This window comes from Providencia sp. PROV076 (assembly GCF_028483405.1).
In the GTDB taxonomy this organism is placed as follows: Bacteria; Pseudomonadota; Gammaproteobacteria; order Enterobacterales; family Enterobacteriaceae; genus Providencia; species Providencia huaxiensis.
On record NZ_JAMPRR010000003.1, the window covers coordinates 57672 to 288357 of the forward strand.

Genomic DNA, 230686 nt, shown 5'->3' on the forward strand with positions numbered 1-230686 from the left:
TCATGGCGTTCAGCTAAAACATTGGGGCTATTTATATTAGTAACGCCTTTATCGACAATTTTAGGTAGTCCATTATCAGGTTTTATTTTAAAGATGTTTGATGGTGTTGGGCCCTGGTATAACTGGCAATGGCTTTTCTTAGTTGAAGCAATACCTTCATTTTTATTGGCATTTGTTGTTTTAAAATATTTAGATAACGATGTTAAGTCAGCAAAATGGCTAACAGATGAAGAGAAATTGGTCATACAAGATGATCTAAAAAAAGATGGAGAACAAAAGAAAAAAAACAGTGATGGAAAAGTCGCTGCTAGTCTGAAAGATTTGTTAAAAAACAAGTATGTTTGGCTATTATCACTAATTTTCTTTAGTTTTAACATTGGTTATTATGGAATTAATTTTTGGTTGCCATCCATAATTAAATCGTCTGGGATAACTGATGACTTATCAATTGGTTTTATAGCGGCATTACCTTATTTGTTTGGTTCTATATTTATGTTGTGGAACAGCTATCACTCAGATCTTAAAAAAGAGAGACGTTGGCATATTGCTATTCCAGCGATATTAGGTTCTATAGGGTTAGTCTTTAGTTCTTTAAATGAAGGTTCGACAATAGCAATGATGTTTTGGATCTGTGTTGCTATCTCAGGAACTTTAGCTCTAATTCCTACTTATATTAGTTTACCGGGTGCAATTTTCTCAGGAACTGCTGCAGCTGCTGGTATAGCGTTAGTTAATTCGGTTGGAAATCTGGCAGGTTTTTTTGGGCCGACGGTTTTAGGATGGTTAAATGATTTAACAGGTAGTTCTGGTATCGGGTTACTTATATTAGCCGGTTTTTTAGCTTTATGTGCACCGTTGATATTTCTCATTCCAGCTAAATTAGTTAATCCTGAAATAAAAAATAATTAATAAACATAGCAAAAGATAGAACAGGTATCTTAATATGAATAATAATTCTAGAGTTGTTGTTGTTACTGGCGTCAGTCAAGGTATTGGCTATAGTATTTGTGAGACGTATTTGAAGAATGGAGATATTGTCATTGGATGCGCTTGTGAACCCAAAAATAAAAATATTTCTCTCTTAACAGAAAAGTACACTGATAGTTTTTTTTATTATGAAGTTGATGTTTCTAAAAAAAATGAAATTACAAACTTTTCAAAAATGGTAAGTGAAAAATTTGGAACAATTAACGTTTTAGTTTCAAATGCAGGAAAAAATATATTCAAAGGTATTGATTGTGAGGAAGAAGATTGGGATCACAATTTTGACTTGAATTTAAAATCACATTGGAGAATGGCTAAAGCATTCAAGCCGTCATTAGAAAAAAGTAATGGTGTAATTATTATTATTACATCTAATCACGCGTATCACACATTACCAGAATGTGCACCCTACAATATAAGCAAAGGGGCTCTTCTATCTCTCGTTCAAAGCTTAATGTTAAATTGGGGACCCACAATAAGAACGGTCGGTATTGCACCGGGTTTTATTGATACAGAAGGTAATCAAACCTATTTTGATTCTTTTGCAGATTCACGTAAAGCACGCCAAGAAATTGAAAATAAACACTGTGTTAAGCGAATCGGTAAGCCGGAAGAAGTGGGCAAGCTTTGTTTATTTTTATCGAGTAGTGATGCTGGTTTTATTGCAGGGACAACTATTTTAATTGATGGCGGTCGTAGTGCCGTTATGCAAGATTAGTGTGGAGAATACACTATGAACACAGAAATAATTGGTTTAAGTACATTAGATTATGTGATTTTTATTACTTATGCGATTGTTATTATTGGAATTGGTTTATGGGTCTCCAGAACTAAAAATGGTCAAACAAAAACGACTGAAGATTATTTCCTTGCAAGTAAAAGTCTACCTTGGTGGGCTATTGGTGCCTCAATAATTGCAGCGAATATATCTGCAGAGCAATTTATCGGTATGTCCGGTTCTGGTTTTTCAATTGGATTAGCGATTTCAGCATATGAATGGATTGCTGCGATAGGGTTAGTGGTTGTTGCTAAATTTATATTACCAATTTTTTTAAAAGAAGGAATTTATACAATACCGGAGTTTGTTGAGAAACGTTACAATAAATCGTTAAAAACAATTCTAGCTATTTTCTGGATAGGGTTATTTGTTTTTGTGAATTTAACCTCAGTATTATACTTAGGTGCATTAGCATTAGAAACTATTCTAAATGTTCCAATGATGTATGCGATTGCAGGATTATCAATATTTGCTGTCGTCTATTCAGTTTATGGTGGGTTATCTGCTGTAGCATGGACTGACGTCGTTCAAGTTTTTGTTCTTATCCTTGGCGGTTTTTTAACTGCATTTTTAGCGATAGACTATATTGGTGGAGAACAAGGCTTTTTCTCAGGATTAGGTCAATTAACGCAAGCGGCACCAGAGCATTTTGAAATGATCCTTAGTAAAGACCACCCGCAATTTGAAAATTTACCAGGTATCGCTGTTTTACTTGGGGGATTATGGGTCGCTAACTTGTACTATTTTGGATTTAATCAATATATTATTCAAAGAGCATTAGCTGCTAAATCCACAAATGAAGCGCAAAAAGGATTAGTTTTTGCCGCATTTATTAAATTCTTATTGCCTATCATTGTGGTTATACCGGGAATTGCGGCTTATGTTATTGTAAATGACCCTGCTTTATTGGCAGGATTAGGAGAGTATGCGACATTTAATTTACCAAGTTTTGAACAAGCGGATAAAGCTTACCCATGGTTAGCTCAATTTTTACCCGCAGGTGTTAAAGGACTTGTATTTGCAGCTTTAACTGCAGCAATTGTCTCTTCATTAGCTTCAATGCTTAACTCTATCGCGACAATATTTACGATGGATATCTATAAAGAGTACATTGCGCCTAAAGCTAGCCAAAAAGTTTTAGTTAATGTCGGTCGTTTCTCTGCAATTATTTCATTAATTATTGCGAGCTTTATTGCACCATTACTGAAAAATCTAGGGCAAGCATTTCAGTATATCCAAGAATATACAGGTTTAGTCAGTCCTGGTATTTTAGCGGTCTTTTTATTAGGGATATACTGGAAGAAAGCAACATCTAAAGGCGCTATTTGGGGAGTCGTTCTATCAATTCCATTCGCTTTATTCCTGAAGCTGATGCCATTCGGTATGCCATTCTTAGATCAAATGCTATATACATTTCTGTTTACTATTGTTTGTATTTTCGTAGTGAGTTTAACAAATAATACAGGCGATGATGATCCGAAAGCGATTATATTGACCGCGAAAGAATTTAAAACGAGTGCAACATTTAATATCTCGTCATATGCCATCTTTATTATCTTCGCTATGCTATATGCAGTTTTTTGGTAATTTCCGTAGTATTAGATACTCTTAATATAAAGGGCCTCAGCAATTTGAGGCCCTTTTATATGCTATTTATTAGCATTGGCAACGAAATATAAATAAGTTAGCCATTATTTCTCAGGTTTAAAGCGTAATAAGCGGTTGGCGTTACTGACCACGGTAATGGATGATAAGGCCATTGCTGCACCTGCAACAACAGGGTTAAGTAAAGTCCCCGTAATTGGGTATAAAATACCCGCCGCGATTGGAATGCCTAATGTGTTATAAACAAAGGCACCAAATAGGTTTTGCTTCATGTTACGCAGTGTTCCTTTTGAAATAGACACTGCATCGGCAACGCCATGTAAGCTTTGGCGCATTAAGGTAATGGATGCGGTCTCAATCGCGATATCACTACCGCCACCCATCGCAATACCAACGTCAGCTCGGGCTAGAGCAGGGGCATCATTGATACCATCACCGACCATCGCCACTTTGTGGCCTTTGGCTTGTAAGGCTTCAATTGCAGCGGATTTTCCGTCTGGCATGACGCCTGCAATCACTTCATCAATACCCGCTTCTTTGGCTATCGCATTGGCGGTTACTGGGTTGTCTCCGGTTAACATGACTAAACGGAAACCTTGTTTATGTAAACGCGCCAGCGCACTTATGCTGTCTTCACGTAATGGGTCACGGATAGATAATAGCGCAGCAACTTTTCCATCAATAGCTAGCAATACAGGGGTTACGCCTTGAGTCGCTTGTTGGTGTAGCGTTTCTTCCACGTCACGGGTTTCAACATTATTTTGCGCTAACAGTTTTTGGTTACCTAACAGAATAGTTTGGCCGTTAATTATTGCACTAATACCTAACCCAGCTAAGGTTCTAAACTGTTCATTAGCCGGTAGCGTTAAACCTTTTGCGCGATTTAAAACAGCGCGAGCTAGTGGGTGATTAGAGCCATTTTCTAATGAAGCGGCATACTGTAAGGCGGTGTCTTGTTCGAACCCATTAAACACATGGATATCTGTAACTTGAGGCATTCCTTCAGTCAATGTACCTGTTTTATCAAACACAATAGTATCTAATTCACTGGCTTGCTGTAATGCATCCGCATCGCGTACTAACACGCCAAACTCAGCTGCTCGGCCCACGCCAGAAATAATCGACATTGGTGTTGCAAGGCCTAGCGCGCAAGGACACGCAATAATTAATACGGTTGTTGTGATAACGAGTGCGTAAGTAATTTGTGGTGCAGGCCCAACAAAGTACCAAATAGCACCTGAAATTAAGGCAATACCCACAACAATGGGGACAAACACGGCTGAAATTCGGTCAGCAAGTTGGCCAATTTGTGGTTTACTACTTTGTGCTTGGCGAACAAGGTGGATAATTCGTGCTAAAGTCGTTTGGCTACCGACAGCAGCGGCACGAAATAGTACGGTACCATCTTGTACCACGGTTCCGGCATGGACTTGATCCCCTTTACTCTTTTGCTGTGGGATCGGCTCACCGGTTAGCATGGCTTCGTCTAGCCAGACCTCGCCTTCGATAATTTCACCATCAACAGGCACACGGTCACCGGTTGCTAAGCGTAAAACCATCCCTTTTTTGACTTGCTCCAGTGGCATATCCACTTCGCCTTGCTCTGTGACAACACGTGCTGTTGGCGGCGTCAAATCTAGCAAACGTTCAAGAGCTTTTGATGAGCGCTGGCGAGCGCGTTGCTCTAAGGCGTGACCTAGGTTGATAAGACCGATGATCATGGCACTGGCTTCATAATAAAGGTGTCTGGCTTGATCAGGGAACCATTCAGGCCAAATATTCACCACAATAGAATAGAGCCAAGCTGCTCCTGTTCCTAACGCAACTAAGGTATCCATGGTGGCACTGCCATTTTTCAGGCTTTGCCATGCATTGCGATAAAAGTGCCCACCTGCAAATACCATGACTGCAAGGGTTAATACACCAATGGTGAGCCAAATGGTATGGTTTTGCTCAGTCAGCACCATGTTATCGCCCATCATCCCCCACACCATCACAGGGATACCAAGGGCAAGTGCTAATGCTGATTGCCAACGGAAGCGATGCATATTAGCTTGAGCAACTTCTTGTTGGCGCTCACGACGCTTGGCTTCATCTTGAATGATCTCTGCGCCATAACCTGCTTTGACAACAGCATCGATTAAATCATTAGGTTCAGCGGTTCCGGTGACTAAAGCGCTACGCTCAGCTAAGTTGACTCGTGCATTTTCAACACCCGGTACGCTATTTAAGGCTTTTTGAACTTTATTGACACAACTGGCACAGGTCATGCCATCAAGCAGTAACTGTACACTGTCATCCATTGGGCTAATTTCAGGTTGTTCACCTAAATCAGACTCTTGTGCCGGGATCTCACAGATTGCCGCTGAATCAGCTTCCGGCTGTTCAGTTGTGGTACTCAGCGGCTCAGTTTTTGGGTGAGATCCCTCCTCTGTAGCTTGGTAGCCAGCGGCTTGAACTGCCGCAATTAAGGCTTCTGCGGATGCGGTACCATGGACAACAGCGGTTTGGGTATCGACAGTTGCGCTATCAACGCCGTCAACGGCTTCTAGCGCTTGCTGCGTTTTAGCGGCACATTTCATGCAACTTAGACCCGAAAGGGCTAAAGTGATCGCCTTAGTTTGGGCAGTTTCTGCGTTATAGCCCGCTTGTTGAACGGCAGCGATTAACGTTTGCGCATCAGCAGTGCCATATACCTTGGCGCTGGTGGTATCGACAACAGCGGCAGCGACACCGTCAACCTCTTCGAGAGCTTTTTGTGTTTTACCTGCACATTTCATACAATTGAGGCCGGAGAGCTGTAACTCGGTATCTGGAGTGTTAGCCACTTCAGCTTCATAACCTGCATCAACGATGGTTTTAATTAAGTCAGCGACATTGGCATCACTTTCCATCACGGCATAATCGATAGTGACTTTTAAGTTAGCGACATCGCCACGCCCTTCGAGCGCTTTAGTGACTGAACCGACACAATGCATGCAGCTTAGTCCCTGTAATTTTAAAATAATCATGTTACTCATTTTGCAGCCTCCAAAACCCGTTTGATGTATTGGGTCTATAACTTTATCTACAATTAGGTCTATAATTCGACAATGAACAAAGGTTACACCTTCCAGCAAGGTTAAGGTCAAGAGGAATTATGAATATTAGTGAAATTGCCAAAAAAACTGGCCTAACTGCAAAAGCTATTCGTTTTTATGAAGACAAAGGGCTAATTACCCCCCCTGAAAGAGGGGAAAATAGCTACCGTTATTATCAAGAACGTCATTTAAACGAACTTGTATTGCTCAAACAGGCAAAAGATGTGGGTTTTACCTTGGATGAATGTGGCGAACTATTAGGTTTGTTTCGTAATCCAACTAGACATAGCGCAGATGTAAAAACGACAACGATAGCCAAGATAAATGAAATAGAGCAGACAATCGTTAAATTGTCTGCCATTCGAGATACATTACAAGAGCTTGTGGACGTGTGCCCTGGGGATGATGGTGCAGATTGTCCGATTATTGACCACTTGGCGCGTGGGTGTTGTCACCATGCGAAGGCTTAACCTGCAAGGTGATGCCGTCTACTGCGATGACGACGACTTCGGTGTTGGCACTTAATGGCGTGTCGCTATAGACACGCCAACTGCCATCAGCAAGGCGTACACGGCTAAAACCTTCTTCAGTATCTGACAACAAACGGCCTTTAACACCGATGAGTTGATGGCTAATTTGGTTGACGTTATCAGCCTTGTTTTTTTGCCTATTACTCAACCATTTTCGCCATAAAACAGCGGAGACCACGGTAAAAATAGCAAACAAGACCCCTTGCCACTCCCAACCGATGAATGGTAGAGCCCAAACGATAACCCCAACAAGTACCGCCGCAATACCCGACCATAAAAGGTAGCCTGCGGTTCCAAGAAGTTCACCAATCAGTAATAGCCCACCAAGACACAGCCAAAACCATGCGGGTTGAGCACTGATAAGCTCTATCATTCTTTTACCTGCTTTTTCATGGCACTGGTTTTCTTGCTTTCGCCGATTAGCTCAGTGATCCCACCAATTGCGCCCATTAAATTACTGGCTTCTAATGGCATCATGATGACTTTGCTGTTTTCGGCAGAACCAATACTGGTCAGTGCATCGGTGTATTTTTGCGCCACAAAGTAGTTAATTGCTTGCATATCCCCAGCGGCGATCGCTTCAGATACCATTTGTGTCGCTTTTGCTTCCGCTTCCGCGGCTCTTTCACGCGCTTCGGCTTGTAAAAATGCCGACTGACGTTCCCCTTCGGCTTTGAGAATTTGTGACTGTTTTTCACCTTCAGCTTTCAAAATTGCCGCTTGGCGGATCCCTTCGGCTTCAAGAATATCGGCACGTTTAGTACGTTCAGCCTTCATCTGAGCATTCATCGCACTAATCAATTCTTTTGGTGGTTTCACGTCACGAATTTCGATACGGGTAATTTTGACACCCCAAGGGTTGGTTGCTTCATCCACCACGTGCAACAAACGGCTATTAATTGAATCACGTTGTGACAACATTTCGTCCAGTTCCATGGAGCCTAATACGGTACGAATATTGGTCATCGTCAAATTCAGGACTGAAAGCTCAAGGTTACTGACCTCATAGGCAGCACGTACTGGGTCAACGACTTGGATAAAGCAGACGGCATCAATCGTGACGTTGGCATTATCACGAGAAATAACTTCTTGAGATGGGATATCAAGGACTTGTTCCATCATATTGATACGACGGCCAATTTTGTCCATAAATGGCACAATAATATGCAAGCCCGGTTGTAGCGTACGGGTATAGCGGCCGAAGCGCTCAACCGTCCATTGGAAGCCTTGAGGTACTGTTTTAACACAGGTAAAAACAATAACGACAGCGACAAAAATGATAATCGGTATTGCACCAAAGGCGAACAAGTCCATATTTAACCCTTAATTAGTAAAGTAATGAATATACTTGGCGACGGTATTTACTGGCAATGGCGTCACCAGTACCCATTGCAGACATAATATCCATCATGGTTTTTCTTACTGCGCCGTCACCTGCACCCAAGTCGGTACGTAAAAAACCGAATAACATTTCCAGCGCTTCTTCGTTACGGTTTACTTCATGCAGTTTTAGGGCTAATTGAACCGCTAACGTTGTATTTTGCGGATTTTGATTGAATTCATCTTGCAATTGTTGAATTTCAGGGGTGTCCGCAGCTTGCTTTAATAATTCAATTTGTGCGATTAAACCTTGGTAGCGACTGTCTTTATCCTGTAATGGGACAGCTTCTAAAGTAGCTTGTGCGTCATCAACGAGATTTAAACCAATTTGGGTTTCTGCCAATAATAATGTGATATCGCTATTTTTGGGGTTCAGCTGATGCGCTTCTTTTAACAATGGCAGCGCTTCTTGTGTTTTACCTTCTGCAATTAATTCAGCGGCTTGTGCTGCTTTCATTTCTTCTGGGCTTGGCAGCACGCGAGCTAAAATTTCTAACACTACTTCTTCTGGTTGTGGCCCTTCAAAGCCATCAACAGGGCGACCATTTTGCAACACATACACAGTAGGGATCGCTTTTAAGCCAAACTGGCTTGCGATCATTTGTTCTTCATCACAATTAACTTTAGCTAAAATAAATGACCCTGCGTAGTCGTTGGCAATTTTTTCCAACATAGTACCGAAATCTTGGCAATGAGGGCTACGCGGTGACCAAAAGTAAAATATGACGGGTAAGTTCATTGATTGTTCAATGACTTGGTGTAGGTTCGTTTCGTTAATATCAATTATCTGAGCGTTAGCAAACATAAGAAGTCTCTTTTGAATTTGTTATCAATAGAATTTGTGAGCAATAGTAATTAAGTGGGGCTGATTTTGCTTTTTTCAAGCTTTTTTCCCCTGATTTGCCAGTATTTTATCCATTATTTTGTCAGGTAGAATACGTTTTAAGATACGCACAGCGACGGTTAATAACGTGACAGAATAGCGTACTTTTGGGCGGGGGCTTTCTAACGCATGGATCAGTTTTTCTACCACATGTTCTGGTGTTAAGGTGAAACGTGAAGCAATACCTGGGTTTTTAACGGGTTTATCTTTTTGTGTTTGTTCAACATTTTGAGTAAAAGCCGTATGGATCGGACCCGGTTCAATCAAACTCACTTTCACCCCGGTTCCTACCAATTCTAAGCGTAGCGCATCAGACCATGCTTCCAGCGCGTATTTGCTGGCAGCATAAGCGCCACGACCGGGGGTTGAAATTACCCCCATCACTGAACTAGTTTGGATAATTCGCCCTTCATGGTGCGCTAGCATTGCAGGTAATAGCAAAAAGGTTAACTGGTGAACACCAAAAAAGTTAGTGGAAAATTGTGCTTCAAGTTGTTCACGGCTGACGCTATTTAACGGGCCATACACCCCAAAACCGGCGTTATTGAATAAACCGAAAAGGCGATGATTACAGAGTGTTAGCACCGTTTGAGCCGCGGTTTCTATGCTATTCTTATCATCGAGGTCAAGGGATACCGTGTCATAACCTAGCTCTTTTAGGCGCAAAATATCGCTTTCTTTACGGCAAGCAACAATCACATGGTAGCCACGCTGCCGAAGTGTCTGTGCAGCACAAAAGCCAATACCGCTTGATGCACCTGTGACTAGGACTGATTTTTTGTTTCGTGCCGATGTTTGCATAACTTTACCTTGGTTTCATGCAGCTGAATCTATTTCGGGTATAAAAGAGCGTTTTAATACCCTTGTTTAACGTCTGTTTTATTTACTAGACGGTAAAATGTGTTCGAAAAGCTGTTTTTCCATAAAATCAGCAATGGATGGCTGGGCTTCAACGGTAGGGTGAATACCATCTTGTTGTATCCATTCAGGCTTAGTTATCACGGTTTCCATATAAAACGGGAGTAATGGAATTTGATTACTTTGCGCCAATTTCGGATAGACTTTTTCGAAACTTGTCGTATAACGTTTGCCATAGTTAGGTGGAATGCGAATTTGCATTAAGAGCGGTTTCGCACCCGATTGCACGATTTGATCGATAATTTGCTGTAAATTATCTTCGAGTTGCTCTACAGGGAGACCTTGTAAGCCATCATTTGCACCTAATTCGATCAATACCCAGTTAGGTTTGTTTTGTTCGAGTAAAACGGAAAGGCGTTCTAACCCCTGTGCAGAGGTATTTCCACTAATACTACCGTTAACAATAGCAACGGGTGGGGAAAGTTTCTGCCAACGTTCGGCAAGCAAGGAGGCCCAAGCCTGCTCAGCCGGTAAACGGTAGCCTGCACTTAGGCTATCACCTAAGATTAATAGCTTAGTTGACGCAAGTGCGTGTCCACTTGCAGTCAGTAACAGGAGAAATACCAATATATGTCGGCGAATAATATTCTTGAAGTTCATCATCTCATTAAACGTGTTGGTCAAGGTGAACATGAACTGACTATATTGCAAGGTGTTGAGCTAATTGTCGAGTCCGGGCAAACAATTGCTTTAATTGGGGAGTCAGGTTCGGGGAAATCAACCTTGTTAGGGATTATTGCGGGGTTGGATGACGGCTCGAGTGGAACGGTTAATTTATTAGGCCAAGACCTCACTAGAATGGACGAAGAACAACGGGCACGCTTACGGGCACAAAGTGTCGGTTTTGTGTTCCAATCTTTTATGTTGATCCCAACCTTAAATGCCATTGAAAATGTGCAACTTCCTTCTTTGTTACGAGGTGAATCTGAGTCTGAAAGCTACCAACACGCGGCAAGTTTATTGACGGATTTAGGCTTAAAAGATCGCCTAAAACATATGCCACCACAGTTGTCAGGGGGTGAGCAGCAGCGTGTTGCACTTGCTCGTGCCTTTAATGGCCGCCCACAGATTTTATTTGCCGATGAACCAACGGGAAATCTCGATCGCCACACAGGGGATAAAATTGCAGATTTACTGTTTGATATGAACAAAGAGCATGGAACAACCTTGATTTTAGTTACCCACGATAACGAGCTGGCTGCGCGCTGCCAACGCCGTTTGCGCTTGGTCGATGGGCAGTTGAGGGAAGAAGTATGATTTGGCGTTGGTTTTGGCGTGAATGGAAAACACCCTCGTTATTGATTGTTTGGCTTGCGCTTACCCTTGCGGTTGCTTGTGTACTGGCTTTAGGGCGAATTAGCGATCGCATTGAAAATAGCATGAGCTACCAAAGCCGTGAGCTATTAGCGGGTGACTTAGTTTTACGATCTTCTCACCCAAGCGACCCTGCATGGTTACAAGAGGCCCAAAAAGAGGGGTTAACGCTAAGCCAGCAAATATCATTTTCTACCATGGCTTATGCGACGGAAAATGAAGACGCTCGGCCACAACTGGTGTTAGTGAAAGCAGCGGATAAGGCATATCCATTATATGGCGAGCTCATCACAGAACCAGCTGGGGTAACCCCGACAAAAGGGGAGATATTAGTCGCACCACGGTTATTAGAATTATTGAACCTCAATGTAGGGGATAACATTGATATCGGAGATGCGACGCTAAAAGTTTCGGGTAAACTAATTCAAGAGCCTGACAGCGGTTTTAACCCATTCCAGATTGCGCCAAGAGTATTGATAGCAATTGAAGATGCACCATTAACGGGAGCAATTCAATTAGGCAGCCGGTTAACTTATCGCGACATGTTTGCCGGCGATAGCCAGCTTATTGATGCATTTCAACAAAAATATGACCAAGACCTACGAAATGATCAGCGTTGGTTTACGTTAAGCGAAAATAACGGTGCAGTGGGGAAAACCTTCCAACGTGCCCAACAGTTTTTATTGTTGTCAGTTTTATTAACCCTGCTACTAGCCATTGCTGCGGTTGTAGTTTCAATGACGCATTACTGCCGTAGCCGCCATCAATTAATTGCAGTATTAAAAACCTTAGGGGCAGGGCGTAGCGCATTACGTCAATGGATTATTGGGCAGTGGTTAGTGATTTTAATTGCTGCTGCTTTACTCGGCTCATTATTAGGTTTGGCTTTTGAAGGCATTTTAATGCAAATCTTAGGGGCTATGTTGCCGAAGGAGTTGCCGCCTGCAAGTTTAATGCCTTGGGTTTGGGCGATCGGTACATTATTTATTATTGCGATAATTGTTGGCAGCCGCCCCTATTACCAACTGATGGCAACCCAGCCTTCAAGGGTATTACGTGAAGATGCCAAATCACCCGTTTGGCCGCTATATTATTATCTGCCAATTGTTATTTTAATTGTGGTTGGCGGCTTATTTGTGTTTGCTGGCGTTAACCCTCTGTTGTGGTCAATTTTGGCCGGTATTGTCGTGGTTGCCATTCTACTTGCGCTGATTGGTTGGGTTGGCTTATGGGGGCTGCGTCATATTAAGTTTCGCCAATTAAGTTTGCGTTTATCCGTTAGTCGCCTATTGCGCCAGCCGTTACAAACCATCACACAAATGAGTGCATTTTCGCTGTCATTTATGTTGTTGGCGCTGCTAATTTTAGTGCGTGGTGATTTGCTTGACCGTTGGCAGCAACAGTTACCCGCAGATAGCCCGAACTATTTTTTGATCAATATGAACCAGTCACAGCTTGAGCCTGTCACCAAGCTATTGGCTGAGTTTGACGTGAAACCCACCGAGTTCAACCCTGTGGTGTTAGCGCGCTTAACCGATATTAATGACCAGTCAGCAATTGAATGGGCCGATCAACGTGATCCAAATAATAATACGGTGCGACGTGAATTGAGCCTAACTTGGCAATCTGATTTAGCGCCAGCTAATGTGGTTGATAAAGGAACTTGGCCACCAAAAGCAGGTGAAGTCTCGATTGAACAAACGGTCGTTAAAGAGCTTGGGTTGAAATTAGGTGATAAACTCACATTTAACGCAGGGGCCCAGGTCTTTAGTGCAACAGTTAGTAGTATTCGTACGGTTGATTGGGAAAGCCTACGACCAAACTTCTATTTTATTTTCTCTGAAGAAAGCCTTTCTCAGATGCCGGCCACTTGGCTGAGCAGCTTCCACTATGAAGGCGATGGGCAGCTATTAACGCAACTTAGCCGCCATTACCCAACCATTAATGTGCTCGACACCGGTGCAATTATCACCCAAATCCAGCAAATTCTTCAGCAAGTGAGCCAAGCCCTTGAGGTGATGGTAGTGCTGGTTATTTTTTGTGGGCTGTTGCTATTATTGGCTCAAATTCAAGTCGGTATGAGCCAACGGGAACGTGAATTAGTGGTGTACCGAACTCTGGGAGCCAGTAAAAAATTGATGCGTCGAACCCTGTGGAGCGAATTTGCATTACTTGGCTTAATGGCAGGGCTTGCCGCGGCATTTGGGGCAGAAATTGCTTTATGGTTGTTGCAAAGTAAAGTGTTTGATTTCCCTTGGCAACCTGAGTGGCGTATGTGGGTGCTATTACCCTTAAGCGCGGCTTTCTTACTGTCCATTTGTGGTGGTTGGTTGGGGTTACGTTTATTAGGGACGGGGAGTCAGCACCGTCGTTTGAATGGTTAAATACTCGTCATACTTCAAGTTGCAGCGTTGTTGATTACGTTCAGCTAGCTGCAACTCGAATTATTTAGAATATAGTGGTGTTAGGGAAATATTTTAATGCCACTATTTATTGAACATTATAAAAACAACCTGTTTTTCAGTAAAATAACTGTCTCTAATCCTTCATAAAAGCTTCATTCATCGACGTTATGATTCCGCCATCAATTATTGATAGCCTTATAATGGAAACATAACAATGCAGAATAACCATTCGATTAAACGTAAGCTGGGCTCGTTATCTTTATTGGCTGGTTTAATTTCATTTAGCATCACAGGGTTTGCACAACAAGAAGTGACCGCAACGTTAGCGGGGCACTCCATTCTTCCAGTTAATTCAACGGTTTCTTCCCCCGAAAATGCACCTTCAGACATGCAAGTGAGTGGTAAATTTACCACTGGCGCTCGTGTTGATAGTTTAGGGAAAGTGGAAGGTAAATCTGCAGATCGCCCAACAGGAATGCATATTCCAATTAAAGGCCAGCCACGGCAAGGGCACTCGGGTATCAAACGCATGGTGGATGGCACTTACTGGGTTTTAACCGACAATGGATTCGGCAATAAAGTAAATTCCCCTGATTCTATGTTGTATGTCACTCAATATGATATTGATTTTCAATCAGGTAATACAACACCATTAAAAACGGTTTTCTTCCATGACCCTGATAAAATTATTCCTTTTCATATTACGAATGAGAGTACAAAAGAACGCTATTTAACAGGAAGTGATTTTGACCCTGAAAGCTTTCAATTTGCAGGTGGTGCTCTATGGGTTGGCGATGAGTTTGGCCCTTATCTAATCAAAATGGATTTGGATGGCAAGGTATTAGCCTTGTTTGAAACACAAGTAGATGGAAAGAAAGTTGTTTCTCCTGATCACTACCAAATCACAACACCGGGTAAACCTGCTGATAAAGTGAATTTCCAAGTCAACCGTTCGAAAGGTTTTGAAGGTATGGCGTCATCACCAGACGGTTCTAAGCTCTATCCAATGCTAGAAGGTGCGATTTGGCTTGATGACAAGCAAGATTATGAAAATGTTGATGGTAAACGCGCAGCACGTATTCTTGAGTTTGATGTGAAAAAGCAAGATTGGACGGGTAGAAGCTGGTTGTATGTCTTTGAAGACAATCAAAATGCCATTGGTGATTTCAATCTTATTGATGATACCCACGGCCTAATCATTGAGCGTGATAATGGTGAAGGTACAGCAGATAAAGCCTGCACGGCGGGAAACAGTAATACTGAAAATTGCTTTAGTCATTTAGCTAAATTCAAGCGTGTATATCGTATTGAATTTTCAGCTAGCAACGTAGGGAAAGCCGTAGATAAGCAAGCTTATATTGATTTAATGAATATCAAAGACCCAAGTAATATGGCAAGAAAACCATTAAATGATGGCGTGTTTACCTTCCCATTCTTCACCATTGAAAACGTTGATGTGGTTGATAGCGAACACATTATTGTTGGTAATGACAATAATTTTCCGTTTTCATCTAGCCGTGAACCAAATAAAGCGGATGATAATGAATTTATCTTATTAAAAGTCCCCGAGCTGTTAAAACCCTAATTAATTTTACGCCTCTCTTTGATTTTTCGGAGGCGCAAATAAACGCTATGTTTTGATCCAATATCTGGTCTTAAGCTTATTTTCCCTTTGGTTTCAATTTTTCCCGAGCTAATCACTCGGGATTTTTTATTTGTGATTGAGGGCAGGGGGCTTCATCATCAAAGTAAGCAATAAAATGACGATAACAGGCGCGGCAATAACCAAAAATGCAGGGGTGAAACTGCCTGTTAAGTCTTTGATACCACCGGCAATGAAAGGCGCTAAACAGGCAACGGTTGAGATTAAATTTACCACAGAGAATAGCTCTAGGTATGGGCCTCGACCAAAATAATTTGACAGTAAAACACTGGATGCCAAAAAGGTCATGCCATAACCAATACCAACGCATAACACAAACAAAATTAACCATAGCCATGACGTGGCAATACTGAGGAAAATAACACCTAACACCATGATAATTAGGCTACCGATTAATAGTTTCTTCGGTTCTAACCATTCACCAGCGGCTCCACCAATAAATCTTGAGAATGCATTCACAAATGCCATTGTGCTTAATAATGAAACCGCCACGGTCATGCCAAATCCACGCTCTTCAATATGGGCAACAGCAAAACTGTTAACGGTAATGCCACACCATAAAAACGAGGTATAAGTCGCAGCAATCAAGTAGAACTGCCATGTACGTAGCGCTCTGCCGACTGTCCATACTTCAGCAGTGCGATAAATAGGCTTGCTTGCGTCACTAACTTGTTTCTGCATCACCTTTTTTGCGTGCTCTTGCTCTTTTTTACCTTCACGTAGCATGAAAATCGTGATTAACGTGACGATGCTAAGATAAACAGCACATAGAACCCAATGCATGCGCCATGAGCCTAATTGGTTTGATGCGTAAAAGTAAATCCAAGGGCCTGCAACACCCCCCAAGCCCCCGATGGTGAAATATAACCCAAAGGCAAGGGATTGTTTTTCAAATAGCCGCGAAAGTACGTAAGTCCCCGGGACGGTGGCGAGTAAGGTGAAACCAACACCAATTAATGCGGTACCTAAAAAATAGGTGCTAATGGCTTGGGTGGAATAAAGACTATAAAAGCCCGCAACAAAGACACTGGTACCTAGCAATAAAGTAGCCCGTACACCGACTTTACGGATCAACAAAGAAGGGAGGAAACTCGCAAGTCCACAAGTTAAGCCCAGTAGCGTAAAGCCAAACCCAGCTTCGCTCCAGCTCCATTTGAGCTCACTTATCATTTCAGGCAAGACCACGCCAAGAGAGGTAAAGGTTGTCGCGGTGGCTAAAAAATAAACAAGTCCTAACAGAACAAGAATGCACCACTGATAAAACGGACTAAAAGTCTGCGAGGACATATTGACTCCAGTAATGCCGCACACCTTAAATCAGGATATTTGTTTTCTGGATGACGGCGAAAATAGCATAATGCCCGAAAATAGTTTCGGGCATCGAATAGGGCTATTTTCCCTATTTATTGATGAGAGTACCAGTCTAATTTTGCATTTGCCCACTCAATGCCACTTTTGTACTCATTTGGCAAAAGTGAAGCCAATGCGTTAAGTGTTGCAGATAACTGGTTGTGGTCACTATGAGAAAGGTTTAAATGGCCAACTTTACGAGCAGGGCGTACCTCTTTCTCATACCAGTGAAGGTGAACGAGGGGTAAGCTCAGCCAGTCTATATTTACATCAGTACCGATTAAATTGACCATAACAGCAGGGCTATACACTTCAGGTGACGGCATCGGTAGGTCTAATATGGCACGTAAATGCAGCTCAAATTGGCTAATGGATGCGCCATTTTGTGTCCAGTGGCCGCTATTGTGTACTCGAGGCGCAATCTCGTTAATCAGTAGGTTATCACCCACGACAAAACATTCCATTGCCATTACACCGATATAGCCTAACTCATCCATGACAGCGCTAAGCATGGCTTGAGCTTGTTCCTGCTGCGGGTTAGTCGACTTAGGGAAAGCTACGCTTGTACGTAAAATGCCTTCTTGGTGCAAATTATGGGTTATCGGGTAAAAAACGGATTTTCCCGCTGCGTTTCGGGCACCAATGACAGAGACTTCGGCGTCAAAGGGAATACCTTGCTCAACGATACATTCACCGTAAATATCTGCTGGAAGATTAATTTCATCGCCAGGGCGAACACGCCATTGGCCTCGCCCGTCATAGCCACCAGTTCTGCGTTTTACAATGAGGAAATTACCGAGTTTGGCAAATAATTCAGGCCATTGTTCGGGGGTTTCTAATAGAGCCCAAGGTGCAGTGGAAAGTTGCAAACTATCAAATAAGCTTTTTTGTGGAAACCTATCCGCTAAATGTGGAAAAATATCACGGTTAATAAAGGCATTATGGCGAGCTAATTCTTTGGTTAGCGGGGTTTCCGGCCAGCGTTCAATTTCCGCGGTGATGACGCTTTGTTGATAAGGAACCGCTTCGGGCTCTGCATCAAGACCAACAGGAAAAACGGCAATGCCTAATGGCTCGCCAGCTTGGCGTAGCATACGGCCTAATTGGCCATTACCAAGCACGCAAACGGGTTTCATTAGGCGTTCCTCGGGTCTGGGTTGTTTAACACATCATTGGTTTGCGCTTCTCGCCATGCGGTGAGGCGATTGAAAATAGCAATATCACTTATCGCTAATACTTGCGCGGCTAACAGCGCTGCGTTTGCTGAGCCTGCTTTACCGATGGCTAGCGTACCAACAGGAATGCCTTTAGGCATTTGCACGATAGAATATAAGCTATCAACACCACTCAATGCAGCGCTTTGTACCGGAACACCAAAAACAGGGACTAATGTTTTAGCGGCAATCATTCCTGGTAGATGTGCGGCACCACCCGCGCCCGCGATAATCACATCAAAGCCGTTCTCTTTGGCGGTTTCAGCAAAAGAAAATAGTTTATCTGGTGTTCGGTGCGCAGAGACGATTTCGACATGAAAAGGGATTTGGAGTTCTGTTAATACATCAGCTGCGTGCTGCATGGTCGTCCAATCACTTTTCGAACCCATAACAATGGCGATTTTTGCCGCAGATTGAGCAGGAACTTGGGCAGTCATTTGGTGCTTTCCTGTATTGAAAAAAAAACATCACCCTGAGGTGGGAAATTGAATTGTCTTGATCATATCATGGTAAAGCAGCAAGGAAAACGTTTGCGTGATTAATAAATAAGCAAACAGTTGTGGGAGATATTGAAAATGGTTAGTCAGGCAAAATTACTCAAAGGGAAAGAAAGTTAGTTCAATGCCTTGCTTGTTAATCACAAAGGCTGAACCTTCGTGGTGCCACGCACCTAATACACCTCGATAATGCAATTTACCACCAATATTTATCTCATGAATGGCAGGCCGGTGAGTATGACCATGGATCATCCATTGCGCTTGGTGCCTTTGTAATGCATCAATAACGGCTTGTGAATTGACGTCCATAATCGACTCGGCTTTCATGCTGCTTGCATATTGGCTATTTTGCCGCATTTTTTGTGCGATACGGCGACGTACGAAGAGCGGGAGTAGTAAAAATACTCGTTGGATCCAAGGCGTGTGAACTTTTTTACGGTAATTTTGATAGGCGGCATCATCTGTGCATAAAGTATCACCATGCAGAATTAAAATGCGCTTACCATAAAGTTCGAGCAATGTTTCTTGTGGGAGTATGGTCATGCCACACTGTTTCGCATAGCGTTTACCAATTAAAAAATCTCGATTTCCATGAATGAAATAGCAGGGAATGCCGCGTTCTGTGAGCTGTTTCAATTCATTGGCAACTAGCTGATGCAGCGGATTGGCATCATCATCGCCCACCCAATAATTAAAAAAATCACCGAGAATATATAGGCTTTCGGCATGGATGGCTTGCTGTTGAATAAAATTAATAAAACCGGCGGTGATCGCCGGTTCATCTTCACTCAAATGCAAATCTGCAATGATGTAAGTGGACATGCGTTCAGGTTTACTCGCTGACCGTCACTTTTTCAATGATGACGTCTTCGCGTGGAACGTCTTGGTGGAAGCCGCTACGACCTGTTGAGACACCTTTGATTTTGTCAACAACGTCCATACCTTCAACCACTTCAGCAAACACGCAGTAACCCCAGCCATCAGGGCGTTCTGAACGGAAGTTTAAGAAGTCGTTGTCAGCAACGTTGATGAAAAATTGTGCTGTTGCAGAATGCGGGTCGTTAGTACGAGCCATCGCTAAAGTACCACGGGTATTTTTTAGACCGTTGTTAGCTTCATTTTTGATAGGTGCTTTAGTGTTTTTTTGTTCCATGCCTGGCTCAAAACCACCGCCTTGGATCATGAAGCCATTAATAACACGATGGAAAATGGTATTATTGTAAAAACCTTCACGGCAGTAAGTTAAAAAGTTTTCGACAGTAACGGGGGCTTTATCGTCAAACGTTTTGATAACAATGTCACCGTGATTGGTATGAAATGTAACCATAATAGCTATCCTGAATAATTGTTTTTTGTGCGCTAACTTGCGAAAGCGTTGAGATCAGCACGTTTATATCACAGATAAAACCTGACTTGAAGCGGAAGGAAGCTTAGTCGGCCGTTTATAGCATAATAGATGTGTATTAAACCTAATCAATAAACTGAAAAGGAAGCGGGGTAAACCCTTGCATTCTTAAGGTGATCGGGGTTCAATAACATGATATTTTATCGGTAGAAATCGATAATCATTTTTCAAATAAATGGAAAAGTTCAGATGCTACAAATTTTTAATACACTAAGTCGTCAAAAAGAAGAGTTTAAGCCCATCCAAGCAGGGAAGATTGGGATGTATGTGTGTGGCATCACTATCTACGACTTGTGTCATATCGGCCATGGCCGTACATTTGTGGCGTTTGATGCAATTAGCCGCTATTTACGTTATTTGGGTTATGACTTAAATTATGTACGCAACGTCACCGATATTGACGATAAAATCATTAAACGTGCGGCAGAAAATAATGAAAGTGTCGAAGAGCTAACAACGCGTATGTTGGCTGAAATGCATAAAGATTTCGATGCGTTAAATATTTTACGTCCTGATAGCGAACCACGCGCAACACGTCATATTGGTGAAATTATTGAATTAACCCAAAGCTTGATAGAGCGTGGTCATGCCTATGTTGCTGCGAATGGCGATGTGATGTTTGAAGTCAAAACCGATCCAAATTATGGACTGTTATCGCGTCAAGATTTAGAACAGCTGCAAGCAGGTGCTCGCGTCGAAGTTGCTGATGTAAAACGTAATCCAATGGACTTCGTCTTGTGGAAAATGTCTAAAGAAGGCGAACCAAGCTGGAGATCCCCATGGGGCTTAGGCCGTCCAGGTTGGCACATTGAATGTTCGGCCATGAACAGCAAAACGTTAGGCAACCATTTTGATATTCACGGTGGCGGCTCTGATTTAATGTTTCCTCACCATGAAAATGAAATTGCGCAATCTACCTGTGCCCATGATGGCCCTTACGTGAATTATTGGATGCATTCAGGAATGGTGATGGTAGACAGAGAGAAAATGTCTAAATCTCTCAATAACTTCTTTACTATCCGTGATGTGCTTGAGTATTACGATGCAGAAACGGTGCGTTATTTTCTGTTATCAGGCCATTACCGTAGCCAACTGAATTACACAGAAGAGAACTTGAAACAGGCACGTACTGCGCTTGAGCGCATGTACACTGCGTTGCGTGGTACGGATAAGTCAGCTGTGCCTGCAGGTGGTGACGAGTTTAAAGCACGTTTCATTGAAGCGATGAATGATGACTTTAATACACCTGAAGCTTATTCGGTATTATTTGACATGGTTCGTGAAGTTAACCGCCTGAAATCTGAAGATATGTCAGCAGCAAATGGTATGGCTGCACAATTGCGTGAGTTAGCAAGCGTGCTGGGTTTATTAGAACAAGACCCTGAAGTCTTTTTAAAAGGCGGTGCACAAACTGAAGATGATGCGGAAGTGGCAAAAATTGAGGCATTAATTCAACAACGCCTAGATGCACGTAAGAATAAAGATTGGGCACAAGCGGATGCGGCTCGTGATGAACTTACTGCCATGGGGATTGTGCTTGAGGATGGGGCACAGGGGACCACTTGGCGTCGCAAATAATACGCGTCATATTTTGCGCTGTGGCGGTGTTGCCATCACTTGGCTACTTGGGTCACATATTTTTGTATGCTCCCCAAGTTATCCGCGTTCGGCGCCTAGCCACAACACGAACTATTTAGCGTATTAATAAGAGTCATATTCGCGCTGTGGTGGTGTTGTCATCACTTGGCTACTTGGGTCACATACTTTTGTATGCTCCCCAAGTTATCATTTTAAGTACTGATTGATTTAAAAATAAATTTTCATATATTCAAACGGTTAGGTATTGGTATCTAACCGTTTTTATTTTGTTAGCTAAAATTGAAAGAAATAATTATTTATTTACTAAAAAATTGATGTAAATAGAATATATTTTCATCAATTAAAGTTTGAGTAAGGGTAATTATGGTAATTAAGACGATTCAAAGTTCTGTAAAATCAGGTGGGTGTACTGATGAGAATTTAATCAATAACTATATGAAAGATCATAAAGTTCCAAGTAATGCATCCAAAAATATCGCTAGATGCATAAAAGGAATAAAAAATAAAATTAGTCAGCCGATTACGAGGTTTACTCAAAAACTCCGAAACTTTTTCAAACCTTCTCAAAGGGTTGTACCACTAGAACGAACTTTTATTAGTTATATTGGCAAAGTCGATAACTCCGCCCCCAAAGTTACTCCGAATATAGACAAAAAACAATTAAAAATATAAAGATAGAAGATGCTTCATTGTCTCTTAATGCTCCTAACAGGCCTCCACTCATAAAATGTCTAACAGTAATCAGAGACCGAGAAAATTTAAGTTTAGATTCATATCAGCATAGTTATATTGAACCAATAGAAAGGCCTTCGAGTAATAATATTATCTTTTTCTCATTGGATAAAAAGCCCCCCAATTAAGGGGGGGAATAAGACTACCAACAGGGACTAGGAATGGAACTTAAAGTTGTGTGATTAAGCGATACTCGCCATTTCTTGTTGGGCTTCTTTAGGTGTCGCTTTTTTGACAATGGCATAAAGCACACCTGAAACCACCGTACCAGCCACTATCGCGAATAAATACATCAATACATGATTAATAGCTCCGGGTATTAACAGCACAAATAAACCACCGTGAGGTGCCATTAGCTGAATACCAAAATACATGGATAGCGCCCCTGTTATTGCGCCACCAATAATGCAAGTAGGAAGAACCCGAATCGGGTCTTTGGCTGCAAATGGGATTGCACCTTCTGAAATAAAACATAAACCGAGAACAAAAGAGGCTTTACCCGCTTCGCGTTCAGCAGGTACAAACTTATGTCGTGCTAATAGTGTTGCAACGCCCATTGCCAGAGGTGGCACCATTCCTGCCGCCATAATTGCTGCCATTGGCGCATAGGTTTGTGAACTTAATAGACCGACACCAAAGGCATATGCCGCTTTATTGACTGGGCCTCCCATATCTGTACACATCATCGCCCCTAAAATTGCACCTAAGATCACCGCATTGGTGGTTCCCATGGTATTTAACCAGTTAGTTAGCCAATCCATTAACCACGCTACAGGGTGGCCAATGACATAGATCATCGCTAAACCCGTGAATAAAGTGGAAATGAGTGGTACGATTAGAATTGGCTTTAACGCTTCCATAGTTTGCGGCAATTTTAATCGTGTACTAATAAAGTGAGCACTATAACCGGCAAGGAAACCGGAAATGATCCCACCTAAGAACCCTGCACCTAAAGTGGTTGCAAGTACCCCACCGACCAAACCTGGGGTTAACCCCGTTCTGTCAGCAATGGAATAGGCGATATAACCCGATAGTACAGGCACCATTAATGCAAGGGCTGTTTGTCCGCCAATTAGGCTAAGTGCCCAAGCCAGAGAGCCTTCGACATTGGATGCGTCTAAACCAAAAGCAAATGAAAGCGCAGTACATAATCCCCCAGCGACAACCATAGGGAGCATGTATGATACCCCGGTAAGTAAGTGCTTATACACTCCGCGTTTTTCTGTCGATCTACTCGTTTGGGCTGATGTTTTTCCGCTTTGTGGTGTGAATATATTTGCTTCTTCTACTGCTCTATCCATTTCTTGTGCTGTTTTCTTCAATGCGGCACTGGTGGAGGTGCGGTACATTGGCTTCCCCGAAAACTTATCCACATTGACTTCGATATCGGCAGCGACAATGACTAAATCAGCTTGTGCTATCTCTTCTGGCGTAATTTCATTTCCAACCCCGACAGAGCCCCGGGTTTCGACTTTGATATTCCAGCCTCGTTTTTTTGCTTCAGCCTCAAGTGCTTCCGCGGACATATAAGTGTGCGCAACCCCTGTTGGGCAAGCGGTAACGGCTAATACAGAGTAAGTTTTCGCATGCTGCGGCTCGGTAATTTTTTGCTCACACAATGTCGCTTCGTTAATTGCAGATGACAGAAATTCAGCAGGTTGCCTAACAGCGACATCGGGGTGACCGAAATAGACTTTTTTATCTGAGCAATTAAAATTTTCCGGCAACTGAGTATCGAAACAAATCACAATATCTGCATCAGTAAGTTGTTCTGTGAAGGTGATATTTTGTAAGGCAGATACATTTTTTAAGGCATTGATGGCTAGCCAGCAAATAGCAGGGCCTTGCTGGTGGCTTGGAGCGATTAATATTTTCATGTTTTTCATCCTCATTGAGCCGTAAACGGTTGTAAATCAACCTTCGTCATCATATGTGCAAGTTGCGCTCGGTCTGTGATACCGACATTGGGTTGAGAGACAGCAAGTGCAGAAACCGCGGTAGCTAAGCGAAGTGTGTGCTCACTTGTTTGCCTCATCATTAGCCCGTAAATTAATCCACCTACCATTGAATCCCCTGCGCCAACGGTGCTGATAACCTCACATTCAGGTGGTTTAGCAAACCAAGCGCCCGATGAATTGACCCACATAGCGCCTTTTTCGCCTAAAGAAACCACCACATGGGCAATACCTTGTTGTCGAAGTTGATTTGCGGCATTTACGATATCTTGCTGGGTAGGGAGCGGTTTTCCGGCCCAAATTTCAAGTTCACGGTGATTAGGTTTTACTAACCAAGGAGAAGCTTTGAGCCCAGCGACAAAGGCCTCGCGGCTGCTATCAAAAATGACACACATACATTGTTCTCTAAGGCGTAACATCCATTGAGTAAAATCATTTAAATCAATGCCCTGAGGTAAACTGCCACTGACGCAAATCATATCGAACTGACCCGCCCAGCTTAATGAGTCGGTGACGAAACGCTGCCAATCCGCTTTAGTAATACTGAATCCTGAAAAGTTAAAATCGGTAACTTCACCAGTTTGCTCTGTTAGTTTGACATTGATGCGGGTGCGGCCTTCAACAACTTGAAAGCGGTTAGCAATTCCTGTTTCGCTGAAGGCTTTTTGGAAGCCATCTTGATTCTCTTTACCCAAGAAACCACCAACAGTGACATCAATCCCTAAATTTTTAAGTACTTTAGCCACATTTATGCCTTTTCCAGCGGCATGAAGGCCTGCTGTTTTGACTAAGTTCACATCCCCGCGATGAATATCAGGTAATAGCCCAACCAAATCGTAGGCAGGGTTTAACGTGATCGTTGCGACTCTTCTGCTCATGCGACTTTTTCTCCAAGTCCTGAATTGATTGCCTCACCAATGGTATTGATGGCTTCTTGTGCATCTACACCTTCTGCGTGAATGCGTAAACGATGCCCACATTTAGCCCCTAAGCTGACAATTTTCATTAAGCTTCGACCATTTACGGGAGTCGAAGTACCATCAAGATTACTGACTGTAATCGTGCTTTCGAATTGCTTAATAGCAGTGACTAACTGAGTGCTAGGCCGCGTATGTAACCCATGTGGGTTAAGAATGGTGAAGTCCTGAGTTATTCCAGATATGTTTGTATTCAATGAATCACTTTCTGTGTATGAGTCATCAGGACGCAATAAATCAATTAGTTTGTTAACGTTATCATTTTCGAGAATGAGATTTGCTTCTTTATTTTTCAATAAATTGTTTATTTTTAGTAACAAAGTCTCTATTTGATAATTAGCGTAAGAGAGGGTAATTAGAATGCTGACGGGGTTACCTTGAAAGCTAAATGGTTTTTTTACCGTCGATATCGCAATCGCATTCTCAATGTTTCCGATTGGACTATCACTTAACCAAATACCTTGACCTAAATATGACGGGGTTTGAGTGAGAACTCGAGAAATAAAGTCGGTGCTGATAGCTTCAGCGTTTTGTAGGTTAATAATATTCTGTATTTTCAATGTATTTATATTATCAACTTGAGCACTAACCGTGACCATTGATTCATCAAGTTTCACCGGTTGAGTTTGGCGCTCACCCATTAGAAGTTGCTTTAAGGTTTCGGCGGTGTCAGCTTTGGCTATAGCATCAGCGGTGTGTTCATCACTGATTATGTGGGTTAATTGGCGTAGCAATTCGAGATGCTCATTTGATTGAGCGGCAATGCCAATAACAATATAAGCAGTTTGGTTATCACCCCAATCAATACCATCAGGGAATTGAAAGACAGCAAAACCCGTTTTTAATACCTGATCTCGCGTCTCTACTGTCCCGTGTGGGATAGCGATACCATTCCCTAAAAAGGTAGGCGCTTGGGTTTCCCGGTTAAGCATTCCTTGCGCATAACCGCTTTTTGCATAGCCTGCATTTTCTAATGCTTTGGCAACTTGTTCTATTGCATTTTTTTTATCAGATGCAGCAGCTGCAAGGTGGATATCGCTTATTGGTAAGTTAAACATAATTTCTCCTGATTATTATTCGTAGCCGGATCAGCCAGAAGACTTGCAAGCGGATCTGATTATTTGTTAATCATGTTATCGTTAACAAGGTTAGCTGAATCGTTTAATCTTGTCTATGCGATTAACATGTGAAATACAAAAAATGAGATCTAAGTTAAATTTTATAAGGGTGTGATTTGTGTGTTTAATGACAAAGCTGAAGTGGTTGCTGAAATTATTTGTTTATATAAAACAATGAATTAAATTTTCAATATGCGTAATTGTTTAGATGCTTATTACAGAAAAAGTGATCACAGAAAAAATTTGTCTAAAACCTAAAAAAGCATTTTATCGTTCTTACAATAAATATTGTTACTTTGAAGAAAAGGGGGAGGGAGGGCACTATTGGTTTTAGAAAGGAAATAGGCTGAAATATTTCAGCCTATCTAACGGTATTATTCTACAACTCTAATTTTTTCGCTGCCCATTGAAACGATTTTACCCGCGACAATTTTACAGCGTTTACGTGTTTCGACCACGCCATCAACTTCAACTAAGCCATCTGCAATCATGGCTTTTGCCATTGCACCGCTTTCCGCCCAGCCTTCAATTTTCAGCAAATCACACAATTCAACGTGTGGGTGGCCATTTAAATTGAATATATCCATGATAACTCCAAAATTACATTAAATATCGTGGTACTCTTCACATGCCTGAAGGGTGTTTTGAATTAAAGTCGCAACGGTCATTGGGCCAACACCACCAGGAACGGGGGTTATCCAAGCTGCGTTTTTCGCGGCTTCGTCAAAATCGACATCTCCGGTGACTTTTCCGCTCTCTAAACGGTTGATACCGACATCGACCACAATTGCACCTGGCTTAATCCATTCTCCAGGAATAAAATTAGGTTTCCCCACAGCGACGACCACTAAATCAGCATGGCGAACGTGGTGCTCTAAATCTTTAGTAAAGCGGTGGGTTACTGTTGTGGTGCAGCCTGCTAGCAGAAGCTCTAGGCTCATTGGACGACCAACAATGTTCGATGCACCAATAATTACAGCATTTAAACCATAGGTGTTGATACCACAACGTTCAAGCAGAGTAACAATTCCTTTTGGGGTGCATGGGCGAAGGCGTGGTGCACGTTGGCATAGTCGGCCGACATTGTATGGATGAAACCCATCCACGTCTTTGTCTGGGTGAATACGCTCAATGACTTTGACGTTATCAATACCCGCAGGTAATGGAAGTTGAACTAAAATTCCATCAATTTCAGGGTCTTGGTTTAAATCATCAATGAGCTTGAGTAATTCAGCTTCTGTCGTTGTGTCCGGTAAATCATAAGAACGCGAAATAAAACCGACTTCTTCACAAGCACGGCGTTTACTGCCGACATAGATTTGTGAAGCAGGGTTAGCACCGACTAAAATCACGGCAAGGCCGGGAGCACGTTTTCCTTGTTCTAAACGTAATTGTACTTTTTGGGCAACTTCTTGCCGAATTGTCTGCGCAATCGTTTTCCCATCAATAATTTTTGCTAACATCTGTAACTTAATCCATATATGAGACACGGTAATGACTCTATTTTGTCAGAAGTTAACGCCATTGTCAGTTCAAACTATTACATAAAATGAGCATATAGTTATTTTAGTAGCGAAAAGCCATTGACTCAGCGCTCAGCAACCGTATAATTCAACGCCATCAGCCAGATAGGCTGCCTGCATTATCAATGCGCCCTTAGCTCAGTTGGATAGAGCAACGGCCTTCTAAGCCGTAGGTCACAGGTTCGAATCCTGTAGGGCGTACCATTAATTTTCAATCACTTACCATCATTTAAAATTCTCCACTTTTCCTAACTGGGACGTATTTGGGACGCAAGTATCGAAAATATTGTCTATTTGCTTCGCATGTTCAGTTAAATGATTAGGTGCTAAGTGGGCATATCTTCTCACCATATCCATATCAACCGATTTCCAGCCGCCCATCTTTTGTAGAACTGAAAGCGGGACGCCAGACTGAATCAACCAATTCGCCCATGTATACCGCAGATCATGAAAGCGGAAGTTTTCTATTCCTGCTCTTTTTAATCCTGCATACCAAGCGTTATTATCATCAACACTTATTTTCCATACTGTTGGGGGTATTGCTGGTTATTGCCTGAAATCTGCATCTATCCTAGTATTTGTTTTCTATACAACTGGAGGGGGTGATATGCGTAATTGGCTTGGGTACTTAATATATTTCTCTATTATATTCGCTATAGCAAAATGCACTATGACTATAGCGCCAAATGCCAACATTCCAGGATAATGTTTTATCAATGAAAAATGGAGATTTTCAATGAAACCATGGGATCCTTGGGTTGGGATGACGGTGTTAGTCGTAATTATATTTCTAATAATGTATTGCACTTTGATTATGTTTCCAGGCTATGTGCCACCAGCTAATTAACTTCAATTTGCACTCCCGCTAAGCTAACATGACTGAAACTAATTGATGGAGTGGTGAGATGAAAGGATACATAGTTGCTAGCTTGCTAATGATTGCTTGCTCTGGTTTTTATGCACATTCTAGTAATGGTATTGACCCATTAGTAGCAGATGGAAAAAGGTCTAATTATGGTGATTGGGATTTTCTTTATGCTGAAAAAATGAACTATGATTTATGTAAGCTATCAGTAGAGGCTATTTATACATCTGGCGCAATCGATCATAAATTGACATCAATAACTCATTTCGAAAACGCGCACACATTAATAACACAGAGACCAAAAAATGTAGTTAGGATTGATTGCAACGGACATGGTGGAAATATAATGATATTGACCGCTGATTATATTGTTCAATAGTTAATCTAGCCCGTCCTTTGGCTGGGTGGTTAGGCTAATAGTTTAGCTTCTGGCTCTCCTTTAAGGCTTAATAGGTTGCAATAAATAACTTCATTGAGTTCAGATAACTGCTTGGATACTTCAGATTCCAAGTTAGGATTTAACTTTTTAATTGCTGGTGCTAGCCGCTTATTTGATGGGAACATCTAATCGGAAATTACCAAATGTCCCTGAAGTAGTCTTGAAATATTCAATTCCTGAACGTATTGATGATTAGTAAACGATTCCATTGGTCACTGAAACGATGACCAATGAGCGTTAATCTGGTTTTGTGATGGAATCAAGTATAATCAACAGGTTATAGCTACATACGGGATAATCCAGCATGGTGTCTACTGCAAATTATCTTATTGGTGTTTTATCTATTTCATTGATTTTCTTTAAAACACGAGTGATTACGTTATTGGCATATTCCATTGAGCTAAGGTAGATAATATTATTTTTATCAAATCCTGTTCTGTTAAATTGAAACCTTAGACCAGGAGTGCAAATGAGCAGTTTTGCATTTTGAGAAATCAATTTCTCTATGTTTGATTCTGTATTATCAGGGTAAACTTCCCAGTCTAAGTTAATTTTGTTTATCTTATTTTGTAGGGCTGAAACATAGTTATCAACTGTATTTCCATCGAGAAAGCGAGTAATAAAGCTAGAGCCACTAACCCATGGGAACGCTGTTCTTCCAAGTGTAGGGCTTCGGCTATAAATTAAATAAATTTTATTCTTTTCCATTTCGCTCCCTAAGATAAATTCATGTATGCAAATGATTATCATACTCATTAGTGTGGGTGTCAATTTTATTGTTACCGTCACTTGTTTAGTTTTAGTTACTTAGATATAGCTACGAGCTTATGACCTGCCAGAAAGAAAACAATATAATCGCTACAGGTACTATGGATGGTTTAATGGTTATCACTTAACAGGAGTGCGGATAGTTACCTACTTTTAACTGACTCTCTTTAAGATGATCAGTTTAATTACTTCGAAATTACCGAGGCAATCTCAAATCTACCTATAAAATCATAGTTACTTGTACACTCAATTAAAGGGAAGTGGGCAGTGGCTTAACACCCAATGAATCAGAACGATTATATTGGGAAAACTCTAAAACGGTGACCAATTTTTGTTGATCACTACAGTATAAGTTGTGTGATTTGATTTGAATAGACCAATAATTGCCTACCCACATTATTGGCGATTAAGCACTTTCTCTGTCGCTAAAACAAAGGAATACCAAGAGACTCTTTTAGCTGTCTGACGCGAACTGTAATATTCGATTGAGCACACTCTATAATTTTAGTTACTCAAAGTGCGCTACCTTTACTAATAACCAGTTCAAATGTTTTAAGTAAAATAGAATTCATTAATATCAATACGCTTCATCAATATATTTGTTATGGATTTTGTATTCAATCAAATGATTATGTGTTAAAACACTTCATATCATAATAACGCTTTATTAAAGCAAATAACCCAACGCATTAAATGGTTAAATTACAATTAACTAGAAATTTAACTCCACTTACAATAACAAAATATAATAAAATATAACAAAATAAATTAATTATAAATAAAATAATATTTGTTTATTCATATTTTTTTAAATAATGTAAATAGCAGTAAGATAACAAACTAAAAAATTTAAAAAACAACAAATCAAAAAATCATTTAATACCTATGAGCGAGAACACTATCATGACTATGAAGCAGCTTATTGTAATAGGTGCAAGAGATACAGGAACAAGCCTTACCTTAGTTAACCAAGCATTAAGAAACCAATATTCAGTCGTAATTATTATCTCTGATAAAGAACTATTAAAAAATGTCTTTTCTCCGGAAGTAACCGTTGTATATTTAGAGAAAATACAAAAGACGTTTCTTAATTGGATAAACTCACACTGTGACTTAAGTAGCATCATGGTGACATGTGCCCACGAAAATTATGCGGTCATAGCAGCAAATATTTGTGCAGAACTTAACTTAAATGGTCCTAGTCCTGAAAAGATAAAATTAGCAACTTCTAAAGTTTTTCAGAAAAAAATATTTAATCAACAACATAATAATGGGTTTACTGTTTCTATTGAAGAACCCGTTAATGAAGTGAAACTTTCAGGAAGTCTCAATACACTAAACTATCCATTGGTTATTAAGCCTTGTAAGGGATCTGCAAGTTTAGGGGTGAAAAAATGCCATAGTAAATATGATGCCATTAAACATTTAAATGATTTATATGAAGATTATCATCAAGACCAAAAGATGATATTAACTCACGAAGTTATTATTGAACCTTATGTACAAGGTAGAGAATATTGTATTGAGTTTTTTGACGGTATTTGTGTTGGTGTTCTACAAAAACTCAAGCAAGATGGAGACGAATTTTTTGAGCGTGGTTATACATCAGAACTCAATCTAGAGCCTATCTATATCAAACCAGCCATTCAAAAGGTATCGGATATCATTAATAGATTAGGCCTTGATTGGGGGCCCGTGCATGTGGACAGTATCATTAATGAGCATGGTTATCATATTATAGAGATTAACCCTCGTATTGCAGGAAGTTTTATTTGCCAACTAGTTCATGATGCTTATCAATTCGATATTGTCACTGCATTACTGAATAAATTAAGTGATAAACCTTACTGCATCCCTGCAAAAATGCAGTTAAGTGCACTAGCTTATGTCAATTTTATCCTATTGTCTGATCCTATCACTTGGGAAATTACTGAGACAAGCCTATTAGAGAATGAACAAATCAACGTGATATGTGGTCAGCAATATTCACAAGAAAGAAATAGACGAGCATTTATTTATACCCTTTTAAAACATGATGGTAGAGCAAAGGATTTAACGTAAAACGAAGGGGCAATAAAAATGATTAAAAACGCTTTATATAATCCGAGTAGCATTGCAAAAACGTGTTTAACGACGAGTTTTGGATATGTCGTAGTACAGCTAGATATAACGATTGTCAATGTTGCTATGCCTAGTATTGGACAGACATACTCAGCTAACCTACATAGCTTACAATGGATCGCTGATGCTTATGTAGTAGTTTTTGCCGCTTTGCTTATCAGTGCTGGTGTGCTATGTGATAAATATGGTAGTCGAAAAATCTACTTTATTGGTCTTTTGTTATTCTTAATTTCCTCATTAGTTTGCGCATTCTCACCAACTATTCGGACACTTATTATCGCTCGTATTATACAAGGGGTAGCGGCAGCTTTGATTTTACCTGCTTCACTTTCACTTTTAGCATTATCAACACCTGAGAGCGATCACGCCAGAATAAAAGCTATCGGTTGGTGGAGTGCTATTGGCGGCTTTGTAAGTGCCACTGGTCCTTTTATTGGGGGTGTATTAATAGACCTGATTCATTGGCGAGCAATTTTCTTAATTAACATACCCATCTGTTTAGTTGGTTTATTACTAACACCTTATTTATTAGAAGAAAGTCCTCTACAAAAAAATAAAAGCCTCGATGTCAAAGGCCAGTTATATGCAATTGTTAGCGTTTTAAGCATCATTTGGGCAATGATTGAAGCAGGCAAAAGTCAGTGGAGCAATCCTCTTATTTATGTAAGCCTGTTAATTTCTATTTTTACCCTAATGTTGTTTATTCGGCAAGAAAAAAGAGTATCAAACCCTATGTTTCCTCTTGAGCTATTCAAAATTAGTAGGTTATTTCCTGCTTTACTTGTCGGATTAGTCATTAATTTTGCTTTTTATGGTGTTATTTTTATTCTCAGCATCTATATGCAATATGTCAGGAAGTACTCTCCGACATTAACGGGACTTGCGTTAATGACCTTTGTGGTGATCATGTTTGCTAATTTGTTTAGTGCTTATTTATCTAAAAAATTTGGTGAAAAAAATACAGTCATTCTAGGTTTAATAATTACCAGTCTTGCTTATCTATTAATTACATTGGTGATGGTATATGAAGGTTCATATCTTTTATTGGTATTGTCATTAATTTTAATGCCTATTGGTACAGGTATAGCATTACCAACATTATTTGTTCTGTTTATCTCATCAGTAAGTAAACAGATGGTTGGTACGGCTTCAGCCATTATTAATTCATTCAGACAACTTGGTAGTGCCTTGGGGGTCGCAATCCTTGGCATGTTTATTGTGGGAGATACATCTACTATTAATCATGGAGCAATCACTGCTTTAGTGATCTCTGCTATTTTGATGTTAATGGTGGGGGTGTTTTTTTATTTTTTCGTCAAACAAAGGTACAGGTAGCATAATGAATAACTCGATTATAATTATTATTGATGGGATATCAACTGCCGTAGGATATGCTCCCTCATTTAAATCTTACGGAATTGATTGCATTCATATTTACAGCTCAAAGATATTCAAAGATAAATTTAGTCATTTAATCAAAACTGAAGACTATACTGCTGTTTTTGAATATGAAAATGATTTGTCTTTTTTACTAACACAATTGAAACAATTTCATATTTTAGCAGTATTATCTGGTGTTGAGTCAGGCTCTGAACTTAAAGATAAGTTAAATGAAAGATTGGGACTACAATATCGTAACGACGCTAGCACAAGCGAAGCTAGATATCATAAATACATCATGACACAAACAGTCAATGAGCATGAATTGTTAGCACCAGAACAGTTTACCAGTACTAATAAAGATGAATTGTTGCACTGGATTAAAAATAGGAATGTATTTCCTATTATTTTAAAACCAACCAATAGTGCTGGTGTTACAGGTGTTTTTAGATGTAATTCATTGAAAGAAGCTGAACACTATATTGATACTATTAAAGACATGAAATCGTATTTTGGTGTTAGCAATAATATGATTGTTGCGCAGGAATGTTTGCAAGGGCAAGAGTACATTGTCGATGCTGTATCTTTGGATGGTATGCATAGAATTATCAATATTTGGGAAGTTTATAGGGAGGAAGGTTCCTCTCCTCTATTAGATGGCATGATTATTGTTGATCACTCTCAAGATAAATTCCAACCGATTATTAACTATGCAAAACAGGTTTTCGATGCGCTTGGTGTACGTAATGGCCCCAGCCATCTTGAAATCATGCAAACAGCAAAAGGGCCCTGCATCGTGGAACTTAATGCAAGGTTACATGGGAGTTTAGATTTAAAATTGTCTACGTTGGTGAATGGGTATGATCAGCTTCACTGCGTTGTTGAATCTATATTATGCCCCTATCATTTCAAGCATAATATCAACCAGCCACCTATTTTCCACGGTTTTAGCGTACATCTATTAATAAGATCGGCAAAGCAGGAATGTTTAACTTCATTAGATATTTGGGAACAATTCGCAAAGTTTAAGACTTATGTGGGCTGCAAAGTTAATTATCAAATTGGACAGCAGGTAAAAGTCACTCGCGATTTAAGTACAGCGCTAGGGTCAGTGGCTCTTTATAGTGAAAGTTATGATGATTTGTTGACTGATTGGAAAAGGATCAGAGTCTTAGAACATTTTACTGTTGAACATAGATCAAATTGGCAACACTCAAATATTTCTATTTAATCATATAGAAGGGAGATAAATATTAAAACACAAAATACGGTCAGAATTTTCATTTAACATTTACACAATTATTTTCAATAAAGAGATATAACTCTATTGACATATAAAATGCATTATTTATAAAAAATAATGTTTACTAATTATATATTAAAATAATATTTGTTATTGCGTTGTGTTTTTTGCTGTTTTATATCGCAAAGAATATAAAGTAAAGCATCGATAAAATTAATAAAGCAACAAAAGAGGTAATTATGTATCAACAAAATGAAAAAATTATTCTATCTAGTCAAGAATCGGAAATAATCCGTAATACGTTAAATGAGATTGAATATGACCCAAAAGGAGGCATGGACTATTTAAATAAATTAAAGCAAACTGCTTATAACATATTTCCTGAACGTGTTATTGTTGGTATTGAAAAAATGAAGCTTCTGACTGAAGAGGCTTATGGTTGTATTTCAATTGAAAATTTACCAATCGATAATGAAGTCACAGGAAGCCCTCTCTTCAAAGAAACAGGTAGTAGTTTTAAAGGAGGGACAATAAGTGAAAATGTATTGATTGCATTAAGTCTTATCGCTGGAGAACCTTATTCAATTTCTCATGAAGGTTTAGAGCTAGTCAATAATTTAACACCTCATCCAGATGCAACGAAAGAATATACTGGCTTAGGCTCAGAAGTAGAGCTTGATTTTCATATTGAAAATGCAGCACAAGCACACATGCCAGAGGGAGATACTTCCCCATTATTCTTAATGCTACTGGGTATTAGAACGGATATTGATAATGGCCCTTTCACGCGTATAGCGGATATGCGTAATGCATTGAAATTAATGTCAAAAGAAGATATTAAAGAACTCTATCAAAGCAACTATATCATTAAAGTACCGTATCGTTGGAGAGATGCAACAATTACCCCGAGGAGTAATACGGGATTAGTCCCCGTACTCTCAGGCCCTATCACTTGCCCACAAATAACAGCTGCTTTTTATCCAGATATGATGGTGACAGCGAATATCGCAGCAAAACAGGCCTTAGATAATCTTTATGAAGCTCTAAAAAAAGTATCATTTGGAGTTCAAATTACCCCTGGCCGATTGATTATTTTAAATAACCATTTTGTTTTACATTCAAGAGATCAATTTGAAGCCAAGTATGATAAGAATGGTCGAGCATACAGATGGGTACAGCGAGTTTTTGTAGCTCCAACACTCTGGAACTATAGGAATTATCAGCGTCTCCATGAGCGAGTATTCAATGCTAAAAATTTAATAAACAATGACTCTGCAGCATAAGTATAAGTTATTAATTTAAGCTACCCCTACTGGGGGTAGCTATAAAAAAATAGGCCGAGTACTCCATAAAGACCTCTTAAATTATTTTGGCAAAATATGATTAATGTTTCCAGTTTAAATTCAGATCCACTCACAGGGCATTGAATTCATAGTAAACCTCAATACCTCACTCTGTAGTCATTAGCGACTGTGCCACACTATTTAGCCATTAACTTCATCGACATAGATAGAAGAATCAAATAGTTATATTTGGGACGAGCTTCAAGCCAACTCCACCAAATTATAGGAAGAGCATCATAAACCCGTATTTTAATTGCCTAGCCCTAACAATAAGATCAACTCTCAACCTAAATTTTAGTGATCAACTAAAACGTGCAACAGAGGAAGCAGAAAGGGCAGAGCAGATAGATGAAAAATAATTATTAAAAAATATCCCCCTTAACTAAACACCAAGGGGGGTATTTAAAATTGTTTTTAGCACTCAGCTATATTTATTTGTTTATTTTAATAAACTTAAAAATGGGTTACATCTATTACGACAGCGACATTATAACTAAATGAACCAGTCTTCATTTCTTCATTGCCAGTTTTCATTAGTCCTGCTTTGAGTGCAAAAGTCATTGATCCCGGTTGAGGGAGTGCCGTTGCTCTTGGTTTAGTTATTCCGTTTAATTTCTCGCCCAGAGCATCTTCAATAAATACACCAATACTTGGATGAGTCGTCTTAAAGATATTATCAACTCCAGACACATTTTTCCCAGTAGCATAGACGCTCATTTTTGCTGGCGTATGACATATTTAAGACAATATTCAGTGGTTTTTTTTGAGATGTGTATTGAGTTTGTAGCAAACTGTTGTAATCAAGCTCTCCGAAATGGATGCTTTCGGTGTTATTACTTTCTAATGAGCAGGGGGGAGTATCTATATTAAAGGTTCCATTAACATCGACCTGTAATTGTGTTGGTTTTGCGATTAAGTTACTTGCAAAAAATGCCGTTAGCAAAATAGATAGCTTCATTATGTGTTTCAAAGTGTTACCTCCAGTGTAATTGATAAATCCTAAGTTTAACTCTTGCTAACTGTACAGGGATGTATATGACTCGCATATTGACGGATGTACGTAATTATGAAGTTCTGTGATCTTCAATCTCAAAAGCTAATTTTAAAAAACAGGTTGAAAAGAAATCTGTATGGGAAACCGCAGTATAGACAGATAGAGCAACAATAAAAACTAATGCGCCAGCTCAAGTAGTTGGCGCACTTTAAGCGTTAGTTAAACAGCTAGGATAGTTTTTTGTACCAAGAATCTAGAATTTCGCGTTTTTTTCTTAAGTAATCATATCTATCATAGTATTTTTTAGACACTCCTGGCCTTTTATGGTTTTGTACCATATCCCTTATTTCTGAGCTTATCCCCATTTCCCTGCCAATGTTTTAAATGTCCGTTTTATATCCATTGGTATAAATTTTTTAAACGCATTACGCTTGCAAAACTTATTTAATTGTTTTACGTATTCTGATGTTAATGAATGGCTTTCTTGAGTGTCAGAAGGGAATAGAAAACTGGATGTCGGGTATAACAATTCCTGAATATTTAAAATATCGATATCAGGTTTGGTTAATGGTATTACATAATAGTCCTCTGTTTTTTAAATATGCGGAGGTACAGTCAATGTGTTATTTTTTATCACAATTATCACAATTATCACAATTATCACAATTATCACAATTATCACAATTATCACAATTATCACAATTATCACAATTATTAGCTACTATTTCCAATGGCCTCTTTGTCCAGCAGCGTAAATACAGAATAAAAATAGTCTGGCATAGTCGGGATTAATAGAATATTAATTGCTCGGTTTATTAAATAGTTATGAAAACATGAGTAGGATTATTTCTGGTCAGTCTTTCATTATCTGCAATAAAGTTATCAACTGATGATATTTTTGCAATGCTGGAGGCTTTGGGAAAACTGATGCCTAAACCTCTTAATTTTTGAGTCACAAAATAAAAAGGGGCATGGTACGAAATTGAATAAATTCAAGCTGTTTATAATCAATGTTATATGGATTTATATTGAATCCTGTAGGGGCTCAGCTAGAATACCTAGGTCAAATAACGAATCTAATTAGTGATAGAGATCCTTCTCTCTTAAAACAAGCAAATATCGATAAATTAATTACCTTACTAAGGCAATTAATACATATTACATCATAGATTTAAATGATAAATATGCTCTCCGTCAATAATATTACCTGTAAATTCAAAGCCAAATGACTGATACAGGTTTTTCGCTACCGTGTTTTTTTCATTAATCCCTAATGTAATAAACTGGATAGCTTCCGCAGAGAAAAAATCGAGGATTGCTTTGAATGACTTTCGACCTAATCCTTTACCAATAAATTTATAATCAAGCATATATCTACAAAGCATAACTTTTTTTAGATTAGAGCTCGTTGTCTTATACATAAAAAAGCCGATTAAATTATTTTGGAAATATAAGGCTTTTGGGTAAAAATTTGGGAAGTAACTTGCTTCTGCAATTGATGTCGCATTACAGCAGATATAGTCTTCTAATACTGTGGCGATCCCATCTGAATTAGAGGTCAATTCACATACATCAAATAAGTTGTCCTGATCAATATTACTTATAATAATCATAAAGTTATTTTCTCTACTATTGATTCTATATTTCAGCATTAGGGTGAACGATGACATCCCATTTAATATATGGAATTAACCCCAGCGAGTTTGCTAGTGCTAGGGACGCAGTATTGTCTAGCTGGCATCGATATTGTGGTTGATACCCTTTTTCTAAGGCGACTTTACAAATGGCAGAGGCAAGTTCGCGTGCATGGCCTTTACCACGATGCTCAGATAAGGTTAAGACCCCTAAATCAGCGATAGCCAACTTTTCACCATCCCAAGGATACATACTAGCAACGGCAATTAATTGGTCATTGGAAAACAATCCGTACACCAGCCAGTGATCAAGTTCTACGGATGCTCCCTCTAAATCATCTTCACTAGATGCTTCACAGAAAGATTGAAATACGGCGGCATCTATATTTGTTAATACGCGAATATCACTCAGTATTTGTTGTTGCTGTAGTTTTGATAACGCTTCTTGGCTGAAATAAAAAAATTGGTCTGCTCCATGCCATTGTTCCGCGAGGGTATCACGCAATGTTTCTGCAACTTCTCTAGTCAAATCGGGAGTGATAGATAATTTAGCACAGAGCTGTGGATGTAATGAAAGCCAATATTTATTTTGTTCTTGAATAGCGACCGCTAAATAGTCTTCATCAATATGAGCGTTTACATACACGGCTAAATCACTTTGATTTAAATAACATTCGCCTGAAGTTTTTTCTTTCAGCCAATATGCGGCAATATCATTATTTATCAGGGGCATCATGGAATTCCTTATATTGGGTCAAAATGATATCGGTGATCTCATAAGCAATTTTTTGCGTATCTAAATCTTCAATATTTCCTAATACTGCAACGGTTAAGCCTAAATCAGGTATACGTAGAAAATAGGTGGCATAACCAGCCCATCCCCCAGAATGTTCGAAATGCATTAAGCCAAAGTGTTGTGAAATAATAACGCCATAGGCATATTGCTGGTGATGTTCAATGACTTCACCTGTTCTATTATGGGAAGGTAATGCTTGAAGCATTTTCTCGACTAGTTTTTTACCACCGACTTTCCCACTCGTATAGTTCTCACCCCATTTCATTAAGTCCAAGACATTGGAATGAACAGCGCCATCACCTGTTTGAGTCCATAGACTTTCGCTTAATTGATAGCCAGATTCAGTATTTTCACGATAACCTCGAGCAATCGCTGTGTGAACAGGATACGATTCAACAATAAAAGTATTACTCATCTGTAATGGTTTAAAAATATATTGTTGGGCGAACTCGTTATAACTTTGGCCACTAACGCGCTCAATGATCATGGATAATAAAAAATAGCCCGTATTACAATAATCAAATTGTGTTCCGACAGGGGTAAGTGGGTGAGGGAAGGCAATTAAATCTGCCAAACTTTCTTCTGGTCCTAAGGCGTCAGAATAATCAATCCCCTTATTCAAGGCCAATTCAATGTAATCAACCATGCCACTAATATGATAAATCAAGTCTTGAATCGTAATCTCATTAGCGTATTTAGGTAATTCAGGAATATATTTAGTAATAGGGTCGTGCAAAGCAAGCTTGTTGTTTTGTTCTAATAGCAAGATAGCAAAGGCCGTGAATTGTTTTGATACTGAGGCTAAATTAAAAATAGTTTGGGGTGTTAATGCTTCTTTTTGTTCCAGCTCAGCAAACCCAAGGTTACCTGAATAGGATACGCCATGGTCAAATTTGGCCATATATGTAAAACCAGGGCCATCAGCTTTAAATTGCTGTTCCCATACTAAAAGGTTTTGTGACGTGTTATTAAATATTGCACTTCTGTTATCTGTGAAAGTACTCACTTTATTCTGCCTTAGAATTTATTTACTAACAATTTGTATTCAATTTATAAAATAGATAATGGTTATGCCGTAGTTGTACTACGATTCATTTTTTTTCGAAAAGCTATTTATGCTATTGGATAAATCAAAGCATGAATGTTACATCTTCAAGTGGACTTTAAGTCAACCTCTATTTCGGTTTTTATTCCATGGGGAGGTGAAAGCATTATTTTACCTTCGTTGTATTCAGCTTTAGCTAATATTACAGACTTATTCGATGGTAAGTAGTGGGTAGTTTTCATAGAACAGGAAATTAATAATGACTTTCTCAATAGTAATTTTAGTGGTTTTTCTTGGGGTGGGAGCAACCATCGTGATGGATTTATGGGCGCTTATCCTTAAACTGTGTGGCCAATCGACGTTAAATTTTTCACTGGTAGGACGTTGGGTAGGATATATGATAAATGGGCAGTTTATACACCGCCCATCAATCGGCCAAAAGGCAATAATTCCTGCGGAGAATGCATTAGGTTGGGGTGTTCACTATGTAACGGGCATTATTTTTGCCTTTATATTTATATTATTGGTAGGCGAAATTTGGTTTACATCTCCTGTATTATGGCCTGCGCTACTTTTTGGAATAATTACAGTTGCTGCCCCTTATTTTATTATGCAACCAGCGATGGGAGCAGGTATTGCAGCCAGTAAGATGCCAAATCCTAATAAAGCTCGGTTAATGAGTTTATTATCTCATAGTGTATTTGGTTTAGGTCTTTACCTGACAGGATTAGTTTTACAGCCTTTGTTGACTTATTTTTTGTGATTATCATGAGTTAAGCATTTCATTATTCAATCGGAAAAATAATAACTTATTGTCGCTGAGCTTGGTTGGCGACAAAGTTCATTATGTAGAGTGTGACATCCTCGCAGTTCGATAAAATTTAAAGTATCGTGTCTTATGAAGACACGACGATAGAACAAAACTTGTGTATGGAAAACAATTCACCCAGATCCGCTATAAATTACCTCAAGTGATAGAGTGTTTTAATACACTCTAACCCCATACTTCTTTGCATTACCACCAAGGCGCACCCGTTTTCTATTTGTCTGCTAATTATCTCATGAAAATCTAGCACTTAAGTGGCATAGAAAGATATGTTTCAATAGCTTGATTTAAGATTTTAATTGTTCGCATTGTTTGGTTAAATTTTAATATTGCTTCATCAGATATATTACCAGTAAGGAAATACTCTTCTAGTAATTTACATTCTAATGCGATTTTTTTAGCACCAATAATTTGGCTAGAACCTTCTAAACGATGGCAATAATGCGCTAAATTAAGCCAGTCTTGTTTTTCGAATAAACGTTCTGCTTGTTGTATATCTTCTATATTTTCTTGAAGACTTGTTTGAAGTAATTTATTTAATAGCTGTTGGTCATCTTGAGTCAACTGCATTAATGCATCTAAATTGATTAAACTATTTAACATTGGAGGAATGGGCTCTTCTGTATCTTCTTCTATTTGTTGAAGGGTACAGCGTAATAGCAGAGCTTCAATCTGAGATAGACGTAAAGGTTTAAATAGGCAGTCATCCATACCAGCCTCTATACAGCGTTGGCGTTCTTCTTGCCTTGCATCTGCGGTTAACCCAATAATAATTAGAGTTTGGGAAGATATTTCTCGTAGTTGCCGAGTCAATTCTAACCCATCAATGTCAGGCATATTGCAATCGGTAATTACTATGTCGATTGCATTTTTTTTCCATAATTCTAGGGCTTGTTTCCCGCTCTTTGCTTCAATGACATGATGACCAAATCTTGTTAATTGGCGTACTAATAGCAGGCGATTTGCAGGGTGGTCATCAACGGCAAGTATTCGTAAGCGTTTATTATTTTTTGTGGCCTTATAAAGTGTCGGAAGTGAAACTCTAGTATTTTTCCGATGCTTAACGGGGATATCGATTAAAAATTGAGTACCATGCCCTAATTGGCTGTATAAGGTAATAGTCCCATTCATCATGGATATAAGTTGTTTACAAATAGCTAAGCCAAGGCCTGTTCCTTTATGTTTACTGCTTGATTCAGCTTGGGTATAGGGGGAAAAAATCAATTCTTGTCGGTTCTCTTCAATCCCCATTCCGGTATCAGAAATAATGATCCTTAAAATATTTTGGTCATGGTTTTTGGGGAGATAATTAATGATAACCTCAATCGTTCCTTCGGTAGTAAACTTAATTGCGTTATTAAGTAGATTGGAAATAACCTGACGTAGTCGAAAAACGTCGATATATATTTCATCAGGATGGATAGCATTAAGATGATAATGTAGAGAAATACCTTTCTGTTTAGCTAGTCCTTCAAACAAACGGACAACGGGCGTTGCTAATTCATTACTTTTTACCCACTCAGGAACGAGTTCCAGTTTGCCTGACTCAATTTTTGCCATATCTAAAATATCGCCTATAAGCCCCATCAATGATAATGCGGACTCATACGGTATTTGAATTGATTCCGTAATATCATCTTGTTGATTTTTATTCGTGGCGGCTAATTCTAATAACCCAATAATTGCGCTGATATGGGTACGAATTTCATGGCTCATGATAGCAAGGAAATTGCTTTTTGTTTGGCTTGCATGCTCTGCGCGTTGGCGAGCACTAGAGAGCTTGGTAAGGAGTTGTTCATGTTCAGTTATATCTTGCCAACTACAAATAAGACCAGAAATATTACCTTGGTTGTCTCTATATGCGACGGCTTGATGCACTATCACCCTTTCACCCATTCTGTTTTTTATTTGATAACGTTTAGGTGGAGAAACTAGACTCTTAGGATCATCAAAAAGAGAATATAATTTTTGGTAAATTGCCGATAGCGGGTGTTGTTGTGATGTTAATGAAAGTTGTTTTATGTTTTCATTATCAGGACTGAAAAAACTCTCCCATGCTGAATTGCTATTTATTATCGTTCCGTTTTTATCAATGACATAAATAGGAACAGGAGTACCATTATAAAGAGTTTCTAAGAATATAGCCTGTTCCTGTAAGCGTTTTTGTGTATATTTTCTTAATCGAATTTCACGATGTAAATAATAATTCCATATTAAAGATGTAATAATAAGAATAGCGGCAATGCAAGCTAATGTGTAGAACTCGGCACGGTATACTGTCCATGTATCCATTTCAACATCTGGTGAGCCTAGCCATTTATTAGTTAATACTGATATATCTCTCGGCGGAATAGAGGCAATTGTTTTATCTAATATACTATATAACTCAGGTTGGTCACGTCCTACGGCAAACGATATATAAGCTGTGTCTTCGCTTAATTGCTCGCTGATTTTTAATCGATTACGAAAATATCGGTCAATCATATAGTGAGCGCTGATAAGATTCTCGATGGTACCATCCACTTTTCCTTCATTGACCATTTGCAAAGCAGAATAGGTATCTTTAGTTTCAATTAATTCCACTTGAGGGTAGTTCTTTGTTAACCAGTCGTGAATTGCATTATCTGGGGTGATCGCAAGTTTTGCTGCCTGAGCAATTTTTTTATGGGCTAATGGTGTGTCCCTAACAATTAAAACAAATGGGGGGAGAACATAAGGACGAGTAAATAATAATTCTTTATCATTTTTTGAGTTTTTTGTAATTGAAGCAATGAAATCCCCTTTATTTTGTTTTAATAAAGTAATCTCATCTTTTTCAGAGCTTGCTTCAATGACTTTAAAATTAATATTTGTTTTGAAATGGATCAGATTAAGTATATCCGCAGAAAGGCCATGAAATTGTTTTTGTGAGTCAAAAAATGTGAAGGGGGCATTTAGTGAATTAATGACGACTTTTAACTCATTGTGTTGTTCTAACCAATCTATTTCCTTTTGTGTGAATACAACAGATTGTTTTAGTGCCCATAAATCAGGTTTTGAACTCCAATGATGGAAAATAATATCATGCTGAGCTAATGATATTGAGCTTAAAATGATATCCACAGTACGCTTTAATTGCGCATTTTTAGGGTGAAAGAGAAAGACTGGGCCAATATTTTCATTAGAGAAAATCTCAGCAGTGGATAATGTTGTTGCATAGTGGCGTTCAAGTAAAAAATTAGCCACGATCATTCTGCCTAGGAAATAATCATTTTCACCAAATGCGACGGAAGATAACGCATTTTGTGGTAAAGGAAAACGTTCAATCTTTGCGTCGGGAAAATATTTTTTGATCCATTCATTGCTTGGGTAGCCTTGAACTGTAGCAATACGAGCACCGTGAGGTATTGGGTGCTTATTGGACATTGCCGCTTTTCGTGAAATAAGTACGGGATAATCAGGAATATATGGAGCGCTTTTGAGAAAACCATAGCTTTCGTTTCTTTGTCTTTTGCCATCATCAGCTAACATATCTATCTCACCATTGAGTAGGCCCTGTAATGCCATATCTCTATCTGGGTAGTAGATGATTTTGAAGCGTAAACCTAAGTTACGCATGATGGTCATAATGCTATCTGCAGAAATTCCTTTATAAATTCCTGATTCTAATACTAAATCAAAAGGGGGATTATTAGGAGCGTAGACACCAATAGCTAATTCTTGTTTTTCTCCTAGCCATCTCCAATCACGATCACTCAATTCAAATTTTGATGGAAGAATTTCAATTTGGCTATAAAGTCTGACTTCATAAGGTTGGAATGCAGAAAATGAGCAAGGAAATAGACCAATAAGCAAGCAAACTATTAGGATTAGGTTACGCATCGATATATTAATCCAAATTATTGCGTTGAATAAAGTCGTATAGCTCTGCAATATTGTGAAGATCTAATTTAAGCATTAGTCGTCTTTTATAAGTGCTAACAGTTTTATCGCTGATACGCATTTGTTGTGCAATGTTAATGCTTTTCATCCCTTTAGCTAATAAATGTAAGACTTGTAATTCTTTTGTAGAGAGCTCGGCGATTTTTTGTTTGTCATTAAGATGATTATTCGGGGAGGTATCCATTTTATTGAGATTAAGTGGAAAGTAGCCATATCCATTTCTAATCGCATGAATGGCGACATGTAATTCCGTTAAGTTATTGCGTTTACTAATGAAACCACTAGCACCGACACTTGCACAGCGGCGGATGTAATGGTCATCATCTTTTGCAGATAGCACAAGAAGCCCTCCAGAATAGTTATTCTTACGCAATCGTTGCATGACATCAATCCCATTAAGTGATGGGATATCTATATCTATCATGATCAAGTCGGGAGAGAGTGTTTTGGCTAGTTGGATAGCTTCATGGCCATCAGCGGTTTCCCCTACAATGGTCATGTCATCTTTTTCTAATAGTATTCTTACAGCAAGCCGTGCTACTGGATGGTCATCGACTATCAGTACTGTTTTCATGTTTTTCCCTTTCTGGCTAGTAAATTAAAGCGCGATGAACTTAGGTGCAGGTGCCAAATGAAAAATTAATTGTTTTTTTTATTAGTTTAATGAGCGTTTTAATTTGCTGCAATGTATATTTTTGTAATATTTATCTGTCATAAATTTAATAATTAACTTACATAAATTGCTTTTTTGTCTTATTACATTTTATGGCTATTCCTCTCAAAATACACCTATGCACTGTGGCTGTGTTCAGATGTCTCTACTGTTTTACGGAAAATACAATAGAGCCTTCGATTCTTAATAATTAGCTTAAACCAAACCTAGGAGGTGAGTGATATTATTTTAATAGATAATGACAATCATGGAAACTAACTTTACGAAACTATGTTTTTCTCTATTTCACTACATGGAGTGTGTCTGGCTATTTCTATTTAACAGATTAATAGCATAAGGATTAATAAGTTAATGGATTAAACAGGTGCCACAAACATTAATGGGAATTAATGTGGTAGTGATAACCATAATATATTAATAAATTAAATATTTTAACACTGGGTTATATATTGATTCAGTAAAAAGGAATTAGAAATGAAAAAGATTATTGCTACTGCTATTTTTGCTGCACTTTGTGTTGGTCAAGTTGCGAATGCTAAAGATGGTACGGTTAAATTCGTTGGTGATATTGTAACTGCACCTTGTGAAGTGGCACAAAATTCTTGGGATCAAACTGTTCAAATGTCTCAAGTTAAAACAGCTACATTTGCAGATGCAGGGGCTAAATCAGCGGATAAAAAATTCCAAATTAGCCTACTAAATTGTGATGTAGCTCAGTTCAAAAATGTCGCAGTTTCATTTGCCGGTCAGTCTAACGGTGATGATGCAACCCTTTTAGCACTTGATGGTGGCCAAGGTTCAGCAGAAAACGTAGGTGTTGCTATCTATGACGGTAAAGGTAAGAAACTGGCTTTAGGTACAGCAACAGCTGATACTGCATTACAAGTTGGTTCAAATACCCTTTATTTCTCAGTAGCTTATGTTTCTACTAAGAAAGATGTGAAAGCGGGTTCTGCTAATGCAACAGCAGATTTCAACCTGACATATAAATAATATTGATTTCCTTCAGGCCACTATGTTGGTGGCCTGCTTTTTTGTTCGAAGGGGATGTAATGATTCTTAATAGCCTTTTTATTAATAAGTTAATACTTATTTTTTTACTCATGTGTTTTAGTTTCTCTATTTATGCTGCGGGTGGTGTTGTTGTTGGTTCCACCCGTGTTGTATTTGATGGCTCAAAGAAAGAAGCTAATCTTAGTTTAAAAAATAATAATGATAAGAGTACTTATTTAATTCAATCTTGGGTTGAGGATGCTTCAGGGAATAATAAAACTCCATTCATTATAACACCGCCACTTTTTAAACTAGAGCCTGTTAAAGAAAATATGCTTCGCATTATTCGTGCAGGTGGGGATTTACCTGAAGATCGTGAGTCGGTTTATTATGTCAATGTAAAAGCTATTCCACCCGCTCCAGCTGAAGAAAGTGCTAATACTTTACAACTAGCAATTAAAACTAGAATGAAATTATTCTATAGACCTGCTGGCTTGAAAGGTAACCCAATGGATTCCTATAAGGCTCTAGTATGGAAAAAAGAGGGTGATAAATTGCGTATAGTTAATAACACTCCTTTTTCTGTCACATTAAGTGAAGTGAAAGTTAATGGCAGTGAAATAGATAAAGTTGACCTTGTCCTACCGATGAGCAGTACAGTTTATAAGTTACCTTCAACAGCAAATATGGGTGCTCAGATAATATTTACAACTATCAATGATTATGGCGGCACTTCTGAATTGCAAAAAGCGACACTTCAATAAATAAGGCGTTAATTTTAATAGAACGATAAGTCGTGTGATACCTTTTATTATTTTTTTATAAGAAAGTTTTGCGCAATATATTAGAGGGAACGAGGGAATGAACAAAATACGATATAGAAAGAAGCTTTTGGCTTTCTCTTGCATTACATTGGGAATATTTAGCGCTTATCCTGTTTTAGCGAAAGAATTGTTTAACTCTCAATTTTTAGAAAATATTAGTAGTAATAGCGTTGCCGATTTTTCTTTATTGTCAAAAGGCAATGTGGATCAATTACCCGGAGAGTATTTGGTCGATATATATGTTAATGAACAAGCAGTGGCAAAGCAGAATGTAAATTTTAGTACTAGGGAATATAAAGCTAATCATTCATCTGATGGCGTATCATTAGAACCTTGTATTTCGTATGAGCAATTACAAGCTTATGGTGTCCGTGTTGAGGCTTTTCCTAAATTAGCTCAATATGCGCAAGACCCTGTTCAGTGTAAGCCATTTTCAGCTTTTGAAGAAATTATTCCTTATGCATCATCCCATTTTGATTTTAATCAGCAGAGATTGTATTTGAGTTTTCCTCAAGCATCTTTGACCAATTTAGCAAAGGGAACGATTGACCCATCAATGTGGGATGAAGGGATCCCCGCATTGCTAACAAACTATAGCTTTACAGGGAGTAATTCGACGAATACAGGCAGTCATATTAGTGATAAGTCGAGTGATAGCTATTTTTTGAGTTTACGTTCTGGGGTTAACGTGGGGGCATGGCGCTTACGTAATTATTCAACGTGGAACAGCAGTAATGGTAATAATAGCTGGAGAAATATTAATACCTATCTCCAGCGGTATATTGTGCAGTTGAAGTCGCAAATAATTATGGGTGATACCTATACTCCGGGCGATATTTTTGACAGTGTGCAAATTCGTGGTGCACAAATTGGTACTGATGATGACATGCTAGCGGATAGCCTGAAAGGTTATGCCCCCGTGGTACGTGGGATTGCACGTACTAATGCGACGGTGACGATTAAGCAAAATGGATATACCGTTTACCAGAGTTATGTGGCTCCTGGTCCATTTGCTATCACGGATTTGTACCCAACCGCTGCGAGTGGTGACCTTGAGGTAGAAATAAAAGAGTCGGATGGAACAATCCAGAGCTTTATTCAACCATTTGCGAGTGTGCCTGTTTTGCGCCGCCAAGGGCAAATTAAGTATGCATTTTCAGCGGGGCAATATCGAAATGGTCACAGTAGCCAGCGGCCATTTATCACACAAGGCTCTCTGGTTTGGGGGATCCTAAATAGCTTGACCGCTTATAGTGGTGTGCAAGTAGCAGAACGTTACCGTTCTCTGGTGCTAGGGGTTGGTCAGAATATCGGCGATTTTGGTGCATATTCTTTTGATATTACAACAGCTCATAGCGAAGATGTAACACGATATGGTAATGGCGCTACAGGCCAATCTTATCGCTTATTGTACTCTAAATCTTTTGCTAATACGGGCACGGACTTTCGTTTATTAGGTTACCGTTATTCAACGGAAGGGTTTTATACCTTCCAAGAAGCCGTTGAGCGTAGATATCAAGATTGGGATTTTGCAGATGATAGTCGCTATTCTAACCACCGACGCTATCGCCTTGAAGGAACATTAACGCAGCAACTAGGTAAAGACTTAGGGTCTATCTATTTTTCTGCTAACCGACAAGACTTCTGGAAAGGGCAAGGCAAGCAAACTCGATTACAAGTAGGTTATAACAATAACTGGGGCCCTTTAAATTACGGTGTTTCTTATAGTCGAGCAACCTATCCAAACCAAAGAGAAACAGACCAAATTTTCAGTTTTAATGGTTCATTTCCACTCTCTGCATTATTACCTAACACATGGGCGACTTACAACATGGTTAGCCAGCGCCATGGGCCAATAACTCATCAAGCGGGAATTTCAGGCACATTATTAGATGATAATAATCTCAGTTATAGCGTTCAGGAGAGCTATGGTTCGAAAGGACAGGGTAATGGTGGTGGAGCTAGTCTCAGTTACCGAGGTGGTTACGGCAATATGAACTTTGGTTATAACTATAGCAAAGATTCTAGGCAGTTAAACTACGGTGTCGAGGGTGGTGTTTTAGTTCATGAGGATGGGGTAACGCTTTCTCAACCAATTAATGAAACCTCTATTCTAGTTAAAGCTATTGGTGCCAAAGATACCAATATTACAAGTTATACCGGTGTTAAGACAGACTGGCGGGGCTATGCCGTATTACCTTTTGCTCAAGCCTATCGATTTAACCATGTTGAGCTAGATACACAAACATTGGGTGACAACGTGGAGTTGCAAGAAAGTGCTAAGAGTGTTGTGCCAAGCAAAGGGGCGATTTCTAGAGTTGAATTTATTACTCAGATAGGGTACCGAGCCTTGATCACACTAAAACATAAAAATGGCACGGTGATCCCTTTTGGCGCATCCGCACAGCTAGTTCAAAATGATGGGAAAGCGGTTAATAGTTCGATAGTTGGGGAAGGTGGTCAGTTATTTATCAGTGGGTTACCGGAAAGCGGTAAGCTGGAAATTAAATGGGGACGTCAAGCAGCACAAAGTTGCTTCGTTAATTATCAATTACCTGTGAAACCAGCGAGTAAAGATGCCATTGGTATTATTCAGACTCAAGCGGTATGCCAATAATTGGGAGATTACAATGAGAAAATTATTCAGTATTCATATATCAACACTATTATTTGCCCCCAGTTTATTGATTGCTCCATTTCTAATGGTCCCTAATACTCATGCAAGTGGGATAGATACTGCGTGGTATAACATTTGTTTTCCTGATGGGGCAGTAACGAGGTATACACTTAATCTTACCGGTGATATTGGTTCATCATTTAACAAGTCTGGCGTTGAACTTCCATCGAAATTTAGTTGGAATGATGGGAAAACATACAAGATAGTTTGTGCATGCATACCTGGTCAATCATGGGATCAGACTTATTACTCAACGTTTTATAAGGGGAATAATGGGCCGACTACTGGCCATGCGCCGGGCTGGGAAAAAGCTAATGAGTATATAGATGTCAGAACTTTTGTTGCAATTTGGAACCAAAATACGGGTGTTACCTCCATGCATGAAGTTCCATTCAGAAATGTTTCTAATTATACCTCTGAAGGGGTATGCCCAAATACGGAGCTTAATCAATTTGGTAGAAGTCGAATAAGGCAGACTATAACTAGTGGTGGTACCGGAAGAATGGATCTTTATATAAGGAAACCATTTGTTGGTCGTACGACTTTTAGTATTCCAGATTTTTATACTATGTTTGCTAATAATGAGCCTCATCAGAATGGGCCTGCTATTGCTACTATAGGTATTAGTGTTGATATAACAGCCCCACAGTCCTGTGAAATTAATGCAGGTCAGAGTATATCGATTCCATTTAATGATATTCCTCAGCGAAATTTCGTCGCAGCAGGTAAAGGAGTAATGCCCGCTGGTGTGGTACCGCAATCTAAAACATTGAGTTTGAAATGCTCAAATATGGACGCTTATGCAAATTTAGATATGCGCTTTATTGGTACTGCTGACCCAAATAGCACTACTGATGGCTTTAGTACGGATAATAAAGATATTGCTATTGCAATAGAAGGACCTAATGGCCGCTTAACACCGACTACAGGGAAACTTCCTTTGCAATTAGATGCTAATCAAAATGGTTCGGTAACAATCAAAACCTACCCTTTCAGTAGTACTGGTCTAGCCCCTACGGTTGGTAAGTATTCATCAATTGTAACTGTGCGTTTAGACTTTAGATAATATAAATTAATGGAGATAACTACCATGAGTAAGGCAATGGAGCGTAGTCGTAATTTCCCGTGGTCAACAATGAAAAAAGTGGGTGCTTTATCATTATTGATTGCAGTCAGTGGTGCAGCACAAGCAGCAGATATTACGTTGAATTTTAGTGGAAATGTTGTTGTAACAGGATGCGATATTTCAGCGAGTAGTAAAACAAAAGCGATCGCTTTTGGTACTGTGGATTTAGCTAAAGCCACAGCTGGGGGAACAGGGAGTTCAGCCTTAAAAGATGTGGATTTTTCTTTAGATTTCACTAGTTGTGCGAACCTCAAAAATATTAGTTTAGTCATGGATACAACCAAAGCTGTGACGGGCTTTGCTGATTACTATTCTATTGATGAGGGGGCTGGTAAAGCTGGTGGTTTAGCTGTTGGTATTAAAGGAACAGATACGGCAAAAACGGTCCAGTCACCAGGGAAAGAGGTTTTATGGGCAAGAACAGCAACAGCGAATAATATTCCTTTTAAAGCGACATTATATAAAACAGGTGTAGTAACTGCGGGGGCAATTACTGGGCTTGTGAATGTCACTGTAAAATATAATTAATAGAGTATCCATATTAAAAATATTATTACTAATAATATTGAATTAAGGGCTATATAAATGAAGAAAAATTTTCTATTAGCGCTAATGGGCGTTATGACGGGTATTGCTTTAACTTCAGGTGCACAAGCGGCTGATGCAACATTAACATTGAAAGCAATAATAAAGTTGGCGGGGTGTGATATTTCAACAGGCACAGGTAAAGACCAATTAGTTGATTTTTCGGATGTTACTGTAGTTAAAAATGCGGTTAAAGGAAGCTCAATAGCTAAAAAGGATTTTAATCTGCAATTTCAAAATTGTGCAGATTTAAAAGGTATTGATGTTTCAATGAAAGGTACTGCTGATACTGATATGGCTGGTGGAGAGCTGTTTGCGATTGATAAAGGTGCAAACATGTCTAAAGGCGTAGGCGTTAAAATTATTGCAAAGACAACCGGTGGAGAAAAAGTCCAGAAGCCAGTCGGTGACACGGTTGTTTGGGGAAGCCTTTCAGGGGCTAGCGTGACTTTACCTTATCGTGCTGAATTAGTTAAAACGTTAGATGCGATAACCGGGGGAGATGTTCGTTCAGTTGCCGAAGTTAGCGTAGCATATAAATAAAATACTAATATATTGAATGGTTTTATAGATATTTAAAATAACTGATAACATTGTCGTTTTATTTTCTTAAAACGACAAAGAAAGTTTAGTTTATCTATTTTTGTTGTAGAAGTGATTCAATAATTTATATGCATGTTATAAGGCAATGATTAATTCAAGAACTAGCATCATTATTCGTTTGTTTTGATCTGCGATTATTATTTGGACTGATTATGAAATTATATTCGTACAGGTATTGCTATATTTTTGGCATGGTTTTTTCGCTATGCCCTCTATTTTCATCGGCTAGTGATTTATCGTTAAATTTTACTGGAAATGCAATCGTTACGGGATGTGATGTTGAATTTGGAAATAGTGGTAAGAATCAAGAAATCGATTTTAAAACAGTAACAACGACAAAAAGTGGAACAGGTCTTTCTGGCTTGGTCACTCAACCATTTTCATTAAAACTATCTAATTGTGCGGGAACAATTAATAAAGTTTCCGTGAGTATGTCTGGTAAGGCTGATACCGGCTTTCCTGAATACTTTGCAATTAATAGTGGCACCGGCAGTGCGCAAGGGTTGGTTTATGGTGTGAACGTAAAAGGGGATAAAAATAAAAAGCAAAAACCCGATGGCACAGTTGTTGAGTGGTCATCGACGGCACAGCCATTAGATTATGAAGCCACTTTGTATAAAACAGGGAATGTTGACGGTGGTCTCGCACAAGCGAGTATTGATATCAGTATTGGGTATCAATAAATAATAGTTATTTAATATGGGAGAGAGAGGATGAACATAAGCCGTTTATTTAGGAGAACTGTTTTAGTCGCAGGTATAAGCTTCGTTTCATCAGGAGCACTGGCTTTGGATGCTTCTGTTCAGATTAAAGGCAAAATAAAATTAATGGGATGCGAGGTTGATACCGGATCAAAAGATCAGACTGTTGATTTTAAAAAGGTCAATGTGCCGGTGAGTTATCCTTCTGGAAGTGTTGTAGCTGAGAAACCATTTACGATTAAACTACAAAATTGTGAGTCAGCCGCCGTTGCTGATGTTTCGATGAGTGGTACTCCAGATAGTTTTAATGCGGATTATTTTGCATTAGATTCCACGAGCCAAGATTCAGCGAAAGGAATAGCACTGCGTATTAAGTCCACAAATGGTGAAATTCAGAACCCTTCAGGCAAAGTGGTGACATGGCGTTTCAATTCATCAAGTAGTGAACAATTATTAACTTATAATGGTGCATTAATTAAGACGAGTGATATCACTAACGGTAAAGTGAATGTAAATGCAGAGTTTAGTGTTAATTATCGTTAATTTTAATATAAAACATAATAGTTTATTAATTAAATTGATAGTAATGGTTTAATAACTTTTATTATATGAGTTTATGATTTGTTTTTATTTGAGAAATATAAGTTTATTTGAGGTTGTAAATCTCGAATACGCTTTTTTATAGCATGTCAGGGCGTTAAATTTTAAGGCTACAACACTAAAAATAATAGTGTCATTATAATTAGGACAGTACGTATGAACGTATATAACACTGAAATTTCTAATAGTTTTATTGGGCAGCAGGTTCGTAAACGCCGTCTTCTTTTCGGTTGGTCTGCGAGTACACTAGGGAAAAAATCAGGCTTGAGCCAACAACAAATTTCACGCTATGAAAGAGGAACACAGAATTTCACTATTTATCGTTTATGTATATTTGCAAATATACTGGAGTGTGATTTAAATTACTTTTTGGGGCGTGAGGCTGATATGAGCTACCCATTATAAGCAGAATATTAAAATTAATAGCTTCTTAAAAGAGAAGCTATTAAAAATAATTATATGTAGACATAATCATTTTTATATTTGATGAAGGCATCAAAGATGATGGCTATACCAATGACTAATTTTCTCTATACTTATTTTTAATATCTGTCTGTTTTATAAAAAGTATGTTCAGTTTACATATACTGCTATGGTGATAGCGGTATTCTGTTTTTATGGGGAAAATAAAAACGGTATTATTTGGGGATCTTGTGAAAAATGTAAATGCGAGCTCAGCAATGCTAAAAGGATGCTTCTAGCTGGCCGGTTGCTTATGGTATAATAAGCGCACAATACAGCTATATTTTTTAAATCTTATTTTTAGTCCATTTTACATTGGATACCCCAGCAATGAACATTAGTCAGCTTAAAAGCTTTGTTGAAGTGGTCAAAAGTGATTTCAATATCACTAATGCGGCTGAAAAACTGTATACCTCTCAGCCAACGGTGAGTAAGCAACTTAAAATATTGGAAGATGAGCTGAACGTTTCATTATTCAATCGGAAAAATAATAACTTATTGTCTCTGAGCCCGATTGGCGAAAAAGTTCATCATGTCGCGTGTGATATTCTTGCACAGTTCGATAAAATAAAAAGTATTGTTTCTCATGAAGATACGACGATAAAACAGAACTTGCATATTGCAACAACCCATACCCAGATCCGTTATAAATTACCGCAAGTGATTGAGCGTTTTAACGCACGTTACCCTAATATCTCTTTGCATTTTCACCAAGGTGCGCCAGCTCAAATTGCAGAGATGGTGAATAATGGCGATGTGGACTTTGCCATTGCGACCGAGTCGATGCATCTTTATGATGATTTATTGGTAATGCCTTGTTATCAATGGTCTCGCAGTATTATTGTTCCACATGACCACCCATTGGCTCAATGTGAACAGCTTAGAATTGAAGACCTTGCAGGCTACCCGCTAATTACCTATGTATTTGGTTTTACAGGGCATTCGAAGCTCGACCAAGTCTTTTATCAACATAAATTAACGCCAAATGTTGTTTTAACTGCCGTAGATACTGAAATTATTAAATACTATGTAAAACGCGGTGCTGGGGTCGGTATTATTTCAACCGTAGCTTTTGACCCAGAGGAAGATAGTGAGGCATTACGCTGTATTGATATTAGCCACTTAGTCAAGCCAAGTTATACACACGTTTGCATTAATCGGCACATGCACCTAAAAGATTATATGTATGATTTTATCTCTCATTACGCACCTCACCTTGACTTGAATTATATTCATCAACCGAACCAATGGGTACCTACAGAACAAAGTGAGAAAGATAGGTTATATAGAGAATTGCCTGAGCTATGACTTATCTGCGGATGATTAAGAAAAAAGCCGAGTAATAGGAGATTTACTCGGCTTTAGTATTACTGTGTGTATTATATTTATTCTAACGAGTGGCAATATTAATAAAAATTTGAGCGCCAATCAGCAAACAGTCGTCATCAACAAAATAAGGGTTTGCATGTAAGTAATTATTAATCCCTTTTGCTTGATTACCACTTCCTAAAAAGTACATGGCACCGAGTTTACCTTTAGTGGCATTGATCATATAACTGAAATCTTCACTTCCAGTCATTGGCTTACCATTTGAATCAATATTCTCAATTGGTAAAAAGGCGGCTGCGGCATCATAAATGACTTTGGCTGCTTGTGGGTGGTTGACAACAGCAGGATACCCGCTGGCTTCCAGTGTTGTTTTAAACCCGCCGGCTTCACTACGAGCCACAATTTCATTGAAGCTGGCTTTTAATATTTTGTCCGTTTCTTCATCCATTGAACGGATGGTTCCGCGTGCCTGAACATGATCCGCCAGCGCATTTGGGATGGTTCCCCCGTTAATCATGCCACAACCAAATACGGCAGGGCTGAAAGGATCGGTTTTTTTGGCAACAATGTAGTCCATATAATCGATGATACGCGTTGCTTCGCGGATAGCATCTAACCCTTTATGAGGGGTTGAGCCGTGAGCAGAAACACCGTGGACATCTAGTGTCCACGCTGAGCCATAAGAGGACATAACCCCTGAATTGAATTTAATATAACCCGTTTCAAAGGCCGCATCATTGTGTAGACCGTAAACCTCGTCAACACCTTCCATACAGCCCATTTCGACCATTTTGTTAGCACCTGGTACGCGCATATCTTCTTCAGCCATCTGGAAGATAAAACGGACGTTATGGGTGAGTTCAGAACGGTTCTCACTGAGGTATTTAGCTGCTGTTAAGGCGATGGTCATGTGGGTATCATGGCCACAGTTATGAGCGCAACCCTCATGGACAGAACTGTGTTCATTGCACGTTAAATCAGGCATTTCAAGGCCATCGATGTCGGTACGATAGGCAATTAAGCGCTTGGTTGGGTCGACAATCAAATCAGCGGTAAAGCCTGTGTAGCCTTCAAATAAACGAATGTTATAGCCAAAGCTTTCCATCAATTCACGGCAATATTGTGAGGTTTTGAATTCTTGCCCAGACAATTCAGGGATTTTATGTAAATCCTGACGTGTTTTTTTGCTAAACGTTTCTAAAGCAAAGAGCTTTTCACTGATATTGTATTTGTTGGTCATTACGTTTTATCCCGTATATAGAAAGCATTTTTAATGCTGTTAAAGGGCCCCTGGTGTGAGCATGGAATAATGAACAGCGCGCTCATTTAATTTATGTGTATTTTAAAAATTAGATTCAGAAATAGGATGATTTCTACTTCTACTCGTTATTCTTTATCTATCAATTTATAGAGTGAATTTTAACGTGGATATTAAAAAAGTGAGCGTGACGGAGATCGTATTTATATCATATCAGTATTGCATGGCTCATGAATAATAAGGATGGTAATTTATTAAAACAATAATATAAAGAGTGCTTAGCTTATTAAGTCTATTTATATCAATAGGTTATGGCTATGTTTTTAATGTTGGGAATATTTGCATTTTAAAGTGAGCATGAGTAGGGTTTAAGTTAAATTTTTTATTTAAAGTAGGGGGGAGAGGCATGATTTTAGGAATTGTTTTAAATGAAATGGCGAATGTAAAAAGAAATTAAATTAATGCGAAGAAAAAATTTTAAAAGTGGGATAAAAGCTAAAAATCATATTCCCCTTATTATAATGAACATAGCAATAAGGGGAATGTTTTAATAATTAGTTCTTAAAAGAGCCAATAAATGAGAGGTATTCCTCTTTGCTCATTAATGGGGTGTAATCAGCTAACATCTCATTAGCTTGAGACGCATCATCAAATAACAGGTCAATAATTGCCATTGCCATCATTTGAGCAGGGCGGATATAGGCCATATCATCATCAAAAACAACGTAATCTTTACCATGCAACCCACCACGAATTGCACCAATCCATGGGTGACTCACTGGCATAATATGTGATAAGTCCCCTGTATCCGTGCTTCCAGTCATGTGCCCAGCAATCCAAACATTTTCTTCGCCAATCAAGCTGTGGGCATTTTGTTGCAATAAACTGTTCAATGTATCGTTGTTATATAATGGAAGGTAACCCGGTAAATCTTTAACTTCTACCTCTGCACCAACAGACATTGCGCCAGCAACAAGTGCGCGAGTAATACGTTCATTCGCATCAATCATTGCTGGGACATTTGACGCTCGAACATAACTTTCCATACGGACATCACTTGGGGTGACATTGACCAAATCACCGCCTTGCGTGATGATCGGATGGAAACGAATGTAATCTTTTTCTTGGAAAGTTTCGCGAATAGCATTTACTCCCATGATCCCCATCATTGCGGCATTGAGGGCATTGACACCCAAGTGAGGTGCTGCCGCTGCATGGGATGCAGTCCCTTTGTAATTAATCAACTTGCCAATAAACCCATTGGTGGTGGTCGACATTTCAATAAAACCAGTATCACGCTCAGGTTTGACGCTGGTTAAATGAATTTGCATTGCCATATCGACATCATCAAATTCGCCAAGGGATATCAGCTCTGGCTTACCGCCGATATAACTAATTTTTCCTTGTTCAATCAGTTTATTACGATAAGCCAGTTCAACATATTCCTCAGCGGGAACGGCGAAAGGAACGACGTCTCCCGCGAGGTATTGCATAGCACCTGACTTAACCAGACCAATAGTCACAGCCATCATATTGGCTATTTGCGCATTGTGCCCACAGCAATGGGCTGCACCCGTTAAATCATCGGCCTCTGGGTGTTCAGCACAAATAATCGCGTCGAGCTCACCAATCACAGCAATGCTATATTTGCTACCTTTTCCACCTTTTAGACGTGCCTTAACCCCTGTTAATGCGAGTTGGTTTCGGTAATTAACGCCTAATGCAGAAAATGCGGCTTCCACTTTTTTTGCTGTTTTCGTTTCTTTGTAGCCTAGCTCTGGCTCTGCCCAAATATCTTCTGCTAATTTTTTGATATCCCCTTTATGGGATGCAATTGTTTCGCAGACGATGGCTTTCAATTGGTCTTTGGTCATTGTCATGGTAAATATTTCCTCTGGTTAGATAACGCCGCTCCATGAAAGTGTCACTTGACCAATAAGTGCAGCGAATAAGAAAGTTCCCGTAAAGACCGCCAGTGAAACTGGGATGATCCGCCATGAAATGGCTTTAAATTTATCAATATCTTTACCGAGTGAAAGACCGGCAAATGCCAGAACTGTCGTACTGATGACAGCGAGTGAAATTTTACCTGTCATTGCGATCATTTCTTTATCGTAAGGGAATAATGGTGAACACAGACCTGCAGCAATTAAAGATACCCAGAAAATCACAGGTAACTTACCTAATGGTGGGATCTGTGCAATTAAGTATGCCACAAATGACATACCCCCTAATAATGCCATGGCGATAAGTGAGTCGCTAAAGACTGCGCTAAAGCTGCCGCGGCCATAAATTGAGCCTCCGAGAGCATCACCCAGTGAAGTGAAGATGATGACTAACACGATGATTATTGCAATTTCTGCCATCTTTTTCATGATCTTATATCCTTATTCTGTATCTGCTGATGCTGTTGCACGTTTTCTTTTGAGTTTGTTGTATAAGAAAGAGGCAAACGGTAAGGAGAAGAAAATATAGATGTACAGACCTAATACTGAAGACATCAAGTTTGCGGAGGATGAGAATGCTTGAATATCCGCAGCATGTTCAGGATAAAGCTCCAATAATGGTGCGACTGACGCAGCTAGCATCGAACCACTTCCGACCCCGGCTCCCATTGCTAAAGCGAGAGGGCTCATAATATCGAGTCCTGCGATAACACTGGCGATGATGCCCATCCAAACGGCTCCGTATAGTGTTCCGCAAATATACATTGCCATAACGCCACGGCCTTCTGGTGAACTTAAACCATATTTGGCTTCGATAATGGCGATATTGGGTTCACGACCAATAGAGTAAGTTGCACCAACGGCTTCACGGCCCATACCTAACATAATGGCAAGGGGTAAACCGAGTAAAATGGTACCGATAAAGTGACCGATTTCTTGCAGGATTAATGCACCACCGGCTTGAATAATTTTTTCCCAAGATGCACCAACGGAGGTGCTTAATTTTGCAATTAAGATAACTAACGCGACACTCATTATAGAGCTTGCGTGTGCCATGTTTTTTTCGCTGAGGATTTTGAATTTTGGAAAACTGATAATACCACCCATCAACATGGAATAAAGCATTGGAAAAACCATAACTAAACTGATTTTAATTTGCCCTATAGCTTCCGAAAGAAGAATGATAAGTAAGCTAACCAAAAGCAACTTACTATCTTTTAATATACCCATAGTGTTACCTTTCATTGGAAATGTTTTTAAGAGTTATTCGTATATATTTATAATAAAAATGCATCATTTTCGTATTCATACTATCCATGAAACTATTTTCTTGACAATATTCCGAAAGTCTCTTAGCCATGCCTAAAAGGCATGGTTAAAATCAATTAATTAAAATTAATTAATAAAAATGTGCTTATTGAATTTTTTTTTGCATTCTAATCTTAGAAATATTTTTATTTTTCAGCCTGATACAATATTTTATTAAGTTTTTAACATGTTATTTCATAAGTGATTTTGATTTTTAGATGCATTAATGCGAAGAGTTATCAAATACCTAATAAATGTGAGGTTGTTCAGGTTTTATGTATTTTTATATGAAAAGGTTTTATTTTTATTGAGTTTGTATAATGATGAAAATTTAGATTTTATTGGAGTTTATTATTGTGATTCTATCCTTGGGTTTTACTTTTACCTGATTTGATTTTGATTATTAGTTTAATAAACCAATTTGTTTTTTTAAGGTTTCTTCAAAAAAATTTGATAAATTACAATAATATTGTATTTGGCTGTGATATTTGACTTGGATCCCAATTTTGAATATTCATTAATTAGAAAGCAATAAATGAGTCGAAATTTTATTTTAGTCTAAATGCTGATATTAATGTTATCCGTAACATATCGACTGCTATTTGTTTATTGCGTCTTGAAAAATACAAAGGCACGAATGGCGCGAACAAAAAAGTATTTATTGCTAAATTTATGTTTAGCCATCTTTTTATCACAACGGTATTGTAATTGGTAAATTCTAAAGCAAGGTGTTTATGATTATTACCCTAAAAGATATCACCAAAGACAATTGGGTGGATATCATCTGCCTCGAGATAACCAAAGAGCAGGAAGACTTTGTTGCTCTTAACTCAGAGTCAATCGCAGCCTCAAAATTTTTTGATCATTATATTAATCGAGGGATTTATGTTGATGATGAGCCTGTTGGCTTTGTTCAATATTATTCAAACCATGAAAATGGTTGGCCAGAAGAAGTGTTTATTGACCAATTGATGATTGATATAAAGCATCAACGAAAAGGCTTTGGTTCTCAGGCTATTCCGCTAGTTCTGGAAGAAATTAAAAATTTGGGCAAATATAAGTCCGTATCAATTTGTTATGTTGAAGGCAATGACATGATGAAACCATTCTTTGAGCAGTTTGGTTTTGCAGTTGTAGACCAAGATGAATTCGACGAAACCATTATGCGGTTATTTTTCTGATACTGAAGTGATGAATATCCGCTCCTACTTAAGGTTAGCAGCGGATATTTATAGTGGGTAAATCAACAGCATTTATCTAAAATTGTGCATTTAATCCTAAGCGTAGTGTGCGGCCTGGAGCTGGCATCATACTGCGTGTTAGTGGGTCGATATAATAACGATCAGTTAAGTTGGTTACTAAGAATTCGACATTGATATTTTTATCAATTTGGTAACTGGCATAGGCATCTGCTGTAAAGGTCGGGGTCCAGTGCATTGGGCTATTATTCGCCATTGAATAACTCCCTGGGAATTGCTGCATTAATTTCCGTTCATCTTTATTTTGCACGCTGCTGGTATAACGTAAGCGTGTTCCCACCTCGAGAGTTTCATCCATAAAACGCATGCCGAGGTTAGAGTTAATCGCATATTTAGGCTGTAATTGTGTGCGTAAAAAGCCACCGGGGAAACCTGCGGTGGTGCATTGAGAGATATTATAGCGGTTAGTTGGATCCAAATTAGCGGGTGCGGAGTCATCACAAACTTCATTTTTGAGGCGGTAATCAACACCAATATCCATAAATACCCCACCATTATCGTAGCGGGCCAAAGCTTCAATCCCCGCGGTTTTATGCTCTTTTACTTGAACAAAATTAAGACGCCCATCACGGTCAAATGCATTTTCGATGACAGTATGGTAATAGCCTATTTTCACATCAGCGTGACGTTCAGCACCGAGTAACCCTTGTAAATTACGGGAATAGCCAAATTCTATGGTTTTCGCACGTTCGGGTTTGAATAACATTTTCTCTTTGCGAGCTTCACTTTCCCCAGCAAACCCAATGCTATTTTCGAAAATACTTGGCAAGCGTACTGTTTCGATGTAGCGCGCATAAACGCGGTCGTTATCAGACAACCAAATATTGGCACCAAAAGCAGGCGCCCAGCCATGGCTTTTTTGTTTGCCTGAGAATTTCCATTTTTCTTCTTCAGTGAGCTTTCGCTCGATATCATCTGAAGGATGCGAATAACTTGCCCCATAGACGTAAACTTCTTTACCCGTTACTGGGTCGACAGCGCGTGCTTGAGAGTCAAAAGTTCCGTTATGGAAAGGGTTCGTTTTTGTCGTATAGCGCCCGTCTTTATCTGATTTCCATTCCGTGCGGAAATTGACATCTAAAACGCCATTTTCTTCTGGATGTTGAGAGCTATTTCTCTTGGTGATGAAAACAGTATAATTCGTGTCATCAAGCCCTATCGTTTTGAGTAAGATTTGTTTGTTCCTATAGCCACCATTGAAGGGTTGGTAGCCATTTTCAATAGCCTTATTATATTCATCTTGGGTTAAAATTCGGTTGTAATTGATCTGTTTAGCAAGTCGTTCATCAGGGTTTTGAAAACCTTTGGTTCGATTGCGCATTTGCTCTTTTAAGTAATCATCTTCTGTCCAGCCATCAATATATTTTGCTCCCGCATCCAACTCCAACCAACTCGTTGGGCGATAGTTAAAGTTAAAGGCAATACTGGTTTCTTGCCGATGGCCTTTACGTGGAAGGGCAATAAACGGGCTAGCAGTTTGCAATGGTGGAACGTCATTTGAGTCTAATTTTTCTTTGAGCATTGAACCGCGAATGGTTAAATCAAGATCGGGGGTGAGCGCCATGGTATTGCGTAAATTAAATCCAATGCGATCATTTTCAGAATTAGTTGCTGCGGTATTAATTAACGTGCCATCAATGTTAGGATCTTTGCCATCGCCATAGCCATACTCAAAGGCCCAGTCACGCTCTTTGGGCTCTCGAGGGTAGCCGCCAGAGGTATTGGTATCTCCTACGGAATGCGTCATCCAGATATTCGCATTTAGGTCAATCCATTGGTTATCTTCGGGTTTCCATTTGTATTCGGCATTATAGGCATTGACTGTAAAGTGAGCCAACGGCCATTGTGGTAGCACTTGTTTACCTTCAAGCTCAGCAAATCCTAAACGTGAGGGCATAATTTCACCATAGGTACTTTCACTCCGGCGAAAGCCAAGGTGTAGTGTTTGGTTTTCAGTGAGATATAAATTGGTTTTAACTAAATAAGATTCCAGCTCATTAGAGGTATTAGTCACTTCTTTTCCGGGGAGAAATACATTCGCGGCAAAAGGTAAGTAAGGATCTGGGCCAAGTTGTTGCTGTACTGTTTGTTGTTCATTTAGTTGAACGGATTCTTTATAACGGTGAGCGCCATTTTTCCCTGCAAAATAGTTGCCTTGGCGGCGATAGGCATAGGCAGCCATTAAATCGAATTTTTCTTGTCGAGTCCCAACCGCTATTCTTCCGCCATTATCTTTAAAATTGAAAAATTGTGCATTTCCTCGGGATTTCGGTGTGATGTGGACGACAGGATCGGAGAATACAGAGTTATTATCTTTATAAATCTCTGGGTGATCTCGGTAATCTTCGCCATAACCATAGTGAGGAATACGTTCACGAGTTGAATTACTGCTGGTTTCTAATTTTAAGCTGACACCAAACTTTTCATCTGGAGCGACAACGTCATCTATTCCTAGGGTTCTGATGGCTATCCCACCACCAACAGAGGTTTTTATATCACCAGCAAGAGAACCACTTTTTTCAATCTCAATACTACTAATGAGGTTTGGGTCCACATAATTACGGTTATTTGCCCCATTGTAACCCCGGTAAACTGTTAGTGATTGCTCTGTGCCGTCAACCGTAACAGGAACACGCTCTTGTCCTTGGATCCCTCGAATATTTGGGTCTAACGCACCACTGTTTCTTGCGTCACCGCTATAGACGCCAACTGCGCTATTGAGCACATCCGCGGTACTGGTACCTTTATAACGCTCAACAAGGTCTTTTCCTAAATAAATTTTAGAGCCTTTTGCATCATATTGGTCATCGTAGCCTTGTTGATCACGCTCTTTGATAGTTTTTGCGGAATCTTGGACAGTAATGGTACCGATGTGTTCTTCTTTTTCCCCTAAAGCAATCGATGGAATAAAAAGGGCAGTAATAATTGCAGTAGTAATAGGTGTTAATTTGTATTTATACATAGTGTTTTTCTCTGTGCCATAACGCTTAAAAACGGGTTTCTAACCCAATAGAAATTTCGTGCTGGTGATAGGAGTAAATTCCATCTGCGGAACTGCGATTGTCACGAAAGCGATAACTGGTATAAGGCGTAAATGTGAAAAATGAATAATTTGGAAAATTGAGCCGCGCAAAGTACATCGCTTCACGATCATGGCGTTTCACATTCAGGAGGTAATTGAAGGCTTGAAATTGGCTTTCTCGATAGGTGGCTAGTGCTAATAAATGCACATCAGGTGTAATCACGGTATAGAAGCCGCCTCGGACACCCAACTGGTCATAATCATCACTACGAACTTCTGTGGTGAGACGCGTCGCGTCAGCTCCCAAAAATAGGGAGGTATCTGGGGTGATTCCATAGACACCTGTTAGGTGTAGGCTACTTCGATTACCATCGGCACTGTCATACGGTTTTTGGTAATGAAGCTGTTGGTGATCCGCGGACATACTGAGGATCATGTTTGGGCTGAATTGATAATCAGCTTCAATTTTGCCACCTATCCCTAAATAACGACGCTTTTCATTGACTATTTTTAATTCAACTAATGGGCCAACGGCGACAGTGGTATTCGCATCATTAAAACGGTATAAAGCAGCTAAAGAGGTGGTATTCTCACTAAATTCAGCATAGTGAGGATAGCGGTCGCCATATGATGTCCCCTTGATTTGCAGCGAATGATGGCCAGAGATAGGAATTATTTTACTCAGGCTCGCGTCATAGGTGAGCCCTGACGACGCGATGGGGTTGTCCATTTTTAATGTGCCACCTGGTACTTCCCAAATTTTATTTTTATCAGGGACTTGGTTAATATTACTGTTACTTTTATATCCGAAAGAGAGACTCCCGCTCCAAGCTGTGCGGTTTTCGATAGCGCTAATAAATTGTTGGATGGTCTGCTTTACACTGGCAGGTAATGCAAGTGTTTCATCGTTGATTAAGTTTTGGAATAAAGCCAAAGACTCCTTATTTTGATTATCGTCAAAATAAGCTCGGGCAAGTTCCAACTTAATGCGAAGAAACTTTGGTGACAGTGCCAGTATTTGTTGGTAGTGGGCAATTGCTTCAGGGTAATGGTTTTGCGTTTTAGCGATTTCTGCTTTTGCAAATAAAATAAGTAATGGGTCCGCATCAGTTAGCTGCTGGTAGCGAGGCAATAAGCGTTGTACGTCTTGAAATTGCCGATGATTGATTGCCAAATAAATCGCCTGGCCTAAATCTTGAGCGTTATTTTTTAGGGTATAGTTTTCCCCATTTAGTTTGATTGATAGGTCATCTGGGAGTAGCAATTGGTCTTTATGGGGGACAACTGCACTTTTATCACGATAATTTTGTTTATCTTTTTGCCATAACAACTGTTCACGGTCTGTATCCAGACTGGTTGAAAATGCAGAGGGCGCGACCATTGTAACCATGATGGCAAGGGTTAATAAAAGATATTGCATAGGGTTAGCTTCGGTAATAAAGGGCGGTGACCAGCAATGTGTGATGCTTTGTTGTGGTCACCGAGATTGATTTATGGATTACTGGGAAATATTCCCACGGCTTCCCCCAAAGGCCATATCTTTACTGTGGTCGCTGAATTCAGTTACCCCAGCAATATGTTTAGCTTGGTCGCCAAAAAAGTGCCCGCGGGTTTCACCTAATGCGCCATTAAGTGTCGCATCTCCTGCGAAGGTAGCATTATTTTTAATGGTGGCATCAATGTTCGTCGCACCAATATTCCCTGCTAAAGATTTAGTACCAAAGTTAGCTGTCAGGGTACCTGCGGCCATTGCACCTCCGTTATACTGGCTTATTCCTTTAACAGAGTATTCCGCAGTGCCCGCTGTTGGCATATTGGTGGTGATGTCTTTACCTGAGTAGTAAGCCGTGTGTGTGGCGTCATTAACTTGCCCTGTCGATGACCATTCACCGAAATACACTTCAGCATCCGCGACTTTGGCAAAGTTAAATACGCCCATTTTGTCATGTGAACCAGGGCCATTAGGCATGGAAATCACATGCGCTTCATTTCCCTGTTTTTTTGGCGCCATTTTTGTTAGGCCTGAGAATGAAATTATTTTTCCACCATATACAGTTTGCACACCAATACCGGGATCTCCGATAGCGCCACCATGGCCACCATTTGTCCCTTCTGTTTTACCAACGCGCACGGAAGGTTCATTTGGGTTGAAAGGCTGGCTTTGGTCAAAGCCGATCTCAGCAGAAGCGGCAAAAGTGACCCCACTCGTGGCGAATGCTAGGGCGATAATAGTTAACTTTTTCATCGAAATACTCCATTTTTATTAAAGATATTAACGATACTATTGATTAAGAAATTATTATTTCGCATATATATGACGGTAGCTATTAAATCAAATAATAATATAAATGCAAATGATAATTCTTCGCATTAACATTAAAATAATTATGGGTATCAATGGGATACTGGTATTTTGTTTGTTGTTAGTTGTTGATATTACGATTTATTTTTGTAATTAATTTGTTGGTTTATCATTTTTTATGATAAGTGTTTTTTTACGAAAAAGTTAAACTAGTCACATTTTAATGAGTTTGATTAAATGAATTACATAAAAAACATTAAAGTTAGTGTTGTTTACTTTTCCATCGTTGATGATAGCTATTCGCGGCTTAAATAGATTCAAATAATAAATGCAAATAATGCGCATTATCATCTATATTGTGGTAATTTTAGATCTTTAAATCACAAATAGATTGATGTATCACTCAAAACAAAGGGAGAAAAAAATGGCTCCATGGTTAATTTTTGGCGCGGGTGGAAAAGGTGTTGGTCATCAGATTGCTCAGTTGGCAATAGCAGAGAAACGCCCAATCATCGCAGTTGTACGTAATAGGCAATCCGCATCAGGTTTAGAGGCTTTAGGGGTACAAGTGTTAATTGGCGATGCTTGTGATAGTGAGGTGGTTAAGGCAGCTTGTCATTCCGCAGGAACAACTGCTACGGTTATTTCAACCATGGGAGGCACGCAAGATTACTTAGCTCACCGCACGGTGATTGATTGTGCCGAGCAAGCAGGTATATCTCGTATGGTGCTAGTCACGTCACTAGGTTGTGGAGACTCATGGCCTTATTTGTCTGCTCGGTCACGTGCTGCGTTTGGCCAGGCAGTGAGAGAAAAATCCCTTGCGGAGTCATGGCTACAAACTAGTTCGTTAGATTATGTGATTGTTCGCCCTGGTGGGTTATTACATGGTGAGCCAACGGGAAAAGCAGTTCTTCAACAAGAGGTTGAAGTTCATGGTTTAGTGATGCGCGCAGATGTTGCTTCACAAGTTTACCAATTGGCTAAGCAAGAAGAATTGAAAAAACAAATTTATAGCGTGGTACAACCCGGCCTGACACCCGCTTAATAAAACTAATGTTGTTTTTTAGCCTATCTGGCTTTTATCACATATAGGCTACCATTGGTCTCCACTGCGAAAGTCACAATATAGGGGCTGTGAAAAATCAATTAAATTGTTTTTTGACCACCCCATAACACCACCTTCTTCATCCACAGAGTGGATATAATGGCCTTGGTTGAGCTCATACAACGGTCCATTCCAAACCTGCCAACCGACAGATTGATATACATGAAAGCCTTCATCTGATGCAGAAAGGAGGCCTAGCTGATAGCAACTGGCAATAATTTGGTTGGTAGCCTGCATGAGTTGTTTACCGATCCCTTGGCGACGGTAGTTTTCTAGTACAGCCATCGCTTCAACATAGCCAACCGTTATTGGCATGTTACCGATTGCCATATGGCGTTGAATAATAGCAACATGACCAACAATCTGTTGATGGTCATAGGCTAAAACATGCATTCCCCCTAAAGCATGTTCGAAATCATCATGGGTAAAATCTTGCTCAAAGCTTTGATATAGCACGGAATACAATGCCTCTCTATTTTCTGTTGAAAGTTGAGACGTGTGTTTGTGTTTATATTCTATTGTCATTTAGCACCGTGGAATAATTGCAAAGAGGAGAAAATGGAAAAATGGTTAAGCTTGTAGAGTAGTATATCGCTGTTCAAAATAGGTTGTGGTGATTTTAATGTGCTAGTGTTAAAAACTATTTTAGTGCTTTTTAATAAAGCCATCGATATACTTTGTGGTATTACTCAAACGTTATTTTTATTAATATAATATTGACATTATAAATATTATTTCACTCCAAAATTTCGAATTTTATCATGTCGTTATACTGAACAGACAATCTAGGTATTTTGCTTTATTGTGTGGTCGTTGCTCTTTTCAATAAGGATTATTGAATGAAGAAAAAAACGACATCAACGATACATGATGCGGCTTTTAAAGGATTTATGGCAAACATTGAAAATGCGCGAGACTTCTTTGAAATTCATTTACCGGAATATATAAAATCATTATGTGATTTCAATACGTTATCGCTGACGAATTCCTCGTTTATTGATAAACAACTTCGCTCGCGGTTATCGGATGTATTGTATTCAGTACAAACCTCTCAAGGGGAAGGGTATATTTATCTTTTAGTTGAACATCAATCAACTCCCGATAAACTCATGGCGTGGCGTTTAATGCATTATGCGTTTTTAGCGATGAATCAGCATATTCAGCAAGGAAAAACAACATTACCCATTGTTGTACCGATATTATTTTACCATGGGGCGCGTTCGCCTTATCCATATACACAACTTTGGACGGATTGTTTTCCATTACCAGGGATTGCACATGAGTTATACACACAACCATTTCCACTCGTAGATATTACCGTTATTGATGATAATGAACTCGTTAATCATCGAAAAATTGCGGTAATGGAATTAGCAATGAAACATAAATATCTTCGGGATGAATTCCAACAGGTACTCCCTCTCTTGGCGAAGGCACTCAATAAACATTATAATAGTGATAATGACATCATAACTATCCTCAATTATCTGTTTATTGCTTTAGACTCGCATAATTTTGAACAAGTTATTCAAGTTTTAGGGGAACAGACAGAAAAGCATAAGGAGACAATCATGAATATTGCGCAACGATTGCAAGATAAAGGACGGCAAGAAGGACTGCAAGAAGGATTTCAAAAAGGCCAAGAAGAGGCAAATATAACAACTGCACGGAATCTTTTGGAGCAAGGAGTTAATATTGAGATAATAATGAAAAGCACTGGGCTGAGCCGTGAAAAACTTATTTCTTTACAGTAACTCAGGTGTTATGACTAAGATTTAAAAGGGATATTATTTATTAATATCCCTTTGTTTTTAATAATAGTTGAATAATATATAAATTATTTAAATGGCATCTATTAGGTTTGCTTATCCCATTGAACTAGCGCTAACAACAGCTGACTCAAAGCAGCATAAAAACCAAATTCATCATATCGTTGGCAATTTTGGCTAAATATCGGTAGCCATTGCAGTAAAAGTGACAACGTTTTTAGGCGTAATTGTTCCACTTTTTCTTGCGCCAAATGGGCTTCATTTAATGAAAAATGTAAGTGGCTTAATAGCTCCAAAAAAATTGAAATATGGTCAGAAGGCTCGTTAAATGCCTTACTGGTTTCCATTCCTGCCTCGGCTAATAGGTACTTAATCTGTTCATTACCATGCTCACTGTTTGGATAAACTGAGGCGTAAGGTAAGGCGGATTGCTTATCTGACATTAAGAATAAACTGCAAAAATCTGCGGCTAATTCGAGCTGAGCATCATTTCGCATCATTAGCGCTTGGATTTTTGTTTTAACCTCTTGAATTGACGAAATTAAAACGGGTTCCTGTTCGATAGTTGTAAACCAATCCATCATTTCGCTAGATTGAAGTTGCGCTATCGTTGCACTATCTAATTCACGTGAGAATAATTGTGCTAACCATGCATAAACACAGGCTATTTGTTCTGACGATAAAGTGATTTTTTTGGTCATCTATTCACCTGTGATGCAGGAACATATTCACATTGAGCCACCATTTCAATTGGCCCATCGAATGCACTGACGTTATCCACTTGCCCTGTGTATTTTTCTATCTCCACGATCGTCGTATGTGCGCTGGTGGCTTGAGCGAGTTGAGAGGTTCCTATATCCAATGTCAATACGTTTGGGTTTCCGTATTTACACAGAGCATTAATTTCTCCACCCTTAGTCGGGTCATACCAAGCTCCTTCATGGATACGAGCAACGCCTTCTGTATATAGGTCCGAAACCACGGCTCCGGCTAACACTTGCCCTCGGTCGTTGAAAACACGAACGATATCACCATTTTGTATACCTCTGGCTTTTGCATCTTTAGGGCTAATAAAGATAGGCTCTTTGCCACTAACGGAATAATATTGGCGTAATACAGGAGATTCGCACAATTGTGAATGTAAGCGAAAATCGGGGTGAGCAGATTGCAAATGTAATGGCCATTTTTTTGAACCAGGGCCACCGTGGGAGCGTTCCGCTTTTTCGAACCACATTGGGTGACCTTGGCAATCATCATATTGCATGTCGGCAATGGTTTTCGAATAAATCTCAATTAAACCACTCGGTGTCCCTAAAGGTTCTAAGTCGGGATCTTCCCTAAACGCTTGATGACGAACAAACATTTGTGGATGTTCAAATTCCACATAGCCTTCTTTTTCCCAGAACGTATCGAAGGATGGTAAATGAATACCACGGCCTTTTCCTTGCTGGCTGCCTTCTTGCCAAATGCGTTTTAGCCAGCCCATTTCGTCTAAACCTTCAGTAAAGGCTTCTTCACGGCCAAAACGACGACATAGATCGCGTAAAATGTCGAAGTCATTACGTGATTCAAACTGCGGTTCAACGAGCTGTTTCATCGCAATAATGCCACGATTTGAGTGGTTACCGTATTGGTCAAGGTCATTACGTTCAAATTGTGTGGTTGCCGGTAATACGATATCGGCAAAGCGACAGGTGGATGTCCATTGATTATCAATAGAAACAACCGTTTCAAGCTTGCGCCAACCTTCAATAATACGGTTAATTTGTTGGTGGCGGTGGAATGGGTTGGTTCCAGCAAATACGCACATTTTTAGTGGTGGCAATTTAACTGCTTTACCGTTCCAATTGATTGTTTTTCCTGGCTCTAAAATCGCATCGATAAAACGAGCAATAGGAATGGTGCTGCTGTAGCCTTTGTAGTCATTGTTATCATGAATGGGTGGCACTTTAGTTGAGCCGGAAAAACCACTTAAAATAATCCCCTGACGGCTTGGTGTTCCCGCGCCATTATAATGCCAGCCGAAGCCAAATCCTCCACCCGGTAAGCCAATTTGACCTAACATCGCAGCTAAAACAACAATCATCCACGACCATTGTTCACCATGTTGCATACGTTGAACGCACCAACCTGCAATGATTTGGGTTCTATCTGCTGCCATTTGGCGAGCTAAAGCTCGGATTGTGTCGGTATCAATACCGCAAATTTCAGCTGCCCATTGTGCATCTTTGGGTTGTCCATCCGTTTTTCCCATTAAGTAGGGAACAAATTGCTCGAAACCGACACAGTATTCTTTTAAGAAGGTTTTATCATGCAAACCTTCACTGTAAAGCGTGTGGGCGATGGCTAATTGCAGTGGTACATCCGCTTGGGGGTTAATAGCGATATGTTGAACATTTGCACGTCCAAGGTAATCATGAGTTGAGGTGATTATAGGGTCAATACTGATGACTTTTATCTCGCCATTAGCCGCTTTCTCTTTGAGTTGTTCATAATATTCATAAACGTCATGATCAGGACACCACCAGTTAGCTTGTTGGTTTTTAATCAGGTCAGAGCCCCATAATACGATGGTTTTACTATTTTTGAGGACTAGCGGCCAAGAGGTTTGTTGTTCATAAACCTCCATCGACCCAACGACTCGAGGTAAAATGACTTGTGCAGCCCCCGTTGAGTAGTCTCCGCCAGTACTAACACTATTGCCATGCAGGGCAATGGCGCGGGCTAACATGCCTGAAGCATTGTGGAGCATCCCGGTTGATTGCCAACCATTTGCCGTGAGCAGCCCACTTGGCCCATAAGTTGTTTGAATACGTTCTAGTTCTTGATAGAACAAATCAAGGGCTTCATCCCAAGAAACACGTACGAAACGGTTATCACCCCGTTGAGAAGTATCACTTAAATGGCGTTTACGTAGCCAATCAACACGAACCATTGGATAACGGATACGAGCGGTGCCATGTACATGGTCAGGCAATCCTGCAATCATTTTTGATGGGAATTTATCGTGTTCAAAAGGTTTTGCTTCGATAAAACGGCCATCAACTACAGTGGCGCGAATTGCACCCCAGTGTGACCCAGTCAGAATGCCTTCTTGAACTACCGCAGCTTGTTCGCCAACTGTAGCAGCGCTAGCCTTACGCGGTGTTAATAGGGAAGGGCCTAACATACCTGCCACAGTGAGCCCGCCAAGCTGGAACAAAAAGCGTCGACGAGAAGCTTGAAAAGTCGGATTATTTTTCATTCTGTACTCCGTTATCACCGTGTGAAGATCCTGCGGTATCAGATGCATTCATTTGTAAGTATTTCAGTAAGGTACGCTCTTCTCGCTTATCTAAACTGGTAAAGCCAATCATACCGTTTAATGTGCCTATCCAACCGTTAGCATCAAAGTGAGCGATATCTGGCGCACCATGGCATTGATTACATGAACCGTTATATAAAGAATCTGCATAAGCCCATATCGGTTTGATATCATTGACCATATCGCCTTGTTGCATCCATGCAGTTGCTTGCAGTTTGCTCCATGACGTATCTGTTGCAGCGACAACGGTGCTTTCTAAATTTTTCACATTTTCTTGAACATCACCGCGTATCGAAGCGACGAAAATTCGCTTACCCGGAAACTCAGATAGAACGCGTTGGCGACCATCGGTTTCTGTCCACCCTGTTATTTCAACTTGTAGCCAATCGCCATCACGTTTTAGAACTTTCACCTCTGAGGCAGGAAGTAACGAGCCTGCGGGGTCTTTATCCCCTTTATTGGCATAAAGAGGTTTAATATCAAGTGAATAAAGAATGTCAGCATCACTGTTTGCTTTCGCTCTTAACTCATCAAATTGTTTACGAAAGCCACTACTCATATCGGGTAGTTGATGGGCAATCCCTTTATGGCAATCAATACAGGATTGATTTTCTTTCGCAGCAATTTGCATTTGGCGAGCCGCTTCTGGGTTTTGTTTTGCGTGATCCATCGAGTCATAATCATGGCAAGAGCGGCAAGTGGCTGAATTATTCTCTTTCATGCGAGCCCACTCGCGTTCCGCAAGTTCGGCACGTTTGGCTTCAAATTTTTCTGGGGTATCTATCGAGTGAGCAATAAATGTTTGATAAATATCATTGCTTGCTTCGAGTTTCCGTTTAATCATGCCTGGAAGGTCGGAGGGAATATGGCAGTCATGGCATTCTGCGCGTACGCCAGATGCATTTTGGAAATGTACAGATTGTTTATATTCTTCGTAAACGGGTTCCATGCTATGGCAACTGACACAAAACTCAGTGGTGCTAGTCACTTTCATCCCAACATGGGGGACAACGATTAACGCAACACCCACTGCAATCCCGACAACGATTAACGTTAGCATTGACCAACGAGCACTTGGTTTTCGCAACGCTCTCCAGAGTTTCCGCATAATAGCCCCTGTAATTATATGGTTTAATACAGGCGATCTTATTGAGTTAATATGAATAGCGGTACTAGCCAGAATGAACAGCTTACGGCAAGATATGAGCAAATATGAACAGATATGAACAGAAGAGAGTGTATCAATGACATCACATCATATTGTGGTTGTTGAAGATGAACCCGTTACTCAGGCTCGCTTACAGGCTTATTTTGAGCAAGAAGGATATCGTGTTTCTGTGACGGGGAATGGTGCGGGTCTACGTGAAATTATGGATCAGCAGGCCGTTGATTTGATTCTGTTAGATATTAATTTACCGGATGAAAACGGGTTAATGTTAACAAGAGCAATACGTGAGCGTTTCACGGTGGGGATTATTTTAGTCACCGGCCGCTGTGACCAAATTGACCGTATTGTGGGGTTAGAAATGGGAGCAGATGATTACGTTACTAAACCTTTGGAATTGAGGGAGTTAGTCGTTCGCGTTAAAAATTTACTTTGGCGCATTGACCTTGCTAAGCCTTCGCAAACCCAAGTTGTTTCTCAAGATAATTGCTATCAGTTTGCGGGCTATTGCCTAAATGTCTCAATGCATACACTCCAATTTGAAAATCAGGTTATCAAACTCACACGGGCAGAATATGAAATACTTGTGGCGTTTGTGACTAACCCGCGGGAGATTTTAACCCGAGAACGTCTGTTACGTATGTTATCTGCCCGACGAGTCGATCACCCTGATTTACGCACCGTGGATGTACTTATTCGTCGTTTACGCCATAAAATCAATGCTGATTTATTAGTAACTCAGCACGGTGAAGGCTATTTTTTAGCTGCCGATGTATATTGATATACGGGCCTAAAGCCTCCAGGGGATAATGAATTGCGTAAGTGTTCACTATCGGCATTTTGTTGAGTAAGCACTAAAATCGGCGGGCTGATATTGTTTGGAACCGGCTGCTCTTGTAGTACTTTGATGGCTTGTTCAATCACTAGCTCACCTTGCCAAACCATCTGGTCGCTGGCGGCCATAATTATTCGGCCTCTTTTTAAGCCTCGGTAGACTTGATGAGACAAGTAAAAAGAAACAATATTAAGTGGTTTCGTTAAGTTACGGCCTTCACCCATTGCGGCCTCAGCGGCAATCGCTGTGCCAACGACAACATTAATATCAGGGTTACGCTCTAACATTTCATGCAACAAATTGCGTTGCACCTCAAGGTCGTTATCCCCTTGTGCGACGTCCACAATTTGTACTTGGCTACCTGCAATAGCTTCTCGGAATCCTTGTTCCATTTCATGGCTGCCACCGGCATTTAATGGCCCTGGCATGAGTAAAACTTTCAATGGCTTGCTTTGGCTCCATTGCACTAAATAGCGCCCCGGCTGATAGCCCATTTGGAACCAAGGTACACCAACACGGGTTTTTATTGTGTTATCGTGGGTGGCATTGATGACTTCTATGACAGGCGTATTTCCCACGAGTTGGCTAAGGTTTGGAAAAGTTGTGGTGCTACTTCCCAGTAAGATAGCATCTGCTCCCCATTGTTGGCATTGCGTGATTTGCTTTTGTTGGGTTGCTAGTTGGTTATATCCACCGGCTTCTAGTACGTTTAAGTCAACGCCATAGTGTTTTGCCGCTTTTTGCATACCATAATTAATTGATAACCAATAAGAATCTTTTAAACTAGGGTAAAGCGCGCACAACTTCCAGGTTTTTGTGGCGGTTACGGGATCATGTGCTTGGTGATTAAAATGTAGGTTATCACGCCACTGAATGAGTGAACTATTCTGTGCCATTGCTAGGCTCAACAACGAGTGAAATATGAACAGGAGTAAAATCAATACACGCATGATAGCCTCACAAACCAGAAACCGTTATCCTAAATGCTTTCTTACTGCTAACTCAATCATTTTAATTTTTAGGCTAACCAAACCGTGAATTTATCACTAACTAGACGATTGTGGATGGGCTTTGCGCTGATGGCCGCATTGACCTTTATCAGCACCCTTGTAGGGTGGTACAACTTACGTTTTGTTAGCCAAGTTGAACAGGCCAATACCGAGGCTCTGATCCCAACCATGAATATGGCAAGGCAACTGAGCGAAGCAAGTGCTTGGGAATTATTTTCTGCACAAAATCTCACAAATGCGGATAGTGAAAGTATTTGGTTAGCACAAGGGCGGATGTTAACAGCACAAAGCCTGAAAATCACGAATATACTGAAAACATTACGAGAACAAGGTTTTAATACACAAGATATTGAACAGCAAGAAAAAGAAATTGCTCAATCATTAAGCCAGCAGGGTGAGTTAGTCGGGCAGCGTTTAAAACTGCGCGCAGAGCAACAACAATTAAGGCAGCATATAATTGCAGCGGCAGGTGATATCGCCCAAATGGCACATGGTCAGGCAAACAATGCTGCCACTTCAGCGGGAGCAACTCAGGTCAGTATTTATGACCTTATCGAAAGGAATCAAGGGGAACAAGCCCAACAAGCCCTTGATCAACTAATTGATATTGACCTTGAATATGCTAGCCAAATGAATGAACTTCGATTAAGCGCGATGCGTGTACAGCAAATGGTACTTAATTTAGGTTCAAACCAGCCCCACCGTAATATGGCTGAATTAGAAAAACAGTTGAATTCTGCAGTTAAAATCTTACAACGTCGGCAAAAATATATTGAAGACCCCGCAGTGCGAGGCCAAGTAGAAAACGCGTTAAATAGCGTGAAGCGCTATACAGAGTTAATTGCGTTGTACCGGCAAGATAACGACATCACAACACGTTTACAGATTTTATCACAAAATAATATTGACCAATTTGCACGTTTTAGTAGTGAAGTAGCGCAATTAGTTAACATCATTGAGCTGCGTAACCAAACCGCATTGGGGCAACTAAAGCAAGCCAGTGAGCGGGGGCAGAATTGGTTGTTAGCATTGAGTATTGTCTCTCTACTCTCATTGGTTTTGATCCTTTGGCGAGTGGTTTATCGCTTAGTGACAAAACCGTTGGCGCAGCAGACTCAAGCACTTCAACGGTTGTTAGAGGGCGATATTGACTCCGCATTTCCTGAAACCGCAGGAGTGAAAGAGCTTGATACTATTGGCCGTTTAATGGATGCATTTCGTGAAAGTGTTCATGCCTTAAATAATCAGCGTGAACAGCTAGCAGATGAAGTCAAAGCGAGGACGGCAGAACTGCGTGTGATGGTCGTTGAGCACCGAAAAGCTCGTTCTGAAGCGGAACAAGCCAATCAGGCGAAATCGGCATTTTTGGCGGCAATGAGCCATGAAATCCGTACTCCTCTTTATGGGATTTTGGGGACAGCGCAACTGTTATTAGAAAATAAAGCACTTAATCAGTATCATGATGATTTATATGCAATTACTGACTCAGGTGAATCTTTATTAGCCATTTTAAATGACATTTTGGACTACTCCGCAATTGAAGCCGGAGGACATAACGTGTCTATCAATGATGAGCCTTTCGAACCCAAGCCGTTATTAGAAAGTACTTTGTATTTAATGAATGCGAGTAATAAAAACCCTGCTATTCAGTTAGTTGCAGATGTTGCGGATGATTTGCCGATTGCTTTACAAGGGGACCCGCTACGGATCCGACAAATTATCACGAATTTACTCAGTAATGCATTGCGCTTTACTCAACAGGGGCAAATTACGTTACGCAGTTGCCGTTATGGCAAATATTGGTTTATTGAAGTGGAAGACACAGGGTGCGGCATTGATAGCTCGCGATTTACGGATATTTTTAAGCCATTTGTGCAAGTAGATAGCCAGCGGGGTGGAACGGGGCTTGGACTGACAATTAGTGCAAGTTTAGCGCAAGCGATGGGCGGTGAATTAACGGTTAGTAGCCAATTAGGGAGCGGGAGCTGTTTTCGTTTAACACTGCCGTTATGTATCGCCTCGCATCCCGTAAGTAAATCGGCTGATCTGCCATTAGACATGTTGGGCGTGCATTTATTACTCATAGAAGACAACCCATTGACTCAGAAAATTAGTGGGGAAATGTTAACCCGCAGCGGGGCACAGGTCACTATTGTTGGGTCTGCAGCTGAGGCGCTAGCAGCCCTACAAACTGGGCAACAATTTACCGCGGCATTGGTGGATTTCGGTTTACCTGATATCGATGGTATCACCTTAGCTAAACAATTAGCGAAAACCTATCCCCAATTGATTTTGATTGGTTTTAGTGCTCATGTGATTGATGAAACTTTACGCCAACGGACCAGCCAAGTTTTTCGTGGAATTATTCAAAAACCGGTACCAAGAGATACGTTAAACAAGTTAATCGTTAAATATATTTCAGGCGGTGAATATACATTGCCTGCTCCTAGTATTCAGGAGAAATTTATAGATTTACAACAGCTTATTAGTGATGCCGAACTAATGGGACTTCCGAAAATTCGCGAATGGGTGAGTATTTTTAAACAGCATTCCTTGCCTTTGATTGACCAAATTGACATTGCGCGAGCAGAAAATAACACAGAACAAGTCAAGCGCCTTGCTCACCAGTTAAAAAGCAGTTGTGCCAGTTTAGGAATGCAAAGTGCAGTAAAAACTTGTGAGTTATTAGAGCAGCAGCCAATGGCGGATACTCAATTGAAAGATAATGTGCAGCAAGGCTTACAGGCTATTGAGCAATGGTTGAATGAAACACATTGATTCTTTAACTAGCCCGTAAGATTAACGAAGGTATATGTTCAAGATAGAAGCTTAGCGAGCAACCCGTAGGCCTCCATTCACACCTTGTGGGCTCCAAAGTATTTGCCATAACTGAATGTCTCGAGCTCTAAATGCACCTGCACAAGCATTTAGATAATAGGAAAACATGCGTTTGAAACGAGGTGTATAATTAAATTCGAGTTCAGGCCAAGCGGCTTGGAAACGGGAGTACCATGCCATGAGTGTATGGTCATAATCAGCACCAAAATTATGCCAATCCTCCATCACTAATTTACCTTCACTGGTTTCACCAATATTTTGCACAGAAGGTAGGCAGCCGTTTGGAAAAATATACTTATTGATCCACGGGTCGACATTCACTTTACTTTGGTTAGAGCCAATGGTGTGAAGTAAAAACAGGCCATGAGTTTTTAAATTGCGCTGAATAACATCAAAGTAAGCCGCATAGTTTTTCGGGCCGACATGCTCAAACATGCCGACAGAGACAATACGGTCAAATTGGTCATTGAGACCTCGATAATCTTCTAATTTAATATTGACATCTAAGCCTGCACAGCGCGCTTGAGCATATTTTTGTTGCTCCGCGGAGATAGTGACACCGGTGACAGAAACGCCAAAGTTTTTTGCCGCATAGGCGGCAAGTCCCCCCCAGCCACAGCCAATATCAAGTAATCGCATCCCCGGTTTTAATTGTAGTTTTTCGCAAATTAAATTTAATTTTTGTTCTTGTGCGAGATGAAGGTTTTCAGGAACCGTTTCTAGGCCTTTCCAGTAGCCACAGGAATATTGCATATAAGGGTCGAGCATCAAGGAAAATAAGTCATTCCCGAGGTCATAATGTTCTTCTCCAACAATACGAGCGCGTTTTAAGGTTTGTAGATTACGAACACGTGCAACAGCAATTTTTAATGTATCACTGAAGTTATGAGGTATTTTTTTATCGAGTCTATGGCGTAATACATATTGGAAAAATATATCTAAGCGCTCGCAATCCCACCAACCATCCATATAGCTTTCACCTAATCCTATTGAACCTTGTTGTAGCACGCGTTTAAAGAATAGGGGGTTGTGAACTTGAATATCAAAAGGGCGGGAACCATTAATTTTAATGTCAGCTTCACTTAATAGCTCGGCAGCAATGCGTTGCCAAGGGTCGATAGTGTTTTTTTGGTTAACGATGTGTTCAGTACTCATCTGATCTCCAATTTTTTTCAAAGTGGGATTCAGAGAACTTTATTTGTGACGTATTCGCGGTACAGCAAAACAGGAATATTGACCACCACTGCATGACAGTCAGTGTATTAGCGTTATTGTTGCTATAAATAAAGCTCAAATCCAGTTTCAGATAACTCTCTAAAAAATATAAAACGTTCACATTGAATTTCAATAGAAATTGCACTTAATACGTAGAAATGGCACTTATAACCAAAAAAGGAGTTCTTATAAGACGTTTATTTGCACTCCAAAGCTTTTTAAGCTCTGCAATAAGTATTGGATCAAGTCTAGTATATAGGAATGACTTTTGTGTGAAAAATACGCTATTAGTTGCTTTTTATCCGATTAAGATTAGTTTTCGGGCTGATCATATTTAAATTTAATGATGAGCTACAAGATACATGGCTCACCGATGATTATAGGGAGCCATTTTGGAATAAAAAATTAATGGTTAGATTTTTGGAGTATATCCATAACGGATTGTTTCCGTTTGTTCTAAATGAATTTGGGTTACCGCAGGTTGGGTATTGGCGATCACCTGGCCATCTCGAATAGAGTAACGCACGGGGACTTGACGGCGCACGGCATCGAAGCCATTTTCTGCTGGTAAAATCAATAAACTAGCGCGTTTTCCTTCACTCACACCATAATCTTGCAAGTTCAACGTACGTGCGCTGTATTCACTGATCAGCTTTAATCCGTCATTGATTTGCTGGTAACCCATTAATTGGCAAACATGTAACCCCATATGCAGGACTTGCAGCATGTTGGCAGTACCTAGTGGGTACCATGGGTCAAATACATCGTCGTGACCGAAACAGACGTTAATCTCCGCGGCTAGCATCTCTTTAACACGGGTGATACCTCGACGTTTAGGGTAAGTATCAAAACGGCCTTGTAAGTGAATGTTCACTAACGGATTAGCCACAAAGTTAATCCCAGACATTTTTAGCAGGCGAAATAAACGAGATGTATAAGCACCATTGTATGAATGCATTGCGGTGGTATGGCTTGCTGTGACGCGAGAGCCCATGCCTTGTGCATGCGCTAAAGCTGCGACCGTTTCAACGAAACGGGATTGCTCATCATCGATTTCATCACAGTGGACATCAATCAAACGGTCATACTTCTGCGCTAAAGCGAATGTTTTATGGAGAGATTCTACACCATACTCACGGGTAAACTCAAAATGTGGAATAGCACCAACGACGTCGGCACCGAGGCGTAATGCTTCTTCTAACAGGGCTTCGCCATTTGGATAAGACAAGATACCTTCTTGAGGGAAAGCAACAATTTGCACATCAACCCAAGGTGCGATTTCTTGTTTTACCTCTAACATCGCTTTCAGTGCAGTTAATGTCGGGTCTGACACATCCACATGGGTGCGAACATGTTGAATACCATTGGCTATTTGCCATTTAAGGGTTTGCCACGCTCGGCTTTTAACGTCATCGTGGGTGAGCATCGCTTTGCGCTCAGCCCAACGTTCGATACCTTCAAAGAGCGTTCCAGACTGGTTCCAATTGGGTTGCCCAGCGGTTTGAGTGGTATCTAAGTGAATATGTGGCTCAACGAAGGGAGCGGTTACTAAACCACCTTCACCGTCTACGCTGTCTGGCAATACTTCGCCTTTAATTTGTGGAAGAATAGCTTGGATTTTCTGATTATCGATATCAATACGCCACAGCCCATCACACTCAGGTAAACGGATATTATGGATATGTTTGATAGTTTGATTAAGCACGGTTATCTCCGAATCAGTAGTATGGCGGCGATTTAAGAATGGGTTGAGGGTAGCGTCACTTTTTTTAGTAATTCAATGCATTCTTGTGCACCACGTTTAAGCACATGCCCTTTCAAACATACTGCATGAATAGGCAACTTAAAGCCATTTGGGGTATTTTTAAACTCAAGGGGTTTTAGTGAGCCATCGTTTAATTTATCTTTAATCAGTGATAAAGGAAAATTTCCCCATCCCATACCATTCTCGACTAAACCGAGAGCCAAAGAGAAACTGTCTGCTTTCCAATAATTACTGGAAACTAGAATGCGGATATCACTCAGTTCACGCTGACGACTCGCAATAATTATTTGCCGACTTTCAACAAGATCTTCGATATAAAGTGAAGTTTTATTTTGTAGAGAGGGATGTTTAGCAGAAATGGTGGCAATAATTGATTCTTCGCCAATGTAATGAAATTGCTCTTGGGAATTAACATTTAAACCGCCAAAGACAATCGCGAGATGAATTTGTTGTTCATGTAGTAACGGTAAAAGATCATCTTGAGGTGCGGTAATCAGCTCAATATGCAGTAAAGGGTAACGCTGGCTTAAAATATGTAGAGCATCAAAGAGTAAATTGGCATTAATACCAGCCGCAATACCAATGGTCAGTGTGCTTTCAACACCTTGAGATAATTCCAGAGAAAAAGTATTGAGTTGAGATAAATTGGCAATAATATGTCGTGCGTAGGGCGCTAATGAAAGCGCTTTTTCTGTGGGTTTAGGTTCCCGCGTATGTCTATCAAATAATTCAAATCCAAGTTCAGCCTCTAGATTCGCTACTGCCATGCTAACCGCTGAAGGTACGCGTTTTAAGGCCCTTGCCGCTGCAGAAAATGAGCCTTTATCTAATACAGTAAGAAAAACTGTTAAGTTATCACTATTAAATGGCATTGTTGACCTTTCAATAAAACTGATAGAAGCTGACTTTTATTATCATTGAATTATATTTATTTTACCACCTTATTGATAATGATATTTTTGGGGGTGGAAAAATGCAGGGGATTAAACGTAAAATTGTTTTTGTAACGGCTTATGAGGTTATTGGTTGGTTAATTTCAGCTTTAGCATTAGCTTTTCTTTCTGGTAATTCTGCGGAAACAACAGGTCCATTAGCTTTAGTCATAACAACGATTGCGGTTAGCTGGAACTTTATTTTTAATACTGCGTTTGAATATTGGGAATCAAAGCAAAAATCACGCATTAGAACTTTTAGGCGCCGGTTTGTACACGCCATATTATTTCAATTAACGTTGGTGGTTTTTTTAATTCCTTTAATTGCATGGTGGTTGTCAATTAGTCTTTTACAAGCATTAATACTTGATTTTGCCCTAATTATTTTTATCCCAATTTATACTTTCTTTTTTAATTGGGCTTTCGACAAAATATTTGGTTTACCGAAATCGGCATTACCGCAAGAAAATAACGTGGCATTATAGAATGACTAATGTGTTTCCTTCCTTTTTATATTGGAAGGAAACACAGAAAATATTGGTTATTTTAGTAGCCTAGCTTTAACGGATTTTCCTTTGATTTTCCCTTGCTGTAAATGTTTCCAAGCTTGTACCGCAACTTCACGTTTGAGTGCGACATAGGCATGGGTAGGGTGGATCACAATCTTGCCAATATCGGCACCATTGAGGCCAACTTCGCCGGTCAAGGCACCGAGAATATCACCGGGGCGTATTTTGGCTTTTTTACCACCATCAAGGCATAAGGTCATCATCGTTGCTTCTAACGGAGCGATACGTATACCTGTAGGCTCGGCTTGCCAATTAAGCTTCATATTTAAAATTTCTTCTAGAGCATTGGCTCGCTGGGCTTCTTCTGGTGCACACAAACTCACCGCTAAACCGCTTTCTCCAGCACGTGCAGTTCGGCCGATGCGATGAACATGCACTTCAGGATCCCATGATAATTCATAGTTAATCACCATTTCGAGGGCTTTAATATCTAACCCTCGGGAGGCAACATCCGTAGCCACTAATACACGGCTACTTCCGTTAGCGAAACGCACAAGAGTTTGGTCGCGTTCACGCTGTTCCATGTCACCATGAAGCACTAAGACACTTTGCTTGCTTGCGGTTAAGGCATCATAAACGGCTTGGCAATCTTTCTTCGTATTACAAAAAACGACACAAGAAGCTGGCTGTTCACGGCTCAAGAGTTTTTGTAATAATTCAATTTTTTCGTGACGAGCGACTTCATAAAATTGTTGTTCAACGGCAGGAAGTTCATCAACACTATTGATTTCAATTGTTTGAGGGTCATTCTGAATTTGCTGACTAATTCGTGCAATTTCATCTGGCCAAGTAGCTGAAAATAATAGTGTTTGTCTATTAATTGGTGCGTAGTCAATGATGGACTCAATATCTGGCATAAAGCCCATATCGAGCATTCTGTCTGCTTCGTCTAAAACTAATGTTTGCAATGCATCAAGTTGTACTGTTTCACGATTTAAATGATCAAGTAAACGTCCCGGGGTGGCAACAATAATATGAGCAGCATGGGCAAGGGAGTCGCGTTGTACACTAAATGGCACACCACCACAGAGCGTTAAAATTTTGATATTAGGGATCGCGCGAGCTAAACGACGTAATTCATTAGCGACTTGGTCTGCCAGTTCGCGAGTTGGACATAAAACTAATGACTGAGTTTTAAATAATTTAGCGTCAATATGTTGTAATAAACCCAGACCAAAAGCAGCCGTTTTGCCGCTGCCAGTTTTAGCTTGTGCTCGAACGTCTTTTCCGGCAAGGATAGGGGGAAGAGCGGCCGCTTGGATCTGCGTCATGTTTAGGTAGCCTAACTCTTGCAAGTTAGCGAGTTGTTCCGCAGAAAGCGCGTTTAGGTCAGCAAATGAAGTCACAATACAATCTCAAATAGAATAAAAGACATAATGGCGCTAATAATACTATTCCTACCTTACTCTGTCTGTTTTTAATTCAAGATTAACGTTAAACCCTACAATCATCGATATGGGTTAAATGTCTGAAATGAGAGGGGGAGAATAAATTTCTCTCATATTCTTCTTTAATAGTATTACTCGATGGAAATTAAGAGTAATTACAGATATTAATGTTAAATCAACTCGGTTTTTGCCACCAATCAATTACATTACGTGATGATACATTTAACCAAAACAAAACATTTATTGTTTTATTTTAATGGGTTATATGATTCTTGCGATATGGTTGATTGTGAAGGATAAACAAAATAATAATATTGTGACGGCTAGCTCATTTGCTGGTAATTAACTAACGTTATGAATTTAAAGAATATTAACATCCAAATAGAAAAGTTTTCTCTTAATTTGGAAAAAGGCATCAGTTTTTAGAAAAAATTTTCTATTTCCCTGTGGCATATTTCTTTTGGCAACAAATATAAAGATATCGTTTTTATTTTACTATATTGGGTTTTAGATTATGACTAAGAATATTGCTACAGTTTTAATTCATGGTGGGAAGCAGCAAGATACTGTTAATCATGCTATTTTTCCTGCTATTACAACGGCCAGTACATTTGTTCAACAAAGTTTAACCGAGCATGGCGAATATTGTTATTCACGTTGCAGCAACCCAACGCGTTATGCATATGAAACCTTATTAGCTGAAATCGAAGGTGGAAGCTATGCAACAGCAACGGCTTCCGGTGTGGCTGCTTCAAGTTTAGTATTAAATTTATTACCAAAAGATTCACATATTATTGCGATGAAAGGTGTTTATGGTGGAACATTTCGGTTATTTGAACGAGTTTCAACCATTAATAGCGGTCACCAAATAGACTATGTTGATTTGAATAATCTTGATGAAGTTAAAACAAAAATAAAAGATAACACACGCTTAATTTGGATTGAAAGCCCAACTAATCCATTATTAGAATTAGTTGATATCAATGTCATTTGTTCACTTGCCAAAGAGCATAATATTTTAACTTGTGTTGATAATACATTTGCAACAGCTTGGAACCAAAAACCATTAGAATTAGGAGCCGATTTAGTGATGTTATCGGCAAGTAAATATATTGGTGGCCATTCCGATTTAATTGGTGGTGCGGTGATCACCCAAAGAGAAGACTTAACCAGCCGCCTCGATTTTCTAAAAACGACCCTTGGAGCAATTGCCTCTCCTTTTGACGCCTACCTTGCTTTACGTGGATTAAAAACATTGGCTTTACGTATGGCGGCACAATGTAGCAATGCAGCACAAGTCGCGAAATATTTATCAACTCACCCGAAGGTGGAGCAGGTTTATTACCCGGGGTTAGCTTCACATCCACAACATGAATTATGCAAAAAACAAATGCGTACAGGTGGAGCGGTTGTGACGATTAATTTGAAAGGGGATATTGAAGACACCAAAATATTTTTATCTAAAGTTAAATATTTTGTTTTAGCGGAATCGCTAGGTGGTGTTGAGAGCATGGTAAACCATTCGGCAACCATGTCACATGGGTCGATGACAAAAGAAGAAAGAGAAAGTATCCATGTCTATGATACTACGTTACGTTTATCTGTAGGCATTGAAGATATCACAGACTTATTAAATGATTTAGAAAACGCATTATCTTAATTTATTAAAATCAAAATAAAATATAATAAGAGAGCATCTAATGAATGATTATGGAATTTGGACCATTGTCACGCCAATGGTGACGATACTTTTAGCCATTTTTACACGACAAGTTATATTGTCATTATTACTGGGGATATTAGTTGGTTTTACCGTTATATATGATCACAATATATTATTGGGTATAAATGGAACGCTCGATGGTATTATCAATACATTTGCATCACCGGGAAATACTAAAACAATTCTATTTATGGTTATGATTGGCGGTATTATGCGGCTAGTCGTTGTTACTGGTGGTGTGCGATCATTAGTTAAATTATTAACGAATAAAACAAAGTTAATTAAAAATAAAAAAGCTGTTCAATTAATGGCGATGATTATTACATCATTAATTTTTATTGAAAGCTCTATTAACCAATTAATTGCTGGAGCATCAACAAAAACATTAGCGAAAAAATACGGTGTTTCGCCAGAAAAAATGTCCTACATTGTGCAGACTTCCTGTGTATCAGTGTGTTCATCAGCCATGATCAATGGTTGGGGAGCGGCAATGATGGGCGTTATTGGCGTACAAATATCTAAAGGCCTTATTACTGGAGAACCTTTTGAAATTTTAGCCGGCTCCATGGTATTTAATATCATGGCGTGGTTTTCTCTCGCTTCAGTGCTATTTTATATTTTCTCCAATGTGTCTTGGGGGCCAATGAAAAAGGCAGATTTACGTGCAGAGCAGCAGGCTTTAACGCTGTTATCCGCGGAAGAAACTGAGCAGGATGATGAAGATATTATTGATCACCCTAATTGTCATACCTCTCTTAACTTCTTTATCCCAATTTTATCAACGGTCTTAATGGTACCTGTTGCGCTTTATATCACAGGTAATGGGGATTTTAGTAAAGGTAGTGGTTCAACATCGGTATATTGGGGAGTCATGTTTGGAACTTTAGTCTCTTTTGTATGGTTCTTAGCGCGTCGAGTACTCAATATTGAGACTTTCTTTAAAGAATTATATATCGGCTATGCCAGCATGGTAAAAATTAGCTCAGTGATGATCCTCGCTTTTTTAATGGGAACCGTTTCTTCCGATTTAAATACCGGTGCTTATATCGCAGAAGTCACCTCGGGTGTTATTTCGCCGGCTTTCTCAATTGGTTTTATCTTTTTAATCAGTGCGGTGATGTCATTAGCAACGGGAACATCGTGGGGAACATTTGCCATTATGATCCCAATCGGTGTGCAGTTAGGGCTTTCAGTTGGAATGCCTGTTGAATATATGATTGGTGCAGCCATTGCAGGTTCAATATACGGAGACATGACATCACCCATTTCCAGTGATGCAATTGTGGCGTCTATGGCAACAGATTGTGACCATATTGAGCACATTCGTACCCAAATGCCTTATGCCACTGTGACAGCTGCATTTGCGCTGATGGTTTACCTCTATTTAGGTTTTACATACTAATAAGGTGAATAATTCAACGAATATTAGACAACGATCAGTCGCCATAAATAAAATAGATTTACTTCAAGGGCTAACACCGTTAGCAAAATTAAATAATCTTTCAGAATACTTAGGTCGTGATATTTATACGAGTGGTGCACTCGCTATTTTTGCTTATTCTGAAATCAATGTAGCAATGATTAAATACACTTTTGATAATGCGATTTATTTATGAAAATTAATACTAAGGTTATTCATGGTTACCCCATGACGGATAAATATACCGGAAGTTCCTCTATCCCGTTATATCAATCATCGACTTTTTCACAAGCCAATATTGAGGAAAGTTACGACCATATTTATTCGCGTTTTTCCAATCCAACGAGAGATGCATTAAGTGAGGCTATTTGCGCAATTGAAAATGCAAAATTTGCTGAGGTTTTTTCTTCAGGAATGGCAGCAATAAGTGCCGTATTGCTTAATTTTAGTCAGGGCGACCATATCGTTGCCTGCAAAAATATTTACGGTGGTTCTTTTCAATTAATGACTGAGTTTCTGCCTCGTTATGGCATTTCAGTGACCTTTGTTGATGCGACCAATCCAATGAATTATCAGCAAGCCATAACGGAAAACACCAAAGCGTTTTATATTGAAACGCCATCTAATCCAACATTACAAGTGACTGACTTAAAAACTGTTATTGGGATAGCGAAACAGCATAATATGATCACCATCTGTGATAATACCTTTATGACGCCATTGTTATCAGATGTTATCTCTCTTGGAATTGATTTTTCTATTAATAGCGCGACTAAATTTATTAATGGCCACAGTGATGTGATCTTGGGGACGGTAGCAACGAATAACGCTGAATACGCTAGGTGGTTACATAAGTCAGCAGTTGCTATTGGTAGTATTGCTGCACCATTTGACAGCTGGCTGACGATGCGTGGTTTAAAATCAATGGCAATGCGAGTTGAGCGAGCCAGTGAAAATGCACAAAAGCTTGCAGAATATCTGAATGAGCACCCAAAAGTACAACACGTTTTTTATCCGGGGTTAGCTTCACACCCAAACCATATGACTCATATGCAGCAGTCTAAAAATGGCGGAATGGTGGTTTCCTTTGATTTAGGGAGTTATGAAAACGTAAAACGATTTTTAGATACGGTTCGTATTCCACTTGTTGCGGTCAGCTTAGGGGGAATTGAGTCAATTATTTCCTACCCCAGAATGATGTCCCATGCTTGTATTCCTGATGAGGAGAGATTATTGCAAGGCGTAACAGATGGGTTATTACGGTTCTCATTGGGCTGTGAAGATATAGATGATTTACTCGCTGATGTCGATTCTGCTTTATCGCAGGTTCAGTAATTAGGCCATTAGTGATGCATTTTACTTCTGAGTGATACCTGCCATACACCTAAAAAACCCCCATAATATTTTAAGCCCTCTAAATAGTCAGATTATTTAGAGGGCGTTATACTTCGCAAAATACTTATTTGAGTAAGGTAAAATTAAAGACAGATTTCTTTATTGACAGGATTTAATTGAACAGCTTGTTGGATATGTTTTAAAGTTTCAGTCGCGAGCAGCGCGCTGGCTACATAAAATGCATTCCCACTTTGCAATTGCATTTTTTCTAAATAGCGATATACCCAAGGTAAAAAATGTATTTCTAGAAATTCACGTAATAATTCTGGTTTATTTTCAATCACCCAAGCGGTGAGAAGAAATAATAGCCCTACATGATCTTCTGGTTCTTTTTGATTTAACTCAATATTAATTTGGTTATTACGAAGCCATGCTCTTAATTCAAGTGTCGAAATACCAAAAATAACATTTTCTTTATCAAGATAAACGGAACCCCAAGGTGGTGCAGGTAATGCATAAGGGCCAATAAATAAGCGCTGGTAGGCTTCTTGTAATGTTTCTGTTTCAGAAATACTATCTTGAAAGAGTTTATCAATAGATTGGCAATCATAATCCTGAGTAAATGGCCACTCAGCTAACCATTCGCTCGTTGTAAATAAATCAATTAACGTATTTACGCGTGCGTCAGAAGGATCATAATAAAATAATGCTCCCAAAGTTTGAGCGCAAAGCGAAAAATCTGCCAATAATTTTTGTTCCATATTTGTCCACTTGCTATGTTGATGATGATGCGTTGATGTGATCGTAGCGAAACATGAGATTGTTGTCGATGATAAGAAGGTAATTGTCCTTCTTATCATCGCAAAAACAATGGATTAGTAATTAGCCTACAACCGCCATACCCACAGTCATATGCAGCCCGTAGAATATGCCTCTACCAATCAATTCACCAAGAATTACTAATAAGACGGCGACTAATAGCCCAATAATTGAAGGGTTCTTCATTTTAACATGCGGGTAAATCCAGAAAGTTAGCCCCAATGTTAAGCAAACAGTACGCCATCCCATTAGCGAGGCATAATCAGGAACAAGCTCTGAGGCTTTTTGTACTGAACTTTGGATAGAGCCTAATTCAAACCCTTGTGCCGTTACCAAAATACTACTCGCAATCACCGCAACAATACTGATTAATGTAAAAAAGCGGACGTTATTGATATCATAGCTTGCTATGCGCAATAAAAATGCAGCAAGTACAGGCCCCGCAATAAAACTGGTTAAGATAAACTGCAAACTACCATAATGATTAAACCAAGTTGGGACGGTATCAATTTGGTATACGCGAGATATGGCATAAATAAATATTGCCGCACAAATAATTGTGACAATTAACCAAATAGTACCAATAGACTTGGGCATCTTCTTCAGTAATGACAGTAACCAATACAGCCCGCCTAAGACAAAGAATATTGAGCCACTGACTATTTCGTTACTGAGCGCTGAATGACCAACACGTATCATTGAATTGAAGGCGCGCATCGGTGACCCCATATGCAACATGGACAGTAAAAAGCCAATTCCCATTAATGCCCATAAACCGAACATGCTCATGACAATTCTATGATGCTGTTCTTTTATGGGTTTCATTAATAATACCAGAGCCATAAGTATAAATGCGCCAGCAACACTTTGACCTATAACGGTGAAGAAGATTAACGGATATTCATGTAAACCTGCGCCCATTTTAAACTTCCTCCGGATTTGCTAAATAACCTGTGGTGTCGCCAACAGGACGGCAATTTGCATTGAGATTTAACACAATATTGGGTTTGGTATAGTGTGCTGCTGGTAGAGGAGCTATCTCATTGATAGTACCGTATTTTGTACGTAATTCTTCAATAGGCCCGAAATCTAATGCACGTAGTGGACAAGACTCAACACAAATGGGTTTTTTACCTTCAGCTACACGTTCATAGCAGCCATCACACTTCGTCATATGCCCTTTAACGGCATCAAACTGAGGTGCACTATAAGGGCATGCCATATGGCAATAACGGCAACCAATACAAACACTTTCATCGACAACGACAAAGCCATCTTCACGTTTATGCATCGCGCCACTTGGGCAAACTTTAACGCAAGCAGGGTCTTCACAATGGTTGCATGAAATGGAAACATAATAAGAAAATACATTTTGATGCCATGCACCATCTTGCTCAGTCCAGTCACCGCCTGCATATTCATAAATACGACGAAAATGAACATCAGAGGATAAGTTTTTAAAATCTTTACAGGCGAGTTCGCACGTTTTGCAGCCCGTGCAACGTTGTGTATCAATATAAAAACCATATTGTTGTGACATACCGGGCTCCTTATAATTTAGCAATTTCAACTAAGTTAGTATGCTGAGGGTTCCCCTTAGCAAGCGGTGAAGGGCGTTGAGTCGTGAGGACATTAATACACCCGCCTTGGTCTACTTTTTTGCCAAACATATCGGCATCTAACCAAGCCCCTTGGCCCATAGCAGTCACGCCTGGCATGATCCTTGGTGTCACTTTTGCTGGAATATGAACTTCACCTCGGTCATTGAAAACTTTGACCATATCACCCTGTTTAATACCACGTGCTTTAGCATCTATTGGGTTAATCCATATTTCTTGGCGACAAGCTTGTTTTAAGATATCAATGTTGCCATAACTGGAGTGCGTTCTGGCTTTATAATGAAAACCTGTCATTTGTAATGGGTATTTTTTATTAAGATTATCGATATGGCTTTCAAAGCCTTCGGTGTAAATTGGTAACGGGTCAATCACATCATCAGGTGCTAATTGCCATGTTTTCGCTATTTCAGCTAGGCTTTCAGAGTAAACTTCTATTTTCCCGGAAGGTGTCTTCAATGGATTGGCTTGAGGATCCTCTCGAAAGGCTTTAAATCCAATGACATGCTCATCTGGGCATTTGTGTTTGAAAATACCCACGGTTTTCATTTCTTCATAAGTTGGCATGTCAGGGAAGCGTTCACGGCTTTTTTCACATAAATATTTAACCCATTCGTGTTGGGTGCGGCCTTCAGTGAATTTTTGTTCGACATCAGGGCCTAAGCGTTTAGCAATTTCAGACAAAATTTCATAGATGGGCTTACGCTCAAATTTAGCGCTAGTGGCTGGTTGGCCTAAGATCATGTATGACATGTTTCCTGCGGACTCACTAGGAATGAGATCTTCTTGTTCGGTAGGCATTAAATCAGGTAGCAAAATATCGCAATATTTTGCAGATGCTGTCATGAAGTGGTCGATACCAACAATCATTTCACATTTGCTGTCATCTTGTAAAATTTCATGAGTGCGAGCGATATCACTGTGTTGATTTATCAATGTGTTACTGGCATAGCACCATAAAAATTTAATGGGAACATCTAATTTATCTTTCCCTTTTATACCATCATGAATAGCAGTCATTTCTGTACCGCGTTCGATAGCATCTGTCCATGTGAAAACAGAAATTTGAGTTTTGACTGGGTTATCGAGCATTGGAAACCATTCAACACCGGAATCATAAGTGTCTTCACGACAGCCTGAATTTCCACCACTGATGCCAACATTCCCCGTAATAATGGCTAACATGGCAATTGCTCGAACGGTTTGCTCACCATTTGAATGACGTTGAGGACCCCAGCCTTGAACAATATAAGCGGGTTTTGCTTGGCCTATTTCACGGGCTAACTTTATGATTTTATCTGCTGGAATACCTGTAATTTTAGCGGCCCACTGTGGTGTTTTAGCCACACCATCAGTACCTTGGCCTAAAATATAGGCTTTATAGTGACCATTTTGAGGAGCAGAAGCCGGTAAGGTTTTTTCGTCATAGCCGATACAGTATTTATCAACAAACTCTTGGTCGACCATATCCTCAGTAATAATCACGTAAGCTAATGCAGCAGCGAGTGCACCATCAGTACCAGGGCGAATAGGTAACCATTCATCTTCTCTACCAGAAGCAGTGTCATTATAACGAGGGTCAATAACTATCATGCGCGCATTGGAACGTTCACGTGCTTGTTCGACATAATAAGTCACACCTCCACCACTCATACGAGTTTCCGCGGGATTATTTCCAAACATCACAACTAATTTTGTATTTGCGATATCATCAGGGCTATTGGCTTCTTGAGAACCATACAGATAATTCATACCCGCACGAATTTGCGCGGTACTATAACTGCCATAGCGGCTCAGGAAACCACCACATGAATTCATTAAGCGGTAGGGAACATTTGAGTTGGTGATATTACCGCCGTCAACACCCGTTCCATACAAAACATGAACGGCTTCATTACCATAATTTTTTAGTGTATCGCGTAAGCTATTGCCGACAGTATCTAGGGCTTCTTCCCATGAAATTCGGACAAATTTGCCTTCTCCACGTTTTCCTACGCGTTTCATTGGGTATTTCAATCTATCCGGGTGGTTCATTCTCCTGCGGATTGAACGACCACGTAGGCAAGCTCTTACTTGATGATTACCATACTCATCTTTCCCAGTGGTATCAGACTCAACCCAATATACCTCATCGTCACGAACATGAAGGCGTAATAGGCAACGGCTACCACAGTTGACGGTACATGAACTCCAAACGGCTTTTTCTTCAGGGGATGTTGAGTTTTGAGTGTTATCGATTGCTTTTGCATTAAAAGGAAGTGATAAACCACCGACTGCAGCAAATAAACCGCTGGCAGTGCCAGATTTCACGACATTGCGCCTTGTGATAGGGCTATTTAATAATTTATTTTTTGTATTCATTGATATTAGCCTTTATGACCATATTAAATATAGTGTTATTCAAGGGCTATGTTACTCTGACATATTTAGTTTTTTTTGCGCCATATCAACGAAGTTATATTTGTAAAACTGGTAACTATTTCATAATAAATAAATATTAATGATAATTGATATCACTCTAACATCATGAATAAAAAGGTTTTCTCTATTTTCTTATTAGAGGTTAAAAATTTGGAAATGTTAATATTGGGTTTAATATAGAAAATATTTCTCTTGGTAAGGCGTTTTCGGGAAATGGGGGAAATATCTTTGGCAGTATTGTCAGAAAATAATAATAAATTTCTCTCGGATCATTTGTTATTCTAAAAAAATAATGAACTTTAATATTATTAAAAGGATTGAAAAGTAAATGCAGAATAATTATCTATAAAATGCTCATCTAATATCCTATTAAGGTGTAACTTTTTAGTGAGAATAGTTTTTATTTTCAAAGGTGGTTAATTAAATTCAATATTGAGTGTTATCGATTGAGCAAAACCTGCTGGTGGTTTACCGACAGAACGACTTTTTTGTACTGCAAGTAAAGCAGCCTGGTCCAATAAATCACTTCCTGAACTACTTGCTAAGCGAATTAAGCTAATTTCTCCGGTTTGGCTTAATTGAAATTGAATTGTTGCGATACCACGGTTTTTCATTTTTTTTGCGCGGCGAGGGTATTGTTTATTTCTCTCAACTTCTTGGCGTAGTTTTTCACGGTAAGCATTAATTAATTGGCTATTAGTATCACTCGTTGCATATTGGTTTTTGGGGCCTTTTATTCCTGCTGATTGAGACGAAACAAGGTCACCTGCTTTTTGTTGTTGTGCGATCGGTAAATCATTTTTAACCTCTGAATCAGCTTGTTTATGAGTATTTTCATTTCTTTTAGTCAGTTCTCTAGGTTTTATAGGCTCTTTTTGCGTTTTTATCACCTTTTTTGGTTTTTTAGGTACAACAATAGCAGCGTGTTCCGCTATTGGGCTGGGATCTATTTTTACCTCACGAAGGGGGTCTGTAGGTTGGGGGATCTCTTCAGGTTCTGCAACGTTGACAGCTTGAGTTAATGCGATCGAGATAATAGGCGCATCCTGTTGTGCTTGGTTTTTTAAGGATAATGATTGAGCCGTAACATAGGTTAAATACCCAATAACAAGAACATGTAATGTTATTGATAGAATAAAAGTCACTAATTTTCGACTCATCATAAAACCTCAATATTTTTTCTCACTGAACCTAAAGAGGGCAAACCATACAGGTATTAAGTAGTTATGTTTGAACTGTAACTCATAAGATAAAATAATGACTCGAATTATATGTTAATAATTATCAATTGCAAATGATAGTTATTATCAACTTTGATGGGCGTATTTCATTACATATTAATCCTTTGATTTTTAAGGAATATTATTTCAAATAAAAAGGCTTGGTGAGTAACCAAGCCTTAATGAGGCTAACTATGTGATAAATCAGCTAAATACTATTCTCTTTTTTACGACTTTGTCTGGCTCCTACTTAAGTGTTGTTGTACTGAGTATTTGATTGAAGGGGATTGGTTGTTTTCGGTAAAACTCAAGGCGACAGCGGCTTTTTCATGGTCATCCATCGCTAAAAAGCTTTTACTGATACCATTAATTTTATTTGTTGATAAATTACCCGCTTTTATATGTGAATTAATCGCTGCTTGATTTGCTGCGGACATACTATTTTCATTGAAACTTAATGCAGTAACTGCTTTTTCATGCAAATTCATTTGTGCAAAAGATTTCGTAACACCTTGAATACCATTAGGAGATAAATTAGCGGCTTTTGCATGGTTAGCAATAGCCGCTTGGTTTGCATAAGCGGTATTATTTTCAATAAAATTGAGAGAAATAATGGCATTTTTATGGGCAGTTACGTCTGCTTGAGCACTTAGACTAAATACCAATAAAAATGCAGAGGAAATAAATAATTTGTTCATCGGAATACCTTTAAATAACATTGCCTATATTTTGGATAAAATAATGGATAACTTTATATAAATAAGTTCTCAAAAATGAAGGCAAAGCATTTTTAACGCCCATTTTCACACTCTATCTTAGGTATGTTATTGAATAGATAAACTATCTAAGCTGTATTTTTATAAAGTTATCGTAGAAATAATCATTGCGATGCCGTAAATATAGGTGATCGTGTTCAATGATAAAATTGATATCTATGCAAATGATGAGTGCATAAAACGCATTCATCATTTTACATTCACAAAAGAAAAGAGAATTATTTTGGCGTCTTTATCGGTGTCTTGAAATACAAATAACGCCGTGTAGATAATAAGCTACACGGCGTTAGAATATTTAATTAATATTTTAAATTAAGAGCGTTTAACCACTGTTTCTGATACGTGTATTGTGTTCTCTTTATTCGCAAACCAACGGTCACGTAAGTTGTCATATCCGAGGTTAAATGCATAGGTATAAAATAAGAAAAAGGCAAAAAAGCCGATTTCAAGTAAGAATGCATCTAAGAATGACATTTTGAGTAAAAACGCCAACATGGGTACACCCATGATAACAAAGCTTAATTCAAAACCAATGGCGTGAAAAACGCGCACTTTGGCTGGGCGAGGCCCCTTAGACAAGGGCCAATAACGGTCAAAGATCATGTTATAAACTACGTTTAATAGCATTGCTAGTGTCGATAAGACAATCGCCACTGTTCCCATTTGGAAAATTGAGCGTCCTAAAAGCCACGCACTGACCGGTGCAGTTATTGCGATAGCAATGACTTCAAATGAAACTGCATGAAAAATTCGTTCAGTTAATGTTTTTGTATGCTTGCTCATAACTACCTCAAAGATATAGAAAATTATTTTTTTGGTAAAAATCGGGTGCAATTATTTGCTATTTTTTATATATATACAAAATGGCAGCCATCGAAAAAAGCGATACCTTATGAATTATTCTATAGAAACGTTGCGTACCTTTGTGGAGGCAGCATCCTTAAAATCATTTTCTGCTGCAGCACGTAAATTGAATAAAAGCCAATCAACCGTCAGCTCAACGATCAGTGGTTTTGAAGATGATTTAGGGTTTGTGCTGTTTAATAGGCAGGGGCGTGAATCAACATTAACTTTTGCGGGTAGAAAAGTTTTGAGTTTAGTTGAGGATATTTTATCGGCAGACGAGCGTCTTCAAGCGCTAAGAGTTGAATTACTGCCAGATATTGAACCTAGACTAAGTTGTGCTTTTTCAGATATTTATCAACCTCCACATGCTGAGCATATTTTAACGACATTAGATAGGCAATTTCCACATCTTGAATTCGAATTTTTAATTGCAGAAAATAATGACGTTATCGAAATGATCCAAAACCAGCAAGCTCATGTTGGAATGATGGAATCCCGAACAGAATATCCTGCGGATATTTCCTTTTCTCGTTTACCTATTCAAGGTGAACTAGGTTTGTATGTATTAAATAGCCATCCATTAGCTAAAGAGAAAAAAATAACTTATCAGCATTTAACAATGACACGCCAACTACGGCTAAGCAGTAGTAGCCAAATGATTATTAATAGTGAAAAGAACTGGCTTGCACCTAATTATTTACTATTATTAGAAATGGCAGAACAAGGGGCTGGGTGGGCTATATTACCGACATGGTTAGTTAAGCAATTTGGCCATAATCGTTTGGTGAGTATTAATTATGATTTATGGCCTCGAAAAATTGATGTGGATTTAGTTTGGTCTAAGAATAATCCACCGGGAAAAGCCGGTTATTGGTTGGTCAATAAGTTGCTTAATAGCCAAGATTAAGATTGTTAATGCTAAAAGTTGTTAATTTTCGATATATTTTATATTGTAAAACAATATATATTAAATGTAATAAGATGTTATCTTGTAAATAAACGTAATATAATTTTAAAAATTGGTTTTATATCGCTAATCTGAACTTAATCAAATTGTTGTTTGAGTTAATTTATTAGAGGATAAAAATGAAAAAATTATTAGTACCTACACTTTTTGCTGTTGTATCTACTATGTCATTTGCTGTTCAGGCAGCGACAACTCCAGCAGCAAGCCAATCGCAGAGTGCGGAACATAAATTAAATGCTTACGAAGAAATTATGGTAGGCAAAGTTTGGACAACGACAGAAGCTTTAGATCAAGATAAAAAAGAAGTTAATGCGGATGATAAACAAGTCGCTAACTTTTTTGGTTTAGCGGAGTATTATCCAGATGGTACATTTAATATGACCACGTTTGATGGAAAGCCTAAAATGAAAGGTGACTGGTCATTTGATGAAAATGGCAAAAGCCGCTCATTAACAGCAAAAGATGGCGATGGTAAAGTCTTATTTACTCGTGTTGTCGAAAATGTCACAGTAACCCCAGAAGAATACACATATCGTATTTATCCAGAGCAAGATAATAAAGATAAGTACTTTGATATTGTTCATAAAGTTAAGAAATAAGATTTGTACCAATAGCGCAGTCTAAATATGAATCTTATTTATTCTGCGCTATTAGTGTTTCTGTTGTTTATTTAAAACACGTTTCAGCCCAGCGTGTTAATCCTGCGGTAACGGAACCAAAGTCGTCCCCACGTACTATCGGAATATTAGGTAATTCTTGGCTAATAGCCTGGTGTAATACTGGTGAGCGAGCACTCCCGCCTGTAATGTAAATGGCATCTGGCTTGACTCCTCCTTGCTTGACTGCTTCTTTAACTAACTCAATCATTTTACTTTTCGGTGATTCAATTGATTCCACCATGTATTCATGTGGAATATCCACCTCTATTTTTTCAGAAGTTAATTTAATTTGAGCTAAATAACTAGGCGTATCCGATAAAGCAATTTTAGCCTCTTCAGCTTTACGTACTAAGCTATAACCTAGTGTTTCATTATAGACTTCTAACAATCGAGCTATTTTTTGAGGCTCTTTTGCATCTTGTTTTAGGCGTGTTAACGCAGTTAAATTTTGTCGTGAATAAAATTCTTTTTGTGCTTCAACATTATTAATGGCAATAGGGTTCCAAAATTGTAGAAATGGCATTTTAATACCTGATAAAGATTGGCTCTCCATCCCAAAAAGCGGCATCAATTGTTTCAATGCAAGGTAAATATCAAGGTCGTTTCCGCCCACTCGTTGCCCACTATGAGCAAGTAAGGATTGTGTTCTGTCCTGTGCATTTCGATAAGTTGGCCCCATTTGGATTAATGAACAATCTGTTGTTCCTCCACCAATATCAACGACTAGGATAATCTGGTCTTTATTCAATGTTGATTCATATTCAAGCCCCGCAGCAACAGGTTCAAATTGAAAAGCAATATGATTAAACCCTGCGCGCTTTGCGGCACGATAGAGTATTGATTCAGCTTGTTGGTTCGAGAGTTCTCCCCCACGGCCATGAAAGTTAATAGGTCGGCCAATGACAGTATCATCAATAATCTGTTGTAACTTTTGTTCTGCAGTGTCTTTTATATTTTTCATCATGGCGCAGACAAGGTCTTCAAAAAAACTAATTTGGGTATCATGTAAGCCAGACGCCCCCAAAAATGATTTCGGAGATTTTACATAATAAACATCTCTAGGGTCGCTTAAATATAAATCTAAAGCGGCTTGTCCAAATACGATGTCTTCAGGCATTAAATCGATCCCTTCATCACGGTTAAACGCGATAGATCTTTTTAAAATTTGCTGCCCGATTTCATTTGAAGGGGATATTTTGCAATGGCGAAATAAATGCTCAGAGACTGATTCTCTTGTTGGCGCGCATAAGGTTGATGGGATATAAACACTATCGCCTTCTAATGGTAATAGTGTGGGTACCCCGTTTTTCATGACCGCGACAGCACAGTTAGATGTACCGTAATCAAAACCAATAAACATTTCGCCTCCAAAATAACGATTTTGAAAAAAGGCTGAGACTTTATATCAAGCAACAATGAATTACTATTAAAAGATGGGTGATGTACGCTAGGTGCGTGACGAGGAAAACAGTATGAATTGGCACTAAATAGGGTATAAGCGCAAAGAAATCTCGATGAATTTAGTATTCAATAGATGCTGCTTTTAGCTACCTGTGTGATAAAAAATTATGGGAAAGTCGATGAGTAAATTTCATATAGAACTGAAATCAGAACTAACATGTCCAGAGTGTCATTTTAAACAAGTCGAGGAAATGTCGACAGACGCTTGCCAATGGTTTTATGAATGTAAGCACTGTGGGGTATTATTAAAGCCATTAAAGGGGGATTGCTGTGTTTTTTGTTCATATGGGTCAGTAAAATGTCCTCCAATACAAGAAGTAATGTTAACTGGAGGACTGGCATGCTGTTGTTCTTCAAAAGATATTTGTTAGTTTATCTTAATATATACAGTGGTGTGAGATAATCTGTAGATAATAATATGGTAAATATTTTTTATAGCTATCTATGTATTAAATATAAGTAATTACTTAATTGGAATTTTCTTAATATATTAATGAAGTATTAAAAGTGACTCTCGGAAATATCTTATTAAAAAACTGGGTCTTATATCTCTTTAATTATTACAATACTTATTCCAAATAACATTAAAATCATTATCAGGAAACTCTTTATCATCTCTATCTATTAATGGAATAGAAACAACATTACGCCCATCATTATGAAGGTAGGTTTTGACCACAAAGCGCTGAAATGAATATGAGTTTTGGCTAGTGAAAATAAGTACCTCACCACATACATAGCCTAGCATACCATGATCTAAGGTTTCTCTTATCTCATGATATTTAACATTTTTATATTCAGCTGTTTTGGGGAATGCTAAAAAATCCTCAACTGCTTTTTGAGATTTTTCTACGATATCTAAATCAGGTGTATAGTTACTTACAACGCCTCCTATAAAGGAAGCGCCCGCAATTAAGCCGACGACTAAAAATGAAAATATTTTATTTTTCATAGTGTTTATTTCTTATGTAATTATTTTTGATATCCCCAAAGAATGCCAAAATATATAAAGGAAATGAAATATTCCGCACTTAAGCTAAATTTGATTGTTAATTTCACTTAGGTGGATATACTTGAATTACATTTGGGGTAATTAACTGGAGCCAATCTAACATAAGATTATTTGAAGTAATATAGAAGGGAAACAATGGTAATCAATAAGAAACGAAAAATTACACATTTAAATAAATAGACATTTCATTAAGGGATATTTAATCACTATTGTGACAATTTATTATGTATTAATCCCTAAAGTAACAAAGTTAATAATAAAAATAAGATTAGCCTTTCTTATTCTTCATTATTTTTGCCATATGAATAGCTTCAATGAGCTGAGAGCGATTAATACGGGAACTATTACTATCTAATAACTTTTGCCAAATATCAATTGCTTGCTCATAATTTGCATTCATAAAGGCATCTGAAGCGACTAGCATCAAAGCAGTAACTTCTTGATTATCAATCTCTAATGCTTTATTGATTACAACTCTAACATCATCTGTTAGGTGTTGGCCTGCTTGATAATATAGTACGGTTGCAATAGCGGAATATATTTGAGCATTTTCCTCTCCATATTTTAGAGCTCTCTGATAAGCAATCAGTGCATTATCATAACTATTTTGATAGAGATAATATTCACCTAGTGTAGCCCAAAGCTCACTGTTTTTAGGTGATTGGCGAATATCATTTTGCAAACGTAATAAATCATTTTGTTCTTGCTGTAATGGTGTGAATGATAGCAAGGGATCGGAAATACGTTGGTATTCCTGATAGGCTAATTCAAATCGAGGTGAGAAAAAGTAACCAACAACGACCGACACAATGAATATGGTAAGTACTTTATTAACATGCTGTAGCCGGACAGCTGATGGTGTTGTTGTATCTGAGGATAATAACTGTTCGGATATCTGTCGATGGCTAAAGTTGTTCTCTATGATCCGTTGTTTATGTGACCGGTTGAATTTGAACGTTAAATAAAAAATTCCAACTAAAGCAATTCCAGGTAAAAACCAAAGCAGGGCAGTTCCAAAAGTCAGCGGTGGATTATACAGTACAAAATCACCATATCGCTCGGTCATATAGTGCATAATTTGTGCTTTATCTTTCCCTTCAGCGACCATTTTGAAGACTTGATGACGCATACTGACAGCTGTCGGGGCATTAGATTCGAGTAAGTTTTGGTTTTGGCACTGAGGGCAACGTAATTGTGAGGCTATCTGCAAAGAATATTCTTGTTCTTCAATGGAATTAAATTGCCACACATCAACAATTTGAGCATTGGATATAAAAGAGCAAAATAGGAAAAAAAGTGCGAATAGAGCTTTAAGCATTTCTTATCCTCCTTTTTATCCAGCTTATTAATAGGCCAAAACACATCACAAATGCACCGCTCCAAATCCATTGAATGCCATCTTGGACGTAAAGACGTATTGCATAACTATTTGTTCCCGTTTTCTCACCTAATACCGCATACCAATTACGTAGCCACCCCCAATATATACCGGGTTCAATCATTAATTGCTGACGAGCGGTATAAAACCGGCGCTCAGTGATTAACTGGTGTAACGGTTGATCCGCTTTGCTAATTTGTATGATGGCTTTTTCGGTTGTGTAGTTAGATTTAGCACCAAGCTGCAGCTCGTTGAATTGAAATTGATAACCTGCGAGAGAAATAGATTGCCCAATAGAAAGACTAACACTGGTTTCGTGGTGGCTACCAACTGACAAGGCAATGCCAGCTGCAAAAATCACAACTCCTGTATGAGCAATAAGGGATGGGAATTGTTGTCGAATAGCATGTATAGGACGTAGCCAAAAGATAAGCAAAATTGCAAATAAAAAGCCGCAAGAAAGGGCGATAATAAGCCCTTTAGGCCAAAGAAAGAAGCTTAATAACATACTGGGAAGTATGATTAAAAGAATACGCCATCGGGGTTTAATGCGAGTTTTGTTCTGCGGGTAAATGGCACTGACCGCCATTATAATTAGCATCAAAATACCAAATGGTAATAATGTTTGATTAAAATAAGGTGCCCCAACCGATATTTTTCCCCAACCAAATAATGTGTAAATCATTGGGTAAAGTGTGCCCGTTAGGACAATAAATAATACAGTTGAAAATAGGATTAACGTGAGTAATAAGTAAAGCTGACGGCGATTAATGTTGGTTGGTGAATCATCAATATTTTTAGCTTTCCAGCCATATATACATAAAGCACCGAAACTCAGAAAACTGAACAATAAAAAGAGGGGAACAGCCCTAACGTTATCCAAAGCAAACGCATGGACAGACATTAAAATACCTGAACGGACAATCAACGTGCCCAATAGAGATAAAATAAACGTGAGGATCGCCAGTAGTATTGACCAATGGCGATAATGACCTGTTTTGTATGTAACGCTGAGGCTGTGGAGTAACGCGGTTGCACTTAACCATGGCAACAGCGACGCATTTTCAACGGGGTCCCAAAACCACCATCCTCCCCAACCAAGTTCGCTGTATGCCCACCATGACCCTAAAGTGATACCCAAAGTGAGTATGCACCAACTAGGAACGACAAAGCGCCAACAAAGTCCTGAAATAGTTTGGTTAAATTGCCCGCACAGCGTGGATGCAAGTGCCAAGGCGGTCACGACCATTAACCCGCTATAGCCTAAATAAAGTAGCGGAGGGTGCAATATTAGCCCCCAATGTTGCAGCATTGGGTTGAGATCTCGTCCTTCTATAGCGGGTGGGAAAATGCGTACAAAAGGGTCGGAATAAAAGACGATAAACAGTAATAATGCTGCACTAATAATGGCAAGTAGGGTTAATGTGAGGGGAAATACAGGGTGAGTTTGCCGACGATAACGCCAAGCAAATAGACAACTCCAAGCTGAAATAAATAGCAACCAAAGAAATATTGACCCTTCATGGCCTCCCCATACTGCCGCAATTTTAATATATAGTGGTGATAACCTGTGACTATGCTGCGCCACATATACGACAGAAAAGTCACTTTGAATAAAACTGATGGTTAAACAAAAATAAGCAACGAGTAAGAAAAGAAATTGTAAGTAGGTCCAAAGGACATTCCGAGGCATTTGCCTCGGAATATGGCGTAAAAAACCAATAACTCCACATGATGCTTGAAAACAGGCAATACAAAGTGCCAATGTTAGGCAGAGAAAGCCAATTTCTGGGAGTATTAGTTCCAATGATTACCCTTATTGTTGAGTGAATTATGCAACGGTCAACTGCCCTGCGTATAACACAAAAAAGCGTAAGCAGAAGACACCCAGTAGGCTTGCACCACTGATAATCAATACTCTTACTGCACCTTGCCCTTTATCCATCCATTTTTTGAATAGAAGAGGAATAATAAAACCAAACCCAACAACGCCAATCCAAAACCACCAAGTCCAGAAACCACCACCTAATGCGGCAATTAATGAGCGAATTTTCCCATCGTCTCCTAATGCTAGCCCGACGAAAAAGGCCGCTAATAGGAATATCTCCAACCAAATCACAAAGCCTTCGATACGATGTAAAAATGCGGTTTCAGTATTATGGATATTTTTACGATAGCGCAATGCAATTGCCATTAACGATACCGCGATACCTGAAGATATTCCTGAAAATAGGAATAAAGCCGGTAATAATGGGTTGTTTAAGAATGGATAAGATTTTAATGCTGAAAGTAAAAAACCAGTATAAGCCCCAAGCAAAACAGCCAATATTAGCATTACAATATCGAGAAAACGCATCGCACGGTTTAGTAGGGTTAATACTCTTGGGATCAGCGTCAATTTTGGCAGCCATTTTTGCTGTAAAACAATGAGCTCTTTTTCATAGATTTTAGCCAGCCAAATAACAAGTACCGCCATATATACTTGGAATAACATCACCCCCATCGACATCACTGAAGTTGGGCTGTAATGAAACATTAATTTCCAAAACGTCCATGGACGCGTTAAATGGAGAATTAAGATCAATAACCCAAAGATGATCGTGGTCGGCGCCAAAATCAGTGTTGTGCGCATGATTGTGCTATCACTGCCAGCCGCAGTGGGATAATACTGGCGCATAAGCACCGCAAGCACCACGAGCCCAGCTGAAATACCAATTAAAAATAAGTAAACCGCAATGGGCCAGTCCCACACTAAGGATTCAAAATGGAAAGCAGAAGCTGTTGTCATTGGCTAACCTCCCCATATTTGAACGGAACTCGATACATTTTGGGGTGAGTACCGAGTGCAATTTTGAATCGATAAGTCGGTTTTTCTTTTAGCATCAACGAAATATCGCTCTTAGGGTCATCTAAATTACCAAAGGTTAATGCTTTGGTCGGGCAAGATTCGACGCAAGCCGGCTGCTTACCCTGTTTTAGATTCGTGTTACGGCAGAAATCGCATTTATCTGCGGTTTTATTGATGGGGTGAATAAACCTGACGCGATAAGGGCAGGCCGCAATACAATATTGGCAGCCGACACATAAGTCGGGGTTGACATCAACAATCCCTGTCGTTTTATCAATAAAAGAGGCACCAGTAGGGCAAACATCGACACAAGGTGCACTTTCACAATGTTGACAGGAGTGGCGAAAAAAACGGTATTTAACATCAGGAAACTGGCCAATAGGCTCACTACGGATGATAGTTAACCGCGAAACACCTTCCGGCACTTGGTTAACCTCTCGGCATGCATCCATACACGCCGTACAGCCGATGCACAGATTTTCATCGTGCACCATGCCGTAGCGAACGCCATCTATTTTCATGGTGTTAGCTAGCGCATGGCTAGCAACTCCTCCTACCGCCGCCAGTGCTCCTGAGTAGATAATGAATTGACGACGAGAACAACTCATGGCTGCTCCTTACGCAATTTCACCGCTGCTGGGTTGAAATCAGGGTTATTGCGTTGGTCTGAGTGACAATCGACGCAGATTTTTACTTTGCCCTTATCAGTCAGTACCTTCATGGTGTCTTGTTTCGGGTGAAGGTCATGGCAACTTGCGCAGGCCACTTTAGTGACGTGGACATCATGAGGCCAGAACGCTTTTTGCAGTTGTTCTGGCAAGTGACATGATAGACAGACACTGTTTTGTTGCTCAACGGTATACATTGGGTTGTTAAAGCGCATGACATCTTTGACGCCTTCACGGTGATCAGGCCCTGGGTTACCGTGGCAATTGGTGCAAGTTACGGGTAAATTATTGTTAGGGTTAATCACTTCTGCGTGGGTACCATGCATGCCTTCTTGGTCAGGCTTATGGCAGTCTAAACAGGCTTTGTCAGCACTGCGTTGCTGCGTAACAACCCAACGGCCTTCTGCATTTTCTTGGGCCATTTGTGGGGTTGTGGATGCGGCTGTTGCCCATAATAAGCCTGTTGCCAGCACCCCAGCAGTTAATAACGAACGTAGTACGCTCATATTCACTCCATTGGTTGTATTGCCCCATTATTTGGGGCAAATCATGGTTATTTGGCTAATAGGTCATTTTTACGAGCTTGTTCATCCCACTGCGGAACCACAGTTTTTAAGAACTCTTGTTTCTCCGCATTGATTTTTTGCATATCTAAACCGATAGCTTGTTGCGCTTTTTCCTTAGTTGAAATATCTGGAATGGCAATTTCATGGGTGATGCCTTTTGAACCTAATAGACGAGCGAGTTTGGTTCGTGCATCTGCGGCTTTATCCATCGAACCACCTAACATGCGCAAGCCTTCATCTGGTGCATGCATATGAATACCGTGGGAAGCGATAGCTAAATCCCAACGCCATTGTGCATGACGAATATCCGTTAAGATTGGTTTCATTTCATCTTCTGTTGCGCCTGCATCCCATGCGGCTTTCGCTTCAAAGTGAGCTCGAACCAATTGGTCTTCCGCTTTGATTTTCATCTCTTGGATAGCGACTTTACGTTCAGCAACGACATCTTGCAGCTGTTGTTTGCTCTGGGTATGGCAAGTGCTACAGGTTTGTTCGAAATTGTCGAATGGGTTACCAATTTTATGGCTGGTATACAGTTCGCCTTTTTCGTTTTGCAGTTTTGGCATATGGCAATCAATACAGGTCACATTATTTTTGCCATGAATACCTGCACTCCAAGTCTCATATTCAGGGTGTTGAGCTTTCAGCATCGGGGCTTTCGACAATGAGTTGGTCCAGTCAGAGAAACCAACATTGTCGTAGTAAACTTCCATCTCTTCGACTTTGGTGCCGTTATCCCATGGAAATTTCACGGCTTTTTTATCGCCAGAGAAATAATATTCCACGTGACATTGGCCACACACCATGGACTGTTGGTCGAATCGGCTGGCTTTATCAAACGGTTTGCCAATCGTTTCCATTGCACGCTCCGCATAAGGGCGAGAAAGCGTTAGCTCTGGTTTGCCTTTTGCAAAATCTGCAGAATCTGTTTTATGGCAATCAGCGCAGCCTAAAACATTAACCACTTCAGGGCCACCTTTTGCCCACTTACCTTCGAAATAGCCATCTTCGCCATGTTCTTGGATTAGCCTCGCCACATCGGGACTTTTACAGCTCCAACATGCCATCGGGAGCGGGCCATCTTGGGCGTCTTTCGGTGCACCGGTTCGTAAGGTTTCACGGACGTCGATAATGGCATAAGCGTGGCCACGTGGTTTGTTGTAGTCGCGTGAGAATGGGTATCCAGCCCACAGTACGACTAAGCGAGGGTCTTCCGCTAATGCATCTTCACGGTTTGATTGCTCGGATGTTGCTCGCCAAGAGTGGTATTGATCAGGGTGAGCAGCTTCGAAAGTTTCATTTCGAGCGTTAATAGTGGATGTACTATCTTTGGTAGGAGTTTGAGCATGAACAGAGGTAAAGAGAAATATTCCTGCAACCAGACTCAATAAGCATAGTGCATTATTTCTTATGTTTGCCATAAAAAGGGCCTCGAGTAATTTTAGCCAGTCATCCCTTCATTTTTCGAGTTGTTTTTGTATTGTGACCTATGACTCGAACTATTTTGGGTATCTTTTTGTTATTTAGGTTTGATAGTAAGCGCACAGATACTATCAAGACATTGCCAATTTATATGTGTAACAAAAAACCACACTAAAAATATTGTTTTTGATCAAGAGTTAATTTGGAATAAGGAAATAGAATGTGAAAAAATAATAAAAAATAGGTATTATTGAAATTGATATAGTTATTTTTTAATAGTTCTAAATTGTTAGTTCCAATAATTAATTAGTAATGATTCTTATTTTGACGCTCTACATTTGCTTGTTGTAATTTATTGATTTTTAATTAAATTTTTATCTTTAATATTTCTGGGTTATTTTTAAAAAAAAGTGACAAACAAAATTTGTTTAATATCAAAAAAAATGCATATATTTTTTTGCTAAATGACATTGCATATACCACTTTAGTGGTAGTTTTTGGTTGATGTTATAATTTAAAAAATTAAAAATTGAGTTTAAATTAATAATCCACATTAAAAAAATGTTAATAAATAATTAAAAACCCCTATTCCTTTATCATTTTAAGGCTGTTTTGAGGTCATGCATAGCAAATAGCGTAAATCTGGTTATTTCTAGTTGTATACGGGGAATTACCTCTTTTACCTACTTGGTAGTATGTATTTTTATAGCTGCTATCGTTAATATTTCTCATAAATACACATATAAAAAATGCGGTTTATCAATACGTTTTAGTTTTTTTGTTGGCAATGTAAAGGAAAAAAACATGGTTGATCTCACCCGTCGGGGAGTATTAACTGGTGCGTGGCGCAGCGCGGCTCCAGTGGTTCGGCCGCCATGGAGTGGTAGTGAAACGCAATTTATTGAATTGTGTACCCGTTGCAATGCCTGTGTTGAGAGTTGCGAAACGGCAATTATCCAACCGGGAGCAGGGGGCTACCCTGTTGTTGATTTTAAGCGTGGTGAATGTACATTTTGCTATGCATGTGCAACAGCATGTCCAGAACCTATTTTCCTTCCAAAACATTCCCAACCTTGGGATATCTCAATTTCGATTGGCCAAAATTGTCTTGCTTATCTTTCGATTGAATGTCGTCGTTGCCAAGACAGTTGTGAGCCTGAAGTCATCTCTTTTCGTCCGTCAATGGCAGGTATATACCAGCCAAAAGTAGAAACACCAGGTTGTACAGGCTGTGGTGCTTGTGTAGCAGGTTGCCCAGTTTCAGCCATTACCGTGGAGCATGAACATGCACAGTAACTATCAAGTGTGCAGTTTAATAGTACAAGTAAAAAGTGAGCGACTGTCTACTGTGGCCGAAGAAATTAATCAATTTTCTAATTGTGAGGTGGCGTTAAGCGCCCCAGAAAACGGAAAACTGATTGTGGTTGTTGAAGGGCAAGGTAGTAGAACGTTGTTAGATACTATTGATTTAGTACGCGATATTGACGGCGTACTAGATGTTTCGCTGGTTTACCACCAGCAGGAAGAGCAAGGTGAGGAAGATTATGAAACTCAGTCGTCGTAGCTTTATGAAAGCCAATGCGATAGCGGCCGCTGCTGCGGCGGCAGGTATTGGCGCACCGAGCATTGCGAAAGCAGTGGTTGGTCAACAAGAAAGTATTAAATGGGACAAAGCCCCTTGCCGTTTTTGTGGGACAGGCTGTGGGGTACTGGTGGGAACTCAAAATGGTCGCATTGTGGCCAGCCAAGGTGACCCAGAAGCGCCAGTAAACCGTGGTTTAAACTGTATCAAAGGGTATTTCTTACCAAAAATCATGTACGGAAAAGACCGTTTAACGCAGCCAATGTTGCGTATGAAAGACGGTGAATATGACAAAAATGGGGAGTTTACACCGATCACGTGGGAACAAGCCTTTGATGTTATGGAAGAAAAAGTCAAAACCACATTAAAAGAAAAAGGCCCAGAAGGGATCGGTATGTTCGGTTCGGGCCAGTGGACAGTTTGGGAAGGCTATGCAGCATCAAAACTGTTCAAAGGTGGGTTCCGTTCTAATAACTTAGACCCTAATGCACGCCACTGTATGGCTTCTGCGGTAGTGGGCTTCATGCGTACTTTCGGTATGGATGAACCAATGGGCTGTTATGATGACATTGAGCATGCTGACGCGTTTGTCCTTTGGGGCTCAAACATGGCAGAAATGCACCCAATCTTGTGGTCTCGTATTACTAACCGCCGTTTGTCTAACCCTGACGTGCGTGTTGCCGTGTTATCGACTTTCAAACACCGTAGCTTTGAATTAGCCGATAACGGCATCGTCTTTACACCACAATCTGACTTAGTGATCCTGAACTATATTGCAAACTATATTATTCAAAACAATGCAGTTAATCAGGAATTCCTCGATAAACACGTGAATTTACGTCGTGGTGCTACAGATATCGGTTATGGATTACGTCCAACTCACCCACTCGAACAAAACGCGAAAAATGCAGGTTCTGACGCATCTGAGCCAATGACGTGGGATGAATATAAAGCCTTTGTTGCGGAATATACTTTAGACAAAACCGCAGAAATGACGGGTGTTCCAAAAGATCAGTTAGAAGAGTTAGCTAAACTTTACGCAGACCCTAAAACTAAAGTGGTTTCTTACTGGACCATGGGCTTTAACCAGCACACTCGTGGTGTTTGGGCAAATAACTTAGCGTATAACCTGCACTTACTGACAGGCAAAATTTCTCAACCGGGTTGTGGGCCATTCTCATTAACAGGCCAGCCATCCGCGTGTGGTACTGCACGTGAAGTGGGTACGTTCTCGCACCGTTTACCTGCTGACATGGTGGTTACCAATGAAAAACACCGTGAGAAAGTCGAAGGTGTGTGGGGACTACCCGCTGGGACTATCCCTGAAAAAGTCGGTTTACACGCCGTTGCCCAAGACCGTGCTTTAAAAGACGGTAAATTGAATTTTTACTGGGTTATGTGTAACAACAACATGCAAGCGGGCCCGAATATCAACCAAGAGCGTATGCCTGGTTGGCGTGACCCACGCAACTTTATCGTGGTTTCTGACCCCTATCCAACGGTCAGTGCGTTAGCCGCTGACTTGATTTTACCGACGGCAATGTGGGTAGAAAAAGAAGGCGCTTACGGTAATGCGGAACGTCGTACTCAATTTTGGCGCCAACAAGTTAAAGCACCAGGCGAAGCGAAATCTGACTTAATGCAGATGGTGTTGTTCTCAAAACGCTTTACAACGGATGAAGTGTGGCCTGAAGAGTTACTCGCGAAAAAACCTGAATTACGCGGTAAAACGTTGTATGACGTGTTATTCGCTAACCAAGCGGTAACGAAGTTCCCTGTGAGCGAGTTAGCAGAAGACCAACTTAACGATGAATCACGTGAATTAGGCTTCTACTTACAAAAAGGGCTATTCGAAGAGTACGCAGGCTTTGGTCGCGGTCATGGTCATGACTTAGCGGATTTTGATGACTATCACAAAGCGCGCGGTATCCGTTGGCCAGTGGTTGATGGCAAAGAAACTCAGTGGCGTTACAGCGAAGGAAATGACCCTTATGTTGAAGCTGGTGCTGGCTATCAATTCTACGGTAAACCCGACGGTAAAGCGGTAATTTTTGCACTGCCATTTGAGCCTGCAGCTGAATCGCCAGATAAAGAATATGACTTATGGTTATCAACAGGTCGTGTTTTAGAACATTGGCACACTGGTAGTATGACTCGTCGTGTTCCTGAACTACACCGTGCTTTCCCTGAATCTCTAGTGTTTATTCATCCAATCGATGCAAAAGAGAGAGGTTTACGCCGTGGTGATAAAGTCAAAGTGGTTTCACGTCGTGGTGATGTGACAACAATTGTTGAAACACGCGGCCGTAACAGACCACCAAAAGGCTTAGTTTACATGGCGTTCTTTGACGCTGCGCAGCTAGTGAATAACTTAACACTGGATGCAACCGATCCGCTTTCAAAAGAAACGGATTACAAAAAATGTGCCGTTAAACTGGAAAAGGTGTAATTGCTCATGCCCCAGAAAGCTAAGTCTCAACAGGCTAAGTCCCAGAACAGCCGTCGTCGCTTTTTACGCGATGTCGCCCGCACTGCGGGCGGGTTGGCGGCTGTTGGTGTGGTGCTGGGGCTTCAGCAACAAACTTCCCGTGCGAGTGGCGTCAAGCTCCGCCCGCCGGGCGCCCTTGATGAAAAAACATTTGCCAGTGCATGTGTCCGTTGTGGGCAATGCGTTCAAGCCTGCCCGTATGACATGTTGAAGTTAGCGACATTGGCATCAGGCTTGGCTTCTGGAACGCCATACTTCATCGCTCGAGAAAACCCGTGTGAAATGTGTGAGGACATTCCTTGCGCTAAGGTTTGCCCAAGTGGCGCATTGGATAAAGACATTGAGTCGATTAACGATGCACGCATGGGGTTAGCCGTTTTACTCGATCAGGAAAACTGCCTGAATTTTCAAGGGCTAAGGTGTGATGTATGCTACCGCGTATGTCCACTGATTGATGAAGCCATCACATTGGAACTGGAACAAAACCACCGAACCGGTAAGCACGCGCGCTTCTTACCCACAGTCAATAGCAACTACTGCACCGGATGCGGTAAATGTGAACAAGCCTGTGTATTGGAAGAGGCAGCTATCAAGGTATTACCAAGGTCGTTGGCAAAAGGTGAGTTAGGGCACCATTACCGCTTTGGTTGGCTGGAGGGTAACAATGGCGAATCGTAAACGTGATGCCGGACGTGAAGCTCAGGCAAAAAAAGGCTGGTGGCAAAGCCACAAATGGTTGGTGTTTAGACGCATAAGCCAATTGCTGGTGTTAGCGATGTTCCTAAGTGGGCCTTGGTTTGGGGTGTGGATTTTACATGGTAACTACAGCAGTAGCTTATTGTTAGACACCGTACCTTTGACTGATCCCTTAATTACGTTAGAGAGCTTAGCAAGTGGTTACTTACCGGGGATCTCCGCGCTAATTGGGGCTGCTATCGTATTTGGGGTTTATGCACTGTTGGGTAAGCGCATTTTCTGTAGTTGGGTCTGCCCTGTAAACCCAGTGACGGATGCCGCAGCGTGGTTAAGACGTAAGTTTGATTTTAACCAGTCTGCAACCATACCCCGCAATATTCGCTATGTATTGCTGGTGGTGATCCTGATCGGCTCTGCGATTACAGGCACCTTACTTTGGGAATGGCTTAATCCCGTTTCATTAATGGGGCGCAGTTTAATTTTTGGTTTTGGCAGCGGTGCATTGGTTTTAGTTGCACTGTTTTTATTCGATTTATTAGTTGTGGAACATGGTTGGTGCGGTCACCTTTGTCCATTAGGTGCGCTATATGGCGTAGCTGGGTGTAAAGGTGCATTGGTTGTTACAGCGGAAAATAAAGAAAACTGTAGCCGTTGTATGGACTGTTTCCACATTTGCCCGGAGCCGCAAGTTCTGCGCGCACCGGTCCTAGATAAACAAGCTCCAGCGCAGATATCAGATAAGGATTGCATCACTTGCGGTCGTTGCATCGATGTTTGTTCTGAGGATGTTTTTAAAATAACACTAAGATGGAGTTCGGGAGCGAAATCATGAAAAATCCTGTCCTGAAAAAGACGATCAGCCGTTGGGTGGCTGGAATGGCCTTTGTTGTAAGCAGTCTTGTTTGGGCTGCTAATGGTGTAGACCTGACCCAATCACCAGAAGTATCCGGTACGTCAGAAGGAAGCATTCATATTCCGAAAGAGCAAGAAAGAATGGCATTAAACTATGTGAATCAACCACCAATGATCCCACATAGTGTTGAAGGTTATCAAATTACCACTAATACTAATCGGTGTTTGCAATGCCATGGCGTGGAAAATTATCGTACCACAGGGGCACCAAGAGTTAGCCCAACGCACTTTATGGATGCAACAGGCAAAGTCCTCGGCGAAGTCGCACCAAACCGTTACTTCTGTCTACAGTGCCACGTGCCGCAATCAGACACAGCACCGATTGTTGATAACACATTTACCCCATCCAAAGGTTTTGGGAAATAAGGGGGAATTATGTCAAATAACAATGATAAGCAAACACATGATGACAAGCCGAAGAAAAAGGGTTTGTTTGGGCTAATCGGCCGAGTATGGCGGTGGTGGCGTAGGCCAAGCCGTTTAGCATTAGGAACCTTATTACTGATTGGTTTCGTGAGTGGTGTTATCTTCTGGGGCGGCTTCAATACGGGTATGGAAATGGCCAATACGGAAGAGTTCTGTATTAGCTGCCATGAAATGCGTGAGAATGTCTATGAAGAATATATGGATACTATTCACTATACTAACCGTAGTGGTGTCCGTGCAACTTGCCCAGATTGTCACGTACCGCATGAGTTCGGCCCCAAAATGGTGCGTAAAATTCAAGCGAGCAAGGAGTTATACGGAAAAATTTTTGGCATCATCGACACGCCTCAAAAATTTGAAGACCATCGGTTAGCGATGGCGCAAAGCGAGTGGCGACGGATGAAAAATAACGACTCACAAGAGTGTCGTAACTGCCACAACTTTGAGTATATGGATTTCACGGCACAAAAAGGGGTTGCAGCTAAAATGCATGACCAAGCCATCACGGATGGCAAAACCTGCATTGATTGCCATAAAGGGATCGCCCATAAGTTGCCGGACATGCGTGAAGTTGAACCTGGCTTTTAATTTAAGGTAATCATTTTATGATGAGTTATACCGATGAATTATAAGTAATGATCAATAAATAGGCTGGTTATGCGTTTGAGTATGATCAGCCTAAGTTATATTTGTGTTAAATCAATATATTTGCTTTTTTAATGTGTATTGTATGATTCTGTCACGCAGCATTTACTAACAATATAATAAATCAGGGTAATTAAACTATGTGGAAAAAGCTTCATCAACTTGCCATCCCAGTTAACCTTTACCGGTTATGTGGGCGTCTAATACCGTGGTTTATCATATTGAGTGTAATTTGTTTAGCAGTGGGATGGATTTGGGGATTTGGCTTTGCGCCAACCGATAAAGTCCAAAGCCAAAGTTATCGTATTATGTATATCCATGTGCCTGCTGCAATGTGGTCAATGGGGATCTATGCCACCATGGCGATCACCGCTTTTGTCGGTCTCGTATGGCAAATGAAAGTCTCTGAATTGGCGATAGCGGCGATGGCACCAATAGGGGCGGTATTTACCTTTATTGCATTAGTTACAGGTGCGACATGGGGTAAACCAATGTGGGGTGCATGGTGGGTATGGGATGCACGTTTAACCTCTGAATTAATTCTATTTTTTCTGTATGTGGGGATTATTGCTTTATGGCATGCGTTTGATGACCGCCGTACAGCAGGAAAGGCCGCTGCAATTTTAGTATTAATTGGTGTGATTAACTTACCTATCATTCATTATTCAGTTGAATGGTGGCAAACCTTGCACCAACCATCTACACGTATGCAAGAAAGCATCGATCCTGTAATGCGTACGCCACTACGTTTAGCTATCCTTGGTTACCTGTTTCTTTTTATCTCATTAACGTTAATCCGTTTACGTAGTCAATTATTGATGTTAGAACGTAACCGTCCATGGGTATTAGATATTGTGAATAAAAAAGGACGTCAATCATGACTAGCGCATTTGCATCTTGGAGTGAGTTTTGGGCGATGGGCGGCTATGGTTTTTATGTATGGCTGGCGGTTGCGCTGACATTAATACCTATTTTGTTACTCTGTTTGCATACATACATACAAAGAAAAATGATAATAAATGCAATTATTCAACAGCAAGCTCGTGAAGTAAGACAAAAAGCAGCAAGAGCGCGTAGGGAGGGAGTGTGAATATTCGTCGTCGTAACCGACTTTGGTTGATCTGTTCCATATTGGTTGGCGTGGGGTTAACCCTCGCATTGATTCTCTACGCATTGCGCTCAAGTATTGACTTGTTTTATACCCCCGGTGAAATCATCTACGGTAAGCGGGAAACTCAGCAAATCCCTGAAGTTGGGCAACGTTTGCGCGTTGGCGGCATGGTGATGCCCGGTAGTGTGGTACGTGATTCTGACCCTGTCTCTAATGCCGTCAATATCACTTTCACGGTTTATGATGCCGAAGGTGAAGTAGACGTAAGTTATCATGGAATTTTGCCTGACTTATTCAAAGAAGGGCAAGGTGTTGTTGTTCAAGGGGAATTACAAGAGAATAATCATATTTTAGCGAAAGAAGTGCTTGCTAAACATGATGAAAACTATACGCCACCAGAGGTTGAAAAGGCGATGCAGGAAAACCATCGCAGGCCAGCTGCTGCCTATAAGGACAATGCATCATGATCCCTGAAATTGGTAGCGTTTTACTGTGTTTGGCATTAGGTCTTGCCGTTTTGCTGTCTTTTTACCCGCTATGGGGAGTGGCACGCAATGATGCCCGCCTGATGGCATCATCGCGTCCATTAGCATGGTTACTTTTTCTCTGTGTAACAGGGGCATTCCTAGTATTAGTGAATGCCTTTGTTGTTAATGATTTCTCAGTCACTTATGTTGCCAATAACTCGAATACGCAATTGCCAATTTGGTATCGTGTTGCTGCAACATGGGGAGCTCACGAAGGCTCATTATTACTTTGGGTATTATTAATGAGCGGCTGGACATTTGCGGTAGCAATTTGCAGTTACCGAATGCCTCTCGACATTGTCGCCCGTGTTTTGGCCGTCATGGGGATGGTTAGCGTTGGTTTTTTACTGTTTATCATCTTCACTTCAAATCCGTTTTCGCGCACGCTGCCGGCCTTTCCGATTGAAGGGCGTGACCTCAATCCATTACTGCAAGACCCCGGGCTGATTTTCCACCCACCATTGTTATATATGGGCTATGTCGGCTTCTCAGTGGCATTTGCCTTTGCGATTGCGGCATTGTTAAGTGGCCGGTTAGATAGCTCTTTCACGCGCTTCGCTCGCCCTTGGACGATGGCAGCATGGTTCTTTTTAACACTGGGGATCATGTTAGGTTCCGCATGGGCTTATTATGAATTAGGTTGGGGGGGCTGGTGGTTCTGGGACCCAGTGGAAAACGCTTCCTTTATGCCATGGTTAGTGGGAACAGCATTGATCCACTCACTTTCCGTTACTGAACAGCGAGCCACGTTTAAAGCCTGGTCACTATTATTGTCGATTTTTGCTTTCTCACTGTGTTTACTCGGGACTTTCTTAGTCCGTTCAGGGGTATTGGTTTCTGTACACGCCTTTGCCTCAGACCCATCTCGAGGGTTATTCATCTTAGCCTTCATGGTGTTAGTGATTGGCGGCTCTTTATTGGTGTTTGCACTGCGTGGGCACAAAGTACGCTCAAGAGTTAACAATGCGCTATGGTCTCGTGAATCCATGTTATTGGGCAATAACGTTATCCTAACAGCAGCGATGTTAGTCGTGTTACTCGGTACATTGCTACCGTTGGTCCATAAACAAATTGGTCTGGGTACGATTTCCATTGGTGAACCGTTCTTTAATACCATGTTTATCGCGTTGATGGTGCCATTTGCCTTGTTACTTGGAATTGGCCCACTCGTACGCTGGGGGCGTGACCGCCCTGCGGCTATCAAAAAATTATTAATCATTGCAACGGTATTAACCGTTATTCTCTCTTTTGCCTTACCATTATTAATGGAAGATAGGGTAGAAGCGTTGACGGTTGTCGGCTTAATGATGGCGTGCTGGATAGCTATTCTTGCGTTCGCGGAAATGCGAGTGCGCATCAGTAAGAAAATCAAGCTCACGCCAAGTTATTGGGGAATGGTACTGGCGCACTTAGGTTTAGCGGTAACCATCGTCGGTATTGCCTTTAGCCAAAATTACAGTATTGAGCGTGATGTGAAAATGAAGCCGGGCGATAGCATTTCAATTCGTGCTTATACCTTTGTATTTAATGGGGTAAAAGAGGCTGATGGCCCTAACTACCAAGGCGTTATTGGCAGTATTTCAGTGAAAGAGAAAGACAAAGTCATCGGTGTTTTAATGCCAGAAAAACGTTTTTATAGCGTTAGCCGAGCAGTTATGACCGAAGCCGCGATTGATGGCGGTTTTACTCGCGATTTATATGCCGCATTGGGTGAGGAAATTGCTAAAGATACGTGGACGATGCGTTTGTATTATAAACCGTTTGTTCGTTGGATCTGGTCTGGTGGCGTATTAATGGCTATCGGTGCGTTATTTTGCTTGTTTGACCCACGTTATCGTCGTCGTAAATTACAAGGGGAAACAGCATGAACCGCAAAGTCTTCTTAATTCCTTTTATTATTTTTGCAGGAATTGCTGCGGTTCTGTTATGGCAATTGATGCGTAATGCAGAAGGGGATGACCCTCGCTTATTAGAATCCGCTTTAATTGGTAAGCCAGTGCCCGTTTTTCGCCTTGAGTCACTAGAAAACCCCGGTCAACATTATGAATCGGATGTGCTAACACAAGGGCAACCTATCTTGTTGAATGTTTGGGCAACATGGTGCCCAACATGCCGTGCAGAACATCAATATTTGAATGAATTGTCTGCACAAGGTGTCCGTGTGGTCGGGTTGAATTATAAAGATAAACGGGATAAGGCCATTGTGTGGTTACGTGAGTTGGGTAACCCTTATGCTCTGAGTTTATTTGATGGTGAAGGTATGTTAGGCCTTGATTTAGGGGTATATGGTGCACCTGAAACGTTCTTAATTGATGGCAATGGTGTGATCCGTTATCGTCACGCAGGGGCAATGGACGAGCGCGTTTGGGAAAAAGAATTTAAACCCCTTTGGGAGCGCTATAATCAGGAGGCGAACCAATGAGGTATTTATTGGGTTTATTGATGTTAGCGTTAAGTGCAATGGTGACATATGCATCGACAGAAGTGTTTACTTTCGATAATGAACAGCAAGAGCAGCAATTCCGTAAGTTAACCGAAGAGCTGCGTTGTCCTAAATGTCAAAACAACAGTATTGCGGATTCTAACTCAATGATTGCACTGGACTTGCGTCAAAAAGTGTATGAGTTAATGAAAGAAGGCAAAAACCGCGATGAAATCGTTGATTATATGGTTGCGCGCTATGGTTACTTCGTCACTTATAACCCACCTCTGACACCGCTCACGGTGATGCTATGGGGGTTACCATTTGTTGCTATAGCGGTAGGCGGCTGGATCATTTTTGCCCGTTCTAAAAAACGCGTTAGATTAAAACAGGTTGAGCAGGGTGATGAGGAAGCATTGCCTGAGGCCTCTCGTACCAGCAATTGGGTTTATTTACCCGGGTTTATCATCGCATTAGGTGTTGCGGGTGGGGCTTATTATCAGGTAGGCAGTTACGAGAAAGTGGCAGATTGGAATAATGCCTATCAACAAGCCCCTGCTTTGTTAGATAGAGCACTAGACCCATCTGAGCCGCCACTCAATAATGCGGAAATGGAACACCTTGCTTTAGGGTTACGCACTCGATTGCAGGAAGACCCGCAAAATGTAGAAGCGTGGGAAATGCTAGGCCGTATTGGTATGGTGTTGGGGAATGCTACTATGGCAACCGATGCCTATGGCCGTGCTTATCGCCTAGCCCCTAAAAATGAAAATGTAGTGATGGGATATGCGGAGGTTTTGACGCGCTCTTCTGATCCTGAAGATAACCGCCAAGGTGCAGAATTACTTAAAAAGCTGATCGCAGAAGACCGCACTAATGTGAAAGCATTGAGTATTTTTGCATTCAATGCATTTGAGCAAGAACGCTACGCTGAAGCCATTTCTGCTTGGCAAATGATGCTAAAACTGCTGCCAGAGAATGATCAACGTCGTCCTATTATCGAACGCAGTGTTGAACAAGCTCTGATGATGGTGCATGAAAAGAAAGGGCAGCCTTCCGATAAGTAAGTTTTTTCACTGATAGTGTTATACAGGTGTTCGCCTGTATAACACTCCCTTTCATATTATAATCCACGATTTTGATTACTTCGGTTTGTTAAAGATAGCTGATATCAATTCTTTTAATATAGTTTGAGTTTATAACTAGATAAAAGGAAGCAATATGGCCACTCAACTAATGCGTAATTATCATCAAACCAATATCTCTCACCCAGTCGTATCAGGTTTGAATAAACTCCCATTAGATAAAGAAGTTAAAAGAAAGCTTGTGAATCAGCAGCTAGAATTAAATAAATTTGCTGAAAGTATTAAAAAAAAGCAGATTGACCGGAAAGGGTCAAAAATTCCCACTCGTGTTTTTACTTTAAGACATGCCTATTCAGAGCCTTCAAATATTCATCAAAAAAATATATCAGGGGCATTGGCATTAAATCGGTCGGTTTCGGAGCCAAGCAATCTAAATCGCTCCCACAGGACGCCAGTTCAAAAGAGGACATTAGCGAGAGCGCAACCTAATTATCAGCCAAGTCAGGCTCCAAGAAGCCCACAATATATTCAAAAAGCAAAAGACGACAAGATCGCCGCATATCAATCACTCTCTGATGTGGTTAAAAATTTTCTTAACGAAAAGCTCAGCTATAAAATTTTGGTCACTTTCAAAAAAGGGTTAGCTGGCAAGGAAGTAAAAAAATATATGGTTGCTTATGAAGAATTTAAACAAGGTGTTAGCGATAAAGAAAAAGAGCAATATTTACAGATTAAATTGAGTGGTTTGACGCCAGATAACCGATTTCAATCAACCAAAACGGTTTGGATTGAACTGGATAAACTCAAGCCAATTCAAACTAAAGAAGAGATAACCAAGGTAATGGTTAACACAAAATGGTCTCATCTAAATCGCTAGGGTTAGATGGTTAATAGCCAAATAATGTTAAAGTAAATAATGAGCTTATTATTTACTTTAATTTCAATCTGTTGTATTGAGAATAGATATTTAATCAATAGATTGATTTTAATCAGCAATTGTCTGTTTTTTAGTCTTTTGTATGCGATGCTGCGCTGTGGTTAACATTAATTTTGAAAATGAATAACAACACCCTTCCAAATAAGATACAATTCCGCACTATAAAATTCGTACTGAGATGACGGAAAAACGTTGCACCTGCGCCCTTTTATCAAACAGCTATCCGCTTATCTTGCTTTGCTTGCCATTGCAATGTTGTTTATTGCACCTTTGGTTTCTAAGTCCATGGTGCATATGGACACTTGTACAGATATACAAAGTGAGATGGTAGACTCTTCTATGCATTCGCATCACAGTATGCCTATGTCTGAAGGCTGTGACGTTTCTATACCAATGAACCATATGTTAATGACGGGGATAGGGCAGTCTCCGATGGAAGATATTGCATGTGGTTACTGCCAATTATTGATCCACTTCCCATTTCTTATCTTACTTATTGCTGCGGTTATTCGGCAATTTGCCACGCTAACTCTATTTATTCCCTTTGAGAGTTGCACTCACATTTGGTTATTTAGACCATGGTCATTACATCTCGCTCGAGCCCCACCAATCTCCTGATTTCTTAATATTATAAATTTTCAAATTAATTAAATTGCTACTTTTGCTTTTATTGTGCAAAGCGTTTTCGTTCATCTTGAATTTCTTTGATTTTTAAGAGGTTCCCCCTTGAGGGCTGAAAATGTATTTGTAAGCTAAGAGGTGAAAGCAGCGTAGCTATACTCTAAGAAACAGGTAAAAAATGAACACACACGTTTTTAAAGTGGCTCCTATTGCAACACTGGTAATTAGTGCAATTTTTACGGCGTCTACAGCCGCTAAAGCTGAAATTAACCAAAGCCCAATCTCAGATAGCTCAGTGATGATTGTGACTGCGCCAGTTGATTCACCATTAACGATTACGACATCACCTAAAACACCAAGGCAGCCCGTCCCTGCGAGTGATGGTTCTGATTATCTCAAAACTATTCCGGGTTTTTCACAAATACGAAACGGTGGGACTAACGGTGATCCTGTTTTTCGTGGCATGTTCGGCTCGCGTTTGCGTATTTTGACCAATGATAGCGAGATGTTAGGTGCATGTCCTTCTCGTATGGATGCGCCTACATCTTATATCTCACCGGAAAACTTTGATGTACTGAATATGATTAAAGGCCCTCAAACTGTTTTATGGGGGCCTGGGAACTCTGCGGGAACCATCCGTTTTGAACGTGAAAAACTGCTATTTACTGAAGCAGGAATGAAAGGAAACGCGAGTGTTTTAGCCGCATCTAATGAGCGTTGGGATGGCAATGCAGATGTGAGTTTAGGTAATGAGTCTGGCTACATTCGCGTTATTGGCAATAAGTCACGTTCTAATGATTATAAAGATGGTAATGGGGACAAAGTACCGTCTAAATGGGACAAATGGAATACTGATATTGCGGTTGGTTGGACACCTGATGAATACACATTATTAGAGTTGACTGCTGGTAAAGGCGATGGGGAAGCTCGCTATGCGGGGAGGGGAATGGATGGCTCTCAGTTTAAACGCGAAAGCTTAGGATTGCGCTTTGAGAAAAGTAATCTCAGCGATGTGTTAGATAAAATTGAAGCGAATGTCTATTACAATTATGCCGATCATATAATGGATAACTACTCGCTTCGTTCTCCATCAGGTGGCGGAATGAGTGGTGGTCATATGGGGCATGGTGGCCATGGCATGATGAATATGCCAATGAAAATGCGAGTTGACCGTGAAACCATGGGGGGGCGAACGATGGGAACATGGTTATGGTCAGACTATGAACTGCGTGCCGGCGCAGACATGCAAACCAATAAGCATCGAAAAAACAATCACAATAGCTGGAAAAAAGATGCACAATTTCAAGATTATGGTGTTTTTAGCGAGCTAACTTGGCATCCAACTGAGCAAGGCAAAGTGGTCAGCGGGGTACGTTTAGACCGCGTGATAGTCGAAAATAATACAGGAGTAGGTTCTTCAGGGCGTAATACTGTGATGCCAGCAGGCTTTGCGCGTTATGAGCATTCTTTATCGGGTACGCCTGTCATGTTATATGCAGGTGTCGGTTATACAGAACGCTTTCCTGATTATTGGGAATTGTTCTCGCCTAAACTCGGCCCGGATGGTAGCAATAATGTGTTTGATAAGCTAAAAACTGAAAAAACGACTCAGCTAGATATTGGAGCTAAATATAGCCATGAAGACACCAATGCATGGGTTTCTGCATATGTAGGGCGTGTTGATGATTTTATTCTCTTCCGTTATAGCGCAACAAATCCAAGAATGAGCCAGGTGGAAAATGTGGATGCGTTAATTATGGGAGGAGAACTCGGTGTTGCACAAAAACTCAGTGATGAGTGGAAAGCGGATGCAAGCCTTGCGTATTCATGGGGCGAAAACCGTACAGATGGAAAGGCATTACCGCAAATGCCACCGTTGGAAAGCCGATTTGGCTTATCGTGGGAAAAAGGCGATTGGACCACGACAGGCTTAGTACGAGTCGTGAGCCGCCAAAATCGCGTTGCCATTAATGATGGTAATGTAGTGGGTAAAGATTTTAGCAAAAGTGCGGGTTTCACAATTTTTTCATTAAATACAGCGTATAAAATTAATGAAAACATGAAATTAAGCGCAGGTGTTGATAACCTTTTTGACAAAACCTATAGCGAGCACCTTAATTTAGCTGGAAACAGCGGTTTTGGCTATTCATCCAACGTGCCAGTGAATGAACCAGGGAGAAATTTCTGGGCAAAAATGAATGTGACTTTTTAATTATTAGCTCAACAACCCATACAACTTTTGTGTGGGTTGCTTGCTGGCTGGTTGTTAAATAGCTATTTGTTAAATACCTAGTCGTTAAATAATAACGGGAATATAATAATTTAGTTCTTGAATGAAATGGCGTGAATCATTAATGAATGCCTCATAAGAGGGTTTAGACTTTAGGACATATTGCTCAACATCAGGCCCTTCACCACGGACGATATCCATTTCAGCAAGCACCTTCCCATAAGCAGTATAGATAATGTCATTGTAATCTATACCATGAAGGCTACTAGTGATTTTGATTTCTAAATAATTTCCTGAGGGTAACTGTAAGTTAGTTGCTTGCGGAAGCGCAATACTAACATCTTGTTCATCTAGAGCCGTGGTATATAGGAAATGCCCTTCTGCATTAGCGCTTTGGTCAATACCATGGATAGCATATAAATGCTGCGTGACATAAGGGTTTTTCTCAAAAAAAGCCCTCCAATAGTATCGGCGCAGTTCATCGGTTTTTAGGTTCCACTCATTAATATCTTTAGTATAACGATGCTTAGTTCCGAGTAAGTTGATTGCGGGTAACTGAGCCAATTTAACTTGAACACTGAGCTCTTTACTCTCTCGTAAAGGTAAACAGAACCCTTCAACTTTCCATCCTTCTCGTTTTCTATATTCAGAAGGGGTCAGATTAAATTGCTTTTTAAACGCGCGGCAAAAAGTTTGTTGCGAGTCAAAGCGGTATCTTAGAGAAATGTCCATTATGCTGTCATTTGTTAGTCGTAATGCGACAGCAGAACAAGAAAGACGTCTTGCTCGGATATAGGAGCCAAGTGCGAGTCCTGTTTGGTTTTTAAATAGGCGCTGAAAGTGCCATTTTGTGTATCCTGATTTATCGGCAACAGTATCTAGGGATAGGCGAGATTCTAAATTTTGTTCTATCCAGAGAATGATTTCCCTGATAACACTTTCTTGTAGCATGATTATCCTTTCAGGTCTCTTTTACTTACCAATAAAATAAGAGGTCATATAATAACTCAGTGTGATGACTGGTAAGTATTCATAGGTGCTCGTAATAGGATAGCATGCTAACTGACAATTTTATTAAAAAGATGTGAAGTTAAGTAAGTTTTGATAAGGGAGGGGTTAGATTGAATGCTTAAATACACTTGTTAGGCGTTTACGTAATTTGCCTAATTTTTACATACTGTGTATAGACTGAAAGTAATGAATATGGCATAAGTGTGAGACATAATTTTATTTACATCTAAGACGATCTGTTATAGTAATCTATTTTAGAGATTCAAAATAAGATTGAAATAATGTAACTTACTAATCTTAAAAGTGCTTTAACCTTATAAGCGTAATATAGAATGTCTTATTATTATTACCTGAATCTAATCTTGTTATTTCGACTAATAAATAAAAAAAAACGTCTTTTTTTATGATGAAAAAAATTTTTCTTTATTATAATTGCTTTGTGGAAACTTATTGATACGGATGAATACAAATTGTCACGAATTTCCTAAGGTTATAACATTAAATTTGGCAATATAGTTTTATCAAATTGGAAATGTAAGCTAGAATTTAAATTAAATTGGAAATACAATTTATTAGCTGGTGACTGACTATAACCTAGTTTCTATCTTTATTGGGTCTTAAAGTGTTATGTGATGACCATCACAACTAAAATGTAACAATGAAATAGATATAATCTAATTATATCATCTGCTTATCTGGTTTTTCTGTTTGTTTTTCATTAATGGATTGTCTTAAAACGATTCATTTAATCAGAGTTTTATTATTTTAAGTCAATTTATAAATTTACGGTTGGTGATAATTTACGCACCGGTTGATAATATTCATTTTAATATTTAGTAGAGGTTATTATGGGCAAGGAAAGCATTGCTAAAATGCTAGGGATAAAAATCCGAAAACAGCGAGAAAACCATAAAATATCGATAGAAAAAATGGCAAGCTTAATCGGTGTAACAGAAGAAGAAATGAATCGATTCGAGACTGGCGAAAGTTGCATTGATGTTGATTCATTATTTCAATTTGCTTATCTTTTCAATGTTGATCCTACGTCTTTTTTATATGGCGTCGTAAATGTAAATGGTGGTACATATAGCTCAATACATTGATTATAAGTGATTTAGGTGTGTTACAAATAATATTGCATTATTTACTTGTAGAATAATATTACTTGTTACTATTAGGGTTATCTTTATATTTTATAGAAATCAAATATATCCATAGGTATTTAGCTGTTTTATTACTTTATCTGTTAGTTCATTAGCGCGACTCCATTGATTAATCTTAGCTAACTTTGTGTTGCTACCGAGTCTTAAAACAAATTGGTCGAGTTGCTCTACAATAAAATTATTTTGATTAATTTCTTGATTTCTTTCATTAAAAGGGAGATTTTTCTCTACTTCATATCGGTTATTACATTGTTTTAAAGACAGTTTGTCTGAAACCTTTCCTGTATTGAAAAAGATTTCAAATGAAATCAATAAACCACCTTCTTGGCGAAAGTTAATCATCAATACATCGCCATCAGCTCTTTTCGTAAAGGGATGTGAGTATTGGATCGCAGGGTTTGAAAGTACAACATCAGGTATTAAAGATAACAATAGTTCTATATTTTTTGCGATAGTGTTTCGTAATGTATTGAATGGCAATTGGTTTTCAGTCTCTAATATTCTGTGTGTTACGATACGTAATAACCCTGTTTCTGTGCCACGTTTAGACATTAATGACGTTTTTATTTGGTTGAACTGGTAATCAAAGCTAAGAGGCTGGCTATAGTTAATCAATGTGTCATGGAATATTGCTTTCTTTAATACTTCCTTCAATTCGCTTTCACTATAGTTGGGGATATCATTTAATAGGATATCTTTTCCTGCTGTTACAGCCATCTGAATAGCAAATTTTAGTAACTCATCACTGCAAGTGGACGTCATTATGATGCAATCAACATCGTCATTATTGATCAGTTCTTCTATCTTTTTCTTTTGGCACATAAAGTCAGTCATAGAAGGGAGTGATGGAGTCAAATGGCAAATTGACTTTAGCTCACTATGATGGGTGCAGCATTTTATCGCATCAATATAAAGTTGGTTATAAGGTGCTGTGCCGATTAAACCAATACCAGAGCGATTAATTGACGTGACAGAATGCTGTTCTTCAAGTAAACGAAGGTGGCCGAGTAAATAAAGAAAGTGTGTATTTAACATGCTTAGCCCTCATTCTTGGTTTTATCTAACGCGAGATATAATCCCAACATAGCAGGGTGAAATAATAATTTCATTTGATTGTCTTTTTAGAATTTGTATTTTCTGATGAGATTCACAAATCCAAGAAAAAGATGAAACTTAATTAACATTCAATAAATACGTTTATGTTAATGAGGGAGAGGATTGGAAGGGGCTCTGAATTAATGGAGGTGTTTAATTACAGAGCCGTATAACTTAGACTAAGCTGCTGCCCTGGCGATAGGCTAATGCCACTGTCAGTGATTGTGCTAAACATAAGGTGGCTGATTGCGAACGAAATGCATCTACTTGGGCTTCTTTGATAACAAAACAAACATCACTGAAACTTGCCAACGGGCTGATTTGGCTGTCAGTAATAACGATCTGTTGTGCGCCTGCTTGAGCTGCTTTCTCACTTACCATGACCGTTTCCGAGGCGTAAGGTGTGAAACTGATTGAAATAACAACGTCATTTTCACTGATCCGGCTGATCTGCTCCTTGAACATCCCACCAAGTCCATCAATGAGTACTGGGCGACATTCCAAATGGCTAAGGGCGTAGCTCAAATACGTTGCAACGCTGAATGAGCGACGCAAACCGATAATGTAGATATTTTGTGCGTTCGCTAATAACGATACCGCTTTTTCGATATCATCTGCGGGAGTTCTAGCTGCCATTTGTTGCAAAGCTTGGGCGTTAGAGTGCGCGAATTCCTTCAAAATTTGTGAAGGATCATCACTTAGTTCTTGAGAGCCATCCATTTCACGAAACATGCGCGCTCTATCGGTGTAGCTGGCGGTTTCTTCAACAAGGTTCATACGAAACAATTGTTTCATTTCATTAAACCCACTGAAATTAAACGCATTTGCAAAACGGATCAGTGTCGAAGGCGGAACTTTCGCTTCTTTTGCAATGACGGCGACAGTATCAAATGCGACGCTATTCGTATTGTCTAATACGTAGCGTGCCACTTGCTGTAGCCGTTTACTTAATTCGTCGTATCGCGAGCGAACCTGCTCTTGAAACTCATTTAAATTTGATGCACTTGACATATAACCTCCAGAATTTGGCTCTAATTGTAGTTGTTTTACGGCGTTAGTCGAATCTTTTTGAAACACTTAGTTCATATTTAAAAATTTTCTTTTCTTGAAATCTCAAAATAATTTGAATTTGGGATAATAAATTGAACAGCTTACATCAATTTGTTCTCTTGTTTTCTTGATTGAAAGCAAGACATATTTTGCTCAACACAACAGCCAAATAGCCAATAAATAAGTGATGAAAGTAAGTTTAAGTCTGGTGTTTTTTCGTCACTATTAGAAATTGCATAAAAACTTTGTCTAGATCACATAAATTGAATGTTATTTCAAATTTAGTTGTAAATGAAACAAATATTTCATATACATTGAGTAACTAGGTAACTCTGTCAGCTAAAGAGAGGCAACATGGAACAGATTCATAATTTTATTGGTGGTGAAATAGTATCCAGTAAAAGTGGGCGTTTTGCGCCCGTATTCAACCCAGCAACGGGGGAGCAAAGTGCTCAGGTTGTGCTTAGCAGTGCCGATGAAACAAAAAAAGCCATTGAAATTGCGAATAAAGCATTTCCTAAATGGTCAAAACTTTCTCCTTTGAAACGTTCTCGGATCTTATTCAAATTTAAAGCATTGCTTGAAGAGAATATGGATGAACTGGCGCGTTTAATATCACAAGAACACGGTAAAGTTTTTTCTGATGCGGTAGGTGAATTAACTCGTGGCTTGGAAGTTGTTGAATTTGCATGTGGTATTCCTCACTTACAAAAAGGTGAGCACTCAGCCAATGTTGCTACAGGGGTTGATAGCCACTCATTAATGCAGCCTTTGGGCGTTTGTGTGGGGATCACGCCATTTAATTTCCCAGCAATGGTACCGATGTGGATGTTCCCTGTGGCTATTGCAACAGGAAATACCTTTGTTTTAAAACCGTCAGAAAAAGATCCTTCTTTAGCTTTAGCATTAGCTAAATTGTTAAAAGAAGCTGGCTTACCTGATGGCGTATTTAACGTTGTTCAAGGGGACAAAGAATCTGTCGATGTGCTCTTAACTGCGCCAGAAGTTCAGGCAGTTAGTTTTGTTGGTTCAACGCCTATTGCTGAATATATTTACACGACGGCATCTGCTCATGGCAAGCGCTGCCAAGCACTCGGTGGTGCGAAAAATCACTGTATCTTAATGCCGGATGCGGACATGGGGCAGGCAGCTAATGCTATTATGGGCGCGGCATTTGGCGCTGCAGGTGAGCGTTGCATGGCATTATCCGTCGTCTTGGCAGTCGGTGATGAAACAGCAGATACACTCATTGCTAACTTGAAAGGCCAAATTGCTAAAATGTCCGTTGGTCCTGGTATTACCGAAGGCAAAGAAAATGACATGGGACCCGTCATTTCAGCACAGCATAAAGCTAAAATCTGTGACTATATTACCAGCGGTGAAAAACAAGGTGCGACTTTATTGGTTGATGGCCGTGATTTTAAAGTTAAAGGCTTCGAAAATGGTTATTTTGTAGGGCCAACATTATTTGATAATGTCACCCCTGAAATGGACATTTATAAAGAAGAAATTTTTGGGCCTGTATTAGCGGTGGTGCGTGTTCCAGATTTCGAAACAGGTTTGAAACTAATTAACCAACATGAATATGGTAATGGAACAGCGATTTTTACCCGTGATGGTGAAACTGCGCGTGAGTTCCAAGAAAATGTCCAAGCGGGGATGGTTGGCATCAATATTCCGATTCCAGTACCGATGGCATTTCACAGTTTTGGTGGTTGGAAACGCTCTATTTTTGGTCCATTAAATGTACATGGAAATGACGGTGTTCGCTTCTATACTCGCATGAAAACAGTCACTAGCCGTTGGCCTGCAAGCGTTCGCTTAGAACACCATGAAAGTAGTTTCACAATGCCTACCATGGAATAAACGGAGACCCGTATGAATAAGCAGAAAATGACGACAGCTCAAGCGTTGGTTAAATTTCTAAACCAACAATACGTTGATGTTGATGGTGAGCAGTATCCGTTTATTCAGGGGGTATTTACGATTTTTGGCCATGGTAACGTTGTGGGGTTAGGTCAGGCGCTTGAAGAGGTGCCTGGGCATCTACGTATTTACCAAGGTTGCAATGAGCAAGGCATGGCTCATATTGCCACAGGCTTTGCAAAGCAAAAAAAACGTAAACAAATTTTTGCGGTTACGTCCTCTGTTGGCCCTGGTGCTGCGAATATGATCACAGCTGCAGCAACAGCAACGGCGAATCGCATCCCACTGTTATTACTACCAGGCGATACCTTTGCAACACGTCAGCCAGATCCCGTTTTGCAGCAAGTTGAACAGTATGGTGACGGAACAATAAGCACCAATGACTGTTTTCGTCCTGTTTCACGTTATTGGGATAGGATCTCACGGCCTGAGCAATTGATGGCGGCCATGATCAATGCGATGCGAGTGTTAACTGACCCTGCAGATACTGGTGCAGTAACCATTTGCCTTCCGCAAGATGTTCAAGGTGAGGCGTGGGATTACCCTGATTACTTTTTTGAAAAACGGATTCATCGTATTGAGCGTAGGCCACCGACGACGGTGAGTATCGAAGAAGCCGTAAATTTGATCCGCAGTAAGAAAAAACCACTGCTTGTGTGTGGCGGTGGTGTACGTTACTCCGAAGCTCACGAAGCATTTTTGCAATTTGCTGAAGATTATCAGATTCCATTTGGTGAAACCCAAGCGGGTAAAAGTACTGTGGTTGCCTGCCATCCCTTGAATATGGGGGGAATTGGGACAACAGGTGGGTTAGCCGCAAACTTGTTAGCTAAAGAGGCCGACTTAGTTATTGGTGTCGGTACGCGTTTTACTGATTTTACCACCGCATCAAAGTCTTTATTTAGTCATCCAAATGTGAAGTTCTTGAATATCAATGTTGCGGAGTTTGATGCAAGTAAGTTAGATGCATTGAAAGTGGTTGCGGATGCCAAAGAAGCATTACAAGCACTGAGTATAAAATTGAAAGATCCTCACTATGAAACTCAATGGGGGGATGAAATTCAGCAGGCTAAGCAACAGTGGAAGGATGAGCTAGAACGATTATTTAGTATTCAGTATCGCCCATTGGATTTTGTTCCTGAGATTGCAGGCCATCTTGATGATAAGCTTGAAGAATACAGTAAAACTTTAGGTACAGAGCTGGCGCAAACACGGGTATTAGGTTTGATGCAACAATACATGGAAGACGATGCCATTATTGTCGGGGCAGCAGGTTCATTACCGGGTGATTTACAACGTATTTGGCTACCAAAACAACGAGATACCTATCATCTTGAATATGGCTATTCATGCATGGGGTACGAAATTGCGGCCGCTGTTGGGGCTAAAATTGCTGCGCCGAAGCAACCTGTTTATGCGATGGTCGGAGATGGTTCTTATTTGATGTTACACAGCGAATTACAAACCGCGATTCAGGAGAATATCAAGGTCACCATCTTACTGTTTGATAATGCAGGATTTGGTTGTATTAATAACCTGCAGATGAGCCAAGGAATGGGGAGTTTTGGTACAGAAAACCGCTACAGGAACCCACAAACGGGCTTGATGGATGGGCCGTTAGTGAAGGTGGACTTTGCCAAAAATGCAGAAAGTTATGGCTGTAAAAGTTATCGGGTACATGATGAGAAACAATTGATTGCGGCCCTGGAAGACGCTAAATCTCATTCAGGCTGTGTATTGATTGATATTAAAGTACTCCCAAAAACAATGACAGATGGCTATGAAGCGTGGTGGAGGACAGGAACAGCACAAGTTTCTAAAAAGCCTCAAATAGTTGCTTCCGCTGAAAAAATTAAACAAATGATTGAGCATAAAGTTCGTCTTTATTAATCAATCTATTGCGGTAGTGCTTTATATTATCGAAATAACTCGACGGTGTTTTACCGTCGAGGAATGTTCTTCGTTTTCTTAATGAGTCAGATGTAACTAAGTAGGGTAGTTATTGGAAATTTAGCAAGGATTGCTTTGGTTTTAATTTACATTTTGGTTTTAATTTACATAGTGGTTATTACTTGTCGTTCTATATTTGTCATACTTCAAGTTGCATGGGGAACTGCGCTACGCTAGTCGCCTACGTTTAACTCGAATTATTTGGATCATATACCCAGCTTAGGCTGGGTTTTTTATGATTCTTATAGTTTAAAAAATGCATAATTGAAATATATGTTTTATTTTGGGGTGGGTGAAAATTTAAAAAAGAGGCTATGAAAAATTAATATGCCAGCAAACACAGACTTTATTGTTAAATGCTTCTCGCTTACATTGTCAATTTGTGATCTGAATAACACTAAAAATACACTTTAATATAACATTTGTTATCCAGAGCCCAAAAATATAACTTTCAAAAAATTATAAATTGAAATGAATGTTTTATTTGGTATATTCCATAATATCCAAATAGTGGATTTAAGGTATCAAGGAGCATTTGAATGTTCAATATAGCACTATTCGGCGCAGGACGTATCGGACAGGTTCATGCTGTTAATATTGCCGGCCATAAAGAAACTAAACTTTATTCTGTCATCGACCCTTACCAACCGAATGCGGTTGCCTTGGCTGAAAAATACCAAGCAAAAGTGCAGACGACAGAAGAAGCGATGCAAGACCCTAATGTACAGGGTGTCTTAATTGCATCAGCCACAGATACTCACGCTGATTTAATCGAACTAGCCGCTAAACATAAAAAAGTGATCTTCTGTGAAAAACCGGTTCATCTAGACCTTGAGCGTGTGAAACAGTGTTTAAAAAGTGTGAAAGACCATAATGTTCCACTGTTCATTGGTTTTAACCGTCGCTATGACCCTCAATTTCGCCACTTGAAAAATTTATTCCAACAAGGCGCGATTGGTAAAGCAGAATCTTTAATTATCACGTCTCGCGACCCATCACCACCACCCGCAGAATACGTCAAAGTCTCTGGTGGTATGTTCAGAGATATGACTATTCATGATTTTGATATGGCTCGCTTTATGATTGGTGAAGAGCCTTGTTCTGTCTACGCACAAGGCAGTAATGTTGTAGACCCTGCTATTGGTCAAGCAGGTGATATTGATACCGCGTTTATTATCTTAAAATTCCCATCTGGTGCAATGGCGACAATTTCTAATAGCCGTCGTTCAGGTTATGGTTATGACCAACGGATTGAATTGCATGGTGAAAAGGGCTTATTAACGGCAGGAAATATCAAAGAGAATAGCGTTGCGCTTTTAAGTGAAGTTGGGTGCTTATCTGCTAAGCCAGAATATTTTTTCCTGCAACGTTACCACGAAGCATACAAAGCAGAGTGGCAGCATTTTGTTGATATCTTAGCAGGTCGTACGGTGCCTGAAACGACAGGTACCGATGGCGAGCTAGCTTTATATCTTGCAGACAAAGCACTGGAGTCACTCAAAACAGGTAAAGAAGTTAAATTGTAATTAATACGATAATACTATTTAACTTGGTTATAAACTTGCGGTTAAAAAACGCTTTTTGGCCGCAATAGTGAATATATTTATTTATCAATGAATATATAAAATATTGACCTTACATTTTATTTAATACTCTTTAGGCTTTCAATGAACAGAGATTAATTGAGGCTGTTGTAATCTTATTTTTTTAATTTAGCTGCTGTATTTATTATTTTAAATTTGCGAAAACTATTTTTAATAAGTTTATAGAACAGGCCTAAAGCTAGCAAAGTAGCGATTCAAACCAGAGTGCCAGAAATCATTTCATTATTTAATCTTTAACATTAAACATTTATTTAAATATTGAAAAATTGTTTTTTTGGTAAGACATAATGATTCAAATAATAAGGTAATAATATGTCATTAATCATGAATCTCAATCAACAACAGAGAAAAAGGTTGCACCAAATAACCTTGGTTGCAACCTTTGGTGGATTACTATTTGGTTATGATACAGGCGTCATTAACGGTGCATTTTCATCATTGAAAGAAAACATGAGCTTAACGCCAACCACGGAAGGGCTGGTGATGAGTGTCCTATTAGTGGGCGCGGCATTAGGCAGTGTGTGTGGTGGACGTGTAGCAGATTTTATTGGACGTCGGACTTATTTGCTTTATCTCTCATTTCTGTTTTTATTTGGGGCATTTTTATCTGCAGCAGCCCCAAATATTGAAATTCTTCTTATTGCTCGGTTTATATTGGGCTTTGCGGTGGGTGGGGCCTCTGTGACGGCACCGACATTTATCTCTGAGGTGGCTCCGACTGAAATGCGGGGAAAACTCACCGGGCTAAATGAAGTTGCTATTGTTATCGGGCAGTTAGCGGCATTTGCTATCAATGCGATTATTGGTTCAATTTGGGGCCACCTTCCTGATGTTTGGCGTTATATGCTGTTAGTACAAGCTGTGCCCGCACTGTGCCTGCTATTTGGTATGTGGAAAGCACCTGAAAGCCCGCGTTGGTTAATGAGTAAAAACCGTCGTGAAGAAGCCTTGAAAATACTAAAGCAAATTCGCCCTGAAAAGCGTGCCATTCAAGAATATGAAGATATCGTGACCTTGTTAGATGTTGAAGCTGCGGAAGCTAAACGTCATCCGAATGCCAATAAACAAAATTTAGCGTTAATTTTTAATACGCCTTGGATTTTTAAATTGGTATTAATTGGGATGGTGTGGGCGGCATTACAGCAAACGACCGGGGTTAACGTTATTATGTATTATGGTACAGAAATTCTCAAAACAGCGGGTTTTTCTGAGCAAACCTCTTTAGTTTTCAACGTATTAAATGGTGTTTTTTCTGTTGGTGGTATGGTGATAGGGGTGTTATTCCTTGTCGACAGATTTAAGCGTAAAACACTGATAGTTGGTGGTTTTGCACTAATGGCATCGCTACACTTATTGATTGCAGCAACAGATTACTTCTTAACAGGGGATGTTAAAGCCACATTAATTTGGTTACTTGGTGCGGTATTTGTTGGGGTTATGCAAGGAACGATGGGCTTTTTAACGTGGGTGGTTCTTGCCGAGCTATTCCCACTTAAAATTCGCGGGTTATCCATGGGGATCTCGGTCTTCTTTATGTGGATTATGAATGCGATTGTGAGTTATTTATTCCCTGTATTACAAGCAGAACTTGGTTTAGGCCCAGTATTCTTAATTTTTGCGGTAATAAACTACTTAGCTATCGTTTTTGTGGTGAAGTTATTGCCAGAAACATCAAACAAATCATTAGAGCAATTAGAAGAAGAGCTCTCATCAATGTAATTATTACTTATTGGTGGTGTGAATATACCTAATTAACTTAATCGAGGGTTGGATATGATAGAACAACTAACCACAAGTAATTTGCATTTAGGTTGTCAGGCAAGAAATAAAGCTGAAGTACTCAAAATGGTTGGTACGGAATTTAAAAATAAAGGTTATGTTGATAGGGACTGTGTCCATTTCTTAACGGAAAGGGAACAACAGATATCAACATTCTTGGGGAATGGTATCACATTGCCACATCTCCCTAAGTCGGCCAATGATATTATCTTGCATACTGGTGTTGAAATTTTTCAATTCCCTGATGGTGTGATATGGGACAGAACCAATGTGATGTTTATCGCAATAGGTGTGATTGCAAAATCAAGGGAACATATTGATGTACTTAGGGAAATAGCATTGATTTTTAGTGATGAATTTATTGCCAATGCATTGTCTCTGACGTCAAGTAAGGAAGAGTTTTTAAGTATTCTTCATCGCTAGTTTTTGCTTTTGAAGAGAGTATGGGATTTTTGTCGGATCCCATACTCAATAAATTTCATTTTTAGTTATTCTATTTCATTTCATTCCGCTCTATTACGTCCCTATTGTTTTCTATTCCTCTGAATTGAATGTTTATTTTCTTATATATTAACTAATTACATCAAAAGTTAACGTCAGATCACATAATGAAATTAATATTTCCAACAATATTGAAAATGAAATGAATGTTCCGTATAACATGATTATTGAAATAAAATCTGGAACGAATATTGGGCCAGCCATTGCACTACAGGAAATGAGCGAGAGGTAGAACAGATGAAAGAGATCCGTATCGGGATGATAGGTACTGGCTATATAGGGCGAGCTCATGCCATTGCTTATGCACAAGCTCCAACCGTTTTTCCATTGCAGGGGAAATTGGTTCGCGAAATGATTGCAGAAATTACCCCTGAGCTAGCACAAACCCGAGCTCAGGAAATGGGGTTTAACCGTGCAACAGATGACTGGCGCAAATTAGTTGCAGATCCAAATATTGATGTAGTGGATATTTGTTCGCCTAATTTCCTGCACAAAGAAATGGCAATGGAAGCTATCAAGCATGGTAAACATGTTTATTGTGAAAAACCATTAGCGCTCAATTCTGAAGATGCCAAAGAAATGGTCGAAGCGGCTAAAAAGGCTGGCGTCCTAACGTTAGTGGGTTTTAACTATATGAAAAACCCCACCTCGCAACTAGCCAAAGAAATTATTGCTAATGGTGAAATCGGCGAAGTTATCCATTTTTATGGCACCCATAATGAAGATTATATGGCTGACCCTAGCGCGCCAATTCACTGGCATTGTTTTAAAGAAAAAGCAGGGTTAGGTGCTTTGGGGGACTTATCTGCACACATTATCAATATGGCGCAATTCCTAGTAGGCGATATTGAAACTGTCTGTGGTGATATGGAAATTGTGATTAAACAGCGTCCTGAAAAGGCGGGTTCAACCGTTATGGTTACGGTTGAAAATGAAGACCAAGCGCATGCCATGGTACGTTTTGCTGGCGGCGCCATGGGCGTCATTGAAACTTCACGCATCGCAGCTGGCCGTAAAATGGGGCTAACCTATGTGGTGACAGGCACCAAAGGAACGCTGTCTTTCACTCAAGAACGAATGGCAGAGCTAAAGCTCTATCGTCATGATGAACCTAGCAACCGCCAAGGCTTTAAAACCATTTTTGTTGGGCCAGAGCACCCAGATTACGCGCCATTTTGTAATGGTGCGGGTCATGGTATTGGCTTCAATGACCAAAAAACGGTCGAAATACGCGATTTAATTGATGGTGTTGCAACAGGGCAACCAATGTGGCCTGATTTTGAAGAAGGCTGGAAAGTATCACGAATATTAGACGCGATAGCACGTTCATATGATGAACAACGTTGGGTTAACGTTAAAGAAATCAATTAATTCTGTTGTAGTTAAGGGGTAATTAATGGATAAGCAGAAGAAGTTAGATGTTATCTGTATGGGCCGTATTGCCGTTGACCTGTACGGACAACAGATAGGTTCTCGTTTAGAAGATGTGAGCTCGTTTGCCAAATATTTAGGCGGCTCTTCAGGAAACGTTGCATTCGGCACTGCAATACAAGGATTGAAATCATCAATGCTTGCCCGTGTGGGGGATGAGCACATGGGGCGTTTTTTACGTGAGGAATTACAGCGTGTAGGTTGTGATACCAGCCATCTTATAACAGACAAAGACAGATTAACGGCATTAGTTATCTTAGGGATCAAAGATCAGGATACTTTCCCATTAATTTTTTATCGTGATAACTGTGCTGATATGGCGATTACGCCAAATGATTTTACGGAAGAATATATTGCATCCGCACGTTGCTTGGCAATTACAGGAACGCATTTATCTAATCCAAAAACTCGCGCTGCAGTATTGAAAGCATTGGAATATGCTAAACGTAATAACGTCAAAACAGCTATTGATATCGATTATCGCCCAGTCTTATGGGGGCTGACCTCTTTGGGTGATGGTGAAACGCGCTTTATTGCTTCCGATAGTGTCACGCAACAACTGCAAGATGTGTTATCGATGTTCGATTTGATTGTCGGGACAGAAGAGGAGTTTCATATTGCAGGTGGGACAACGGATACTGTACAAGCACTCAAGAACATTCGCCAATTAACGGATGCGGAACTGGTGTGTAAACGTGGCTCTCTTGGCTGCTCCGTATTTAGCGGTGCGATCCCTGAAACGCTGGACGAAGGGATCACCGTTCATGGTGTGAGAGTTGAAGTACTTAACGTATTAGGTGCTGGCGATGCATTTATGTCTGGCCTACTACGCGGTTATTTAAACGGTGATGGTTGGGAAAAAGCCTGCGCCTACGCGAATGCTTGTGGGGCTTTAGTGGTTTCGCGCCATGGCTGTGCGCCTGCAATGCCAACAAAAATCGAGTTAGATAATTACCTTGACCGTGCTGCGGCAGTTCCTCGCCCAGATCTCGACCCGATGCTTAACCATTTGCACCGTGTAACCACACGCAGCACACAATGGAATGAACTTTGTGTCATGGCATTCGACCATCGCATTCAATTTGTTGACATGGCACGCCTCGCAGGGGTTGATATTTCTTGCATTCCAACCCTGAAAAAATTGATTTACCGCGCTAGTAGTGAAGTGGCCGAAGAGGCAAATCTGCAGGGGAAAGCAGGGTTACTCTGTGATAGTACATTTGGCCAAGACGTATTGAATGATGTGACCGGACGTGGTTGGTGGATAGGCCGCCCAATCGAGCTACCTGCCTCAAGACCATTATGTTTAGAGCATGGCAATATCGGCTCTCAGCTGATTAGCTGGCCAAAAGAGCATATTGTGAAATGTTTGGTATTTTTCCACCCAGAAGACAACCATCCACTGCGCTTAGAGCAAGAAAAAACCGTTCAAGAAGTGTATAGCGCATGCTGCCAATCAGGGCATGAATTATTGCTCGAGGTGATATTGCCCGCAGATATGGAACGCAACGATGAGCTGTATTTACGTGCAATCAAACGCTTCTATAACTTAGGTATCAAGCCTGACTGGTGGAAATTGCCACCACTACAAGCGGAAAACTGGGATGCCGTTGATCAATTAATTCAAGAACGTGACCCTTATTGCCGCGGTGTCGTGCTCTTAGGGCTTGATGCACCACAAGCTGAGTTACAAGCTGGTTTCAATGCAGCAGCAGGGAAATCAATCGTCAAAGGATTTGCCGTTGGCCGGACTTTATTTGGTAAGCCTTCGTTGGAGTGGATGAAAGGTGAAATCAATGACGATGAGCTGGTACAGAAAATCAAAACTAATTACTTAAACCTGATAGCCCTATGGCGTCAGCGTAAATAATATTACTTTTACCTACACAGGAGCTTCATCATGGCAATCCAACTTGGTATCAACCCGTTGACATGGACGAATGATGATTTACCCACTTTAGGGGCAGAAACGTCTCTAGAAACATGCTTAACTGAAGGCCGTCAAGCAGGTTTCGCTGGTTTTGAGTTAGGTAATAAATTTCCACGTAAAGCGGAAATTTTAGGGCCGATTTTAAAACAGCATGACTTACAACTGGTTTCAGGCTGGTATTCGGGAGAATTATTATCTCGCAGTGTGGAAGAAGAAATTGAAGCGGTACAAGAGCACTTAGCGTTATTGCGTGATTTAGGCGCTAAAGTGATGGTTTTTGCGGAAGTGACCCATTGTATTCATGGCGATCAAAATAAACCTGTTCATATGCGTCCATTGTTCCCAGCCGACCAATGGGAAGAATACGGCAAGAAACTGACTGAATTCGCAAAGTATACGTTATCTCAAGGTGTGAAAATTGCCTATCACCACCATATGGGAACTGTGATCGAGTCTGCAGAGGATGTGGATAATTTAATGAAGCACACGGGTGATGAGGTCGGTTTATTGCTAGATACTGGCCATTTAACCTTTGCTGGCGCAGACCCTGTTGAAGTGGCAAAACGTTGGGCAAAACGTATCAATCACGTGCATTGCAAAGATGTCCGTGCAGATGTCCTAAAAGATGTTAAAAACCGTAAAACCAGCTTCTTAGATGCAGTATTAGCAGGGGTGTTCACGGTACCTGGAGATGGCTGTGTTAACTATCCCGAAGTGTTTAAAGTATTGAAAAATAGCCAATATGAAAATGGTTGGCTAGTGGTTGAAGCAGAGCAAGACCCTGCGATTGCACACCCATTGACTTATGCCACACTGGGTTATAAAAATCTGTCTAAGTTTGCTAAGGATGCAGGTTTAATCTAAATCGTCGTCATATTTCAGTCTGTGGCGTTGTTGGCTTCGTTTGCCAACTCTAGCCACAAACTGAAATATTTAATTGATAAAAAGGTTAGTGGCTGAAAAGAATTACCTATCTATAACCTAAAAAGTGTCAGAGGAAAGTTATGTCAAAATTACTGTCGAAATACCATGCTCCAGATGCACATAAGCGTACTCAGCATATCACTCCACAAATTGCTAGCTGGGGATATGTTCACTTTGATGTATTTGAATTAAAACAAGGCGAATCAATCTCTTTGCCTGCTTCTGAAAACGAAATGTGCTTAGTGCTGGTGGCGGGGAAAGCGACGATTAAAACGCCTAATCAAACGTTTGAAAATATTGGCGACCGTATGGAGCCTTTCGAACGCAAAAAACCTTATGCGGTCTATGTTACAGCACAAGAGTTTGCTGAAGTCATCGCAGATACCGACCTTGAATTGGCAGTTTGTAAGGCTAAAGGAAAAGGAACGTATCCAACTCGTTTAATTGGCCCTGATGATATTAGTGCGGAACAACGTGGCCATGGTTATAACAAACGCTATGTGCATAATATTTTGCCGGATGATAAAGCGGCTGACAGCTTATTAGTTGTGGAGGTCTTTACAGACGAAGGCTGCACTAGTTCTTATCCAAGTCATAAACATGACACCGATAATGAACCCAATGAAACTTATCTAGAAGAAACCTATTATCATCGTTTAAACCCATCTCAAGGTTTCTGCATGCAGCGCGTTTATACGGATGACCGAGAGTTAGATGAGTGTATGGCGGTGTATAACAAAGATGTTGTCATGGTACCAAAAGGGTATCATCCAATAGCGACTGTGGCGGGTTATGATAACTATTACCTTAATGTGATGGCAGGGCCAACACGTAAGTGGTTATTTACATGGGAAAAAGACCATAACTGGGTGAATAGCGAAGCCTATGCCGCTAAACACCGTGAAAAGTAAGTCAAAACAGTAATATGTGAATTAAGTTCTGTTATCTATCTTTGCCGGTAAATATTTACCGGCTTTTTTTATACCTAAATTTATTTTGTTTCTCTAAATAACTTCAAGATAATACTCGTCATAATGGCGATGGCTCCCCCTAAGGCAGTTTCAAGAACGCGGTCAAACAATAGTTCATAGGTTGGGTGACGCCAATATACAACGAGCTCAAGAATGGACAAAATTAAGCTTGTCACGACAAACGTCATAAATGTATATCCGTGATGAAAACTCATTGGCATTAAAAAGGCGAATACCACAACTGCAATTAAACCGATGTATGGCATAAAGGGTAAATTGAACAGAAAATATAGTAATAAGACAGAAATGAGGCTGCCTAAGACCCTCTGCAAAGTAATTTTAACGATACTTTGTGATTTTGGGTGCAATACAAAAACGAAGGTCAGTAATGTCCAATAAAAGTGCCCTAGATCTATACTGCGTGGAATGGCTAGTGTGAGTAATAACCCGAAAGTATAAATCATTGAACGTGGAATAATGTTTTTTCTTAAGGTAAACAAATTTTGTTCAACTAAAGCACTCGTAATTACGCTATGGCGTGTCATTTTATGGCTAAGGACATAATACGTAATCAACGTGACTCCACTGCCAATAATAAAGCCTAACGCTAAGCTCTTCGATATATCAGGTAATATGGTCCCAATTGTTGACATGATGATCATAAACTTCATGGTTAAATCCATCGCGGGATCTGTGCCATACAGTTGGTAATAAATGAACGAAAAAATAGCGAGATAAATATAATATGCTGTACCGAGACGTAAGGTATCGCCAATAAAAATAGCCACTAAAATCATCAACAAACAACAAGCCGTGTAGGCATAGTTTTTATATTCTTTTGCCGCATTAAATAAATTGAATGAATACAGTGTTGAGAATGTTGCCCACATTGCGGCTTGTGCATCTAAAATCACAAAAGCGGTTGCGGCACTAAAAAACATACAACTGGTAAAAATAACGCCATCGTGGATAGCAGGAAACGTTCTCATAATGCGATGCTCAAAAAAAGATACCTAACTTATTAATTAATAACATAATTAGATAATATATGGTATGAAATTTCAAGGTGAAAACTCAGTATTTATGACAAGTTATCATTAAATGGCATCAGTGAAATTGTTGGTTGCGATATTCTGTTTTTATGTGACAAAAAAGGCATAATAGGGGTGAGCAGTCGTAGCAATCATAAAGGGAATAAAATGCAAATAATTAATCCGCATGATTTTGTTTGGGTTGGTAGTAATGAAGACGTTGCGCTAGATACGCTTCCAGAATGGGTTGCCTCACAGTGGAATAATAAACTTCCTCTGACTGTTTATCGAGATAAAGCAGAAAATAACAAGCTAACAGTTGCTATCAGAGGCATAAAACCACATCAACGTGTGACCACTCAGATTGAAAAATCGGCGATCACTCACATTATGAATGTTGAGTCACTGGTTGCTAATTCAGTTGAATTACAACGTTCTATGTTTATTGCATTACCGCCAGTTCAAGTTTTATGGATAATTTCACAGACTAAATGGCCTTGGCAATGGGGAGTTGCAGGGAGTTGTGCTTACACTTTAGCGACAGATATCCAAAGTATGTTGTCAGACTGCGACCTTGATGTGGTCATTCGCTGCCCACATCCTCAAGAAAAAGAGGATTTTGCTGAGTTTGCTATTAAGGCGAATACTCCTTATTGCCCAATTGATATTCATATCGAAACCCCTAAAGGTGGGTTTTCATTAGCTGAGTGGTTTAAAAATGAACAAGTTACATTACATACACCACTTGGCGACGTGATGACGTCAGACCCTTGGGATGAAAAGCTATAGGCGGTTAATTGTCTGTTAAATAACCTATCGTGGTTTGAATAGCCAGCAAATTGGTTAAATATTAATTTTGATGTTCGAGCAGGCGATTTTTTTCTAATCAAATAAAATGGAGGCACATATTGCCTCCTTATTCGCCCATTTTAATGCTCAATATTCGGCTCTTGTAAGCCGGCTTCATGCCACTCTTTCATTGCGGGTAAAACTAAAATTCGGTCAACCCATTGTTTAGCCGCTGGGTTTACAGGTAAGTGATAACTGCGAATTCGGAAGGCAACTGGTGCAAAAAAAGCATCTACAGCCGTAAATTCACTACCTGCAAGCCAAGGGCCACCAAATTGGTTTAGCCCATCTTGCCATAATTTCTGCAAGCGGTTTAAGTCAGTTTGTAATTCAATTGAAATATTATTAAGTGGTGCATTATGAGCACCATCCATAGGACACTGCTGGCGTAGTGCACTAAAACCTGAGTGCATTTCTGCGCTAGCACTTCGAGCCCATGCTCTGGCTTTGCGATCTTTTGGCCAGACTTGAGGAAAGTCTTCTGCAATATATTCGCAAATGGATAAAGAATCCCATATTGTTTGGTTTTCATCGATTAAACAAGGGACTAAACCGGTAGGGGAAAAACGACTGAATTTTTCATGGCTGCTTTTACCGTTTTCAAATAAACACAAATTTTCTTCAAACGGGATTTGTAATACCTTTAGTAAAACCCATGGGCGCAATGACCATGAAGAGTAGTTTTTATTTGCTATCCAAAGTTTATACATAGTATTTAACCTATCAGTCAGTTCGCAATATTAAAAGGAAGAATACCAATGTATGGGGAAAAAGGCAGACCTACAAATGTTATTTTATCGAAAATAGCTTATATCTATTAGGAATAAGTTAGATTTAATTGAAATTAATAAATAAATGAACTAAGTATTTAGTTACGACCATTTACAAAAGTGGAAGAATCTTTATTCAACTTTTATAATTAAAACTAGACAAAATCAAATAGTAATCTATTTTTTATTATGTTGATCGTATTTGAATATCTTCAACAAAATATTTGTTTAACTTTGGGATAGGAATAAAATTAATTTCACCTTATGATTATTACGGCTTAGTTAATAAAATATTACCTTCTTCTCTAAATGGTTTTTATCATGCAATGGAAAAATAATGCAAGCCGCTATGGGCATATCTCTTTGCTCGTACATTGGCTGGTCGCAATTGTCGTATATGGAATGTTCGCTTTAGGTTTATGGATGGTGACACTAGGTTATTATGATAGTTGGTATCATCAAGCTCCAGAGATACATAAAAGTATAGGAATATTATTATTTATTGTTATGGCATTTCGTGTGATTTGGCGATTTATTTCACCGCCACCGAAGCCATTAGCAAGCTACAGTAAATTAACGAAAGCTAGCTCTATTATTGTTCAAATTCTGATTTATATTATTTTATTCAGTATTTTGATCAGCGGTTACTTAATCTCAACCGCTGATGGACAGCCTATCAGTGTATTTGGTTGGTTTGATGTGCCTGCACTATTTACTGGCGCTGCAACACAAGCGGATACCGCAGGTGAAGTTCATTTATATTTAGCTTGGGCAGTGGTTTTATTATCAGTGTTGCATGCTTTTGCAGCTTTTAAACATCACTTTTTTGATCGTGATATTACATTAAAAAGAATATTGGGTTTTAACCCCGATAAGTAACGTGGAGATAATTATGTTGAAGAAAACGGTTCTTGGTCTGGCTACTGGTGCACTTTTTTTAACGGCAGGTTCAGCATTAGCAGAAACTTACCAATTTGATAAGCAAGGCCAACACGCGTTTATTGAATTTCGTATTCAGCATTTAGGTTATAGCTGGGTATATGGTAGTTTTAAAGACTTTGATGGGACTTTTACTTATGATGCAAAAGATCCATCAAAAGATAAAGTTGAAGTGACTATCAAGACTGGCAGCATTGACACTAACCATGCAGAGCGTGATAAACATTTACGCAGTGGTGATTTTTTAAATGCAGCAAAATTCCCTGAAGCGAAATTCGTTTCAACAGAAGTGAAGAAAGACGGTGAAGCATACAAAATAACGGGTGATTTCACGTTAAACGGTGTCACTAAACCGATTACGTTAGATGCTAAATTAATGGGCGAAGGTAAAGATCCTTGGGGTGGATACCGTGCAGGTTTTGAAGCTCAAGGTAATATCAAGTTGAAAGAATTTAACATCAAATCTGATTTGGGGCCTAAATCTCAAGAAGCACAACTGTTAATTTCAGTTGAAGGTGTTCAAGTTAAATAAGATTTTTGCCATAAAAAACCTTCGGGCTTTCGAATCCTGAAGGTTTTTTTATATCCAACGTATTATAAATTGCTTCTTTGTGGCAAATTCCCTCGTCTTAACCTCGCAATTTCCTTTATTCCTATAGCTAGACGACTTTGATACAAGCTAAAATAAGCATTATCACTTTTTATAGATCAATTCATGGATTAGCGCTTTAGATACGTGAAGATTAGCGCTTTTAGATGCCATGACATTATATTCAATTAGTTTTGCAATCTATAATCAGCTTGAAAGTGTTTGTGGGGAACCGTTTTACCAAGAAAAGGCAGGGTAACTTTGAATACAAATAACTCACGTAAAACCGCATTAATTGTTAGCATTATTTTTATTGCATTTGCATTCGGTTTTTATTGGTTAAGTAAAGATAACAATGTGTTATCTACAGAAAATAATAGTGCCATTCATTCAGAAGCACTTGCTCAAGTAGAAAAAGAACTGCCGATTATCGCGACGGTTAAGAAAATAAGCCCTGAAACCTACCAAAGTTTTGAGCACTTAATTACACAGTACGACCCAGCTAATGAAGACTTACGCCGCCAACTGTTTGATCAGGTTGTTGGAAATGTCATGAAGTTAGTACTCGAACGAATGGAATATGCCTCTGATGATTCCGTGATTAATTTTACCAGTAGAGTGAATGATTACCTGAAAGTCTTATTGGAAGAAGATCCAACAGGAAAAACATGTTTTTATTCATTGTTTCCGCACCTAAGAGAAACAGCAGAAATTATTCCGCCACAAAAAAGCCAAGCTGTTTTGCTGAAGCAAATTCAGGCAACTAATGAACTCTTAATTTCCAGTGAGGAAGGCGTAAGACAGACGTTGATGTCCTCTAAAGAGTATTCGGATGAGTTAACGCAACTTGCTAGCGGTCTTTCTGCAAAGTATGGTGCAGATACTGCAATCCTTGGGAATTTAGAGGCTGGGAAGAAATCTCCTGCACTAGCTTGCCGTATTTCTATCAGCTTTTATGATGAAATATTATCGATTCCAGATAATCCGAAAAAAGCCGCATTGTTACGTTCTTTATTTTTATCAGTAAATAATTAATTCTTTCTCGCAAAATGGCACTGGTTAATATGGGTGCCATTTTGTGTCATTATTTATTATATTTCATTGTGTTAATCGCACTTTTTTTAATACATTATTCTTTGAGCATAAATAGTTCGTATTTATGTAGTATGCTTATTATGTAAATTTATTTTTAACTATTTTGGAGATGGCATGCAATTTATTAAGAAAAGTATCGTAGCACTTGCCGCAACTGCAGCGATATCAATGCCGATTACAGTTAGCCAAGCTTGTACTCGAGTTGTTTATTTAGGTGAAAATGAACAAATAATGACCGGAAGAACAATGGATTGGAAATACGATATTGGTACCAATCTATGGATCTTTCCTCGAGGCATGGAGCGTGACGGTATTGCAGGGCCTAACTCTTTAAAATGGAAATCAAAATACGGTAGTGTGATAGCCTCGGGTTATGACATTTCAACGACTGATGGAGTGAACGAGGAAGGCCTTGTTGCTAATTTACTCTGGCTTGCGGAATCAAAATACCCTCAACTCGATAACAAGCAACCTGCATTGTCGATATCTTTATGGGCGCAATATGTTCTAGATAATTATGCGACAGTAGAAGAGGCGGTAGCTGACCTAGAAAAAAATCCACTTGTCGTCGCAACGGATAATGTTCCAGGACAAGATAGACTAGCAACGTTGCATTTATCATTATCAGATGCGAGTGGCGATAGCGCAATTATTGAATATATTGATGGTAAGCAGGTCATTCATCATAGCCGCAAATATCAAGTGATGACTAACTCACCGGCTTATGAAAAGCAATTAGCAATGCAGGAATATTGGCAAGGTATTGGTGGCACTGTCATGTTACCGGGGACTAACCGTTCCGCTGATAGATTTGCTCGTGCTCAGTTTTATATTAATGCAATCCCTCAAAAAACAACACCTAATAAAGCGGTAGCTAGCGTTTTCAGTGTGGTACGTAATGTGTCCGTTCCTTACGGATTGACGTCCGAAAGTTCGCCTGAAATTTCATCTACACGTTGGCGAACATTAGTTGACCATAAACGCCAGCTCTACTTTTTTGAATCGGCATTAACGCCAAATATTTTTTGGACTGATTTAGCAAAAATTGACTTTTCGGCTGAAACGGGAAAAGTGAAGAAATTGGACCTTGGTGAAGAGCAGAGCCATATCTATTCAGGGGATGCGACCAACAGTTATGTAGTTTCAAAACCTTTTGAATTCTTAGGATTAAGCGCGGAACAATTAAGTTATTAATATCGCTTATAAAGCATATCAGCCTTCTTTACCTTTAGGGGGTTGATATGAATCAAGTCCTCGATAGTTTATTCATGAATATTTTGCAGATAGCAAACTAACGGTATAAGATGTATTTAAAATGCAACTTATTGATGGTGATGATATGAATGATCTCGTGTGTTACAAAACTATGCCAGTTTGGAATAAAAATTCCTTACCGTTAATGTTCCAAGAGCGCCATAATACAAAAGAGGATACATACGCACAGTTGAAAGTGCTAAAAGGCTCTTTAGACTTTATCATTTTTAATGAAGATGGCAGCGAGCAACACTTTACCTTTGATATTCATAACCAACCGCCTATTATTGAGCCTCAGGTTTGGCACCGCATTTCCGCGTGTAGTGATGACATGGAGTGCCAACTCGATTTTTTATGCAAATCAGAACTGAAATTTTATAAAGAGCACGGGCTAACGACCCCACATTCAGAAGTGCGCTATTTGTGTGAGAATCACCTTAGTAAGCCATGTAAAACATTGGACTTAGGTTCAGGACGGGGCCGTAATAGTTTTTATCTTGCCTTGCAGGGGTACGACGTGACCTCGGTAGATATTAACCCTCAACATATCCAAGCGATTGACTTTGTTAAAAAACAAGCCGGAGTTGAAAATATTCATACAGCGGTTTACGACATTAATAGTCACCAGATACAAGAGGATTACGAACTTATTATTTCCACTGTTGTACTGATGTTCTTGCAAAGAGAAAAAATTGCCAATGTTATTACTAATATGCAAGAACATACTCTGCCAGGGGGAGTTAACGTTATTGTGTGTGCTGTTGAAACGCCAGATGCACCACTGGATTTAGTGCCATTCAAATGCTTCTTAAAACCAGGCGAGCTAGAAGGGTATTATAAAGATTGGGATATTTTGAAATATAATGAAAATCCTGGTCACTTACATCGCACGGATTCACAAGGTAACCGTATTAAATTAAACTTTGCGACACTCATTGCCAAGAAAAAATAAGTAAGAAACTAGCATAGGTTATCTTAATAAAAGAGTTGCCACTGTCGGCAACTCTTTTTACTTCTACTATTTAAGGTTTGTCAGTGGCGGGGGGAGCGGTTTCTTTTTCGCTACGGGCTAAGGTTTTTTCTAACAACACAGAGTAAAGCGGTTTGCCACCTAAAAATTGAGCCACCATTGTGGCGCCAATGCAGGTAATAATCATAGGTAAGATTAACTGGTAGTTATTTGTCATTTCTAAAACTAAAACTATTCCCGTTAATGGCGCTCTGACGGTTGCGGCAAATAAAGCTCCCATGCCAGCAATAGCGAAAGTAGCCACTTCAATTTGGTAATTAGGGAATATTTCGAGGGCAGCATAGCCGAAAACACCACCAAATAAGGTCCCAAGGGCGAGTAAAGGGGAGAAAATGCCCCCTGGAGCACCAGAGCTAAAGCTGATCGTTGAAGTCAAAAACCGTAAAGCAAAAAATATGAATAACAATGTGATGGTGAATTGGCCTGCAACCATCTGGTGGATCACTGAATAACCACCACCAACAATTTCAGGCAGGTAAACACCAACTGCACCACAGGCACCACCAATTAACCCGCCCATCAAGACAAAGCGAGAAATTTTATTTTGGTAAAATGCTAAAAATTTGCTTTGTAAGTACAATAAAAAGCCATTAAAACAGATACCGATGACACCAAACATTAATCCTAAAATTAAATAAAGCCATAAAGTATTCATTGGCGCAGAAGAAAATTGGCCAATATTTAATACAATAGCTTCCCCATTAATTAACCGATAGACAATCGTGGAGGTAACAACACCGATAAATACCGCTTTAATTGAAATTAAACTGTATTTAAATTGTGGACGCATTTCTTCAATAATAAATAAAATACCGGCTAAAGGGGCATTAAATGCAGTGGATAAACCCGCGGCAGCACCAGAGGCAAGCAACGTATGGCGTGACTCATTGTCTTTTAAACGAAATAAATCATAGAACATTTGGCTAAGGTTCGCACCAAGTTGCACGGTTGGCCCTTCTCGTCCCAATACCATGCCTGAGCCCAATGTCCCTAATCCACCAATAAACTTAACCGGGATGACTCTCCACCACCTTACAGGGCGTAAATCCTGTAATGCACCTTCAATTTCTGGGATCCCAGACCCACCTGATTCAGGAGAGAACCGTTTAACAAGGTAGTAACCTAACATGGCAAGAAGTGCAGAGATAAAAAACATCCCCACAACCATCAACCATTTAGGGGCAACCCATTCACTCACCGATTGAATGCGATAGTTGCTAATCCAAGTTGTTCCTAATTCAAATAGTGAGCCGATAAGACCGACTGCTGCACCAATTAGTGCGGCGAGTAGTAAGATTTTTACAGGTGTTTTATCTGACTCTTTTAACCGTTTAAAAATCCGCAATCTATTTTTCATCATAGATTTACTTACTGAATTTACTTGGCTCATCTTTATTGGATTCTCTTTATACGATGGAATAACAAACACTTATAGGTAAGTATAACAAGAGTTATCGTAAGAACGTTATCAGGAATAAAATAAAATGCAAAATAGGGAATTTAAGCAAGAAAGGTGAAAAATAAAATTAAGCAGCACGAATAGCATACTTTTAATATTGTTAATAGTTCTCATTTGCAATGAATATTAATATAGATCAATAAACCGTTAGATAACGAATAATTCCACTTTTTTATTCTAATAAAGAGCGTAGTCTTAATGTTGTATTTGAAATGCAACTTTAAGAGGCCAACAACATGTACTGTGTGCAATGTGAACAAACAATTAGAACTCCAGCTGGAAATGGCTGTGCATACGCGCAGGGTATGTGCGGTAAAACAGCAGAAACATCTGACCTACAAGATTTATTAGTTGCTGTATTGCAAAGCTTATCTGCAAGCGCAGTCACTGCTCGCTCACTGGGTATTATTGACCATGATATTGATAGTTTTGCTCCGCGCGCATTTTTCTCTACCTTAACCAACGTCAACTTTGATTCAGAGCGTATTATTGGTTATGCCCGTGAAGCTATTTATTTACGTGATAAATTAATCAAACATTGCCTATCTGTGAATAGTGCAGTGGCTTTCAATCACCCATTAATTAATTTGCAATTAAATGGGACTGATATTCCAACCTTGCAGGAACAGGCGGCTCAATTTTCATTAGATATTGATAAAGCTGAAGTCGGTGAAGACATTCACGGTTTACGTATGTTATGCCTGTATGGCTTAAAAGGTGCAGCAGCCTATATGGAACACGCCCATGTTTTAGGCCAGTATGATAATGATGTTTACGGTCAATATCATGAAATTATGGCTTGGCTTGGAACATTGCCATCAGATATGAATGAGCTGCTTGATAATGCCATGGCAATTGGTTTGATGAATTTCAAGATCATGGAAATTCTGGATGCAGGTGAAACGAGTGAATTTGGTCACCCAACGCCAACGGAAGTCAACGTTCGCCCAGTCGCTGGGAAATGTATTTTGATTTCAGGCCATGACCTGAAAGACTTAAAAATGCTGTTAGAGCAAACCGAAGGTACGGGTATCAATATTTATACTCACGGTGAAATGCTGCCAGCACATGGTTACCCAGAACTGAAAAAATACCCTCATTTAGTCGGTAACTATGGTAGCGGTTGGCAAAATCAGCAAGTGGAATTTGCAAAATTCCCAGGGTCTATCTTGATGACCTCTAACTGTATCATTGACCCTGATGTTGGAGATTATAAAGACCGTATCTGGACGCGTAGTATTGTGGGTTGGCCGGGTGCAAAACATTTAGTTGGCGATGATTTTTCTGCAATGATAGCTCAAGCTCAGTCGCTTACCGGTTTCCCGTATACTGAAATCGAGCACAAAATTACCGTTGGTTTTGGTCGTCAAACACTGTTAGGCGCGGCAGATGCGGTGATTGATTTAGTTTCACAGAAAAAATTACGTCACGTATTCCTTGTTGGTGGTTGTGATGGTAGCCGCGGTGAGCGTAGCTATTACACCGATTTTGCGCGTAGTGTGCCTGAAGATTGCTTAATCCTAACACTTGCTTGTGGTAAGTATCGTTTTAACAAATTAGATTTCGGTACATTAGAAGGGCTGCCACGCTTACTGGATGTAGGACAATGTAACGATGCGTATTCTGCAATCATGCTTGCAGTGAATCTATCAGAAAAACTTGGTTGTGGTATTAATGATTTGCCATTGAGTTTGATTCTGTCTTGGTTTGAGCAAAAAGCGATCGTTATCCTCTTAACATTGTTAGCGTTGGGTGTGAAAAATATTTATACCGGCCCAACAGCACCGGGTTTCTTAACTGAAAACTTATTAAATGTGCTAAATGAGAAGTTTGGCATGCGTAGTATTACGACGGTTGAGCAAGATCTGGCAGAAATCTTACCTGCATGATCAATAAAACGATAGAAAAAGCTTAAAAACGATGTGAAAGACGGGGGCTGCGACCCCCTTTAAAGGAGTAGCGCGATGACCATGCCAAGCAGTTTATGTCCAAATAGAATGCAAGTTCATTCGATTATCCAAGAAACATCGGATGTCTGGACAATCAATCTTATCAATCATGATTTTTATACATATTCACCTGGCCAATATGCCTTGGTCAGTATTAAAAATAGTGATGATGTCATGCGTGCTTACACTCTTTCATCATCACCCGGGCAAAGTCGATTTATATCCATTACAGTCAGGCGTTTAGATGAAGGTCAAGGGTCAAATTGGTTAACACGTTCGGTTAAAGAGGGTGACTATCTTTGGCTTTCTGAAGCGCAAGGGGAATTCACATGTGCTAATCTAAAAAATACTCAGTATTTGATGTTAGCAGCAGGGTGTGGTGTGACACCGATTATGTCAATGACTCGTTGGCTGATGGTGAATCGCCCGAGTTCTCATGTAAAAGTACTCTTTAATGTTCGCGATGATAAGCAAGTTATTTTTGCGCAGGAGTGGCAAAAGCTGGTTCAGCTATACCCAGAACGATTGCAGTTGTGTGTCATGCCAGAAACTCCCGATAATGGCGATGTTGCTCAAGGGCGTTTAACTGAAGAGAAACTAAAAGCTTTAGTACCCGATATTGATTCACGAATTGTAATGACATGTGGGCCTGTGCCTTATATGAAAAATGCACAGCAATTTGCTGCGAATTTAGGTGTTCCTACTGAACATTTCTTTATGGAGCGTTTTTCTACTGAACCAGATATTGTTGATAGTGAAGATATTCTTACGTTAAAAATTCGTCAACGATTGGTCGATTTTAAAGTCCCAGTAGGTACTTCTTTATTATCTGCACTGGAGCAAAATAAACAGCCCGTTATTGCGGCTTGCCGAGCAGGGGTTTGTGGAAGCTGTAAAACAAAAGTGCTATCAGGGAAATACACAACAACAAGCACAATGACATTAACTGAAGCAGAAATCGCTGAAGGTTATGTTTTAGCTTGCAGCTGCCAATTACAAGGTAACACTGAAATAGCGTAAAACCATTTAATATACGCAAACTGTCTCATTAGATTATTAATGGGACAGTATTATAAAATAGATCATAGTAATTATTTACAGTACTCAGAATGAGAGTGTAATTAATGTTCTGGTAGTGAACCACGTAAAAAATAAATAGATAGCTTACTCAGTGTATTAATCGCTGATACAGCCACTTCTTTGTTTGGATCTTGACATAACTCTATGATCCGAATGATGGCATCATTATATTCAATCGTTGCTTTGAAATCACCTAAAGCGGAAATAGCTGCAATTTTGATTTCATCGTTTACGCGAAATGTTAAATTTGTTAACATCCCAACAATTACTTTATCCATAATAAAACTTTCACTGTTAAATAAAATAAAAAATATTCTAAGATAATTCCCGTAATATTTAATACTAAATTGATGCTTGATATTAAATATTAACAATCTAAAAAAGTGCTTTCCAATAACAATGTCGATTTAAATAGCGACATAAGTGTATTTTCTTATTTCATTATTTGTTTATTTGCACATTGTTAATATAAAAAACCAATTAGCAGTTGGCATTAGTTATTGCATCTACTCTTATAGGGCGTATTGTTTATATTTAATTATGCTTACTCCTTTATGTTGTTATTTTTGTATTGTAAGGTAAATAGAAGGATAAGTTTTGACTAATTATCGATAAGATTTGTTAAATAATATTACAGATCTTACTTTGATTTATTCAAGGATTGGTTGTAGGGAAGTAACTAAATATATTTATTTTAATTTGAATATCTAATTTTATTATTAGTTACATTTTATTACATTATGTGGATGTAATTCATATGAACTTAAACAGAACTTAAACAATAAGTTTCCCATGCGTAAAAAAACGTAGATATAGGGTGGCAATTAATTCACCAGTGGGTATAATTCGCGCCGCATCCAAAGTGCAGTATCTCGTTAGGCGAGGCTCCTATACAAACATAGGTTACTGATCTGACGACGTCGAGAGACGCCCAAGATCAGGACAGGATATATCGACCGAAGGTATATCCCCATGTAACTTCCTGCTAAAGTCAGGATACGTTGTATAGTGCTAAAACCGAGACGAAGAGATAGCTTTTGCATTCTCTCATCTGGTTTCGCCCCTATGTGAGTACTGTTTGAGTAACCAACAGTAATAGGGACTAAAAAATGACATTCACTACCCAGAACAAAGCGGGAGCAGTTGCTATTGCTCAGTCCGCAATGAAAGGCGCACGCCTCAAAGACAATAATACACAATCACCAAAAGTTGATGATGCAACAGTAAGTGCTTATATGAGCCAATCATATTTGCCAGTATCTGTCGCGGACTCAATAGCTTGCGTGAAACAAAATCTTATTGAGCATCTTGATGGCGAGCAAATCCCAACCTATTTATTTGTTGTCGACAACGACAATTATTTAAATGGTATTCTTTCAGTCAAATCATTATTAGCTTCACCTGAAAATTTATTAGTGTCTGATATCATGCGACACAATTATTTTTCTGTTGCCCCGGAACAGTCGCGTCATGATGTTTATGATCTGATTAATCATAGCGGTTTAGATATGATACCTGTGGTGCAATTTGGCAAATTAATGGGTGTTTTGCGTCCGCAAGATATCGCCGAACTGATTGAAGATGAGAATACACTTGATGCGCAGTTACAAGGCGCGACCACCCCGTTAGATGAGCCTTACTTAACGACAAGCCCTGTAACTCTATGGCGTAAACGTGTCGTTTGGTTGTTGATGCTATTTGTGGCCGAAGCGTATACAGGAACAGTGTTAAAAGCGTTTGAAGAACAACTCGAAGCAGCGATTTCGTTAGCGTTTTTCATTCCACTGTTGATTGGTACAGGCGGTAATAGTGGAACGCAAATTACATCGACATTAGTCCGTGCAATGGCGCTCGGCGAGGTGAGTTTACGCAACCTTGGTACCGTTCTGAAGAAGGAGGTCTCCACCTCATTTTTAGTGGCGGTGACTATCGGTGGTGCAGCATTAATCCGTGCGTGGATTTTAGGTGTTGGCCACGAGGTCACTATTGTGGTTAGCTTAACCATCGTTGCTATCACAATGTGGAGTGCGGTTGTTTCTTCAATTATTCCAATGGTATTGAAGAAGTTAAAAGTGGACCCAGCAGTTGTTTCTGCACCGTTCATTGCGACTTTTATTGATGGAACTGGCTTAATTATCTACTTTGAAATCGCAAAATTAGTGATGACGGAGTTTGCTTAAGCGCACACCTCAAACTTGATGCGGCAGAAAAGCTAATTTTCTGTCGCAGCGATAGAAATCTCTTCTTGTTTTAACACTTCCCCACATTTTCGACATAAATATTGGTTCTCACCCCGTAACACTTTGTTATGACGGCGTATGGTTAATTCATGGGTCATTTCACAGGCACAACGGTAGCGAAATGTTCGACTTTTTACTGTTGTAACCGCAAAGTTGTGTGTACGTTTCGCAGTGACTTCCAGTACATGTTGCATCATCCATTTCCATTCTTTGCCATGTGGAGCGATACCTTTGCGGCCAAATACATGAAAAACCAACAGATGTGCTAATTCATGAGGCACAACCTCATCAATAAATTGTTCTGTATTTTCGATGAGTAAACTGGGGTTAAGGCGGATTTCCCATTCTTTTAAATAAGCACTCCCCGCGGTTGTCCCTCGTTGCTTGTAATTAACCGTTGGTTCCGAAAATGACTGCTCGAGTTTGTGCTCTGCAAGTGCGAGCTTTTCTCGCAATATGCGCATGACTTGTTGCTGTAAAAAGAGTGGCACACGGATTGTTTTCATGGGGTAAAGGATACGTGAAGGTAATGGACATAAACAAGCAATAATTGACATACATTATACCGAAAGATATATTGTATTTTTATATAATAAATGTCAGACATAACATATGCACAATAATACCTCTGAACAGCAACTGTTAGCGATGAAGCAGGCCGCGTCAGAAACAGCTTCGTTACTGAAAACACTAGGGAATCCAGATCGTTTAATTTTACTATGCCAGTTAACACAGGGTGAAGCCTGCGTTAGTGAGTTAGAAGAGCAGCTAGGAATATTACAACCGACACTCTCTCAACAATTAACGGTATTGCGTAATGAAGGCTTAGTGATGACGCGCCGAGAAGGAAAGCGTATTTACTATGCGATTGCAGATGAGAAATTATTTACGCTGCTCAATACGTTATATCAGCTTTATTGCCCCGTGAAGGAGAAATGAAATGACCATAGATTGGGCTAATTTTACGCCACTGTCTGCCGCAGTTGGGGGAGTGTTGATTGGCTTAGCCGCTGCAATTTTATTAGTATTTAACGGTCGTATTGCTGGTATCAGTGGTATCCTAGGCGGGTTGTTGAAACCGACTAAGGGGGATACAGCGTGGAAAGTGGCTTTTATTATTGGCCTGATGAGCGCTCCAATGTTATTTACATGGTTGGCGTATACACCCGAAGTTAACATTGCGACCAGCACACCTATTTTAGTTTTAGCTGGGCTGTTTGTCGGCTTTGGCTCACGGCTGGGAAGTGGCTGTACTAGCGGTCATGGGATCTGCGGTATGGCAAGGTTATCCCGTCGTTCCATTGTTGCAGTATTGCTCTTTATGATCGTTGCTTTTGTGACAGTCGCTCTAGCCAACCATTTTGGGATAGGGAGATAAAGCAATGCCTATTCTTATCGCATTAATTTCAGGGATATTATTTGGCCTAGGATTAGTCATTGCCGGAATGGGAAACCCAGCAAAAATTTTAGCGTTTTTAGATATTACTGGAACGTGGGATCCTTCTTTATTAATTACGATGGCCGTTGGAATGGTAATTAGTGGAATGACTTTTTTATGGGTCAAAAAACGTTCTGTTAGCCTACTTAACTGCCCATTACAAATACCCACAAATCAAACGATTGATAAAAAACTAGTCACTGGAAGTGTGTTATTTGGTGTGGGGTGGGGGTTAGCCGGGATCTGCCCAGGGCCTGCATTATTGTTAACAGGAATGGGATTAACGCAAGGAATAATATTCACATTAGCGATGGTTGCTGGAATGGCAATTTTTCAGTTTACGCAAAAAAATTAATCGTTCATTGTGAGCAATAAAAAACCCATCAAATGATGGGTTTTTTTGTATGTAATTTATTTACTAAAGTAATTACAAGCCCGCAGCGGCGCGCAATGCTTCTGCTTTATCCGTTTTTTCCCAAGGGAACTGAGAACGACCAAAATGGCCATATGAAGCAGTTTGTTGGTAAATAGGGTGTAATAAATCCAGCATCTTAATTAAGCCGTAAGGACGTAAGTCAAAGAATTCACGAACTAATTGGATTAACAGTGATTCATCAACTTTACCTGTGCCGAACGTCTCTACCATAATCGAGGTAGGTTCTGCGACACCGATAGCGTAAGAAACTTGGATTTCACAACGGTCTGCAAGGCCAGCTGCGACAATATTTTTTGCCACGTAACGTGCTGCATAGGCTGCTGAACGGTCAACTTTTGATGGGTCTTTACCAGAGAATGCCCCACCACCATGGCGAGCCATACCGCCGTAGGTATCTACAATGATTTTACGGCCTGTTAAACCACAGTCACCCATAGGACCACCGATAACAAAACGGCCCGTTGGGTTAATAAAGTATTTTGTCTCTTTTGATAACCATTCTGCAGGGAGAACTGGCTTGATGATTTCTTCCATCACGGCTTCATGCAGGTCTTTTTGTTGAATATCTTCAGAATGTTGAGTAGATAAAACAACAGCGTCAATACCCACAATTTTATTATTGTCGTATTGGAAAGTAACCTGACTTTTCGCGTCAGGGCGTAACCATGGCAACGTGCCATTTTTACGAACATCTGCTTGGCGCTGCACTAAGCGGTGTGCATAAGTAATAGGAGCAGGCATTAATACATCAGTTTCGTTGGTTGCATAACCAAACATCAGGCCTTGGTCACCCGCGCCTTGTTCTGATGGGTCAACACGGTCAACACCTTGGTTGATATCGGGCGACTGTTTACCAATCGCACTTAAAACGGCACATGAATTGGCATCAAAGCCCATTTCGGAACTGGTATAGCCAATTTCGCGAACAGTTTTGCGCGTGATTTCTTCAATATCAACCCAAGCGCTGGTGGTGATTTCTCCCCCGACCATTACCATACCTGTTTTGACGTAGGTTTCGCAGGCAACGCGAGCTTTCGGGTCTTGTTCCAGAATAGCATCAAGTACTGCGTCAGAGATTTGATCAGCAATTTTATCTGGATGCCCTTCTGATACAGACTCAGAAGTAAAGAGATGTGTAGCCATGAGATTAATACCTTAAGAATTCGCAAATTTATAATTGGATGTTTTAACATCTAGACGGCTATTTTAGTCCCATACAGTAAAAATTTCTACCTGTATTTATACAAAAAACGAATAGGGACATAAAACAGCAATAGGTAAAGTTTTATCGCAATTTAGTCATTTTGGTTTTGCTTTTTGAGCGTAATAGATGTATAAACTGCGACCGTAACGGATGGTTGTTATTTCCCGTTATATACCAGCAGGATAATATAAAATGACTGCTATCTATCAGGAATGTTTATAAGCTTTTGAATTTCAATAAAAAATAAGGTGATATAGCTTAAATCAACAGGTCAACCTGCCAAAATAGTGCTACCACATTGAAATTTTAAAAGGGTAAACAGTTATATTGGGGGTTAATGGGTAATGATCCATAATCTACTGAATAACAGTATCCAACCGTCATATGCGGACCGCCGCGTGACTTTGGCATTTACTTTCCTGTCATTCTTTACTTCATCACGAAGTTACCGTCACATCTTTAATACACCTTCGAGGCTGAGTCATTAATCTGTCAGCTTAAGGTCGTATATTGTCACTGTTTAGAAGTTCTAAGCACTTTTTATTAAAATCTGAGTATTGCCGTTTCCCCAACATAACTGCCTTGCAGTGTTATGTCTTCACTGACATACATCAGGAAGGAGAACGCGTCACTCACCCCTCCATAAAGGAGTTTATTATGAATGATAATATCGCTCGCAAAATGCGTCAGACGTACAACATCGCGTATTGGGGTGGTGGTTACTATCAGGTGAATGAGCGCGGAAATGTCTGTGTTTGCCCGAACCCTGAGAACCCTGACACCTTTGTTGATTTAGCTGACCTCGTTAATCAGGTTAAAGAAGAGCAGGAGCATTTACGCTTACCTGCACTGTTTTGTTTCCCGCAAATCTTACAGCACCGTTTGCGTTCAATAAACGCAGCATTTAGACGCGCACGTGAGTCTTATGGCTATAAAGGCGATTACTTTTTGGTTTATCCAATAAAAGTTAACCAACAACGCCGAGTCATTGAATCATTAGTTAATTCTGGGGAACCGTTAGGGCTTGAAGCTGGCTCAAAAGCTGAGTTAATGGCAGTTTTAGCGAACGCAGGTAAAACACAAACCGTTATCGTCTGTAATGGATATAAAGACCGTGAATATATCCGATTAGCGTTAATTGGGGAAAAATTGGGTCATAAGGTTTACCTTGTTATCGAAAAAATGTCTGAAATTGAGATGGTGTTAAAAGAAGCGGAAAGCTTAAATGTCACGCCACGCTTAGGGGTTCGCGCCCGTTTGGCTTCTCAAGGCTCAGGTAAGTGGCAAGCAAGTGGTGGTGAAAAATCTAAATTTGGTTTGGCTGCAACCCAAGTATTACAGTTAGTGGAAATTTTACGCAATGCAAATCGCCTAGATAGTTTGCAGTTGCTTCATTTCCATTTAGGCTCTCAGATGGCCAATATTCGCGATATTGCCACTGGTGTCCGTGAATCAGCCCGCTTTTATGTGGAATTGCATCGCTTAGGTGTCAATATCCAGTGCTTTGATGTGGGCGGTGGCCTTGGTGTTGATTATGAAGGCACTCGTTCTCAATCCGATTGCTCCGTCAACTATGGCTTAAATGAATACGCCAACAACGTCATTTGGGCGATTGGGGATGCGTGTGAAGAGTTTAATTTACCGCACCCAACGGTGATCACGGAGTCTGGCCGAGCACTTACCGCTCATCATACCGTTTTAGTCTCCAATGTGATTGGGGTTGAACGCAATGAATTTACCAAAACAACACCGCCACATGAAGATGCACCACGTTCATTAATTTCCTTATGGGAAACCTGGGAGTCGATGCAGCATCAGGGCAATAGCCGTTCATTACGTGAATGGTTGCATGATAGCCAATTCGACTTACAAGAAGCGCACACTCAGTATGCACATGGCGTGTTAGATTTGACTCAACGTGCATGGGCAGAAGAGCTATACCTGAATATTTGCCGTCGTATCCAGCAAGATCTCGACCCAAGCAATCGTGCTCATCGTCCAATCATCGACGAACTGCAAGAGCGCATGGCTGATAAGTTTTATGTGAACTTTTCTTTATTCCAATCGCTGCCAGACTCTTGGGGAATTGACCAAGTGTTCCCAGTATTACCGATTGAAGGGTTAGATAAACCATTAGACCGCCGTGCGGTATTGTTAGATATCACCTGTGATTCTGATGGTATTATTGACCACTACGTTGATGGTGATGGCGTTGAAACCACAATGCCAATGCCGGCTTATGACCCTGAAAACCCGCCGATGATAGGTTTCTTTATGATTGGCGCGTATCAGGAAATTTTAGGAAATATGCATAACTTATTTGGTGATACTGCCGCAATAGATGTCTGGGTTGATAGCCAAGGTAACCTGCGTTACTTGCAAAGTGAAGAGGGCGATTCTGTGGCAGATATGCTGCAATACGTTAAATTAGTCCCTGAAGTCCTATTAGAAAGTTTCACAGAGCAAGTAAAAGGCACGGGTTTGAGTGAGCAGTTGCAAAAAGACTTTGTCGAAGAGTTCGAGAATGGTTTGTATGGGTATACTTATCTCGAAGACGAATAAATGCTCAATGCGCGTTATATTTCGCACCGTCGCGTTGTTGGCTGCATTTGCCAACCCTAGTCACATACTTGTGTATGCTCCTAGGGATTGGCTCATTTTGCCGCCTAGCGACAGCACGAACTATTTAGCGCACTATATGAGTCATAACGTATTAAGATACTGAACAGATAATAACTTTGTGCAAATAATATGATTTGTTTATTATTTATACTGTGCGAAGTTAATTAGGTAAAAACTATTCGAATTGAATATTAAAAGGGCTTGCTAATGGGCCGGCCCGTTTTGAGGAACAGAAATGATTAATAGTACTTTAGGTAATCAAGTTGATAACTCACTGGTTTCTAACGCATTTGGTTTCTTACGTTTTCCGCTGAATTTTCAGCCTTATAGCTCAGATGCAGAGTGGGTGATCACCGGTGTACCGTTTGATATGGCAACCTCTGGTCGTGCTGGTAGCCGTCATGGGCCAGCTGCAATTCGCCAAGTTTCTACGAACCTTGCGTGGGAAAGCCACCGCTGGCCATGGAACTTTAAGTTAACTGAACGTTTAAATGTGGTTGACTGTGGTGACGTGGTATTTGCTTTCGGTGATGCGCAAGATATGAGTGACAAACTGCAAGCCCATACTGAAAAACTGCTTGAATCAGGTAAACGTTGCTTGACCTTTGGTGGCGACCACTTCGTTACATTGCCATTGCTGCGTGCTCATGCGAAACACTTTGGGAAAATGGCCTTAGTTCATTTCGATGCACATACAGATACTTACGGTAATGGTAGCAAGTTTGACCACGGAACCATGTTCTATCATGCGCCAAAAGAAGGCCTAATCGACCCAAATCATTCAGTGCAAATTGGTATTCGTACTGAACATGACAGCGACAATGGTTTTACTGTACTGGATGCAGCTCAGGTGAATGATCGCAGTGTGGATGACATGGTTGCACAGATCAAAGAGATTGTTGGCGATATGCCTGTTTATCTGACTTTCGATATTGACTGCCTTGACCCTGCCTTTGCGCCGGGAACGGGAACCCCTGTTATTGGTGGTTTAACGTCAGATCGTGCATTGAAATTATTGCGTGGAATACAGTCATTAAATATCGTGGGTATGGATTTAGTGGAAGTCGCTCCCGCTTATGACCAATCTGAGATCACAGCATTAGCCGCCGCATCTATCGCATTAGAAATGTTATATATTCAAGCCGCTAAAAAATAAACAATTTAACGTTTACGCGAACAAAAGCCACCTACTCGGTGGCTTTTTTATATTCAAACCTCATTAAATTGTTTATTAATCGTATAAAGTTAAAGGAATAGCATTTTTTGTTTATCTTATTGAGAATGATTTTTATTAAAGATTATCTTCGAATTTCATTATTCATACCTTTTTCTTTGGTAAATAAAAAATATTCACAGTCTCAATAGTGAAATGTTTTTTATTAGTTAGGAATAGTAGGTAAAAATCATTACTTTGTAACTTGTTGTTATTATTGTTAACTTATGAGGATTGGTGGACTAGTCAATTTGGCTATTATTCAGTAGGAGATAAGTATGGCGTTAAATAATAAAGTTATTTTAGTTACTGGTGCAGCGCAGGGTATTGGTCGTGGTATCGCACTGCGTTTAGCGAAAGAAGGGGCTGATATCGCATTGGTGGATTTGAAAAAAGACAAACTCCAAGATGTTGCCAAAGAAATTGAAGCATTAGGCCGTAAAGTTACCACATTTGCTGCAGATATCAGTCAGCGTGACCAAGTCTTTGCCGCGGTGGCTCATGCAGAAGCGGAGTTAGGTGGTTTTGATGTAATGATTAACAACGCAGGGATTGCACAAGTTAAGCCAATCGCTGATGTTCGCCAAGAAGATATGGATTTAATCTTCAAAATTAACGTAGATGGCACCATGTGGGGTATTCAAGCCGCGAGCGAGAAATTCCAAGAACGTAAACATAAAGGGAAAATCATCAATGCATCCTCTATTGCAGGGCATGATGGTTTCGCGATGTTAGGTGTGTACTCTGCAACTAAATTTGCGGTTCGTGCGTTAACCCAAGCCGCGGCCAAAGAATACGCAAGCTCAGGTATAACGGTGAATGCGTATTGCCCTGGTATTGTTGGTACTGATATGTGGGTGGAAATCGATGAGCGCTTCGCTGAAATTACAGGCGCGCCAAAAGGTGAAACTTACAAAAAATATGTTGAAGGGATCGCGCTTGGTCGTGCTCAAACCCCTGATGATGTCGCGGGTCTAGTGGCATTCTTAGCAAGCGATGACTCTGACTATATTACTGGTCAATCTATTTTGACTGACGGTGGGATTGTCTATCGTTAATTCACTCATGTGAATTTAGGGTGTAAATAATAGCCGCGATGAATAACTCATCGCGGTTTTTGCTTATGCAGCGTGCTGCTGAATATCGGCTAAAATAGCTTCCGCTTGTGTCCAAAGTAGTGAGCCTCCCTCATCGCTTAATAAATGATGTTGGCAATTGGGAAAACGGCTGGCTAATATTTTGCCAAAATCAGGGGAATGGACTGTGCTCATATCGAGTTCGCCATACCATAAAGAGACGGGCACGCAGGTCGTTTCAGGGGCGAATTCCCATTTCTGCAATGCAATTAATAAGTCTTGAACATAACCTTGGTTGCCTTGGGCGAAAGCACGTCGCATGCAATGGCTATATGCCTCAAGGAAATGTTCTTCATTGTAGAGTTGTTGGTCGATTTCTGCACTGCAATTAAGAATAAACGCCAATAGCCACTCACCAGTGACATTTTTTAATAGCCAGTCAGACAGCGCTTCAGGGCTGTTAAGGGCTTGCTCTTGCATGTTCACGATATCAGCACTGAGTATTGCGCGAGTTGCAGGGTATTCAAATTGGTCTTGCCCTGACACAATAGACAGTGAGATAGGTTGGCAATAGTGAGCGATAGCCATGGCAAAAACAGCACCTTGAGAAAAACCGATGACAGAATATTGAGTAATGGACTGCTTATCTAACAGTGCTTGAACATCCATAGCAAAATTTTTAAATGATTTTTCAGGGTGAAATGTTGACTCACCAAGCCCCGCACGTTCAGGAACAATCAAACGAATATTCAGTTGTTCGAGTAAATCCAAACCAAATCCTAATGAACCACTCATACCCGCACCGGTACAAAAAATAACAGGAAAGCCTGTTTTAGGGCCCGACTCAAACCAGCAAAATTGACGGCTATCAGGTAATTGCATCGTGTGTTGATGTGGGTTGGTCAGTGGCGCGTTATACATGGTGAATTCCTAACACAAAGCAGGTACAGATGGGTGATAAGATAGGTCAGTTAATAATTATTAAAACTGGCATTGTTATAGTTGCAATTTTAAAGTATTAAATAGGTAAAATGCAAAATATTCGCTTAATAAATATCAATTCATTCACAAGAGGATCGTCAAATGGCATTTTCCGAATCAGAAAAACAGATTTTATTGGCTGTCAAAGGTGTTGGCCCCATGGTGATTAGCCGTTTAGAACAAATGGGGTTTAGTTCACTCGCACAATTAAGTGAAGCCTCCTATGATGAAATTTTAATTTCTGGAGCCGCATTAACAGGCTCAAGCTGCTGGAAAAATAGCCCACAAGCAAAAAAAGCGGTAGAAGGGGCTATTTTAGCGGCTAAACAAGCGGTTAGATTGCCATCTTAATCAGTTTGGTTTCTGGTTTTCCATTTCTTACTGCGCAAGATATTGAGAACTTGCACTGCCATAGAAAAAAACATAGCAAAATAAATGTAGCCTTTAGAAACATGGACTTGAACACTTTCAAGCAGCAATGTGAAGCCAACTAAAATCAAAAATGATAAGGCCAAGATTTTTACGGAAGGGTAACGTTCAACAAAGTCGCCAATGGGTTTGGCCGCAAGCATCATAATGAGTACAGCGATGACCACTGCTGCCATCATGATAAATAAGTGGTCTGAAAGCCCCACCGCGGTGATCACTGAATCTAAACTGAAGATAATGTCTAATAAAGCAATTTGTACGATAGCGCTCCAAAATGAGCTCACTTTCTTATTGGCTAGATTATTTTCACCTTCTCCTTCAATGGTTTCAAAAATTTCTTGGCTTGCTTTCCAAATAAGGAATATTCCACCTGCGCATAATATGAGATCGCGTGCAGATACCACATGGTCAGCAACTGTAAAAAGTGGGGTGGTAAGGCGTGATAACCAAGCAATCGAAGCCAATAGCGCAAGGCGCATCACCATTGCTGCAATAAGGCCTGTCCGTCTGGCACTATTTTGCTGGTGGCTCGGAAGCTTGCTCACCACAATACTCAGAAAAATAATATTATCGATGCCTAGGACAATTTCTAATATGGTTAGGGTGGCAAGTGCCATCCATGCATTGGGGTCGAGTATCCACTCAAACATCTGTGCACCTTCTACAATGAAACAGTGATAAATTTTTATCGTCTGCTTTGGTACAGGCGACACCTTGTTGATTAAGATAAACTAAAATGCCGTGCTAACAGCGGGCCTGTAAAATCCTTTTTTAGATAAAAGCCACGAGGTAGCGTCATAATAGGTTGACCAAACTCACCAATAGCTTCAGTTAATGCTTTATTGTTCGCCGCTTTAGGACGGATCTGTAATACCTGCCCATGACGTGCAGTGATACTTTCCACTTTGCCTAACACAATGAGATCCATTAACTCTTCCCAATCTTGTCGTAGTAACTGCTCTTCTAAGGGGGAGGGGCTCCAGATTAATGGGTTTGCGACTCGGCGCTGTGAGAGCGGAATTTGCCTTTCCCCTTCGATAGGAAACCATAAAATACGGGATAGTTTGCGGCGAACATGGCTATTTTCCCATGTTAAGCCGCTATTTCCCGTTAACGGTGCAACAGAAACAAAGGTGGTTTCGAGTGGAGCACCATGACGGTCAATAGGAATAGTTTTTAATTCAATACCAATATGGGCGAAATCTTGCTCTGCCTTACTTCCCGCGTTCGCGCCTAAATAATATTCCAATAACATGCCAACCCAGCCTTTGTCTCGCTTGAGATCAGGAGGAATAGGGATCGCTGCATGTTGGGCGAGTTCACCAAGCGTGTAGCCAGCAAGAGCTTGCGCTCGGGCCATTAAGGTCGCTTCGTTATCTGGTGGTGGCGGTGCAATAAATGGCGTCATGGTTTGAATAGTAATGTATAAAAAGTAGCCAGTGGAAATACATATAACTTAAGAAGTATAACACTTTTTCTATGGTATTTTTAACCATATGATATATATGAATATAATGTTATTTATTCATCTGAATTATAAATTATTACAGAGGTTATTCAAGTTCATCCCAAGATAATCACAGGATCATGCACTAGGTTATCCACAGGATTTCTGGATAACTGTGAAAAATCGAGATTACTGTGTGTATTTACAGCCTTGACGAAACGGTTTTTATGACGAGAGTCACAGAATATGAGTAAGTTAAGCACATATCTTGTGGATAAATACAACGTTGTTTGATCTTTGCTCAGTTGAAGTCTTAGGCATTTTAGTAAAAAAAATAGTCAGTGGATAAACTGATTTTTCGTTATTTATTTATTTGATTTATCAGTGATTATTTAATTTTTCTTTTTTCTGATAAAAAAGTGATTTGGGGATATACCCTGATTACCATGAGGTTGTTCACATGGATATCCACAGAAAAAGTGAATAACATCCTTATTATTCATTTTATCTGTTCATAACTATCAATATTTTGTTAGGTTATCCTCAGAAGGTTTAAACCAGGCGGATTTAAAATCAAACCAGCCAAAGGTGTTCATCCGTACACCGCGCATGGTGTTTTGGCCTTGCAGTTCGAGCCAATGATGAAAGATGGGGTGAAAAATTTGTGAGTCAATTAAGCTTTCACACCAAGCTTCAACATCTAATTGGTTATTACGCCATAGATTGAGTTCATCACTGAGGGGGTTATTAAGGCACTGACGTAACAACGGCATTTCGTACAAGGTTGCAAAAATGGAAAACTCAAGAGGTTTAAAAAAGTTAGCGGTTGTTAACCAGATATCACTTTGCCCATTGCCATTAAACCAATCATCGTAATCAATAATATTGATCTTGAGCTCCACACCTTGTTGCTGCAACACGCGTTTCATGATTTGGCTAATCGCATAGAACTCATGGTGGTTGCGATAAAAAGTGACAGTTAGCTCTGTTAAATCTTCAGGCTTAGGGAACAAGGTTAGCATTTTACTGTGGTGCCAATGGAGTAACAGGCCATAAGCAGGGGCCCAATGGCGCTGATAAAACGGCTCACAGTGGGCAAGCAGGTTAATTGGGGTTAAAAAGCTACACAACCATTTACGGACATCTTCACGCTGAGTAATGGTTGAACGCTGGTCCATTAACAGAAAATAACAGCCTTCTTCCATACGGCTTTCGAGCGAGCCATTATGGTGCTTATCACCATCCATTTTTAATGTCGTACAAACCATTTGTTCTGAGAGTTCAGGAACCACCCAAATAGTCACTTCATCAAGCAGCGCACGATAACCAAAATAGCGGTCAAAAGCCGTAATAGTGAGTTTTTGTGGCAAGTTTTTTTCCACTTGATAAGGACCCGTGCCGATTGGGCAACGGCTAAAATTTTCTAGGCTCTCCCACTCCTTCGGTAAAATAGCCGCATGATGGCTGCCTAACAACCAAGGCAGTTGTTTATCAGGCTCACTTAACGTGATATCAATAACATAAGGGTGTGGTGAGCTGACGGATTGTATATGAGAGAACAGAGGCCAACAGGTTTTTAAGCGTAAAAGGGAATAGATAATATCGTCAGCAACCATTTCTCGCCCATGATGGAAATAAATAGCGGGGCGTAAATAGAAACGCCATTGGGTCTCATTGACGGACTGCCAATGGTGGGCAAGGCCATTTTCCACTTCCCCTTTTTCCTCATTTATATGGGTAAGGCCATTAAATATTTGGCTCATTAAGTGAATTTCTGAGCGGCGCATTGGCGCACCGGGAAGCAGTGTCGGAAAATCACGATAATAAATAATCCGTAATAAGTTTTTACCTTGTCGATAGCTGCGTTCCAGTTCAGACAATACCATTTGGCGAATGGTTTCCTTATCACCAACCAGTGCAACCAATTTCTCAATACTTTCTTCTTTGAGTAATTGTTCAGCCTGTGCCTGTTGTAGCTCTAAGCCATTAACATGGAAAATAAGAGTGGAGCGCTTTCCTCGACCAGACTCTGCTTGCCAGCTAAGCCAACCGTGTGATTGCATATTATTAAGCAGTGTCCGAACATGACGGCGAGAGCAAAACAGCGTATCAGCGATATCTTGCAGCGTTGTTTCACTGTCTTGGCCCTGAAAATGTTGCCAGAGACGAATAAATTGGGTTTGTAATCGCGAATTAGACATAAAAGAGGAACTCCGGCAAAAAACACATCAATTTTAATTTCCTAAAATCTCACGATAATAGAAGGCAGTAAGTAGCTCGTTTGGTCTGCATGTTGCCGACCGACTCCCCCATTTAGAGTAATGGTGTTTATCACCGAGCCGGTTTTTACCGGCTTTTTTTTATTTTTTCGTCATATTTTGCGCCGTGGCTGTGTTGGCTGCGCTCAGCTATCGCCGTCACATACTTATTTTTTCGTCATATTTTGCGCCGTGGCTGTGTTGGCTTCACTCCGCTACCCTAGTCACATACTGGTGTATGCTCCTAGGGATATCCTCGTTTGCCGCCTTGCCACAACACAAACTATTTAGAAAAAATAGTTAAGTAAAAGTAAAAGTAAAAGTAAATTTTGTGGTGGGCAAAATATTTAGGTTAATTATACAGGAAAAATTTAATGAGGAAGCAGTTTGGGAGAGTAAATTTGTTAAGAAGGATTAATTCCGCATTTTTGAGATGAAAAGCGGCTATATAACAAAAAATGTGAGATAAAAGAGGAACTACGCCCACCAAAGTAGGCGTAGAAAAGGATTTATTGCATAAATGATGGGATCTTGCTTTCAAAATCCTTGATTTGGTCGACATATTGCAGTGTCAAACCAATGCTATCCAAACCATTCATCATGCAGTGGCGGCGGAAGCTGTCGATTTCAAAATGATAGGTTTTATCTCCTGCGGTCACGGTTTGGGCTTCTAAGTCCACCGTAAATTGGCAACCTTCATGGCTATTAACATAATTAAACAGCTCATCCACTTCGGTTTCACTTAATTTAATTGGTAATAATTGGTTATTGAACGAGTTACCATAAAAAATATCAGCAAAACTTGGGGCGATAACCACTTGAATACCAAAGTCAGTTAATGCCCAAGGTGCGTGCTCACGGGATGAACCGCAACCAAAGTTTTCGCGAGCTAATAAAATACTTGCCCCTTTGAAAACCGGTTTATTTAATACGAAATCAGGATTAGGCTGTTGCCCGTTCTCATCTAAAAAACGCCAGTCATTAAACAAATGTTGGCCAAAACCCGTCCGCGTGACTTTTTGTAAAAATTGCTTAGGGATAATGGCATCAGTATCAACATTTGCTGCATCTAAAGGAGCGACAATCCCGACGTGTGTAATAAACTTTTCCATCATTTTCTCCTTAGATTTGAATATCACGTACATCAGCAAAATGGCCATTAATCGCCGCAGCGGCTGCCATTGCTGGGCTAACCAAGTGGGTACGACCAGCACGACCTTGGCGGCCTTCAAAGTTACGGTTACTGGTTGATGCACAGCGCTCGCCTGGGTTTAAACGGTCATTATTCATCGCTAAACACATGGAGCAGCCCGGCAAGCGCCATTCAAAGCCTGCTTCAATAAAGATTTTATCCAAACCTTCTTGCTCAGCTTGGGCCTTAACAGGGCCAGATCCGGGAACAACAATGGCTTGTACGCCATTCGCCACTTTTTTGCCTTTGGCAATTGCAGCGGCAGCACGTAAATCTTCAATACGTGAATTCGTACATGAGCCAATAAAGACTTTATCAATTTTGACGTCAGATAATTTAATGCCAGACTCTAACCCCATGTAAGCTAATGCTTTTTCAGCAGATGCTCGCTCAACGGGGTCTGCAAATGACTCAGGAGCAGGGATCGGTTGGTTGATGGCAATCACCTGCCCAGGGTTGGTTCCCCAAGTGACTTGTGGCGCGATGCTACTAGCCTGAATTGTGATGATTTTATCGAACTTAGCATCGTCATCGGTTTTTAATGTTTTCCAATAAGCAACTGCATCGTCCCATTGTTGGCCTTTAGGTGCAAATTGGCGGCCTTTCATATAGGCAAAGGTGGTTTCATCCGGTGCGATAATCCCGGCTTTTGCGCCTAACTCGATAGCCATATTACACACTGTCATACGGCCTTCCATACTCAAGTTTTCGATGGCTTCACCACAAAATTCAACAATATAGCCAGTACCGCCTGCGCTGCCAGTTGTACCGATAATGGCTAGCACGATATCTTTTGCGGTAATACCTGCTGGAGCTTTGCCTACGACTTCAATTTTCATTGTTTTAGCGCGTGCTTGTTTCAGCGTTTGAGTCGCCATCACGTGCTCAACTTCAGATGTGCCGATACCAAAAGCTAATGAGCCAAATGCGCCGTGTGTTGCGGTGTGGGAATCGCCACATACAATGGTCATACCGGGCAAAGTAATACCTTGCTCAGGCCCCATCACATGGACAATACCTTGGTATGGGTGATTCAAATCATACAAAGTTACGCCGAACTCTTTACAGTTCTTCATTAATTCTTGCATTTGAATGCGGGCCATATCACCACAAGCATTGATATCTTTGGTTTGTGTCGATACGTTGTGATCCATTGTTGCAAATGTTTTACTTGGCTGATGCAACGGGCGGTTTTTAGTTCTCAAACCGTCAAAGGCTTGAGGTGATGTCACTTCATGCACCAAATGGCGATCGATATAAATCAAAGGGATTTCATTTTCGACCTCACGGACAACGTGGGCATCATACAATTTTTGATATAAAGTCTTGGCCATGTTAAACCCCTTCTGCAATATAACGAGCAATAATATCGCCCATTTCACTGGTACTTATTGACTGACCTGCACCTGCTAAGTCTGATGTTCTATAACCTTCTTCTAAGGCTTTATTGACTGCGCGTTCGATGGCATCTGCGGCATCGGCTTGGTCTAAGCTAAATCTTAACAGCATGGAAGCAGATAAAATTTGTGCGATTGGGTTAGCAATATTTTTTCCAGCAATATCTGGTGCAGAGCCGCCCGCAGGTTCATACAAACCAAATCCTGCTTCATTCAAGCTCGCAGAAGGCAGCATGCCCATGGAGCCAGTGATCATCGCACATTCATCAGAAATGATATCGCCGAACAAGTTAGAACATAACACCACATCAAACTGAGATGGGGCTTTGATCATTTGCATGGCTGCGTTATCAATATACATATGGCTGAGTTCAACATCTGGATATTCTTTTGCGATTTGATTGACCACTTCACGCCATAATACTGAGCTTTGCAATACGTTTGCTTTGTCAATTGATGTGACTTTGTTATTACGTTTGCGAGCCGATTCAAACGCAATACGTGCAATGCGCTCGATTTCATAGCGGTGATAAACTTCAGTATCAAATGCATACTCTTCTTGGCCTTCACCTTTACGGCCTTTGGGTTGACCGAAGTAAATCCCACCGGTTAATTCACGCACACAAAGAATATCAAAGCCTTGAGCTGCGATGTCTGCACGTAATGGGCAAAATGCTTCTAATGCTTGATATAAACGAGCAGGGCGTAAATTACTGAATAATTTAAAATGCTTACGTAAAGGTAATAATGCACCACGCTCAGGCTGGCTGTCGGGTGGCAAGTGTTCCCATTTCGGCCCACCGACAGAACCAAATAAGACAGCATCCGCTTCCTCACAACCTTTTACAGTGGCCTGTGGTAATGGCTCACCGTGTTTGTCGATTGCCGCACCGCCCACATCATACTCAGTGGTGTTGATTGTTACTGCAAAACGTTTGCTGATAGCAGCTAAAACCTTGTGAGCTTGCGCCATCACTTCTGGACCGATGCCATCACCCGGTAATACGGCAATTTTATAACTAGACATTGTTAAACAGCTTCCTTTGTGTTTGATTGTGATTCTTGATTTATTTTTTGTTTTTCTTTTTCAACTTGCTCTGAGCGCCAAATGCTATTCAACACATGCACCATGGCTTTTGCTGATGATTCGACGATATCTGTCGCTAACCCCATCCCGTGGAACTTACGGTTATGGCACTCAACCACGATATCCACTTGGCCTAATGCATTTTCACCGTGGCCTTTAGCCGATAACTGATAAGAGACTAATTTCATAGGGAATTGGGTAATGTTGCTGATGGCTTGATAGATGGCATCAACAGGGCCATTGCCGGTTGCCGCTTCAGATTTTACTTCATCGCCACACTGCATTTTGACTGTCGCTGTTGCGACGATACTCGAGCCTGATTGTGTACTGAAATAGTCCATGACGAAGTGGTCAGTCTCATCTTGTTGTTTTGTGAAGAAAGCCAAAGCTTCTAAGTCATAGTCAAAGACTTGGCCTTTTTTATCGGCTAAATTCAAAAATGCAGTATACAATTCATCCAATTTGAAATCTTTACCTTCGTGATACCCCATCTCCTCCATACGGTGCTTAACAGCGGCGCGGCCAGAACGTGAGGTTAAATTCAATTGCTGTTCTTTTAAACCAATGGACTCTGGCGTCATAATTTCGTAGGTTTCACGGTTTTTCAGCACACCATCTTGGTGAATTCCTGATGAGTGAGCAAATGCGTTGCTGCCGACAACCGCTTTATTGGCTGGGATTGGTGTATTACATAATTGGCTAACTAATTGGCTGGTACGGTAAATTTCTTTGTGATTAATATTGGTATGCACATTCAACATTTGTTCGCGCAATTTAATGGCCATAATCACTTCTTCTAATGCCGTATTACCTGCGCGTTCACCTAAGCCGTTGATGGTACCTTCTACTTGGCGGGCACCGGCTTGCACGGCACTGATTGAGTTAGCAACGGACATCCCTAAATCATCATGGCAATGAACAGAAATAACGGCTTTATCAATATTAGGTACTCGGTTATACAAATCAGTGATAATACCACCAAACTGGTAAGGTGTTGTATAACCGACAGTATCTGGAATGTTAATCGTGGTTGCGCCTGCATTAATCGCGGTTTCTACAATGCGGCACAAATTGTCGGGATCAGTACGGCCAGCGTCTTCACAGGAGAATTCAACGTCGTCGGTATAGCGTCTAGCGCGCTTGATGGAGTTGATTGCCATATCCATTACACCATCAAATGATTTATTTAATTTTTTCTCCATATGCAAGTTGGAGGTGGCTAAGAAAATATGAATACGGAAAGCTTCGGCAACTTTTAATGACTCGGCGGCCACATCAATATCATTTTCAATACAACGCGCTAATGCACAAATTCGGCTATTTTTTATTTCTCTCGCGATAGTTTGAACGGATTCGAAGTCACCCGGTGAAGAGACTGGGAAACCAGCTTCAATGATATCAACGCCTAAACGCTCTAATGCGAAGGCGATTTGTAATTTTTCTCTGACTGACAAACTTGCCTGTAATGCCTGCTCACCGTCGCGTAAGGTGGTATCGAAGATAATGACTTGGTTGCTCATATTGTGTTCCTCATATCGAATTTTGTTTTTACTTAGCGTTATGTTCTTCCAAAGCCGCAGGCATAAAAAAACCCGCGGGTTGCGCGGGTTCTTCATGTTTGTGGACAGTTTGTTTCTATTTTTCGTCCATAAGCATACCGCGCAAATTTAATGCGAGTAGTAGTAGGCTTAGTAGGCGAATAGAAAATGTCATTTTAACTGTCTCTCTTGAGTATCTTAATCAAACTGTATTTATTGATACGTTATCTTAAAGTTAATGTCAATCATAGATTTTTAGCATATTTTTACCAATCATGAATTATGGCTCGCGCTTGGTGGTTGTTGCTATTTTTTTGGTGTATCTCTTCTGTTTTATCTGGATTTCTATGTAGTTATAAGGGTAAAATTCTTTCGTTAAGTGTGGTTGAGTGTTGTTTTGATTAAACTCATTGATTTTTATGTGGTTTTTATTGTTTTGATGTGAAATGAGACTCAATACAGGGAATAAATCATCTTCGCCAATGCTTTTTAATTAAGTTAATTATCTAATAAATGAGTATTTAAAAAATAATCTGATAATGAGAATATTTATTGATTCTAAATGCGATTTATTATGATTTCTTGCAAAAATTGCTTTATTATTTTTATGGTGAGTGAGCGAAAGGCTAATAAGTGGTTATCATTCATTATGTTGATGAATATTTACGTTTTATAATGATATTTATACTGCAAGTTTAATTAATAGGTTAAGTAATATAAACGTCGTTTTAATAAATGCAGGGAAAGCGAAATAGCTTATTATCTATAAGTTGTTTTAAGAATAATATTTAATGAATTTATATATTCGTCGGTTTTTAAGATGAATGACTCTTTTCGTTAATGAAAAATGATAAATATATTAGTGGAGTAAAAAATGACTGATTTTGATACAATATCAACAGCTAAAAAAGACAGTAGCGATATTCATTTGCGTAATGTTGACCTCAACCTATTAACGGTTTTTGACGTAGTGATGCAGATGCAAAACGTAACAAAAGCGGCGCAAGTTCTAGGGATGTCTCAGCCAGCAGTGAGTAATGCAGTTTCACGTTTAAAATCAATGTTTAATGATGAATTGTTTGTGCGCTATGGGCGTGGTATTCAGCCGACATCTCGTGCTAAGCAACTGTTCGGGCCTATTAGGCAAGCATTACAATTAGTTCATAATGAGTTACCTAGTGCAGGCTTTAATCCGCAAAATAGTGAGCGAGTATTTAATTTATCTATTTGTTCGCCATTAGACATTCGTCTGGCTGCTATTATTGTCGAAAAATTTAAGGTAGTCTCGCCTAATATTAATATAGTTATCCACTCTTTCATGGATAATAAGATTGCTCATCAATTAAAATACCAAGAAATGGATTTTTTCCTTGGCTATAACCAATTAGAAAAGGCAGAGTTCCAACATCAAGTTTTATTTGATGATGAATTGGTCTTAGTAGTTGCAAATCATCATCCACGTATTGGTAATTCAATTTCTGAAATTGAACTAAATAATGAACGTCATGCCATTATGTCGATGGATAACATGGGGTCATTTAGTAAACCTTATTACAATAATACTGAGTTATCGCATACGATTAGCTATCAAGGTACTGACTTAAATAGTGTATTGAGCATTGTTGCTCAAACGGATCTCGTGGCTATTGTACCCAAATGGCTAGTGGGTCATTACTTTGGCCAACTAAAATTACGTACATTAACATTACCTTGGCTTAGGGACTCACTACCTTGCTATTTAACGTGGCATGAATCAACGGTTAGAGATAAAGGCCATCAATGGATGAAATCTCAATTTAACCAATTGATTGAAGAACTCCCTGAACAAGCCGCAGCAGCGTAGAACGCCTATTTAAACATTGTGAGAGGTTGTAGGCTGTCCTAGACATGATGAAAAATAAATAGTCATTTTGTTAAGGCTTACAATCTCTATGTTCTTGCAGACGCACTTATAAATATACACACCAATAAGGTAATTAACTCATTATAGTTAGCCCTATGATGTGTTTTGTTGCAGACATAACATTTGCAAAAAATTTACATATAAATGCTTTTCACGCATCTCTTTAGTCGATACACTGCGAATATTCAGCTAACACTTGTAAGCTGAAATAATAAGAATGGTTAAGTGCTTGTGAATGTGCCGGGTAACTTATATCGATAATGACTTATAGGGAATACACTTTGATTACTGAAAATCTATATCCATACCACTTGGTTAATCGCTTACGTAGCAGGGTCACTGCACACGAATCAGCGAACCGGATAGCTTTCAGTCAATGGGATAACGGGCAACGAAGCTCATTAACGTGGGGTGAGGTAGGCGATCGTACATCAGCGATTTCTCTGCGTCTCTTAGCATTAAACGTTATCGCACAAGAAAATATTGGGTTATTTGCCCATAACAGTATGAACTGGTCATTGGTTGACTTTGCCGCGCTACAAATTAGGGCAGTCACGGTGCCACTTTATGCAACTAGCAGTATCGAGCAAGCCGCGTATATTATTAATGACGCGAATATTAGAGTGCTGTTTGTTGGGGACGATGCGCAATATCAAGTTGCATGCCAATTACCCGCTCTTTGCCCTCAATTAACGACGATTGTTGTGATGAATGACAATGTTGAGTTAGCTGATATCTCAATCGACACATTGCATTTATCCACCTTTATGGCGCAATCACAAGCGACATACCAAGCAGAACTTGATGAACGCATCGCTGCACATAATCTCAGTGATTTATTCACCATCATCTATACATCAGGCACCACCGGAGAACCAAAAGGCGTTATGTTGGATTACTACAACATGGCTGCGCAACTGTATCTCCATGACGAACGATTACAACTAACTGCGGATGATGTCTCTTTAAGTTTCTTACCACTTTCACATGTTTTTGAACGTGCGTGGAGCTTTTACGTTATGCACGTCGGCGCACTAAACGTTTATTTAACGGACACGAATCAGGTCCGGGAAGCGTTAGCTGAGATAAAACCAACAGTGATGTGTGCGGTTCCTCGTTTTTATGAAAAAGTTTATTCAGCAATACAAAGTAAAGTAGCAAAAGCGCCTCTAGTGCGTAGAGCGCTATTTCGCTGCGCAATATCTCTTGGCAAGCAGCGTGTGAAAGCCTTAGCCAAAGGCCGCAAACCCTCTTTTGTTAACCGCGCTATTTTCCCGATAGCCGATAAACTGGTTCTCAATAAAATTCGTGAAGGGTTAGGTGGACGAATTCGCTTCATGCCAGCCGCAGGCGCTCGTCTAGATGACGATGTGATTGCGTTTTTCCTTTCCGCAGGGGTAAACATCAAATATGGCTATGGTATGTCAGAGACCTGCGCCACGGTATCTTGCTGGGAAGAGGGCAAATACCCATTAGGCTCGATTGGTACACCGCTATCTTCTGTTTCAGTGCGTATTGGCAGGGACGATGAAATACAAGTGAAAGGGCCGGTGGTTATGAAAGGCTATTACAACCGCCCGATTGAAACCTTAGATACGTTTACAGCAGATGGCTGGCTTAAAACGGGTGATGCAGGGAAAATTGACGAACAAGGCAATTTATATATTACAGATAGACTAAAAGATTTAATGAAAACGTCTAACGGAAAATATATTGCACCACAAATGATTGAAGGCGTATTAGGGCAAGACAAGTTTATTGAACACATTGCAGTCATTGCTGATGCACGCAAGTTTGTTTCAGCGCTGATCGTACCTTGCTATGAGAGCCTAGAAGAATATGCGAACTCAATAAATTTGAAATATCGGGATCGTTTAGAACTCTTAAAAGACTCGAATATTGTGGCATTATTTGAAAACCGTTTAAGAGATTTACAGAAAAATATCGAAAACTTCCACCAAGTTAAGCGCTTTACTTTGTTACCCACAACTTTTTCAATGGAAAAAGGCGAATTAACACCGACTTTAAAGCTGCGACGTAAAATTATTTCTGAGCGCTATCAATTAGAAATTGAATCAATGTACAAAGAATAATTTATAACTTAAGTAACCTGGCTTACCCGTATTATGGGTAGGCTGGGCCTTGTTTTTGTTCTATTTTTATCAATTTATTCAGATAATCGCTTAATATCACAATTTTAACGGTGCCAACTAATTAAATTGGCACTGTATTTTCATTCATACCAGTCATTTTTCCTCCCATTATTTTTATCTGCAGTCAATTTATCTATCAAATACCCATGTTCAAGATGATGTGAAAGTTTCGTGATCCTTGCACTGAAATGGTGTTTGCTTCGTTTCAGCCAGAGCGATATGTTAATAGCACGAATTTCATAATTTAAATGATAAAAATAAAGGGGTAGATCATACCTCTTCACTTGCAAATAATGTCTGGGGGCAAACTCATGGAGATGTTGTCGGGAGCGGAAATGGTCGTCAAATCGTTGATTGACCAAGGAGTAAAGCACGTGTTTGGTTATCCAGGCGGTGCAGTATTAGATATTTATGATGCACTTCATACAGTTGGCGGGGTAGAACACATATTAGTGCGTCATGAACAGGCTGCGGTGCATATGGCTGATGGTTATGCACGTTCAACAGGGGATGTGGGGGTCGTGTTAGTGACATCCGGCCCTGGGGCAACGAATGCTATTACTGGTATTGCGACCGCGTATATGGATTCTGTACCGATGGTGGTGTTATCGGGGCAGGTCGCAAGCTCGCTAATTGGTAATGATGCGTTCCAAGAGTGCGACATGGTTGGGATCTCAAGGCCAATAGTTAAACACAGTTTTTTAATTAAAAGCGCAGAAGAAATTCCTGAAACTATTAAGAAGGCTTTTTATATTGCGGCAAGTGGGCGCCCCGGTCCTGTAGTGATTGATTTCCCTAAAGACACCGTTAACCCTGCCTTAAAGTTTGCTTACCGTTATCCCGAAAACGTTTCTTTGCGTTCTTATAACCCAACGTTGCAAGGTCACAAAGGGCAAATCAAAAAAGCATTAACCAAATTGGTTTCGGCAAAAAAACCAGTTTTCTATATTGGCGGGGGTGCGATTAACGCGAATTGCTCTGCTGAACTTATTGAGTTGGCAGAAAAACTGCAATTACCAGTGGTATCAACCTTAATGGGATTAGGGGCTTTCCCAGAAACTCACAAGCAGTCTGTCGGGATGCTTGGAATGCATGGAACATACGAAGCCAACAAGGTTATGCACAACTCTGATGTGATTTTTGCCGTTGGGGTTCGTTTTGATGATAGAACAACGAACAATTTAGAAAAATACTGCCCAAATGCGACAGTCATTCAAATTGATGTTGACCCAACGTCTATTTCAAAAACAGTTAATGCGGATATCCCAATCGTGGGTGATGCGAAACTCACATTAAAGCAAATGTTAGGTCAGTTAGACCAAGCTTCAGCTAAACAAGATAGCCAAGCACTCACCTCATGGTGGAAAGAAATTGAACAATGGCGTAGTAAACAATGCTTACGCTACGAAACAAGCCAAACCAAAGTTAAACCACAACAAGCCATTGAAATGATTTACCGTTTAACAAAAGGTGAAGCCTATGTGACGTCTGACGTTGGGCAGCACCAAATGTTTGCTGCATTGTATTATCCCTTTGATAAACCTCGCCATTGGATAAACTCAGGAGGGCTTGGAACGATGGGATTTGGTTTGCCTGCCGCATTAGGGGTGAAATTAGCGCATCCAAAATCAACCGTTGTCTGTGTGACGGGGGATGGCAGCATCCAGATGAACATCCAAGAGCTTTCAACCGCTCTGCAATATGGCTTACCGGTTTTGGTTCTCAATTTAAACAACGGTTTCTTAGGTATGGTAAAGCAGTGGCAGGATATGATTTATCAAGGCCGTCACTCACAATCCTACATGCAGTCATTGCCTGATTTCATCAAGTTAGCGCAAGCGTATGGCCACGTTGGTATTTCAATATCAACACCTGATGAACTGGAAGAAAAACTAAAACAAGCCCTTGTTGAAGTGAATGAAAATCAGCGATTAGTCTTCGTTGATGTCAATATTGATGAAACTGAGCACGTTTATCCAATGCAGATCCGTGGTGGTGCAATGGATGAAATGTGGTTGAGCAAAACAGAGAGGACCTGATCATGCGTCGTATTTTATCCGTTTTATTAGAAAATGAATCAGGTGCTTTGTCCCGTGTCATCGGTCTGTTTTCTCAGCGTGGTTATAATATTGAAAGTTTGACCGTTGCACCAACAGATGACCCAACCTTGTCACGTATGACTATCCAAACGAAAGGGGATGCAAAGGTTCTTGAGCAAATTGAGAAACAACTGCATAAATTGGTTGATGTGTTGCGTGTCAGTGAGCTGACGGCGTCAGCACATATCGAACGTGAAATCATGTTAGTGAAGCTACAAGCCTCTGGATATGGGCGTGACGAAGTGAAGCGTTGTGCGGATATTTTCCGTGGACAAATTGTTGACGTCACTCCAACGCTTTATACCGTTCAGCTAGCGGGAACAAGCGAAAAACTGGATGCTTTCATCGAATCAGTACGTGGTGTTGCTGAAATTGTTGAAGTTGTACGCTCAGGGATCGTCGGTGTTTCACGCGGTGATAAAATTATGCGATGAAAAATTTATCATCCGAAGGTAGAATAAACGCGTTTAAGGCCCCGAATGACTCGGGGCTATTCCCAAAATTGTAAAGAGGTTAACGTGAAACTGGATGAGATAGCCCGTCTAGCGGGTGTTTCCCGCACAACGGCTAGTTATGTGATCAACGGCAAGGCCAAGCAGTATCGAGTCAGCGATAAAACTGTAGAAAAAGTGATGGCAGTCGTCAGAGAACACAATTACCATCCAAATGCAGTTGCTGCGGGGCTACGAGCAGGGCGCACCCGTTCGATTGGGTTAGTGATCCCTGACTTGGAGAATACTAGCTATACCCGTATAGCAAATTACCTTGAAAGGCAGGCGCGTCAACGTGGTTATCAATTGCTGATAGCATGCTCGGAAGACCAACCCGACAATGAAATTCGTTGTGTTGAGCACCTTTTACAGCGGCAAGTTGATGCGATTATTGTCTCGACAGCATTACCGCCAGAGCACCCGTTTTATCAGCGTTGGGCGAACCGTTCGTTACCGATTATCGCACTTGATAGAGCCCTTGAAAAAGAACACTTTATTAGTGTCGTTGGTGATGACCAAGAAGATGCTTTCATGATTTCAGCAGAATTACGCAAATTTAAAGCTGAGTCAGTGTTGTATTTAGGGGCGTTACCTGAACTGTCAGTCAGTTATCTACGCGAACAAGGTTTCCGTAAGGCGTGGAATGAAGACCCGCGCAAGATTGATTACCTGTATGCAAATAGCTATGAACGCGATTCAGCCGCAGAGGTGTTTGCGCATTGGCTGGATAGCGGTAATGAGATGCCAGACGCGTTATTTACAACATCATTTTCCTTACTACAAGGTGTCTTGGATGTTGCGTTGAAGCGCAGTGGTCGTTTACCTGAGCACATGGTTATTGCCACATTTGGTGATAACGAGCTATTAGATTTTCTTGAATGCCCAGTGTTGTCCCTTGCACAGCGCCATAGAGATATCGCTGAACGTATCTTAGAACTGGTTCTTGCCAGCCTTGATGAAAAGCAAAAACCAGAAGCGGGTATTACTCGTATTCGTCGTGATTTATGTCGCCGCGGAAGCTTAGGTCGTAAGCAGTAATAAAACAGGCCTAACTTTAATCGAATAGTGAATATTTACACGATAATGAGTGATGTTAGTCACAATAATGAGTAATATAACGGCCCCTATCTTGTAGGGGCTTTTTTTTTATAGGCTAAAAATAGGTAAATATTTAACTTTAGGATTTATCTTAATATATTTATTGCTGATTTTAAAATGAAAGCTAAATTGGATTATGAAATTAATACAAATTTATTGTGGGTGTATTATTGATTCGTGCGATAAATATTTAAAATTGAATACTGTTTATTAAAACAGTTATTTATTGTGTTGATATTTAATGATTTTATTTTTCTTTCGGGGTGATTTTATCATCACTAGATATTAACGATTATTTGAGGACTCAATAAAAGTAAATTACCGGTACAAGATATACTGATTAAAAATGAGACATAAGTTGAATTTATGATGATTTGTATGATTTTGCAGCAATCTATAGTGATCACGCTTATTTAAGTTGCACTCTATAAAATATATTAATTATATCAACCTGTTATTTCCCATTTTCTTTCCAAGTTATATTTTACCTATCCTTATTTTTTCTGAATTGTTCTGTAAATAAAGCTAAAGCTGAGTGCGACTGGCTTGACAACGTTTTCATACCATTCGTAAACTTTATATGTGGTGAATTGTGGGGTAAAGTGGGTGAGTTGAAAATAAAAGGGGTATAATCGGGTATGTTTCGTGGGGCAACACTGGTTAATCTCGACAGCAAAGGGCGTCTAACCGTGCCGACTCGTTACCGAGGTATGCTGAACGAGGAATCGAAAGGGCAAATGGTCTGTACCATTGACCTTCACCAGCCGTGCCTACTGCTTTATACCTTACCGGAGTGGGAGATTATCGAAGAAAAGCTTTCTCGGTTATCGACGATGAACCCAGCGGAACGACGCGTGCAACGGCTGTTACTGGGCCATGCAAGTGAATGTCAAATGGACAACGCGGGGCGTCTTTTGTTAGCCAATACATTGCGTCAGCATGCAGGGCTAACAAAAGAGGTCATGTTGGTTGGCCAGATTAATAAATTTGAACTTTGGGATGAACAAACTTGGTATCAGCAAGTGGAAGATGACATTGCCGCTGAGCGCCTTACCAATGAACCACTTTCAGCCCGCTTACAGGATTTGTCACTTTAATAATGACGCAACAGCAATTTAAACACGTAACAGTATTACTGGATGAAGCCGTGAACGGCTTAAACATTAAACCTAACGGTATCTATATCGATGGCACATTTGGGCGTGGGGGCCATTCAAGGCTGATATTAAGCCAGCTTGGCGAACAAGGGCGGTTGATCGCCATTGACCGTGACCCAGAAGCGATAAAAGCAGCTCAAGCAATTGATGGCCCTCGTTTTATGATTAAACACGGCCCATTTTCTGCGATTGCAGAGTATGTGGAAGAAGAAGGTTTAGTTGGGCAAATTGATGGTGTATTGCTGGATTTAGGCGTCTCTTCACCGCAGTTAGATGACCCAGAGCGTGGCTTTTCATTTATGCGTGACGGGCCGTTAGATATGCGAATGGACCCAACCAAAGGGCAATCTGCACAGCAATGGTTGATGGACGCAGAAGCGGATGACATTGCTTGGGTTTTAAAAACTTTTGGTGAAGAGCGTTTTGCGAAACGAATTGCGAGAGCGATTGTTGAGCGTAACCATAACCCAGAAGAAGAGCCATTAACACGCACACGGCACCTGGCTGAATTAATCGCAAAAGTTAGCCCGATGAAAGATCGGCACAAACACCCAGCGACGCGTAGCTTCCAAGCCATACGGATTTATATCAACAGTGAATTGGAAGAGATAGAAAAAGCGCTAGAAGGCGCAATGAACGTTTTAGCTCCACAAGGTCGTTTATCGGTTATCAGCTTCCATTCTTTGGAAGACAGGTTAGTAAAGCGGTTTATCCGCAAAAACAGTAAAGGGCCATCAGTACCAGCAGGTATTCCGCTAACTGAAACGCAGATTAAAGCATTAGGCGCAGCGCAGTTACGTGACCTAGGCAAGATGAAACCTTCTGAAAACGAAATTGACGAAAATCCACGCGCACGGAGTTCTGTGTTGCGGTTTGCTGAAAAGGCGGCGGAATAATGGTTCCAGAAAGGCACAGCCTAGCACGCGTCATTGGGCGTGATTTATTTCGTTATGGCATCGTTCCTTTGATTTTATTGTCTGCAATTATAATTAGTGCCGTTTTTGTCGTGACTACCGCACATGAAACGCGTTTGTTAACGGCCGCAAAAGATAAATTGTATGAAGAAAAAGACTTATTAGATATCGAATGGCGCAATCTGATCCTTGAAGAAAATGCCCTTGCGAGCCATAGCCGAATAGAACGTTTATCGGTTGAAAAATTACAGATGGTACAAGTTGAACCATCACAAGAAAAAATTATTGTTTCTAAGCAATAAAAAAGGTTCCTAATGAAAGCACCAAAAACAGCGAAAAATAAGAAACAAGAAGAAAGCACCAGCTTTGTCCGCTGGCGCTTTATTTTGCTGTGCGGATGCATTGTCTTGGCGTTAGCAGGGTTGCTAACTCGGGTGGCTTATCTGCAAATTATTGCGCCAGAGAAACTGGTGAAAGAAGGCGATATGCGCTCTTTACGAGTGCAAGAAGTTGCAACCTCTCGAGGTATGATCAGCGACCGAGAAGGGCGGCAACTGGCGGTAAGTGTGCCTGTCAATGCGATTTGGGCAGACCCCAAAGAGGTGTTTGAAAAAGGGGGGATCAGCAATGACGAACACTGGAAAGCACTGGCAGACGCACTTGAAATTCCACTAGAACAAATTACGAGCAAAATATCGGCCAATCCAAGAGGCCGTTTTGTGTATTTAGCGCGCCAAGTTAACCCCTCTATTGGTGATTACGTTAAAAAATTAAAAATACCGGGTATTTACTTACGCAAAGAATCTCGTCGTTATTACCCATCAGGCCCAGTTACCGCTCACTTATTGGGAGTAACAAACATTGATGGTGAAGGGATTGAAGGGGTTGAAAAAAGCTTTGACCGTTGGTTAAAAGGTGCGCCGGGCGAACGTACAGTCCGCAAAGACCGTAATGGGCGAGTGATTGAAACGATTTCGTCTATTGACAGCCAAGCTGCGCATAATTTGACATTAAGTATTGATGAACGAATTCAATCGATTGTTTACCGTGAACTAACACGTGGTGTGCAGGAAAACAAAGCTGAATCGGGTGTGGCAATTTTAGTGGATGTTCATACCGGTGAAATTTTAGCTATGGCGAATAGCCCATCCTACAACCCAAATAACTTAACCGGTACATCAATGGATGCAATGCGTAACCGCGCCATTACGGATATTTTCGAACCGGGTTCGACGGTAAAACCGATGGTGGTAATGAGTGCGCTACATAACAGAATTATTAAAGAAAACTCAGTAATTAATACTTATCCATATCGTATTAGCGGCCATGAAATCAAAGACGTAGCACGGTATGCAGAGCTAACAATTACTGGGATTTTACAGAAGTCGAGTAACGTAGGTGTTTCAAAACTTGCGTTAGCGATGCCTGCCACTGAGCTGGTGGATGTGTATAGCCGCTTTGGGTTTGGCAAGCCGACTAATCTGGGGTTAGTCGGGGAAAGTAGTGGCATCTTTCCAAGTAAAAAAACACGGTGGTCTGATTTAGATAGGGCCACCTTTTCTTTTGGCTACGGGCAAATGGTAACACCGTTACAGTTAGCGCGAGCCTACGCAACCATTGGTAGTTTTGGTATTTATCGGCCGCTATCCATCACAAAAGTTGATCCTCCTGTGTCAGGAACACGCGTTTTTCCTGAACCAATCATGCGAACAGTGGTTCATATGATGGAAAGCGTGGCTTTACCCGGAGGCGGGGGAGCACGAGCGGCAATTAAAGGCTACCGTATTGCGATTAAAACAGGGACTGCGAAAAAAGTGGGTCCTGAAGGGCGTTATATTAATAAATATTTAGCTTACGCTGCTGGTGTTGCTCCTGCGAGCAATCCACGCTATGCGTTAGTGGTGCTTATTAATGAGCCAAGCGCGGGTAGTTATTATGGTGGTGCAGTATCTGCACCGATATTTGGTTCGATTATGGGCGGCGTTTTACGGTTGATGAACGTTGAACCTGATGCATTGCAACCAAATGAACAAAATGAAATTGTAAATAGTCAAAAAGAGGTTAAAAGTGGCAGATCGTAATCTTTGTGATCTACTCTCACCCTTTGGTGTGAGCACAACTCCAATCTCACTACGTGAGATGACGCTAGACAGCCGAAAGGCTGCCGCGGGCGATCTGTTTATTGCAATAAAAGGCCATCAATCGGATGGGCGACACTATATTCCTCAAGCGATTGCTCAAGGGGTTTCCGCTGTGATAGCGGAAGCAGAAGGTGAAGCCGTTGAAGGCGAAATTCGTTTTGTTCACGGTGTACCTGTTATTTATTTAAATGACCTGAATAACCGTTTATCAGCTCTTGCGGGTGAGTTTTATCAGCAGCCATCAGCAAATATGAAACTTGTTGGCGTGACCGGTACTAATGGCAAAACAACCACGACACAATTAATTGCTCAGTGGGCTCATGGACTAGGGGAAACTAGCGCTGTAATGGGAACTGTGGGTAATGGCTTATTAGGCCATGTATCACCAAGCGAAAACACCACAGGCTCTGCGGTAGATATCCAACTTGAATTGACTCAGTTATTAAACCAAAAAGCGACATTAACCGCGATGGAAGTGTCTTCTCATGGCTTAGTGCAAGGTCGTGTTGCCGCTTTACAGTTCGATGCCGTTGTGTTTACTAATTTAAGCCGTGATCACCTTGACTATCATGGTGACATGGAGAGTTATGAAGCCGCGAAATGGCTATTGTTTTCTACACATAATGCAAAATCGCAAATCATTAATGCAGATGATGTTATTGGCTTGAAATGGCTACAACGTTTACCACAAGCCTGCGCTGTTACGATGGAAAACCGTATCCCAGCAGACTGGCAAGGACCATGGTTGAAAGCCACTGAAGTGGAATACCACGACAAGGGCGCGACCATTCATTTTGACTCCACTTGGGGCAAAGGCGCATTTGAAAGCCCACTGATGGGGGCATTTAATGTCAGCAACTTATTAGTTGCAATGGCAACCTTGCTAATGATGGAGTATCCATTGGATAAACTGCTTGCGGCGGCCTCTTCATTGTCACCCGTTTGCGGTCGAATGGAAGTGTTCAGTGCACCAAACAAACCGACCGTTGTTGTCGACTATGCACATACACCAGATGCGTTAGAAAAAGCCTTAGCGGCAGCGCGTTTGCATTGTAAAGGGCAACTTTGGTGCGTATTTGGGTGCGGTGGTGACCGTGACAAAGGCAAGCGCCCTCTAATGGGAGCAGCCGCAGAAGAGTATGCAGATAAAATCGTTATCACTGACGATAACCCACGCAGCGAAGACCCAATTGATATTATCAACGACATCATGGCGGGCTTATTAGACTCAAGCCGTGCTTTGGCCATTCCGGGTCGCCCAGAAGCCGTGACAAACACCATTTTACAAGCATCTCCTGATGATGTGATTGTGATCGCTGGTAAAGGTCATGAAGATTATCAAATTATTGGCAATCGTAAATTAGATTACTCAGACCGTTTAACGGTAGCACGTCTGTTGGGGGTAATCGCATGATCTCGCTAACACTCGCTCAATTGGCGCAAGTAACTCAAGGGCAGGTTGAATCTGTTGCAGATACAACGCTCTTGATTAGCGCAGTGAGTACGGATAGCCGCAAAATTGCTGAAAATTGTCTCTTTATTGCTTTAAAAGGTGAACGCTTCGACGCCCATGATTTTGTACAGCAAGTGGTGGTTTTGGGAGCGAAAGCATTACTCGTTGAGCGCAAACTGGAAGTGGATTGCCCTCAAATCATCGTGAAAGACACGCGTATTGCGATGGGCCAATTAGCAGCATGGGTTCGTCAGCAAAGTAGAGCTCGAATTGTTGGTTTGACGGGGTCTTCAGGCAAAACATCGGTCAAAGAAATGACCGCATCCATATTATCTGAGCGCGGTAAAACTTTATATACTGCCGGTAATTTAAACAACGATATTGGTGTGCCTTTGACACTATTTCGTTTAACCCATGATGATGACTTCGCGGTGATAGAAATGGGTGCTAATCACCCAAATGAAATCGCCTACACAACCAATATTGTTAAACCAGAAGCGGCGTTAGTTAACAATTTATTTGCTGCGCACTTAGCGGGCTTTGGTTCACCTGAAGGGGTTGCTAAAGCGAAAGGTGAAATTTATCAAGGCGTTCCTGAAGAAGGAACCGCGATTGTTAACCTTGATAGCTACAGTGAAAAATGGCAGTTTCAGCCACGCCAAACAGTGTGGCATTACTCGCTAACGCCACAAGCAAAAGCGGATTTCTATCCTTCTGATATCCAAGTGAAACAGCTGACTACGGATTTTGTGTTACATACCCCTGTTGGAAGCGTTGATATCACTTTGCCATTACCAGGGCTACATAATATCGCGAATGTATTAGCAGCGAGTGCATTGGCGATTTCAGTTGGCGCTAGCCTAGAAGACATCAAAAACGGCTTAGCAAAAACACAAGCAGTACCAGGGCGTTTATATCCAGTGCGCTTGAGTGAGCACAAAGTGGTATTAGACGACACTTATAACGCGAATGATGGCTCGATGATTGCGGCAATTCATGTCCTTGAAAAAATGCCGGGCTACCGCATCTTGGTGGTTGGGGATATGGGGGAGCTGGGCGATTATGCAGAAGATTGCCATCAGCGTGTTGGTGTTGCCGCTAAGCAGGCTGGCTTAGACAAAGTATTCAGTGTTGGTCAATTAAGTGAGTTGATCAGCCAATTTAGTGAGTGTGGTGAGCATTTCACAGTGAAAGCAGATTTATTAACCCGACTAATTCCGCTAGCACAGCAGAAGGACGTTGTTTCTATTTTAGTTAAAGGTTCACGCAGCTCCGCGATGGAAGATGTGGTGAATGCATTGAAGGAGTGCTTCGAATGTTAGTCTGGCTTGCCGAAATGTTGGTCCACAAGTTTTCTGTTCTGAACGTCTTCTCTTATTTGACGTTCAGGGCCATTGTCGGTTTGCTGACAGCACTCGCTATTGCATTGTGGATGGGGCCTCATTTAATTGCTTACCTACAAAAAATGCAAATTGGTCAAGTCGTTCGTAACGAAGGCCCTGAGTCTCACTTTAGTAAGCGTGGAACCCCAACCATGGGCGGGTTATTGATTTTATTTTCAATCACCGTTTCAACGTTGCTATGGGCTCGCTTAGACAACCCTTACGTTTGGTGTGTTCTGCTTGTGCTCGTTGGGTATGGTATTGTCGGTTTTGTTGATGATTACCGTAAAGTGGTACGCAAAGATACTCGAGGTTTAATCGCCCGTTGGAAATATTTCTGGCAATCCGTGATTGCGTTAATTGTTGCCTTTTCCATGTACGCGATTGGTAAAGATACTCCGGCAACTCAGTTAGTTGTGCCATTTTTCAAAGACGTAATGCCACAACTGGGCATGCTGTATATTTTGCTGACGTATTTTGTGATTGTTGGAACCAGTAACGCCGTAAACCTAACCGATGGTTTGGATGGCTTAGCTATCATGCCAACGGTATTTGTTGCAGCAGGTTTTGCATTAGTGGCATGGGCAACAGGTAACGTCAATTTTGCCAGTTACTTACATATTCCATTCTTACCCCATGCAGGTGAATTAGTGATTGTCTGTACTGCCATTGTTGGAGCAGGGTTAGGCTTCTTATGGTTTAACACTTATCCAGCGCAAGTATTTATGGGGGATGTTGGCTCATTGGCGCTTGGTGGTGCTCTAGGGACTATTGCGGTATTACTGCGCCAAGAGTTTTTATTAGTGATTATGGGCGGTGTGTTCGTCGTTGAGACGCTGTCAGTTATTTTACAAGTCGGTTCATTTAAATTGCGCGGACAACGTATTTTCCGTATGGCACCAATTCACCACCATTATGAATTGAAGGGTTGGCCAGAGCCACGTGTTATCGTGCGTTTCTGGATTATCTCGCTAATGTTAGTCCTGATTGGGCTGGCAACCTTGAAGGTGCGTTAATATGGTCGATTATCAGGGTAAGAACGTAGTCATTATTGGGCTGGGGATTACCGGCCTATCTTGCGTTCACTTTTTCTTGGCACGTGGTGTTGTACCCCGTGTTATGGATACCCGTGCAGTGCCGCCAGGTGTAGACAAACTCCCAGCAAGTGTGGAATGCCATAGCGGTAGCTTGAATAATAGCTGGCTACAAGCAGCCGATTTAATTGTTGCTAGTCCAGGAATTGCGTTGGCAACGCCTCAGTTACAGCAAGCGGCAGAAAACGGCATCGAAATTGTGGGTGATATCGAACTGTTTTGCCGTGAAGCGGATGCACCGATTGTCGCCATTACCGGTTCAAATGGTAAAAGTACCGTCACGTCATTGGTGGGTGAAATGGCGAAAGTAGCGGGTATTTCAGTTGGTGTTGGTGGAAATATTGGTACGCCTGCGCTTTCATTACTCAATGCAGGGCATCGTTTATACGTTTTAGAGCTTTCAAGCTTCCAACTAGAAACCACATCAAGCCTAGAAGCGACCGCTGCGACGGTCTTAAATATTAGTGAAGATCATATGGATAGATATCCATTAGGTTTAGACCAGTACCGTGAAGCGAAATTAAAAATTTATCACAATGCTCAAAACTGCATTGTTAACGTACAAGATGCGCTGACCTTACCTACGAACCATACATTGGGCGAATGCATTAGCTTTGGCTTAAATAGTGGTGATTATTTCTTTGATACTCAAAAACGGGTGTTAGTGGCGAAAGGAAAAGAGCTGCTCGATGTCAACGAAATGCACCTAACGGGTCAACATAATTATCTCAATGGGTTAGCCGCGTTAGCATTGGCGGATGCCGTAAATGTTCCTCGCCCTGCATGCCTTCAAGTCTTGAAAGAATATACGGGGCTAGCACATCGCTTCGAGTTAGTGTTATTCAACAACGGTGTGCGCTGGATTAATGACTCTAAAGCCACAAACGTTGGAAGTACGGAAGCGGCGTTAAATGGGTTACATGTGGATGGCAATATCTATTTATTATTGGGTGGTGATGGTAAGTCAGCTGATTTTTCACCATTAAAACAATATATTGCTGCGGATAACTACCGTCTATACTGTTTTGGTCGTGATGGGAAAGCATTAGCCGATATGGCACCTGAAAAATCCGTATTGACTGAAACTATGGAACAAAGCTTACGCCAAATTGCGCCACAATTAAAAGCGGGGGACATGGTGTTGTTATCCCCTGCATGTGCCAGCTTGGATCAGTTTAAAAGTTTTGAGCAGCGTGGGACTGTCTTTGCTCAATTAGCCCAGGAGCTAGGTTAATGACGATACCGGGTGCGATGCGTTTAAAAAATTGGGTCATTGGTGAAAAAAATGGCGTGATTTCAGGCTCAACGCTTTACGACCGTACATTGGTGTGGTTGGCATTCGGTTTAGCCGCGGTGGGTTTTATTATGGTCACATCCGCCTCCATGCCAGTTGGCCAGCGCTTAACGGAAGATCCTTTTTATTTTGCTAAACGTGATGTGGTGTATATCGTCATCGCGTTTATTTTAGCCCTAGGTGTCATGCGTATTCCGATGGCGGTTTGGGAAAAGTACAACTTCGTATTGTTGATGGTTTCACTTGGCATGCTCGTCGTGGTACTGGTGGCTGGGAGTTCAGTTAACGGGGCATCTCGCTGGATAGATATCGGTTTGGTTAAAATTCAACCGGCAGAAATTTCGAAATTTACGTTATTCTGTTACGTGTCCAGTTATTTAGTGCGTAAGTCTGATGAAGTCAGAACCCGTTTTCTTGGCTTTATCAAACCGATGTGTATTTTGATTGTGATGGCGTCATTGCTTTTATTACAACCTGACTTAGGGACCGTTATCGTATTAGTGGTAACCACTCTGGGGTTGTTGTTTTTAGCGGGAGCAAGGTTAGCTCCCTTTATTATTGGTATTGCCGCTTGTGCGGTGGGGGTATTGGCTTTGATTTGGTTCGAGCCGTACCGCTTACGTCGAGTGACGTCGTTTTTGAACCCGTGGGATGACCCGTTTGGCAGTGGTTATCAGCTAACCCAATCTTTAATGGCCTTTGGTCGTGGTGAAATGTTTGGGCAAGGGTTAGGAAATTCAGTACAAAAATTGGAATACTTGCCAGAAGCACATACTGACTTTATTTTCTCAGTTTTAGCCGAAGAGCTCGGGTACTTTGGCGTTGTATTGGTTCTGCTGATGGTCTTTATGCTGGCATTTAGGGCAATGATGATTGGCCGTCGCGCATTGATGTCGAACCAATTATTCGGTGGTTATTTGGCTTGTTCAATTGGTATTTGGTTTACCTTCCAAGCTTTGGTTAACGTCGGTGCCGCATCAGGCATGTTACCAACAAAAGGTTTAACACTGCCGTTAATTAGTTATGGTGGTTCGAGTTTACTGGTGATGGCTGCCGCCATTGCGATATTACTGAGAATTGATTTTGAAACACGCCTTGAAAAAGCGCAGGCGTTTGTAAGGAGCACTAAATGAGTCAGGCAAAGAAATTACTCGTCATGGCAGGTGGAACCGGAGGGCATGTTTTTCCGGGGTTAGCTGTGGCTCATTATTTGCAGGCTCAAGGCTGGGAGATCCGTTGGTTAGGTACGGCTGACCGAATGGAAGCCACATTAGTCCCTAAGCATGGTATCGATATTGAATTCATTCAAATTTCGGGACTCAGGGGTAAAGGTATTGCCGCACAACTGGGGGCACCATGGCGTATTTATAAAGCTATCCGCCAAGCAAAAACGATTATCAAGCGTTATCAGCCAGATGCAGTATTAGGCATGGGGGGCTATGTTTCAGGTCCTGGTGGTATTGCGGCATGGCAATGCGGTGTACCCGTTGTGCTTCATGAACAAAATGGAATCGCGGGTTTAACGAATAAATGGTTATCGCGGATCGCAAAAAGAGTGTTACAAGCCTTTCCGGGCGCATTTCCTGACGCACCAGTTGTCGGGAACCCGGTACGTGAAGATGTTTTAGCACTACCGGCACCCCAGGTACGTTTAGCAGGCCGAGAAGGCGCTGTACGCGTATTAGTCGTTGGTGGTAGCCAAGGGGCACGGGTTTTGAATCAAGTGATGCCTCTTGTTGCTGAAAAAGTAGGCAAACAGTTAAATATCTGGCATCAAGCGGGAAAAGGCAGTAAGGAATCAACAGAAGCATTGTATAATGAGCATATGCAAGTTTCAGGCAATTCCGAGTATAAAGTTACTGAATTTATTGATGATATGGCGCAAGCTTACGCATGGGCAGATATTGTCGTCTGTCGGTCTGGTGCACTAACAGTAAGTGAAATTGCAGCCGCAGGTTTACCGGCTATTTTTGTTCCTTTTCAACATAAAGACCGTCAGCAGTATTGGAATGCATTACCGCTAGAAAAAGCAGGGGCGGCTAAAATTTTAGAACAGTCACAATTTACCGCAGATGCTGTGGCGAGCTTATTAGAGCAATGGGATAGAAACGAATTACTCTCAATGGCTGAAAAAGCGCATAGCTGTGCAATTACTGATGCAACAGAACGAGTTGCTGCCGTGATTTGTGAAGTGGCTAAATAATATTAGCCATAATTGATACCGAATTAATTAGAAGCGAAGAAATATAGTGAATACACAACAATTAGCGAAATTAAGAACATCAGTGCCAGAAATGAGAAGAGTCAGGCACATCCATTTTGTCGGCATCGGCGGTGCTGGCATGGGTGGTATCGCTGAAGTGTTGGCAAATGAAGGCTATGAAATTAGCGGTTCAGATTTAGCACCCAATGCAGTGACACAACAATTAACCGCATTAGGCGCAACGATTTACTTTAATCACCGCCCAGAGAACGTTGAAAATGCGAGCGTTGTCGTCGTATCAACAGCGATTTCAAGCGAGAACCCTGAAATTCAAGCCGCCAAAGAATTGCGTATTCCAGTTATTCGCCGTGCAGAAATGTTAGCTGAATTAATGCGTTACCGTCATGGTATTGCCGTTGCAGGTACCCACGGGAAAACCACCACCACAGCAATGATTTCTGGGATTTATGCACAAGCAGGCCTTGACCCTACATTTGTGAATGGGGGCTTAGTTAAATCAGCAGGAACACACGCGCGTTTAGGTAGTAGCCGCTACTTGATAGCAGAAGCTGATGAAAGCGATGCTTCGTTCTTACATTTGCAACCGTTAGTTGCCGTTGTGACAAATATTGAAGCAGACCATATGGATACTTACCAAGGCGACTTCGATAATTTAACGAATACGTTCATTAATTTCTTGCACAATCTGCCATTTTACGGGCGTGCAGTGATGTGTATTGATGACCCTGTGATCCGCTCGTTACTACCAAAAATTGGTCGTTACATTACCACTTATGGTTTTAGTGAAGACGCTGATGTGCGTATCACCCAATATGAGCAAAAAGGAAATCAAGGCTTTTTCACCATTGCCCGTGAAAATATGCCAGAACTGACGGTAGTTCTAAATGCACCGGGACGTCACAATGCCCTCAATGCGACAGCTGCCGTTGCTGTTGCAACTGAAGAAGGTATTGATGACCTTCATATTTTATCTGCACTAGTTGAATTTCAAGGTACGGGTCGTCGCTTTGATTTCCTAGGGAATTTCCCTCTGCGTAATGTGAATGGTAAAGAGGGGGAAGTGATGCTAGTCGATGACTATGGTCACCACCCAACAGAAGTTGACGCAACGATTAAAGCAGCGAGAGCAGGTTGGCCAGATAAACGCATTGTTATGGTATTCCAACCGCACCGTTATACTCGTACTCGTGACTTATACGATGATTTTGTTAATGTTTTAGGGCAGGTAGATGTGCTGCTAATGCTAGATGTATATTCAGCGGGTGAAAAGCATGTACCGGGTGCAGATAGCCGCTCATTATGTAGAACAATTCGTGGCCGCGGTCAGATTGATCCTATTTATGTAGCAGATACTGAACAAATTCCACATATTTTAGCTCAAACTCTTGATGAAAATGATTTAATTTTAGTTCAAGGCGCAGGAAATATTGGTAAAATAGCCAAAAACTTGGCAGAAGCAAAATTACAGCCACCGATGGTTGAGGAATAAAAATGACAGAGAAAGTTGCGGTTCTATTAGGGGGCTCATCCGCTGAACGTGAGGTTTCACTTCAGTCAGGAAATGCTGTGCTGGCGGGGTTACGCCAAGCAGGCATTGATGCTCATCCTATTGACCCCCAAGATTTCCCTGTAGAAACACTGAAAGATGCAGGTTTCAATAAAGTTTTTATTGCATTACATGGCCGTGGTGGTGAAGACGGGACATTGCAAGGGCTGCTAGAAACATTAAATCTGCCTTATACCGGCAGTGGTGTTATGGCTTGTGCACTTAGCATGGATAAGCTGAGAACAAAACAATTATGGCAAGGTGCAGGGCTAAGTGTATCGCCATATGTTTACTTAACAAAGCAGCAGTATAAGCAGGCTTCTCGTGAACAAATTGTTGCTAAAGTACAATTGCTAGGGTTACCGCTCATTGTGAAGCCGAGCCTAGAAGGCTCAAGTGTTGGCATGAGTAAAGTTGATAGCTTAGAGGCATTGCCTGCTGCATTGGAGCTCGCGTTTCAATTTGATGAAACATTGTTAATTGAAAAATGGTTGAGTGGCCCTGAGTTCACGGTTGCAGTGTTGGGAGATAACGCTCTGCCGTCAATTCGTATTCAACCACCGGGTATTTTTTATGATTACGAAGCGAAATATTTATCTGATGAAACCCAATACTTTTGCCCAAGTGGCCTAGGTGAACAGCTCGAGTCTGAACTCACAGACTTAGCGCTGAAAGCATACCAAGTTGTTGGCTGCGAAGGTTGGGGACGAGTTGATGTAATGCAAGATAACGATGGTCAATTTTATCTGCTGGAAGTTAATACATCGCCAGGTATGACAAGCCATAGCTTAGTACCGATGGCAGCTCGTCAAGCGGGGATGAGTTTTTCACAGTTAGTTGTACAAATTTTGAAATTGGCTCGTTGATATGTCACAAGCAGCACTAAATGTTAGGCATCATAATCAGAAGAACGACGAGGACCCGCGTTCAGGGCCAAGTAATGGTGCGTTTTTAGGTGGGTTATTTTTCTTTCTATTTGTGGTTGGCACTATCATCTGGAGTGGTTGGATGGTGATGACTTGGATGAAAGATGCTGACAGGTTGCCGATGTCTAAATTGGTGTTAACGGGTGAACGCCATTACACCAAAAATGATGATGTCAGAAAGGCCATTTTAGCGTTAGGGCAGCCGGGAACGTTTATGACCGTCGATGTCAACGCTATCCAGAACCAAATAAGTATGATGCCATGGGTACGCCAAGTGACAGTGCGTAAACAATGGCCAGATGAATTGAAAATTCATATTGTTGAATACCGCCCATTCGCTAGGTGGAATGATCAAAACATGGTGGATGAACAAGGCCGAGTATTTAATTTGCCGGTTAGCGAAAATGGTAAAGGGGACTATGTGTTGCTTTATGGGCCACAAGGTAGCCAGAAAGAGGTTCTCAAAGAATATTCTATCTTTAAGAACACATTAGCGGCACATAACCTAAAACTAAAATCACTATCGATGACAGCCAGACACGCATGGCAAATTATTTTAGACAACGATGTTAGAATTGAATTAGGTAAGAAAGAAGTGTCAGAGCGGTTAAATAGGTTCCTTGAACTGTATCCGCTTTTGCAGCAAACAACGGATAAACGTGTTGACTATGTTGACTTACGTTATTCCAGTGGTGCTGCGGTGGGCTGGGCGCCACTCTTGGTCGATGCTCCACCGGAGTTACAATAAAAACGATGACTAATAACAAAAATTAGGCAGAAAAAATGATTAAAGCAACGGACAGAAAATTAGTGGTAGGCCTTGAAATTGGAACTTCCAAGGTATCAGCCCTTGTTGGCGAAATTCTGCCCGATGGTATGGTTAATATTATTGGGGTGGGAAGTTGTCCATCTCGTGGAATGGACAAAGGTGGCGTAAACGACCTTGAATCAGTGGTAAAATGTGTACAAAGAGCCATTGATCAGGCGGAACTTATGGCCGACTGCCAAATTTCATCGGTTTACCTTGCACTATCGGGTAAGCACGTCAGTTGCCAAAATGAAATTGGTATGGTGCCAGTTTCAGAAGAAGAAGTGACGCAAGAAGATGTTGACAGTGTTGTGCATACAGCAAAATCAGTGCGTGTTCGTGATGAACACAGAATTTTGCACGTGATACCGCAAGAATTTGCAATAGATTACCAAGAAGGGATTAAAAACCCAGTTGGTTTATCGGGTGTACGTATGCAAGCTAAAGTTCATTTGATTACCTGCCATAACGATATGGCGAAAAATATTGTTAAAGCCGTTGAACGTTGTGGGTTAAAAGTTGATCAGCTTATTTTTGCTGGTCTCGCTGCAAGTTATAGCGTTTTGACGGAAGATGAGCGTGAATTAGGTGTATGTGTCGTCGATATTGGCGGCGGTACTATGGATATGGCGGTTTATACTGGTGGGGCTTTGCGTCATACGAAAGTGATCCCTTATGCAGGTAACGTGGTGACAAGTGACATCGCGTATGCGTTTGGAACACCTCCAAGTGATGCCGAAGCCATTAAAGTGCGTCATGGTTGTGCAGTCGGTTCTATCGTTAGTAAAGATGAAACTGTCGAAGTGCCAAGTGTTGGTGGGCGACCACCACGAAGTTTACAGCGTCAAACCTTAGCAGAAGTTATCGAGCCACGGTATACTGAGCTGTTAAACTTAGTAAATGAAGAAATTTTAAATTTACAGGAACAGTTGCGTCAACAAGGTGTCAAACACCATTTGGCAGCTGGTATCGTGTTGACGGGTGGAGCCGCACAAATTGACGGTCTAGTCGAATGTGCGCAAAAAGTGTTTCATACGCAAGTGCGAATTGGTACACCGCTCAATATCACAGGGTTAACGGATTATGCGCAGGAGCCATATTACTCAACAGCAGTAGGGCTTCTGCATTACGGTAAAGAAAGTCACTTAGGCGATGATACCGAAGTAGAAAAACGTGCATCAGTTAGCGGATGGTTTAGTAAAATAACCAGTTGGCTGAGAAAAGAATTTTAATTTTGATAAAGAAGCATATTATTAGCTTCGAAAGTAGTAAGCACAAAACGGAGAGACATTATGTTTGAACCAATGGAGCTAACCAACGATGCGGTGATTAAAGTCATCGGCGTTGGCGGCGGCGGCGGAAATGCCGTTGAACACATGGTGCGTGAACGTATTGAAGGCGTCGAATTCTTCGCTGTCAATACAGATGCACAAGCGCTGCGTAAAACCGCAGTTGGACAAACTATCCAGATCGGTACAGGTATTACCAAAGGTCTGGGTGCAGGTGCAAACCCTGAAGTTGGCCGTAATGCCGCTGAAGAGGACCGTGAAGCGCTGCGTAATGCTTTAGATGGCGCAGATATGGTCTTTATCGCAGCCGGTATGGGCGGTGGCACAGGGACTGGCGCAGCTCCGGTTGTTGCCGAAGTTGCCAAAGAATTGGGTATTCTGACAGTTGCTGTTGTGACTAAACCTTTCAATTTCGAAGGGAAAAAACGCATGGCATTCGCAGAAGCGGGTATCACTGAGTTGTCAAAACATGTTGACTCACTGATCACTATCCCAAATGATAAATTATTAAAAGTACTTGGTCGTGGTATCTCATTACTGGATGCTTTCGGTGCGGCAAATGACGTACTAAAAGGTGCAGTACAAGGTATCGCTGAACTGATTACTCGCCCAGGTTTAATGAACGTAGACTTTGCTGACGTACGTACTGTGATGTCAGAAATGGGCTACGCGATGATGGGGTCAGGTGTTGCTCGTGGTGAAGATAGAGCAGAAGAAGCGGCAGAAATGGCTATTTCTAGTCCACTTCTTGAAGATATCGACCTGTCTGGTGCACGTGGTGTATTAGTTAACATCACGGCTGGCTTCGACCTGCGTTTAGATGAGTTTGAAACGGTAGGTAACACTATTCGTGCCTTCGCATCTGATAATGCAACAGTGGTAATCGGTACATCTCTTGACCCAGAAATGCACGAAGAACTGCGTGTCACTGTTGTTGCTACAGGTATTGGTATGGACAAACGTCCAGAAATTACTTTAGTTAGCAACAAAATGTCTCAGCAGGCGTCAATGGAGCAACGCTATCAGCAAATGCAAAATAGCATGTCTTCATTAACAGAAGAGAAACCAGCTGCTAAAGCAGTTAACGACCAAAATACGCAAACAAACAAAGAACCAGATTATCTTGATATTCCTGCGTTCTTGCGTAAGCAGGCCGATTAATTTTATTTATATTGGTTTCTCCGCTTTTTGTGCTAAAATTTCCTACTGATTATCTTGTATGATGATCAGTAGGACTTATAACATTGCGAGAAAAATACGATGATCAAACAACGGACACTAAAACGTATTATTACAGCGACTGGTGTTGGTTTACATACCGGCAAGAAAGTTACGCTGACATTACGTCCAGCGCCGGCCAATACCGGGGTCATCTACCGTCGTACTGACCTTAATCCACCGGTTGATTTTCCGGCAGATGCAAAATCAGTTCGTGACACCATGTTATGTACATGCTTAGTTAATGAAGATAACGTGCGTATTTCGACTGTTGAGCATTTGAATGCTGCCTTAGCAGGGTTAGGTATCGATAACATTGTTATTGAAGTCAATGCGCCTGAAATCCCTATTATGGATGGCAGTGCAGCACCATTTGTATTCTTACTGCTTGATGGCGGTATTGAAGAGTTAAATTGTGCGAAGAAATTTTTACGTATAAAAGAAACTGTACGCGTTGAAGATGGTGATAAATGGGCTGAAATGCGACCTTATAATGGGTTTAGCCTTGATTTCACAATTGATTTTCAACACCCAGCAATTGATAGTAGCACACAACGCTACTCACTTGATTTCTCAGCGGAATCATTTGTAAATCAAATTAGCCGTGCGCGTACTTTTGGCTTTATGCGTGATATTGAATATCTGCAATCAAAAGGCTTATGCTTAGGCGGTAGTTTCGACTGCGCCATCGTTGTTGATGACTATAAAGTTCTTAACGAAGATGGTTTACGTTTTGAAGATGAATTCGTTCGTCACAAAATGTTAGATGCAATTGGTGATTTATTCATGTGTGGGCACAACATTATTGGCGCATTCACTGCGTTTAAGTCAGGTCATGCATTGAATAACAAGCTGTTACAAGCAGTTTTAGCGAAAGAATCTGCTTGGGACCTCGTCACATTTGAAGACGAAGCTCAATTGCCTGTCGCATTCAAAGCACCTTCAACGGTGTTTGCATAATACTTGATTATGCAGCTACCTTCGAAAGTTAATCGAAGCTAGCCTTTTCTGTTGGTTGCACTAGTACTCTCTCCGGCTAGTGCAGCCAGCCGCTCAAACCTTTCTTTTAATCCTTTCGGGCTATTTTCCGCTAATTTCAAAAGTGTTTGCGCTGTTTGTGTGCTTATCTGACGTTCGTTCATTTTTTGACTTTTTGAAGCTGTTTGCTTAGTTACTGAGCTATTTTGCTTCGATTTTCGCACAAGATCGGGATTGATTCTGATGTCGATAGAGGATAAAGATGGTAGAATAGATGTTCTTAATGCAGAAAGAAGATTGATTTTTTCGTAATTAAGTCGGGTCATCCAACTGGCATTTGCCACTTCAATGACCATAATATTATTACGGTAGTTTGCAACACGGCACATGGGTTTAATTTCAGCCGGTAGTAACCCTTTTACAGCCCGATTCAGTTTGATAATTGCTTTTGCATTACGCTGAATAGTTTGTAAAGTGTTCGATGATGTTGCCAATGATCCTTCAAGAACATCAAAAAGTGCTTGTGGATGACTATCTCTCATTTTTAGCTCCAGCTGAGAATGAAACAACGAATTACAAATAATAATTTTGTCACTTATTTATTATATAAGAGTTTGATGGGCATTTTAAATTTTTGGCGACAACTTGGTAGAAAATACTTTTGGTCCCACCTGTTATTAGGTGTGGTTGCCACGGGTGTCGGCTTGCCTACAATTTTAAATGCGTTATCAGAGTCTCAACATACACAGGTTAACTCTTCACCAGTTAATCGCCAAAACCAAGCTGTTAATGCTTTTGACAATTTATTTGCTCAACAGAATTCCCAACGCTCTTCGTCATCATCGTCATCTTATTCAGTAAATTACTGGCAGCAACATGCGGTAAGGAATGTCATTCGGCAGCTAACTTTTGCTTTTTCGGCAACGGAAGACGATGATGTAAACGCTGCAACAAAAGAGACTGAACAGCTTATTGTTCCACAATTGATGTTAGATACGCTGTATGCCATGTTAGCACAGCGCTCACTTCAGTGGGATGAAAGTGTTATCCAATTTAGTCATTATAACTATCCTCATATTATTGCCTACCAACCTGCAATTTGGATTGCCCAAGTTCACGGTATTCGTGCCGGTCCGTTAACAGCCTAATCTTCATTCATGACAAGCCAGCTTATTGCTGCGCTGTTTTATGTCATAAAATTTATTAAAATTTAAAGTAATTAATTGATTATTAGAGATTAAAACATGTTAACAAAGATTTTAACCAAAGTTTTTGGTAGTCGTAATGACCGCACGCTACGCCGCTTACGTAAAGAAGTTGAAAAAATTAACCGCCTTGAGCCAGACTTCGAAAAATTATCTGATGATGAGCTAAAAGCAAAAACGGTGGAGTTTCGTGAACGTTTAACGAAAGGTGAAAGCTTAGAAAGCATCATTCCTGAAGCATTTGCAACTGTTCGTGAAGCCAGTAAACGTGTATTTGGTATGCGCCACTTTGATGTACAGCTTATCGGTGGGATGGTACTGAATGAACGCTGTATTGCTGAAATGCGTACAGGGGAAGGTAAAACATTAACGGCAACATTGCCCGCTTATATCAACGCGTTAAGTGGTAAAGGAGTTCACGTAGTTACGGTGAATGACTACTTAGCCAAACGTGATGCTGAAAATAACCGTCCATTATTTGAATTTTTAGGCCTAACGGTAGGTATCAACCTGCCAGGTATGGCTCCTCCTGCAAAACGTGAAGCGTACGCGGCAGATATCACTTACGGTACGAATAATGAATTTGGTTTCGACTACTTACGCGACAACATGGCATTTAGCCCTGAAGAGCGTGTTCAACGCAAATTGCATTATGCATTGGTGGATGAGGTCGACTCCATTCTTATCGATGAAGCACGTACACCGCTGATTATTTCAGGCCCTGCAGAAGACAGCTCTGAATTGTACCAAAAAGTAGATAAACTTATTCCACATCTACAACGTCAAGAGAAAGAAGATTCAGACACTTTCCAAGGGGAAGGCCACTTCTCTGTTGATGAAAAAGCACGTCAAGTGACCATAACTGAACGTGGGCTGGTATTAATCGAAGAGCTTCTGGTAAAAGAAGGTTTAATGGATGAAGGTGAGTCCCTATATTCGCCTTCTAACATCATGTTAATGCACCATGTAATGGCAGGTTTGCGTGCACATGCGTTGTTTACCTTAGACGTTGATTATATTGTAAAAGATGGCCAAATCGTCATTGTTGATGAACACACCGGCCGTACAATGGAAGGACGTCGTTGGTCTGACGGTTTACACCAAGCAGTTGAAGCGAAAGAAGGGGTTGAAATTCAAAATGAAAATCAAACCTTAGCTTCTATTACTTTCCAGAATTATTTCCGTTTATATGAAAAACTTGCAGGTATGACGGGGACTGCAGATACCGAAGCATTTGAATTTAGTTCAATTTATAAACTCGATACAATTGTTATCCCAACTAACCGCCCAATGGTTCGTAAAGACTTACCTGATCTCGTTTATATGAACGAAACTGATAAGTTTGCAGCAATTATTGAAGATATTCGCGAAAGAACCGCCAATGGACAACCAGTTCTTGTTGGTACGATTTCTATCGAGAAATCTGAATTGATTTCTAATGCATTGAAAAAAGCCAAAATTGCTCATAATGTTTTGAATGCTAAATTCCACGCAATGGAAGCGGATATCATCGCGAATGCAGGTCAAGCTGCTGCCGTGACGATCGCAACTAACATGGCAGGTCGTGGTACTGACATTATGTTAGGTGGTAGCTGGCAAACTGAGGTTGCAGCATTAGAAGAGCCAACCCAAGAGCAAATTGATGAGATCAAAGCAAACTGGAAAGTACGCCATGATGCAGTATTAGCGGCGGGTGGTTTGCATATTATCGGTACAGAGCGTCATGAGTCACGTCGTATCGATAACCAGTTACGTGGTCGTGCGGGTCGTCAAGGGGATGCGGGTTCATCTCGTTTTTACCTATCTATGGAAGATGCGCTGATGCGTATTTTTGCCTCAGACCGCGTTACTGGAATGATGAAAAAGTTAGGTATGAAACCGGGTGAAGCTATCGAGCACCCATGGGTGACTAAGGCTATCGCTAACGCACAGCGTAAAGTTGAAAGCCGCAACTTTGATATTCGTAAACAGTTACTTGAATATGATGATGTTGCAAGTGACCAGCGTCGTGCTATTTATACTCAACGTAATGAATTACTTGATGGCGGTGATATTAAAGAAACGGTTGATAGCATTCGTGAGGATGTGTTAACCACAACTATGGATGCCTATATTCCACCTCAATCACTTGAAGAAATGTGGGATATTGAAGGTTTACATCAGCGTTTAGTCAATGATTTTGACCTCGATTTACCAATCAAAGAGTGGTTAGACAAAGAGCCTGAGTTACACGAAGAAACATTGCGTGAACGCATTATGGCAAAAGCGATTGAAGTTTATGGTCGTAAAGAAGAAATTGTTGGCGCAGAAGCGATGCGTAATTTCGAAAAAGGTGTCATGTTGCAAACATTAGACACGTTATGGAAAGAGCACTTAGCGTCAATGGATTACTTACGACAAGGTATTCATTTGCGTGGTTATGCGCAAAAAGATCCTAAGCAAGAATACAAACGTGAATCTTTCAGCATGTTTGCTAACATGCTTGAAGCCTTGAAATATGAAGTCATTAGCACTTTATCTAAGGTACAAGTTCGTTTACCTGAAGAGGTTGAAGCATTAGAGCAACAGCGTCGTGAAGAAGCTGAGCGTTTAGCGAAAAGGCAACAATTAAGCCATGAAGCAGGTGCTGAATCTTTAATGACTGAAAATGAAGCTAAAATTGCAACTCAAGGTCATAAAATTGGTCGTAATGATCCTTGTCCTTGTGGTTCAGGTAAAAAATATAAGCAATGTCACGGTCGCTTAAACTAGTTCATCATTAACTCTAATATAAAGAAAAGGCGGGGTAACCCGCCTTTTTGATGAAAAAATTATGGAAAAAAAACATTTACATATCGCAGCTGGGATCATTCGTAATTCTCAGGAAAAAATTTTTATTACTAAACGGCCTGAAGGCTCACACATGGCTGGTTTTTGGGAGTTTCCTGGCGGAAAACTTGAAACTAATGAATCTCCTGAAGCAGCATTAGTTCGTGAGCTTGAAGAAGAAGTTGGAATTATAGTGACTAAGAGCGAGTTATTTCATCGCGTTGATCATGAGTTTGATGATCGTTTCATTACACTCTATTTTTTCATAGTTTCTTCGTGGGAAAATGAACCGTATGGTAAAGAAGGGCAAGACTCGCGTTGGGTTTATCAACATGATCTTATTGCAAATGAATTCCCTCCAGCAAATCGTATCATTGTTGATTTATTAACGCAGAGAAGTGATCAACATAATAGCTGATATTGATATTAAGTGGAAAATACACAATGATATATTTTCCACTTAATTTTATGCTGTCGCGACTTAACGTATTATTTATCTGGTTGTTCGCTCCAATCATCGCTGTCAGATATATCCCCTTGGCTAGCAATTCGTTTCTCTTCACTAGCCCACTCACCAAGGTCAATAAGTTGACAACGTTTACTGCAAAATGGCCGGAAAGGGCTATTTTCATTCCAAACAACGATCTTTTTACATGTAGGGCAATTTACTTCAATGATTTCACTCATAAATATATATCTCTAGCTAGCAACAGGATAACTCAAAATTAATAACATCTGGAAGTATACCATTCTCACTGTCGATATGTAGAAAGCGTAAGGCAAATCGTGTTTTATGGCCTGAAATTTGCGGGTAAATGAGATGTTCAATGGATAATTTGATGCGTAGTAACTCTTTACCCTCGACATTATCTTGATAGAAACCATTATGAGATTCTTTTATCTCAAAATTTCCACTTTGTCGAATTAATGTAAGAACGGTGTTTAATGCATTCTTCAGTGGGTCGAGGCTTTGTAACCATCCATTGATGGACTTATTTCGCTCGATCTGTGAAATGTTCAACCAAAGCTGTAGTGTGGGGGGATCAAAACTACAGCAGCCACCAGGGATGCTTAAACGTTGACGTACCATACTGATAATTTTATCTGTTCGTAAATGGTGGCCAAAACGTGGGGCTGACATTAATTTGGAGATTGTTTCAGATAATTGTTCAAGCAATGTAGAAATTAATTGGTTATCGGCATTAGGCGCTTCGGCCCAATTCGCTAACTGGATCCGTTGTTTTTCGAGCTCTTTCATGAGCTCAGAACGTACCTCTCCTCTATCTAGAATTTCAATTAGTTCTGAAACAGAACGGAAAAAGGCAATACCAGTAGAGTAGGAAGTAATATTACTTAGCTCATAAATTTGAGATAAAAGTGTTTCAAGGCGGAGCCACGAACGAATTTTTTCATTCATTGGGTATTCATAAGTAATAAAATTTGTTGCAATTAATTCGCCCATTTTAATTCCTATTTTTTTATTTTTGCTAGCGTTAAGTACTGGTTATGAAAAGCAGCGACCTTGCCTGAGAGATCCGTATCATGAGAATGGTTTGTTATTATATCATTGGCATAATTAAGTCGTTTTTCACGGCTAACTTGTGCATTAAGTATATTAGTAACTTGTTCTAAACTGGTCTTATCTCTTTTTAATGTACGCTGAATTTGCTCTTCAGTAGTAACATCAACAACTAATACCCTATCGGCCAAATGATGAATATTATTTTCAATTAATAAAGGGACTACCCATAACACATAAGGGTAATTTATTTGCTGAAATTGCTTTTGTGTTTCTTGCTGGATCAATGGATGAAGCAAAGCATTCAGCCATTTTTTTTCATCGGGCTTGGAAAAAATAATTTCCCTTAAGCGTTGTCTATTTAGCTCTCCGTTCGGAAGAATAACACCCTTACCAAAGTGGCGTGTAATGCTTTCTAAGGCAGGGGTATTTGGCTCAACAACCTGCCGAGCAATCACATCTGCATCAACTAGGGGGACTCCAAGTTTAGCAAATTCATTTGCAACGGTTGTTTTACCACTTCCAATACCACCAGTTAAAGCAACTATATAAGGCATATGATTATTCATTTACTCGTTGAAAAAAAATAGATTACACTGAAATAAATCATTTGTCTTCATCCAAAGTAATATTACGATGAATAGGTTAAAAAACAAATTTTTATATAAAATATTTAAGGTGAAATACCATATTCATATCTACATAAAATTATTTATAACTCAGTTATAACATTTCCTAAGTTAAATATCGGTAGATACATTGCTAACATGATCATTCCTACCAGTATAGCAATTAAAAGGAGTAAAATAGGTTCAAGATTTTTTAAGTTTCTTTCTGTAATAAAAACATATTGCTCTGAATAATATTTGAATAAATAATTTGAGAAATAGTGTATTTTTCCAGATTCTTCGGCAATAGACATTAGCTGTACAGATAAATCAGGGAAAAATTTGGTTTGCTTCATTGCACAGGACAGTAATTCTCCTCTATGTACCGACATATGTACGTATTTACAGTCTTTTTGGTATTGAGGATTGCTGATAGTTTGAATTGTACATTTTAAGCATTCAGATAATGACAATCCTACGTTAATAGTTGAGTGCATCGTTAAGAAATATAGGCTTAAATTATGAAACTGTAATGATTTTTTGAATATGGGTAGGTGCATGATTGTTTTTTTCAATAAAACTAATATTTTCATCTTAAATTTAAATGCTATAAAGGATGCAAATAGTAAAGTAATAAATAAATAGGAGGAATAATCTCGTAGGGAGTTAGAGATAAAGGTTATTATTTTTGTGATGAGAGGTAATTCATGTGTAACATTTTCATAGATACTCTCAAATTGGGGGACGACATAGAACATCATAATGAATAATAATATTATTGAGAATACAGAAAGGATTATTGGGTATCGTATTGACTTGTTGATAAGTAGTGATGTTCTATTATTATGCTCTAAAATTTTGTTGATTGTACTAAAGCTTTCCTCATATTGACCTGTTTTCTCTGCAATGGTAATAATACTTATTACTGTGTCATCAAAGATTATTGGGTATTTTTGTAAGTACTGTGAGAGTTTTTCTCCTTTTTCAATATGAATTATTGAGTTCTCAATAATATCAATCCAAAAGGGGAGTTGGCAGTTGGTCTGTAATATTTTCAAACATTGCACAAGATTAATACCGGATGAGGATAATAAAGATAACTGATGAAAAAAATGAATTCTATAATTAATGTTGTTTTTGTCTAAAGTGAATATTGTTTTTAGCTTTATGTGTATAGGAATTAAGTTCCTTTCAGATATGTGGATGAAAGCCTGCTTTTTACTCTTCGCTATTAGCGTACTATGTGTTAGTTGATCGTTAAAATCAATGGCGCTATATGAATAAATAAACATGTTAACTCACTCCATTTCCGATAATGGAATAGATTTCTTGAAGAGTTGTTTCACCCATTTCAACAAGTTCTATACCTGCATTAAAAAGACTAATAAAATTATTTGGACTCTCAAGTGTATTCTTTGTGAGTATTTCACAGATGCTTTTATGGTCGATATATTCATAAACTGCGGTTCTCCCCATAAAGCCAGAAAAACAGAGTTCACACCCTTTTGCGGACCATTCATTTATTATATGGTTAGCGTGTAGTTTGGTTTTCTTAGGTATTGCTTCTTTGCAGTGAGGGCAAAGTTTTCGTACCAGTCTTTGTGCAATGACCATTTTGAGACAAGATTTTAGTTGGCTATTTTCTATCCCTAGTTGGTTCATTCTCTCTATTGCACTGAATGTACAATTTGTGTGTAATGTAGACAAAACTAGATGGCCAGTTTGAGCTGCTCTAGTCGCTATTTTGGCTGTTTCTTCATCACGAATTTCACCGATCATAATGACATCCGGGTCTTGTCGCAGAAGTGCTCTTAAAATAAAAGAGAAATTAAGTTTGTATTTTTCATTAACTTGGGTTTGATTAATTCCTTGTAGTGGAATTTCAATTGGGTCCTCAATGGTTGTTATATTTCTTGAGGACTGATTTAAATATTCTAGGTAACTATAAAGAGTTACTGTTTTACCGCTTCCTGTGGGCCCTGTAACTAAGATTAGCCCTTGTGGTCGATTTAAATATTCTTTTAATGAATCAAGAAGGGAAGAGCACATCCCTATGTGCTCTAAAGAATATTTTAATTGTGTATTCAAAATACGTAGGACTAATTTTTCACCGTGAATTGTCGGAATACTTGAAAGACGAATGCTATAATTTTGCCCGTCAAAGTACCAACTCATTTGGCCATCTTGTGGAAGTCTTTTTTCCGCAATATTCATTTTTGCGAGTATTTTTATACGAGCAATAACTTCACTATTAATCTCATAAGGAGGAGAAGGAATAAAATATAGTTTTCCATCGACTCGTAATCTAATTTTCAACCCATGCTTAGTCGGTTCAAGGTGTATATCCGATGAACGTTTATGAACCGCTGTTTTTAGTAATTCATCCACAAAGTTAATCGCAGGGGATGAAGTATTTAATGGCTCGGGTTCTTTTGGTTGATAATGTGTCTCCTCCTCTTTTATTTCATGTGTTGTATTATTGAAATAATGGTCTATTTTTTCTTTCGGCCAAATGTCATAGCATACAGGGACACTGGCAATAAATTTTAATGTGGCTATTAAATTATCATCCGGCTTTTTAACTACAGCTATAGATAACCGTTTTTGATTATAGTCGATGATTATAATGTAATTCCTATCACATAGATTCTTAAGTTCTTTATAAATGAATTGATCGTTTCTAGCTATATTCATATGTATATTTCCAATTAAAATACAAAGGTTTTTTCGCACAATGACTTTAATTTGATATTATTTTTGTTTTCACAAGCAACTGCCCAATTAAAGGGAGTATTTAAGGATGGAATGGTTGGTGTCAATGTAACCTTTAAGCCTGCTAGTGATTTATCTGTGGAAAATGTAATAACGCCTGATTTAACCTCTATTTTACTAATATATCTCCCGGTTATATTGGTAGGGATATCATCATTGCCTCCGTTGCATTGTGATAAACTACCCCGGTTAAAACTACATATTTCTACACTGTTTTTATAAGGGATGATGGTTTGGAGCACATCAGTAATCGCTGCTTTTTGCATATAGCTTTGATAGCCAGGGATCGCAATAGCACTTAAAATTGATATGATTGCAATGACTACCATAATTTCAATGAGTGAAAAGCCTTGTTGATTCATAAATAAAACCTCCGTTGTTAAGTGAGGCTTTATCATAATTAGATTTTTAATTTGAAATTAGAGGTTAAAAAAGAGAGTGCGAAGCAATTTGTAAATGTTTATTGAAATGTAGGTTAGGTTGCATTTTTCTTCGAGCAGCTTCGCAATAAATAACAAGAATAAAATAGAAGCTGGGGTTTTAGGATGAATTAGGTGAAAATAAATGTATCTATATTGCATTAGCGGATAATTTTAATATGGATATTATCCGCTAATAATTATTAAACTAATAATTCTTTAACTTATTCTTATAATATAGCCAATCAAAGAATGGACCAGGATCTGTTTTACGGCCAGGGGCGATATCACTGTGACCAGTAATATTATTTTTAATTAGTGGGTATTCAATTGTAAGCAAATTAGTTAAATAAGTTAGGGACTGATACTGTTCTTCTGTAAATGGATCAAAATCAGTACCTTCTAGTTCAATACCAATAGAGAAATCGTTACATTTTTCATGGCCCTGGTAAGAAGACTGGCCTGCATGCCAAGCTCGTAAATGAAAAGGGACATATTGAATAATTGTACCATCACGGCGTATTAGGCAATGAGCTGAAACACGAAGGTGTTTAATTTCATTAAAAAATGGATGTTCATCAGGGTTTAAAGTCCCTGTAAATAATTGATTTATATAAGGGCCACCAAATTGACCCGGTGGAAGGCTGATATTATGAATGACTAGAAGAGAAGGTATGGCATTAGTGGGGCGCTCATCATGATGTGGAGAAGGGATATGAGTCACATTATTTAGCCAACCATTATGTATTTTCATATCGTTATCCATAGTATTCTCTTTTCTTTTTTGTTAGCACTCGTTATCTGCAAACGGAAAGATTAGCATAGATGAAACGAAGCGAGTGTATATTTTGGAGTTAAAAATGACTATACGGCGATATGATGAACAACAAAGACGCGAAAAACTTTTTGAGCGGTTACAGATTGATATTCCTTTTATGGTCAGTGTGGCTTTGAAAGAGGACTTAGGTCAATCTGTTGATTATAAAAAGGATATTACTGGTCAGTTGTTAAATGCGGATAGGCAAGCGAGTGCTCGAATTATTACTCGTGAACAAGGTGTTTTTTGCGGTAAGCAATGGTTAGATGAAGTCTTTCTTCAACTTGGCGGGCAAGTCAAAATTGATTGGAAGGTTCAAGATGGTGAAACCGTGGCTCCTAATCAAGTTCTTTGTGAGATGCATGGCCCATCACAAATTTTATTAACTGGTGAGCGCACGGCTTTGAATTTTATTCAAACGCTTTCTTCTGTTTCAAGTATAACTGCTGAATATGTAAAACAAATCACAGGTACAAGAGCGAAGTTACTTGATACACGTAAAACTATCCCAGGCTTAAGGACCGCTTTAAAATATGCAGTATTGATGGGGGGAGGGTTTAACCATCGCCTAGGTTTATCTGATGCTTACTTAATAAAAGAAAACCACATTATATCGGCCGGTTCAGTTGAACGAGCTGTTGAACTAGCACGTAACGCACATCCTGATGTCCCAATTGAAATTGAAGTTGAAAGCTTAGATGAGCTATTACGAGCCCTGAAAGCGCAAGCTGATATCATTATGTTAGATAACTTTACTCCAGTTATGATGAAAGAAGCTGTCGTGTTAACCGCAGGAAAAGCCGCACTTGAAGTTTCCGGTGATGTCACATTAGCAACGATAAAAGAATTCGCAGAAACAGGGATTGATTTTATTTCTGTTGGTGCGTTAACCAAGCATATTAAAGCCATGGATTTGTCTATGCGTTTTATTGATAAGAATGGGTAATTGATCTAATTAATTCGGGATGCCTTAGCCATAGTATTGCTAATAAAGCTTTAATACACGTTATCTATTCGTGTGAAGTCGGATGTGGGCATCCTACTTACTTATCGCCTAACTGAACTTTGATATTGATTTAAATATCTAAGGGGTTGCAACGAATTAAGGGATTACTACGAAATATTTGTAGTTCCTCATCAATCGAAACATTATTGCATTTTTTTGTTCATCAATAAATTGAAACATTACAGCGCTATTTTATTTTCTACATCAATTTTATTCTAAGGTAATGGATAGGCTTGAATGTAAATCTATCAAATAAATTTTAGTTAAGTTTGGGTTGAACTGTTTTGTTAACATAAAATTAACACGTTTGCAGTCTTGGGGAGTAAAAATTGCTATTAAGGGGTTTGTTTGTTTTTAAATTCACTAATTATGAATTTAAACTCACTTAATTGATTGCTTTAACGGTTCAGTTTTTGCATTTTAGCATAAAAAATCGTTTTTAATGTTAAAATATGTCATGCTAAATTACATATTAGGTTATCAATTCATGCTAAATTTTAAAAAAAATTGTTAAGATTTGCAGGATTTTATGATTTAGCGCAAGGTCTTTATGGACAGATAGTGAATACTTTGTTACTTTATTAACCCATAAATAAATTGGTATTACCAATTAACACTGGGTAATACGTAATCAATAGTTACTCACTTATGAATATGGCAGATTATGACTTACGGTAAAATTCGCCAACCAAAGTTATCAGATGTAATAGAGCAGCGTCTCGAACATCTTATTTTCGAAGGGACATTACGCCCTGGCGAAAAGCTGCCCCCTGAACGCGAACTTGCAAAGCAGTTTGACGTATCTCGACCATCAGTGCGTGAAGCAATTCAAACGTTAGAGGCGAAAGGCCTTTTATCTCGCCGCCAAGGTGGCGGAACCTTCGTACAAAAGAAAATGTGGCAAAGCTTTAGTGACCCTTTGGCTCAGCTACTTGAAGGCAATCCTGAATCTCAATTTGATCTCCTTGAAACTCGCCATGCCCTTGAAGGTATTGCAGCTTATTATGCAGCACTTCGTGGCACAGATGAGGATCTTGAACGGATTCGCCAAAGCTATGAATTAATTAAGACAGCGCAAGAAAATGGCGGGCTAGAAGCAGAGTCAGACGCAGTATTACAATATCAACTCATTGTGACTGAAGCTGCTCATAATGTCGTTTTATTACACCTTTTGCGTTGTATGATCCCGATGTTAGAACAAAATATTCGTCAGAATTTCGAGTTCTTATATACCCGTAAAGAAATGTATAAAGCAGTTAGTGAACATCGAGCACAGATTTTTGCCGCTATAATGGCAAGAGAACCTGAAAAAGCACGTGAAGCTTCTCATCGTCATTTAGCCTTTATCGAAGATCTACTGTTGGATATTAGCCGAGAGCAAACTCGCAGAGAACGTTCTTTACGTCGGTTACAGCAACATCCTGATTTGAATTAATAATATAGATCCTGACTGCTGCGTCTATATTATTGTGAGTACTCTAATTAAGAGTTAAAGCGGCAACTACATCAGGGCCTATCTTCCTGCTGTTTTACAGCAATGAGGAAAATAGCAGGAAGATAGGCTCCACATAAACATATAAAATAGATAACAGATAAGGAATACACCATGTCAGATATGTTAAAAAATGACGTGGATCCGATTGAAACTCGCGACTGGCTACAGGCGATTGAATCGGTCATCCGTGAAGAAGGTGTTGATCGTGCTCAGTTTATTATCGAACAGGTATTAAGCGAAGCACGTAAAGGCGGTGTTAATATTGCCGCTGGTGCATCTGGTCATTCTGATTACATCAACACAATAGCTGTTGAAGATGAGCCGGCATACCCTGGTAACATGGATTTAGAGCGCCGTATTCGCTCTGCAATTCGTTGGAACGCAGTGATGACTGTTTTACGCGCTTCCAAAAAAGACTTAGAACTGGGTGGCCACATGGCTTCTTTCCAGTCATCAGCAACTTTATATGAAGTGTGCTTTAACCACTTCTTCCGTGCACATAATAACAATGACGGCGGAGATTTAGTCTTCTTCCAAGGTCATATCTCTCCTGGTATTTACGCACGTGCGTTCTTGGAAGGCCGCTTAACTGAAGAGCAAATGAACAACTTCCGTCAAGAAATTGGTGGAAATGGTCTGTCTTCTTATCCACACCCTAAATTAATGCCTGACTTCTGGCAGTTCCCGACAGTGTCAATGGGGCTGGGGCCAATTAATGCTATCTATCAAGCTAAATTCCTGAAATACCTTGATAACCGTGGGCTGAAAGATACATCAGCTCAGCGTGTATATGCATTCCTTGGTGATGGTGAGATGGATGAGCCAGAATCTAAAGGTGCAATTACTATCGCAACTCGCGATAAATTAGATAACTTAGTTTTTGTTATCAACTGTAACCTGCAACGTTTAGATGGCCCAGTTACTGGTAATGGTAAAATTGTTAATGAACTAGAAGGTATCTTTAATGGTGCTGGCTGGCAAGTTATCAAAGTTATGTGGGGCGACCGTTGGGATGAATTACTGCGTAAAGATACGAGCGGTAAACTTGTTCAACTGATGAACGAAACCTTAGATGGCGATTACCAAACCTTTAAATCACGTGACGGTGCATACGTTCGTGAACACTTCTTTAATCGTTACCCAGAAACTGCAGCATTAGTTAAAGATATGACTGATGATGAGATTTGGGCTCTGAACCGTGGTGGTCACGATCCGAAGAAAGTGTATGCTGCATTCCAAAAAGCCAAAGAAACTAAAGGCAAACCGACTGTTATTCTAGCGCAAACCATTAAAGGTTATGGTATGGGTGAAACTGCAGAAGGTAAAAACATTGCTCACCAAGTGAAGAAAATGAACATGGATGGCGTTCGTCATTTCCGTGATCAGTTCAATGTGCCTGTTGCTGATGAGCAAATTGAAAAACTGCCATACATTACGTTTGAAAAAGATTCCGAAGAGTACAAATATCTACATGAACGCCGTCAAGCGTTAGGTGGTTATTTGCCAGCTCGTCGTTCAACCTTTGATGAAAAATTAGATATTCCTGCACTGGCAGATTTCAGCCAATTATTGGAAGAACAATCTAAAGAAATTTCAACAACTATCGCGTTCGTTCGTGCGTTGAACGTCATGTTGAAAAACAAATCGATTAAAGAACGTTTAGTACCAATCATCGCTGATGAAGCGCGTACATTTGGTATGGAAGGTCTATTCCGTCAAATCGGTATCTATAGTCCTAAAGGTCAGCAATATACTCCGCAAGATCGTGAGCAAGTTGCTTACTATAAAGAAGACTCTAAAGGTCAAATTCTGCAAGAAGGTATCAATGAGCTGGGTGCGGGTTCTTCTTGGTTAGCGGCTGCGACATCATACAGCACTAACAACCTGCCGATGATCCCATTCTATATCTACTACTCAATGTTTGGTTTCCAACGTATTGGCGACTTGATGTGGGCAGCGGGTGACCAACAAGCACGTGGTTTCTTAATTGGTGGTACTTCAGGCCGTACAACACTGAATGGTGAAGGTCTACAGCATGAAGATGGCCATAGCCATATTCAATCACTGACTATTCCTAACTGTATTTCTTATGACCCAGCTTTCGCTTACGAAGTTGCGGTGATCATGCAAGACGGCTTAGAGCGTATGTACGGTGAGAAACAAGAAAACGTTTATTACTACATCACGACGCTGAATGAAAACTACCACATGCCAGCAATGCCAGAAGGCGTAGAAGAAGGTATCCGTAAAGGTATCTATAAACTGGCTTCTGTTGAAGGTAGCAAAGGTAAAGTTCAGCTATTAGGTTCAGGTTCGATGATGCGCCACGTGCGTGAAGCAGCGGATATTCTGTCTGCTGAATATGGAATCGGTTCTGATGTCTATAGCGTGACTTCATTCACTGAATTGGCACGTGATGGTCAAGATTGTGAGCGTTGGAACATGCTGCACCCATCTGAGGCACCACGTGTTCCTTATATTGCACAAGTTATGAACGATGCACCAGCAGTCGCATCAACTGACTACATGAAACTGTTTGCAGAACAAGTTCGTACTTATGTTCCTGCAAGTGATTACCGCGTTCTGGGTACAGATGGTTTCGGTCGTTCAGACAGTCGTGAAAACCTGCGTCACCACTTTGAAGTGGATACATCCTATGTGATTGTTGCAGCGTTAGGTGAATTAGCTAAACGTGGTGAGATTGATGTAAAAGTCGTTGAAGAAGCGATTAAAAAATACAACATCAACCCAGATAAAGTTAACCCACGTTTGGCATAAGAGGTAAAAATCAATGTCTATTGAAATCCAAGTGCCTGATATCGGTGCTGATGAAGTTGAAGTCACCGAAGTGATGGTTAAAGTTGGCGACAAAGTAGAAGCTGAGCAATCGCTTATTACCGTTGAAGGTGATAAAGCTTCTATGGAAGTCCCATCTCCACAAGCGGGTGTGGTAAAAGAAATTAAAATTGCTGTTGGTGATAAAGTGACAACAGGCAAATTAATCATGGTATTCGAAGCGGAGGCGGGTGCAGCAGCGCCAGCTCCTGCAGAAGCCCCAGCAGCTCCAGCGGCAGCACCAAGCGCAGCGGTATCGAAAGATGTTGCTGTACCAGATATCGGTGGCGATGAAGTTGAAGTTACTGAAATTATGGTTAAAGTTGGTGACACGGTTACGGCTGAGCAATCTTTAATCACTGTTGAAGGCGATAAAGCCTCAATGGAAGTTCCTGCACCATTTGCGGGAACCGTTAAAGAAATTAAAATTGCAACCGGTGATAAAGTGAAAACTGGCTCACTGATTATGGTCTTTGAAGTTGCAGGCGCGGCTCCTGTAGCGGCTCCGGCTGCTCAAGCTGCAGCGCCATCAGCGCCAGCTGCTTCAGCGGTTAAAGATGTCAACGTACCAGATATCGGTGGTGATGAAGTTGAAGTCACTGAAGTGATGGTAAAAGTGGGTGACACCGTTTCTGCAGAACAATCAATCATTACCGTTGAAGGCGACAAAGCCTCAATGGAAGTTCCTGCGCCATTTGCTGGAACCGTTAAAGAAATTAAGATTGCGACTGGCGATAAAGTGAAAACTGGCTCGCTGATCATGACCTTTGAAGTGGCAGGTGCAGCTCCAGCAGCGGCTCCAGTAGCTCAGTCATCTGCTCCGGCTCCTGCGGCCACTCCAGCACCAGCAGCGCCAGCAAAAACAACTGACAGCAAAACTGAATTTGTTGAAAACGATGCATACATCCATGCAACACCAGTTATTCGCCGCTTAGCGCGTGAATTTGGTGTTAACTTAGCGAAAGTTAAAGGCACAGGCCGTAAAGGCCGTATCCTGCGTGAAGACGTTCAAGCTTACGTGAAAGATGCCGTAAAACGTGCGGAAGCTCCTGCAGCAGCAGGTGGCGGTTTACCTGGTATGCTGCCATGGCCGAAAGTGGACTACAGCAAATTTGGTGAAGTTGAAGAAGTTGAACTGGGTCGTATCCAAAAAATCTCTGGTGCTAACCTGAGCCGTAACTGGGTAATGATCCCTCACGTTACGCTGATGGAAGAAGTGGATACCACTGAAGTTGAAGAATTCCGTAAGCAACAAAATAAAGAAGCTGAAAAGAAAAAACTGGATGTGAAAATCACACCATTAGTTTTTGTCATGAAAGCGGTTGCTCGTGCTCTGGAAGAAATGCCGCGCTTTAATAGCTCTATTTCTGAAGATGCGCAGCGCCTGTTCCTGAAAAAATATATCAACATCGGTATTGCGGTAGATACACCAAATGGCTTAGTTGTTCCTGTCTTCAAAGACGTAAACAAAAAAGGCATTTTAGAGTTATCTCGCGAACTGATGGAAGTTTCTAAGAAAGCGCGTGCAGGTAAATTGACTGCGTCTGATATGCAAGGTGGCTGCTTCACGATTTCAAGCCTTGGTGGTATCGGAACAACTGGTTTTGCACCAATCGTGAACGCACCAGAAGTTGCAATTATGGGGCTGTCACGTTCTTCAATGAAACCTGTTTGGAATGGTAGCGAGTTTGTTCCTCGCTTGATCCTGCCAATGTCACTGTCCTTCGACCATCGTGTAATCGATGGTGCTGATGGAGCTCGCTTCATCACCCTAGTAGGGCAATTAATGAGCGATATTCGCCGTTTAGTGATGTAAATAATAAGACCGGCGAATAAGCCGGTCTGTTTTATTTAGGCTGGGGCAGAATTTTTTGCTGCCGCTACGAAAGGTTGGGAGTTACATCACGAAATGAGCCTTTTCAGGGTGTTAACAATTCTGTAAACTGCTCTCGGTGTGTACTTTTCCAGTGGAAGATCGTTTATTCAGCAGTACCGCTGGACAAAACAAAAAGAGGTCATGATGAGTACTGAAATTAAAGCCCAAGTCGTTGTGCTTGGTGCAGGCCCTGCAGGTTATTCTGCGGCTTTCCGTTGCGCTGACTTAGGTTTAGAAACTGTTTTAGTAGAACGTTATTCAACCCTTGGTGGTGTTTGTTTAAACGTTGGTTGTATTCCTTCTAAAGCGTTATTGCATGTTGCAAAAGTGATCGAAGAAGCAAAAGCTTTAGCAGAACACGGTATCGTTTTTGGTGAGCCAAAAACTGACATTTCCAAAGTTCGCTTATGGAAAGAAAAAGTCATTAATCAGCTGACGGGTGGTCTGGCTGGTATGGCTAAAGGCCGTAAAGTTACCGTAGTTAACGGTTTCGGTAAATTCACAGGTGCCAACACGCTGGTTGTTGAAGGCGAAAATGGTAGCACAACTATCAATTTCGATAACGCAATCATTGCTGCGGGTTCCCGTCCTATTCAATTACCATTCATTCCACATGAAGACCCGCGTATTTGGGATTCAACAGATGCATTAGAACTGACTGAAGTTCCTGAGCGTCTGCTGGTTATGGGTGGGGGTATCATCGGTTTAGAAATGGGGACTGTGTATCATGCACTGGGTTCTCAAATCGATGTGGTTGAAATGTTTGACCAAGTCATCCCAGCGGCTGACAAAGATGTGGTTAAAGTATTCACCAAACAAATCAGTAAAAAATTCAATCTGCTGTTAGAAACTAAAGTAACGGCAGTTGAAGCGAAAGAAGACGGTATCTACGTTTCTATGGAAGGTAAAAAAGCTTCTGCAGAACCACAACGTTATGATGCAGTATTAGTGGCAATCGGTCGTGTTCCTAACGGTAAAAACTTGGATGCAGGCAAAGCAGGCGTTGAAGTTGATGACCGTGGCTTTATCCGTGTGGATAAACAAATGCGCACTAACGTTCCACACATCTTCGCTATTGGTGATATCGTTGGTCAACCAATGTTGGCTCACAAAGGTGTTCACGAAGGTCACGTTGCCGCAGAGGTTATCTCTGGTCTGAAACATTACTTTGACCCGAAAGTTATTCCATCCATCGCCTATACTGAGCCAGAAGTTGCATGGGTTGGTTTAACTGAGAAAGAAGCGAAAGAACAAAATATCAGCTATGAAGTTGCAACTTTCCCATGGGCTGCGTCAGGCCGTGCAATTGCATCTGACTGCTCAGAAGGTATGACTAAACTGATTTTCGACAAACAATCTAACCGTGTTATCGGTGGGGCTGTTGTCGGTGTGAACGGTGGTGAATTACTGGGCGAAATCGGCTTAGCAATTGAAATGGGTTGTGATGCAGAAGACTTAGCATTAACTATCCATGCTCACCCAACACTGTACGAATCAATCGGTATGGCTGCTGAGATTTACGAAGGTAGCATTACTGATTTACCAAACGCTAAAGCGAAAAAGAAAAAATAATTTTCTTTAATCGCATAGATAAACAGTATCTCTAGTATGCTGTTTATCAGCAAAGCGAATTGAAGCCAATGTGGAAACACGTTGGCTTTTTTTTGTTTTTGTGAATATAAACAATTAATCACATGCTTTTATCCAATTATTTATTAAAATCAATATTAATCATTTTATAAGTAATGTGTATTTAATTTTAAATAATAGAATGTTTATTAATAATAACAGTTAGTTGACTATAAAAATATTAAATTCTAATTTCTTTATTCTATTTTTTATTGATAACTAATAAGGAAGTTAGTTTATGGATGATGTGACACATCTAGGTACAATAACTGTATGGGGAAACAATCCAAGAGAACATCTTAATGATTATTTTAATAATTATGATAATGCTCATGAAGATATTGATTTAACTGGGAGGTATGAAAAATTAAAATGTATTTTACATGAAAATCTTTATGATAATATAAAACTAACTGACATTCATGATGATGTTAATAATCACAAAGTCGACATTTTTAAAAATCCTTCGATTAAAATTAAGGATAATTTAAAATCTAAACAAACATTAATTGAAAATGATTTAATTATATTGAGAAAGGATATTGCGGAGATTGAAAAATCGCCTGGCTGGAAATTTATCATTGATCCACAAAAATATCCATGTACGTACAAATGGCATTTTCAATCTTCAGACTCCTCAAAATTAAAAATTTCAGCAACCTTTAAATTTCGCACAATTGAAGATAGAGACAGGCTCCTCGCAGATGATTTTGACGATAATATACCGGGTATACCGAGGTTTCCTTTTGATAATATAGATCTATATATAGATGCGGTTAATAAGCGAGCTGACCGTGATGCTAGAAATCAATTGCTCGAAATTAAGAGACAACATAAAAATATTACGGATAAAATTCAGTTTAATGTAAATGAATTAAATAAGCTGAAAATAGCCCAAAGTAGTGTATTTGCCGTTCCCACACCGAATGTTCCTACATTACCTCATGGCGTTGGTTCAAATTCACAAGTAACACAAACAGCAGATAGCAGTATTGCAAAAGGTATCGAAAAGGCATTAGGTAATATTCGCGATGGCCTAGCGGAAACGTTTGATTGCTCTTTTGGCATGAGTTGCTCAAATGATTTAGATAAAACAGCAAAAAATCCAAATGTTGGGAAAGAGTTATCAAATTCAGATAAAGTAGAGGTAGGGGGCTCTGGGGCAGGAGGACCGGAGGGGTGGGAACCTGATGAGTTCTCTATAAAAAATAATGATCTTCCTTCTAAAGAAGAACTAAAGCAAGCAGCATCAGAAATCAATCGCAATGGTTTAACAAATGCTGGCAGATCGCTCCAAAAGCATGGGGGTAGGGAAGGATCTGCATACTCATATTCCAACCAAAAAGCTTCAGTATTGAATCAGGAAGCTAGAGCATTAATCGATGAAATATTAGATAATCCAAATGTAATAATAAGACCTAGAACTATTTATGAAAATAGGAAAAGAATTGAAGTGATTGATGCTAAATCACCTGATGGTCGGGTATTAAGATTTAGTATAGATGGTAAGAAATTTATTGGTTTTAGAGAGCCATAATGTTTGCAAATGATTGATGGGGGGATTTTATGTTGGAATACAGTGTTGGAAGTTCTTTAAGCCGAGATGATTTATATGCTGAGCTCTCTTTTAATGATGTTCAGTGGGGGGAAATTTCACTGTCTGAAGATAAGAAAGAGGTAAAAATTATTATTTATCCTGACTCGGATTTTTTAGAATTTAATTACAGTGAATTTTTATTATTGATAGAGAAAGCTAAAGATCATCTTTTACGTTTAGAACCTTTAGTTTAATTTCCGCATAAGCAGGTTGGTTCCTCCATTTTTAGCGTGGGGGAACCAAAGTGGCAGAGTCATTAATGTGAAAATTAAATGTGGTTGGAGTAAGAGGTGACTAGGCTTAATTATAGTATTAGTGATAAACAGACGAGCAAATTTATAAGCTTATTAACTTTAGGTGTATTAACTGCATTAGATAAAAATTTGATATCGATTGATGAGGCAGAAGGATTTGTTTTCAAACCTTATTTGGCTAAACTACTCGAACAAATGGGTTCAGATGAAAAATTAATAGGGATAATTAACCTAGGTTGCGAATTGGACGATGTTGAATGTTTAATTCCAGAACAGCTCCAAGCTAGTATTGAGGAATTAATACAGAAAACCATCACAGTAATTTCACAAAGTGAAGATTTTGGTCGGTTAATTGATAAAGAAATTAATATTATTGATGACTAACTAAATGTTTAGAAATATAAATTGAAACATTTGAAAAGAACATAAATGAAATTAAGAATGGTAAAGGTTAAAATATGAAAATAGAACTGAGTCTACTGGAAGAGGCTATAGTAGCCATTTTCAAAGAAATGAAAGTACAGGGAATGGATAATATAGACTTAGATGCAGATTTTTATTGGAATGTACCTTCTGAATCTATTTATGATATTTACAATGAGCCGGCTCAGTTAGATGTTGGGCAGTTAGAAGCTGATTATGAGATGTTATGTAAAGCTAAAGAAAATGAACTGCTCGTAAAATATAACTTAAAAAATATATCAGCCATTCTTCGTTATTTATCAGAAAAACACGCAAAATGATCTGACTTGATGATGCTCAAGGCGTAAGCAATCGCTGGTTTGGCCATTGTTTATACCTTATCTACATTTACTAACTTTCAATCATTGGTGTAAGCTAAAACAAAATAATACCTATTAATAAGAAAGCGCTATGGAACTAAAACCCACTGCAATTTTAATCCACGTACCCGATGTTCAAGCGGGTTTGGCTTGGTATCAGCAAGCTTTTCCACAAGCAAAGGCAGAATACTTGCCTGATTTTGATTTCACCTTATTACATGTCGGAGACTTCACGATAGAAGTGGTGCAAGCGGATGAAAAAGTTAGTGAGGGTAAAAAGGGAACGGTATTGTATTGGCAAGTCGATAATTTTGATTTGGCTTTTGAGCATTTCACTCAACTAGGGGCAAAACTGTACCGCGGGCCAATGTTAATAGATGGTAACAACCGAATGTGCCAACTTGAAGACCCGTTTGGCAATTTAATTGGTTTAAAAGGGCGGTAAAATCCATTAAAACCTTTAAAAGGATTAAAACCAATCGCAATGATTTACCTTATCAATTAGTAATATAAATAAAATTGCGATAAAAAATATAATTTGTGATAGCTGATGAAAAAAGGCACTAATTAGGGTGCTTTAAATTTTAAAATGCATTATAAAAAGTATGGTTTTTTCGGCGTTTTACGATGATTAATAGTATCTTAAGCTGAAAAATAACCAGTAATGAAGTGTTAAGGCGTAAAGTTAGTAGTTAAATGTTGCTTTCTTGTGAATGAATTAACATTACGTTTAAATTCTGCTATGCTGATCGCCCGAAGCTGGGCATAATTTTACCGCCATTGAGATTATGCGAGCAAATTCCTCTGACCTGGCACCGGATGATAATTTTGTCAGTATGGTGCAGACAGCCGGGTATACAAATTACAATGAAGCGAGGAGAACGTCGTGCTAGAAGAATACCGTAAGCACGTAGCCGAGCGTGCCGCTCAAGGGATTGTCCCTAAGCCATTAGATGCGTCACAAGTAGCTGCACTGGTAGAGTTACTCAAAAACCCACCCAAAGGTGAAGAAGATTTCCTGTTAGACCTGCTGACCAACCGCGTCCCCCCTGGTGTTGACGAAGCAGCGTACGTAAAAGCTGGATTTTTAGCCGCGATAGCTAAAGGCGAAACTTCCTCTTCTCTTATCTCCCCTGAAAAAGCCATTGAACTGCTAGGGACTATGCAGGGCGGATATAACATCCATGCACTAATTGAAGCGTTGGATGACGAAAAACTTGCGCCAATCGCCGCTAAAGCACTTTCCCACACCTTACTGATGTTTGATAACTTCTACGACGTAGAAGAAAAAGCGAAAGCGGGAAATGTTCACGCGAAACAAGTTATTGAATCATGGGCAAATGCCGAGTGGTTCAAAGAGCGCCCTGCGTTAGCTGAAAAAATGACCGTAACTGTGTTCAAAGTGACTGGTGAAACTAACACAGATGACTTATCGCCAGCTCCTGATGCATGGTCACGTCCAGATATCCCATTACACGCATTAGCAATGCTGAAAAACGCACGCGATGGTATTGAACCAGACGATGCGGGTAATGTTGGCCCAATCAAGCAAATTGATGCGCTGAATAAGAAAGGTTTCCCACTAGCTTACGTGGGTGACGTTGTCGGTACTGGTTCTTCTCGTAAATCAGCGACTAACTCCGTGCTATGGTTTATGGGTGACGATATCCCATTTGTGCCAAATAAACGTGGCGGTGGGGTAGTATTGGGCGGCAAAATTGCACCCATCTTCTTTAATACAATGGAAGATGCGGGCGCATTACCAATTGAAGTGGACGTTTCTAAACTGAATATGGGGGATGTGATTGACATCTATCCATTTAAAGGTGAAGTGCGTAACCATGAAACGGGTGAGCTACTCGAAACATTCGAATTAAAAACAGATGTACTGATTGACGAAGTCCGTGCGGGTGGTCGTATTCCACTGATTATCGGCCGTGGTTTAACCAGCAAAGCACGTGAATCTCTGGGCTTAGAAGCAACAGATGTATTCCGTCACGCGAAATCCGTTGCACAAAGCAACCGTGGTTTCTCATTAGCACAAAAAATGGTTGGTCGTGCTTGCGGTCGCCCAGGTATTCGCCCTGGTGAATACTGTGAGCCAAAAATGACCTCTGTAGGTTCACAAGATACAACTGGCCCAATGACCCGTGATGAGCTGAAAGACTTGGCTTGTCTTGGTTTCTCTGCAGATTTGGTTATGCAGTCATTCTGCCACACTGCTGCGTATCCAAAGCCTGTTGACGTCACAACGCACCATACCTTACCTGATTTCATCATGAACCGTGGTGGTGTTTCTCTGCGTCCAGGCGATGGTATTATTCACTCTTGGTTAAACCGTATGCTATTACCTGATACCGTCGGTACAGGTGGTGACTCACATACGCGCTTCCCAATTGGTATTTCATTCCCTGCGGGTTCTGGTTTGGTCGCATTTGCTGCAGCAACAGGGGTAATGCCTCTGGATATGCCTGAGTCAGTACTGGTTCGCTTTAAAGGTGAAATGCAGCCGGGTATCACATTACGTGACCTTGTTCATGCAATCCCACTGTATGCAATCAAAGATGGTTTACTGACCGTAGAGAAAAAAGGTAAGAAAAACATTTTCTCTGGCCGTATCTTAGAAATCGAAGGTTTGCCTGAGCTGAAAGTTGAACAAGCGTTTGAATTAGCGGATGCGTCAGCAGAGCGTTCAGCAGCGGGTTGTACTATCAAATTAGATAAAGCGCCAATTATCGAATACCTGCAATCGAATATCGTTCTATTAAAATGGATGATAGCAGAAGGCTATGGTGATCGTCGTACTATTGAACGCCGTATCAAAGGGATGGAAAACTGGTTAGCGGATCCACAACTGCTAGAAGGTGATGCAGATGCGGAATACGCAGCAGTAATTGAAATTGACCTGAATGATATCAAAGAGCCAATTCTGTGTGCACCAAACGACCCAGATGACGCTCGTTTATTGTCTGATGTTCAAAACGAGAAAATTGATGAAGTCTTCATCGGTTCTTGTATGACAAACATTGGCCACTTCCGTGCAGCAGGTAAGTTATTGGATTCCCACAAAGGCCAATTACCAACGCGTTTATGGGTTGCGCCACCAACTAAGATGGACGCAGCACAATTAACTGAAGAAGGTTACTACAGCGTCTTTGGTAAGAGTGGTGCGCGTATTGAAGTTCCAGGGTGTTCACTGTGTATGGGTAACCAAGCACGTGTAGCTGATGGAGCGACGGTCGTTTCCACTTCAACGCGTAACTTCCCGAACCGTTTAGGGACAGGTGCGAATGTTTACCTCGCATCAGCAGAACTGGCAGCGGTAGCCTCTTTATTAGGTCGTTTACCAACACCAGCAGAGTATCTGCAATTTATGGATAAGGTCGATGAAACAGCAGCGGATACCTACCGTTACTTGAACTTTGACCAGTTATCACAATATACCGAAAAAGCGGATGGCGTGATTTTCCAAACAGCCGTGTAACAAGGTAATATTAATCATGGAGGCTCCTAATGTTAGGGGCCTTTTTTAATTGGGTGTATTCGCTAAATATATTCAGAAATTTCGATTAAATTTAAATCGACATCATGTAAGTAAATAGATCTAATTCCTCCAGTAGCACCAGTCCGATTCACCGGCCCTTCGATAATTTTTATACCTTGTTGTTCAATATGCTTTTGCACGTCATTACTCAATTTTATTTTTTCTGTTGGTAATACCTCTCAACAAAGCAGTTTGACTCGCGTTATACTAGCGTCAATAACGCAAGAGTAGAGGGACTGCATATGGACTACCAATTTTTCCAAGATATCACCGGAGCTATCTCCGCTAAATTCTCGATGGATCATGAGGCTATTGGATATTGGCTTAATGAAGAGGTCAAAAATGACCTTAGTCTGTTAGATGCTATTGAAGAAAATTACGAAAAAATCAAAGGCAGTGAAAAACAATGGGAGCTTATTGGCCACGAATATACATTGTTGCTTGATGATGAAGAAGTGATGATCCGCGCCAACCAATTATCATTTGAAACTGAAGGGTTGGAAGAAGGAATGAGTTATTATGATAATGAAAGTGTTGCATTTTGCGGCACTGATGACTTCTTATTAATGCTAAAGGATTATCGAATTTTTGTTATAGAAAATAGATAGAATAATTTTATTTAGTGATTTGTTTTGTGTTTTAATAAATCATCGCTATTATTTGCAATGTACGGCCAGCCATTAAACGTTTTTTTAAAGATTTACTGGTTGGGGTTAATATTGATAATTGGATCCTAAAGGGTATATATATATGAATACTGATGATGTTACAGGCGCGTTGAATGATGCAACGAATTGGTTTGTGGCAAACCAAGATCTGTTAGTTCAGTATGCTGTGAATATCGTGTCTGCAATTGTTATCTTGATTGTCGGGATGATGATTGCAAAATGGGTTGGGCGTGGTTTACATCGCGTGATGACCATGAAAGGTATTGATTCAACAGTCAGTGACTTTTTATCAGCGATAGCACGTTATACCATTGTTGCATTCACCTTCATTGCGGTATTAGGGAAAATTGGCGTACAAACTGCTTCTGTGATCGCGGTAATGGGTGCGGCCGGTTTAGCTGTTGGCTTAGCATTACAAAACTCGCTGGGTAACTTTGCGGCAGGTGTGTTGCTGGTGGTATTTAGGCCACTAAAAGCGGGGGAGTATGTTTCAATCGGTGCTGTTGAAGGCACAGTGCAAAATGTACAAATATTTTCAACGACGTTAAGAACCGCAGATGACCGTATTATTGTTATTCCTAATGGGAAGATAATTGCTGATAACATCATTAATACCAGTCGTGAACCTAATCGCCGTCAAGATATTATTGTGGGTGTTGCTTATGATTCTGATATTGATGTGGTGAAAAAAGTATTAGGTGATATCGTCGCTGCGGATAGCCGTATTCAGCATGCTAAAGGCGTCACTATCCGTTTACATGATATGGCTCCATCATCATTAAATTATTTAGTGCGTTTTTGGACCACTAATGGTGATGCATGGCCTGTATATTGGGATTTGCTAGAAGAGTTTAAGCGCGCTCTGGACAAACATAATATTGGTATCCCATTCCCACAAATGGATGTTCATGTTCATAAGCAAAATGCGCCTATCAAGCAAGATGCTGCAGAGTAATATTTAGAAAGTCATATTCAGCAGTTTCACTGAAAATAAGAGCCTGTCTTCGATGGGCTCTTATTCATTTCTCACTCCTATATTTCCACCCCGATATTTTTCTTACCGATGCATTTTTGGTTATAAGTGATACTTATGACCTATTAGACTTAATCATTTCCACTAATAACTTTTTATCGCTAATATTCATGCATATTAATTGAATAAAAAATTGGAATTAATACATGTTTTCGATCTATTTACAGGGTGCGCTATTAGGTGCTGCAATGATATTACCTTTAGGACCACAGAACGCATTTGTCTTACAGCAAGGAAGCCGAAAGCAGTTTCATTTAATGAGTGCATTATTATGCGCTTTAAGTGATACCGTTTTAATTATCGCAGGTGTGTTTGGTGGCAGTGCTTTACTCAGCCAGTCTGAAATATTAATGCAATTGATCACGTGGGCTGGCGTAGCATTTCTTATGTGGTATGGCTATGGTGCGTTTCGTACAGCGCTCAGCCCTGATGAGGTCATACTTCAAACGGAAAGCCGGGCTATCACAAGGTGGAAAGTGATTGTTACACTGTTTGCCGTCACTTGGCTGAATCCTCATGTTTATTTAGACACCTTTGTGGTTCTAGGTAGTGTCGGTGGACAGTTAGAAAACCAGTTACGACCTTGGTTTACGGCTGGAGCACTAACGGCGTCATTTGTGTGGTTCTTTGCATTGGCGATACTTGCTGCTTGGTTTTCACCCGTGTTAAATAAACCGCGTTCACAGCGCATTATTAACATTTTCGTGGGGAGTGTGATGTGGTTTATTGCATTTCAACTTGCGATACAGGGGCTTAAGGGACTCGGTTTGATTTCTCAATAACAATATATCTTCAACAGACAAGCAATAAAGTTCAATTTCTCATTATTCTGACTGTACTTTTTGTTTCATGTGTTACTGTTAAATTGAGCTCAGGGATAGTTTATTACCAATTATCCCTTTTTTAGCGATAAATAATTTTCTTGGGAGGTTCTGTGAAATTAAAATCTTTAGTTTTAGCTGCGATGGTAGCAGGTGCTGCGGTTCCTACCATGTCTTTGGCTGATCCGTTACCCAATGGCCCACACATTACAACTTCGGGTAATGCAATAGTGAAAGCGACTCCAGATATGGCGACGCTGAACATTCTTGTGACAGTCACTGCAAAAGATGCGGCAGCTGCGAAAGCTGGCGTCGATAAGAGAGTTGCAGAGTATTTTGAGTTTCTTAAGAAAAATGGCATTGAAAAAGAAGATATCAACGCGGCAAATGTGCGAACTCAGCCTAAATATGATTACAGTAGCGTGAAGCAAAAATCAACCATCGAAGGCTACACGGCAACACGTTCTGTTGAAGTGGAAGTGAAGAAATTAGACCAACTTAATGTCTTGTTAGATGGTGCTTTAGCCGCAGGTCTCAATGAAATCAACTCAGTACAGTTTGGTGTGGCTAACCCGCAACAGTATCGTGATGAAGCACGGTCTCAAGCGATTAAAAATGCGACAGAACAAGCCAATATCTTAGCAAAAGGCTTTAATGTCCAGTTAGGTCCTGTGTATAGCATTAACTATAATGCGCCAGCTGCGGTGCCATACCCAATGGCTGCAAGAAATTATGGTGGGGCGATGAAAGCCTCTGTTGCTCAAGACCTCAAGATTGATGAGACCTACGAACAACAGAGTATTGATTTTAATGACCAAGTCGATGTGGTATTTGAATTAAAACGCTAGCTTTTTGCGGGTTCATCTTCTTGTTTTAACATCTGGCGCCCCGTTTTTAATAGGGCGTCAGTCACATTTTTCATTGTACGGCTTTCAGGTGCGAAGCGGTGCCAGTAAAGCATCCGTCGCTGACATAACCCCGGGGTTAAATCAACCAATTCACCATTCGCTAATTCACTGGCTATCTGCAAATGTGGGATCATACAGCAGGTAGAACCTTGTTTCGCTAACTGCACAAAGGCTTCCGAGGAGTTCACGATATGGCATGGAACACTGCCCGGTGACAAACCAAAGTTTTGTTGTACGAAGGCTTGGTGCATATCGTCTAGATGGTCGAAAGCAACCGCAGGTGCTTTTAATAACGAAGAACGAGTCACACCATCAGGGAAGTATTTTGCCGCAAAGCCAGGTGACGCAACAAAAATATAGTCCAGTGCGCCAAGTTTATCGACTAAACAACCCGGTAAGGCTTGGGGTTGAATACTGATAGCGCCGACCACCTCGCCGCGTCTTAAACGTTCTTGAGTCCGAGTTTCATCTTCAACCTGAATGTTTAGCCGAATAGGGCTATTGCCTAATACAGGGTTTAGAGCAGGAAGAAACCAAGTTGCCAAGCTGTCAGCGTTGACGGCAAGTGAGAGTAACAACGGGGTTGAGCCACTATTTTCATCACCTAACCATTGCTCTTCTAATAATTCAACTTGATGAAGCAGTGCTAGCAGTTTTTGCCCTTGTTCAGTTGGGTGCGGCGGAACGGTACGCACAAGTAGTGGTTGCCCAAACAGGTTTTCTAACTGCTTTATACGTTGTGACACAGCAGATTGCGTGATGCAGAGCTTTTGAGCCGCACGCTCAAAGCCGCGTTCACGGATAACGGCATCCAGTGCTTGTAATGCGCGATAGTCAGGGCGCTTCATCAAAAAAATCTCCTTGTTGTTATTCTACCAAGCACTATGCCATATTTTTACACGCAACACTTAAAAATATTATTGTTGTGGCGTAAATCCCAAGAACCGTGACATAAATACAGCGAACAAAGCTGCAACTTATTGGGTGTCCGGTATATACTAGTTATTAATAACCTTAATCACGACTCAATTAAATCTTAAAAGGCATGAGTATGACTCAGGACGAATTAAAAAAAGCGGTAGGTTGGGCAGCACTTGATTACGTAAAACCGGGCACTATTGTTGGTGTTGGAACGGGTTCAACGGCTTCACAATTCATTGATGCATTAGCCACAATGAAAGGCCAAATAGAAGGTGCGGTATCAAGCTCAGAAGCATCAACTCAAAAATTAAAATCACTGGGTATTACAGTATTTGATTGTAATGAAGTGGATTCATTAGATGTTTATGTTGATGGCGCTGATGAAGTTGACCACCATATGAATATGATCAAAGGCGGTGGTGCGGCTTTAACACGTGAAAAAATTGTTTCCGCAATTGCAAAAACCTTTGTCTGTATCGTTGACCAATCTAAGTTAGTTGATGTACTAGGTAAATTCCCACTGCCTGTTGAAGTGATCCCAATGGCGCGTAGCTATGTGGCACGTGAATTGGTTAAACTGGGTGGTACGCCAGAGTACCGTCAAAATGTGATTACAGACAACGGCAATGTGATTTTAGATGTCCATAATTTAAATATCGTTGACCCTGTGGCATTAGAAAATACGATTAATGGGATTGCGGGGGTTGTGACCGTTGGGTTATTCGCCAATCGCGGTGCTGATGTTGTATTGATGGGGACTGCAAACGAAGGCGTTAAAACCATCAAGTTATAATCTATATCATATTTAATTATTCCAATAAGCCAGTGGAGTTATACCCGCTGGTTTTTTTGTTTTACTGGTATTTTGTCATTAGTCTATGATTTGATAGAAGCTAAATTAATTAACCAGTTTTATAAATATCATCAATTTGAAATTTATTTTATTTTTTTTAATGTCTGGCTATTTTGGTGATATATCTCACACAAATAGGTATTGTACAGGAAAAATCCTTATTTTGTGTTACCACCCCTGATTTTCTACCATTTTACTTCTTTTTCTTCGCGCTTTTTAGCATCCATTAAGCAAACGGTTGTATTGCTACTGCGCTATTTTTTGCTATGTTGGTATACGCTTCATAGCTCAAGGTAGATGGATGTTATCTCTCTTGAGCTATGTTAGGCAAACACATAGGTTCATCTGTTATAAATCTTAAGTACGTTCACGATAGGGTAGGGAAATGGTTAAGGTATCTTTGCAAAAAGACAAAATTAAATTTTTACTGCTAGAAGGTGTGCACCAAAGTGCGGTTGATAACTTAAAAGCCGCGGGCTACACCAACATTGAATATCACAAAAGTGCGTTATCCGACGAA

Annotated in this window: 200 protein-coding genes, 1 tRNA gene, 2 pseudogenes and 1 riboswitch (2 of these 204 only partly in view); of the genes and pseudogenes, 121 read left to right on the top strand and 82 right to left on the bottom strand. The window is 40.2% G+C overall.

Going from position 1 to position 230686, the window contains the following annotated elements; translation table 11 throughout:
* The 3 genes in view from PSF67_RS02650 to PSF67_RS02660 are tightly spaced (at most 34 nt apart) and all read left to right on the top strand, a layout consistent with a single transcriptional unit that may run on beyond the window.
* Positions 1-909, top strand: the 3' portion of a protein-coding gene (locus PSF67_RS02650) for an MFS transporter (protein WP_272676479.1). It extends 438 nt beyond the left edge of the window; the window shows 909 of its 1347 coding nt (coding positions 439-1347); the start codon falls outside the window, past its left edge; it ends in the stop codon at positions 907-909.
* 34 nt (positions 910-943) lie between these two features.
* Positions 944-1702 (top strand): SDR family NAD(P)-dependent oxidoreductase, encoded by a 759-nt coding sequence (locus tag PSF67_RS02655; protein ID WP_195697609.1) that lies wholly within the window; start codon positions 944-946, stop codon positions 1700-1702.
* Positions 1703-1717: 15 nt separating this feature from the next.
* The gene (locus PSF67_RS02660) at positions 1718-3349 is read left to right on the top strand and encodes a sodium/sugar symporter (RefSeq protein WP_272676480.1); all 1632 of its coding nucleotides are present in this window, start codon (positions 1718-1720) and stop codon (positions 3347-3349) included.
* A 104-nt stretch (positions 3350-3453) separates the two neighbouring features.
* On the opposite strand, the gene copA is transcribed toward PSF67_RS02660, so the two are convergent.
* Complete coding sequence (gene copA / locus PSF67_RS02665) at positions 3454-6387, bottom strand: copper-exporting P-type ATPase CopA (RefSeq protein ID WP_210848526.1); 2934 nt, start codon at positions 6385-6387, stop codon at positions 3454-3456.
* 119 nt (positions 6388-6506) lie between these two features.
* Here copA and cueR point away from each other — a divergent pair, with 119 nt between their 5' ends.
* Positions 6507-6917 (top strand): Cu(I)-responsive transcriptional regulator, encoded by a 411-nt coding sequence (gene cueR, locus PSF67_RS02670; RefSeq protein WP_094960975.1) that lies wholly within the window; start codon positions 6507-6509, stop codon positions 6915-6917.
* Here cueR and PSF67_RS02675 read toward each other — a convergent pair.
* From PSF67_RS02675 to tesA, 5 genes are all read right to left on the bottom strand, one after another.
* Positions 6871-7350 (bottom strand): NfeD family protein, encoded by a 480-nt coding sequence (locus tag PSF67_RS02675; protein WP_166265643.1) that lies wholly within the window; start codon positions 7348-7350, stop codon positions 6871-6873. The genes cueR and PSF67_RS02675 overlap by 47 nt on opposite strands.
* Entirely contained in the window at positions 7347-8291 is a 945-nt protein-coding gene (locus PSF67_RS02680; RefSeq protein ID WP_004260315.1) for an SPFH domain-containing protein, read from the bottom strand. Before PSF67_RS02680 ends, PSF67_RS02675 begins: the two co-directional genes overlap by 4 nt.
* 13 nt (positions 8292-8304) lie before the next feature.
* Positions 8305-9162, bottom strand: coding sequence for a co-chaperone YbbN (locus tag PSF67_RS02685; RefSeq protein WP_272676481.1), 858 nt, complete (start codon positions 9160-9162; stop codon positions 8305-8307).
* A 75-nt stretch (positions 9163-9237) separates the two neighbouring features.
* Positions 9238-10041: an SDR family oxidoreductase gene (locus tag PSF67_RS02690; protein ID WP_272676482.1), complete on the bottom strand. Its 804-nt coding sequence runs from the start codon at positions 10039-10041 to the stop codon at positions 9238-9240.
* A gap of 78 nt (positions 10042-10119) precedes the next feature.
* Positions 10120-10761: a multifunctional acyl-CoA thioesterase I/protease I/lysophospholipase L1 gene (gene tesA, locus PSF67_RS02695; protein ID WP_102139375.1), complete on the bottom strand. Its 642-nt coding sequence runs from the start codon at positions 10759-10761 to the stop codon at positions 10120-10122.
* Between tesA and ybbA the strand changes: the two genes are divergently transcribed.
* The 3 genes from ybbA (at position 10729) to PSF67_RS02710 (ending at position 15462) form a co-directional block, all read left to right on the top strand.
* On the top strand, positions 10729-11415 hold the full coding sequence (gene ybbA, locus PSF67_RS02700; protein ID WP_206275927.1) for a putative ABC transporter ATP-binding protein YbbA: 687 nt from the start codon (positions 10729-10731) through the stop codon (positions 11413-11415). The two genes, tesA and ybbA, sit on opposite strands and share 33 nt — an antisense overlap.
* Entirely contained in the window at positions 11412-13856 is a 2445-nt protein-coding gene (ybbP, locus tag PSF67_RS02705; protein WP_272676483.1) for a putative ABC transporter permease subunit YbbP, read from the top strand. Before ybbA ends, ybbP begins: the two co-directional genes overlap by 4 nt.
* Before the next feature lie 235 nt (positions 13857-14091).
* Complete coding sequence (locus PSF67_RS02710) at positions 14092-15462, top strand: esterase-like activity of phytase family protein (protein WP_272676484.1); 1371 nt, start codon at positions 14092-14094, stop codon at positions 15460-15462.
* A 126-nt stretch (positions 15463-15588) separates the two neighbouring features.
* Here PSF67_RS02710 and PSF67_RS02715 read toward each other — a convergent pair whose 3' ends face one another.
* The 5 genes from PSF67_RS02715 to ppiB form a co-directional block, all read right to left on the bottom strand.
* Positions 15589-16827, bottom strand: a complete 1239-nt coding sequence (locus PSF67_RS02715) for an MFS transporter (protein WP_166265625.1) — start codon at positions 16825-16827, stop codon at positions 15589-15591.
* Positions 16828-16943: 116 nt separating this feature from the next.
* On the bottom strand, positions 16944-18026 hold the full coding sequence (gene purK, locus PSF67_RS02720) for a 5-(carboxyamino)imidazole ribonucleotide synthase (RefSeq protein WP_272676485.1): 1083 nt from the start codon (positions 18024-18026) through the stop codon (positions 16944-16946).
* Entirely contained in the window at positions 18026-18541 is a 516-nt protein-coding gene (gene purE / locus PSF67_RS02725; protein WP_195697598.1) for a 5-(carboxyamino)imidazole ribonucleotide mutase, read from the bottom strand. The genes purK and purE overlap by 1 nt, the downstream gene beginning before the upstream one ends.
* Positions 18542-18697: 156 nt before the next feature.
* Positions 18698-19423, bottom strand: a complete 726-nt coding sequence (lpxH, locus tag PSF67_RS02730) for a UDP-2,3-diacylglucosamine diphosphatase (protein ID WP_272676486.1) — start codon at positions 19421-19423, stop codon at positions 18698-18700.
* 10 nt (positions 19424-19433) lie between these two features.
* Positions 19434-19928, bottom strand: a complete 495-nt coding sequence (gene ppiB / locus PSF67_RS02735) for a peptidylprolyl isomerase B (RefSeq protein WP_166265616.1) — start codon at positions 19926-19928, stop codon at positions 19434-19436.
* 267 nt (positions 19929-20195) lie between these two features.
* Here ppiB and cysS point away from each other — a divergent pair, with 267 nt between their 5' ends.
* Together cysS and PSF67_RS02745 are read left to right on the top strand one after the other, a co-directional pair.
* Positions 20196-21584: a cysteine--tRNA ligase gene (cysS, locus tag PSF67_RS02740; protein WP_181490078.1), complete on the top strand. Its 1389-nt coding sequence runs from the start codon at positions 20196-20198 to the stop codon at positions 21582-21584.
* A gap of 384 nt (positions 21585-21968) precedes the next feature.
* The gene (locus PSF67_RS02745) at positions 21969-22277 is read left to right on the top strand and encodes a hypothetical protein (protein ID WP_195697596.1); all 309 of its coding nucleotides are present in this window, start codon (positions 21969-21971) and stop codon (positions 22275-22277) included.
* Positions 22278-22519: 242 nt separating this feature from the next.
* Here PSF67_RS02745 and fruA read toward each other — a convergent pair whose 3' ends face one another.
* The 5 genes from fruA to folD form a co-directional block, all read right to left on the bottom strand.
* On the bottom strand, positions 22520-24214 hold the full coding sequence (gene fruA / locus PSF67_RS02750; RefSeq protein WP_272676487.1) for a PTS fructose transporter subunit IIBC: 1695 nt from the start codon (positions 24212-24214) through the stop codon (positions 22520-22522).
* 11 nt (positions 24215-24225) lie between these two features.
* The gene (fruK, locus tag PSF67_RS02755) at positions 24226-25170 is read right to left on the bottom strand and encodes a 1-phosphofructokinase (protein WP_102139363.1); all 945 of its coding nucleotides are present in this window, start codon (positions 25168-25170) and stop codon (positions 24226-24228) included.
* Positions 25167-26327, bottom strand: a complete 1161-nt coding sequence (gene fruB / locus PSF67_RS02760) for a fused PTS fructose transporter subunit IIA/HPr protein (RefSeq protein ID WP_272676488.1) — start codon at positions 26325-26327, stop codon at positions 25167-25169. The genes fruK and fruB overlap by 4 nt, the downstream gene beginning before the upstream one ends.
* Before the next feature lie 434 nt (positions 26328-26761).
* The gene (ybcJ, locus tag PSF67_RS02765) at positions 26762-26974 is read right to left on the bottom strand and encodes a ribosome-associated protein YbcJ (RefSeq protein WP_195697592.1); all 213 of its coding nucleotides are present in this window, start codon (positions 26972-26974) and stop codon (positions 26762-26764) included.
* Positions 26975-26992: 18 nt separating this feature from the next.
* On the bottom strand, positions 26993-27850 hold the full coding sequence (gene folD / locus PSF67_RS02770) for a bifunctional methylenetetrahydrofolate dehydrogenase/methenyltetrahydrofolate cyclohydrolase FolD (RefSeq protein WP_102139361.1): 858 nt from the start codon (positions 27848-27850) through the stop codon (positions 26993-26995).
* 187 nt (positions 27851-28037) lie between these two features.
* Between folD and PSF67_RS02775 the strand changes: the two genes are divergently transcribed.
* Positions 28038-28114 (top strand) — tRNA-Arg (locus PSF67_RS02775).
* A 21-nt stretch (positions 28115-28135) separates the two neighbouring features.
* Here PSF67_RS02775 and PSF67_RS02780 read toward each other — a convergent pair.
* A pseudogene (locus tag PSF67_RS02780) lies at positions 28136-28444 on the bottom strand (tyrosine-type recombinase/integrase); the annotation flags it as partial.
* A 371-nt stretch (positions 28445-28815) separates the two neighbouring features.
* Here PSF67_RS02780 and PSF67_RS02785 point away from each other — a divergent pair.
* On the top strand, positions 28816-29154 hold the full coding sequence (locus PSF67_RS02785) for a hypothetical protein (protein ID WP_102139339.1): 339 nt from the start codon (positions 28816-28818) through the stop codon (positions 29152-29154).
* Between the two features lie 381 nt (positions 29155-29535).
* Here the strand turns inward: PSF67_RS02785 and PSF67_RS02790 are convergent, their stop codons facing one another.
* Complete coding sequence (locus PSF67_RS02790; RefSeq protein WP_272676489.1) at positions 29536-29922, bottom strand: nitrogen fixation protein NifS; 387 nt, start codon at positions 29920-29922, stop codon at positions 29536-29538.
* Positions 29923-30885: 963 nt separating this feature from the next.
* Between PSF67_RS02790 and PSF67_RS02795 the strand changes: the two genes are divergently transcribed.
* The 4 genes from PSF67_RS02795 to PSF67_RS02810 all read left to right on the top strand — a co-directional run bounded on the left by PSF67_RS02795 (position 30886) and on the right by PSF67_RS02810 (position 36009).
* A complete protein-coding gene (locus tag PSF67_RS02795) occupies positions 30886-32043 on the top strand; it encodes an ATP-grasp domain-containing protein (protein WP_272676490.1) in 1158 nt (385 codons plus the stop codon).
* An 18-nt stretch (positions 32044-32061) separates the two neighbouring features.
* Positions 32062-33438 carry an MFS transporter gene (locus PSF67_RS02800; protein WP_272676491.1) on the top strand — a complete coding sequence of 459 codons (1377 nt, stop codon included), beginning with the start codon at positions 32062-32064 and terminating at the stop codon, positions 33436-33438.
* A gap of 4 nt (positions 33439-33442) precedes the next feature.
* Complete coding sequence (locus tag PSF67_RS02805; protein ID WP_272676492.1) at positions 33443-34714, top strand: ATP-grasp domain-containing protein; 1272 nt, start codon at positions 33443-33445, stop codon at positions 34712-34714.
* A 251-nt stretch (positions 34715-34965) separates the two neighbouring features.
* Entirely contained in the window at positions 34966-36009 is a 1044-nt protein-coding gene (locus PSF67_RS02810) for a TauD/TfdA family dioxygenase (protein WP_272676493.1), read from the top strand.
* 513 nt (positions 36010-36522) lie between these two features.
* Here the strand turns inward: PSF67_RS02810 and PSF67_RS02815 are convergent.
* The 4 genes from PSF67_RS02815 to PSF67_RS02830 form a co-directional block, all read right to left on the bottom strand.
* Positions 36523-36759: a hypothetical protein gene (locus PSF67_RS02815; RefSeq protein ID WP_272676494.1), complete on the bottom strand. Its 237-nt coding sequence runs from the start codon at positions 36757-36759 to the stop codon at positions 36523-36525.
* Positions 36760-38226: 1467 nt separating this feature from the next.
* Positions 38227-38676, bottom strand: coding sequence for a GNAT family N-acetyltransferase (locus PSF67_RS02820; protein ID WP_272676495.1), 450 nt, complete (start codon positions 38674-38676; stop codon positions 38227-38229).
* Between the two features lie 25 nt (positions 38677-38701).
* On the bottom strand, positions 38702-39433 hold the full coding sequence (locus tag PSF67_RS02825; protein WP_272676496.1) for a GNAT family N-acetyltransferase: 732 nt from the start codon (positions 39431-39433) through the stop codon (positions 38702-38704).
* Positions 39414-40499 carry a serine hydrolase domain-containing protein gene (locus PSF67_RS02830; RefSeq protein WP_166265594.1) on the bottom strand — a complete coding sequence of 362 codons (1086 nt, stop codon included), beginning with the start codon at positions 40497-40499 and terminating at the stop codon, positions 39414-39416. The genes PSF67_RS02825 and PSF67_RS02830 overlap by 20 nt, the downstream gene beginning before the upstream one ends.
* Before the next feature lie 298 nt (positions 40500-40797).
* On the opposite strand from PSF67_RS02830, the gene PSF67_RS02835 reads away from it, so the two are divergent.
* Positions 40798-41301 (top strand): DUF2938 domain-containing protein, encoded by a 504-nt coding sequence (locus PSF67_RS02835; protein ID WP_206275947.1) that lies wholly within the window; start codon positions 40798-40800, stop codon positions 41299-41301.
* Between the two features lie 306 nt (positions 41302-41607).
* Here the strand turns inward: PSF67_RS02835 and PSF67_RS02840 are convergent, their stop codons facing one another.
* Together PSF67_RS02840 and PSF67_RS02845 are read right to left on the bottom strand one after the other, a co-directional pair.
* On the bottom strand, positions 41608-45225 hold the full coding sequence (locus PSF67_RS02840; protein WP_272676497.1) for a response regulator: 3618 nt from the start codon (positions 45223-45225) through the stop codon (positions 41608-41610).
* A gap of 7 nt (positions 45226-45232) precedes the next feature.
* Positions 45233-45859 carry a response regulator gene (locus PSF67_RS02845; protein WP_272676498.1) on the bottom strand — a complete coding sequence of 209 codons (627 nt, stop codon included), beginning with the start codon at positions 45857-45859 and terminating at the stop codon, positions 45233-45235.
* Positions 45860-46432: 573 nt separating this feature from the next.
* On the opposite strand from PSF67_RS02845, the gene PSF67_RS02850 reads away from it, so the two are divergent.
* The 10 genes from PSF67_RS02850 (at position 46433) to PSF67_RS02895 (ending at position 55837) form a co-directional block, all read left to right on the top strand.
* Positions 46433-46951: a fimbrial protein gene (locus tag PSF67_RS02850; protein ID WP_272676499.1), complete on the top strand. Its 519-nt coding sequence runs from the start codon at positions 46433-46435 to the stop codon at positions 46949-46951.
* A 59-nt stretch (positions 46952-47010) separates the two neighbouring features.
* Positions 47011-47715, top strand: coding sequence for a fimbrial biogenesis chaperone (locus PSF67_RS02855; RefSeq protein ID WP_102140747.1), 705 nt, complete (start codon positions 47011-47013; stop codon positions 47713-47715).
* Positions 47716-47812: 97 nt separating this feature from the next.
* Positions 47813-50392, top strand: coding sequence for a fimbria/pilus outer membrane usher protein (locus PSF67_RS02860; protein WP_272676500.1), 2580 nt, complete (start codon positions 47813-47815; stop codon positions 50390-50392).
* Between the two features lie 13 nt (positions 50393-50405).
* Positions 50406-51518, top strand: coding sequence for a fimbrial protein (locus PSF67_RS02865; protein WP_272676501.1), 1113 nt, complete (start codon positions 50406-50408; stop codon positions 51516-51518).
* A 24-nt stretch (positions 51519-51542) separates the two neighbouring features.
* Entirely contained in the window at positions 51543-52106 is a 564-nt protein-coding gene (locus tag PSF67_RS02870) for a fimbrial protein (RefSeq protein ID WP_166265573.1), read from the top strand.
* A 57-nt stretch (positions 52107-52163) separates the two neighbouring features.
* Complete coding sequence (locus tag PSF67_RS02875) at positions 52164-52706, top strand: fimbrial protein (RefSeq protein WP_272676502.1); 543 nt, start codon at positions 52164-52166, stop codon at positions 52704-52706.
* Positions 52707-52918: 212 nt separating this feature from the next.
* Positions 52919-53449, top strand: coding sequence for a fimbrial protein (locus PSF67_RS02880; protein WP_148241599.1), 531 nt, complete (start codon positions 52919-52921; stop codon positions 53447-53449).
* A 30-nt stretch (positions 53450-53479) separates the two neighbouring features.
* Positions 53480-54010 carry a fimbrial protein gene (locus PSF67_RS02885; protein WP_166265567.1) on the top strand — a complete coding sequence of 177 codons (531 nt, stop codon included), beginning with the start codon at positions 53480-53482 and terminating at the stop codon, positions 54008-54010.
* A gap of 213 nt (positions 54011-54223) precedes the next feature.
* Positions 54224-54472, top strand: a complete 249-nt coding sequence (locus PSF67_RS02890) for a helix-turn-helix domain-containing protein (protein ID WP_102140022.1) — start codon at positions 54224-54226, stop codon at positions 54470-54472.
* Between the two features lie 387 nt (positions 54473-54859).
* On the top strand, positions 54860-55837 hold the full coding sequence (locus PSF67_RS02895) for a LysR substrate-binding domain-containing protein (protein ID WP_102140021.1): 978 nt from the start codon (positions 54860-54862) through the stop codon (positions 55835-55837).
* Positions 55838-55919: 82 nt separating this feature from the next.
* Here PSF67_RS02895 and PSF67_RS02900 read toward each other — a convergent pair whose 3' ends face one another.
* The 4 genes from PSF67_RS02900 to PSF67_RS02915 form a co-directional block, all read right to left on the bottom strand.
* Complete coding sequence (locus PSF67_RS02900) at positions 55920-57098, bottom strand: M20 metallopeptidase family protein (RefSeq protein ID WP_272676503.1); 1179 nt, start codon at positions 57096-57098, stop codon at positions 55920-55922.
* Positions 57099-57670: 572 nt separating this feature from the next.
* Positions 57671-58996 carry an amidohydrolase gene (locus PSF67_RS02905; RefSeq protein ID WP_102140019.1) on the bottom strand — a complete coding sequence of 442 codons (1326 nt, stop codon included), beginning with the start codon at positions 58994-58996 and terminating at the stop codon, positions 57671-57673.
* Between the two features lie 18 nt (positions 58997-59014).
* Positions 59015-59491: a hypothetical protein gene (locus PSF67_RS02910; RefSeq protein WP_272676504.1), complete on the bottom strand. Its 477-nt coding sequence runs from the start codon at positions 59489-59491 to the stop codon at positions 59015-59017.
* A gap of 12 nt (positions 59492-59503) precedes the next feature.
* Positions 59504-60292 (bottom strand): DUF3100 domain-containing protein, encoded by a 789-nt coding sequence (locus PSF67_RS02915; protein ID WP_036958500.1) that lies wholly within the window; start codon positions 60290-60292, stop codon positions 59504-59506.
* An 812-nt stretch (positions 60293-61104) separates the two neighbouring features.
* Here PSF67_RS02915 and PSF67_RS02920 point away from each other — a divergent pair.
* Positions 61105-61551, top strand: a complete 447-nt coding sequence (locus tag PSF67_RS02920) for a GNAT family N-acetyltransferase (protein WP_166265558.1) — start codon at positions 61105-61107, stop codon at positions 61549-61551.
* A 76-nt stretch (positions 61552-61627) separates the two neighbouring features.
* On the opposite strand, the gene PSF67_RS02925 is transcribed toward PSF67_RS02920, so the two are convergent.
* The 3 genes from PSF67_RS02925 to PSF67_RS02935 form a co-directional block, all read right to left on the bottom strand.
* Positions 61628-64591 carry a TonB-dependent receptor plug domain-containing protein gene (locus PSF67_RS02925; RefSeq protein WP_272676505.1) on the bottom strand — a complete coding sequence of 988 codons (2964 nt, stop codon included), beginning with the start codon at positions 64589-64591 and terminating at the stop codon, positions 61628-61630.
* A 25-nt stretch (positions 64592-64616) separates the two neighbouring features.
* A complete protein-coding gene (locus tag PSF67_RS02930; RefSeq protein WP_272676506.1) occupies positions 64617-66071 on the bottom strand; it encodes a porin family protein in 1455 nt (484 codons plus the stop codon).
* Positions 66072-66149: 78 nt separating this feature from the next.
* A complete protein-coding gene (locus PSF67_RS02935) occupies positions 66150-66896 on the bottom strand; it encodes a Slam-dependent surface lipoprotein (protein ID WP_206275941.1) in 747 nt (248 codons plus the stop codon).
* Positions 66897-67377: 481 nt separating this feature from the next.
* Here PSF67_RS02935 and PSF67_RS02940 point away from each other — a divergent pair, with 481 nt between their 5' ends.
* Positions 67378-68001: an SDR family oxidoreductase gene (locus PSF67_RS02940; protein ID WP_272676507.1), complete on the top strand. Its 624-nt coding sequence runs from the start codon at positions 67378-67380 to the stop codon at positions 67999-68001.
* A 48-nt stretch (positions 68002-68049) separates the two neighbouring features.
* On the opposite strand, the gene PSF67_RS02945 is transcribed toward PSF67_RS02940, so the two are convergent.
* A complete protein-coding gene (locus PSF67_RS02945; protein ID WP_102140013.1) occupies positions 68050-68586 on the bottom strand; it encodes a GNAT family N-acetyltransferase in 537 nt (178 codons plus the stop codon).
* A gap of 314 nt (positions 68587-68900) precedes the next feature.
* On the opposite strand from PSF67_RS02945, the gene PSF67_RS02950 reads away from it, so the two are divergent.
* Positions 68901-69815, top strand: coding sequence for an Rpn family recombination-promoting nuclease/putative transposase (locus tag PSF67_RS02950; RefSeq protein WP_210848557.1), 915 nt, complete (start codon positions 68901-68903; stop codon positions 69813-69815).
* 101 nt (positions 69816-69916) lie between these two features.
* Here the strand turns inward: PSF67_RS02950 and torD are convergent, their stop codons facing one another.
* From torD to torC, 3 genes are read right to left on the bottom strand one after another with little or no spacing between them, the layout of a single operon-like run.
* The gene (torD, locus tag PSF67_RS02955) at positions 69917-70531 is read right to left on the bottom strand and encodes a molecular chaperone TorD (RefSeq protein ID WP_231068057.1); all 615 of its coding nucleotides are present in this window, start codon (positions 70529-70531) and stop codon (positions 69917-69919) included.
* On the bottom strand, positions 70528-73074 hold the full coding sequence (gene torA / locus PSF67_RS02960; protein ID WP_272676508.1) for a trimethylamine-N-oxide reductase TorA: 2547 nt from the start codon (positions 73072-73074) through the stop codon (positions 70528-70530). Before torA ends, torD begins: the two co-directional genes overlap by 4 nt.
* The gene (gene torC, locus PSF67_RS02965; protein ID WP_102140009.1) at positions 73064-74242 is read right to left on the bottom strand and encodes a pentaheme c-type cytochrome TorC; all 1179 of its coding nucleotides are present in this window, start codon (positions 74240-74242) and stop codon (positions 73064-73066) included. Before torC ends, torA begins: the two co-directional genes overlap by 11 nt.
* Positions 74243-74378: 136 nt before the next feature.
* Here torC and torR point away from each other — a divergent pair, with 136 nt between their 5' ends.
* Positions 74379-75080, top strand: a complete 702-nt coding sequence (gene torR, locus PSF67_RS02970; RefSeq protein ID WP_102140008.1) for a two-component system response regulator TorR — start codon at positions 74379-74381, stop codon at positions 75078-75080.
* On the opposite strand, the gene torT is transcribed toward torR, so the two are convergent.
* On the bottom strand, positions 75053-76075 hold the full coding sequence (torT, locus tag PSF67_RS02975; protein WP_425326961.1) for a TMAO reductase system periplasmic protein TorT: 1023 nt from the start codon (positions 76073-76075) through the stop codon (positions 75053-75055). The genes torR and torT overlap by 28 nt on opposite strands.
* A gap of 93 nt (positions 76076-76168) precedes the next feature.
* On the opposite strand from torT, the gene torS reads away from it, so the two are divergent.
* On the top strand, positions 76169-78922 hold the full coding sequence (torS, locus tag PSF67_RS02980) for a TMAO reductase system sensor histidine kinase/response regulator TorS (RefSeq protein WP_166265534.1): 2754 nt from the start codon (positions 76169-76171) through the stop codon (positions 78920-78922).
* Between the two features lie 51 nt (positions 78923-78973).
* On the opposite strand, the gene cfa is transcribed toward torS, so the two are convergent.
* The 3 genes from cfa to PSF67_RS02995 form a co-directional block, all read right to left on the bottom strand.
* Positions 78974-80137: a cyclopropane fatty acyl phospholipid synthase gene (gene cfa, locus PSF67_RS02985; protein ID WP_195697574.1), complete on the bottom strand. Its 1164-nt coding sequence runs from the start codon at positions 80135-80137 to the stop codon at positions 78974-78976.
* A 472-nt stretch (positions 80138-80609) separates the two neighbouring features.
* Positions 80610-81902 carry a cytosine deaminase gene (locus PSF67_RS02990; protein ID WP_206275935.1) on the bottom strand — a complete coding sequence of 431 codons (1293 nt, stop codon included), beginning with the start codon at positions 81900-81902 and terminating at the stop codon, positions 80610-80612.
* A 32-nt stretch (positions 81903-81934) separates the two neighbouring features.
* A complete protein-coding gene (locus tag PSF67_RS02995; protein ID WP_102140003.1) occupies positions 81935-82834 on the bottom strand; it encodes a LysR family transcriptional regulator in 900 nt (299 codons plus the stop codon).
* 101 nt (positions 82835-82935) lie between these two features.
* On the opposite strand from PSF67_RS02995, the gene PSF67_RS03000 reads away from it, so the two are divergent.
* The gene (locus PSF67_RS03000) at positions 82936-83379 is read left to right on the top strand and encodes a PACE efflux transporter (protein WP_102140002.1); all 444 of its coding nucleotides are present in this window, start codon (positions 82936-82938) and stop codon (positions 83377-83379) included.
* A gap of 56 nt (positions 83380-83435) precedes the next feature.
* On the opposite strand, the gene dbpA is transcribed toward PSF67_RS03000, so the two are convergent.
* On the bottom strand, positions 83436-84809 hold the full coding sequence (gene dbpA, locus PSF67_RS03005) for an ATP-dependent RNA helicase DbpA (protein WP_272676509.1): 1374 nt from the start codon (positions 84807-84809) through the stop codon (positions 83436-83438).
* Between the two features lie 556 nt (positions 84810-85365).
* Between dbpA and PSF67_RS03010 the strand changes: the two genes are divergently transcribed.
* The 3 genes from PSF67_RS03010 (at position 85366) to PSF67_RS03020 (ending at position 89329) form a co-directional block, all read left to right on the top strand.
* Positions 85366-86511, top strand: coding sequence for a trans-sulfuration enzyme family protein (locus PSF67_RS03010; protein ID WP_195697571.1), 1146 nt, complete (start codon positions 85366-85368; stop codon positions 86509-86511).
* 40 nt (positions 86512-86551) lie between these two features.
* Positions 86552-87976 carry a Na+/H+ antiporter NhaC family protein gene (locus PSF67_RS03015; protein WP_166265525.1) on the top strand — a complete coding sequence of 475 codons (1425 nt, stop codon included), beginning with the start codon at positions 86552-86554 and terminating at the stop codon, positions 87974-87976.
* Between the two features lie 210 nt (positions 87977-88186).
* Positions 88187-89329 (top strand): trans-sulfuration enzyme family protein, encoded by a 1143-nt coding sequence (locus PSF67_RS03020; protein WP_102139997.1) that lies wholly within the window; start codon positions 88187-88189, stop codon positions 89327-89329.
* Positions 89330-89472: 143 nt separating this feature from the next.
* On the opposite strand, the gene dmsD is transcribed toward PSF67_RS03020, so the two are convergent.
* The 7 genes from dmsD to PSF67_RS03055 form a co-directional block, all read right to left on the bottom strand.
* Positions 89473-90090: a Tat proofreading chaperone DmsD gene (dmsD, locus tag PSF67_RS03025; RefSeq protein ID WP_272676510.1), complete on the bottom strand. Its 618-nt coding sequence runs from the start codon at positions 90088-90090 to the stop codon at positions 89473-89475.
* 121 nt (positions 90091-90211) lie between these two features.
* Complete coding sequence (locus PSF67_RS03030; protein ID WP_272676511.1) at positions 90212-91069, bottom strand: DmsC/YnfH family molybdoenzyme membrane anchor subunit; 858 nt, start codon at positions 91067-91069, stop codon at positions 90212-90214.
* A gap of 1 nt (position 91070) precedes the next feature.
* Positions 91071-91688, bottom strand: coding sequence for a DMSO/selenate family reductase complex B subunit (locus PSF67_RS03035; RefSeq protein ID WP_102139994.1), 618 nt, complete (start codon positions 91686-91688; stop codon positions 91071-91073).
* 10 nt (positions 91689-91698) lie between these two features.
* Complete coding sequence (gene ynfF, locus PSF67_RS03040) at positions 91699-94125, bottom strand: selenate/tellurate reductase subunit YnfF (RefSeq protein WP_181490084.1); 2427 nt, start codon at positions 94123-94125, stop codon at positions 91699-91701.
* Positions 94126-94601: 476 nt separating this feature from the next.
* Positions 94602-95348, bottom strand: coding sequence for an energy transducer TonB (locus PSF67_RS03045; RefSeq protein ID WP_102139992.1), 747 nt, complete (start codon positions 95346-95348; stop codon positions 94602-94604).
* Positions 95349-95632: 284 nt separating this feature from the next.
* Positions 95633-96103, bottom strand: coding sequence for a hypothetical protein (locus PSF67_RS03050; RefSeq protein ID WP_166265516.1), 471 nt, complete (start codon positions 96101-96103; stop codon positions 95633-95635).
* A 390-nt stretch (positions 96104-96493) separates the two neighbouring features.
* Complete coding sequence (locus tag PSF67_RS03055) at positions 96494-96964, bottom strand: multidrug/biocide efflux PACE transporter (protein WP_166265513.1); 471 nt, start codon at positions 96962-96964, stop codon at positions 96494-96496.
* 109 nt (positions 96965-97073) lie between these two features.
* On the opposite strand from PSF67_RS03055, the gene PSF67_RS03060 reads away from it, so the two are divergent.
* Both PSF67_RS03060 and PSF67_RS03065 read left to right on the top strand, forming a co-directional pair.
* Positions 97074-97934 (top strand): LysR family transcriptional regulator, encoded by an 861-nt coding sequence (locus PSF67_RS03060; RefSeq protein ID WP_272676512.1) that lies wholly within the window; start codon positions 97074-97076, stop codon positions 97932-97934.
* A 179-nt stretch (positions 97935-98113) separates the two neighbouring features.
* On the top strand, positions 98114-98593 hold the full coding sequence (locus PSF67_RS03065) for a DUF4822 domain-containing protein (RefSeq protein WP_102139988.1): 480 nt from the start codon (positions 98114-98116) through the stop codon (positions 98591-98593).
* Between the two features lie 67 nt (positions 98594-98660).
* On the opposite strand, the gene yegD is transcribed toward PSF67_RS03065, so the two are convergent.
* Complete coding sequence (gene yegD, locus PSF67_RS03070) at positions 98661-100013, bottom strand: molecular chaperone (protein ID WP_239979520.1); 1353 nt, start codon at positions 100011-100013, stop codon at positions 98661-98663.
* A 220-nt stretch (positions 100014-100233) separates the two neighbouring features.
* Between yegD and PSF67_RS03075 the strand changes: the two genes are divergently transcribed.
* Positions 100234-100485: a GDCCVxC domain-containing (seleno)protein gene (locus tag PSF67_RS03075; RefSeq protein WP_102139986.1), complete on the top strand. Its 252-nt coding sequence runs from the start codon at positions 100234-100236 to the stop codon at positions 100483-100485.
* A 182-nt stretch (positions 100486-100667) separates the two neighbouring features.
* On the opposite strand, the gene PSF67_RS03080 is transcribed toward PSF67_RS03075, so the two are convergent.
* The 7 genes from PSF67_RS03080 to nrfA form a co-directional block, all read right to left on the bottom strand.
* Positions 100668-101066, bottom strand: coding sequence for a hypothetical protein (locus PSF67_RS03080; protein WP_102139985.1), 399 nt, complete (start codon positions 101064-101066; stop codon positions 100668-100670).
* Between the two features lie 328 nt (positions 101067-101394).
* Positions 101395-102444 carry a heme lyase NrfEFG subunit NrfF gene (gene nrfF / locus PSF67_RS03085; protein WP_272676513.1) on the bottom strand — a complete coding sequence of 350 codons (1050 nt, stop codon included), beginning with the start codon at positions 102442-102444 and terminating at the stop codon, positions 101395-101397.
* Positions 102437-104311, bottom strand: coding sequence for a heme lyase CcmF/NrfE family subunit (locus tag PSF67_RS03090; RefSeq protein ID WP_102139983.1), 1875 nt, complete (start codon positions 104309-104311; stop codon positions 102437-102439). Before PSF67_RS03090 ends, nrfF begins: the two co-directional genes overlap by 8 nt.
* 24 nt (positions 104312-104335) lie before the next feature.
* A complete protein-coding gene (gene nrfD / locus PSF67_RS03095; RefSeq protein WP_166265501.1) occupies positions 104336-105292 on the bottom strand; it encodes a cytochrome c nitrite reductase subunit NrfD in 957 nt (318 codons plus the stop codon).
* A complete protein-coding gene (gene nrfC, locus PSF67_RS03100) occupies positions 105289-105960 on the bottom strand; it encodes a cytochrome c nitrite reductase Fe-S protein (RefSeq protein ID WP_272676514.1) in 672 nt (223 codons plus the stop codon). Before nrfC ends, nrfD begins: the two co-directional genes overlap by 4 nt.
* A complete protein-coding gene (gene nrfB / locus PSF67_RS03105; RefSeq protein WP_102139980.1) occupies positions 105957-106526 on the bottom strand; it encodes a cytochrome c nitrite reductase pentaheme subunit in 570 nt (189 codons plus the stop codon). Before nrfB ends, nrfC begins: the two co-directional genes overlap by 4 nt.
* A gap of 47 nt (positions 106527-106573) precedes the next feature.
* A complete protein-coding gene (nrfA, locus tag PSF67_RS03110) occupies positions 106574-108007 on the bottom strand; it encodes an ammonia-forming nitrite reductase cytochrome c552 subunit (RefSeq protein ID WP_102139979.1) in 1434 nt (477 codons plus the stop codon).
* 805 nt (positions 108008-108812) lie between these two features.
* Here nrfA and napF point away from each other — a divergent pair.
* The 16 genes from napF to PSF67_RS03190 all read left to right on the top strand — a co-directional run bounded on the left by napF (position 108813) and on the right by PSF67_RS03190 (position 123672).
* Entirely contained in the window at positions 108813-109304 is a 492-nt protein-coding gene (napF, locus tag PSF67_RS03115) for a ferredoxin-type protein NapF (protein ID WP_004262238.1), read from the top strand.
* Positions 109294-109572, top strand: coding sequence for a chaperone NapD (napD, locus tag PSF67_RS03120; RefSeq protein WP_181490085.1), 279 nt, complete (start codon positions 109294-109296; stop codon positions 109570-109572). The genes napF and napD overlap by 11 nt, the downstream gene beginning before the upstream one ends.
* Positions 109553-112039 (top strand): nitrate reductase catalytic subunit NapA, encoded by a 2487-nt coding sequence (napA, locus tag PSF67_RS03125; RefSeq protein WP_166265495.1) that lies wholly within the window; start codon positions 109553-109555, stop codon positions 112037-112039. Before napD ends, napA begins: the two co-directional genes overlap by 20 nt.
* A gap of 6 nt (positions 112040-112045) precedes the next feature.
* The gene (napG, locus tag PSF67_RS03130; protein WP_102139976.1) at positions 112046-112756 is read left to right on the top strand and encodes a ferredoxin-type protein NapG; all 711 of its coding nucleotides are present in this window, start codon (positions 112046-112048) and stop codon (positions 112754-112756) included.
* A complete protein-coding gene (gene napH, locus PSF67_RS03135; RefSeq protein WP_102139975.1) occupies positions 112743-113606 on the top strand; it encodes a quinol dehydrogenase ferredoxin subunit NapH in 864 nt (287 codons plus the stop codon). Before napG ends, napH begins: the two co-directional genes overlap by 14 nt.
* A complete protein-coding gene (napB, locus tag PSF67_RS03140) occupies positions 113603-114052 on the top strand; it encodes a nitrate reductase cytochrome c-type subunit (RefSeq protein ID WP_004913351.1) in 450 nt (149 codons plus the stop codon). The genes napH and napB overlap by 4 nt, the downstream gene beginning before the upstream one ends.
* A 9-nt stretch (positions 114053-114061) precedes the next feature.
* Positions 114062-114700 (top strand): cytochrome c-type protein NapC, encoded by a 639-nt coding sequence (napC, locus tag PSF67_RS03145; RefSeq protein WP_102139974.1) that lies wholly within the window; start codon positions 114062-114064, stop codon positions 114698-114700.
* Between the two features lie 197 nt (positions 114701-114897).
* Positions 114898-115638, top strand: coding sequence for a heme ABC transporter permease (locus tag PSF67_RS03150; RefSeq protein ID WP_272676515.1), 741 nt, complete (start codon positions 114898-114900; stop codon positions 115636-115638).
* On the top strand, positions 115635-115847 hold the full coding sequence (gene ccmD / locus PSF67_RS03155; protein ID WP_004262214.1) for a heme exporter protein CcmD: 213 nt from the start codon (positions 115635-115637) through the stop codon (positions 115845-115847). Before PSF67_RS03150 ends, ccmD begins: the two co-directional genes overlap by 4 nt.
* Positions 115844-116335, top strand: coding sequence for a cytochrome c maturation protein CcmE (gene ccmE, locus PSF67_RS03160; RefSeq protein ID WP_036958480.1), 492 nt, complete (start codon positions 115844-115846; stop codon positions 116333-116335). Before ccmD ends, ccmE begins: the two co-directional genes overlap by 4 nt.
* Positions 116332-118263: a heme lyase CcmF/NrfE family subunit gene (locus PSF67_RS03165; protein ID WP_102139971.1), complete on the top strand. Its 1932-nt coding sequence runs from the start codon at positions 116332-116334 to the stop codon at positions 118261-118263. Before ccmE ends, PSF67_RS03165 begins: the two co-directional genes overlap by 4 nt.
* Complete coding sequence (gene dsbE, locus PSF67_RS03170) at positions 118260-118817, top strand: thiol:disulfide interchange protein DsbE (RefSeq protein WP_272676516.1); 558 nt, start codon at positions 118260-118262, stop codon at positions 118815-118817. Before PSF67_RS03165 ends, dsbE begins: the two co-directional genes overlap by 4 nt.
* Positions 118814-119884 carry a cytochrome c-type biogenesis protein CcmH gene (locus PSF67_RS03175; RefSeq protein ID WP_272676517.1) on the top strand — a complete coding sequence of 357 codons (1071 nt, stop codon included), beginning with the start codon at positions 118814-118816 and terminating at the stop codon, positions 119882-119884. The genes dsbE and PSF67_RS03175 overlap by 4 nt, the downstream gene beginning before the upstream one ends.
* A gap of 154 nt (positions 119885-120038) precedes the next feature.
* Entirely contained in the window at positions 120039-120779 is a 741-nt protein-coding gene (locus tag PSF67_RS03180; protein WP_210848570.1) for a hypothetical protein, read from the top strand.
* Positions 120780-121091: 312 nt separating this feature from the next.
* The gene (locus tag PSF67_RS03185) at positions 121092-121457 is read left to right on the top strand and encodes a DUF2946 domain-containing protein (RefSeq protein ID WP_395349629.1); all 366 of its coding nucleotides are present in this window, start codon (positions 121092-121094) and stop codon (positions 121455-121457) included.
* A gap of 181 nt (positions 121458-121638) precedes the next feature.
* Entirely contained in the window at positions 121639-123672 is a 2034-nt protein-coding gene (locus PSF67_RS03190) for a TonB-dependent copper receptor (protein ID WP_272676518.1), read from the top strand.
* 84 nt (positions 123673-123756) lie between these two features.
* Here PSF67_RS03190 and PSF67_RS03195 read toward each other — a convergent pair whose 3' ends face one another.
* Entirely contained in the window at positions 123757-124641 is an 885-nt protein-coding gene (locus PSF67_RS03195) for a helix-turn-helix domain-containing protein (RefSeq protein WP_166265486.1), read from the bottom strand.
* A gap of 908 nt (positions 124642-125549) precedes the next feature.
* On the opposite strand from PSF67_RS03195, the gene PSF67_RS03200 reads away from it, so the two are divergent.
* Positions 125550-125804: a helix-turn-helix domain-containing protein gene (locus PSF67_RS03200; RefSeq protein ID WP_102137344.1), complete on the top strand. Its 255-nt coding sequence runs from the start codon at positions 125550-125552 to the stop codon at positions 125802-125804.
* 99 nt (positions 125805-125903) lie between these two features.
* On the opposite strand, the gene PSF67_RS03205 is transcribed toward PSF67_RS03200, so the two are convergent.
* Together PSF67_RS03205 and PSF67_RS03210 are read right to left on the bottom strand one after the other, a co-directional pair.
* Positions 125904-126899, bottom strand: coding sequence for a hypothetical protein (locus PSF67_RS03205; protein WP_229597474.1), 996 nt, complete (start codon positions 126897-126899; stop codon positions 125904-125906).
* Positions 126900-127133: 234 nt separating this feature from the next.
* Positions 127134-127970 (bottom strand): MurR/RpiR family transcriptional regulator, encoded by an 837-nt coding sequence (locus tag PSF67_RS03210; RefSeq protein WP_166265483.1) that lies wholly within the window; start codon positions 127968-127970, stop codon positions 127134-127136.
* A gap of 393 nt (positions 127971-128363) precedes the next feature.
* Here PSF67_RS03210 and PSF67_RS03215 point away from each other — a divergent pair, with 393 nt between their 5' ends.
* The 9 genes from PSF67_RS03215 (at position 128364) to iolB (ending at position 140965) form a co-directional block, all read left to right on the top strand.
* Positions 128364-129875, top strand: coding sequence for a CoA-acylating methylmalonate-semialdehyde dehydrogenase (locus PSF67_RS03215; protein ID WP_102137345.1), 1512 nt, complete (start codon positions 128364-128366; stop codon positions 129873-129875).
* 12 nt (positions 129876-129887) lie between these two features.
* Positions 129888-131825, top strand: coding sequence for a 3D-(3,5/4)-trihydroxycyclohexane-1,2-dione acylhydrolase (decyclizing) (iolD, locus tag PSF67_RS03220; protein ID WP_272676519.1), 1938 nt, complete (start codon positions 129888-129890; stop codon positions 131823-131825).
* A gap of 599 nt (positions 131826-132424) precedes the next feature.
* Positions 132425-133411 carry an inositol 2-dehydrogenase gene (gene iolG / locus PSF67_RS03225; protein WP_102137347.1) on the top strand — a complete coding sequence of 329 codons (987 nt, stop codon included), beginning with the start codon at positions 132425-132427 and terminating at the stop codon, positions 133409-133411.
* Between the two features lie 390 nt (positions 133412-133801).
* Positions 133802-135208, top strand: coding sequence for a sugar porter family MFS transporter (locus tag PSF67_RS03230; RefSeq protein ID WP_102137348.1), 1407 nt, complete (start codon positions 133802-133804; stop codon positions 135206-135208).
* 54 nt (positions 135209-135262) lie between these two features.
* Complete coding sequence (locus PSF67_RS03235) at positions 135263-135691, top strand: PTS sugar transporter subunit IIA (protein ID WP_004262128.1); 429 nt, start codon at positions 135263-135265, stop codon at positions 135689-135691.
* Between the two features lie 315 nt (positions 135692-136006).
* Positions 136007-137140 carry a Gfo/Idh/MocA family protein gene (locus tag PSF67_RS03240; protein ID WP_272676520.1) on the top strand — a complete coding sequence of 378 codons (1134 nt, stop codon included), beginning with the start codon at positions 136007-136009 and terminating at the stop codon, positions 137138-137140.
* A gap of 25 nt (positions 137141-137165) precedes the next feature.
* Positions 137166-139070 carry a bifunctional 5-dehydro-2-deoxygluconokinase/5-dehydro-2-deoxyphosphogluconate aldolase gene (locus PSF67_RS03245; protein WP_272676521.1) on the top strand — a complete coding sequence of 635 codons (1905 nt, stop codon included), beginning with the start codon at positions 137166-137168 and terminating at the stop codon, positions 139068-139070.
* Positions 139071-139100: 30 nt separating this feature from the next.
* On the top strand, positions 139101-139994 hold the full coding sequence (gene iolE, locus PSF67_RS03250) for a myo-inosose-2 dehydratase (RefSeq protein ID WP_102137351.1): 894 nt from the start codon (positions 139101-139103) through the stop codon (positions 139992-139994).
* Positions 139995-140134: 140 nt separating this feature from the next.
* On the top strand, positions 140135-140965 hold the full coding sequence (iolB, locus tag PSF67_RS03255) for a 5-deoxy-glucuronate isomerase (protein ID WP_272676522.1): 831 nt from the start codon (positions 140135-140137) through the stop codon (positions 140963-140965).
* A gap of 80 nt (positions 140966-141045) precedes the next feature.
* On the opposite strand, the gene PSF67_RS03260 is transcribed toward iolB, so the two are convergent.
* On the bottom strand, positions 141046-142014 hold the full coding sequence (locus tag PSF67_RS03260) for an FUSC family protein (RefSeq protein ID WP_102137353.1): 969 nt from the start codon (positions 142012-142014) through the stop codon (positions 141046-141048).
* Positions 142015-142224: 210 nt separating this feature from the next.
* On the opposite strand from PSF67_RS03260, the gene PSF67_RS03265 reads away from it, so the two are divergent.
* Positions 142225-142845, top strand: a complete 621-nt coding sequence (locus PSF67_RS03265; RefSeq protein ID WP_102137354.1) for a malonate decarboxylase holo-ACP synthase — start codon at positions 142225-142227, stop codon at positions 142843-142845.
* A 140-nt stretch (positions 142846-142985) separates the two neighbouring features.
* Here PSF67_RS03265 and PSF67_RS03270 read toward each other — a convergent pair whose 3' ends face one another.
* Positions 142986-143615: a glutathione S-transferase family protein gene (locus PSF67_RS03270; protein WP_272676523.1), complete on the bottom strand. Its 630-nt coding sequence runs from the start codon at positions 143613-143615 to the stop codon at positions 142986-142988.
* A gap of 381 nt (positions 143616-143996) precedes the next feature.
* Between PSF67_RS03270 and PSF67_RS03275 the strand changes: the two genes are divergently transcribed.
* The 5 genes from PSF67_RS03275 (at position 143997) to tehB (ending at position 148504) form a co-directional block, all read left to right on the top strand.
* Positions 143997-144554: a cytochrome b gene (locus PSF67_RS03275; RefSeq protein WP_166265462.1), complete on the top strand. Its 558-nt coding sequence runs from the start codon at positions 143997-143999 to the stop codon at positions 144552-144554.
* A gap of 13 nt (positions 144555-144567) precedes the next feature.
* Positions 144568-145146, top strand: a complete 579-nt coding sequence (locus PSF67_RS03280; RefSeq protein WP_102137357.1) for a YceI family protein — start codon at positions 144568-144570, stop codon at positions 145144-145146.
* A gap of 318 nt (positions 145147-145464) precedes the next feature.
* On the top strand, positions 145465-146238 hold the full coding sequence (locus tag PSF67_RS03285) for a topoisomerase IV (protein WP_272676524.1): 774 nt from the start codon (positions 145465-145467) through the stop codon (positions 146236-146238).
* A 174-nt stretch (positions 146239-146412) separates the two neighbouring features.
* Complete coding sequence (locus PSF67_RS03290) at positions 146413-147492, top strand: linear amide C-N hydrolase (RefSeq protein ID WP_195697552.1); 1080 nt, start codon at positions 146413-146415, stop codon at positions 147490-147492.
* Positions 147493-147613: 121 nt separating this feature from the next.
* Positions 147614-148504, top strand: coding sequence for an SAM-dependent methyltransferase TehB (gene tehB / locus PSF67_RS03295; protein WP_210843317.1), 891 nt, complete (start codon positions 147614-147616; stop codon positions 148502-148504).
* A gap of 70 nt (positions 148505-148574) precedes the next feature.
* Here tehB and clcA read toward each other — a convergent pair whose 3' ends face one another.
* The gene (gene clcA, locus PSF67_RS03300; protein ID WP_102137361.1) at positions 148575-149972 is read right to left on the bottom strand and encodes a H(+)/Cl(-) exchange transporter ClcA; all 1398 of its coding nucleotides are present in this window, start codon (positions 149970-149972) and stop codon (positions 148575-148577) included.
* Between the two features lie 305 nt (positions 149973-150277).
* Here clcA and hcp point away from each other — a divergent pair, with 305 nt between their 5' ends.
* Both hcp and hcr read left to right on the top strand, forming a co-directional pair.
* On the top strand, positions 150278-151930 hold the full coding sequence (gene hcp / locus PSF67_RS03305) for a hydroxylamine reductase (RefSeq protein WP_102137362.1): 1653 nt from the start codon (positions 150278-150280) through the stop codon (positions 151928-151930).
* 75 nt (positions 151931-152005) lie between these two features.
* Positions 152006-153010 (top strand): NADH oxidoreductase, encoded by a 1005-nt coding sequence (gene hcr, locus PSF67_RS03310; RefSeq protein WP_272676525.1) that lies wholly within the window; start codon positions 152006-152008, stop codon positions 153008-153010.
* A 101-nt stretch (positions 153011-153111) separates the two neighbouring features.
* On the opposite strand, the gene PSF67_RS03315 is transcribed toward hcr, so the two are convergent.
* A complete protein-coding gene (locus tag PSF67_RS03315; RefSeq protein WP_102137364.1) occupies positions 153112-153348 on the bottom strand; it encodes a HEAT repeat domain-containing protein in 237 nt (78 codons plus the stop codon).
* Between the two features lie 586 nt (positions 153349-153934).
* Positions 153935-154107: riboswitch (M-box (ykoK) riboswitch) on the top strand.
* A gap of 72 nt (positions 154108-154179) precedes the next feature.
* Here PSF67_RS03315 and PSF67_RS03320 point away from each other — a divergent pair.
* On the top strand, positions 154180-155250 hold the full coding sequence (locus PSF67_RS03320) for a magnesium transporter (protein WP_102137365.1): 1071 nt from the start codon (positions 154180-154182) through the stop codon (positions 155248-155250).
* A 32-nt stretch (positions 155251-155282) separates the two neighbouring features.
* On the opposite strand, the gene PSF67_RS03325 is transcribed toward PSF67_RS03320, so the two are convergent.
* Positions 155283-155816, bottom strand: coding sequence for a SprT family zinc-dependent metalloprotease (locus PSF67_RS03325; protein WP_102137785.1), 534 nt, complete (start codon positions 155814-155816; stop codon positions 155283-155285).
* A 106-nt stretch (positions 155817-155922) separates the two neighbouring features.
* On the opposite strand from PSF67_RS03325, the gene PSF67_RS03330 reads away from it, so the two are divergent.
* From PSF67_RS03330 to PSF67_RS03340, 3 genes are read left to right on the top strand one after another with little or no spacing between them, the layout of a single operon-like run.
* Complete coding sequence (locus PSF67_RS03330; protein WP_166265453.1) at positions 155923-156249, top strand: ArsR/SmtB family transcription factor; 327 nt, start codon at positions 155923-155925, stop codon at positions 156247-156249.
* A gap of 1 nt (position 156250) precedes the next feature.
* Positions 156251-156688, top strand: coding sequence for a YeeE/YedE family protein (locus tag PSF67_RS03335; RefSeq protein ID WP_102137367.1), 438 nt, complete (start codon positions 156251-156253; stop codon positions 156686-156688).
* Positions 156689-156692: 4 nt separating this feature from the next.
* Entirely contained in the window at positions 156693-157103 is a 411-nt protein-coding gene (locus PSF67_RS03340; RefSeq protein ID WP_102137368.1) for a DUF6691 family protein, read from the top strand.
* Between the two features lie 72 nt (positions 157104-157175).
* On the opposite strand, the gene metK is transcribed toward PSF67_RS03340, so the two are convergent.
* Positions 157176-158327 (bottom strand): methionine adenosyltransferase, encoded by a 1152-nt coding sequence (gene metK / locus PSF67_RS03345; protein ID WP_047755768.1) that lies wholly within the window; start codon positions 158325-158327, stop codon positions 157176-157178.
* 718 nt (positions 158328-159045) lie between these two features.
* Here metK and speA point away from each other — a divergent pair.
* From speA to PSF67_RS03360, 3 genes are all read left to right on the top strand, one after another.
* Positions 159046-160950 carry a biosynthetic arginine decarboxylase gene (gene speA, locus PSF67_RS03350; RefSeq protein ID WP_125891436.1) on the top strand — a complete coding sequence of 635 codons (1905 nt, stop codon included), beginning with the start codon at positions 159046-159048 and terminating at the stop codon, positions 160948-160950.
* Between the two features lie 295 nt (positions 160951-161245).
* Positions 161246-162166, top strand: a complete 921-nt coding sequence (gene speB / locus PSF67_RS03355) for an agmatinase (protein ID WP_210848574.1) — start codon at positions 161246-161248, stop codon at positions 162164-162166.
* Between the two features lie 335 nt (positions 162167-162501).
* Complete coding sequence (locus PSF67_RS03360; protein ID WP_102137372.1) at positions 162502-163281, top strand: acetoin reductase; 780 nt, start codon at positions 162502-162504, stop codon at positions 163279-163281.
* 63 nt (positions 163282-163344) lie between these two features.
* On the opposite strand, the gene PSF67_RS03365 is transcribed toward PSF67_RS03360, so the two are convergent.
* The gene (locus PSF67_RS03365; RefSeq protein ID WP_272676526.1) at positions 163345-164220 is read right to left on the bottom strand and encodes an alpha/beta fold hydrolase; all 876 of its coding nucleotides are present in this window, start codon (positions 164218-164220) and stop codon (positions 163345-163347) included.
* A gap of 162 nt (positions 164221-164382) precedes the next feature.
* Here PSF67_RS03365 and PSF67_RS03370 point away from each other — a divergent pair, with 162 nt between their 5' ends.
* The gene (locus tag PSF67_RS03370) at positions 164383-164631 is read left to right on the top strand and encodes a helix-hairpin-helix domain-containing protein (protein ID WP_166267618.1); all 249 of its coding nucleotides are present in this window, start codon (positions 164383-164385) and stop codon (positions 164629-164631) included.
* On the opposite strand, the gene PSF67_RS03375 is transcribed toward PSF67_RS03370, so the two are convergent.
* From PSF67_RS03375 to leuA, 7 genes are all read right to left on the bottom strand, one after another.
* A complete protein-coding gene (locus PSF67_RS03375) occupies positions 164628-165359 on the bottom strand; it encodes a TerC family protein (protein ID WP_272676527.1) in 732 nt (243 codons plus the stop codon). The two genes, PSF67_RS03370 and PSF67_RS03375, sit on opposite strands and share 4 nt — an antisense overlap.
* Before the next feature lie 71 nt (positions 165360-165430).
* Positions 165431-166117 (bottom strand): DNA mismatch repair endonuclease MutH, encoded by a 687-nt coding sequence (gene mutH / locus PSF67_RS03380; RefSeq protein WP_166267622.1) that lies wholly within the window; start codon positions 166115-166117, stop codon positions 165431-165433.
* 560 nt (positions 166118-166677) lie between these two features.
* Entirely contained in the window at positions 166678-168357 is a 1680-nt protein-coding gene (gene sgrR / locus PSF67_RS03385; RefSeq protein WP_102137377.1) for an HTH-type transcriptional regulator SgrR, read from the bottom strand.
* A 566-nt stretch (positions 168358-168923) separates the two neighbouring features.
* Positions 168924-169529, bottom strand: a complete 606-nt coding sequence (gene leuD / locus PSF67_RS03390) for a 3-isopropylmalate dehydratase small subunit (RefSeq protein ID WP_210843298.1) — start codon at positions 169527-169529, stop codon at positions 168924-168926.
* Between the two features lie 7 nt (positions 169530-169536).
* Entirely contained in the window at positions 169537-170940 is a 1404-nt protein-coding gene (gene leuC, locus PSF67_RS03395; RefSeq protein ID WP_102137379.1) for a 3-isopropylmalate dehydratase large subunit, read from the bottom strand.
* A 1-nt stretch (position 170941) separates the two neighbouring features.
* On the bottom strand, positions 170942-172030 hold the full coding sequence (gene leuB, locus PSF67_RS03400) for a 3-isopropylmalate dehydrogenase (RefSeq protein ID WP_272676528.1): 1089 nt from the start codon (positions 172028-172030) through the stop codon (positions 170942-170944).
* Positions 172031-172032: 2 nt separating this feature from the next.
* The gene (gene leuA / locus PSF67_RS03405; protein ID WP_166267630.1) at positions 172033-173610 is read right to left on the bottom strand and encodes a 2-isopropylmalate synthase; all 1578 of its coding nucleotides are present in this window, start codon (positions 173608-173610) and stop codon (positions 172033-172035) included.
* Between the two features lie 892 nt (positions 173611-174502).
* Between leuA and leuO the strand changes: the two genes are divergently transcribed.
* The 21 genes from leuO (at position 174503) to lpxC (ending at position 199778) form a co-directional block, all read left to right on the top strand.
* Positions 174503-175471 carry a transcriptional regulator LeuO gene (gene leuO / locus PSF67_RS03410; RefSeq protein WP_102137382.1) on the top strand — a complete coding sequence of 323 codons (969 nt, stop codon included), beginning with the start codon at positions 174503-174505 and terminating at the stop codon, positions 175469-175471.
* Between the two features lie 320 nt (positions 175472-175791).
* Positions 175792-177624 carry an AMP-dependent synthetase/ligase gene (locus PSF67_RS03415; protein ID WP_195697546.1) on the top strand — a complete coding sequence of 611 codons (1833 nt, stop codon included), beginning with the start codon at positions 175792-175794 and terminating at the stop codon, positions 177622-177624.
* A gap of 371 nt (positions 177625-177995) precedes the next feature.
* A complete protein-coding gene (ilvI, locus tag PSF67_RS03420) occupies positions 177996-179723 on the top strand; it encodes an acetolactate synthase 3 large subunit (protein WP_102137786.1) in 1728 nt (575 codons plus the stop codon).
* A 2-nt stretch (positions 179724-179725) separates the two neighbouring features.
* Complete coding sequence (gene ilvN / locus PSF67_RS03425; RefSeq protein WP_004262045.1) at positions 179726-180217, top strand: acetolactate synthase small subunit; 492 nt, start codon at positions 179726-179728, stop codon at positions 180215-180217.
* 84 nt (positions 180218-180301) lie between these two features.
* Positions 180302-181312: a catabolite repressor/activator gene (gene cra / locus PSF67_RS03430; protein ID WP_102137384.1), complete on the top strand. Its 1011-nt coding sequence runs from the start codon at positions 180302-180304 to the stop codon at positions 181310-181312.
* Positions 181313-182010: 698 nt separating this feature from the next.
* The gene (gene mraZ / locus PSF67_RS03435) at positions 182011-182469 is read left to right on the top strand and encodes a division/cell wall cluster transcriptional repressor MraZ (RefSeq protein WP_102137385.1); all 459 of its coding nucleotides are present in this window, start codon (positions 182011-182013) and stop codon (positions 182467-182469) included.
* A gap of 2 nt (positions 182470-182471) precedes the next feature.
* Positions 182472-183425, top strand: coding sequence for a 16S rRNA (cytosine(1402)-N(4))-methyltransferase RsmH (gene rsmH, locus PSF67_RS03440; protein WP_272676529.1), 954 nt, complete (start codon positions 182472-182474; stop codon positions 183423-183425).
* Positions 183425-183745: a cell division protein FtsL gene (ftsL, locus tag PSF67_RS03445; RefSeq protein WP_102137387.1), complete on the top strand. Its 321-nt coding sequence runs from the start codon at positions 183425-183427 to the stop codon at positions 183743-183745. The genes rsmH and ftsL overlap by 1 nt, the downstream gene beginning before the upstream one ends.
* Before the next feature lie 12 nt (positions 183746-183757).
* Positions 183758-185524 (top strand): peptidoglycan glycosyltransferase FtsI, encoded by a 1767-nt coding sequence (gene ftsI, locus PSF67_RS03450; RefSeq protein ID WP_166267636.1) that lies wholly within the window; start codon positions 183758-183760, stop codon positions 185522-185524.
* Positions 185511-186998, top strand: coding sequence for a UDP-N-acetylmuramoyl-L-alanyl-D-glutamate--2,6-diaminopimelate ligase (murE, locus tag PSF67_RS03455; RefSeq protein ID WP_102137389.1), 1488 nt, complete (start codon positions 185511-185513; stop codon positions 186996-186998). Before ftsI ends, murE begins: the two co-directional genes overlap by 14 nt.
* The gene (murF, locus tag PSF67_RS03460) at positions 186995-188359 is read left to right on the top strand and encodes a UDP-N-acetylmuramoyl-tripeptide--D-alanyl-D-alanine ligase (RefSeq protein WP_210848577.1); all 1365 of its coding nucleotides are present in this window, start codon (positions 186995-186997) and stop codon (positions 188357-188359) included. The genes murE and murF overlap by 4 nt, the downstream gene beginning before the upstream one ends.
* Positions 188353-189435 carry a phospho-N-acetylmuramoyl-pentapeptide-transferase gene (gene mraY / locus PSF67_RS03465; RefSeq protein ID WP_004262035.1) on the top strand — a complete coding sequence of 361 codons (1083 nt, stop codon included), beginning with the start codon at positions 188353-188355 and terminating at the stop codon, positions 189433-189435. The genes murF and mraY overlap by 7 nt, the downstream gene beginning before the upstream one ends.
* Position 189436: 1 nt before the next feature.
* Positions 189437-190747 carry a UDP-N-acetylmuramoyl-L-alanine--D-glutamate ligase gene (gene murD / locus PSF67_RS03470; RefSeq protein ID WP_231068462.1) on the top strand — a complete coding sequence of 437 codons (1311 nt, stop codon included), beginning with the start codon at positions 189437-189439 and terminating at the stop codon, positions 190745-190747.
* Positions 190747-191940 (top strand): cell division protein FtsW, encoded by a 1194-nt coding sequence (gene ftsW / locus PSF67_RS03475; RefSeq protein WP_102137392.1) that lies wholly within the window; start codon positions 190747-190749, stop codon positions 191938-191940. The genes murD and ftsW overlap by 1 nt, the downstream gene beginning before the upstream one ends.
* Complete coding sequence (gene murG / locus PSF67_RS03480) at positions 191937-193010, top strand: undecaprenyldiphospho-muramoylpentapeptide beta-N-acetylglucosaminyltransferase (protein ID WP_195697540.1); 1074 nt, start codon at positions 191937-191939, stop codon at positions 193008-193010. Before ftsW ends, murG begins: the two co-directional genes overlap by 4 nt.
* 46 nt (positions 193011-193056) lie before the next feature.
* The gene (gene murC / locus PSF67_RS03485) at positions 193057-194520 is read left to right on the top strand and encodes a UDP-N-acetylmuramate--L-alanine ligase (RefSeq protein WP_102137394.1); all 1464 of its coding nucleotides are present in this window, start codon (positions 193057-193059) and stop codon (positions 194518-194520) included.
* A gap of 2 nt (positions 194521-194522) precedes the next feature.
* Positions 194523-195443 (top strand): D-alanine--D-alanine ligase, encoded by a 921-nt coding sequence (locus PSF67_RS03490; protein WP_210848580.1) that lies wholly within the window; start codon positions 194523-194525, stop codon positions 195441-195443.
* A gap of 1 nt (position 195444) precedes the next feature.
* The gene (gene ftsQ, locus PSF67_RS03495) at positions 195445-196251 is read left to right on the top strand and encodes a cell division protein FtsQ (RefSeq protein ID WP_102137396.1); all 807 of its coding nucleotides are present in this window, start codon (positions 195445-195447) and stop codon (positions 196249-196251) included.
* Positions 196252-196286: 35 nt separating this feature from the next.
* Positions 196287-197543, top strand: coding sequence for a cell division protein FtsA (gene ftsA, locus PSF67_RS03500; protein ID WP_004262024.1), 1257 nt, complete (start codon positions 196287-196289; stop codon positions 197541-197543).
* A gap of 60 nt (positions 197544-197603) precedes the next feature.
* On the top strand, positions 197604-198761 hold the full coding sequence (gene ftsZ / locus PSF67_RS03505) for a cell division protein FtsZ (RefSeq protein WP_004262022.1): 1158 nt from the start codon (positions 197604-197606) through the stop codon (positions 198759-198761).
* A 99-nt stretch (positions 198762-198860) separates the two neighbouring features.
* Positions 198861-199778, top strand: a complete 918-nt coding sequence (gene lpxC / locus PSF67_RS03510; RefSeq protein ID WP_004262020.1) for a UDP-3-O-acyl-N-acetylglucosamine deacetylase — start codon at positions 198861-198863, stop codon at positions 199776-199778.
* A 38-nt stretch (positions 199779-199816) separates the two neighbouring features.
* On the opposite strand, the gene PSF67_RS03515 is transcribed toward lpxC, so the two are convergent.
* A complete protein-coding gene (locus tag PSF67_RS03515) occupies positions 199817-200338 on the bottom strand; it encodes a DUF721 domain-containing protein (protein ID WP_210848581.1) in 522 nt (173 codons plus the stop codon).
* Positions 200339-200413: 75 nt separating this feature from the next.
* Here PSF67_RS03515 and secM point away from each other — a divergent pair, with 75 nt between their 5' ends.
* The 3 genes from secM (at position 200414) to mutT (ending at position 204227) form a co-directional block, all read left to right on the top strand.
* Positions 200414-200944 carry a secA translation cis-regulator SecM gene (secM, locus tag PSF67_RS03520; RefSeq protein ID WP_102137398.1) on the top strand — a complete coding sequence of 177 codons (531 nt, stop codon included), beginning with the start codon at positions 200414-200416 and terminating at the stop codon, positions 200942-200944.
* A 96-nt stretch (positions 200945-201040) separates the two neighbouring features.
* A complete protein-coding gene (gene secA, locus PSF67_RS03525; RefSeq protein WP_102137399.1) occupies positions 201041-203752 on the top strand; it encodes a preprotein translocase subunit SecA in 2712 nt (903 codons plus the stop codon).
* 61 nt (positions 203753-203813) lie between these two features.
* A complete protein-coding gene (gene mutT / locus PSF67_RS03530) occupies positions 203814-204227 on the top strand; it encodes an 8-oxo-dGTP diphosphatase MutT (RefSeq protein ID WP_166267648.1) in 414 nt (137 codons plus the stop codon).
* A gap of 71 nt (positions 204228-204298) precedes the next feature.
* Here mutT and yacG read toward each other — a convergent pair whose 3' ends face one another.
* The 7 genes from yacG to ampD form a co-directional block, all read right to left on the bottom strand.
* Entirely contained in the window at positions 204299-204496 is a 198-nt protein-coding gene (gene yacG / locus PSF67_RS03535; protein ID WP_004262008.1) for a DNA gyrase inhibitor YacG, read from the bottom strand.
* A gap of 16 nt (positions 204497-204512) precedes the next feature.
* Positions 204513-205271, bottom strand: coding sequence for a cell division protein ZapD (zapD, locus tag PSF67_RS03540; protein ID WP_272676530.1), 759 nt, complete (start codon positions 205269-205271; stop codon positions 204513-204515).
* Between the two features lie 8 nt (positions 205272-205279).
* Entirely contained in the window at positions 205280-205885 is a 606-nt protein-coding gene (gene coaE / locus PSF67_RS03545; protein WP_102137402.1) for a dephospho-CoA kinase, read from the bottom strand.
* 155 nt (positions 205886-206040) lie between these two features.
* Positions 206041-207228: a type II secretion system F family protein gene (locus PSF67_RS03550; protein ID WP_272676531.1), complete on the bottom strand. Its 1188-nt coding sequence runs from the start codon at positions 207226-207228 to the stop codon at positions 206041-206043.
* 1 nt (position 207229) lies between these two features.
* Positions 207230-208630: an ATPase, T2SS/T4P/T4SS family gene (locus PSF67_RS03555; RefSeq protein WP_272676532.1), complete on the bottom strand. Its 1401-nt coding sequence runs from the start codon at positions 208628-208630 to the stop codon at positions 207230-207232.
* 14 nt (positions 208631-208644) lie between these two features.
* Entirely contained in the window at positions 208645-209070 is a 426-nt protein-coding gene (gene ppdD / locus PSF67_RS03560) for a prepilin peptidase-dependent pilin (protein WP_272676533.1), read from the bottom strand.
* Between the two features lie 265 nt (positions 209071-209335).
* Positions 209336-209881, bottom strand: coding sequence for a 1,6-anhydro-N-acetylmuramyl-L-alanine amidase AmpD (gene ampD / locus PSF67_RS03565; RefSeq protein WP_195697533.1), 546 nt, complete (start codon positions 209879-209881; stop codon positions 209336-209338).
* A gap of 106 nt (positions 209882-209987) precedes the next feature.
* Here ampD and nadC point away from each other — a divergent pair, with 106 nt between their 5' ends.
* From nadC to acnB, 11 genes are all read left to right on the top strand, one after another.
* Positions 209988-210890 carry a carboxylating nicotinate-nucleotide diphosphorylase gene (gene nadC / locus PSF67_RS03570; RefSeq protein ID WP_102137406.1) on the top strand — a complete coding sequence of 301 codons (903 nt, stop codon included), beginning with the start codon at positions 209988-209990 and terminating at the stop codon, positions 210888-210890.
* Positions 210891-211614: 724 nt separating this feature from the next.
* Positions 211615-212385 (top strand): pyruvate dehydrogenase complex transcriptional repressor PdhR, encoded by a 771-nt coding sequence (gene pdhR, locus PSF67_RS03575; protein ID WP_004261987.1) that lies wholly within the window; start codon positions 211615-211617, stop codon positions 212383-212385.
* Between the two features lie 171 nt (positions 212386-212556).
* On the top strand, positions 212557-215223 hold the full coding sequence (gene aceE / locus PSF67_RS03580; RefSeq protein ID WP_102137407.1) for a pyruvate dehydrogenase (acetyl-transferring), homodimeric type: 2667 nt from the start codon (positions 212557-212559) through the stop codon (positions 215221-215223).
* Positions 215224-215236: 13 nt separating this feature from the next.
* Positions 215237-217096: a pyruvate dehydrogenase complex dihydrolipoyllysine-residue acetyltransferase gene (gene aceF, locus PSF67_RS03585; protein WP_272676534.1), complete on the top strand. Its 1860-nt coding sequence runs from the start codon at positions 215237-215239 to the stop codon at positions 217094-217096.
* Between the two features lie 204 nt (positions 217097-217300).
* Positions 217301-218728 carry a dihydrolipoyl dehydrogenase gene (gene lpdA, locus PSF67_RS03590; RefSeq protein ID WP_102137409.1) on the top strand — a complete coding sequence of 476 codons (1428 nt, stop codon included), beginning with the start codon at positions 217301-217303 and terminating at the stop codon, positions 218726-218728.
* A gap of 295 nt (positions 218729-219023) precedes the next feature.
* On the top strand, positions 219024-220322 hold the full coding sequence (locus tag PSF67_RS03595) for a hypothetical protein (protein WP_272676535.1): 1299 nt from the start codon (positions 219024-219026) through the stop codon (positions 220320-220322).
* 29 nt (positions 220323-220351) lie between these two features.
* Positions 220352-220576, top strand: a complete 225-nt coding sequence (locus tag PSF67_RS03600; protein ID WP_004261965.1) for a hypothetical protein — start codon at positions 220352-220354, stop codon at positions 220574-220576.
* Between the two features lie 96 nt (positions 220577-220672).
* Complete coding sequence (locus tag PSF67_RS03605; RefSeq protein ID WP_102137412.1) at positions 220673-221020, top strand: DUF3969 family protein; 348 nt, start codon at positions 220673-220675, stop codon at positions 221018-221020.
* Between the two features lie 74 nt (positions 221021-221094).
* Positions 221095-221379: a hypothetical protein gene (locus tag PSF67_RS03610; protein ID WP_272676536.1), complete on the top strand. Its 285-nt coding sequence runs from the start codon at positions 221095-221097 to the stop codon at positions 221377-221379.
* A 130-nt stretch (positions 221380-221509) separates the two neighbouring features.
* Positions 221510-221863 carry a VOC family protein gene (locus PSF67_RS03615; RefSeq protein WP_272676537.1) on the top strand — a complete coding sequence of 118 codons (354 nt, stop codon included), beginning with the start codon at positions 221510-221512 and terminating at the stop codon, positions 221861-221863.
* Positions 221864-222304: 441 nt separating this feature from the next.
* The gene (acnB, locus tag PSF67_RS03620) at positions 222305-224902 is read left to right on the top strand and encodes a bifunctional aconitate hydratase 2/2-methylisocitrate dehydratase (RefSeq protein WP_166267666.1); all 2598 of its coding nucleotides are present in this window, start codon (positions 222305-222307) and stop codon (positions 224900-224902) included.
* Between the two features lie 62 nt (positions 224903-224964).
* On the opposite strand, the pseudogene PSF67_RS03625 reads toward acnB, so the two are convergent.
* A pseudogene (locus tag PSF67_RS03625) lies at positions 224965-225108 on the bottom strand (VOC family protein); the annotation flags it as partial.
* A gap of 96 nt (positions 225109-225204) precedes the next feature.
* On the opposite strand from PSF67_RS03625, the gene PSF67_RS03630 reads away from it, so the two are divergent.
* The 4 genes from PSF67_RS03630 (at position 225205) to PSF67_RS03645 (ending at position 228332) form a co-directional block, all read left to right on the top strand.
* Entirely contained in the window at positions 225205-225570 is a 366-nt protein-coding gene (locus PSF67_RS03630; RefSeq protein WP_102137416.1) for a YacL family protein, read from the top strand.
* A gap of 142 nt (positions 225571-225712) precedes the next feature.
* Complete coding sequence (gene mscS / locus PSF67_RS03635) at positions 225713-226585, top strand: small-conductance mechanosensitive channel MscS (protein ID WP_166267668.1); 873 nt, start codon at positions 225713-225715, stop codon at positions 226583-226585.
* Positions 226586-226809: 224 nt separating this feature from the next.
* Positions 226810-227445, top strand: coding sequence for an arginine exporter ArgO (gene argO / locus PSF67_RS03640; protein ID WP_195697530.1), 636 nt, complete (start codon positions 226810-226812; stop codon positions 227443-227445).
* Between the two features lie 152 nt (positions 227446-227597).
* Complete coding sequence (locus tag PSF67_RS03645; protein WP_195697529.1) at positions 227598-228332, top strand: oxidative stress defense protein; 735 nt, start codon at positions 227598-227600, stop codon at positions 228330-228332.
* Here PSF67_RS03645 and PSF67_RS03650 read toward each other — a convergent pair.
* On the bottom strand, positions 228329-229240 hold the full coding sequence (locus PSF67_RS03650) for a LysR family transcriptional regulator ArgP (RefSeq protein ID WP_102137420.1): 912 nt from the start codon (positions 229238-229240) through the stop codon (positions 228329-228331). The genes PSF67_RS03645 and PSF67_RS03650 overlap by 4 nt on opposite strands.
* Positions 229241-229443: 203 nt before the next feature.
* Between PSF67_RS03650 and rpiA the strand changes: the two genes are divergently transcribed.
* Complete coding sequence (gene rpiA / locus PSF67_RS03655; RefSeq protein ID WP_272676538.1) at positions 229444-230106, top strand: ribose-5-phosphate isomerase RpiA; 663 nt, start codon at positions 229444-229446, stop codon at positions 230104-230106.
* Between the two features lie 445 nt (positions 230107-230551).
* Positions 230552-230686: the 5' portion of a phosphoglycerate dehydrogenase gene (gene serA, locus PSF67_RS03660; protein WP_004261923.1), read on the top strand. 1116 nt of this gene lie beyond the right edge of the window; 135 of the gene's 1251 nt are visible here — the first part of the coding sequence; it begins with the start codon at positions 230552-230554; its stop codon lies off the right edge, out of view.

Coding starts and splice junctions, on each gene's coding strand:
- PSF67_RS02655 (WP_195697609.1), top strand. CDS start 944: ATGAATAATAATTCTAGAGTTGTTGTTGTTACTGGCGTCAGTCAAGGT.
- PSF67_RS02660 (WP_272676480.1), top strand. CDS start 1,718: ATGAACACAGAAATAATTGGTTTAAGTACATTAGATTATGTGATTTTT.
- copA (WP_210848526.1), bottom strand. CDS start 6,387: ATGAGTAACATGATTATTTTAAAATTACAGGGACTAAGCTGCATGCAT.
- cueR (WP_094960975.1), top strand. CDS start 6,507: ATGAATATTAGTGAAATTGCCAAAAAAACTGGCCTAACTGCAAAAGCT.
- PSF67_RS02675 (WP_166265643.1), bottom strand. CDS start 7,350: ATGATAGAGCTTATCAGTGCTCAACCCGCATGGTTTTGGCTGTGTCTT.
- PSF67_RS02680 (WP_004260315.1), bottom strand. CDS start 8,291: ATGGACTTGTTCGCCTTTGGTGCAATACCGATTATCATTTTTGTCGCT.
- PSF67_RS02685 (WP_272676481.1), bottom strand. CDS start 9,162: ATGTTTGCTAACGCTCAGATAATTGATATTAACGAAACGAACCTACAC.
- PSF67_RS02690 (WP_272676482.1), bottom strand. CDS start 10,041: ATGCAAACATCGGCACGAAACAAAAAATCAGTCCTAGTCACAGGTGCA.
- ybbA (WP_206275927.1), top strand. CDS start 10,729: ATGTCGGCGAATAATATTCTTGAAGTTCATCATCTCATTAAACGTGTT.
- tesA (WP_102139375.1), bottom strand. CDS start 10,761: ATGATGAACTTCAAGAATATTATTCGCCGACATATATTGGTATTTCTC.
- ybbP (WP_272676483.1), top strand. CDS start 11,412: ATGATTTGGCGTTGGTTTTGGCGTGAATGGAAAACACCCTCGTTATTG.
- PSF67_RS02710 (WP_272676484.1), top strand. CDS start 14,092: ATGCAGAATAACCATTCGATTAAACGTAAGCTGGGCTCGTTATCTTTA.
- PSF67_RS02715 (WP_166265625.1), bottom strand. CDS start 16,827: ATGTCCTCGCAGACTTTTAGTCCGTTTTATCAGTGGTGCATTCTTGTT.
- purK (WP_272676485.1), bottom strand. CDS start 18,026: ATGAAACCCGTTTGCGTGCTTGGTAATGGCCAATTAGGCCGTATGCTA.
- purE (WP_195697598.1), bottom strand. CDS start 18,541: ATGACTGCCCAAGTTCCTGCTCAATCTGCGGCAAAAATCGCCATTGTT.
- lpxH (WP_272676486.1), bottom strand. CDS start 19,423: ATGTCCACTTACATCATTGCAGATTTGCATTTGAGTGAAGATGAACCG.
- ppiB (WP_166265616.1), bottom strand. CDS start 19,928: ATGGTTACATTTCATACCAATCACGGTGACATTGTTATCAAAACGTTT.
- cysS (WP_181490078.1), top strand. CDS start 20,196: ATGCTACAAATTTTTAATACACTAAGTCGTCAAAAAGAAGAGTTTAAG.
- PSF67_RS02745 (WP_195697596.1), top strand. CDS start 21,969: ATGGTAATTAAGACGATTCAAAGTTCTGTAAAATCAGGTGGGTGTACT.
- fruA (WP_272676487.1), bottom strand. CDS start 24,214: ATGAAAATATTAATCGCTCCAAGCCACCAGCAAGGCCCTGCTATTTGC.
- fruK (WP_102139363.1), bottom strand. CDS start 25,170: ATGAGCAGAAGAGTCGCAACGATCACGTTAAACCCTGCCTACGATTTG.
- fruB (WP_272676488.1), bottom strand. CDS start 26,327: ATGTTTAACTTACCAATAAGCGATATCCACCTTGCAGCTGCTGCATCT.
- ybcJ (WP_195697592.1), bottom strand. CDS start 26,974: ATGGATATATTCAATTTAAATGGCCACCCACACGTTGAATTGTGTGAT.
- folD (WP_102139361.1), bottom strand. CDS start 27,850: ATGTTAGCAAAAATTATTGATGGGAAAACGATTGCGCAGACAATTCGG.
- PSF67_RS02785 (WP_102139339.1), top strand. CDS start 28,816: ATGAAAGGATACATAGTTGCTAGCTTGCTAATGATTGCTTGCTCTGGT.
- PSF67_RS02790 (WP_272676489.1), bottom strand. CDS start 29,922: ATGGAAAAGAATAAAATTTATTTAATTTATAGCCGAAGCCCTACACTT.
- PSF67_RS02795 (WP_272676490.1), top strand. CDS start 30,886: ATGACTATGAAGCAGCTTATTGTAATAGGTGCAAGAGATACAGGAACA.
- PSF67_RS02800 (WP_272676491.1), top strand. CDS start 32,062: ATGATTAAAAACGCTTTATATAATCCGAGTAGCATTGCAAAAACGTGT.
- PSF67_RS02805 (WP_272676492.1), top strand. CDS start 33,443: ATGAATAACTCGATTATAATTATTATTGATGGGATATCAACTGCCGTA.
- PSF67_RS02810 (WP_272676493.1), top strand. CDS start 34,966: ATGTATCAACAAAATGAAAAAATTATTCTATCTAGTCAAGAATCGGAA.
- PSF67_RS02820 (WP_272676495.1), bottom strand. CDS start 38,676: ATGATTATTATAAGTAATATTGATCAGGACAACTTATTTGATGTATGT.
- PSF67_RS02825 (WP_272676496.1), bottom strand. CDS start 39,433: ATGATGCCCCTGATAAATAATGATATTGCCGCATATTGGCTGAAAGAA.
- PSF67_RS02835 (WP_206275947.1), top strand. CDS start 40,798: ATGACTTTCTCAATAGTAATTTTAGTGGTTTTTCTTGGGGTGGGAGCA.
- PSF67_RS02840 (WP_272676497.1), bottom strand. CDS start 45,225: ATGCGTAACCTAATCCTAATAGTTTGCTTGCTTATTGGTCTATTTCCT.
- PSF67_RS02845 (WP_272676498.1), bottom strand. CDS start 45,859: ATGAAAACAGTACTGATAGTCGATGACCATCCAGTAGCACGGCTTGCT.
- PSF67_RS02850 (WP_272676499.1), top strand. CDS start 46,433: ATGAAAAAGATTATTGCTACTGCTATTTTTGCTGCACTTTGTGTTGGT.
- PSF67_RS02855 (WP_102140747.1), top strand. CDS start 47,011: ATGATTCTTAATAGCCTTTTTATTAATAAGTTAATACTTATTTTTTTA.
- PSF67_RS02860 (WP_272676500.1), top strand. CDS start 47,813: ATGAACAAAATACGATATAGAAAGAAGCTTTTGGCTTTCTCTTGCATT.
- PSF67_RS02865 (WP_272676501.1), top strand. CDS start 50,406: ATGAGAAAATTATTCAGTATTCATATATCAACACTATTATTTGCCCCC.
- PSF67_RS02870 (WP_166265573.1), top strand. CDS start 51,543: ATGAGTAAGGCAATGGAGCGTAGTCGTAATTTCCCGTGGTCAACAATG.
- PSF67_RS02875 (WP_272676502.1), top strand. CDS start 52,164: ATGAAGAAAAATTTTCTATTAGCGCTAATGGGCGTTATGACGGGTATT.
- PSF67_RS02880 (WP_148241599.1), top strand. CDS start 52,919: ATGAAATTATATTCGTACAGGTATTGCTATATTTTTGGCATGGTTTTT.
- PSF67_RS02885 (WP_166265567.1), top strand. CDS start 53,480: ATGAACATAAGCCGTTTATTTAGGAGAACTGTTTTAGTCGCAGGTATA.
- PSF67_RS02890 (WP_102140022.1), top strand. CDS start 54,224: ATGAACGTATATAACACTGAAATTTCTAATAGTTTTATTGGGCAGCAG.
- PSF67_RS02895 (WP_102140021.1), top strand. CDS start 54,860: ATGAACATTAGTCAGCTTAAAAGCTTTGTTGAAGTGGTCAAAAGTGAT.
- PSF67_RS02900 (WP_272676503.1), bottom strand. CDS start 57,098: ATGACCAACAAATACAATATCAGTGAAAAGCTCTTTGCTTTAGAAACG.
- PSF67_RS02905 (WP_102140019.1), bottom strand. CDS start 58,996: ATGACAATGACCAAAGACCAATTGAAAGCCATCGTCTGCGAAACAATT.
- PSF67_RS02910 (WP_272676504.1), bottom strand. CDS start 59,491: ATGAAAAAGATGGCAGAAATTGCAATAATCATCGTGTTAGTCATCATC.
- PSF67_RS02915 (WP_036958500.1), bottom strand. CDS start 60,292: ATGGGTATATTAAAAGATAGTAAGTTGCTTTTGGTTAGCTTACTTATC.
- PSF67_RS02920 (WP_166265558.1), top strand. CDS start 61,105: ATGATTATTACCCTAAAAGATATCACCAAAGACAATTGGGTGGATATC.
- PSF67_RS02925 (WP_272676505.1), bottom strand. CDS start 64,591: ATGTATAAATACAAATTAACACCTATTACTACTGCAATTATTACTGCC.
- PSF67_RS02930 (WP_272676506.1), bottom strand. CDS start 66,071: ATGCAATATCTTTTATTAACCCTTGCCATCATGGTTACAATGGTCGCG.
- PSF67_RS02935 (WP_206275941.1), bottom strand. CDS start 66,896: ATGAAAAAGTTAACTATTATCGCCCTAGCATTCGCCACGAGTGGGGTC.
- PSF67_RS02940 (WP_272676507.1), top strand. CDS start 67,378: ATGGCTCCATGGTTAATTTTTGGCGCGGGTGGAAAAGGTGTTGGTCAT.
- PSF67_RS02945 (WP_102140013.1), bottom strand. CDS start 68,586: ATGACAATAGAATATAAACACAAACACACGTCTCAACTTTCAACAGAA.
- PSF67_RS02950 (WP_210848557.1), top strand. CDS start 68,901: ATGAAGAAAAAAACGACATCAACGATACATGATGCGGCTTTTAAAGGA.
- torD (WP_231068057.1), bottom strand. CDS start 70,531: ATGACCAAAAAAATCACTTTATCGTCAGAACAAATAGCCTGTGTTTAT.
- torA (WP_272676508.1), bottom strand. CDS start 73,074: ATGAAAAATAATCCGACTTTTCAAGCTTCTCGTCGACGCTTTTTGTTC.
- torC (WP_102140009.1), bottom strand. CDS start 74,242: ATGCGGAAACTCTGGAGAGCGTTGCGAAAACCAAGTGCTCGTTGGTCA.
- torR (WP_102140008.1), top strand. CDS start 74,379: ATGACATCACATCATATTGTGGTTGTTGAAGATGAACCCGTTACTCAG.
- cfa (WP_195697574.1), bottom strand. CDS start 80,137: ATGAGTACTGAACACATCGTTAACCAAAAAAACACTATCGACCCTTGG.
- PSF67_RS02995 (WP_102140003.1), bottom strand. CDS start 82,834: ATGCCATTTAATAGTGATAACTTAACAGTTTTTCTTACTGTATTAGAT.
- PSF67_RS03000 (WP_102140002.1), top strand. CDS start 82,936: ATGCAGGGGATTAAACGTAAAATTGTTTTTGTAACGGCTTATGAGGTT.
- PSF67_RS03010 (WP_195697571.1), top strand. CDS start 85,366: ATGACTAAGAATATTGCTACAGTTTTAATTCATGGTGGGAAGCAGCAA.
- PSF67_RS03015 (WP_166265525.1), top strand. CDS start 86,552: ATGAATGATTATGGAATTTGGACCATTGTCACGCCAATGGTGACGATA.
- PSF67_RS03020 (WP_102139997.1), top strand. CDS start 88,187: ATGAAAATTAATACTAAGGTTATTCATGGTTACCCCATGACGGATAAA.
- dmsD (WP_272676510.1), bottom strand. CDS start 90,090: ATGGAACAAAAATTATTGGCAGATTTTTCGCTTTGCGCTCAAACTTTG.
- PSF67_RS03030 (WP_272676511.1), bottom strand. CDS start 91,069: ATGGGCGCAGGTTTACATGAATATCCGTTAATCTTCTTCACCGTTATA.
- PSF67_RS03035 (WP_102139994.1), bottom strand. CDS start 91,688: ATGTCACAACAATATGGTTTTTATATTGATACACAACGTTGCACGGGC.
- ynfF (WP_181490084.1), bottom strand. CDS start 94,125: ATGAATACAAAAAATAAATTATTAAATAGCCCTATCACAAGGCGCAAT.
- PSF67_RS03045 (WP_102139992.1), bottom strand. CDS start 95,348: ATGATGAGTCGAAAATTAGTGACTTTTATTCTATCAATAACATTACAT.
- PSF67_RS03050 (WP_166265516.1), bottom strand. CDS start 96,103: ATGAACAAATTATTTATTTCCTCTGCATTTTTATTGGTATTTAGTCTA.
- PSF67_RS03055 (WP_166265513.1), bottom strand. CDS start 96,964: ATGAGCAAGCATACAAAAACATTAACTGAACGAATTTTTCATGCAGTT.
- PSF67_RS03060 (WP_272676512.1), top strand. CDS start 97,074: ATGAATTATTCTATAGAAACGTTGCGTACCTTTGTGGAGGCAGCATCC.
- PSF67_RS03065 (WP_102139988.1), top strand. CDS start 98,114: ATGAAAAAATTATTAGTACCTACACTTTTTGCTGTTGTATCTACTATG.
- yegD (WP_239979520.1), bottom strand. CDS start 100,013: ATGTTTATTGGTTTTGATTACGGTACATCTAACTGTGCTGTCGCGGTC.
- PSF67_RS03075 (WP_102139986.1), top strand. CDS start 100,234: ATGAGTAAATTTCATATAGAACTGAAATCAGAACTAACATGTCCAGAG.
- PSF67_RS03080 (WP_102139985.1), bottom strand. CDS start 101,066: ATGAAAAATAAAATATTTTCATTTTTAGTCGTCGGCTTAATTGCGGGC.
- nrfF (WP_272676513.1), bottom strand. CDS start 102,444: ATGCTTAAAGCTCTATTCGCACTTTTTTTCCTATTTTGCTCTTTTATA.
- nrfD (WP_166265501.1), bottom strand. CDS start 105,292: ATGACAACAGCTTCTGCTTTCCATTTTGAATCCTTAGTGTGGGACTGG.
- nrfC (WP_272676514.1), bottom strand. CDS start 105,960: ATGAGTTGTTCTCGTCGTCAATTCATTATCTACTCAGGAGCACTGGCG.
- nrfB (WP_102139980.1), bottom strand. CDS start 106,526: ATGAGCGTACTACGTTCGTTATTAACTGCTGGGGTGCTGGCAACAGGC.
- nrfA (WP_102139979.1), bottom strand. CDS start 108,007: ATGGCAAACATAAGAAATAATGCACTATGCTTATTGAGTCTGGTTGCA.
- napF (WP_004262238.1), top strand. CDS start 108,813: ATGGTTGATCTCACCCGTCGGGGAGTATTAACTGGTGCGTGGCGCAGC.
- napD (WP_181490085.1), top strand. CDS start 109,294: ATGCACAGTAACTATCAAGTGTGCAGTTTAATAGTACAAGTAAAAAGT.
- napA (WP_166265495.1), top strand. CDS start 109,553: ATGAAACTCAGTCGTCGTAGCTTTATGAAAGCCAATGCGATAGCGGCC.
- napG (WP_102139976.1), top strand. CDS start 112,046: ATGCCCCAGAAAGCTAAGTCTCAACAGGCTAAGTCCCAGAACAGCCGT.
- napH (WP_102139975.1), top strand. CDS start 112,743: ATGGCGAATCGTAAACGTGATGCCGGACGTGAAGCTCAGGCAAAAAAA.
- napB (WP_004913351.1), top strand. CDS start 113,603: ATGAAAAATCCTGTCCTGAAAAAGACGATCAGCCGTTGGGTGGCTGGA.
- napC (WP_102139974.1), top strand. CDS start 114,062: ATGTCAAATAACAATGATAAGCAAACACATGATGACAAGCCGAAGAAA.
- PSF67_RS03150 (WP_272676515.1), top strand. CDS start 114,898: ATGTGGAAAAAGCTTCATCAACTTGCCATCCCAGTTAACCTTTACCGG.
- ccmD (WP_004262214.1), top strand. CDS start 115,635: ATGACTAGCGCATTTGCATCTTGGAGTGAGTTTTGGGCGATGGGCGGC.
- PSF67_RS03165 (WP_102139971.1), top strand. CDS start 116,332: ATGATCCCTGAAATTGGTAGCGTTTTACTGTGTTTGGCATTAGGTCTT.
- dsbE (WP_272676516.1), top strand. CDS start 118,260: ATGAACCGCAAAGTCTTCTTAATTCCTTTTATTATTTTTGCAGGAATT.
- PSF67_RS03175 (WP_272676517.1), top strand. CDS start 118,814: ATGAGGTATTTATTGGGTTTATTGATGTTAGCGTTAAGTGCAATGGTG.
- PSF67_RS03180 (WP_210848570.1), top strand. CDS start 120,039: ATGGCCACTCAACTAATGCGTAATTATCATCAAACCAATATCTCTCAC.
- PSF67_RS03185 (WP_395349629.1), top strand. CDS start 121,092: ATGTTGTTTATTGCACCTTTGGTTTCTAAGTCCATGGTGCATATGGAC.
- PSF67_RS03190 (WP_272676518.1), top strand. CDS start 121,639: ATGAACACACACGTTTTTAAAGTGGCTCCTATTGCAACACTGGTAATT.
- PSF67_RS03195 (WP_166265486.1), bottom strand. CDS start 124,641: ATGCTACAAGAAAGTGTTATCAGGGAAATCATTCTCTGGATAGAACAA.
- PSF67_RS03200 (WP_102137344.1), top strand. CDS start 125,550: ATGGGCAAGGAAAGCATTGCTAAAATGCTAGGGATAAAAATCCGAAAA.
- PSF67_RS03205 (WP_229597474.1), bottom strand. CDS start 126,899: ATGTTAAATACACACTTTCTTTATTTACTCGGCCACCTTCGTTTACTT.
- PSF67_RS03210 (WP_166265483.1), bottom strand. CDS start 127,970: ATGTCAAGTGCATCAAATTTAAATGAGTTTCAAGAGCAGGTTCGCTCG.
- PSF67_RS03215 (WP_102137345.1), top strand. CDS start 128,364: ATGGAACAGATTCATAATTTTATTGGTGGTGAAATAGTATCCAGTAAA.
- iolD (WP_272676519.1), top strand. CDS start 129,888: ATGAATAAGCAGAAAATGACGACAGCTCAAGCGTTGGTTAAATTTCTA.
- iolG (WP_102137347.1), top strand. CDS start 132,425: ATGTTCAATATAGCACTATTCGGCGCAGGACGTATCGGACAGGTTCAT.
- PSF67_RS03230 (WP_102137348.1), top strand. CDS start 133,802: ATGTCATTAATCATGAATCTCAATCAACAACAGAGAAAAAGGTTGCAC.
- PSF67_RS03235 (WP_004262128.1), top strand. CDS start 135,263: ATGATAGAACAACTAACCACAAGTAATTTGCATTTAGGTTGTCAGGCA.
- PSF67_RS03240 (WP_272676520.1), top strand. CDS start 136,007: ATGAAAGAGATCCGTATCGGGATGATAGGTACTGGCTATATAGGGCGA.
- PSF67_RS03245 (WP_272676521.1), top strand. CDS start 137,166: ATGGATAAGCAGAAGAAGTTAGATGTTATCTGTATGGGCCGTATTGCC.
- iolE (WP_102137351.1), top strand. CDS start 139,101: ATGGCAATCCAACTTGGTATCAACCCGTTGACATGGACGAATGATGAT.
- iolB (WP_272676522.1), top strand. CDS start 140,135: ATGTCAAAATTACTGTCGAAATACCATGCTCCAGATGCACATAAGCGT.
- PSF67_RS03260 (WP_102137353.1), bottom strand. CDS start 142,014: ATGAGAACGTTTCCTGCTATCCACGATGGCGTTATTTTTACCAGTTGT.
- PSF67_RS03265 (WP_102137354.1), top strand. CDS start 142,225: ATGCAAATAATTAATCCGCATGATTTTGTTTGGGTTGGTAGTAATGAA.
- PSF67_RS03270 (WP_272676523.1), bottom strand. CDS start 143,615: ATGTATAAACTTTGGATAGCAAATAAAAACTACTCTTCATGGTCATTG.
- PSF67_RS03275 (WP_166265462.1), top strand. CDS start 143,997: ATGCAATGGAAAAATAATGCAAGCCGCTATGGGCATATCTCTTTGCTC.
- PSF67_RS03280 (WP_102137357.1), top strand. CDS start 144,568: ATGTTGAAGAAAACGGTTCTTGGTCTGGCTACTGGTGCACTTTTTTTA.
- PSF67_RS03290 (WP_195697552.1), top strand. CDS start 146,413: ATGCAATTTATTAAGAAAAGTATCGTAGCACTTGCCGCAACTGCAGCG.
- tehB (WP_210843317.1), top strand. CDS start 147,614: ATGCAACTTATTGATGGTGATGATATGAATGATCTCGTGTGTTACAAA.
- clcA (WP_102137361.1), bottom strand. CDS start 149,972: ATGAGCCAAGTAAATTCAGTAAGTAAATCTATGATGAAAAATAGATTG.
- hcp (WP_102137362.1), top strand. CDS start 150,278: ATGTACTGTGTGCAATGTGAACAAACAATTAGAACTCCAGCTGGAAAT.
- hcr (WP_272676525.1), top strand. CDS start 152,006: ATGACCATGCCAAGCAGTTTATGTCCAAATAGAATGCAAGTTCATTCG.
- PSF67_RS03315 (WP_102137364.1), bottom strand. CDS start 153,348: ATGGATAAAGTAATTGTTGGGATGTTAACAAATTTAACATTTCGCGTA.
- PSF67_RS03320 (WP_102137365.1), top strand. CDS start 154,180: ATGACATTCACTACCCAGAACAAAGCGGGAGCAGTTGCTATTGCTCAG.
- PSF67_RS03325 (WP_102137785.1), bottom strand. CDS start 155,816: ATGAAAACAATCCGTGTGCCACTCTTTTTACAGCAACAAGTCATGCGC.
- PSF67_RS03330 (WP_166265453.1), top strand. CDS start 155,923: ATGCACAATAATACCTCTGAACAGCAACTGTTAGCGATGAAGCAGGCC.
- PSF67_RS03335 (WP_102137367.1), top strand. CDS start 156,251: ATGACCATAGATTGGGCTAATTTTACGCCACTGTCTGCCGCAGTTGGG.
- PSF67_RS03340 (WP_102137368.1), top strand. CDS start 156,693: ATGCCTATTCTTATCGCATTAATTTCAGGGATATTATTTGGCCTAGGA.
- metK (WP_047755768.1), bottom strand. CDS start 158,327: ATGGCTACACATCTCTTTACTTCTGAGTCTGTATCAGAAGGGCATCCA.
- speA (WP_125891436.1), top strand. CDS start 159,046: ATGAATGATAATATCGCTCGCAAAATGCGTCAGACGTACAACATCGCG.
- speB (WP_210848574.1), top strand. CDS start 161,246: ATGATTAATAGTACTTTAGGTAATCAAGTTGATAACTCACTGGTTTCT.
- PSF67_RS03360 (WP_102137372.1), top strand. CDS start 162,502: ATGGCGTTAAATAATAAAGTTATTTTAGTTACTGGTGCAGCGCAGGGT.
- PSF67_RS03365 (WP_272676526.1), bottom strand. CDS start 164,220: ATGTATAACGCGCCACTGACCAACCCACATCAACACACGATGCAATTA.
- PSF67_RS03370 (WP_166267618.1), top strand. CDS start 164,383: ATGGCATTTTCCGAATCAGAAAAACAGATTTTATTGGCTGTCAAAGGT.
- PSF67_RS03375 (WP_272676527.1), bottom strand. CDS start 165,359: ATGTTTGAGTGGATACTCGACCCCAATGCATGGATGGCACTTGCCACC.
- mutH (WP_166267622.1), bottom strand. CDS start 166,117: ATGACGCCATTTATTGCACCGCCACCACCAGATAACGAAGCGACCTTA.
- sgrR (WP_102137377.1), bottom strand. CDS start 168,357: ATGTCTAATTCGCGATTACAAACCCAATTTATTCGTCTCTGGCAACAT.
- leuD (WP_210843298.1), bottom strand. CDS start 169,529: ATGATGGAAAAGTTTATTACACACGTCGGGATTGTCGCTCCTTTAGAT.
- leuC (WP_102137379.1), bottom strand. CDS start 170,940: ATGGCCAAGACTTTATATCAAAAATTGTATGATGCCCACGTTGTCCGT.
- leuB (WP_272676528.1), bottom strand. CDS start 172,030: ATGTCTAGTTATAAAATTGCCGTATTACCGGGTGATGGCATCGGTCCA.
- leuA (WP_166267630.1), bottom strand. CDS start 173,610: ATGAGCAACCAAGTCATTATCTTCGATACCACCTTACGCGACGGTGAG.
- leuO (WP_102137382.1), top strand. CDS start 174,503: ATGACTGATTTTGATACAATATCAACAGCTAAAAAAGACAGTAGCGAT.
- PSF67_RS03415 (WP_195697546.1), top strand. CDS start 175,792: ATGACTTATAGGGAATACACTTTGATTACTGAAAATCTATATCCATAC.
- ilvI (WP_102137786.1), top strand. CDS start 177,996: ATGGAGATGTTGTCGGGAGCGGAAATGGTCGTCAAATCGTTGATTGAC.
- ilvN (WP_004262045.1), top strand. CDS start 179,726: ATGCGTCGTATTTTATCCGTTTTATTAGAAAATGAATCAGGTGCTTTG.
- mraZ (WP_102137385.1), top strand. CDS start 182,011: ATGTTTCGTGGGGCAACACTGGTTAATCTCGACAGCAAAGGGCGTCTA.
- rsmH (WP_272676529.1), top strand. CDS start 182,472: ATGACGCAACAGCAATTTAAACACGTAACAGTATTACTGGATGAAGCC.
- ftsL (WP_102137387.1), top strand. CDS start 183,425: ATGGTTCCAGAAAGGCACAGCCTAGCACGCGTCATTGGGCGTGATTTA.
- ftsI (WP_166267636.1), top strand. CDS start 183,758: ATGAAAGCACCAAAAACAGCGAAAAATAAGAAACAAGAAGAAAGCACC.
- murF (WP_210848577.1), top strand. CDS start 186,995: ATGATCTCGCTAACACTCGCTCAATTGGCGCAAGTAACTCAAGGGCAG.
- mraY (WP_004262035.1), top strand. CDS start 188,353: ATGTTAGTCTGGCTTGCCGAAATGTTGGTCCACAAGTTTTCTGTTCTG.
- murD (WP_231068462.1), top strand. CDS start 189,437: ATGGTCGATTATCAGGGTAAGAACGTAGTCATTATTGGGCTGGGGATT.
- ftsW (WP_102137392.1), top strand. CDS start 190,747: ATGACGATACCGGGTGCGATGCGTTTAAAAAATTGGGTCATTGGTGAA.
- murG (WP_195697540.1), top strand. CDS start 191,937: ATGAGTCAGGCAAAGAAATTACTCGTCATGGCAGGTGGAACCGGAGGG.
- PSF67_RS03490 (WP_210848580.1), top strand. CDS start 194,523: ATGACAGAGAAAGTTGCGGTTCTATTAGGGGGCTCATCCGCTGAACGT.
- ftsQ (WP_102137396.1), top strand. CDS start 195,445: ATGTCACAAGCAGCACTAAATGTTAGGCATCATAATCAGAAGAACGAC.
- ftsA (WP_004262024.1), top strand. CDS start 196,287: ATGATTAAAGCAACGGACAGAAAATTAGTGGTAGGCCTTGAAATTGGA.
- ftsZ (WP_004262022.1), top strand. CDS start 197,604: ATGTTTGAACCAATGGAGCTAACCAACGATGCGGTGATTAAAGTCATC.
- lpxC (WP_004262020.1), top strand. CDS start 198,861: ATGATCAAACAACGGACACTAAAACGTATTATTACAGCGACTGGTGTT.
- PSF67_RS03515 (WP_210848581.1), bottom strand. CDS start 200,338: ATGAGAGATAGTCATCCACAAGCACTTTTTGATGTTCTTGAAGGATCA.
- secM (WP_102137398.1), top strand. CDS start 200,414: ATGGGCATTTTAAATTTTTGGCGACAACTTGGTAGAAAATACTTTTGG.
- secA (WP_102137399.1), top strand. CDS start 201,041: ATGTTAACAAAGATTTTAACCAAAGTTTTTGGTAGTCGTAATGACCGC.
- mutT (WP_166267648.1), top strand. CDS start 203,814: ATGGAAAAAAAACATTTACATATCGCAGCTGGGATCATTCGTAATTCT.
- yacG (WP_004262008.1), bottom strand. CDS start 204,496: ATGAGTGAAATCATTGAAGTAAATTGCCCTACATGTAAAAAGATCGTT.
- zapD (WP_272676530.1), bottom strand. CDS start 205,271: ATGGGCGAATTAATTGCAACAAATTTTATTACTTATGAATACCCAATG.
- coaE (WP_102137402.1), bottom strand. CDS start 205,885: ATGCCTTATATAGTTGCTTTAACTGGTGGTATTGGAAGTGGTAAAACA.
- PSF67_RS03550 (WP_272676531.1), bottom strand. CDS start 207,228: ATGTTTATTTATTCATATAGCGCCATTGATTTTAACGATCAACTAACA.
- PSF67_RS03555 (WP_272676532.1), bottom strand. CDS start 208,630: ATGAATATAGCTAGAAACGATCAATTCATTTATAAAGAACTTAAGAAT.
- ppdD (WP_272676533.1), bottom strand. CDS start 209,070: ATGAATCAACAAGGCTTTTCACTCATTGAAATTATGGTAGTCATTGCA.
- ampD (WP_195697533.1), bottom strand. CDS start 209,881: ATGAAAATACATAATGGTTGGCTAAATAATGTGACTCATATCCCTTCT.
- nadC (WP_102137406.1), top strand. CDS start 209,988: ATGACTATACGGCGATATGATGAACAACAAAGACGCGAAAAACTTTTT.
- pdhR (WP_004261987.1), top strand. CDS start 211,615: ATGACTTACGGTAAAATTCGCCAACCAAAGTTATCAGATGTAATAGAG.
- aceE (WP_102137407.1), top strand. CDS start 212,557: ATGTCAGATATGTTAAAAAATGACGTGGATCCGATTGAAACTCGCGAC.
- aceF (WP_272676534.1), top strand. CDS start 215,237: ATGTCTATTGAAATCCAAGTGCCTGATATCGGTGCTGATGAAGTTGAA.
- lpdA (WP_102137409.1), top strand. CDS start 217,301: ATGAGTACTGAAATTAAAGCCCAAGTCGTTGTGCTTGGTGCAGGCCCT.
- PSF67_RS03595 (WP_272676535.1), top strand. CDS start 219,024: ATGGATGATGTGACACATCTAGGTACAATAACTGTATGGGGAAACAAT.
- PSF67_RS03600 (WP_004261965.1), top strand. CDS start 220,352: ATGTTGGAATACAGTGTTGGAAGTTCTTTAAGCCGAGATGATTTATAT.
- PSF67_RS03610 (WP_272676536.1), top strand. CDS start 221,095: ATGAAAATAGAACTGAGTCTACTGGAAGAGGCTATAGTAGCCATTTTC.
- PSF67_RS03615 (WP_272676537.1), top strand. CDS start 221,510: ATGGAACTAAAACCCACTGCAATTTTAATCCACGTACCCGATGTTCAA.
- PSF67_RS03630 (WP_102137416.1), top strand. CDS start 225,205: ATGGACTACCAATTTTTCCAAGATATCACCGGAGCTATCTCCGCTAAA.
- mscS (WP_166267668.1), top strand. CDS start 225,713: ATGAATACTGATGATGTTACAGGCGCGTTGAATGATGCAACGAATTGG.
- argO (WP_195697530.1), top strand. CDS start 226,810: ATGTTTTCGATCTATTTACAGGGTGCGCTATTAGGTGCTGCAATGATA.
- PSF67_RS03650 (WP_102137420.1), bottom strand. CDS start 229,240: ATGAAGCGCCCTGACTATCGCGCATTACAAGCACTGGATGCCGTTATC.
- rpiA (WP_272676538.1), top strand. CDS start 229,444: ATGACTCAGGACGAATTAAAAAAAGCGGTAGGTTGGGCAGCACTTGAT.